Here is a 228,431-nt window from a genome sequence, read left to right on the forward strand (position 1 = left end):
ACCGGTCCCACGCCCTCTCCGGGCCGGAGGCCTACACCCCCTCCGGGGTGTCCGGGCGGATCTCGATGCGGTCCGGCTCCAGCCCCAGCAGCACCCGGTCCCGCATCCCCAGCGCCCGGGTGTACTCCTCCGGGAGCTGAAGGCGGCCGGCGCGGTCCAGCATCGCGTACTCCCGCGCCACCACCGACTCCCGGCCCGTCGCCGTGTCGACCTCCGTGCGCCGCAGGATCTCCGTGGAGGTGCGGCCGTCCCGGATGGCCACCGTGCGGCGGACCTCGGCGGCGACCGCCTGATCATGGGTGACGATCACGATCGTCGTGCCCAGCTCCTCGTTGGCGGTGCGGAACGCCGCGAAGATCTGCTCCGCCGTCTGCGAGTCCAGCTCGCCCGTCGGCTCGTCGGCGAGCAGCACCGAAGGCTCGTTCGCCAGCGCCACCGCGATCGCCACCCGCTGCTGCTGGCCGCCGGACATCTGGTGCGGCCTGCGGTCCCGGCACTCGGCCACGCCCAGCAGCGCCAGCAGGGAATCGGCGCGCTCGGCCCGCTTCCGGGCCCGCCCGGCGGCCCGGCCCCGCAACTGCGCGGGCAGCGCCACATTCTGTACGGCCGTCAGATACGGCAGCAGATTGCGCGCGGTCTGCTGCCAGACGAACCCCACCACCTCGCGCCGGTAGCGCAGCCGGTCCCGCGAGCCCATCGCCAGCAGATCGCACCCCGCGACCGAAGCCGCGCCGGCCGTCGGCACATCCAGCCCGGCCAGGATGTTCATCAGCGTCGACTTGCCGCTGCCCGAGGCCCCCACCAGCGCCATCAGCTCGCCCTGACGGACCAGCAGATCGAGCCCCTGGAGGGCCTGCACCTCCACACCGTCCGTGGAGAAGACGCGGACCAGCCGGTCACAGCTGATCAGCGCGTCATGGCCGTACCCGGGGGCCGCCCGCCCGGCCGTCGCCCGCCGCTCCAGCTCCCGCAGATCCAGCGCATCGGTCATCGTGCGTCTCCCACCCTCAGCTCGGTCGTCGTCCCGCGCCGGGTGGTCAGCCACGCCTGCGCCGCGGCACCCCCCGCCGCCACCGCCACCACGCCCAGCGCGGGCAGCAGCAGACTCCACGCGTCGGCCCGCAGCCACACCGGACCCAGTGCGTCGAACCGCCCCTGACCGGCCAGCGCCAGCCGGGCCAGATCGACGCCGGGGGCCAGCAGCACGATCGCCGCCCACCCCACCAGCGCCCCGCCGGCCCCGGCGAGCGCGGTCTGCGGAAGGTTCTCCAGAATCAGCAGCCACCGGCTCTGACGCCGGGTCAGCCCCATGGTCCGCAGCCGCGCCAGCAGTGCGGTCCGCTCCGGCGCGGCCCGCAGCAGCGACAGCAGCACCGCGAGGACCGCGTACCCCGCGCCCGTCGCGCTGGCGACCGCGTACAGCAGCCCCGCCCCGCTCTGCACCGGCGAATCGGTGAAGGCCGCCCGCTCGGCGGAGCGCAGCAGCACCTCGGCGGAGCCGGGGACGGCGGCCTTGAGCCCGGGCCCCGACACCGAACCGCCGGTGATCAGCAGGGTGCTGGGCTCCCGGTCCACCGGCAGCCCCGCCGCGTCGATCAGCAGGAAGTTCCCGTCGCCCATCGCGGGCGTGGACTCGCGCACCCGGGTCACCCGCACCGAGAACGACCCGTCCGCCATCGCCACGGTGGACGCCCCCTCGCCCAGCCGCGCGGCCACCGAGGGCGAGGCGATCGCGGGCAGCGCCCCGCCGGCCGCCCGCAGCTCGCCGGCGTCGAAGCCGCCGTGCCCGGTGGCGGCGGACAGCCGCGCGTAGGCCCCGGGGTCGACGGCGATCAGCGTCACGATGTCCTGGTCGCCGTCGAGCAGATCGATGTCGAACTCCCGGCGCACCTTCACCACGTCCCGCACCCCGGCGACCTCGCGCACCCGGTCGGCGAGCCCCTTCGGCAGCTCCTCGCCCGCCGCCTCGACCCGGGCGTCCGCGCCCACCGCGAGCAGCGAGGCCCGGTCCCGGGCGTCGGCCACCCCCGCGAGCACCGCGCCGCCGAAGGCCGCGGTCGTCAGCGCCACCAGCAGCGCCAGCAGCGGCAGCGCGGTGACGGCGGGGGCGCGGCCCGCGCGGGCCAGCGACAGAAAGCCGATCGCGCCCCGCCGCCGCGCCACGGTCAGCGCCAGTAGCCGCAGCGGCAGCGGATACAGCCGTACGAGCAGCAGCGCGCCCGCGATGCCCACCAGCACCGGAGCGGCGCTCACCAGCCAGTCGACCGAACCGCCCGCCGCGCCCCGCCGCCGCAGCGCCAGCGCCGCCGCCACCGCCAGGACCAGCAGGGTCAGTTCGGCGACCGTACGGCGGCCCGAGGGCTTTCTCCGTACGGAGTCCGCCCGCTCACCGGGCAGCCGGGGGCGGCGGTGCGCCAGTGCGGCCCGCAGCGGGAGCGCGGCGCAGCCGATGAGGGCGACCGAGGCCGCGCCGATCAGGGACGGTGTCGCGGGCGCGCCCGGCAGCAGGACGAAGGCGAGAGCGCAGCCGGCGGCCGTGGCGGGCAGTACCGGAACAGCGACCTCCGCCAGGAGCCGGCCGGCCGTCCCGGGCAGTGAGCCGCCGCGCGCCCGCAGCAGCGCCAGCTCCCCGTGGCGGCGGGCGGCGGCCAGCCCGCCGGACATCAGCAGCACGATCGCGGCGACGGTGCCGACGCCGAACGCGCCCACCGCCACCACCGGACCGATCGCGGTCAGGGTGTCCTCGTAACGGCCGAGCAGATCGTCGAGACCGGACTCGGCGTCCAGCTCCTCGGCGACGGACTCCCGCAGCGCGGCCCGCGCGGGCCCCCGCTCCAGGGAGGCGACCGCGGCCCGCAGCGCGGGCAGATCGCGGACGCTCAGCCTCTCGGGATCGACGGTGAGCCGCCAGTACGCCTCGCTGCCCGCCTCCAGCGACAGCAGTACGGGGGCGGCCTCGGGTGGCAGCAGCAGCGCGCCGTGCCAGTAGGGCTCCGGCGAGGGCCCCGAGGTCCAGAGCTTCGCCGGGGTGTGCAGCACCGGCTCGATGTCCCAGTAGCCCAGTTCGGGGCGGAGGGGCTCGACGACACCGGTGACGGTCACGGCGAGCGGGCCCTCGGTGCCGTCCCGGGCCACATGCACGGTCGAACCGGCCTTGACGCCCAGGACGGCGGCTGTCCGCGCGGTGACGGCGGCCTCCACCCGTCCGGCGGTCGGCCCGGTGTGACCGGCCCTCGGCAGCCGCCCGAAGCGCAGCTCGGAGTGGTTCTCCAGACCGGCCTGCGAGCTGAGCGTGAAGACCGTCGGGCCGCCGTCCAGATGGGGCAGCCACGGGTCTTCGGCGGGCACCGGCGCCAGGACGCGCGCCCCGTACGCGGACGCCTCGGCGTCGGCCCGCAGCGGCTTCGGCAGCCCGGCGACGATCTCGCGGTACCCCTCGGCCACCCGCGCGCCCCGCAGCGCGTCGGCCTTCTCGTCCGGAGCGGCGTCCTCCGGCGGGGCCGCCGACAGCCCCATGACGCTCCGCTGCGGGATCGCGGAGCTCAGCTCGTGGCGCAGCCCCTCGCTCTCGTAGGCGTCGACCGCGCGCGGGAACGCCGCCGCGAGGAAGGAGGTGAGCAGCGCGAGCAGTGCCAGCGCGAGCGCCGCGCCGGGCGCGGTGCGCAGCCGGGTACGGACCCAGGGGGCGGCGGCGGTCCTTCGGGCGGGCCGGGCGGCCATGTCATTCCCCTCCCTGGGCGCGGAGCGCCGACGGCGTCTCGCCGCGCCGCAGCGCCAGCGCCGTCACCATCAGCACGGGCGCGGCGGCGATCGCGGCCAGCAGCAGCGCGATCCGGCCCGCGTCCAGCTCCACCAGCACCGGCGGCACGGGTTGGCCGGCCCGCCCGGTCAGCACGATCAGCGGTACCACGGCACGGGTGAGCACGGCCCCGAGCGCGACGCCGATGCCCAGCCCCAGCGCGATCAGCGGAAAGCCCTCGGCGGCCAGCAGCGCGCCCAGCCGCCGCCGGGGCGCGCCCAGCGCCCGCAGCACCGCGAACTCGGCCGAGCGCTCCCGTACCGACCCCACCAGGGAGACCGCGAACCCGACCGCGGCCAGCGCGGCGGCGGCCAGCGCCGCCGCGAGCAGCGCGGACTGCGGGCCCGCGCCCAGCGGATCGTCGTGCAGCCCGGCGGCGAACTCGTCCCGCACCAGGACCCGGCCGGGGTCGAGACCGGGCCGCTCGCGCAGCTCGGCGGCGACGGATCCGGCCTTGCCCGGCTCGGTGAACAGCCACCACTCGGTGGCCGGGAACGAGGCGTCGGCACGGACCGCGAGGGCCTGGTTGACCGCCCGCAGATCGAGCAGCAGGGCCCCGCCGTCGGTCGCGGTCGCGCCGGTCCCGCCGACCGGGCCGTCCATGGTGCCGCCCTGCTCCCGGCCGACCGAGGGGCCGGTCGTCGGGATGTGCCCCAGCACACCGGCGATCCGCACCTTCAGATCGCCGCCGGGCATGGGCACATCCACCACCGAGCCGACCTTCGCGGCGGCGGACTCGAGGAATCGCCGGTCCGCCAGCGCGGCGGGCATCGCGGGCGCGGCCCGCCGCACCGCCGCCCGCACGGTGACCGTCCGTCCGCCGGGCCACTCCCAGACGGCCCTGCCCGAGTGGTACGAGAGATCCGGCAGCGCCCCGCGCGGCGAGCGCACGCCCGTCACCGCCGGACCCTCCGCGTTCCCGTCGGTGAGGCCGGGCTCCACATTGGCGCTCGCCCCCGCCTTCCAGAGCGGGCCGCCGCCGACGGCGACCGGCCGCGGTACGCCGTCCCCGCCCGCCGCCCGCAGACCGTGCAGCGTGAACCGCTTGGGCACGATCCGCTCCTGATAGTCGGCCTCCTCGAACTCCACGGAGGTCAGCGCCAGGGGGGCGGCGGGCCTGCCCGCCGGGGCCCCGGCCGCGGCGGCGAGGTCGAGAGCGAGCGAACGGCGCTCGCCGTCCGCGCGCACGGACCCGAGCGGCATCCGGTACGGGACTCCGAAGCGGTCCTCGACGGTCACCGTGAACTCCGCCTCGGCGGGCCCCGGAACCCCGTCCTCGTCCGGCGGTCCCGCAGTGCCCGGGGGCGCGCTCAGGGTGAGATCGAGGATCAGCCGCGCGGTGTCGCGGGGGAGTACGACACCGGCCCGGGCCGGCTGCCCGGCCGCCGGGCGCAGCGCCTTGAGGAAGCGGTCGGGGCCGTCCTCGCCCGCCAGATCGTCCCGGAGACGGAAACGCCGATCCGCCCCTGCGGTGTCCAGCGCCAGCACGGTGGCCGACTTCCCGCCCGACAGCGACATCGAGCCCCGGGCGGCCGGGGCACTCGCCCGCACCCCCGGCAGCCCCTCGTACGCCCCCGTGCTCCCGAACGCCGGGAGCGCACCGCTGTCCAGCACCCGCACCGGGGCCCCGGAGGCGAAATCGGCCTGGTCGTCCTGTGAGCGCTCCCAGGACGCGCCCTGACCGATCGCCAGCATTCCCATGGCCACCGCCAGCACCAGCAGCAGCACTGGCCCCGTGGAGCGCTGTGGTCTGCGGCCGAACTGCCAGCCCGCGAGGGGGACGGTCAGCCCCCGGCCCCGGGCCGCGAGCCGCTCCGCGAGCCGTGCGGCCGGGGGCAGCAGCCGCAGTGTGAGCACGGTCCCCGCGAGCAGCGCGAGCGCGGGCGCGACCACCAGCAGCGGGTCCATGCCCAGCTCCCCCGCGCGGTCGCCGGTCAGCGCGCCACTGCCCGAGGCGCGCCGCTCCAGCTGCCAGTACGCCACCCCGGCGACGGCGAGCAGTGCCAGGTCCGCGCCCGCCCGCACCGGGCCGGGCGGCGCCCCGGCCCGGCGGCCCGCTCCCTGCGCGGGCGGCAGCGCGGGGACGGCGACCGCCACCGCGCACGCCAGCGCGACCGCGCCGCCCGCCAGCCACACCGGGGCGGTGGCCGCCGTGTCGATCCGCAGTCCGATCCTGGCGGACACCCCCCGCTCCGCCAGCACCCCGGTCAGCGGACCGGCGAGCAGCGGCGCGGCCACGGCGGCGGGCAGCGCGAGCAGCAGCGCCTCCAGGGCGGCCAGCCGGGCGACCTGCCCCCGGGAAGCGCCCCGGGCCAGCAGCACCCGGGTCTCGCGCGCCCGCTCGGCGCTCAGCAGCCGGGCCACCATCAGCAGGGCGTACCCGGCGAGCAGGACGAGCTGGAGCGAGACGATCAGCAGGGTCGCCCGGGAGACCAGCAGCGCCCGCTCCAGCCGGTCCAGGGCCTCGGGGAGCGCGGTGCGCGCCATCACGCCGTTCTTCAGCGAGGGCCGCGCGGAGAGGAAGCTCTGTCCGTCCTTCGCGGCCTCGCGGAGCGGGCCGATCCGGTCGGTGTCCACGGTGCGGAAGTCGGCGGTGGCGAGCCAGGCCAGCTCGCCCTTGCCGATCCGGTCCGAGTGGAAGACGGCGGGGTCGGTGAGCAGCGGTCCGTAGGAGCTGAAGCCGCTCTCCTCACGGGCTCCGCGCCCGGCGAGATCGTCCAGCCGCCAGTACGGGTCGGTGCGGTCGGCGGGGCGGTAGACGCCGGTGACCCTGATCCGGACCGGCTTCCCGCCGAGCCGGTCGGCGAGGGTGAGGACGCGCGGCCCGGGGCTCAGCCGCAGCTCGCGGGCTGCCGTCTCGGGCAGGGCGACCTCGGTGACGCCGCCGGGGGCCGCGGCGGGCCAGTCGCCCGCCGACATCCGCACCCGGGAGCGGTCCACCACGGCGAAGGTCGCGAGATCGGGTTCGCCCGCGCGCTCGGCCTTCGGCCGCAGGGCCCTGGGCAGGGCGTACGGGCCGGAGAGATCGAACTGGCGGAGTGTCACCGGCAGCCCGTCGAAGGCCTGCCGGGCCCCCTGCCGGGCGTCCCGCGCGGCGGCGGCCCGGTCCTCGCCGGGGCGCTCCAGGGAGATCGTCAGCGCGGCGTCGGCCGCGTCCCTGGTCCGCAGCGCCTGCCGGAGGCCGGCGTCGCCGACGGCACCGGCGAAGGAGGTGAGGGTGGTCAGTACGGCGGTGGTCAGCGCGATGGCGAGGAACGCGGCGGCCAGCAGCAGCCGGTGCCCGCGCGCGCGGAGAAACAGAAACCCCGCCACGACAAGCCCCCTGATGCCCCGCGCCCCCGAAAACCCTTGACGAACAGGATGCTTTCAGAGGACATGGATTCAGGAGAATGGTCCCCGGGAGGACTTGATGAGATCGTGACCGGCCGTCCCGGGAGGACGGCCGGTCACGGTTCGGTGCCTCAGGCCTCGGGGCGCTCGGCGTGGGCCGCGCGCTCGGCCTTGGCGCGGTCCTTCGCCTCCAGTTCGGCGAACACATCGATCGGCGGCGGGGCCTTCGCGAGGAAGACCCAGGTCAGATAGACCGCGAGCAGGAATGGCGGGATCTTCAGCGCGACCAGTACCCAGCCCAGCTGGGTGGTGTCGGCCCACCAGTAGAGCGGGAAGAGGATGGCGCACTTCGTCAGCAGGATCAGGCCCCAGGCCCAGCTGGCCTTGGTGTAGGCCGCCTTGCGGCCGGGGTTGCGGGTCCGCCAGGAGAGGTTCTCCTTGAAGACCGGCCCGAGGATCAGACCGATCAGCGGTACGCCCGCGATCGCCGTGATGATGTACGCCAGCGCCAGGCCGAGGGTGTAGAGCATCCCGGGGAGATAGAAGTCCTTGGCGTTGCCGGTCATCATGGCGAAGACGACGCCGAAGGCCACGCCGAAGACGCCGCTGAAGGCGTGCTTCACGGTGTCCTTGCGGAGCAGCCGGACCGCGACCAGCACCAGCGAGACCGCCAGCGCGGCGATCGCGGAGATGTGCAGATCCTTGTTGATCGTGTAGATCGTGACGAAGAGCAGTCCGGGGGCGACCGTCTCCACCATGCCGCGGACCCCGCCGAAGGCTTCGAACAGCGCCGCCTCCGTGACGGCCCTGGAGTCGTCGGGCTGGGGGGCGACGTCCTGGGAGCCGTCCTGCTGAGGGGTGTTGGTCGTGGTGGTGGTCGGCTTGTCGAAAGACGTCACCGGCTACTCCTGTCCGAGCGGTCGGAGTTCGTATGTGGGATTGAAGAGCACACGGCGGCCCTGGCTCATGGAGATCCTGCCGGAGACTATGAGCCTGCGGCCGGGTTCTATGCCCACGATGGAGCGGCGGCCCAGCCAGACGACGTCCAGCGGGGCGGTGCCGTCGAAGAGCTCCGCCTCCAGGGCGGGGACTCCGGCCCGGGGGCGCAGGGTGACCGTGCGCAAGGTACCAGTCACTCTCACGATCTGGCGGTCGCCGCACTCGGCGATGCGGGTGCATCCCGACGCCTGGGTGTCCTCCCGCAGCTCCTCGGACTCCAGGTCCTGCTGGGAGCTGGAGAGCCGGTCGAGCATGCGTCGGAAGCGGCCGGCGGGCTTCTCGGCCCCGCCGGCCTTCCCGGAATCGTCCCCGGGAGGGGGTACAGCACTCATGAGCCCAGCGTACCGGCCTCCGCCGACAGCGGACCCGGACCGCTTCCGGGCCGGACGGAGGCCGGGAAGCGGTCCGGGCTCAGGACCGCTCGAAGCGGTATCCCATCCCCGGCTCGGTGACGAAGTGCCTGGGGTGCGAGGGGTCCGCCTCCAGCTTCCGCCGCAGCTGGGCCATGTAGACCCGCAGATAGTTGGTCTCGGTGCCGTACGAGGGCCCCCAGACCTCCTGGAGCAGCTGCTTCTGGCTGACCAGCCGGCCGGTGTTCCGCACCAGCACCTCCAGGAGGTGCCACTCGGTCGGGGTGAGCCGGACGTCCCGCCCGTCGCGGTGCACCTTCTTGGCCGCGAGATCGACGGTGAACCCGGCGGTCTCCACGATCACCACGTCGTCCTCGCCGCCGCCCACGGGCTCGGCCCTGCGGACCGCCGCCCGCAGCCGGGCCAGCAGCTCGTCCATCCCGAAGGGCTTGGTGACGTAGTCGTCCGCACCCGCGTCCAGCGCCTCCACCTTCTCGTCGGAGGTGTGGCGGGCGGAGAGGACCAGGATCGGCACCCTGGTCCAGCCGCGCAGCCCCTTGATGACCTCGACGCCGTCCATGTCGGGCAGACCGAGGTCCAGGACCACCACATCGGGGTGGCGGGCGGCGGCCAGCTGGAGCGCGGTCGCGCCGTCGGGGGCCGCGTCCACCTCGTACTTGCGCGCCTTCAGATTGATCACGAGGGCGCGTACGATCTGCGGCTCGTCGTCGACCACCAGCACCCTCGTCACCGCGGGCCCGCCTTTCTGGACTGTTTCACTGTCATCCGATGCACTCTCATCCGGAACTCCGCCGTCTGGGAATCCGGCTTCCGCGGAACTCCAGGATCCAGAACTCCAGGATCCGGAACTCCGCGTCCCCTCCGGTCACGAGGTGACCTGGGCGGGAAGGTCGGGGCACGCGGGCGCGACCCCGGGGGCCGCCTTCAGCGTGAGGACCATGGTCATTCCGCCGCCGGGGGTGTCCTCGGCGAACAGGGTTCCCCCCATCGCCTCCACGAACCCCCGGGCGACCGCCAGTCCCAGGCCGACCCCCGCGCCGCGCGGCGCGTCGCCGTACCGCTGGAACGGTTCGAAGATCCGGTCCTTGCCGTCGTCCGGGACCCCGGGCCCCCGGTCGGCGACCCGCACCTCCACCCGGTCGCCCAGCGCGCTCGCGGCCACCGTGACGGGGACCGCCCCGGGGCTGTACTTCACCGCGTTCTCGACGATGTTGGCCACCGCCCGCTCCAGCAGCCCCCGGTCCACGGCCACCATCGGCAGCGACTCGGGGATGTCCAGCTCCACGCTCTCGTCGGGCACGGAGACCAGCGCCATCGGCACCACCTCGTCCAGATCGGTCACCCGGATCAGCGGGGTCACGGTGCCGGTCTGGAGCCGCGACATGTCCAGCAGATTGCCCACCAGATGATCCAGCCGGTCGGCTCCGTCCTCGATCCCTTCGAGCAGCTCCGCCTGGTCCTCCTCCGACCAGGCCACATCGTCGGACCTCAGCGAGGAGACGGCGGCCTTGATCGCGGCGAGCGGGGTGCGCAGATCGTGGCTGACGGCGGCGAGCAGCGCCGTGCGGATACGGTTGCCCTCGGCCATCCTGCGGGCCTCCTCGGCCTCCCCGACCAGCCGCTGGCGGTCCAGCACCACCGCCGCCTGCGCGGCGAACGCGGCCAGCACCCGGCGGTCCTCGGCGGGCAGCACCCGGCCGGAGAGCGCGAGCGCCATGTCGTCGCCGACCGGCATGTCCACATCCGCGTCCTCGGGGCGCACCACCGACTCCGGGCCCACACTGCCCGCCGTGGTCCAGGGCTCCACATCGCTCCTGCGCTCCAGCAGGGCCACGGACTCCATGCCGAAGGTCTCCCGTACCCGCTCCAGCAGGGCGTCCAGCGTGGTCTCGCCGCGCAGCACGCTCCCCGCGAGGAAGGAGAGGATCTCCGACTCGGCGCGCAGCCGGGCCGCCTGATGGGTGCGGCGGGCCGCCAGATCGACCACCGAGGCCACCGCGACCGCCACCGCGAAGAAGATCACTATGGCGACGATGTTCTTCGGGTCGTACACCGTCAGGGTGCGCACCGGCGGGGTGAAGTAGAAGTTCAGCAGCAGCGAGCCCACCGCCGCCGAGGCGAGCGCGGGCAGCAGCCCGCCGAGCAGGGCCGCCAGCACCGTCAGGAAGAGGAAGAGCAGGACGTCGTTGGCGAGCCCGAGCGAGTCGTTCATCGCCGTGAGCAGCAGCGAGAGCAGCACGGGGGCCGCCACGCCGGTGAGCCAGCCCGCGATGATCCGGGAGCGGCCCAGCCGGGCGCCGCGCGCCACCGGCAGTCCGCGCCCCTTGCCCGCCTCGTCGTGCGTGACGATGTGGACGTCGAGGTCGGGCCCGGAGTCACGGGCGACGGTCGCGCCGACCCCGGGGCCGAAGATGTACTGCCACGCCTTGCGCCGGCTGGAGCCGAGGACGATCTGCGTCCCGTTGACGCCGCGCGCGAAATCCAGCAGCGAGGCCGGGATGTCATCGCCTATGACGTGGTGGAAGGTGCCGCCGAGATCCTCCACCAGGGTCCGCTGGACGGCCAGCTCCTTGGGGGACGCGGAGGTCAGCCCGTCGCTGCGGGCGATGTAGAGCGCCAGGATCTCGCTCCCGGAGCCCTTCGCCGCCATTCTGGCCGCGCGGCGGATCAGCGTGCGGCCCTCCGGACCGCCGGTGAGCCCCACCACGATCCGCTCCCGGGCCTGCCAGGTCGAGCGGATGTTGTGCTCGCCCCGGTACTGCTGGAGGTACTCGTCGACCCGGTCGGCGACCCAGAGCAGGGCCAGCTCCCGCAGCGCGGTGAGGTTGCCGGGGCGGAAGTAGTTGGAGAGCGCCGCGTCGACCTTGTCCGGTTTGTAGATGTTGCCGTGGGCCATCCGTCTGCGCAGCGCCTGCGGCGACATGTCGACCAGCTCGATCTGGTCGGCCCGGCGGACCACCTCGTCCGGGACGGTCTCCCGCTGCCGCACCCCGGTGATCGACTCCACGACGTCGCCCAGCGACTCGAAGTGCTGGATGTTGACGGTCGATATGACATCGATTCCCGCGCTCAGCAGCTCCTCGACGTCCTGCCAGCGCTTGGCGTTGCGCGAGCCGGGCACATTGGTGTGCGCCAGCTCGTCCACCAGGGCGACCGCCGGATCGCGCGCCAGTACGGCGTCGACGTCCATCTCGGTGAAGACGGAGCCCCGGTACTCCAGCTCCCGGCGCTGGATCTGCTCCAGGCCGTGCAGCATGACCTCGGTACGGGGACGGTCGTGGTGCTCCACGAAGGCGACGACGCAGTCCGTGCCACGCTCCACCCGGCGGTGCGCCTCGGAGAGCATGGCGTACGTCTTGCCGACGCCGGGCGCCGCGCCCAGGTAGATTCGTAGCTTGCCGCGTCCCATGGCCTCATTGTCTTTCAGAATCAGCCGGTCTGGTGGAACAGCTGCTTGCGCTCCGACGACCTTACGGCGAGCGATTCGGGCAAATCGGGCGGGTTGGCGGCGTCGGCCCTCTCCTTGACGGGATTCTGATACACCGGGCTCCGGTTGACGACCGGACGTTTCCCCTGATCCAGGCCGTCGACACGGCTCTGTACGGGACGATCCCGGCCGATTCCGGAGGTCGCGCGGGCGACCCCCGGAGCGTCACCCCGCCCGGCCCTCGGTGATCTCCCCGTCGTTCAGTTCGAGGACCCGGTCGGCCAGTCCCAGCAGCTGGGGATCGTGGGTCGCCACCAGCGCCGTCACCCCTTCGGTGCGCACCACGGCCCGCAGCAGCTCCATCACCGACAGACCCGTCTCCGCGTCCAGCTGCCCGGTCGGCTCGTCGGCGATCAGCAGCGCGGGCCGGTTGGCCAGCGCCCTGGCGATGGCGACCCGCTGCTGCTGGCCGCCGGACAGCTCGCCGGGCCGCTGCGCCGCGTGACCGGCCAGCCCCACCAGCGTCAGCAGCAGCTCCACCCGCTCCTCGCGCTCGCGCGCGGGGGCCTTGCGCAGCCGCATCGGCAGACCGACGTTCTCGGCCGCGCTGAGGATCGGGATCAGTCCGAAGGACTGGAAGATGAAGCCGATCCGGTCCCGGCGCAGCTCCAGCATGCCGTTCTCGCCGAGGGCGGCCAGATCGGTGTCGTCCACCGTCACCCGGCCCTCGTCGGGGGAGTCGAGGCCGCCGACCAGATTGAGCAGGGTGGTCTTGCCCGAGCCGGACCGGCCCTTGAGCGCGACCAGCTCCCCGCGCGGGACCTCGAAGGAGACGCCCCGCAGCGCGTGCACGGCCGCCGCCCCGGTGCCGTACGACCGGTGCAGATTCTCCACCCGGACCATGGGCCCGCCCCGCCGTTCCGCCGTGGCGGCCCCCGCGCGGACCTCAGTGTTCCCGGCCATCCCAGCCCCCTCGTACGCATGTCCGACCTCGGTGATCGGCACAGTACGGCGAAACGCCGGTGGGCCGCACCCCCTGACGGGAGTGCGGCCCACCGGACCCGGATCGGGTCAGCGCACCTCGGTGATCTCGGGGCCGCGCTGGAGCTGGCCCATGCCACCGGAGAAGCGGGAGCTCTCCTGGTCCTCCTGCTGGACGCCCTCGGGCACCATCTGCGCGTCCTCGGGAAGCTTGAGGACGATCGGGTCACGGGGAGCCATCGGGCCGTCGCCGCGGACGACGACCGTGTCCCGGAAGACCTGCTCCAGCAGACCGGCGGCCTCGGGCTGCACCGCGCCCTGCCCGGAGATCACTCCGCGCAGGAACCAACGGGGCCCGTCCACGCCGACGAAGCGCACCAGCTGCACCCCGCCGGTGCCGTCCGGCAGCTGTACGGGCACCTGGGCCCGCAGCTCCCAGCCCAGCGGACCCTCGACCTCGTCGATGATCCCGCCCTGCTGGGTGATGCCGGAGGCGATCTCGTCGCGGACCTCGCCCCAGATGCCTTCCTTCTTGGGCGCGGCGAACGCCTGGAGCTGTACGGCGCTGTCGCGCAGCACGACCGTGGCCGCGACGATCGCGTCGCCCGCGACCTCCACCCGCAGCTCCATGCCCTCGACGCCGGGCACGAAAAGACCGCCCAGGTCGACCCGGCCGTCGCCGGGGGCGGACACCTCGGAGGCGTCCCAGGGTCCGTCGGGGCGCGGGGCCGGCGGGAGGTTCACCCGGCGGGAGCCCTCCGCGTCGGCGGTCTGGTCACCGGCCTCCGCGTCGCGTTCGTCGACGACCTGCCCGGCCTCGCCCGTTGCGTCCGCGTCCTCCGCGGAACCACTCTTCTTGCGACGTCCGAACACGTCACTGTCCTTCCCGGTCGGATACGACGGAAGCGTATCTATTCCCACCCGTTGAGCCGTCCACGGCGGTGTGACCACCGGTGGACCCGAAGCCGCCCTCGGCCCGCGCCGAGCCGGGAAGTTCCGCCACCTCGTGGAAGCGCACCTTCTCGACCTGCTGGACGACCAGTTGCGCAATGCGGTCGAACCTCTCGAACCGCACGGTCTCGCGCGGGTCGAGATTGACCACGATCACCTTGATCTCCCCACGGTACCCGGCATCAATCGTCCCCGGGGCATTCACCAGGGCCACACCGCAGCGGGCGGCGAGCCCGGAGCGGGGGTGGACGAAGGCGGCGTAGCCGTCGGGGAGGGCGATGGAGACCCCGGTGGGCAGCACGGCGCGCTCCCCGGGCGCCAGCTCGGCGGCCTCGCGGGTCACCAGGTCGGCACCGGCGTCACCGGGCTGCGCATAGACCGGAAGCGGCACCTCCGGGTCTACCCGGCGGATCAGCACGTCGACGGGCGTCTGGGACATCAGGGGTTCACCTCGAAGGCGCGTACGCGCCGGATCTGGTCGGGATCTGCCATCGCGGCCCGGATCTCCTCCGGGCGGCCGTTGTCGATGAAGTGATCGACCTTGACCTCGATGAAAAGGGCCTGGGCGCGCACGGCGACGGGCCCGTCGGGCCCGCCGATCCGGCCCACGGCGGTGGAGTAGATCTTGCGCCCGGCCACGGCCGCCACCTCGGCCTGGAGGAAGAGCATGGTGTCCACGGGCACGGGCCGCACGAAATCGGTCTCCAGCCGGCCGGTCACCGCGATCGTCCGCAGCAGCCAGTTCAGCGAGCCCAGCGTCTCGTCCAGGGCGGAGGTCAGCACACCACCGTGCGCGAGGCCCGGAGCGCCCTGGTGGGCGGCCTTCACGGTGAACTCGGCGGTGATGCTCACGCCCTCGCCCGCGCGCGCCTGGAGGTGCAGGCCGTGGGGCTGGCCGCCGCCGCAGCCGAAGCAGTCGTCGTAGTGCGCGCCGAGCAGTTCGCCGGGGGCGGGCGCGTCGGGGTGACGTACCGGCGGTATGGCGCTCGGCGGAGGCGTCAGGGCCGAGGACGCGGGGTTCGTTCCCCGGGGATTCGCAGTGCTCACAGCCGCAGACCTTACCCGCGGTCGGGCGGCCGGGCCCAGACGAGCCGCCCCTTGGGTCGCGTCTTCAAAGTCCCGTCTGCCTGCCGTGCCCTGGCACGCACGCTCGCGGCGTTGTCGTCAGTCGCCTACGGCCCCCTGGGCTTCGCCCGGGAGGTACCCCCACCGCGTGGGCTCCTTCCTCCGCCCTGCGATCGCACGCACCAGACCCCGCCAGACCCTCCCTACGGGAGGACGACGCCACTTCGAAGACACTCCCCAGACCGCGCACCGCACCCGCCCGGACGGCCCGCCCGGGGCGCGTGCCAAGCTTGGCCTCATGCAGCCTTCCACCCCGCGCTACGACGAACGACTGACCGCCCCCTGGAGCTGGTGGGCCATCTGCGCTCTCGTGGCCTTCTCGGGCGGCCTGCTCACCTTCCCCATCGGCACCGTGGCGACCCTCGCCGGGCTGGTCGGGGCCGGTGCGCTGGCCGCGGCCGTGGTCAGCTCGTACGGCTCGGCCCGGATCCGGGTGGTGGCCGGCTCGCTGGTGGTGGGCGACGCCCGGATCCCGCTCACGGCGCTGGGGGAGCCCGAGGAGCTGGACGCGGAGGAGGCCAGGGCCTGGCGCTTCCACAAGGCCGACCCGCGCGCCTTCATGCTGCTGCGCAGCTACATCCCGACGGCGGTACGGGTGGAGATCACGGATCCGGCCGACCCGACCCCGTACGTCTATCTGTCGACCCGGAACCCGAAGGCCCTGGCCGCCGCGCTGGCGGGCTGAGACGGCACGGACCGAGGGGCGCACGCGCCCGAGGGGCCCATGAGCCACTGAGAGCCCCGCGCGGCCAGGGGGTCGCCTCGGGGCTCTTGAGGTCCTTGGGGTTTCCGGGGTCTTCCGGGGCTCTGGGAGTCCTGGGAGCCCTCTGGGGTCAGCTCTCCAGTTCGGGGCGCTTGGGCAGGCCCTCCAGAGGCTGGGCGGGCTGCTCCAGCGGCGGCAGCGAGGGCAGTGCGTCCCAGTGCGTCTGCCGGGCTCGCAGATCCTTGCGGACACGGTCCGCGAGATGGCGGGTGTCCCGCCGGTTCATCACCGCGCCGACCGCCGCGCCGACCATGAACGGCATCAGGTTCGGCAGATTGCGGATCATGCGCTTCATGATCTGCTGGCGCAGCTCGTGCTTGAGGCCGCGGCTGGCCATCACGGCGTTCTTGTAGGTCCCCGGCTTGGTCACCTGGACGCCGCGCTCTTCCGACCAGGCGGTCAGATACGCGGTGGTGCGGTCCTTGAGACCGCCCTCGGGACGCAGGCCGTAGACCTCGTGCAGCTCGGCTATGAGCTTCAGCTCGATGGCCGCCACACCGGTGATCTCCGCCGCCAGCTCGGCCGGCATCGCCGGCGGCACGGGCAGCATCGCGACGGCTCCCACGCCCGCGCCGACGGTGGCGGTGGCGTTGGCGGCGCCCGCGACCAGCTTGTCGGCGAGCTGCTCGGGGCTCAGCCCCGGGAATTGGGCGCGCAGGGTCGCCAGATCGCGCACCGGCACACGCGGCGCGTTCTCGATGACACGGTCGGCGACATAGCCGACCGCGGCCTTGGCGCTCTCGCCGCTCCGGATGACGCCCTGGCGCACGGCGGCGAGCCGCCGGAACCTGGTCGCCGTCCCCGGCTCTTCGCCCGCCTCGGCGGGCAGCGCCTCGAGAGCCTGCCGAGTCTCCAGAATCTCCCGGGGGAGGGTCTCGAGAGCGGCCTCGTGCGGGAGGACGCCGGACGGGGCCTCGGGGCCACGCTCGACGTCTCCCGCACGATGGGGCAGGAGGGCGGCAGAGTGCCCGCCGGAGGGCGTGGAGCCGTCCGCCGGTCCTGTGCCGCCCTGGTGCGCTTCCGACGCCTTCTGGAGCCGGAAGCGCCGCTTCCTGATCGGTGTCTCGTCTGCCACGGCCGACCGGACCTCAGTCGCAGTCGCGGCAGATGGGCTGGCCGTTCTTCTCGCGGGCCAGCTGGCTGCGGTGGTGCACGAGGAAACAGCTCATGCACGTGAACTCGTCCGCCTGCTTGGGCAGGACCCGGACGGCCAGCTCCTCGTTGGACAGGTCCGCGCCGGGGAGCTCCATGCCCTCGGCCGCCTCGAACTCGTCGACATCGACGGTCGAGGTGGACTTGTCGTTCCTCCGGGCCTTGAGCTCTTCAAGACTGTCGGAGTCGACGTCGTCGTCGGTCTTGCGTGGGGTGTCGTAATCCGTTGCCATGTCGCTTCTCCCCCTCCTGGGTGGTTGCGGGTGTCTCCAGCGCACGTAACGCGTGAGAGGCCGGACTTGTGCCCGACCTGAGGCGGAGATTTTGCCTCACATCAAGGTCTGTTACTGAATCGACACCCAACCGGATCGACCCGAGGGTGATCGGGTTGGATGGCGATGGGGACCGTACACGATCCCAATGCCGCAGCTCACGGGTGCCACCCCGTGTACTTCCCGTCATCTTGGCACCCGGAAACCCGGACTTTTACCGGCTTTCCGGAAAGGGACCTGATCACGGAGAGTAGATGGCCTGAAAGCCGCCTCTGTGATCGATCACACAGCCATAAGTCGGGATCAAGTCCCGAAAATTCCGCCCAAAGCGAACGGATCGACTGTCGCCGAAACACTGTCTCAGAGGGGGAGCGTGACGCGCATCACGAGCCCTCCCCCCTCACGGGGCTCCGCGATGATACGTCCCCCGTGGGCGCGGGCGACCGACCGGGCGATCGAAAGACCGAGACCCACGCCCTTGTCACTGCCCGTACGGTCCTCCCGGAGCCGCCGGAACGGCTCCCAGAGGCTGTCGATCTCGTACGCGGGAACCACCGGACCGGTGTTCGACACCACCAGCACCGCCTGGCCGTGCTGGGTCTCCGTGGTCACCCGCACCCAGCCGTCCTCGGCGATGTTGTACCGCACGGCGTTCTGCACCAGATTCAGCGCGATCCGCTCCAGCAGCACCCCATTGCCCTGGACCACCGCCGGCGACCGCTCCCCGAGGATCTCCACGCTCTTGGCCTCGGCCTCCGCGCGGGTCTGGTCGACCGCGCGGCTCGCGACCTCGGCCAGATCCACCGGCTTCCGCTCAAAGGTCTGATTGTCGCTGCGGGCGAGCAGCAGCAGGCCCTCCACCAGCTGCTCGCTGCGCTCATTGGTGGCCAGCAGCGTCTTGCCCAGCTGCTGGAGCTCCACGGGCGCGCCCGGATCGGAGAGATGCACCTCCAGCAGGGTGCGGTTGATCGCCAGCGGGGTGCGCAGCTCGTGCGAGGCGTTCGCCACGAAGCGCTGCTGGGCGGTGAAGGCCCGGCTGAGGCGGTCCAGCATCTCGTCGAAGGTGTCGGCCAGCTCCTTCAGCTCGTCGTCGGGCCCGTCCAGCTCGATCCGGCGGGAGAGATCGGAACCGGCCACCTGGCGCGCGGTGCGGGTGATCCGGCCGAGCGGCGACAGCACCCGGCCCGCCATCGCGTAGCCGAAGGCGAAGGCGATGATGCTCAGCCCCAGCAGGGCGAAGAGCGACCGCCGCAGCAGATCGTCCAGCGCCACCTGCCGCTCGTGCGCGAAGCACGAGGACAGCACGGCGTTGGCCTGCTCGGCCGAGAGCCCGCGGATGAGCGCCGGGCAGGAGTCGTTGGTCCGCTGGATCTTGCTGTCGGGGAGCAGCTTGAAGGGCAGCGAGGTGCCGGAGCTGAGCGCCTGCGCGGCCAGCAGATAGATGATCGACAGCAGCAGCACCCCGGCGATCAGGAACATCCCGCCGTACAGCAGCGTCAGCCTTATCCGGATCGTGGGCCGCAGCAGCGGGCGCACGGGGTCGCGCGGGTCCCAGGTCGGCTTCGGAGGCGCCGAGGGGGGCGCCGGAGCGGAGGCCATCCGCTCAGATCCGGTAGCCGGAGCCGGGCACGGTGACGATCACGGGAGGCTCCCCGAGCTTGCGCCGCAGGGTCATCACGGTCACCCGCACCACATTGGTGAACGGGTCGGTGTTCTCGTCCCAGGCCTTCTCCAGCAGCTGCTCGGCCGAGACGACCGCGCCCTCGCTGCGCATCAGCACCTCCAGGACCGCGAACTCCTTGGGCGCGAGCTGGATCTCCCGGCCGTCGCGGAAGACCTCCCGGCGGTTGGGGTCGAGCTTGATCCCGGCGCGCTCCAGGACCGGCGGCAGCGGGACGGTGGTGCGCCGCCCGAGCGCCCGCACCCGGGCGATCAGCTCGGTGAAGGCGAAGGGCTTGGGCAGATAGTCGTCCGCCCCCAGCTCCAGGCCCTCGACGCGGTCGCTGACATCGCCGGACGCGGTCAGCATCAGCACCCGGGTCGGCATGCCCAGCTCCACGACCTTGCGGCACACATCGTCGCCGTGGACGAGAGGCAGGTCGCGGTCGAGGACGACCACGTCGTAGTCGTTGACGCCGATCCGCTCCAGGGCCGCCGCTCCGTCGTACACGACGTCGACGGCCATGGCCTCCCGGCGCAGTCCGGTGGCCACCGCATCGGCGAGCAGCTGCTCGTCCTCGACGACGAGTACGCGCACGTCTGGATTCCTTCCTCCGGGCCCGTCAGCCATGATCAGGGCAGGTTTACGCACGGGTGTGCGTGTCCATCCTGCCCGTTACGCGCGTAAACCGGCTGTAAGGCGGAGGGCGCTCGCGGCGGCCGGGCCGCCGTCCGGGGAATCGGCCTGAATTCCGGGCCAGTTGAGGTTTCTCCCCGGGAAGGCCGGGGGAGGACGAGAAGACACCCGCGATCACGCCCCGTAGTGGCACACCTCCAGAACCGTGCCATCAGTGATCGCCTGTCCCCTGTCGCGGCAGGGGAATCCCGGCACACCCCCGTGCCACCGACCCACGACGAGGGGGCGCACATGGACGCATTCACCGCAGGACTGCTTCAGCGCATCAAGGCTGCGGAGACCGACCTCACGCTGGCCCGTGAGACGGGCGACGACTTCCTCGCGGACGTCGAGCAGGCCGAGCTGGACGATCTGCACCGCCTGGCCGCCGAGCACGGCGTGGAGGTCAGGGCCGCCTAGGGAGACTCCCGGTGGCCGCCCGCCCGAATCCGCACGACAGACCGTCTCCGCACGACAGACCCCGGCCGCCGATCCGGCCCGACCCGAACGAACCGCAGACCCGGGCCGCGGATCCGGCCCGAATCCCGTACGACCCCGAATCCGAACGCACGGAGCACGGCCGCCCACGGCCCGAACCCGGTGGCGGAGCGCGGTCGTGGATCACGCGAAGGACCCCGGCGCGGATCGTCGCGCCGGGGTCCTTCCGTGTCCGTCGGCGCCGGGCGTCGGCCCACCGTCCGGCCCCGGTCAGTCGTGCCAGGCGCCCAGCTCCTCCAGCAGCTCCCGCAGGGGCGCGAAGACCCCGGGGCTCGCCGCCACCGTGAGGTCGTACGAGGGCTTCCCGCCGGGCCGGCCGCCGGTCAGCGCCCCCGCCTCCCGCGCGATCAGATCGCCCGCCGCCAGGTCCCAGGGGTGCAGCCCGCGCTCGTAGTAGCCGTCGAGGCGGCCCGCCGCGACATCGCACAGATCGACCGCCGCCGATCCGCCGCGCCGGATGTCCCGCACCCGGGGGATCAGCCGCCGGGCGACATCGGCCTGATGGGCGCGCACGGTCTGGACATAGTTGAAACCGGTGGAGACCAGGGCCTGGTCCAGCGGGGCCGCCGAACGGCAGCGCAGCGCCCGGTCGCCGGCGTTCCCCCCGACGGCGTAGGCGCCGCCGCCGAGCACCGCGCGGAAGGTCTCGCCGCGCATCGGCACCTCGACCACCCCCACGAGGGTCTCGCCCTCGTACTCGGCGGCGATGGAGACCGCCCAGGTCGGCAGGGCGTAGAGATAGTTCACCGTGCCGTCGAGCGGGTCGACGACCCAGCGGACCCCGCTGGTGCCCGGGGTGGAAGCGCCCTCCTCGCCGAGGAAGCCGTCGTGCGGCCGGTGCTCGGCGAGGAAGCCGGTGATCAGCTTCTCGGCGGCGAGGTCCATCTCGGTGACGACATCGATGGGGCTGGACTTGGTGGCCGCGACTTCCAGATCGTCGGGGCGGCCGTCCCGGAGCAGCGCGCCCGCCCGGGCGGCGGCCTCCAGGCCGAGATCGAGCAGTTCGGAGAGCAGACTGTCACTGACGCGGGTCATGGGGACCGGCTCCTCACAGACGGGGGCTGTCGGCGCCCGCGGCGGCGGGCCGGGGCGCGCGGGCCGGACAGCAGCCGATCGGACAGAGATCGTGCGACGGGCCGAGCGCCCCCAGGGCGCAGCGCTCCACGGCCTGGCCGCGCTCGGCGGCGGCCCGCTCCAGCAGCAGCTCGCGCACGGCCGCCGCGAAGCGGGGATCCGCGCCCACCGTCGCCGAGCGGCGGACCGGAAGACCCAGCTCGGCGGCCTTGGCCGCGGCCTCCGTGTCCAGGTCGTACAGCACCTCCATGTGGTCCGACACGAACCCGATGGGGATCATCACCGCCGCCGGGGCCCCGGCGGAGTGCAGCTCCTCCAGGTGCTCGCAGATGTCCGGCTCCAGCCAGGGGATGTGCGGGGCCCCGCTGCGCGACTGGTAGACCAGCTGCCAGGGGTGCTCCACGCCCGTCTCCTCGCGCACCGCGTCCACGATCAGCCGGGCCACCTCCAGGTGCTGGCGCACATACGCGCCGCCGTCCCCGTGCTCGGGCACGGGCCCGGAGGAGTCCGCCGATGCGGTGGGGATGGAGTGCGTGGTGAAGGCGAACCGGGCCTCGTCGCGGACCTCCTTGTCCAGCTCCGCCAGGGACGCCAGCACGCCGTCCACCATCGGGCGTACGAAGCCCGGATGGTTGAAGTAGTGCCGCAGCTTGTCGACCCGGGGCGGCCGAAGCCCCTCGGCCTCCAGTGCCGCCAGCGAGTCCGCCAGATTCTCGCGGTACTGACGGCAGCCCGAGTACGAGGCGTACGCGCTGGTGGCGAGGACCGCGATCCGGCGGTGACCGGCCAGCGTCATCCCGCGCAGCACATCGGTCAGATACGGAGCCCAGTTCCGGTTGCCCCAGTGGACCGGGAGATCGAGGCCGTGCGCCGCGAAGTCCGCGCGCAGGGCGGCCAGCAGGGCGCGGTTCTGCTCATTGATGGGGCTGACCCCGCCGAACAGGAAGTAGTGCTGCCCCACCTCCTTGAGCCGCTCCTTGGGGATGCCCCGGCCGCGCGTCACATTCTCCAGGAACGGGACGACGTCGTCCGGGCCCTCGGGGCCGCCGAACGAGAGCAGCAGCAGGGCGTCGTAGGGGGTGGGGTCGTGCGCATCGGACATGACTCCGATCCTGCCACCCGCCACCGACACCGCGACCACCCACCCGCCGTCCCGGCGGTGGAAACCGGCCGATCGTCCCCTCCCGTACCGCGATACCCCTCCCCGGGGCGTCCCGGACCCCCGGTGTGCGCGGCGACACCCCAGGCGTAATCTGCGAACGCCATTCATACTGCTTACCGGAGTTCTCCTTGGCCAGCCCCTACCGCGCCCTCTTCGAGACGCCCGGCAGCATCCGGTTCTCCGCCGCCGGACTCCTCGGACGCATGCCGCTGGCGATGATGGGCATCGGCATCGTGACGATGGTCTCCCAGCTCACCGGCGGCTACGGAACGGCCGGCGCGCTCTCCGCCACGGTGGCCCTCTCGACCGCGGTCCTCGGCCCCCGAATATCCCGGCTGGTCGACCGGCACGGCCAGGCCAGGGTGCTGCGCCCGGCCGCCCTCGTCGCCGCGGCCTCCGTCGCCGGGCTGCTGATCTGCGCCACCGAGGGCGCGCCCGTCTGGACGCTCTTCCTCTTCACCGCGACCGCCGGCTGCGTCCCGAGCGTCGGCTCGATGGTCCGGGCCCGCTGGGCCGAGGTCCACCGGGACTCCCCGCACGAGCTGCACACCGCGTACTCCTGGGAATCGGTCGTCGACGAGCTGTGCTTCATCTGCGGCCCGACCCTCGCGATCGGGCTCTCCACCGCCTGGTTCCCCGCCGCCGGACCGCTGCTCGCCGTCGCCCTGCTGCTCGCCGGCGTCTTCTGGCTGACCGCGCAGCGCGACACCGAACCGCCGGTCCACCCCCGCGAGCACCACGGCGGACGCTCGGCGCTGCGCTCCCCGGGACTCCAGGTCCTGGTGGCCACCTCCGTCGCCACCGGCACGGTCTTCGGCGCGGTCGACGTCGTCACCATCGCCTTCGCCGAGGAGCACGGCAGCGCGGCCATGGCCGGACCGCTGCTCGCCCTCTACGCGCTCGGCTCCTGCGCCGCCGCCGTCGTCTTCGGGCTGCTCCGCCCCAAGGGCCCCGCGGCCCGGCGGTGGCTGCTGGGAGTGAGCGCGACGGCCGTGAGTATGATCCCCCTCCAACTGGCCGGGAACCTCACCTTCCTGGCCCTGGCGCTCCTCCTCGCGGGACTGGCCATCGCGCCCACGATGGTGACCACGATGGCCCTCGTCGAGCGGCATGTGCCGCGCTCGGGGCTGACCGAGGGCATGACCTGGGTCAGCACCGGGCTCGCGGTCGGCGTGGCGCTCGGCTTCTCGGCCGGGGGCCGGGCGGTCGACGCCGCCGGGGCCGGGGCGGCCTACGCGGTGCCCGGAGCGGCGGGCGCGCTCGCCGTGGGAGTGGCGTTCCTGGGGTACCGCCGGCTGACCGGGCCGGCACCGAAACGGGAGGGACTGCGGGACGATGAGCGGGGTCGGGGAGAGCGGGACGGCACGAATATGGCGTAACTGGGCGGGCACCGTCACCGCCCGGCCCGTACGGGAGATCTCACCGGCCTCGGCCGACGAGGTCGTGGACGCGGTGCGGCGGGCGGCCGAGGACGGACTGCGGGTGAAGACGGTGGGCACCGGGCACTCCTTCACCGCCGTCGCCGCCGCCGACGGGCTGCTGATCCGGCCCGATCTCCTCACCGGCATCCGCCGGGTGGACCGCGCCGCCATGACCGTGACCGTCGAGTCCGGCACCCCGCTGAAGCGGCTGAACACCGTCCTCGCCCGCGAGGGGCTCTCCCTCGCCAACATGGGCGACATCATGGCGCAGACGGCCGCCGGGGCCATCAGCACCGGCACCCACGGCACGGGCCGGGAATCGGCCTCACTCTCCGCACAGATCACCGAACTGGAACTGGTCGCCGCCGACGGCTCCCTCCTGACCTGCTCACCGGGGGAGAACCCGGAGATCTTCGCGGCGGCCCGGCTCGGACTCGGCGCGCTCGGCGTCATCACCGCCGTCACCTTCGCCGTCGAACCGCTCTTCCTGCTGCGGGCGCGCGAGGAGCCGATGCCCTTCGACCGGGTCACCGAGGAGTTCGAGGCCCTGCACACGGAGAACGAGCACTTCGAGTTCTTCTGGTTCCCGCACACCGGCCACTGCGCCACCAAGCGGAACAACCGCTCCGCGGGCCCCGCCGACCCGCCCGGAGCGGTCGCCGACTGGGTCGAACGGGAACTGGTCTCCAACGGTCTCTTCCAGGTCGCCAGTTCCCTCGGCCGGGCCGTCCCGGCGACCGTCCCCGCCCTCGCCCGCCTCGCCGGAAGGGCGCTCTCGACGCGCTCCTACACCGACATCCCCTACAAGGTCTTCACCTCGCCGCGCCGGGTGCGCTTCGTGGAGATGGAGTACGCGCTGCCCCGGGCCGCCGCCATGACGGCGCTGCGCGAGGTGAGGGCGATGATCGAGCGCTCCCCGCTGAGGATCGGCTTCCCGGTGGAGGTGCGCACCGCCCCGGCCGACGACATCCCGCTCTCCACGGCGTACGGCCGGGACAGCGTCTACATCGCCGTCCATCTGTACCGGGGCACGCCCCACCGCGCGTACTTCACCGCCGTGGAGCGGATCATGATCGCGCACGGCGGCCGGCCGCACTGGGGCAAGCTCCACACCCGGGACGCGGAGTACCTCGCCGGGGTGTACCCGAAGTTCGGCGAGTTCCTCTCCGTACGGGACCGGCTCGACCCGGAGCGCCGCTTCGGCAACGACCATCTGCGGCGGGTGCTCGGCGACTGAGCCGGCTCACGGCCCGGTGCTCGCGCCGCCGCCCGGCGCGGAGCCGGGGGAGGAAGGCGTGGGTACGGGGGCCGGGCTCCGGCCCGTCGACGGCTCGGCCGGCTCGCTCCCGGAGCCGTCGCCCGGGGCGGGCGCGGTGGGTTCGGCCGGCCCGGAACCGTTCCCCGTGCCGTTCCCCGCGCCGTTCTCCGTGCCGGTGGACGGGTGCTCCGGATCCGGTACGGGTGTTTCCGGCGGGCCGGAGCCGTCGTCCGGACCGTTGCTCCCCGACGGGTCCGGACGCTCCCCGGGCCGCTCTCCGGGGGAGTCGGGGGCGTCCGGAGACCCGGAGGAGTCCGGTGAGTTCGGGGACCGCTCGTCCGGGGCCGGTCCGCCGGACCCGCCGGGACCGCCGCGCACGACCGAGCCGACGGTGGTGCCCGTACCCCCGTCGAGCCCGGAGCCGGAGGCCAGTTCGAAGCCGGTGATGCTCGCCATGGCCACGCCGAAGACGACGCCCGCGCCGATCAGCGGGCGCTTCCACCCTCTGGCCCGGGTCCCGTGGGTGGTCGCCGCGCCGAACTCCCCGTCGTACCCGGGGGCGGGGTCGGGGTCCGGGGCCGGGGCCGGGTCCGGGTCCGGGTCCGGGGGGAGTGCCGCGGCCCGGGACGCCCGGGACCTCCCGCGCCCGCCCGCCGGAGCCGCGCGCAACTGCTCGCCGGTGCGGCTGAACAGATGCTGGAAGACCGAACCGCCACAGGTGGCGACGACGCTGACGACGCCCGCGCCGATGATCGTGCCGTAGACCCCCAGCCGGGAGGCGAGCACCGCGGCCGCCACGGCGGCCAGGGCGCTTCCGGCCACCTGTGGAACGCTCAGATCCAGTCTCCGCGCCCGCTCTTCGTTCTCTTCCGCTCCGGTCTCCGACCTCTGATGCATCTTCAGTCCCTGCTCGCCCTTCTGTCCCTTGCGTACCCATGAGGGACAAATGGGAGAAGTGAATAGTTCCCTTTGGGGAGATTCTGTGAATCAGGACACCCGCCATCCGGCTGCTGGCGGTGAACCGCCGCGCACGGGGAGAAGTCGCGCGGCGCGGCAGTCCGCTCGGATGGCCCGAATGGAGTACTGTGACGAGCCCTGGGTCCGGACTCCCTCTTGGGTGCCCTGATGCGGGGAGGGGGCCGAACGTGGCGCTCGAACCGGCGGCGTCGCGATATCGCTGGGAAATCCGTACCGAGGGTGGTCGATTGGTCACTCTCGGTGGCAAACGGGTAACCTTGCCATAACGGCGTTCAAGGGCATGTGCCCGACACGCCGGGCAAATCGGCAAGGTTGTGGCCGGCTGCACCCGGGCAGGCCACACTCGACTAGCGGAAGCAGCGACGCGACAGGTGACGTCGGCAGGCACCACCCGGGAGGTCCCCATGCCCGAACTGCGTGTCGTGGCCGTCTCCAACGACGGCACACGACTGGTGCTCAAGGCTGCCGACAGCACGGAGTACACCCTCCCCATCGACGAGCGGCTGCGCGCCGCCGTGCGCAACGACCGTGCCCGTCTCGGCCAGATCGAGATCGAGGTCGAGAGCCATCTCCGCCCGAGGGACATCCAGGCGCGGATACGAGCCGGAGCCTCCGCCGAAGAAGTCGCACAGCTCGCCGGGATCCCGGTCGAGCGGGTGCGCCGCTTCGAGGGGCCGGTGCTCGCCGAGCGGGCGTTCATGGCGGAGCGGGCGCGCAAGACCCCCGTACGCCGCCCCGGCGAGAACACGGGCCCCCAGCTCGGCGACGCGGTGCGTGAGCGGCTGACGCTGCGCGGCGCGGAGAAGGACACCCTGCTGTGGGACTCCTGGCGTCGTGACGACGGCACCTGGGAGGTGCTGCTCGTCTACCGGGTGGCGGGCGAGCCGCACTCCGCGAGCTGGACCTACGATCCGCCCCGGCGGCTGGTCAAGGCCGTGGACGACGAGGCGCGCGCGCTGATCGGCGAGACCGACGACACCATCGCCGGGCAGGAGCCGAGCTTCCCGTTCGTGCCCCGGATCGCCCGGCTGCCCAGGGACCGGCCGCTGGACCGCACCCTCGACCGCCCGCTGGACCGCCCGAGCGCCAACGCCCCGTCGGCCGCCCCGGACGAGGGCGAGCGCGACTCCCTCACCAGCCTCCTGGAGGCGGTGCCGAGCTTCCGCGGCGACATGGTCGTCCCCGAGCGCCCGGCCTCCTCGGAGCCCCCGGGCGAGGAGGACCACGATCCGGAGGGTCAGGAGCCGGAGGAGGAAGAGCCGGTGGCCCCGGCCGCCTCGGCCGGCGCGGGCTCCGCCTACGCGGACGTCCTGATGCCCCGCTCCGTCGCCGGCCACCGCGACCGCCTCACCGGCACCACCGACCGCCAGGCGGAGGCGGACGGCGTCCGCCCCGGCCGCCGGGCCGCCGTGCCGAGCTGGGACGAGATCGTCTTCGGCACCCGCCGCAAGAAGCAGGACTAGCGGACCGGTGAAACCCGTGCCCGAGACCGGTGACCGCCGGCCCCGGGCGCGACGCCGACCGGCGGTGGCACCTGTCACCCGCGTGATGGACGACGACGGCGGCCCGCCCCCGATGTGGGAGCGGGCCGCCGTTCGCGCTGTGCTGCCCGGCCGGGCGGGAGCCGCTCCGGCCGGGCGGGGTGCTTCGGTACGCACCCCGGTGGTTGTCCGCGGCCACGACCCCCGTGCGTGGCCACGATCTGTCCGCGACGGCCGGGAAGAGCTCTGGGCTCCGCCGGGCCGTCGCGGCGTTCTGGTGCGCCTCTCAGGCGCGTCGGGGCGCCACCAGGCGGGCGGCGCGGGCTTCCTTCTCGGCCTCCTGCCACAGCCGGCGCAGCATCCGCGCCCGCTCCGCCGGCCGCATCCGGGAGATGGCGATCTCCGCGCAGGCCACGCCGTCGGTCCACGGCATGGTGAGCGTGGCGCGCTGCCGGGGGATGGCCGACAGCGGGTTGCTCACCCCGGCCGCCGGGTGGTGCCGGACCTCCGAGGAGCGCGACTCGGTGGCCGCCGCCCGCGCGTCCGCGCGCTGCTTCTGCTGCTGAGGGCTCAGCCGCGAGAGATTGCGGACATGCACCACCTTGCGCCGCCCCGCGAGCAGATCCGCCTGGAGTTCGGGGCCGAGTTCGAGAACCGAGAGCTTGGAGGAGATGGTCGACTGCGCGATGCCGAGCCGCTTCGCGGCCTTGTTCTGGGAACCGTAGAACTCGACCAGCTTCTTCAGGGCGTAGGCCTGCTCCAGCGGATTCATGTCGTCACGGTGCACATTGGCCACGAACGCGGCTTCGAGCAGCGAGCGGTCGGTGGAGACAAGAGCGTCGTCGACGCTGACCCGGACATGGCTGAGACCCGCGATCCGGGCCGCTTCCAGCCGGCGGTGCCCGTCGACCACGATGTAACGGGCCCCGGGCATCAGCTCGGAGGCCCGCGCGGGACGCTCCCGTACATACGCCGGAACAGACGCGACGGTGATCGCGTTGACGAGACCGATCTCCCGGATGCTGGTGGTCAACGGCTCCAGGTCGCGCAGTGCTTCGCGTGGATTGTCAGGATTCTGTCCTATCCAGCTCAGGGGCAACTCGGACGGCGGCCGGTGAGCGCCTTCGGAGTGGGCCTGCCTCTGGTCGAGCTCGGTGAACATCTCTGAGGACATGCTGATGGAACCCTTCCTCTTGCCCAGCAGCCCGGTTTCCCCGCCTTCAACCCCGGGCCGAGTGACAAACTCCCAGGTACTACCGGCCACAGCCTGGCCATGACCTTGCCATCCGCTTGCCACACGGCAAGCGATTGCAGAGGATGCAGTCCATGACCGATGGACGCGTGGCATGACTGATGGGGGAATGCGGTTTCGCATCCTGGGGGGCCTGGAGTGGCACGCCCAGGGTGTTTCGCTGAGGATCGGCCGTCGCCGGGAGAGACTGCTGCTGGGTTTACTGCTGCTCGACATCGGCAGGGTGGTTCCGTCCCACCGGCTGATCGATCTGCTCTGGGACGAGGGGGAACCGCCGTCGAGCGCCCGGGGGAGTCTTCAGGTCCATGTCTCCAGGCTGCGTGGTCGCTTCATGGAAGCGGAAGCCGAGCGCCATGGCTTTGTGCTGACCCGAGCCAGTGACGGATACCTGTTGGAAGGCGATCCGCTCGCCGTCGATCTGCATCGATTCCGCTCTTTGGTACTAAAAGCGGAACGAACGGATGATGCTCAGGAGCGGCTTCGTCTGATGGAGTCGGCCCTGGGCGACTGGGGCGGTCCGGTGCTCGCCGGCACCGCGTCCGACGGGCTGGTCCGCCGGCTCGGCACCGGCTTCGACGAGCTCTACCTCTCCGCGATCACCCAGCGCGCCGAGGCCCGGCTCGCGCTCGGCCAGCGAGGGCTGGTCCTGGAGGAACTGGCGAGGGCCACGGCGGAGCACCCGCACCACGAACGCCTTGCCATGCTCCGGATGGTCGCGCTGTATCGCGCCGATCACCGGGGCGAGGCACTGGAGGTCTACAACGAGATCCGGGCCCGGCTCGCCGAGGATCTCGGCCTCGACCCGGGCGCGGATCTGCGCAGCGTCCACGGCCGCATCCTGCGCGCGGACACCGCCCTGCTCGAAGCCTTCGCGGTGCCGGGCCAGGACCGCGGGGCCGCGGCCGAGCGGCGTGCCGCACCGGGCCGTACCGGCAAGGACTCCCCGGCCCCCGGACCTGCCCGGCTCGGCCGGACGGACTGGCGGCGCGAGCGGCCGGACGCCGAGGACGGGGCCGAGGACCGCCCCGGCCGGGACGGCGCGGCCCGGGGCCGTACCGGCGGCGACCCGGACCCCGCCGACCGGGACTTCGACCGCCGGGACTTCGACCGCCCGGACTCCGGCCACCGGGACTCCGGCCACCGAGAACCTGCCGACCCCGCCGCCTCCGAGGACGGGAACCGCGCCGTCACCGGGGTCCGCTTCGCCGCTCCCCCCGGCCCGGAACCCACCTTCTGCCGGCCCAAGGCGGAGTCCGTGCAGCGCGTCTCCCGGACCGGCGCCTTCATCGGCCGCGCCCACGAACTGGAACAGCTCACCGAACTCGCCGCCGGAGCGCGCGGCGGATCGGGCGTCGTCATGATCGTCGGCCCGGCGGGCAGCGGCAAGACGGCACTCGCCCTCCGGTGGTGCCGAGGGGCCGACGCGGAGTTCCCCGACGGCCAGCTCTTCCTCGATCTGCGCGGACACAGCGACGAACGGCCCATGAGCAGCAGGGAGGCGCTCTCCGGCATGCTCAGGGCGCTCGGCATGCCCTATCAGGACATCCCCGCCGACATCGCCGTGATGGCCGAGCTGTATCAGCGCACCCTCGCCGGCCGGCGCGTCCTCATCGTCCTCGACAACGCCGAATCGGCCGACCAGGTACGCCAGCTGCTGCCGTACGAGCCGGGCTGCCTCGCGCTCGTCACCAGCCGCAACCGCCTCGGCGCGCTGATCGTCAGCCACGGCGCGGCGATGCTGCCGCTGCGCCCGCTCGCCTCCGACGAGGCGGAGGAGCTGGTCCGCCGAGTCGTCGGCGCGGACCGCGCCGCCGCCGAGCCCGAGGCCCTCGCCGAACTCGTCGCCATCTGCGGACGTACCCCCCTCGCCCTGCGCATCGCTGCCGCGAACCTGGCGCTGCGCCCGGACTTCCGGATCGCCGACCACGTCCGGGACCTCAGATCCGGCAATCCGCTGGAGAGCCTGGCCGTCGCGGGCGACCCCGACTCCGCCGTGCGCAGAGCCTTCGAGCTCTCCTACCGCCGGCTGGACCCGGAGGCGGCCGAGGCGTTCCGGATGCTGGGCCTGCTGCCCGGCCCCGCCACCACCGTCGCCGCCGTCGCCGCGCTGCTGGGCCGCTCGGCCGGTTCCGCCTACCACCTCCTGGACCGGCTCTTCGCCGAGCATCTGGTGGAGCGCAACGACCAGGAGCGGCTGCGGCTGCACGATCTGATCTGGTGGTACGCGCGACTCCTGGTCGACCCCGAGCGGAAGCGGGCCGTCCATCACGACGCGCGCCGCCGGCTGCTGCACTGGTACACCGCGTCGGCGGACGCGGCGGCCCAGAGCCTGTACCCGCAGATCCTGCGGCTGGACATCGACGGCCTCGAACCGGGCGCGCCCCCGGAGACCTTCGACGAGCCGGAGCAGGCGGCGGCCTGGTTCGACTCCGAACACGTCGACCTGGTCAGGCTGATCGAGGCGGAGGCCCGTACCGAGAGCGACCCCTGCCCCGCCGTGTGGATCCTCGCGGACACCCTGCGCGGCTACTTCTGGCTCCGCCGCAACGCCGAGACCTGGATCGCGATAGCCACCGTCGGGCTGCGCGCGGCCCATCGGGCGGGCGATGTCCGGGGCCAGGCCGCCGCGCACCAGAGCCTGGGGCTCGCCACCTTCACCAAGGGCGATCTGGAGCTGGGCCGCAACCACTTCGAGCAGGCCATCGAGCTGGCGCGGCGGGCCGGCTGGGGGGTGTGCGAGTCGGTCGCGCTGTCGAACCTCGCCGGAGTCTCCGCCGACCTGGGCCTGCTGAGCCAGGCCGCCGAGTACTACGACCAGTCCATCACGATCGACCGGCGGCTGCGGCGCACCCCGCACCAGCCGCTCCAGGGGCTCAGCGAGGTCCTCTACGGGATGGGCCGTCTCCGCGAGGCCGAGCGGCTGTGCCGGCGGGCCCTCGCGCTCTCCCGGAAGATCTCCGCCCCCGACAGCATCGCCCGGATCAGCACCACCCTGGCGCTGATCTCCGTCGATCTGGGGGAGCTGGACACCGCCCACGAGCTGGCCACCGCCTCCCGCAAGGGCTTCCAGGCCATCGGCAATCTCGCGGGCGAGGCCGAGGCGGTCTGCGCGCTCGCGATGATCGCGGCCGAGGGCGGCAACGGCCGGGCGGCGCTCCGCTCCGGGCTGATGGCCTGCCGGCTGAGCCGGGCGGCCGGGCGGCCCCGCCTCAAGCTGGAGGCGATGCTGGCGATGGGTCACGCCCGCTATCAGCTCGGCCAGTTCGAGCGCGCCTACGAGCACTTCCGCATCGCCCGCTCGATCGCGGAGGAGATCGGCTATCTCAAGGGCCGCACCATGGCCCTGCTCGGCCTCGGGGTCTGCGCGGCCCGCTTCGGACGCCCGCTGGAGGCGCTCTGCCACGCGGGGGCGGCGCTCGCGCTCGCCCAGGAGTCGCAGCTGCGGCTGCTGGAGGGACAGGCGCAGACGGTCGTCGCGCTGGCCAGGGTGAGCCGGGGGGACATCGCCGCGGCCGGGCAGGCGGCCCGGCAGGCGGAGGCCATCCACATGGCGACGGGATACCGGCCGGTGCACTCGCCGTACCGGGGGCCCGTCGGCGGCTTCGGCCCCGCCGAGAGCGTGGAGTCGTTCCGCCGCTGGCAGGCGGTGCTGGAGGGGGAGGGCCGGTGCTGACCCCGGACGGGTCCCGCCCGCCGGGGAGCCGGGCCCCGGCCGGGGCGCGACCCGCCCGCGGGGTTTGAGAGGATCGGCTTTTCCACCGCGGGGGAGCGGGTGGAACGGGCCGGCCTCATGAGATCCGTGCCCGTCCGCTCCGTGTCGCTGTTGGGCTGAACGGGTGAGGAGCGCGAGGATAGGCGTATGAGTAGGTACGAGAGGTACGACGCCACCGACGAGCAGTGGGAGGGCCTGGCGCAGGTCGTCCCGTTGCGCGGCCGCAACGAGTGGCCGTCGAGGGTCGACCATCACGGCGTCCCGGACCGGAGCGAGGCCGCCGAGCAGCGTCGTATGGTCGTCCTGCGGGTGCAGATCTTCTCCGACGCGCGCGAGGTCGCCGACTACCTCCTCGCGCAGATCCCGGTGCTGCTGGATCTCACCAGCGCCGACGCCGACGTCGCCAAACGCATCCTGGACTTCAGCAGCGGGGTCGTCTTCGGCCTCGGCAGCGGTATGCACCGGGTCGACCGCAATGTCTTCCTGCTCGCCCCCAGCGGCACGGAGGTCGACGGGATCGCGGAGGCCACCGACACCTTCACGCGCTCCGTCCCCCGTTCGTAGGAAGGGCGCGGCGGCGGAACGGTTCGGCGGGCCCCGCGCCGCCTACCGTCCCGCCCATGGACGCCGATTCCCTCCTCCAGCCCCGCACCTTCTCGGACGGCCCGCCGCCCGGCAAGGCACCGGACCCCCGCCCGGCCGTCACCGAACTGCGGCTCTCCGCCTTCGGCCCGCACCGGGGCCGGACCGTGCCGCTCGCCCCGCTCACCCTCCTCGCGGGGCCGAGCGGCTGCGGCAAGTCGACCGCCTTACGGGCGTACGAGGCACTGGCCCGGCTGGCCGCCGGCGACCGGCTGCCGAGCGCCTTCCCCGACCCGGGGAGGTACGTTCCCGAGGGGGCGGCCGCCGACGGACAGGGGCGGCGGGGGTTCCGTATCGGCTGTACGGCCGACGGCCCCGCCGGTCCGGTGCGCCTCGACCTCGCCGTCCAGGCCGAGCCCGAACTGCGCGTCGTCGGCGAGCGGCTGACCTGCGCCGGCCGCACCCTGCTGACCACCGCGCTGCGCGATCCGCGCCGGCCCTCGGTGGAGGCCGCCTGGCACACCGCCGGTTCGGCGGGGGTGACCCGCGCGCCGCTGCCCGACGACCGGCTCGGCACGGCGCTGCTGCCGCTGCGGGTGGCCGGCCGGACGGAGGGTCAGCTGCGGGTGCTCGCGGCGGCCGAACAGACGGTGGTGGCGCTGCGCTCGGCCTTCGTCTGCGACCCGCAGCCGCGCGGGATGCGCCGCCCGGCGGCCCTGGCGGACGGCCGGCTGCGGCGCGGCTGCGACAACCTCGCCGAGGTGCTCCACCGTACGCGCGAGCAGTGCGGCCGAAGGCATGCCCGGCTGGCCCTCGCGGCCGGGGCCGGCTGCGCGGGGGACGTGGTCGACCTGGCCGTCGAGGAACTGTCCGACGGTACGGTACGGGCGCTGCTCGCGCGCGGCGGCCGTCGGCCTCCCACCCCGCTGGGGCGGCTCGGCGACGGCGAACTGCGCTATCTGGGGCTCGCGCTGGTGCTGCTCACCGGCCCCGGGGTGCTCGCCATGGACCAGGCGGCGGAGGTGCCGCCGGCCCTTCAGTCGCTCACCGTCCTCGCGGACGGTTTCGACCGCTGTCTCGATCCCCGGCAGGCGCGCGAACTCACCGCGCTGGCGGCCGAGATGGCGGGGCGCGGCCATGTGCGGCTGGCGGGGGCGGTCGCCGACGCATCGTTCGCGCGCGGGGTGGACGGGGTGACAGTGGTAGATCTGGTGCCGTGACGATCGATGAGGGACGACGGGCGACGGGCGACGACTCCGGTGCGCCGGACGTGGCGGGACTCCAGCGCAGGCTGGCCGAGTTCGCGCGGGCGCGCGACTGGGGGCAGTACCACACGCCGAAGAACCTGGTGACGGCGATCGGGGTGGAGGCCGCCGAACTGGCGGAGATCTTCCAGTGGCTGACGCCGGAGCAGTCGGCGCGGGTGATGGACGAGGAGGAGTCCGCGCACCGGGTGCGGGACGAGGTCGCCGATGTGCTGGCCTATCTGCTCCAGCTCTGTGAAGTGCTCGGGGTGGACGCGCTGGCGGCGCTCTCCGACAAGATCGACCGCAATGAGAAGCGCTTCCCGGTGACGTGAGTTCGCGGTGGGAAGGGGGAGAAACCGGACCCTCTGCCCCATGGATCATGAAAATGTCACTCTATGGAGTTATGGATCTCTCCACAATCGACTTGCTGTCCACAAATTCCCGAATTCCTCTGGCGTTTGGGCTCAATTGGCCTCACTCTGGGTAATGGAAAGAGTGGGTAGTAAGTCGTACGAACGGGGGTGTCGTCCATGGATGCGGAGCGACTCGTCTTCGCCGCCCGAAACGCGCTGGCGCAGAGCCGTGCGGTGCCGGACATCATCGCGGAGGCCTGGCAGGCACAGGCCCTCGCCCAGGCGATCGGCGGCCGGCTGGCGGTCTACGGCCCGCCCGAGCTGAGGGGCGAGGCGCGCGGGCTCAGCGAGACCGGCGCGCGCGGAGTCGCGGCGCTGGACCACCCCGGCGTGCGCAGTGGCGGCATCAGGGCCGCCCAGCTCTCCGGCATGGCCGACACCCGGGTGGCCCTGCTGGCGCTGGGCGCTCTCCTCGGCGATGTCGGGATGGCCCTGGTCGCGGTCGCCTGCGCCACTGACGAGGAGGGGCTGTACTGGCAGTGCGTCGAGGCGATGGACGCGGCCGACGAATCGGGCGACCGGGTGCGCGGAATGCTGCGCAAGCTCGCCGTCCGCGACGCCGGCCGACCGCCCGACGCCGGCCGGGGCCGGGGGGACCCGGGCGTCTCCTGGTCCGCCCGGCCGGTCGCGGTCCGTGCGCAGGCCCCGGGAGCCGCCCGAGGCGCGCCCCGCCCGGCGGATCCGTCCGGCGCCCCCGGCCCGGCAGGGTACCGGGAGCCGGCCGAGCCGATGGCCGTGCTGGAGATACCGGACGTCGCGGGATCGGCGGCCGGCCTGTCGTGAGCGGGGCGCGAAGCCGGGTCCGGCCCGGCGGCGGGTGTGGCCGTCGGGATCCGGCGGACGGTGCAGGATGGAGCCATGGACCTTCGAATCTTCACCGAGCCCCAGCAGGGGGCGAGCTACGACACCCTGCTCACCGTGGCCAGGGCCACCGAGGATCTCGGCTTTGACGCCTTCTTCCGCTCCGACCACTATCTGGCCATGGGCTCCGCCGACGGCCTGCCCGGCCCCACCGACGCCTGGATCACCCTGGCGGGCCTCGCCCGCGAGACCAGCCGCATCCGGCTGGGCACCCTGATGACCGCGGGCACCTTCCGGCTGCCGGGCGTGCTCGCCATCCAGGTCGCGCAGGTCGACCAGATGTCGGGCGGCCGGATCGAGCTGGGCCTGGGGGCCGGCTGGTTCGAGGAGGAGCACAAGGCCTACGGGATCCCCTTCCCGAAGGAGAAGTTCGCCCGGCTGGAGGAGCAGCTCGCGATCGTCACCGGCCTCTGGGCCACCGAGACCGGGAAGACCTTCTCCCACGAGGGCGCGCACTACCGGCTCACCGACTCGCCCGCGCTGCCCAAGCCCGTGAACGGCAAGGTGCCGGTGCTGATCGGCGGGCACGGAGCCACCCGCACCCCCCGGCTGGCCGCGCGGTACGCCGACGAGTTCAACATCCCCTTCGCCTCGATCGAGGACAGCGAGCGGCAGTTCGGCCGGGTCCGGGCCGCCGCCGAGGCCGTCGGCCGCCCCGCCGACGACCTGGTGTACTCCAACGCCCTGGTCGTGTGCGTGGGAAAGGACGACGCCGAGGTGGCCCGCCGGGCCGCCGCCATCGGCCGCGAGGTGGACGAGCTGAAGACCAACGGCCTGGCCGGATCGCCCGCCGAGGTGGTCGAGAAGATCGGCCGTTACGCCGCGACCGGCTCCTCCCGGATCTACCTCCAGGTGCTGGACCTCGACGATCTGGACCACCTGGAGCTGATCTCCGCCCAGGTCCAGTCCCAGCTGGGCTGAGCCCGGTGCGACCCGGCCGGGCGCTCGCCGAGGCCCTCGCCGAAGGTCCCCTCGCCCTGGACGGGGGACTCGCCGACCAGCTGGCGGCGCAGGGCTGCGACCTCTCCGGCGAGCTGTGGTCGGCGCGGCTGCTCGCGGACGACCCCGGACAGCTCCGGGCGGCCCACCGGGCCTTCGCCCGGGCCGGGGCACGGGTGCTCACCACCGCCTCCTACCAGGCCTTCTTCGAAGGGTTCGCCCGCCGGGGAATCGGCCGGCGGACGGCCGCCGCGCTCTTCGCCCGCAGTGTCGACCTGGCGCGGGCGGCGGGCACGGGCCCGGGCGAGACCTGGATCGCGGCCTCCGTCGGCCCGTACGGCGCGGCCCTCGCCGACGGCAGTGAGTACCGGGGCCGGTACGGACGCCCGGTGCGGGAGCTGGTCCGGTTCCACCGGCCCCGGATCGAGGCCCTGGCCGCCGCCGCCCCCGATGTGCTGGCGCTGGAGACGGTGCCCGACACCGACGAGGCCGAGGCCCTCCTCGCGGCGGCCGAGGGGTGCGGGGTGCCGGTGTGGCTCTCGTACACCGTCGACGGCGAGCGCACCCGGGCCGGACAGCCGCTGGCCGACGCCTTCGCCCTGGCGGCGGGGAACGACCAGGTGATCGCCGTCGGGGTGAACTGCTGCGCGCCCTCCGACGCCGGCCGCGCGGTCGCCCTCGCGGCGGCCGTGACCGGCAAACCTGTCGTCGTCTACCCCAACAGCGGCGAGCGCTGGGACACCGCGGCCCACCGCTGGCGCGGCGGGTCCGTCTTCGATCCGGCCCGGGCCCGGGAGTGGGTGGCGGACGGCGCGCGGCTGATCGGCGGCTGCTGCCGGGTCGGCCCCCGGGAGATCGCCGCCCTGGCCGCCCGGCTCGGCTGACCCGCCCCTCCGTACGAACTCGCTGGTCCGGGTGGGGGAAATCCGGCCATACTCGAACGGTGTTCCCGACGATCAGCACCACCACCCCGGCGAAGCGGCTGCTCCCGGTGGCCGATCTGGCCCTCGTCGTCCTCGTGGGCGCGAGCGGATCCGGCAAGTCCGCCTTCGCCCGGCGACACTTCGGACCCTCCCGGATCCTCTCCTTTGACCACTGCCGGGCCCCGGTCGCCGACGACGCGAACGACCGGAGCGCGAGCGCCGGCGCCCATGACGTCCTGCACCACCTCGCCGGCGAACGGCTCGCGGCGGGCAGGCTGACCGTCGTCGACGCCCATGTGCGGGCCGAGAGCCGGCGGCGGCTGATACGGCTGGCCCGCGAGCACGACGTGCCGTCGATCGCCATCGTGTTCGACCTCCCCGAGGAGGCGTGCGCCCGCCCCGGTCCGGACGGCCCGCCGCCCGATGCCGTCCGGCGGCACCGGAGCGAACTCCACCGCTCCCTGGGCGGCCTGGAGCGCGAGGGCTTCCACCAGGTCCATGTTCTGCGGAGCGCGGAGGAGGCCGACGCGGCCGAAGTGGTCCTGGAGCGCCGCCGTACCGACCTCACCGGGCTGACCGGCCCCTTCGACATCATCGGCGACGTCCACGGGTGCTCCTCCGAACTGGAGACCCTGCTCGCCCGCCTCGGCTACCGGGACGGCGCGCACCCCGACGGCCGTACGGCGGTCTTCGTCGGCGATCTCGTGGACCGGGGCCCGGACAGTCCCGGGGTGCTGCGCCGGGTGATGTCCATGGCCGCCGCCGGAAACGCCCTCTGCGTCATGGGGAACCACGAGGACAAGCTCGGCCGTCACCTGGCGGGCCGCAAGGTGCGGCTCACCCATGGACTGGCCGAGACCGTCGAACAGCTGGAGAGGGAGGACGAGGCCTTCCGGGAGCGGGTACGGGAGTTCATCGGCGGCCTGGTCAGCCACTACGTCCTGGACGGCGGCAAGCTCGTCGTCTGCCACGCCGGACTCCCCGAGAAGTACCACGGCCGCACCTCCGGCCGGGTCCGCGCGCACGCGCTGTACGGCGCGACCACCGGCGGGACGGACGAGTACGGCCTGCCCGTGCGCGGCCCCTGGGCCGAGGAGTACCGGGGCCGGGCCGCCGTGGTCCACGGCCACACCCCGGTGCCCGCCGCCGCCTGGAACAACAACACCCTCTGCCTGGACACCGGCGCCGTCTTCGGCGGCGCGATGACCGCGCTGCGCTGGCCCGAGCGCGAGCTGGTCGGCGTACCCGCCGAGAAGGCCTGGTGCGAGCGGCCCGGAAGGCCGCCCGAGAGGTCTGAGCCGCCTTCTGCCGTGCCGGAGCGCCGTTCGCCGAGTGAAGGCGGCGCCGCGCGGTGAGGATGAGGGCATGGGATTCCATGTCGACTCCGAGACCGGGCGGCTGCGCCGGGTCATACTGCACCGGCCGGATCTGGAGCTGAAGCGCCTCACCCCGAGGAACAAGGACACGCTGCTCTTCGACGACGTCCTGTGGGTGCGGCGCGCCCGGCAGGAACACGACGGCTTCGCCGACGTCCTGCGCGACCGGGGCGTCGAGGTCCATCTCTTCGGCGATCTGCTCCGCGAGTCGCTGGAGGTGCCCCGGGCGCGAGAGCTCGTGCTGGACCGGGTCTTCGACGAGAAGGAGTACGGGCCGCTCGCCACCGACCACCTCAGGGCCGCCTTCGATCTGCTGCCCACCGCCGATCTGGTCGAGGCGCTGGTCGGCGGGATGACCAAGCGCGAGTTCCTCGCCGGGCACCCCGAGCCGTCCTCCGTCCGCTTCCATGTGATGGACCTGGACGACTTCCTCCTCGACCCGCTGCCCAACCACCTCTTCACCCGTGACACCTCCGCCTGGATCTACGACGGGGTCTCCATCAACGCGATGCGCTGGCCCGCCCGGCGGCGCGAGACGGTCCACTTCGAAGCGATCTACAAGCACCATCCGCTCTTCACCGGCCCGCTCGCCGGGGACTTCCACCACTGGTCGCAGGGGCAGGACGACTACCCCTCCACCATCGAGGGCGGCGACGTACTGGTGATCGGCAACGGCGCGGTGCTGATCGGCATGAGCGAGCGCACCACCCCGCAGGCGGTGGAGATGCTGGCCCAGGGGCTCTTCGCGGCCGGTTCGGCGCACACGATCGTGGCCCTGGACATGCCCAAGCGGCGGGCGTTCATGCATCTCGACACGGTGATGACCATGGTGGGCGCGGACACCTTCACCCAGTACGCGGGGCTGGGCATGCTCCGCTCGTACACCATCCGGCCCGCCGAGGGCGCGCGCGGACTGCGGGTGAGCGACCATCCGCCGGAGCGGATGCACAGCGCGATCGCCGCCGCGCTCGGGATGAAGGGGATCCGGGTGCTGACCCCGACCCAGGACGTGCACTCGGCGGAGCGCGAGCAGTGGGACGACGGCTGCAATGTGCTGGCCGTCGAACCCGGGGTGGTGGTGGCGTATGAGCGTAATGTAACGACAAACACCCATCTGCGGAAACAGGGGATCGAGGTCATCGAGATCCCCGGGAGCGAGTTGGGGCGGGGGAGGGGAGGGCCGCGCTGCATGAGCTGTCCGGTGTGGCGGGACGGCGTCTGACCGGGCGCACTTGCCTCCATCCCTGTATATCAATGCGTCTATTCGTATACACTTCCATGGGTCACCGCATCCGCGACCCGCAGGAGCAGCCACCATGGCGATACATCTCGAAGGCCGCCACTTCCTCAAGGAGCTGGATTTCACGGCCGAGGAGTTCCGCGGCCTGATCGATCTCGCCGCCCGGCTCAAGGCCGCCAAGCGTGCCGGGGCCGAGGTCCGGCTCCTCCGGGGCAAGAACATCGCACTGATCTTCGAGAAGTCCTCGACGCGCACCCGGTGCGCCTTCGAGGTCGCGGCGGCCGACCAGGGCGCTTCCACCACGTACATCGACCCGTCCGGCTCGCACATCGGCAGCAAGGAGTCCGCCAAGGACACCGCGCGCGTGCTCGGCCGGATGTTCGACGCGATCGAGTTCCGCGGTGACGCGCAGGCCACGGTGGAGGAACTGGCCCAGTACGCGGGCGTCCCCGTCTACAACGGCCTCACCGACGACTGGCACCCCACCCAGATGCTCGCCGACGTGCTCACCATGACCGAGCACACCGACAAGCCCCTCCGGGAGATCGCCTACGCCTACCTCGGTGACGCCCGCCTCAACATGGGCAACTCCTACCTGGTCACCGGCGCGCTGCTCGGCATGGACGTACGGATCGTCGCCCCCCGCGCCTACTGGCCCGCGCCCGCGGTGGTCGCCCGCGCCCGGGCGCTCGCCGAGGTCAGCGGCGCGCGGATCACTCTCACCGAGGAGATCGCCGAGGGCGTCCAGGGCGCGGACTTCGTCGCCACCGACGTCTGGGTGTCGATGGGCGAGCCCAAGGAGGTCTGGGACGAGCGGATCGCGGACCTCGGCCCGTACTCCGTGACCATGGACGTCCTGCGCGCCACCGGCAACCCCGACGTCAGATTTCTGCACTGCCTGCCCGCCTTCCACGACCTGGGCACCAGCGTGGCGCGCGGGATCCACGACCGGCACGGCCTCACCGAGCTGGAGGTCACCGACGAGGTCTTCGAGTCGCCGCACTCGGTGGTCTTCGACGAGGCCGAGAACCGCATGCACACCATCAAGGCGGTCCTGGTCGCCACGCTCGCCCCCGTCGGCTGACCGGTCGACCGGCTGACCGACCGGCTGTTCCCGGCGGCCGGTCAGCCGGTCAGCAGCCGGGTCTCGGCGGCCGGCAGCCCCTTGTCCCACCAGTGGTCGTAGCGCCGGTACACCAGCGGGTCGCGGGGGGCGAGGAAGGCGATGAGCGCACCGGCCTCGGCGGCCAGCGCCTCCCAGACCGGTGCGGGGAGCGGGCGGAAGGCGGAGGCCTCGATGCCGCCCCCGACGGCGCGCCAGACCCCGGCGACCTCGCCGTCGACCAGCAGGGTGGGCAGTACGTCACCGTTCACCCGGGTCACCAGCCTGCGGTACTCGGGCGGGACGACGCGGCCCCGGTCGGCGTAGGCCAGCAGCACGCTGTCCCACATGGCCATCAGCCGGGGCGGGGCGGGGGTCTCCCCGGCCGGCCGGGGAGCGCCGGGGAGGTCGTACAGCACGGTGCCGCCGGGGCCTTCCAGCCGTTCCAGTCCGTCCGCGAGCGCGTCCACCGCGGCCCGGATCCGGGTCCGTCCGATCAGCGTGAACTGCGCCAGGTCCGCCACCGAGGCCGGGCCGAAGCCCGCCAGGGTGCGGCGGACCAGGTTCCGCAGACCCTCGGCGGCGGCCTCGGGGTCCGCCGTGCCGGGCCCGGGGGCCGCGATGTACGAGGGCCGGGTGCCGAACGACCAGGGGCCGCCGGTCGGCGCGTGCCACAGCGGCGCGTACTGCCGCAGCATCCGCTGGGCGGCCGGATCCATCGGCCCCGTGGGCGGCTTCGCGAGCAGGCTCCCCAGCTCGGCGGCGGTCCTCGGCCGGTCGGCGTACTCCAGCAGGGCCGTGATCAGCCCGGCGGTCTCGTCGGCGGAGAGCCCGGCGGCCGTGAAGCGCGCGTCGCCGAGCCGGGAGGCGCGCAGCGTGGGCTCCATGGCCGCGCGGAAATCCGGGTAGTCCTCGGCGTGGACCGTGTGCAGGGTGAGCCGCATCAGCGTCGTCTTCACCGCCCGGAACCCGTCGAGGGTGCCTTCGAGATCCGCCGCCTCGAAGCCGCTCAGCCTGTTCCACAGCGCGAGGTACGGTGAGGCGGGCTGCTGCGCCTGGAGGGCGACCACCTGTCGTATCCCGTCCAGGACGTCGAGCGACTCGCGCCCGAGGAGCAGCTGGCGGGCGAGCGTGGCACGGTTGAGCGAGCGCGCGGTGATCTTCATGCCGCGATTCTGCCGCTTCGCCGGGCGGATCGGCCCCGGACGGATCAGTACACGGACCAGTACGCGGGTCGGAACGCGGTTCGGAACGCGGGTCAGTTCCGGGCGAACAGGGCCCCGGTGTCCCTCAGCACTTCGTGGAGCGCGGCGAAGACCACCGCCGAGCGCCCGCCGGGCCAGCCCTCCGGCAGCAGTTCCATCGGCAGTCCCGGGTCCGCGTACGGCAGCCGCCGCCAGGAGTCCAGCGCGTGGAGATAGTCCCGGTACGCCTCCTCGGGGCCGGGTTCCCGCCCGGACGTCCATGTGTTGAGCACCGGCTCCTGCGCGTCGAGGAACGCCTCGTGCCGCTTGGCGATCCCGCCCAGGTCCCACCAGGTCGCCACCGCCTCCGCCGTCGCCGCGAAGCCCAGGTGCTCCCCCCGGAAGAGCTCCACATAGGGATCGAGCCGGAGTCTGCGCAGGGTGTGGCGGGTCTCCTCGTACAGCCGCGCCGGAGCGATCCACACCCCCGGCGCGGCCGAGCCGAAGCCCAGCCGCGTCAGCCGTGAGCGCAGCAGATGGCGCTTGCCGCGCTCCGTCTCCGGCACCGAGAAGACCGCGAGCACCCAGCCGTCGGAGAGCAGCGGGGTCCGCCGGTCGTGGATGCGCCGGTCGCCGTCCTCCAGCAGCTGACGGGCGTCGGGGGAGAGGCCGTAACCGGCGGCCCCGTTCTCCGTGCGGGCCGGGACCAGCAGCCCGCGCCGCTTCAGCCGCGACACCGAGGACCGTACGGACGGAGCGTCGACGCCCAGCGCGCCGAGCAGCCTGATGAGTTCGGCGACGGCCAGCGGCCCCGGCCGCTCGCGGCCGTACGCGCCGTAGAGGGTGACGATCAGGGAGCGGGGGGAGTGCTGGTCGGCCACGCGATCACCATAGGGCCGCCCGGCGGCGGGGGCGGGCGGGGACGGCTCCGGCGGCCGGGGCGTCAGCCGTTCGCCGGGGAGTGCGGGAGCGTCAGCGCCGAGTCCGGGTGGAGGGTGATGTGCACGGGGGTGAGGACGGCGGCGTCCACCGGTGTCTCGCCGGTGCCGGGGGAGCGGGCGAAGCGGGGGTGCGCGCCTCCGCTGATCTGCCAGCGGATGCGGTGGCCGGCGGCGAAGCGGTGGGCGGCGGAGCCCATCGGCACGGTCACCCGCGAGGGCGTCTCCCCGGTGGTCGTCACCCGGCCCAGTCCGTCGCAGATGTTGACGGAGCGGCCCCGCGCGTCGACGTCGCACAGGCGGGTGAAGACATGGGCGTGGCCGGTGTCGGTGGAGAGGCTCAGCAGCGCGGAGACCGGGCCGAGGATGTCCACGGGCTCGGTCAGCGGGGGACCGGTGAAGGTCAGGACGTCGTCCCGGGCCTCCAGGGCGCTGTTGTCGCGGGGTCCGGCGCCCGGGGAGAGCAGGGGGCCGCCGAGCGACGGGGTGGGGTCGGCCGGGTCGTGGCGGAACGAGGCCGCCGGCAGGGAGTCCGTGGGGGGCCGCCGGGTGAGGTGCCCCTGCGGGCTGGGGAACCACGGGGTGGCGGCCGGGTCCCCCGGCCAGTCGTCCAGGTCCCGATGGCGGTTCTCGCCGCCGATGTGCACGCGCACCCTGGTGGGGCGCAGTCCGGAGCGGTCCTCGTACAGCTGCGCGCGCAGCCAGGCGAGGCTCTCGGCGAACACCTCGGGCCAGCCCCGCTGGAGCGCGGACGTATGGGTCCAGTCGCCGACGAGCAGGGTGGTCTCACAGCCGGCCCGGCGCAGCCTGCCGTACTGCTCCAAGGTCTGGCCGGCCAGTACGTCGTGCCATCCGGTGATCAGGGCGGTGGGCACGGTCAGCCGCTCCGCCGCCCCGGCCAGCGACGCGCCGTGCCAGTACGGGTCCCCCGGGTCCGGGTGCGCCATCACCTCGTCCAGCCAGGGCGCTTCGTCCCCGAGGACGCGCTCATGGGCTCCGCGCAGCGGCCGGGCGGTGGTGACCTCGCGCAGCCGGCGCCTCAGACGCAGCGTCGCGCCGAGGAACGGCCGGATCCCCCGGTGCTGGTACGTCATGCCCGCGCCGACGGCGAGGGCGTTCTCCAGGTGGAGCACACCGTCCGTGTGGAAGAGGGCGTAGGGGTCGTGCAGTCCCACCTGCACCACCATCGCCTTCAGCTCGGGCGGCGGGTCCAGGGCCAGGGCCCACTGCGTATAGCCCAGATAGCTGGGGCCGACCGTGCCCAGCCTTCCGTCGAACCAGGGCCGCTCACGGAGCCAGTCCACGGCGGCCCGCGCGTCGGCCGGCTCGTTGCGCCAGAGATGGAACGCGCCGCCGGAGCCTCCGGTGCCGCGACAGCTCTGCAGGACCACGTGGAAGCCCTGTTCGGCGAAGAGCACGCCGTACAGGGGGGACCACGGCAGGCCCCTGCCGTAGGGCGAGCGCACCAGGAGGGTGGGGAAGTCGCCCTCGGCGCGCGGGAAGTAGTGGTCGGTGATCAGCGGGCTGCCGTCGGCGGCCGGAACCTTCAGTCCCGGTTCCCACCCGGCCTCGTACCGCCCGGCCGGGAGGCCACGCCAGGTCGCCCTCAGCAGCCGGGCGGAGAGCGGCGGTTTCGCGGCGGTGGTAGTGGCAGTCGCGGTGGCGGTGGCTTTGGCCGGCTTCGGCAGAGGGCGGCGCGCTCGTGATGCCATCGTTCGTTCCCCTCGTCCTTCATTCCAGTACGTTGTACGAGAATAGAGGATGCTTGGATGGTGCCCGCGAGGGCCGCCATGTTTCGAGCAGGAGGGGGAGGACGAGGACCATGACCCGTGAGGCGGAGGGCGGGGCCGCGGACGTCGACCCCCAACAGCTCTGGCTGGGTTCCGACCGGCCGCGCAGGGGCCGCAGACCCGCCTACAGCCGCGAGGCGATCACGGCGGCGGCCGTCTCCCTGGCGGACGCGGAGGGGCTCGACGCGGTCACCATGCGAGCGGTCGCGGCGCGGGTCGGAGCCGGTGTCATGTCGCTCTACAGCTACGCCCCCGACAAGGAGACCCTGCTGGAACTGATGGTCGACCACGTCAGCGGCGAACTTCCCGCCACGGGCCCGGCCACCGGCCACTGGCGCGCCGACCTGAAGGACGTCGCCCACCAGCAGCGCGCGCTCATGCTGCGCCACCCCTGGCTGCCCGCCGCCCTGGCCACCCGGCGCACCCCCGGCCCCAACGCCCTCGCCTTCCTGGAGCGCGTGCTCGCCGTCCTGCGGCCCTCCGGACTGGACGCCGCGACAAGGGTGGAGATCTTCGCCCAGCTCACCGCTTTCGTGGCCGGGCACGTCACCCACGAGACCGCCCGGGACCGGGCCTCGTGGTCCGCCGGCCGGGCCGCCGCCGAGGCCCGCTACCTCGCCGCCGTCGCCGCGGACGGCCATCATCCGGAACTCGCCGAGGCCCTCGCCGCCCCCGCCCGCCGCGTCACCCCCGAAGCCACCTTCGGCCGTTTCCTCAACCGTCTGATCGACGGCCTCGACACCGGCTGACCGCGCCGCGCCGCCCGCCCCCGCCGAAGGCGCGCGACCACTTGAGCGGCGTCCGCGCGCTGCGACGCGGTCATCCGCCGGAACATCTGTACCGTGAGGCGGACGACGGCCGGTGCCCGGGCCGTACGCGGGGGCGTCGCGCGCCCAGGGCGACGGACGAAGCCGATGACACCACACCGCCGGACGGGGAAGGTCGTATGAGCCTGGACCGCCACAACCCCGCAGACCTGCCGCCGCCCTCCGGCTTCTCCCACGCGGTGACCGCCACCGGCTCGCGGCTGGTGTTCCTCGCCGGCCAGACCGCCCTCGACATGGCGGGCGAGGTGGTCGGCGACACGCTGCCCGAGCAGTTCGAGACGGCCCTGGCGAATCTGCTCACCGCCCTCGCGGCGGCCGGCGGCGCGCCGCACGACCTCGCCCGGGTCACGGTGTACGCCACCGATGTGGCCGACTACCGCGCCCACGCGCCCGAACTGGGCCGGATCTGGCGGCGGCTGGTGGGCCGCGACTACCCCGCCATGGCCGTCGTCGGCACCGTACGGCTCTGGGACCCCCGGGCCCTGGTCGAGCTGGACGGCACGGCGGTGCTGCCCTGACCCCGTACCCCTGACCTTCCGGACAGCGCCAGTGATCGACTGGTGCCCCGGCGGGGCCGGGCTTACGGTCGATGGACAGGGCCCGCGGGCACTCCGTCCGCGCGCCCCGGCGCGTACGCGCGACCCGCGATGACGACCCGACGGCCAGGACCAGCGAATCCCCGGGCCACCGCCCGGGAGACCGGCGGCGGCCACGGGATGGCGCTGCTGGTCATCGCGTCCTGCCAGCTGATGGTGGTCCTCGACATCACCATCGTCAACATCGCCCTCCCGCACATCCAGACCTCGCTGAACTTCTCCACCACCAGCCTGTCGTGGGTGGTCAACGCCTACACCCTCACCTTCGGCGGCCTGCTGCTCCTGGGCGGGCGGGCCGGCGACATCCTCGGCCGCCGGCGGGTCTTCATGTTCGGCGTCGCGCTCTTCGCGCTCGCCTCCCTGCTGGGCGGTCTCTCCCAGTCCTCCGGCCAACTGCTCGCGGCGCGCGCCCTCCAGGGCGTGGGCGGCGCGATCGCCTCCCCCACCTCGCTGGCGCTGATCACCACCACCTTCCGGGAGGGGCCGGAGCGCAACCGGGCCTTCGCGGTCTTCTCCGCGGTCTCCGCGGGCGGCGGGGCGATCGGGCTGCTGGCGGGCGGGGTGCTGGTCGAATGGCTGGACTGGCGCTGGGTGTTCTTCGTCAACGTCCCGATCGCGCTGCTGATCCTCCTCGCGACCCGCCGGTACCTCCAGGAGTCCGAGCACCGCCCCGGCCACTTCGACATCGCCGGCGCGCTGACCTCCACCCTCGGCATGGTCTCGCTGGTGTACGGCTTCATCCGGGCGAGCGGGCACGGCTGGACCGACCGGCTGACCCTCGGCTCGTTCGCCGCCGCTGTGGTCCTGCTCGGTGTCTTCGTCCTGGTCGAGCGGGGCTCGAAGCAGCCGATCACCCCGCTGCGCATGTTCGCCGACCGCAACCGGGCGGGCACCTACGCGATCATGCTCAACCTCGCCGCCGCCATCTTCGGCATGTTCTTCTTCCTGAGCCTCTTCGTCCAGGACGTGCTGGGCTTCGGCCCGCTCCGCGCCGGGCTGGCCTTCCTGCCGGTCAGCGTCGTCATCGCGGTGGCCGCGAACATCACCTCCCGGCTGCTGCCGAGATACGGGCCCAAACCCTTCATGGCGGGCGGCGCGGTCCTGTCCGCCGCCGGACTCGGCTGGCTCACCCAGGTGGATGTCGACTCCACCTATCTGGGCAGTGTGCTGGGGCCCATGCTGGTCTTCAGTACGGGCATGGGCATGCAGTTCGTCTCGCTGACCCTCACCGCGCTCTCCGCCGTGCCCCGCGAGGAGTCGGGCGCGGCCTCCGGACTGCTCGCCTCCATGCAGCAGATCGGCGGCTCGCTGGGCCTCTCCATCCTGGTGACCGTCTTCGGCACGGCCAACCGCAACGCGACCCAGGAACAGCTCCCGTCCTTCCTCGCCCACGCGACCCCCGCCCAGAAGCTCGCCTTCCGGCGCACCGGCCTGCTCCCGCCGCCCTGGGGCGAGCAGGTCCTCGCGAGCGGGATCTCGGCCGCGTTCATCATGGCCGCGATCTTCGCGGTCGTCGCGGCGCTCATCGCCCTGCTGGTGATCCAGGTCCGCGCGGCGGATCTGGAACGCCTCAGGGGCGGCGCGCCCCCGGGGGAGTGAAGCGGCGCACCGCTTCTCACCGGGGCCGCGAGCTCAGCCCCGGCGCACCAGCGCGCGGACGCTCACCGCGATCCCGAGCGCACACCAGACCAGCAGTACGAGGAGGTCCCGCCCGCCCGTGCCGGAGCCGTCCGACAGCAGCCCCGCGCGGATCAGATCCCCGGCGGGCCGGAAGGGGAGCAGACCGTGGACCGTCTGGAACCACTCGGGCAGTCGGCTCGCCGGGAAGGTGATCGGGGAGAACAGCATCACGAAGAACACCAGCACCTGGGAGGCGAGCTGGGCGATCAGCGGGGGCAGGAGCACGGCGATCGCGTAGCCGACGGAGATGGCCGTGACCGCGCTCAGGACGGCCGCGGTCACCAGCAGGGGCCAGTCGACGGCGAAGTCCAGACCGTACCGCCACTCGGCCACGAGCACCGCGACGGGGATCCCCGGCAGGGTGACGACTAGCCACACCGTCAGATCGGCCAGCAGCAGGAGCGGGCGGGGCACGGGCAGCGCGCGCAGATACGTGAACGTGCCACTGGCGCGCGACTGCGCCACACCGTGCGGGACCAGGACGAGGCCGACGGCCATCAGCAGCACGGTGGGCGCGCCCGAGGAGAGGAACTCGGCGGCGGAGGCGTCGATGCCGGGGACGAGGAACCCGAAGCCGATGATGATGGCGGCGGCGAGCAGCGCCTGCACGATGAGGACCAGCGGGAGCGCCGTGCCGATCTGGGCCGTCGTCCAGCGCAGCAGGGTCCAGTAGACCGTCCGGAGGCCGGTGCGCGGCGGGACGCCGACGGGGACCGGGGCCCGGAGGGCGGAGCCGACGGCCTCACGCACGGCTGGTCTCCCTCTCGGTGGTGGCCGCGCCCGTGGCGGCGAGGTAGACGTCTTCGAGGCTGGTGGGAACCAGCGCGTAACTCTCGACGCGGCCGTCCGCGCGGAGCGCCGCGGCCCAGGCGACGGCGGCCTCCGCGTCGGCGGCGGCGAGGGTCAGCAGCACCCGCCGGCCGGCGCGGACGCGGCGGGCGATCGGGACCGGGACCGGGACCGGCGCGCGGGCGGGGTGCTCGGAGGGGTCCGAGGGGTCGGGGCCGTCCGGGCGCAGCGAGAGTTCGAGCCGCAGATCGTGGTCGGCGGTCCCGCGGAGCCGCTCCGGCGACCCGGCGGCGACGACCTTGCCGTGGTCGAGTACGACCAGTTCGTCCACCACGCGTTCGGCCTCCACGACATTGTGGGTGACGAGCAGTACGCCCGCGCCCTCGTCGCCCAGCCGGCGGACGGTGCCCCACAGGCGTCGCCGCCGGGCCGCGTCGACGTCATTGGTCGGCTCGTCGAGCACGACCAGCGGCACCGGCGCGACCGCGGCCATGGCGAACGCGGTCAGCCTGCGCACTCCGCCGGAGAGTCCGCCGCCGTCCGGCAGGGCCCTCCGGTCGAGCCACTCGTGCAGGTCCAGCTCCTCGGCGAGGGTGCGCACGGCGGCCCTCGCGTCAGCCCGGGACATACCCCGCAGCCGGCCCGCGATCTCGATCGCCGATCTGGGCGTCAGCCCGTCCAGCGGCGCCTGCGCCTGCGCCTGGAGCGCCACACAGCGGCGCGCCGCCGCCGGACGCGCGACCGCGTCCACCCCGGCCACCCGGATGGATCCGCTGTCGGGCCGCAGCAGGCCCACGATCTGTGAGACCAGCGTGGTCTTGCCCGCGCCGTTGTGCCCCAGCAGCCCGACGACCTTTCCCGGCCCGACCCGCAGACCGACCCGCTCATTCGCGAGGACCGAGCCGAACCTTCTCGTGAGGCCCTCGATCTCCAGCACCGCGCTCCCCATGGCCGCCGCTCCTCTCGTCACCCCTTCGCCGGGGTACCGGACAGATGAGCGATACCGGCAGTATTGAAATACCGTCGGTATCGCAATGCCATTGGTATCTGGATTCTGTTGGTACGTCAACTAGGGTGTGGGTATGGAACGAAGCCACTCGACGCCCGCGCCCCGGGTCCGGCGAAGCCGTGCCGAGCGGAAGCGGGAGACCCGCGACGCGCTCACCGTCGCCGCGCTCATGGCCTTCGCCCGCGACGGCTACCACGGAGCGAGCCTGGAGGGGATCGCCAACGAGGCCGGCTTCTCCAAGGGCGCGGTCTACTCGAACTTCGGCGGCAAGGCGGAGCTGTTCCTCGCGGTCATGGACCACAACCTCGAAACCCTCCGCGGTGAGGACTGGGACCCCTTCGCCCCGCCCGCGGGTCCGCCCGGCCCGGCCGCCGCCGCCCACGACGGTGGTGGTGGCGACGGCGACGGCGACGCGGCGGAGATGGTGCGCGGCTTCGGCCTCGCGATGCTGGAGTTCATCGCGACCGCCGCCCGCGACGAAACCCTCACCTCCCTCCTCCGCGCCCGCGTCCAGGTCATGCTCGACGCCTACGCCCGCGTCGCCTCCGAGACCCGTCCCCCCGGCGAGAACCTCCCCGTCGTGGACGTCGCCCAGCTCATGGCCGCCCTCGACCAAGGCGTCTCCGTCCTCGCCCTCAGCGGCATCTCCACCGTCGACACCACCCTCCTCCGCACCGGCCTCCGCCGCCTCGTCTCCCCGGCGACCGCCGCGACCGAACCCTCCCCGGAGCGGAGCGGCCACGCCTCCCCGCTCCCGGACGTCGAGCGCGTGGGGCGGCTCATCCGGGGCGCGGCGGACTCCTGAGCCGAGGGGCGGCCGGGGGTCATTCCCGCCGCGCGCCGACGGGGGCGGGGGCGGTCCGGCGGACCAGATCGGGAAGGAGCGCGGCGAGACCGAGTACGGCCAGTGCGGCTCCGAGCCACAGCGGCCCGCGCAGCCCGTGGGCGTCGACGGTCAGACCGCCGAGCGAGGAGCCGATGATGACGCCGAGGGTGATGAAGGAGGAGTGAACGCTGTTCACCAACGGCCGCGCGTTGCCGGCGCGCTGGACCCGGACGGCCATCGCCGGGTTCATGGTGACGCCCACCAGGCCGATGCCCATCATGAAGACCAGCGCCGGGACGGGGGCGTCGGCGAGCAGCGCGAAGCCGGTGAGGAAGACGGCGTTGAGCGCCAGGCCGCAGAGCAGGACGCCCAGGGTGTGCCGGTCGGCCAGCCGTCCGACGACGCTGTTGCCGACCACGGTGGCGGCGCCGTACGCGATGAGCAGCAGCGGGACCGTGCCGGTGCTGAAGCCGGTGACCTCGGTCAGTATCGGGTTGAAGTAGCTGAACACGGAGAACGTCGCACCGATGATCAGGGTGCTGGTGATGAGCGCCAGCCAGAGTCCGGGCTTCCTGAACACCGTCATCTCCTGCCGGAAGCCGCCCCCTTCACCGGTCCGCTCCAGTCGCGGCACCCCGACCGCCGTGCACAGTGCGGCGATCACCGTCAGAACGGCGATGCCCCAGAACGCGGCACGCCAGCCCAGGCGTTCCCCGATCAGGGTGGCCAGCGGCAGACCCAGCAGGGTGCCGAGCATCAGTCCGTTCATGGCCGTCGCGATGGCCCGGCCGCGTACTTCCGGGCGGGTCAGCCGCACGCATATGGAGATCGAGACGCCGAAGAACGCCTGCGAGGCGATGCCGGTGATGACGCGCGCCACCAACATGACGCCGTAGGAGGAAGCGGTGGCGGCCAGTGCGTTGCCCGCGAGGAAGACGGCGAACAACAGCATCAGCGCGTGCTTCTGCGGAATCCTCAGCACCGCCGCGGTCAGAAACGGCCCGCCCACGGCCATCGCCACCGCGAAGGCGGTGATGAGGTAGCCGATCCGGGGAATGGTCACGCCGAGCCCGTCGGCCATCTGAGGCATCAGGCCGGCGACCACGAACTCGCTGGTCACCATGGCGAAGATGCCAATGGCCAGGACGTATACGGCGCGGGGCACGGCCGGACCCGTCGGTCCGGCCGTGGGGCGCCGCCCTTCTAAGGACATGAGGGTTCCCTTCGAGATGTTTTGGATTGATCAGTGCAAAACCTGCCCAGGGTGAAACTCCCCGTCGCCGACGGGGTGCGTCACGGAGGAATCAACAGGTGAAGGCGTCCATCGCGGCCTCCGCGATGGCCTCCAGGGCGGCCCGGTCGGCACCGCCCTGCGCGGACACGCGCATTCCGCCGATCACGGCGTTCAGATACCGGGCGAGCGCCTCCGGGGTCCGGCCCGAGGAGACGCTGCCGTCGCGCAGACCGATCTCGATGACGCTTCGCAGGGCGGCCGTCCGCCGGTCCGTGTCCCGGCCCAGGAGCCGGCCGATGTCCGGCTCGCGGCCCGAGAGTTCCACGGTGGTGTTGACCCCGAGGCAGCCGACGCTGCGACCCCCCGGCCGGTTCCCCGCCTCGGCCTCGACGACGGAGGCCAGCAGCCGGCGGATCCTCTCCGCGGCGGGCAGGCCGGGATTCTCCAGGATGGCCGACTGGTTGGAGTTGGTCATGTCAACATACCGGGCAAGTGCCCGCTGGAACAGCTCCCGCTTGCTGTTGAACGTGTTGTAGAAGCTGCTGCGGCCCAGTCCCGTGGCCACGCACAAGTCCTCGGTCGACGTGGCCTCGTAGCCGTTCGCCCAGAAGGCGCGCATCGCCGCGTCGAGGGCCTGCGTCTCGTCGAACGTCCTGGGGCGCGCCATGCGGTGACGGTAACAGTTTTGTACTGACCAGTTCAATACGGGATTCCGGCGAGGCCGCGCTCGGAACATACGGGAACGGGAGGAATCCGGCTCCGCCCGGTGGCGGCGGCCCGGGAGGGCGCCACCGGCCCCAGGTTCATCCGTCATGCGATCACATGACTTCGACCAGGACTTCCGCCAGACGGCGATACGGCCGCGCTCTCGGGGCGTTCTGCCGCTGGCCGCCGTGTCCCTGCTGTGGGTGCGGGTGCGGGTGCGGGTGCGGGTGCGGGCCGCGGCGCTGCCTGCTCCTGCCGTACACGGACGCCGCGACTCCGGCCCGGCCATGCTCGTCGGCAACCGGGCCGGATCCGCGGCGTCCGTGTGTCAGATGTCCCGGAAGAGACCAGTCAGCGCGGTGACCTGCCACGATGAGGGCTCTTTGGCTGCTGACCTGCGCGAATGGTCTTTCATTTGTTTCATGCTCGTGCCGGTTGATGAAGTCGGAAGTCCCAGAAAAGTCCCAGAGAACTCCCACGGCTGATGGACGCCCTTTCGGTTCTCCTCGATGTAGGGCAGACCGCCGGGGCCGGGGCCTGCCCGCTGGCGGTCGTCCTTGATCGAACGACAGTACGGACTGCCCGGATCGCCCGTTGTCGACAAAGGATCTCGCACCTTGATGCCAAGCGGCTGACGTTTGGTCGATGCCATGCAGGACCGTTGGGTCCTGATGATCGATGACGACTCTGCGGTTGCCGTCGGCGATGAGTTGACGGAGCCCGCCAAGCCTCGGTTGCCTCATAGCGAGCGGCCCACCGCCCGCGCTCGGCGGGCGCGGGCGCAGGGCTTGATCGAGCGGATCGTCGCCGAGGGGGCGCGTCCGGATCACTGACCTTGATGACTACGAGATCGCGGAGTGGCGGCACGCTGTCAACTACGCGAAGTGCCACGGCCTGGAGCTGGCGGGCAAACGCATCGAGAAGATCCCCTCCGGAGATCCGGGGCTGGAGCTGTTCCTTGTGGAGGGGCCGTATCCCGATGCGCGGAGTCAGCGGCCGAAGGCGGCCGGGGGCCCGGTTTCTGTCCCCACCCGGCTGGGGCAGCTGCCCCCGGTGGTAGCCGCGCGTGCCGCTGACGGCCTGACTGCTCCGCATTCGGAACCGCCCCGGCCCAGGCGCGATCGAGTTGTAAGGGCTTGTCCGTTGCCGCTCTGATGGCCCAGAAGATCGCCGTCTGCCCCGTGTGCCCGCCGGCTACTCCAGTCAGGGTGCCCGTCGAGACGTCACTGCCATCTGCTCGGCGCGTTGCCCGACAGCAGGCGCACGCCCCTTAGATCGCTCCACAGCCAGCTGTGGGCGAGGTCTGTGGCGGGTGCGTCGGAGAATGGCAGGGCGTGCGAGGTGTATTGGCTGTTCACGTCGGGGACCCTCTCGCGACCGGGGGGTGGATCAAGCGTGAAGTCGGTCGTGGACGGGGCCGTTGGGTCAGCCGAGACGGGCCAGTACGTCACTCTTGTTCCTGCGAGGCCGCCGCGCTTGACGGTGCCCGTGAGAGTGGAGGGCAGCTGCGATGCCAGCCTTAGCGTAGGGCGCAGCCGGGGGAACCACTGGTCGCAAAGGTCTTGGTAGATGCTGAGCGCGCTCTCGAAGAGGTAGCACGTGTAGTCCAGCAAGGCTTCGTCGCTGTAGAAGTCTGAGATGTACATGCGTCCCGGGGCACGGGGGCGGTTGGGTACTGCGAAGGGTGCGTGGAGCAGACCATCTGGTTTGACTTCGATTCCGGATTCCAGGTCGGCGATCAGAGCGGCGAATTCGCTGCCCGCTGCCACAACATTGCCGTTGCGTGCAGAGGTGAAGGTCGACCGAACCGAGCCGGTATGCGCCTTAGCGGCCTGTGCTACCTCATCCACGTCCAGAGGGTTAAGGAAGAACCCTTTCTGGTTGACCAAGGCCCGACTCAGCGCCCACCGCCGCTCAGCCGCCCAAGTGCTGTTTCCGGTGAGATGGAGCTGGCGGCCCAAAATCTTTTCCAGGTGCTGGCTTATCCAGGTCAGCGACCACTGCCAAGGCCACCCCGGATATGAGAAAGCGGGCGTCGCGAATTGCATATAGGTAGGGAAGCCGGCGAAGGTACGCACATCCTCGTAATCGCTGCCTTGTGGCAGCTCGATAGCTTGTTCCTCTTGGCCTGGTCTCGGAGTGTTCTGAATAACCCCCCACAACTCAGTGCCGTGCACCTGGTATCCGAGGACGAGGGGCGGTGCGGGGACACGCTGATACAAGGCCAGGTCGGCAGCTGGCCCAAGAGCAGGAAGCCAGCGGGCAAGGGCGAAGTGAGCACGCTGCCCTGCTTCCGGGCTCAGCGTCGGCCCTTCGTTTCGTAGGCCCGAACCTTTAGGGAAAGCCTCGTCTACGACCCAGGCGGCCACGCCGGGATACCGTGCAACCAGGGGCTCCATGAGGCGGAGACACTGCTGCCAGCCAGCAGCCGCCAGTGCAAGCGCCAGAGGGTAACGCCATCGCTCGACCGCCTCAGACGAGACCCAAGCCTGCTCCGGAATGCCACGCTCCAGCAGTGCGCGACCTGCGAAATACTGCTCAAGGATCGGAAGCCCGAACCGCAGAGTCCGGCCTTGCCGTACTACGAGACGGGTCCTGCGGACCGCGCGACTCTGGGAGAGGCCGAGTTCGCCCTCGGCGACCGGACCGCCAGCTTGGACCGCCAGCCACGCGAGTTCCTCCAAAAGGTCCTCCGTGTCGTCTTCCGGTACCCCGCCCGCGCGCAGGGCACGTTGCACGAGGGCCTCGAGGAAGTCGATGCGCGATCTCGGCCGCCTCCAATCCTGCTCCTCCCGAGTGACTGCTGCGATGATGATGAACAAGGGCAACAACAGCGCCTCGCGAACAGCTGTTGACTCTGAGAAGGGCAGGTGCTGCTGCCCCAATCGCCTTGCTAGGGTCTTGGCTTCCTCGTAGCTCATCGGTGGCAAGGAGACCTCCTCGCCAGCGCTGGACTGCAGGCCCGGACGGGAAGTCATCAGCACCCGACTGCCGGGCCAAATTTGAACCATCTGACGTGCCTGATTCAAGAACCGCTGCGCTCGTGCCGCGTCGATCTCGTCGAGCCCGTCGAGCACGATCCGGACTCCCGAAAAGCCAGGGACACCAAGTGGCTCCACGGCCGATTCCACAGCCTGCTGCAGTGGTCCATGAATATCGTCCGCGTGTAGGTATGCGGGCAGCGGCGTATCTCCCTCTTGCGCCGCGTTCACATCCTCCTGATGGAGCCGTTCAGCAGTTACAGACTTCCCCGAACCGAACTCCCCGCTCAGGACCACCACCCCGGTCGGCTTCAGCGACACCAGCGTCTTCGGCCTTCGACCGACCACCGGATCGTCTGCGAGCTCGCTGGCCACCACGTCATCGAGGCCGGCTGCCTGCCACCGCGCGATAAGCCGGGCCCGCGAGGCGATCAGAAGCTCATAGAGAGCCTGACTTCTGCTGATTGCTCGCTGCTCGTCAGGGTCGGAGCGCCGACGCCGGATTTCCTCCTCGTGCAGACGCTTGAACCCCTGCAACTGCTCCACCGTGAAATGGATACCGTTGTCCCTGTCCACAAAGCTGTGATGCTTCTTGCAGAGAAGAATCATGTTTGGATAGGAGTTGCGCTCGGCCTTAGGCATAGCGGGATCGGCCCGGGGGCCACCGTCCGCCTCCGCAACGATATGCGCCTCTTCTCCCACGACTGTTTCAACCAGGCTCGCCGAGGTTCCGCTTAGAAATTCCTCAATCAGCCGTTCGTTGCAGCCAGGGAACGCGCACTCATTGCCCGCCTTCCCCCAGAGCAGCCGCCTGTCGGCGTCGCGCAACTGAGCCACTTCCACCCCCACCAACGACATATGTATGCCCACCAGTAGATCACTGGACGCCAGCGTCGCACCCGCACAGGCGTAGTCCGACACCTGTCGCTGCCTTTGCAAGCAGTGCGGCGGGCATTATCGGCGAGGACGATGATGACCTGCTCGTATCGGGTCCACCAGCCACGTGGTCGCTGGCGCCGAGAAGGCCCTGCGCGCCACCGTCACCGCCCCGCCAGACAACCGGCTGGGCATCCTAGACTGCTCCATCGGGTGACCGCGTTCACCATCGTTGGCCGCGAGCACGAGGTCGCCTCCTGTGGGTGCGCGACTTCGTCGTCACCGAGCACGGCATGGAGGTCGACGTGCCGGTGCCGAAGATCAAGCTCCGGAAGGTGAAGGTGCCGTTCGGCTCCCGGCCGAGCAGCTGCCCCGTGCGCGCATGGCGGGTCAGGAAGGCATCAGCCGCCTTGGCCGACCCGGACGATTTCGCGTACAAGCCGCTGCACAACAGGTGGCACACCGTCATGCCCGACGGGATTGCCCCAGAGACCATCGGCAACGTCATCACCCGGCTGGGCAAGGGGCCGAGCTGAACTTCCGCCCACCGGGCATTCTCCGCGCTGCGGACTGGCCACCAGCTCCAAGCGCGCTGGCGACGACCGCAAGGTCATCGCCAAACAGGGCGGATGGGTCGAGAACAGCGCCGCGATGGAGGGCTACTTCGAGGCTGGCGACGGCTGAGAGGAGAACGTGACGGTGAAGGTACTGCAGGACAGGCGGTCCGACCTGCCGAGTTGTCCCCATGATTGAGTATCCAGACCACTCGGGGAGGGGAAAGCGATGAACGAGGCCGGTCCAGAGTTTCCCGCGACGTTCGACCAGGAGTTCGTCCGGCAAGACGGACACCACGGCTACTTCGGCAGGAACGTGCTGAAGGGGCTGGTTGACGGGATGGAAGGCTTCCTGGAGGAGAAGCGGCGTACGCCGGGGCTCCGGAGCATGGGGCCGGTGGCGCTGGGCGCGTTTCTCTGGTTCGACGATCAGGAGCTGGCCTCCTGTCTCGCGCGGTTCGCCCACACCTGCGTGGTTGTCTCCAAGCAGGGGCGTAGTAAACGCGACCTGGAGAAGCTGAGCAAGCTCAAGCCGTTTGCCGATGGCGAAAATGGAATACTGGCCGGTGCCTTCGCCGAGTTGACCGGCCTGGACTGGCGGGAGAACGACCGCGCCAAGGTGCTGGGACCGGGCTCACCGATGCCCGACCCGGTGATTCCGCCACTGCGGACCATCGGGTTCCGCCGCCAGCCTAAGGGAGACATGGTGCCCTTCCTCCACACAAAGATCATGTTGCTCGGCGAGATGTGGTGGCACGACGAGGATGCCCTGGGCGGCGTCGCCGATGTTGTCGGCTTCCGCCCCGAACGGCTCTGGGTGGGTAGCGCGAACGCAACTTACCGGTCCAGAAGCAGCCTTGAGTTCGGGATGTGGCTCGATGACCCGCAGGCATTGGAGGCCGCGCAGACGTTTCTGGTCCAGCTGATGGCGCACTCCGAAGCCCTCGACCCGGATAGTGACCTCTTTCAGCCGGAGCTGCTCCCCGTGGACTTCGACGACGAGGCGTTCGCCGAGTACGTCTCGGAGTACGGGTGGGGCGACCCCGACGCCTGAACAGCGGCCGCCTTCCCATCGAGGCAGCCATCAAGCGCGTTGGCCAGGGAGGCGGGGGGCTGGTCGTTGGTCCCGCCGCGCCGGTGAACCACAGGTCCGGATCATGTCCGTAGACACCCGACGCCGACCTTCCGCTGAGTCGTCCCGGCAGCCTAGGCTCGATCGCCCCCTCCGTACTTGTCCGCAACCCGGTAGAGCTCGCATGGCTCGGGAGCGACGCCGTCCCCGTCACGCTCCGATCACTTCGGTCTGCTCCAGCGTCCCCTTGGGCACTGGCGGCAGGCGACATCCAGCCGGCCGTCTTGAGGTGGCTGATCCCCGAACCATGAGGCGTCGGAGCATGCGACCACTGCCGACTACCGAGGCTGATTGAACCGGCCGGGAGGTGTTCGTCAGGTCGTGTGTCGTCGGGCCTTAGCCACTTTTCCGTGGGTGACGAAACAGAACCGGCTCCGGAGGCCGTTTGGGTTTTCCCGTGCGATGGGACGGGTCGTGCCGGAATCCGCCAGTGGTTTTGGGGTCGCGAAGGGGTCTGGCGTCGTATTCGACCAGGGTAGCTGCAGTCCTGGCCGAACTCTGCTCCTCGAGTATCGCCTTCATGTTGGCGAAGCGCCGAGCGTGCGATTCCCTTTGAGGGCAGTTCGCCGACGGCAGACTAGTCCGGGCCTGATTTGACTGGATATTCTCGCCGGAGACATGTCAATCTTGATCATGTCGGCGTGATGGTCCTGCTGAAGAGGCATGGGGAGGCAGGTCGCCTCCTCCGTTCGGCTGCCTGCCAAGGCTTTTGGCGTACCCGAACTCTTCTCTCGCATGAAGCGCCAGCTTCGCGACTCGTCCATGAACGGCAAGTTGGGCTTCGTTGCCCACTCCTACCATGCAGTCCCCGGTTCGCGAAACCGGGGATTTTCCGGAGCCTTGTAGATGTCCTTCGGCGGTGAAGCCGGAAGGGCACCTTGTTCCGCTGCAAGCGCACCCCTAGTTCGAGGAGTCTCCCCTGTGACTGCCGTTGTTGATGAAACGTTCCTGCTGTCGGATCGCCAGCGAGACGACCTGCTGGATCAGGTCGGCCAATGTCCGCAGAATGGCCGTGCACTGCGTGCTTTCCTGTCGTCCATCGCCCTGGCGGCACTGAGGCCGCAGGAGGCATTGGCCCTGCGGGTGCGTGACGTGGATCTGCCTGATCAGGGCCCGGGCGAGCTGGTGATTCATCCTCGCCGTCTCAAGGATGGGGACGAGGCGGTGGAGGGGGCGGGTGTTGTGCGGGTCGTTCAGGCGAGCCCGGAACTCGTGGAGATTCTGAAGGAGGAGGTCGTCCGGCGCGGCCTTGGTCCCGAGGACCTGATGTTCACCCGCGATGACGGTCGGCCGTTGACCGGAGCCGTCTACCGCAGGGCATGGCGCCAGGCTCGGGAATCCGTCCTGGAGCCAAGCGAGTTCAGCTCGCCACTGGGCAGGAGCGTCTCCGACCTCCGGGACACCTGCATCGCAACCTGGCTGAGCGGTCACCGCACCGCTTGGGAGATCATCACGGTGGCTGATCGGACCGGCGTCAGCGCGTCTTCACTCGCCCGCCGCTTCCCGCACTGCTTCCAGCCGCCCGCCTCGGCCGAAGCCTCCAACGCTCTCATCGAAGCCGCCTTCGCCATAGCGGACCCGTATTGCGAACCGGCGCGCGCCGCACGGTAGCCGCAACGCGGTCCGATCGGCGGCCGGGTCGCAGATCCCAGCCCGTTGCCAACAAATGCTGCGGGCGGGGGACCTCGCCGTTCACCGCCCGCGGCCACTCGCTTCACTCACACAGGACTTTCCATGCCCGCATATCCACTTCCCGCGCCCTCCGTCGCTGTCGGTGCGGCATTCCTGAATGTCAAAGACGCGGCCGAGTACCTCGGCCTCTCGCCTCACACCCTCTACGTCTGGCGGCACCGGAGGCAGGGGCCGCCGAGCTTCCGTATGGGCCCACGAGGCCGCGTCATGTACCGCCGGGAAGCCCTGAACGCCTGGATCCGTGAACAAGAACAGGCCGACTCCCGCTCCAACATGGCCTTGAGCCCCCTCAACACTCCGCGCCACTACCGATCCGGCAGCACAGCGGTCGCCTGACCGATCGGTCGCCCCCCGTTTCCGTTCAAAGGACAGAATTGCCCGGCTACATAGAAGACCGATGGTTGAAGAAGCGCCCCAGCCGGGAGACCGGTAAGCGTGAACGTACCGCCATGTACGGAAAGTGCACCCGCTACCGGGTGAAGGCGATCCCGGGCGTCAGGGACCGTTCCTTCGACGTACTGAACGATGCCAAGACCTGGCTCGCGACAGCCCAGACCGACGTGCGGCGCCAGGAATTCATCGACCCCCGTGACGGCGATCTCTCCGTCAAGGACTACATCAGTGTGCACTGGTGGCCTTCCCAGAGCGGAGACCCGTCCACCATCGAGCGCATCGAACAACGGGTACGGCGCCACATCCTCCCGCACCTCGGAGCACTCCCCCTGAACGCCGTGGGGACCGACGTTCTCCGGAGCTGGAAGAAGCGGCTGGAACAGGACCTCGGGCCCACCTCCATCCGCCTCGTCTGGGCCACGCTTTCCAGCGTGCTCCAAGCCGCCGTCGAGGACCGCCGACTCGCCCGTAACCCCTGCCGCGCTAAGACCGTCCGGCCGCCGGCCGCTGCTCCGGGCAGGCTGGAGGCATGGCCGCAGGAACACGTACTGACAGTCCGCGCCGCCCTCCCGGACCGCTATCGGATCCTCGTGGAGATCGGCGCCGGTCTCGGCCTGCGCCAAGGCGAGGCGTTCGGGCTCGGCCTGGACGACTTCGACTTCGACGAGGGCGTCGTCCACATCCGCCGCCAGATCAAGATGGTGCGGGCGAGCCTGTGCTTCGCGCTCCCCAAAGGCCGCAAGGTCCGCGACGTGGCACTGCCCTCCAGCGTCGGGGAGGCGGCACGACAGTACGCGACCGCGTTCCCGTCCGTGCCGGTCACCATGGCCTGGGACGACCCCCGCCCACCGGAGACACCGGTGGAGGCCAAGCACCGCCGGCCCAGGACGTACAACCTGCTCGTGACCGGCCGCGAACGCAAAGCGATCAACCGGAACTACTTCAACTCCTACATCTGGAAACCCGCACTCACCAAAGCTGGCGTGATCGGCGGCCTGGAGCAGCGTGCCGACGGGCAGCGCGTCTGGGAACCCTCCCGCGAACACGGCTTCCACGCGCTGCGCCACTTCTATGCCTCGGAGCAGCTGGAGGCCGGTGAGTCGGTCGTCTCACTCGCTCAGTGGCTCGGACACACCGACCCCGGGTTCACCCTGAGGAAGTACGCGCACTTCCTGCCGCGCGCGGGCGCCCGCGGCACCGCCGCCATCGACGCCCTGTTCGGCTAGCCAGGAGGGTCCCCGAACGCCCCAGGGGCCCCAAAGTCCCAGAGAAGTCCCACAGACGCCGCCGCACCTTCACCTGACCTACGTTTCAGCAGGTCAGGCAGGGTGCGGCGGCGTCCATATGTCAAATGTCCCGGAAGATCTCGATCTGCGCGCCCACCGAGTTCAGACGCTCCGCCAGCTCCTCGTAACCCCGGTTGATGACGTACACATTGCGCAGCACGGAGGTGCCCTCCGCCGCCATCATCGCGAGGAGTACCACCACCGCGGGGCGGAGCGCGGGCGGGCACATCATCTCGGCCGCGCGCCAGCGGGTGGGGCCCTCGACGAGGACGCGGTGGGGGTCGAGGAGTTGGAGACGGCCGCCGAGGCGGTTGAGGTCGGTGAGGTAGATGGCGCGGTTGTCGTAGACCCAGTCGTGGATGAGGGTCTGGCCCTGGGCCACGGCGGCGATCGCGGCGAAGAAGGGGACGTTGTCGATGTTCAGGCCGGGGAACGGCATGGGGTGGATCTTGTCGATCGGGGCTTCGAGCTTGGAGGGGCGCACGGTCAGATCGACCAGCCGGGTGCGGCCGTTGTCGGCGGTGTACTCGGTGGAGCGGTCGTGGTCGAGGCCCATCTCCTCGAGGACGGCCAGCTCGATCTCCAGGAACTCGATCGGGACGCGGCGGATGGTCAGCTCGGACTCGGTGACCACGGCGGCGGCCAGCAGGCTCATCGCCTCGACCGGGTCCTCGGAGGGGGAGTAGTCGACGTCGACGTCGATGGTGGGCACGCCGTGGACGGTCAGGGTGGTGGTGCCGACGCCCTCCACCCGTACGCCCAGGGCCTCCAGGAAGAAGCAGAGGTCCTGGACCATGTAGTTGGAGGAGGCGTTGCGGATGACCGTGACGCCGTCGTGGCGGGCGGCGGCGAGCAGCGCGTTCTCGGTCACGGTGTCGCCGCGCTCGGTCAGGACGATCGGCCGGTCGGGGGAGGTGTCGCGCTCGACCTCGGCGTGGTAGAGGCCCTCGGTGGCCGTGATGTCCAGGCCGAAGCGGCGCAGTGCGATCATGTGCGGCTCGATGGTGCGGGTGCCCAGGTCGCAGCCGCCGGCGTACGGCAGCTTGAAGACGTCGAGCCGGTGCAGCAGCGGACCGAGGAACATGATGATCGACCGGGTGCGGCGGGCGGCCTCCGCGTCGATGGCGTCCATGTCGAGCTGGGCGGGCGGCACGATCTCCAGGTCGACGCCCTCGTTGATCCAGCGGGTCCGGACGCCGATGGAGTTGAGGACCTCCAGCAGACGGAAGACCTCCTCGATGCGGGCGACCCGGCGCAGCACCGTACGGCCCTTGTTGAGGAGGGAGCCGCAGAGCAGCGCCACGCACGCGTTCTTGCTCGTCTTGACGTCGATCGCGCCGGAGAGCCGACGGCCGCCGACCACGCGCAGATGCATGGGACCGGCGTAACCGAGGGACACGATCTCGCTGTCGAGCGCCTCACCGATGCGCGCGATCATCTCAAGGCTGATGTTCTGGTTGCCGCGTTCGATGCGGTTGACCGCGCTCTGGCTGGTGCCGAGAGCCTCGGCCAGCTGCGTCTGCGTCCAGCCGCGATGCTGCCGTGCGTCACGGATGAGCTTGCCGATGCGTACGAGGTAGTCGTCTGCCATGCGGTTGAGGTTATCTCAGATATGAGATGTGGCGCGCGCCGGGGGTGGCGTTCGAGTGAAACCCCGGCGCTGCTTCGAACCTCCCTCTGACGATCCGTCGACCGGGCCGCCCGGTCAAACCGGGGGCCGCCGTACGGGTGTCGGCACGCCGCCCGGCACGGCGTGGCACCCGCCCCGGGGACGGCCAGGTCGGGGCCCGGCCGACCCGCTCGCCGCCCGGCCGGGGCCGCCGGCCCGAACTCGCCCCCGTCGCCGGGAGAATGGCCGGATCCGGCGGCACGGCATGCTGTCCGCGTGAATTCCCCGACTCGCCGGACCCGGACCCAGGCCCACCCCCAGACCCAGAACCAGCCCCAGGCTCCCCCTCAGACCCAGAACCAGGCCCACCCCCACGCTCCGCCCGCCGCCGCCGGCGAGATGGTCGTCTGCGGCGACGACGCCCTCGCCCTCCGGCTGGCCGCCGAACTGCACGGCCTCTACCGCCAGCGGGTGACCCTCCTCACCCCGGACGCGAGCCTCGCCCCGGAGCCCAGCCCCGGCACACTGCGGGTGCTGGAACACGAGACGCCCGACCGCGCCACCCTCCGCGCGGCCGGCGTGGAACGGGCCGACGCGCTCGCGCTGATGTACGAGGACGACGAGACGAACATCCGGGGGGCCATGGCCGCCCGCAGGCTCAACCCCCGGCTGCGCCTGGTGATCCGGCTCTACAACCGCAAGCTCGGCCAGTACCTCGCCGAACTCCTCGACCAGGCCGCGCAGGTGGCCGGCGTCGACCGGGCCGCCGTGGAATCCCTCACCACCGTCCTCTCGGACGCCGACACCGCCGCCCCCGCGCTGGCCGCCACCGCCGCCGCGGGCACCAGCAAGATCGTCCAGGCGGACGGCCTGCTGCTGCGGGCCGCCGAGCGGCCACCGCCCCGCCCCGGCGAGAGCGCCGAACCGGGACTGTGCACCCTCGCCCTGCTCTCCTCCACCACCACCGACCCCGCCGGCACCGAGGGCACCGACGCCAGCGGCGCGCAGGGCCCGCGGCTGCTGCCCGACGACGAGGAGGTCGCCGGGGCAGCGGGCCGGGGCAGCCTCGTCCTGGAGACGATCTCGCCCAGCGGCCCCACCGGCACGCCACGCCGGATCAGCGCCGCCGCGCTGCCCGTCGGAGAACTCTTCTCCCGCCGGGTCCGCTGGTCCCTGGCGGGCTTCGCGATCGCGGTGACCGCCCTGGCCGTCGCCGCGTGGATCACCCAGGACGCCCACCCCCTGCACGCCGCCTACATCACCCTTCTGGACCTCTTCGCCATCAACGAACCCGCGGTCGACGCGAGCACCGACCGCCAGCTGCTGCAACTCCTCGCCGGACTCGCCGGACTCCTCCTGCTCCCGGTCATGGTCGCCGCCGTCCTGGAGGCGCTCGGCTCCTTCCGCTCCGCCACCGCCCTGCGCCGCCCGCCCCGGGGCCTGGACGACCATGTCGTCCTGCTCGGCCTCGGCAAGGTCGGCACCCGTGTCCTGGCCCGCCTCCGCGAACTGGGCATACCCGTCGTCTGCGTCGAGGACGACCCCGACGCCCGGGGCATCGCCCTCGCCCGGAGCCTGCGCGTCCCCGTCGTCCTCGGCGACGTCACCCAGGAGGGCGTGCTCGAAGCCGCCAGGATCCACCGCGCCCACGCGCTCCTCGCGCTCACCAGCTCCGACACCACCAATCTCGAAGCCGCCCTGTGCGCCCGCGGCCTCTCCCCCCGGCTGCGGGTGGCACTGCGGCTGTACGACGACGAGTTCGCCACCGCCGTCTACCGCACCCTGCGCGCGGCCCACCCCGACGCCCTCACCCGCAGCCGCAGCGTCACCTCCCTCGCCGCGCCCGCCTTCGCCGGGGCGATGATGGGCCGCCAGATCCTCGGCGCCATACCGGTCGAACGCCGCGTCCTGGTCTTCGCCGTCTTCGACGTCGGCGAACTGCCCGGGTTCGAGGGCCGGACCATCCAGGAGGTCACCCGGCCGGGGACCTGGCGGGTGCTCGCCCTGGACACCGCCGCCCCCGACGACCGCCGCCCCGACCTCTCCGCCGGTCACCACCACGACGACGGCACCGCCCACACCTCCGGGCTCCTCTTCGACCTGCACCCCGGCTATGTCCTGCGCCACGACGACCGCATGGTCCTCGCCACCACCCGTCAGGGCCTCGCCGACCTGCTCAGCACCCGCGCCGGGAGATAGCCGGACAACGGCCGGGGCCGGGCCCTCCCGCCCGGACGGCCCACACGGGCGGAACCGCCCGGGGCCCACCGTTCGTTGACGCGACGGACAGGGCCGGGACGGCTCTGCCACGGGCGAGGAGAGAACCGATGGAGAACGCCGGGACGGCCGGGACCGTCGACGCGGTCGTCGTGGGCGCGGGGATCAACGGCCTGGTGGCCGCCGCCGAGCTGGCGGCGGCCGGCTGGTCGGTCGCCCTGCTGGAGCGGAACGCGGACATCGGCGGATTCATCGCGACCGAGGAGCGCACCCTCCCCGGCTATCTCCACGACACCTACTCCTCCTGGCACCCCCTGTTCGTCTCCGGCCCCGCCCACGCCGTCCTGGGCGAGCGGCTGCGAGAGCACGGCCTCACCTACCGCAATACGGAGGAGTGGGTCACCGCGAGCGTGGCCGACGACGGCCGCACCACCCTCGCCCACCGCGACCCCGAGCGCACCGCCGACGGCTTCGCCGACCCGGCCGACCGCGCCGCCTACCTCGCCGTACTGCGCCGGTACGAGAGGAACATGGAGTCGCTCGGCGGACTGCTCGGCGGCGAGCCGCGCTCGCCCGCGGCGCTGCGGCACATCGCCCGGCTCTCCCGCGACGGCGGACGCGCCGGACTCGAACGGTGGCTGCGCTCACTGGCCTCGGGCGGCCGGGGATACGCCCGCTCGGAGTTCCGGGGCGGCGAGGTCGACCATCTGTACGCCCCCTGGCTGCTGCACACCGGGCTCTCGCCCGACCAGGCCTCGGGCGGCTTCATGCTGCCGCTGCTCGCCGTCACCCTGCACGGCTTCGGCCTCCCCGTGGCGGCCGGCGGCTCGGGCCGGTTCCTGGACGCCTTCCGCTCGCTGCTCGACTCCCTCGGGGTCCGCGTCGAGACCGGCACCGAGGTCGAGCGCATCGTCGTGGAGCGGGGGCGCGCGGTCGGCGTGGCCGCCGGGGGCCGGACCGTCCGGGCCCGCCGCGCGGTGCTCGCCTCGGTCACCCCCACCGCGCTCTACGGGGAGCTGCTCCCCGAGGACGCCGCCGTCGGAGGCCTGCGCGAGGAGGCCGCGCGCTTCCGCCCCGGCCGGGGCGCGATGCAGATCCATGTGGCCCTCTCCGCCCCGCCCGAGTGGCGGGACGGCCGGCTGGCCGCGATCCCGCTGATCCATCTCTCCGACGGCTCCGGCAGCACCGGCATCGCCTGCGCCGAGGCCGAGGCGGGACTGCTGCCCCGGCGTCCCACCGTCGCCGTCGGCCAGCAGTACGTCCTCGATCCCTCCCGGGTCCCGGCGGGCGCGGGCGCCCTCTGGCTCCAGCTCCAGGAAGTCCCCTTCACCCCGCTCGGGGACGCGGCGGGCGAGCTGGACATCACCGCCGGCTGGACCCCCGAGCTGGCCCGGGGGTACGCCGACCGCGTTCTCGACCGCGTCGCCGCGCACGCGCCCGGTCTGCGCGAGAAGATCCTCGCCGTGGACGTCCTCACCCCCGTCGACCTCGCCGCCCACAACCCCAACGCGATCGGCGGAGACCCCTACGGCGGCTCCGCCGAACTCGACCAGAGCTTCCTCTGGCGTCCTCTCCCCGGCTCCGGCCGGCACACCACCCCCCTTCCCGGTCTCTGGCACATCGGCGCGTCCACCCACCCCGGGCCGGGCCTCGGCGGAGCCTCCGGCCACATGGCCGCCACCGCGCTGACCAGCGGGTGACGGCGGACGACCGGGTCACCCGGCCCTGCCGGCGGACACCGCCGACGGGCGGCGGGTTCCCGAGGCCCGGGCCTGGGCCTCGGCCTCGGCCCGGGCCTCCGCCTCCGCCTCGCCCGAGATGCCGCACGGCCGCGCCCCGGTGGACGCTGGTCAGCAGGTGCTCGCCGATGTCCCGCAGGGCGTGCGCGCCGATCCGCGAGCGCATGCCGACGCCCCCGCCGGGACCGTCCGGACGGGGGCGTGACGGTGAACACCGGCCGCCCGGGCATGACCGAGCCGCACCGATGTACTAGAGTTATCTCGACATCGAGATATCTGCCGAAGACGTGCCGCAGCCGCCACTCGGTAAGGGTTACCTAACTAAGCCCTACCTTAGCGGATCGGCGAGGAGCCGTGGCGGCAGCATGGACGTAGTACGCGCACATTGATGAAGGAGACTGTCGTGTCGGCGAACAGCTTCGACGCCCGCAGCACGCTGCGCGTGGGCGACGAGTCTTACGAGATCTTCAAGCTGGACAAGGTCGAGGGCTCCGCACGCCTCCCGTACAGCCTGAAGGTTCTCCTGGAGAACCTGCTCCGCACCGAGGACGGCGCGAACATCACCGCCGACCACATCCGGGCGCTCGGCGGCTGGGATTCCCAGGCGCAGCCCAGCCAGGAGATCCAGTTCACGCCGGCCCGCGTGATCATGCAGGACTTCACCGGTGTTCCCTGTGTCGTGGACCTCGCCACGATGCGTGAGGCCGTGAAGGAACTGGGCGGCGATCCGGCGAAGATCAACCCGCTGGCCCCGGCCGAGCTGGTCATCGATCACTCCGTCATCGCCGACAAGTTCGGTACGCACGAGGCCTTCGCGCAGAACGTCGAGCTGGAGTACGGCCGCAACCGGGAGCGCTACCAGTTCCTGCGCTGGGGCCAGACCGCGTTCGACGAGTTCAAGGTCGTCCCGCCGGGCACCGGCATCGTCCACCAGGTGAACATCGAGCACCTGGCCCGTACGGTCATGGTCCGCAAGGGCCAGGCGTACCCGGACACCCTCGTCGGCACCGACTCGCACACCACCATGGTCAACGGCCTCGGTGTGCTGGGCTGGGGCGTCGGCGGCATCGAGGCCGAGGCCGCGATGCTGGGCCAGCCGGTCTCCATGCTCATCCCGCGGGTCGTCGGCTTCAAGCTGACCGGTGAGCTGACCCCCGGCACCACCGCCACCGACCTGGTGCTGACCATCACCGAGATGCTGCGCAAGCACGGTGTCGTCGGCAAGTTCGTGGAGTTCTACGGCGAGGGCGTCGCCGCCACCTCGCTCGCCAACCGCGCCACCATCGGCAACATGTCGCCGGAGTTCGGCTCCACCGCCGCGATGTTCCCGATCGACGACGAGACGCTCAAGTACCTGCGTCTGACCGGCCGCGACGAGCAGCAGGTCGCGCTGGTCGAGGCGTACGCCAAGGAGCAGGGCCTCTGGCTGGACCCGGCCGCCGAGCCCGACTTCTCCGAGAAGCTGGAGCTGGACCTCTCCACGGTCGTCCCCTCCATCGCCGGACCGAAGCGCCCGCAGGACCGGATCGTCCTCGCCAACGCCTCGCAGCAGTTTGCCGTCGACGTGCGCAACTATGTCTCGGACGACGAGGAGGCGGGCAAGGAGTCCTTCCCGGCCTCCGACTCCCCGGCGAGCGCCAACGGCGTGCCGTCGCGCCCGACCACGGTCACGGCCCCCGACGGGTCCACGTACGAGATCGACCACGGCGCCGTCACCGTCGCCGCGATCACCTCCTGCACCAACACCTCGAACCCGTACGTCATGGTCGCCGCCGCGCTGGTGGCCAAGAAGGCGGTCGAGAAGGGCCTGACCCGCAAGCCGTGGGTCAAGACCACCCTCGCCCCGGGCTCCAAGGTCGTCACCGACTACTTCGACAAGGCGGGGCTCACCCCCTACCTCGACAAGGTCGGCTTCAACCTCGTCGGCTACGGCTGCACCACCTGCATCGGCAACTCCGGCCCGCTGCCGGAGGAGGTCTCCAAGGCCATCAACGAGCACGACCTGGCCGTGACCTCGGTGCTCTCCGGAAACCGGAACTTCGAGGGCCGGATCAACCCGGACGTCAAGATGAACTACCTGGCCTCCCCGCCGCTGGTGGTCGCCTACGCCATCGCGGGCTCCATGAAGGTGGACATCACCCGCGACGCCCTCGGCGTCGACCAGGACGGCAAGCCGGTCTACCTCCAGGACATCTGGCCCACCGAGGCCGAGGTCAACGACGTCGTCGCCAACTCCATCGGCGAGGACATGTTCAACAAGTCCTACCAGGACGTCTTCGCGGGCGACGCCCAGTGGCAGGCGCTGCCGATCCCGACCGGCAACACCTTCGAGTGGGACACCGAGTCCACCTACGTCCGCAAGCCCCCTTACTTCGAGGGCATGACGATGGAGACCACCCCGGTCTCCGACATCTCCGGCGGCCGGGTGCTCGCCAAGCTCGGCGACTCGGTCACCACCGACCACATCTCCCCGGCCGGTGCGATCAAGGCCGACACCCCCGCGGGCAAGTACCTCACGGAGCACGGCGTCGAGCGCCGCGACTTCAACTCCTACGGCTCGCGCCGTGGCAACCACGAGGTCATGATCCGGGGCACCTTCGCCAACATCCGGCTGCGGAACCAGATCGCGGCCGGCACCGAGGGCGGCTTCACCCGCGACTTCACCCAGCCCGACGCGCCGGTGTCGTTCATCTACGACGCCTCGCGCAACTACATCGAGCAGGGCATCCCGCTGGTCATCCTGGCGGGCAAGGAGTACGGCTCCGGCTCCTCCCGCGACTGGGCCGCCAAGGGCACCGCGCTGCTCGGCGTCAAGGCCGTCATCGCCGAGTCGTACGAGCGCATCCACCGCTCCAACCTCATCGGCATGGGCGTCCTGCCCCTCCAGTACCCGGAGGGCGCGTCCGCCGAGGCCCTCGGTCTCACCGGCGAGGAGACCTTCTCCTTCACCGGCGTCACCGAGCTGAACAACGGCACCACGCCGCGCACGGTCAAGGTCACCACCGACACCGGTGTGGAGTTCGACGCGGTCGTCCGCATCGACACCCCCGGCGAGGCCGACTACTACCGCAACGGCGGCATCATGCAGTACGTCCTGCGGAACCTCATCCGAGGCTGACGGACACACCCGTCGAGGGCCGCGTCACCGCTTCACGGCGGGGGCGCGGCCCTTTCGCGTACCCGTCGCCGCCCGATCCGCTCAAAGCTCGCTCAAAGCCCGTTCGAAGCGGGCGGGCCACGGCGGGATCCACGCGTGCGGCGTGGAGGCCGAGGGGAACCTCTCAAGGTCGTTCATCACCCAGAACCGCGGGCCGGGACCAGCCGCTGTGTCCCGGCCGCAGCGGATCCGCCGACCCCGAAAGGCCCCACCTCATGGCTGATGTGTTCCGCAAGCTCCTCGTCCCCGTCCTTCTCACCCTGACGTCCCTGGGGCTGCCCTCGGTCGCCGTGGCGGATGCCGCCCCCGACGGGCTGGGGCCGACCGCCGGCAACATGTGTCTGAACAGCGACTATCCGAGGACCCGCATCGTCAACGTGGAGTCCTGCAACTCTGGCTCCGGTCAGCGCTGGACGGTGAGCGGTGAGCAGATCTCGCAGTCCGCGCATCCGGGCATGTGTCTGAGCAGTGACTATCCGAGGACCCGCATCGTCAACGTGGAGTCCTGTAACTCCGGGTCCCGTCAGCGCTGGACGGTCAGCGGCGAGCAGATCTCGCAGTCCGCGCATCCGGGCATGTGTCTGAGCAGTGACTATCCGAGGACCCGCATCGTCAACGTCGAGTCGTGCAACTCCGGCTCCCGCCAGCGCTGGACGGTCAGCGGCGAGCAGATCAGCCTGACCGCGGTCTGACCTTCCGGGCCGGCCCCGGAGGCCGCCCGGAAGCGGCCTGAGACGCCAGGAGAGCCCCGCCGGCGCGGCGGGGCTCTCGTGCGTGCGGCGAGGGCGAGGGCGAACGCGAATCGGATGCCGGTACCGGATATCGAACTCCCCCTATGAAGCGGTGAAGAATTCCAGCCACCTGGCTTTCGGTTGAAGATTGACCGGATTACCCTCGGATTCCCTGGGCGTCAGCGATTTCACCCCTCCGGGGGCACTCGATGTCCTTGCCGCTGATATCGCCCGGTATTCCTTCGGTCAACCCGCCCTCGGCTCCGGAGGTCCCTTTCCGGCCGTCTGTTCCGGTATCGACGGCTGCCGGGAGCCGCCAACCGCATTGTTCCGGTCGGGCGGCAGTTCGGTCGCGTCGAAGGGGAAAGCGATTTCTGTCTCCGGGCTCAAGGGCCGCCCCGGCACGCTCCGTCGTCATCGGCGAGGCGTCCACAACCAGCGCGGTGGTGAACGGAGTTGGCCCGTGGAGGGGTGTGCCGGACTCCGTCGATACCCCGCTCCCGCCCTCGTGTCCCCTTTTCAGGGCGCGAAGGCGCATGCGGACAACGTTGTCGATTCCGTGTCGCAAGCTCCAGTAGGGAGGGAAGTGACCATAGATGTCAAGAGTTCTGACGCTGTCTTTAGGCTGGAACCGTGTGTTCCGCGAGGATTGACATGGCTGAATGTCCGTGAAGGGTGCTCAGATATCCGGGAGGTCTCAACTCGGGAAAGACTGTTGCCCAACCATGCTTTCGATCTTGCTCCGTCGAGGCGAAGTGGACTATACCTGTCGGCACCCGCAAGGCTGTTGCACACAGTGCCGCGGGCAGGGGGGAACCAGGACTCGGACAGCCGTGCGTCTATTCGCTGCTGCCCGGATTCCGTTCTCACCGCCGACCCTTACAGACCGAGCTTCCATGTCTCCCTCCGGGAGGCAAAGCAACTGACCGCGGTGGCGGGGCCCTTCGCCTGAGGCGATATCGACGGGCGACTTTCACCGCCTGAGTCCTGATGAAGGCGAGGACTTGAGCATGGGATCCACCTCCGCCCACAACAATGAGGGTCTCGGCCGTCGTAATCTGATCAAGCGCTCCGCTGCGCTCGGCCTGATCACCGTGCCCACGATGGGCTTCCTCTCCGCCTGTGCCACCGGCGGCGGCCCGGAGGACAAGCCGACCGCCAAGGAGACCGGTACCGTCTCGGCGAAGAACCCGCTCGGCGTGAAGAACGGCGTCGCGCTGGAGGCGTTCATCTTCAAGGGCGGCCTCGGCGACCAGTACGCCAAGGACGCGGAGGCCGACTACAAGACGACGTACCAGGCCGAGGTCAAGCACACCGGCACCCAGGAGGTCGGCCCGAAGCTCACCCCCCGCTTCGCGGGCGGCAACCCGCCGGACGTCATCGACAACTCCGGCGCCAACCACCTGGACATGAACAAGCTCTCCAGCCAGGGGCAGCTCCAGGACCTGGGCGTACTGCTCGACGCGGCGTCGCTGGACGACCCGAACAAGAAGGTCCGCGACGTCATCCACCCCAGCACCCTGGAGAAGGGCAAGCACGGCGACAAGTTCGACGTGCTGTACTACGCCTTCACCATCTACGGCACCTGGTACTCCCAGAAGCTGATGCAGGACAAGGGCTGGACCTACCCCAAGACCCTCGACGAGATGGTCAAACTCTGCGGCGACATCAAGAAGGAGGGCATCGCGCCCTGGACGTACGCGGGCAAGTACCCGTACTACGTCCACTTCAATCTGTTCGCCCAGATCGCCAAGATCGGCGGCATGCCGGCCTGGATCGAGATCGACAACCTCGAACCGAACGCCTGGACCAAGAACGACGCGGTCAAGCAGGTCATCGAGCACTACGAGGAGCTGGCCGCCAAGAAGTACTTCCTGGAGGGCAGCGAGGGCCTGACCCACATCCAGTCCCAGACCTCCTGGACCAAGAACAACGCCGTCTTCATCCCCAACGGGTCCTGGGTCGAGAACGAGGCCGCGCCCACCACCCCGAAGGACTTCGGGATGTCGGTCGGCGCGCTGCTGGACGGCACCGGCGACAAGCTGCCCTCCGGCACCCTGCGCGGCGAGCCCAGCGAGCCGTACATCGTCTCCGCCAAGGGCAAGAACCCGCTCGGCGGCATGGAACTGCTGCGCATCATGCTCTCCAAGAAGCACGCGCAGAACTTCGCCACCAAGGTCAAGTCCCTGACCTGCGTGGTCGACGCCACCGAGGGCATGACCCTCTCCCCGGGCCTCGCCTCGGCGAGCGCGGCGGTCAAGGCGGCCGGTGACAACCTCATCAGCCTCCAGCTCCAGGAGTGGTACCCGGCCCTCACCGACGAGAAGATCGGCGGCCTGACCGGCCAGCTGCTCACCGGTGACCTCAAGGCGTCGGAGTGGATCAAGAAGACCCAGGCGGAGGCCGACAAGGTGGCCCAGGACAGCGCGGTCACCAAGTTCAAGCGCGCCGGCTGACACCGACACCGACAGGCCATCCGTCCTAAAGAATGAGGGGAAGGGCCGGGAAGCAGATGCAACACGGCAAATACCGATTCATCGTGGGCTTCCTGGCCCTACCTTTGATCATCTACGGCGTCTTCGTGCTCTCGCCGTTCGTCCAGGCCTTCCAGATCTCCCTGACCGACTGGTCGGGACTGGTCGGCACCGCCAACTTCGTCGGCCTGGACAACTTCGAACGGCTCTGGGAGAGCGACGACTTCTGGAACGCGCTGCGCCACAACGTCTACATGCTGGCGCTGGTCCCGGTGGTCACCCTCGGAATGGGCCTCTTCTTCGCCTTCATGCTCAATGTGGGCGGCCGGCGCAAGAAGAACGAAGTGGTCACCGGTGTGACCGGGTCGAAGTTCTACAAGTTCGTCTTCTTCTTCCCGCAGGTCATCTCCATCACCATCGTCGCGGTCATCTGGTTCAACATCTACAACCCCGACCCCAACGACGGCATGCTCAACTCACTGCTGGGCGCGGTCGGTCTGGACAGCCTCCAGAACTCCTGGCTCGGCGAGAAGAGCATCGCCCTCTGGTGCATCAGCGCGGTCATGGTCTGGGGCCATGTCGGCTTCTACGTGGTGCTGTTCTCCGCGGCGATGGCCTCCATCCCGCGAGACATCTACGAAGCGGCGCTGCTGGACGGCGCCAACCGCTTCCACACCTTCTTCAAGATCACCCTCCCGCTGCTGTGGGACGCGGTGCAGACCGGCTGGGTGTACATGGGCATCATCGCCCTGGACGCCTTCGCCCTGGTCCAGATCATGTCGGTGAACAACGGCGGACCCGACGGCGCGACCGATGTCATGCCGCTGCGGCTGTATGTCACGGCCTTCCGGGACAGCCAGTTCGGCTACGCCTCCGCGATGGGAATCGCGATGCTCATTGTCACGATGACGTTCGCACTGCTCACCATGCGCTTCGCGCGGCGTGAGCGAGTCGAGTTCTAGGGGTACGGCGGATGACGACCGAAGAGATCGATGCGGTGGCGAAGCTCGACACGCCCACCCCCCGTGCCACCGGGGCCGACGACCCGGCGGCGAAGAAACGCGTCGGCACCGAGGGCGGGGTGCTGAATGTCTTCTCGCACGGCATTCTCGTCGTCTGGGCGCTGATGGTCGGTGTGCCGCTGCTGTGGGTGCTCTGGAGCGCCTTCAAGGACAGCAACGGCATTCTGACCGATCCCTGGGGGCTGCCGACCACCCTCCACTGGGAGAACTGGTCCAACGCGTGGAACGACGCGAACATGGGCCAGTACTTCATCAACACCGCCATCGTGGTGGGCGGTTCGGTGGTGGGCACCATGGTGCTGGGCTCCATGGCGGCCTATGTGCTGGCGCGCTTCACCTTCCCGGGGAACAGATTTATCTACTACCTGTTCGTGGCGGGCATGTCCTTCCCGGTGTTCATGCTGGTGATCCCCCTCTTCTTCGTGCTGAGGGATTTCCCGGGCAGTACGCTGCTGGCCACGTACCACGGACTGATCCTGGTCTACATCGCCTACTCGCTGCCCTTCACCGTCTTCTTCATGACCTCCTTCTTCCGTACGCTGCCGAACTCGGTGGCGGAGGCGGCGATGATCGACGGAGCCTCGCACAGCCGGACGTTCTTCCAGGTGATGCTGCCGATGGCCAAGCCCGGTCTGATCAGCATCGGCATCTTCAACTTCCTGGGGCAGTGGAATCAGTATCTGCTGCCGATGGTCCTCAACCAGCAGGAGGAGAAGTACGTACTCACCCAGGGTCTGGCGATGATCGCCCTCCAGCAGGGCTATGAGAACGACTGGGGGGCGCTGATGGCGGGCATGATGATCGCCATGCTGCCGGTGCTCGTCGTGTACGCGATCTTCCAGCGCCAGGTCCAGGCCGGTCTCACCGCCGGCGCGATCAAATAGCGGTACGAGCAGCGGTACGAGCGGCGCGCGGGTGATGCCCGCCCGCAGGCCCCCGGCGGACGGTTCCGCCGGGGGCCGGTGCGCGCCGTGACCTCACAGGTCTTGACGGCGTCCCCCGCGGCCGGAGAGCTTGGCCTTCACAAGGTGGAGCAGGGCCCGGGGTTCCGTCGGGACGCTCCGGGCGGGAATGAGTGAGCAGGGATGCAGACTCCGGGATCGCAGACGTCGCTGCACCGGGCCAATCTGGAGCGGGTCGTACGGGCCGTGCGCATGGCGGGCTCGCCGACCCAGGCGGAGATCGCCCGGAGCACCGGTCTCTCGGCCGCCACCGTCTCCAACATCGTCCGTGAGCTGAAGGAGAGCGGGGCCGTCGAGGTCACCCCCACCTCGGTGGGCGGCCGGCGGGCCCGCAGCATCTCGCTGAGCGGGGACGCGGGGGTCGTCGTCGGGGTCGACTTCGGCCACACCCGCCTCCGGGTCGCCGTCGCCGACCTCGCCCACCGGGTGCTGGCCGAAGAGTCCGAGCCGCTCGACGCCGACTCCCGGGCCGAGGAGGGCCTCGACCGGGCGGCGGAGCTGATCGGACGGCTCGTGGCACGCGCCGGAGCCGGTCCGGACAAGGTGATCGGCGTCGGCCTCGGCGTCCCCGGCCCGGTCGACACCGACTCCGGGGTGCTCGGGGCCACCTCGATGCTGCCCCGATGGGTCGGGGCCAGCCCCGGCAGGGAGATGTCCGACCGGCTCGGCGTACCCGTCCTGGTGGACAACGACGCCAACCTCGCGGCCCTGGGAGAGCTGGTCTGGGGCGGCGGCCGGGGCATCGCCGACCTCGCCTACATCAAGGTCGCGGAGGGCGTCGGCGCGGGCCTGGTGATCGGCGGCCGGATCTTCCGGGGCCCGGGCGGCACCGCCGGGGAGATCGGGCACATCACCCTGGACGAGTCCGGCCCGGTCTGCCGCTGCGGCAACCGGGGGTGCGTGGAGACCTTCGCCGCCGCCCGCCATGTGCTCCCGCTGCTCGGAACCGCCCACGGGCCTGGTCTGACGATGGAGCGCGTGGTGGCCCTGGCCCACGAAGGCGATCTGGGCTGCCGCCGGGTCGTCGCCGACGTGGGCCGCCACCTCGGCAGCGCGGTGGCCGGCCTGTGCAATCTGCTCAACCCCAGCCGGGTGCTGATCGGCGGATACCTCGCGGAGGCGGGCGAGCTGGCCCTCGGCCCCGTACGCGACTCCGTCGCCCGCTACGCCATCCCCAGCGCCGCCCGCCGGCTCACGGTGGCCGCCGGGTCGCTGGGGGAGCGCGCCGAGGTGCTGGGGGCGGTGGCCCTGGTGCTCAGCGAGATGGGGGACTCGCCCCTCATCGCCGGCGTCGGAGCCGTCGGATCCGGAGCTGCCGGGGGTGCCGGGGGTGCCGGGGGTGCCGGGGCCGTCGGAGCCGGAGCTGTCGGGGGTCCGGTCCGCGAGCCCGTCGTGTCGTTCTAGGGACCCGCCCCGGCCCGCGGGCGAATGTGGTTCTCGCCACTGTCGGCCCCGCCCGGGCCCTCCCGGGAACCCGGCGCACCGCCGTACGCGTCCGACAGATGTGCGGCAGACGCGCGGCTCACCTCAACGCACAGTGCCGGGGCATTGTCCCGTATTCCGACCCCGTGCACGGGGTATCCGCCAATCCCGTGAGCCCGATCGCCCTGCCCGAAGACCATGGCCAGGAGCGGAACATTAGACTCAACCACATTGTCACGGTCTCGACCCGGCTCAGTACACCCAGCTCAATACGCAAGGAGGCAGAGTGAAGGATCCGCGCGAAGCGCGTCGCTCAAGGGTGGTGGTGGGCGACGGGTGGGATCTGCTGACCCGCATCGAGGGACCGCGCGATCTGGACCGGCTCAGCCCGGAACAGCTTGATCAGCTGGCCGCGGAGATCCGTTCCTTCCTCGTCGACGCCGTGTCCAAGACCGGCGGCCACCTCGGCCCCAACCTCGGCGTGGTCGAGCTGACCATCGCCCTGCACCGGGTCTTCGACTCCCCCCGGGACAAGGTCCTGTGGGACACCGGCCACCAGAGCTATGTGCACAAGCTGCTCACCGGCCGGCAGGACTTCTCGCGCCTGAAGATGAAGGGCGGCCTCTCCGGCTACCCGGCGCGCGCCGAGTCCGACCACGACTGCATCGAGAACTCCCACGCCTCCACCGTCCTCGGCTGGGCCGACGGCCTCGCCAAGGCCAATGAGGTGCTGCGCAAGGACGACCACGTCGTCGCGGTGATCGGTGACGGCGCGCTCACCGGCGGTATGGCCTGGGAGGCGCTGAACAACATCGCCGCCGCCAAGGACCGCCCGCTGGTGATCGTGGTCAACGACAACGAGCGCTCCTACGCGCCCACCATCGGCGGCCTCGCCAACCATCTCGCCACCCTGCGCACCACCGACGGCTACGAGCGCTTCCTCGCCCGCGGCAAGGACATCCTCGGCCGCACCCCGGTCGTCGGAAAGCCGCTGTACGAGACGCTCCACGGGGCCAAGAAGGGCCTCAAGGACTTCATCGCCCCCCAGGGCATGTTCGAGGACCTCGGCCTCAAGTACGTCGGGCCCATCGACGGCCACGACATCGAGGCCCTGGAGTCCGCGCTCGCCCGCGCCAAGCGCTTCGGCGGGCCCGTGATCGTCCACTGCCTCACCGAGAAGGGCCGCGGCTACCAGCCCGCCCTCCAAGACGAGGCGGACCGCTTCCACGCCGTCGGCAAGATCCACCCGGACACCGGTCTGCCGATCGCCAGCTCCGGCCTCGACTGGACCTCCGTCTTCGGCGAGGAGATGGTCAAGCTCGGCGCCGAGCGCGAGGACATCGTCGCGATCACCGCCGCGATGCTCCAGCCCGTCGGCCTCGACAGATTCGCCAAGGCCTACCCCGACCGGGTCTACGACGTCGGCATCGCCGAGCAGCACGGCGCGGTCTCCGCCGCCGGTCTCGCCACCGGGGGAGTCCACCCCGTCTTCGCGGTGTACGCCACCTTCCTCAACCGCGCCTTCGACCAGGTGCTCATGGACGTGGCCCTGCACAACTGCGGAGTGACGTTCGTCCTGGACCGGGCCGGCATCACCGGCACCGACGGCGCTTCCCACAACGGCATGTGGGACATGTCGATCCTCCAGGTCGTCCCCGGCCTGCGGATCGCCGCCCCGCGCGACGCCGACCAGGTCCGCGCCCAGCTGCGCGAGGCCGTCGCCGTCGACGACGCGCCCACCGTGGTCCGCTTCTCCAAGGGCGCGGTCGGCCCCTCCGTCAAGGCCGTGGGCCGGGTCGGCGGCATGGATGTGCTGCGCCGCCCCGACGCCGACCGCCCGGACGTGCTCCTGGTCTCCGTCGGCGCGCTCGCCCCGATGTGTCTGGAGATCGCCGACCTCCTCGACGCGCAGGGCATCTCCACCACCGTGGTCGACCCCCGCTGGGTCAAGCCGGTCGACGAGGCCCTTCCGCCGCTCGCCGAGCGGCACCGGGTCGTCGTCACCGTCGAGGACAACAGCCGCGTCGGCGGTGTCGGCTCCGCCGTCGCCCAGGCGCTGCGCGACGCGGGCGTCGACATGCCGCTCCGCGACTTCGGCATCCCGCCGCGCTTCCTCGACCACGCCTCCCGCAAGGAGGTCATGGCCGAGATCGGGCTGACCGCCCCCGACATCGCCCGGCAGGTCACCGGCCTGGTGGCGAAGCTCGACGGCAGCTCCGCCAGGACGGCCGACCCGGAGGTCGAGCCGGTCCGCGACTGACGCGCACCGGCGGCGCCGAGAGACCGTTCCCGGCCGGGAGGGTCACCCAAGAAGGGTGACCCTCCCGGCCATTCGTGTGAATACCACTCGTACGGCCGCCCCCGGACCGCCCGCCGTCCCGATCATGACGGGGACGACACAGCGTGGAGGTGCACGGTGAGCACACAGACAGACCCCGCGAACAGGGCGGGTGTCTTCCGGACCAAATCCGTCGAGCAGTCCATCCACGACACCGAGGAACCCGAGCACGCGCTCAAACGGTCCCTCTCCGCACTGGACCTCACGGTCTTCGGGGTCGGCGTCATCATCGGCACCGGCATCTTCGTCCTCACCGGCGCGGTCGCCAAGGAGACCGCCGGACCGGCCACCGCGGTGGCCTTCGTCATCGCCGGGATCGTCTGCGGACTCGCCGCCCTCTGCTACGCGGAGTTCGCCTCGACGGTCCCGGTCGCGGGATCGGCGTACACCTTCGCCTACGCCTCGCTCGGCGAGCTGCCGGCCTGGATCATCGGCTGGGACCTGGTCCTGGAGTTCGCCGTGGGCACGGCGGTGGTCGCCGTCGGCTGGTCCGGCTACTTCCGCTCACTGCTGGACAACGCCGGCTGGCAGCTGCCCGACGCCATCGCCGGCACCAACTCGGTCAGCGGCTTCGGCTTCGACCTGCTCGCCTTTCTGCTGGTCCTGCTGCTCACCGGCATCCTCGTCCTCGGCATGAAGCTCTCCGCCCGGGTCACCACCGTGGTCGTCGCCATCAAGGTGGCCGTGGTCCTGCTGGTCATCGTCGCGGGGGCCTTCTTCATCAAGGTGTCCAACTACAGCCCCTTCATCCCGCCCGCCAGCGAGGTGCCGGGTGAGTCGGGGCTCCAGCAGCCGCTCATCCAGATGATCTTCGGCTACGAGCCGACGAGCTTCGGCGTCATGGGCATCTTCACCGCCGCCTCCGTGGTCTTCTTCGCCTTCATCGGCTTCGACGTCGTGGCCACGGCCGCCGAGGAGACCAAACTGCCCCAGCGGGACATGCCCCGGGGCATCCTCGGCTCGCTGTTCATCTGCACCCTGCTCTACGTCGCCGTCTCGATCGTCGTCACGGGCATGCAGCACTACACGGAGCTGACCGTCGACGCCCCGCTCGCCGACGCCTTCAAGGCCACCGGCCACCCCTGGTACGCGGGGGTCATCAGCTTCGGCGCGGTCATCGGCCTCACCTCCGTCTGCATGATCCTGCTGCTCGGCCAGACCCGGGTGTTCTTCGCGATGAGCCGGGACGGGCTGCTGCCGAGATTCTTCTCCCGCACCCACCCGCGCTACCGCACCCCCTACCGGGCCACCCTGCTGCTCGGCATCGTGATCGCGATCGTCGCGGGACTGACCAACATCGAGGAACTCGCCGCCCTGGTCAACATCGGCACCCTCTTCGCCTTCGTCATCGTGGCGCTCGGCGTCGTCATCCTCCGCCGCACCCGCCCCGATCTGCCGCGCGCCTTCCGCACCCCGCTGGTCCCGCTGCTGCCGATCGCCTCGGTGGCCGCCTCGTTCTGGCTGATGCTCAATCTGCCCAGCGAGACCTGGCTGCGGTTCGGTCTGTGGATGCTCCTCGGCGTCCTGGTGTACTTCGTGTACGGACGCTCCCACAGCCGGCTGGAGCCCGGCGCGAAGGTGCCCCACTGAGGGCCCTGGGAGCCCCTGGGAGCCCCTGGGAGCGCCTGGGGGCGCTCAGGGGGCGTGCGGGCCGTACACCGTGCGCGGGCCCGCCGTACGGGCCCCCGCCGCCGTGACCCGGTGGCGGAGCTCGCGGTCGGCCGTGATCACCAGACACGGCCGGCCCGCCGCCCCGGCCGCGAGCGCCGCGACGCGGTCGTCGCCGCTGCCCGGGGCCTCCTCGATCCGCACCCCCGGCACCGGGGCGACACCGCGCGCCGCGCCCTCCACCACCAGCACGACCTCCAGCGGCCCCGGCTCGCCCCCGACGCCCTCGGCCGCGTACCGCGCCAGCCGGTCCCGCAGCCGCTCGGCCGCCCCGCGCCGGTCGCGCCACCAGCCGTCCGGCACGGAGCCGACGACATTCGCGCCGTCGACGATCAGCAGGGTGGTCCGGGGCTGCTCCGGTATCGGCTCCGTCATCGGCCGCGAGCCTACCCGCCGACGAGGACAGGGGCGGTACGGGAACATCCCGTACCGCCCCTGTCCGTACCAGCTGTGCGGCCGTCCGCTACGCGGGCACGCTCGCCACGCCCGGCGCGAGGAACCGCTTGCCGTTCACCCGCTCGGAGACGCCCTCACGGTCCAGGTACGGGGTGACGCCGCCCAGGTGGAAGGGCCAGCCCGCGCCGGTGATCAGGCAGAGGTCGATGTCCTGGGCCTCGGCCACGACGCCCTCGTCCAGCATCAGACCGATCTCCTCGGCCACCGCGCCCAGCACCCGGGCCCGGGTCTCCTCCTCGGTCAGGACCGTGTCGCCCTGCCGGAGGAGGGCCGCGACCTCGGGGTCCAGCTCCGGCCGGCCGGAGTCGTAGACATAGAAGCCGCGCTTGCCGGCCCGCACCACCGCCGCCAGGTTCTCGGAGACGGTGAACCGGTCCGGGAAGGCCCGGTTGAGGGTCTCGGAGACATGCAGACCGATCGCCGGACCCACCAGCTCCAGCAGCACCAGCGGCGACATCGGCAGACCCAGCGGCTCCACCGCCCGCTCGGCCACCTCGACCGGGGTGCCCTCGTCGATGACGTTCTGGACCTCGCCCATGAACCGGGTGAGGATCCGGTTGACCACGAACGCCGGGGCGTCCTTGACCAGCACGGCGGTCTTCTTCAGCTTCTTCGCCACCCCGAACGCGGTGGCCAGCGAGGCATCGTCGGTCAGCTCGCCCCGGACGATCTCCAGCAGCGGGAGCACCGCCACCGGGTTGAAGAAGTGGAAGCCCACGACCCGCTCGGGGTGCCTCAGCTTCGACGCCATCTCGCTCACCGAGAGCGAGGAGGTGTTGGTGGCGAGGATCGCGTGCGCCGGGGCGACCGCCTCGACCTCCGCGAACACCTTCTGCTTGACGCCCATCTCCTCGAAGACGGCCTCGATCACGAAATCGGCGTCCGAGAAGCCCTCGGCCTTGTCCAGCACACCGGTGACCAGGGCCTTGAAGCGATTCGCCTTGTCCTGGTTGATCCGGCCCTTGCCCAGCAGCCGGTCGATCTCGGAGTGGACATAGCCCACCCCCTTGTCGATCCGCTCCTGGTCGATGTCGGTCAGCACGACCGGCACCTCAAGACGGCGCACGAAGAGCAGCGCCAGCTGCGAGGCCATCAGCCCCGCGCCCACGACGCCCACCTTGGTGACCGGCCGGGCCAGATTCCTGTCCGGGGCCCCCGCCGGGCGCTTGCCGCGCTTCTGCACCAGGTTGAAGGCGTAGATGCCGGCGCGCAGCTCCCCGCCCATGATCAGATCGGCGAGCGCCCGGTCCTCGGCGTCGAAACCGGCCTGGAGATCGCCGTCCTTGGCGGCGGCGATGATCTCCAGGGCGCGGTACGCGGCCGGGGCCGCGCCGTGCACCTTGCCGTCGGCGATGAACCTGCCCCGGGCCACGGCCGCGTCCCAGGCCTCGCCCCGGTCGATCCCGGCCCGCTCGACGACCGTCTCGCCCGTGAGGACGGAGGCGGTCCACACCAGCGAGCGCTCCAGGAAGTCCGCGCCGTCGAAGATCGCGTCCGCGATGCCGAGGTCGAAGACCTGACCGCCCTTGAGCTGGCGGTTCTGGTTCAGCGAGTTCTCGATGATCACCGTGACGGCGCGGTCCGCGCCGATCAGGTTCGGCAGCAGCGCACAGCCGCCCCAGCCCGGGACCAGCCCGAGGAAGACCTCGGGCAGCGAGAAGGCGGGCACGGCCCGGGAGACCGTACGGTACGAGCAGTGCAGCCCGACCTCGACCCCGCCGCCCATCGCCGCGCCGTTGTAGTACGCGAAGGTCGGCACCGCGAGCGAGGAGAGGCGCTTGAAGACCTCGTGCCCGCCCTGCCCGATGGCCAGCGCCTGCTCATGGGTGCGCAGCAGCTCGACGCCCTTGAGGTCGGCCCCGACGGCGAAGATGAACGGCTTCCCGGTCAGACCGACGCCGACGATCGAGCCCTCGGCCGCCTCCCGCTCGACCTGGTCGAGCGCCGCGTCGAGGTTGGCGAGCGACTGCGGGCCGAAGGTGGTCGGCTTCGTGTGGTCGAGACCGTTGTCCAGCGTGATCAGCGCGAATCGGCCGGCCCCGGCGGGCAGGTCGAGGTGGCGTACGTGCGCGCTGGTGACGACCTCGTCGGGGAACAGCTGGGCCGCGCCCTTGAGGAGTTCGGCTGTCTTGCTCACTGTGCGCCTCCGGCGAAGTGCGGGTTCTCCCAGATGACCGACGCGCCCATGCCGAAGCCGACGCACATGGTGGTGAGGCCGTAACGGACCTCGGGCTGCGCCTCGAACTGCCGGGCCAGCTGAGTCATCAGCCGTACGCCGGAGGAGGCCAGCGGGTGGCCGAAGGCGATGGCGCCGCCGTACTGGTTGACGCGGGCGTCGTCGTCGGCGATGCCGTAGTGCTCCAGGAAGGCCAGCACCTGGACGGCGAAGGCCTCGTTGATCTCGAAGAGGCCGATGTCCCCGATGGTCAGCCCCGCCTTGGCGAGGGCCTTCTCGGTCGCCGGGATGGGGCCGTACCCCATGACCTCCGGCTCGACCCCGGTGTACGCGAAGGAGACCAGCCGCATCCGCACCGGCAGGCCCGCCTCGCGGGCGAACTCCTCGGAGGCGATCAGCGACGCGGTCGCGCCGTCGTTGAGACCGGCGGCGTTGCCCGCGGTGACCCGGCCGTGCGGACGGAACGGCGTCTTGAGGCCCGCCAGGTTCTCCAGCGTGGTGCCGGGGCGCATCGGCTCGTCCTCGGTCGCGAGCCCCCAGCCGGTCTCGCCGGTCTCCGGGGTGGTGCGGCGCACCGAGATCGGGACCAGGTCCTGCTGGATGCTGCCGTCGGCGTACGCCTTCGCGGCCTTCTCCTGGGAGCGGACCGCGTACTCGTCGGCGCGCTGCTTGGTGATCGACGGATAGCGGTCGTGGAGGTTCTCCGCGGTCATGCCCATGAAGAGGGCGGACTCGTCCACGAGCCGCTCGCTGACGAAGCGGGGGTTGGGGTCGACGCCCTCGCCCATCGGGTGCCGGCCCATGTGCTCGACGCCGCCCGCGACGACCACGTCGTACGCGCCGAAGGCGATGGAACCGGCGGTGGTGGTGACGGCGGTCATCGCGCCCGCGCACATCCGGTCGATCGAGTAGCCCGGCACGGACTGCGGCAGCCCGGCGAGGATTCCGGCCGTCCGTCCGAGGGTCAGGCCCTGGTCGCCGATCTGCGTGGTGGCGGCGATGGCGACCTCGTCGATACGGGCGGGGTCGAGGCCCGGGTTGCGCCGCAGCAGCTCCCTGACGGCCTTGACGACGAGATCGTCGGCCCGGGTCTCGTGGTAGATGCCCTTCGGGCCCGCCTTGCCGAACGGGGTGCGGACGCCGTCGACGAAGACGACGTCCCTGACGGTACGAGGCACGATGGCTCTCCTCCAGAGTGCAGGGTGGCACTGCGCGGGGCACGACTGAGCGTGCGCTTGCTGCCATCATGCTACTTGTGGGTAACCATCGTGCACAGCCCCTCGCCGAGAAGGTCACATCCTGGCGATTGGGGGGGGCGTCCTGGTGGTTCGGTGCCGGCACCCGGGGTGCGGGGTTCCGTCCTCAAACGCCGGACAGGCTCAAAATGGTGCACCTGGTCTGTCGCAGGTGCCGCCGCAGGGCTTCGCCTGGGACGGCCTCCAGGTGGGTGGAGAAGAGAAGCGCCCGGTCGGGTCCTGGGGGACGGGCGACCGGGCGATGGGGGTAGGGGTCAGGCGGTGGCGGAGAGGGCGGTGGTGAGGAGGGGGGCGACGAGGGTGATCTGCCAGGGGCGGGCGCCGAGTGCGGCCAGGGCGGCGGAGACGGCGGGGACCGAGTGTTCGGCCGGGGGCTCCCAGCACACCCGCCGGACGGTGTCCGGCGTCATGAGATTCTCCTGCGGCAGATTCAGCTCCTCGGCCAGTGCCGAGACCGCCGCCCGGGCCGCCGACAGCCGGGCCGCGGCCACCGGGTCCTTGTCCGCCCAGGCTCTCGGCGGCGGCGGACCGTTCAGCGGCTGGCCGGGCTGCGGAAGCTCCGCGTCGGGCAGTGCCCGGGCCCGGTCCACGGCCGCCTGCCACTGCTCCAGCTGCCGCCGGCCGGCGCGGTGGCCGAATCCGGGCAGTGCGGTCAGCGCCTGCACGCTCACCGGAACGGCGAGCGCCGCCTCGATGATCGCGGTGTCGCTCAGCACCTTCCCCGGCGAGACGTCACGCCGCTGCGCGACCTTGTCGCGGGCCGTCCACAGCTCCCGGACGACCGCCATCTGCCGGCGTCGGCGCACCTTGTGCATCCCGGAGGTGCGCCGCCAGGGGTCCTTGCGCGGGGGAGCGGGCGGCGCGGCGACGATCGCCGCGAACTCCTGGTGGGCCCACTCCAGCTTGCCCTGCCGGTCCAGCTCCTTCTCCAGCGCGTCCCGGAGATCCACCAACAGCTCCACGTCGAGCGCGGCGTAGCGCAGCCACGGCTCGGGGAGCGGACGGGTGGACCAGTCGACGGCGGAGTGGCCCTTCTCCAGGGCGTACCCGAGGACCGACTCGACCATCGCGCCGAGCCCGACCCGGGGGAAGCCGGCCAGCCGGCCGGCCAGCTCGGTGTCGAAGAGGCTGGTGGGAACCATGCCTATTTCCCGCAGGCACGGCAGGTCCTGGGTCGCCGCGTGGAGGATCCACTCGGTTCCGGCGAGTGCCTCGCCGAGCCCGGAGAGGTCGGGGCAGCCCACGGGGTCGATCAGGGCGCTGCCCGCGCCCTCGCGGCGCAGCTGGACGAGGTAGGCGCGCTGGCCGTAGCGGTAGCCGGAGGCGCGCTCGGCGTCCACGGCGACCGGGCCGGTGCCGGCGGCGAACGCGGCGATCACTTCGGCGAGCCCCTCGGCGTCGGCGACCACCGGAGGAATGCCCTCCCGCGGCTCCAGCAGCGGGGTGGGAGCCTTTTCGGCTGCGACGCCGTCGTCCGGGGGGGCGCCCCCGGTGGTTCGCAGTGCGGTCTCTGCTGCGGTGTCTTGGGCGTCGGTCACGTGTCAAGGGTATCTGTGAACGGAGCGCGCCTGTCGACGGAAACGTTCCGTCGACAGGCGCGGGGTGGAGGAGGGGGTCAGTGGATGATGCCGGTGCGCAGCGCCACGGCCACCATTCCGGCGCGGTCGCCGGTGCCGAGCTTCCTGGCGATCCGGGCGAGATGGCTCTTGACGGTCAGGGCGGAAAGTCCCATGGACACCCCGATCGCCTTGTTCGACTGGCCTTCGGCGACCAGTCGCAGCACCTCCACCTCACGTCCGGACAGTTCGCGGTAGCCGCCCGGGTGGCTCGGGGCACCCGGGGGGCGGCGGTGGCCCAGACGTGCCGCCGCCGCGCCGATGGGGGCGGCGCCGGGGCGGGTGGGATGGCCGATATTGGTACGGGTACCGGTGACGACGTAGCCCTTGACGCCGCCCGCGAGTGCGTTGCGGACGGCGCCGATGTCATCGGCCGCGGACAGGGCGAGGCCGTTGGGCCAGCCCGCGGCACGGGTTTCGGACAACAGGGTCAGTCCGGAACCGTCGGGCAGATGGACATCGGCGACACAGATGTCGCGTGGATTGCTGACGCGGGGGCGGGCCTCCGCGATCGAAGACGCCTCGATCACGTCGCGCACTCCGAGGGCCCACAGGTGGCGGGTGACGGTGGAGCGGACGCGTGGGTCGGCCACGACGACCATCGCCGTCGGCTTGTTCGGGCGGTAGGTGACCAGGCTTGCGGGCTGCTCGAGAAGAACGGACACCAGGCCTCCTGGGGAAGGTGCGGGACGGGCCGGCCGGGGATGTGGCCGGGGCGAACCGATCAGTTAGGTCACTGACCTCTTCGGCACCAAACCTGATCGCCTTTAGAGAAAGATCACGATTTAGTGAGTGACAATTAGTTCAATTCGGACGAATGATCGACCATCGGTGACCGATCTGACGGGGCGTTACGCGCCGGGGGGCCGCCGGAGACGGGCGCGCGGGCAGCCCTCGGGGCGGTACGGGGAGCGGGCTCGCGCACAGTCTCCCCGGGCCGCACCGCCCCCGCCCGTCACCGGTGCTGCGGCCCCCGCCTCTGCGGCAGCGACACCACACCCGCCGAGGGGTCCGCCGAACCGGCCGGCACCGGCGGCAGCCCCGCGATCTGGCAGAGCAGATCGCACCAGGCCATCAGGTGCGCGGCCGTGTCCGGGACCCCGTCGGGCCCCTCCTGGGGCGTCCAGGACGCCCGGATCTCGATCTGGGTCGCCGGCCGCCGGTCGGCGAGTCCACCGAAATAGTGAGATCCCGCACGGGTGACGGTCCCGCTCGGCTCCCCGTACGCCAGCCCGCGCGCCTCCAGCGCCCCCGTCAGCCAGGACCAGGACACCTCCGGCAGCAGCGGATCGGCGGCCATCTCCGGCTCCAGCTCCGCGCGCACCAGCGTGACCAGCCGGAACGCCCCCTGCCAGGCCTCGTGGCCCGCCGGGTCGTGCAGCAGCACCAGCCGGCCGTCGGCGAGATCCTCCTCGCCCTCGACGACGGTGGCCTCCAGGGCGTACGCGTGCGGCGCGAGCCGCTGCGGCGGGCGCGCCGGCTCCACCTCGATGTCCGGGCGCGGTCGTGCGGACCGCAGTGCTTCGACCGCGAGCCGGAACGCGCGCGGGACCGGATCGCTCTCTGTGCCGTCCTTGTCGTCGGCGCCGTTGGAATGATCGGAAAAATGTCCCTGAGCCGCAGCCATGCGGGGAAGAGTAGGCGGAATGGGGGCCTCGCGCAGGGAAGGACACCCGGGGCGGCGGGCACTTCCTTTGTCCGTGCGAAGATTTGGGGCGTGAGCGTCAACGACCGCCCCTCGGGCCGCCCCGCAAGCCAGCCGCCGAAGCCGTACGAGTCCGCCTTCCTGAAGGCGTGCAGGCGTGAGCCCGTGCCGCACACCCCGGTCTGGTTCATGCGGCAGGCGGGCCGCTCGCTGCCCGAGTACCTCAAGGTGCGCGAGGGCGTCGCGATGCTGGACTCCTGCATGCGGCCGGAGCTGGTGAAGGAGATCACGCTTCAGCCGGTGCGGCGGCACAAGGTCGACGCGGCGATCTACTTCAGCGACATCGTGGTGCCGCTGAAGGCGATCGGGATCGACCTCGACATCAAGCCGGGCATCGGCCCGGTCGTCGCCGAGCCGATCCGCACCCGCGCGGACCTGGCGCGACTGCGGGACCTCACCTCCGAGGACGTCTGGTACGTCACCGAGGCGATCGGCATGCTCACCGAGGAGCTGGGCACCACCCCGCTGATCGGCTTCGCGGGCGCGCCCTTCACCCTGGCCAGCTATCTCGTGGAGGGCGGCCCCTCGCGCAACCACGAGCACACCAAGGCGCTGATGTACGGCGACCCCCAGCTCTGGGCGGATCTGCTGGACCGGCTCGCCGAGATCACCTCCGCCTTCCTCAAGGTGCAGATCGAGGCCGGCGCGAGCGCCGTGCAGCTCTTCGACTCCTGGGTCGGCGCGCTCGCCCCCGCCGACTACCGCCGCTCGGTGATGCCCGCCTCGGCGAAGGTCTTCTCCTCGGTGGCCTCCTACGGCGTCCCCCGGATCCACTTCGGCGTGGGTACGGGAGAGCTGCTCGGCCTCCTCGGCGAGGCGGGCGCGGACGTCGTCGGCGTCGACTGGCGGGTGCCGCTGGACGAGGCCGCCCGCCGGGTGGGTCCGGGCAAGGCGCTCCAGGGCAATCTGGACCCGGCCGTGCTCTTCGCCGGCCCCGAGGCCATCGAGGCCAAGACCGCCGAGGTGCTGGCCGCCGCCGAGGGGCTGGAGGGCCATGTGTTCAACCTCGGCCACGGTGTGCTGCCCACCACCGACCCCGACACCCTGACCCGGCTGGTCGCCTCCGTCCACGAGCGCACCGCCCGCTAGACACTCCACGGCGCGCGGGGGGTACGGGAGGCGGTCCTCCCGTACCCCCCGCGCCTGTTTCCCCGCCGGATCAGGCCCGGTTCTCCGGCAGGGGCTCTTCGGCCGGCGCCGGGGACGGGGCGCGGCGGTCGGCGGTGGGCGGGGACAGCGCCGCCGTCAGGGCGGCCAGCGGCAGCAGAACGAGGATCAGCAGTCCGCCGGAGAGTGCCAGCGCGGGGTAGCCGCTCACGGCCACCACCACTCCGGACGCCAGCCCCCCGGTGGCTCCCGCGACCGTGACGCCCACGTCCACCAGCCCCTGCGACGAGGCCCGCGCCTCGACCGGGAGCGCGTCGGTGATCAGGGCCGTACCGGCGACGAACCCCAGATTCCAGCCGACGCCCAGCAGGATGAGCGCCCCGGCCAGGGCCAGGGTGGAGTCCGGCGGCGCGAGGGAGGCGACCACTCCCGCCGCGAAGAGGGTGAGGGCGGCCAGTGCGGCGGTGAACAGCCTGCCGACCCGGTCGGCGAGCACCCCGGAGAGCGGCGACGACAGATACATCGCCCCCAGATGCACCCCGATGACCACCCCGGCGGCCTGTTCGCCGTGCCCGTGCTCGGCCATGTGCACCGGGGTCATCGTCATGATCCCGATCATCACCAGCTGGGTGAGGACCATCACCGTCGCGCCGGTGAACAGCACACGCCGGTCGACGCGCGCGGTTCCGGCCGCCGCCGGACGGCCGGAACCCGACGCCCGCCCGTCGTCCGCCGCTGCCGCCGCACGCGACAGCAGCAGCGGATCGGGCCGCAGAAAGACCACCACGACCAGCGCGGCGGCCCCGAACGCCAGCAGGGCCAGCAGAAACGGCCCGGCCAGCCTCGGCACACCCAGCGCCTCGGCGAGATCGCCCATCACCCCGGCCATCGCCGGCCCGGCGATCGCGCCGGCCGCCGTGGCGAACAGCACCGTGCTCACGGCCCGGGCCCGCCGCTCGGGCGAGGCCAGATCGGCCCCCGCGTACCGGGCCATCATGATCGACGCGGTCCCGGCCCCGTAGGCGAGCAGCCCCAGGAAGAGCAGCGTGACGCTGTCGAACACGGTGGCCCCGACGACGCCCAGACTGCCGAGCGCCCCCGCCCCGTACCCCAGGGCGAGGCCCGGACGGCGGCCCCAGCGGCGGCAGGCCCGGCCGATGCCCACCGCGCCGGCCGCAGCTCCCACCGCGAACAGCGCGCTGGACACACCGGCGAGCCCCGTCGTGCCGAGCATCTCCTCGGCGAGCAGCGCGCCGATGGTGATCCCGGCCGCCAGCGCCGCGCCGCTCAGCATCTGGGCCACCACCAGCACGGCGAGGATCCGCCGCTGCGCGGGGTGCTCCGGCGTCGTGTCCGTCTCCCGGGTCCGCGACCTCATGTTCCCGCTCTCTTCTCGCGCTCCCGGGCCCGTGCTTCCGGCTGTCCGGGCAGGTCGCCGCCGCCGGTCAGACCGGCTCCGCCGGCCGCAGCTCGGCGATCTGGGCCAGCGACATGTACATCCGCTCATGCAGGAAACGGACGATGGTCCAGTGTGGCAGCGCGCCCTCGTCGAAGGGGCCGAATTCCCGGCAGTACAGCGGAATCCAGCGCAGCGCCTCCTCGATGGCGCGCTCCCGGCCCGGCTCCTGCTGATAGGCCGTGTATCCGATGCTGCGGTGCTGGATGAAGAACCCGCCCGGCAGCCGCTCCTCGCACAGCTCCCGGTACTCCCGGGTCTGGAGGATCAGGTAGTGCCAGATCTCGTCAATGTGCTGTTCCACCGGGAGGAAGAGACCGCCCAGCTCGGTGGGGTGGCGCGAGATGAGATAGAGATAGCGCAGGCACTCGGTGACCTGGCGGCTCACCTCCTCGTGGCTGCCACCGGTCTCCCGGACGAAGTGGTCGACGACTTCGGTGTGGAGATCCTCGCCCAGCAACTCCCTGAGATCGCCCGGCGATATCAGCTGCTGCGGCTGCCGCTCTGTTTTCATGGTGCTCCAGACAGTGGTGTCGTCTCAGCTCTCGGTGCTCTCGGTGCTCTTGGTCACCAGCCAGGTGTGCTTTCCGGAAGCCCCGACCGGGATGTGCTCACGGTGCTCGACCGCGCAGGGCAGCCCGGTCAGCTCGCCGACGAGCTTGGCCGCCGCCGCGCTCTCGGAGGGGGCGAGCGGCCCGCCGTCGAAGGTCGTGTACAGCAGCCGGACGGCCCCCTGCCCCGGGGCGTGCAGTTGGCAGAGGAGGACGTGGGACGAGGCGGCCGTGACGGCGTCGTCCAGATCGCCCTGCGAGACCGGGCCGTTCGGCGTCGGCAGGAGTTCCTTCTCCCGGCCGCAGAACCGGACCACCTTCGCCGGGTCCGTGCTCCCGTCCCGGGTGCGCACACAGTCGCCGGAGCGGTAGCGGATCAGCGGCATGTGCGGATTGCGCACACTCGTCACGATGAGGCTGTGGATCCGGCTCCCCGGCTCGACCGGCACCAGCTCCAGGCTCATCCGGTCCAGATACGGGTGGTAACGGCCGTCCCGGTCGCTGTAGTAGAGATAGCCCAGCTCGGTGCTGCCGAAGAGGTCGACCACCGGACAGCCCAGACGGCGTTCCAGATACTCGCGGACGCCCGCCGGGGTGTACTCGTAGGCGGTGATGACGCTCGCCGGGAGCGGGAAGTCGTCCCACAGTCCCCAGGCGAGCGCTTTGCGCACCAGCTGCGCCAGGTGGTAGCCCGAGCAGTCGAGGTGGTACCGGCCCAGCGGATGGCTGTCCCGCTCGGCGCGGATCTCCCCGATCATCCGCTCGACGTCCGCGCGGTCCCACAGCGCGGGGTCGAGCCGGAGATTGAGATAGACGGTCCGCTCGTCCAGCCGCCGGTCCTCGATGCCCGGAACGGCGGCGGGCGCGGTGCCCCGCTTCCTCGCGTTGACCCGGGCCACATGCTCGGTCGCCAGCACGGTGGTCAGCGAGACCCGGCGGCAGCCCTGGTGCCAGGTCTCCGAGATGTCGGGGTGCTCGCTCCACAGCCGGTAGTAGGACTTCAGCAGAAAGTACGGCGGCCTGATGATCTGCATACGGGCGTGGTTGGTGCCCGTGGACAGGACGAACTCCGCCTCGCCGGCCTCCAGGGCCCGGGAGAGCCGCGGTGTCATCCAGTTGTCCGGAAATCCGCGACCGATTTCCGGCTTCTCCAGAATGGGGAAATACCCCTGCTCGACCGACGCTCGATAGATGGGAATGTCCCGGATCTGATCGATGATGTCGGAATGAGGTTGACCGTCCACGGTTGACCTTCAATCGACGCTGAAAAATCGGCTTCGAAACGGATGAACCACGCGAATACAGAGGGGCCGCAGGGGCCGGGCGGCAGCCATGGGCGCCGCCCGGCCCCCGGGTCTTCCGGTCAGCGGCGGCTGGTCAGGAGATACAGCCGGCCTTGGGCGACGCGCTGATGCAGCCCGTCTTGCCCGTGGCGCTGATGCAGCCGTTCTTGGCGGCGGCATCGGCCGAGTTGACGGCGTTCCAGGCGCGCCAGATGTCGTCCTGGGCCATCTTCTTGATGAGCTGTTCCATATCAGACCTCCGATAATCCGGTATGCGGTGGGGACCGCATTTCCGCTTAACCGGAAGTTAAGAGAGTTATCTGTGGCATGTCAATGGATCACTTAATGAGAGAGTTCTAATCCGGCGTGAGATGAGAGAACCCTCATGAAATGACCGCCCGGCGGGGAAGGCCCGCCGGACGGTCGGAAAGAGCATTAACGCCGTATTTCAGCCTGCGGCGCGAACCGCCGCCACCGCCTTGCGCGCGGCCACCAGAACCGGGTCCCACACCGGGGAGAACGGCGGTGCGTACCCCAGGTCCAGCGCCGTCATCGCCTCCACCGTCATCCCGGCGGTCAGCGCCACCGCCGCCACGTCCACCCGCTTCGCCGCGCCCTCGCGGCCCACGATCTGCACCCCCAGCAGCCGCCCGGTACGGCGCTCCGCGAGCATCTTCACCGTCATCGGGGCCGCGCTCGGGTAGTAGCCCGCCCGGCTGGTCGACTCGATCGTGACGGTCACATACCGCAGCCCCACCCCGGCCGCGTCCTTCTCCCGCAGCCCGGTACGGGCGATCTCCAGGTCGCACACCTTGCTGACCGCCGTGCCCACCACCCCGGGGAAGGTGCCGTAGCCGCCGCCCACGTTCGCCCCGATCACCTGGCCGTGCTTGTTCGCGTGGGTGCCCAGCGGCACATACCGCTCCCGGCCCGAGACCAGGTCGAGCACCTCCACACAGTCGCCGCCGGCCCAGATCTCCTCCCGGCCGCGCACCCGCATCGACAGATCGGTCAGCAGCCCGCCGTACACCCCCAGCGGCAGCCCCGCCGCCCGGGCGAGTCCGGTCTCCGGCTCGACCCCCGTCCCCAGGACCACCACATCCGCCGGATACTCCGCGTCCCGCGTCGCCACCGCCACGGCCCGGCCGTCCGCGCCCGTGCGGACCCCGGTGACCTCGGCCCCGTTCACCGTGACGATGCCCAGGCCGTCCATCGCGGTGTGCACCAGCCGGCCCATGTCCGGGTCGAGCGTCGACATCGGCTGCTCGCCCCGGTTGAGGACCGTCACCGCGAACCCCCGGTTCAGCAGCGCCTCCGCCATCTCCACGCCGATGTACCCCGCGCCCACCACCACCGCGCGCCCGCCCCCGCCGACGGCGGACAGACCGTCCAGCAGCGCCTGCCCGTCGTCCAGCGTCTGGACGCCGTACACCCCCGGCGCGCCGATGCCCGGCACCGGGGGCCGCACCGGCCGCGCACCGGTGGCCAGCACCAGCTTGTCGTAGCCGGTCCACTCCTCGGCCCCGCTCTCCAGCTCGCGCGAGAGCACCCGTCCGCCCTCGACGTCGATCTCCGTCACCTCGGTGCGCGTCCGCAGATCGATCGCGCGCTCCCGGTGCTCGGCGGGGGTACGGGCGATCAGCTCGGCGCGCTCGCCGACCTGCCCGCCCACCCAGTACGGGATCCCGCACGCCGAGTACGAGCCGAAGTGGCCGCGCTCGAACGCGACGATCTCCAGTTCGTCCGGCCCCTTGAACCTCCGGGCCTGCGACGCGGCCGACATGCCCGCCGCGTCGCCCCCGACGACCACCAGTCGCTCAGCTGCCATGGGGCCACGCTACGGGGTGCGCCCCGCTACCCCCGGTCCGGCCCGTCCGGGGCGGACGGAGGCCCGGACGGAGGCGCGAGGGGCTCCCCGGCCGTGTTCCGCCCGCGCAGCCGGGGCCGCACCCCCCAGTGCCACGCCGCGAACAGCGGCCCCAGCACCAGCGCGAACGGAGCCACCGCGCCGATCACCACCGAGCCCCACCGCAGGCTCGCCGTCAGCGCGTCCCAGCCGCCGCCGAGCGCGTCCGTGAAGCCCGGCGGCTCCTCCGCCTTCTCCGCGGCCTTCCGCACCGGCCTCGGCTCCGGCTGGACCAGCGTGAGGGTGACGGTCGCCAGCGTCGTACGGTCCTTCAGCGAGGCCTGCCTGGCGAGCAGCGACTCCAACTCGGCCTGCCGGGAGCTCAGCTCCTCCTCCAGGGCGACCACGTCGGAGAGCTTCCCGGCCCGCTCCATCAGCTCCCGCACCCGCGCCACGCTCGCCCGCTGGTTGGCGACCCGGCTCCGTACGTCCGCCACCTGGTCGGCGACGTCCTCGGCCTTCGCCTTCCGGGACAGCAGCCGCCCGCCGGACGCCAGTTCGGCGAGCACCGCCTCGTACTCGCCCTGCGGCACCCGCAGCACCACCGTCGACCTCAGCCGCTCGGTGGACTCGCCGGCGACATGGCCCCCGGCCTCCGCCGCCGTCCGCCGGGCCGCGACCAGGCTCCGCCCCAGGTCCTTGACCCGCACCTTCACCTCGGCGGTGCGGATCACCTGGTTCGCGGTCACCGCCGCCGCCCGGTCCGGCCGCTTCTCGCCCGCCGGGGCCCCGGCCTCCTCCGGCCGCGCCGCCCCGGCCCCCTTCCCCGCCCCGTCGGGCGCGTACTCCCGCTCCGCCGCGTGTGCGGCGTCCTTGCTCTGCGACTCCGCCCCGGCGGAGCAGCCCGCCAGGCCGAGCGAGCCGATCAGCGCCAGTGCCGTGACAGTGCGCCGTGCGCGCATATCGGGCCCCCCTTGTCTCCGTTGAACCGGTTCCCCGTTCGACGGGGCGTCCCCCGCGCCGGTTTCCCTCCCCGGTCCCGAACCGGTCACGGTCGGGACTCGATACGGGGTTTGAGAGAGTGGAGCCATGCAGTCCTCCCCGCGTACGGACCCAGCGGGTCCCACCCCGGCCGCCCACGCCGTCGTCATCGGCGGCGGGATCTCCGGCCTCGCCGCCGCCCACCGGCTGGCGGCGGCCGGAGTCCGGGTCACCCTCCTGGAGTCCACCGAGCGCCTCGGCGGCAAGCTGCGGACCGGCGAGATCGCCGCCGCCCCCGTCGACCTCGGGGCCGAGTCCCTCCTCGCCCGCCGCCCCGAGGCCATCGACCTCGCCCGCGCCGTGGGCATCGGCGACCGGCTGAGCCCGCCCGCCACCGCCACCGCGTCCGTCTGGACCCGCGACGCCCTGCGCCCGATGCCCAAGGGCCATGTGATGGGCGTCCCCGGCACCCCCGAGGCCCTCGCCGGACTGCTCTCGGCCGAGGGCGTCGCCCGGATCGCCCGCGAGCGCGAGCTGCCCCCCGCCGAGATCGGCGACGACATCGCGATCGGCGCGTACGTCGCCGAGCGCCTCGGCCCCGAGGTCGTCGACCGGCTGGTGGAACCGCTGCTCGGCGGGGTGTACGCGGGGAACGCGCACCGCATCTCGCTGCGCGCGGCCGTGCCCCGGCTCTTCGAGGCCGCCCGGAGACACGGTTATCTGCTCGACGCGGTCCACGAGGTCCAGCGGCTCACCCGCGAGGAGCAGGCCGGCGGCCCCGTCTTCCTCGGCATCGAGGGCGGCGTCGGCACCCTGCCCGGCGCGGTCGCCGACGCCGTACGCGCCCTCGGCGGCGAGATCCGCACCGGCACCCCCGTACTCGGCCTCGGCCGCACCGACCGCGGCTGGCAGGTCCGCACCGACCGCCGGCTGATCCACGCCGACGCCGTGATCGTCGCCACACCCGCCTGGGCCGCCGCCGATCTCCTCGCCGCCGAGTCGCCCGCCGCGGCGGCCGGGCTCGGCCGGGTCGAGTACGCCTCGATGGCCCTGGTCACCCTCGCCTTCCGCCGCGCCGACCTGGCGGGCCTCCCGGCCGGCAGCGGCTTCCTCGTCCCCCCGGTCGACGGCCGCGCCATCAAGGCCTCCACCTTCTCCAGCCAGAAGTGGGAGTGGGTCGCCAAGGCCTCCCCGGACCTCTTCGTGCTGCGCACCTCGCTCGGCCGGTACGGCGAGGAGGAACAGCTGACCCGCGAGGACGCCGACCTCGTCGCCGCCTCCCTGCACGACCTCGGCGCGGCGGCGGGCATCGCCGCCAAGCCCGTCGCCACCGACGTCACCCGCTGGATCGACGGCCTGCCGCAGTACCCGGTGGGCCATCTCGACCGGGTCGCCCGCATCCGGCAGGAGATCGCCAAGCTTCCCGGACTGCGGGTCTGCGGGGCCGTGTACGACGGTGTGGGCATCCCCGCCTGCATCGCCGACGGACAGCGCGCTGCGGACGAGATTCTCGCCACGCCCACCCTGGCGCCGGGCACTGATCAGGGCGCGGGACAATAGATCCATGAGTGCGCCCGAAAAGATCCCGAACGCAGGCAAGAAGGCCAAGGACCTCAACGAGGTCATCCGGTACACGCTGTGGTCCGTCTTCAAGCTGCGCGATGTGCTGCCCGAGGACCGCTCCGGTTACGCGGAGGAGGTCCAGGAGCTGTTCGACGAGCTCGCCGCCAAGGACGTCACCGTCCGCGGCGTCTACGACCTCTCCGGGCTGCGCGCGGACGCCGACGTCCTGGTCTGGTGGCACGCCGAGACCGCCGACGAGCTCCAGGAGGCCTACAACCTCTTCCGCCGCACCCGCCTGGGCCGCGCGCTGGAGCCGGTCTGGTCGAACATGGCGCTGCACCGCCCCGCCGAGTTCAACAAGTCGCACATCCCCGCGTTCCTCGCCGACGAGAACGCCCGGGACTACGTCAGCGTCTACCCGTTCGTCCGTTCGTACGACTGGTATCTGCTGCCCGACGAGGACCGCCGCCGGATGCTCGCCGACCACGGCAAGATGGCCCGCGGCTACCCGGACGTGCGCGCCAACACGGTCGCGTCGTTCTCCCTCGGCGACTACGAGTGGATCCTCGCTTTCGAAGCGGACGAGCTGCACCGTATCGTCGACCTGATGCGCCATCTGCGCGCGTCCGAGGCCCGTATGCACGTCCGCGAGGAGGTCCCGTTCTACACGGGCCGCCGCAAGTCGGTCACGGAGCTGGTGGCCGGGCTCGCCTGAGCCCGATCACCGATCCACGCGACACCTCGGGAGCCTCACGGCTCCACCGAACGAAGGCCGGTGCGCACCCAGCGGGCCCGGCCTCTCAGACCCGGAAGATCAGACGTTGTGCGGCGGCTTCGGCCGTGCCGCGCTCCGGTCCAGCGACACCGGGTCCGGCTCCGGGTGCGGCGCGCACGCAGCGCGCCGCACCGGCGTCTGTCCGCGCAGCAGATAGTTCTCCAGATGCGCGTTGACACAGCTGTTGGGACCCCCGCCGACGCCGTGGGTCCCGGCGTCCTCCTCGGTGATGAGCACCGCGCCCTTCAGCCGCCGTGCCAGCTCCTTCGCCCCCGCGTAGGGCGTCGCCGCGTCCCGCTCGGCCGCCAGGATCAGCACCGGCGGCAGCGCGCCCCTCTTCGTCCGCACCTCCAGTGGCCGCTGCCTCGGCGCGGACCAGTAGGCGCACGGCAGATTCGCCCACACGTTGTCCCAGGTCTCGAAGGGGGCCCGGCGGGCGAGTTCGGTGTTGTCGCGGTCCCACACCGCCCAGTCGGTGGGCCAGGGGGCGTCGTTGCACTCCACGGCGGTGTAGACGGCGTTGGAGTTCTCCGCGTCCTTCGCACTGCCCGGCCGGGGGGCGGCCTGGGCGATCAGCGGCTCCTCGTTGCCGCGCAGATACTCCGAGAGGGCCCGCGCGCGGGGCTGCCAGTAGTCGTCGTAGTAGGCGGTCCCCAGGAACGCCGACTGGAGCTGCCCCGGGCCCACCACACCGCCCGCCGGCGTCACCGCGAGCCGGGCCCGCGCCCTCTCGTAGCTCTCGGCCACCGCCTCGGGAGTGGTTCCCAGCCCGAAGGTCTCGTCGTGCCGGGCGGCCCAGGCGCGGAAGTCGGCCCAGCGGCTCTCGAACGCCAGCGACTGGGCCAGATTGCTGCGGTACCAGATCTTCTCGCGCGCCGGGTCGACCGCCGAGTCGAAGACCATCCGGCGCACATGGGAGGGGAAGAGCGTCGCGTACAGCGCGCCGAAGTAGGTGCCGTACGAGGCTCCCATGAAGGTCAGCCGGGGCTGGCCGAGTGCCGCCCGCAGCACATCGAGGTCCCGGGCGTTGTTGAGCGAGGTGTAGTGCCGCAGCGAGGGGCCCACGATGCGGGCGCAGCCGTCCGCGTACGCCTTCGCCGCCGCCCGCCGCTCCCGCTTCTCGGCGGGGGAGGGGTGGACCGGGGACTGGGTGGGGGCCTTCAGATACTCCTTCGGGTCCTGGCAGGAGAGCGGGGCCGACCGGGCCACCCCGCGCGGGGCGTACCCCACCAGGTCGTAGGCGCGGGCGATCCGCTTCCACTCGGGCAGGGTGCCGGCCAGCGGGAAGTACATGCTGGAAGCGCCGGGTCCGCCGGGGTTGTAGACGAACGCCCCCTGGTACCGCTCCGGTTCGCCGGTCGCCGGGATCCGGCTGACCGTCAGCGCGATCCGCGCGCCGTCGGGTTCGGCGTAGTCGAGCGGTACGTCGACGGTGCCGCAGCGCACGGCGGCCGGCAGCCGCTCCTCCCGGGGGCAGTCGCCGAAGGCGATGCCCTCGGCGGCGGCGCGCCGGGCGGCGATCGCGGTGCCCCGGGCCTCGGCGTCCTGGGCGGCGGCCCCGCCGGCCGGCGACACCGCCAGCGTCCCGGCGATCAGCGGTGCGATCGCCGCCGCCACCCCGTACCTCGCCACTGCTCTCATCCCGTTCCCGTTCCCCTCTGAGCGCGCGTCTGGGCCGACGGCGGTCAAGGGATCCTTCGTGGCCGGGCGGGGGCGTGTAAAGCACCGTCGTACGGTGTCGTCCGCGATGACTCCGATGCGCCGTCCGGGTGCGTGAGCGCCCCCCGGGTCAGCCGCAGCCGCAGCCGCCGCACCCTCCGCAGCCGCCGCCGTCCCCTCCTCCGCCGTCGCCTCCCGAGGCTCCGTTCCCGTCGCCCTCGCCGGATGCTCCGCAGCTCCCGCCCGGGGCCGCGCCGCACCACTGGGCGGCGGCCTCCGCCTCCGACGAGCTGCTGCCCCCGGCGGCCGCGGCGACGAACACCACGGGTGCGAGGGCGGCGGCCACCAGCACGGGCCTCAGCGCCGTGTCGGGCACCGCGCTCGGGCCCTTCGTCGCGACCAGCCGCGCCGGGTCCCCGGCCTCCGCGTACCGCGCGCCGTGGGCCTTGAGCGCTCGGCGGCCCGGCTTGGTGGTCCGTCGGTCCGCGAAGCCGACGGCATGGCTGCCGATCCCCAGGCCGAGGACGATGGCGGGCAGGAGCGGCAGGATGAACGGCACGCCGAAGGGGCTCGCCCCCATGCCGGAGCCGATGACGGTCACCACGATGGAGACGGGTATCGCGAGGACGGAGAGCGAGCTGAGCAGATGCCCCCAGAAGCTCAGCGCCCTCCGGCGGCGCTTCGGGGGCGTCATCAGCCCCCGGGCGGCGAGCGCGTCCCCGATGCCCTGGACGGCGCGCGAGCGCATCACCGCGCCCCGCACCTGGGTGAGCGAGCCGTTCGGCGCGACGGCCAGCCGCTCCAGCACCGCCCGCTCCACCGGGTCGTGCGCCGCCGGGCCGTCCGCCGGGTCCGCCGTCGGGGCCACGGCCGCGACGATGCCCGGCCCGCCGATCCGGATCCGCCCGTCCAGGTGCATCACGGTGAGCGCGGTGTCCACGACCCGGCCGGGGCCGCCCGCGAGGAAGGCCGCGTCGTACGGGTCGTCGACCGTCTCGCCGAGGCCCGCCGCCAGTTCGGCGCGGCGGATCGCTCGTATTCTCAGGATCAGGGCGGTCGACCAGAGGCCGATCGCCCCGGAGGCGTACACGACCACGGTCTCCATGGTCTGCATGGGTTCTACCTCCGTACGAGAGCGGCGCGCGCGGCGCGTACGATCCGCCGGGCACGCCGGGGTGGGCGGGGCGCGATCCGATCCTCCCACCAAAGGGTCAGTTCCCGGCGGGACTTGTCGTCGGCGGGCTGCCCGGCGAGCAGCAGCTGTTCGGCGAAGTCGAGGGCGTCGCGCCGGTAGCCGGAGCGCAGCGGCCGGTTCCTGGCGTACGCGAGGAACGCGGGCCGGTAGCCGTCCCCGAGGATCCCGGGCAGTTCGGGCGCGATCCTGGCGACGATCGAGGCCCGCTTGGCGGCGAGCGCCCGCCGCTGCACCCGGAGCCGCCGGTGGTCGAAGCCCTCGGGCGCGGGGGTCCCGGCGACCAGCGAGGACAGCAGCGCGGCCTGGGCGATGCCGAGCCGCTCCCGGGCGGGGCCGTCCTCCTCGCCGGGGCCGCTCGCCACCCTCTCCCGTATCTCCCGGGCCTGTGGCACCGCCGCGCGCGGCGGGCCGACGCGCAGCGCCTCCCGGATCGCGGACAGCTCGCCGCCCAGCTCGGCGGCGGCCGGGAAGTCGTCGTCGCGCTCCAGCAGCACCCCGGGAGGGCTGACCCGGGAGCGCAGCTCGCGCAGGACGTTCAGCACGGGTTCGGTGACCGGGTGGGCGTGGGTGTCGTGCCAGACGCCGTCCCGCTCGACGCCGCCCGCCACATGGACGTACGCGATCGCCTCGACCGGCAGCTCGTCCAGCGCGGCGGCCGGGTCCTCGCCGTGGTTCACCAGATTGGTGTGGAGATTGGCGACGTCGATCAGCAGCCTCACGCCGGTGCGCTCCACCAGCTCGGCCAGGAACTGCCCCTCCGTCAGCTCCTGGCCGGGCCAGGAGATCAGCGCCGCGATGTTCTCCAGCGCCAGCGGCACCGGCAGCGAGTCCTGGGCCACCCGCACGTTCTCGCAGAGCACCTTGAGCGCTTCCCGGGTGCGCGGGACGGGCAGCAGATGCCCCGCCTCCAGCGGGGGCGAGGCGGTGAGCGCGCCCCCGGCGCGCACGAACGCGATGTGCTCCGTCACCAGCGGCGAGCCCAGCGCCCGGGCCCGCTCCGCCAGCTCCGTGAGCCTGCGCTCCGACGGCCGGTCCGCGCCGCCGAGCCCCAGCGACACCCCGTGGGGCACCACGGCGACCCCGCGCGAGCGCAGCCGGGTCAGCGAGTCGGGCAGATGGCACGGGCAGATGTTCTCCGCGACGACCTCGACCCAGTCGACGCCGGGCAGTGACTCGACCGCCTCGGCGATCTCGGGCCGCCAGCCGATTCCGATACCGAGCTCCATGTCCCCCTCCTCTGCCCGCCGGACGCCACGGGCGTGTCAGGGTCATGACCCCGCCGATCGGTGTCGAACCCCGGAGCTGGGACGTTCAGAGGATGATTTGAGGTTCCCCTCCCCGTCCTTCTCGCTCCCCGGCTGGCCCCGGGCCGGCCGGCCGGGGGAGCGGTTCAGTCAGCCCTTCGCGGGCGGCGGGCCGGTCACACCGGCCCACTCCTTGAGTTTTGCTTCGATCTCCTGCTGATCCGCCGGTGTCAGATAGGAGAAGTCTCCGTATGTGGGACCGACGTAAACCTTTGAATCCCTGCTCTCATTCACCTGGAAGGGTTCTGCGCCTATCGGGCTGTACTCCCCGTAGACGTAGATCATGTTCGAGGAATGCTCGCGCACCCAGGTGTCGATGTCCGCCATCGCGCCATTGTCGAATTGCATCGGGACGGCGCGGTCGACGAAGGTGCGCGGGTTGTTGATGCCGGGGTAACGCAGCAGATCGTCCAGGTGCGGGGTGCTGATGGCGGGCCAGCCGGTCTGGGTCCCGGCCAGATAGATATTGGCCTCCTCCCAGCGCAGCGACCAGTCGGCGCGGCTGTGGTTGGCGCTCACCAGGCGGAGCTGGTGCCAGATCGCGGCCGTGGTGGCGGTTTCGGCGGGGATGTAGGCGCACATCCCGTCGGCCGCCAGCTGCTGCCAGTACCGCCACGGGAAGTCCGTGACCGCGATTTCGAAGGCCCGGTCCACCGAACCGACCAGCTGGAAGGTGAAGCCCTCCTGCTGGGCGTACTGGCGGTAGAGCTCCACCAGCTCGTCCCGGCGTATCAGGGCCTCGCGCTGGAAGGACTCGATCCGTTCCCTGCACTCGGGGGTGTTCCGCTGGGCGAGGTGGGCCTCGTACGCCGAGTCGTCGTCGTTGTGGGCGTCGTTCCGGGCTCCCACGACATAGGTGCCCACCACGTCGTTCGGGTAGAAGCGGCGGTGGTACGTGGCGACCTCGCCGGTCAGCGCCATGCCGGTGGACAGCCACTTCTGGTCGTAGATTCTCTTCATCGCGACCGTCACCCGGTGCAGATCGTCCGCCAGCTGCCGGATGTTCAGCTTCGACAGGTCCTTGGGGACCAGCTCCGAACCGGGCAGGAAGCGCTGCTCCACCCTGACCTCGTTCTTGCGGAAGGTGATGCCCAGCGGGTCCCCGTAGGCGTGCTGGGTGGGAATCAGCGCCGTGGGCAGTTCCTCGCCCCGGTGGTAGACGACGACCTTCTGCCGGAAGGTGCCCGCCGCCGGGTCGCGGTGATCCTTCGGCTGGGTGAGGAAGACCTCGTACACGCGCCGGTCCCAATCCTCCCAGCTGGTGGTCTCCCGGACGGAGGCCACCTCCGGGAGCGCGGCGAGGCGCGGCTTGATGTCCGTGATGGGGGTTTCGGGCAGGGCGGCGGCCGGGGTGCCGGAGAAACTCACGGCACCTAAAAGCACCACAAGTGATAGTAAATATCTGATTGTGTTGCGCATCGGCTCTCCTCGTGGGGGAACGAAAAGCTCACCGAATAAGCTAACTTGGCATGCCCATGATCGCCAGGTTCGTGATATGTGATAAGCGATTTCGCGACGCGCGGTGCGGTACCATTCGAAATGCGAGGTGAGTGCATTGACCCCGAATTGAGCAGTGGTGCGGCGCTTATGCGGGGGGCTCCCTATTTCCCGGTCAGCGCGGGATGATCGGCGATCACCGTCGCCGAGCCGGGCGCGATCTCCGTGAAACCCGCGTCCCGGACGAGCGGGAGTCCGCTCGCCGCCAGCTCGGCCCACCGGCCCGGCTCCGCCGTGCGCACCGAGAGGGCGAAGCCGGACGCGGCCCAGGCGGCGCGCTCCGCCTCCGACAGCTCCCACCAGGCCAGCTGCGCGCCGTGGCCCGCCTGTGCCATCGCCTTGCCGGCGGACATGCCGAGACCGGGGCTCATCCACAGCACCGGCCCGCCCGGGGCGGGCTCGGCGGGGGGCTCCGGATCGTCCAGGTCGGTCCCCGAGACCTGGAGCTTGGCCAGCTCCTTCGGCCAGCCGTCCAGCGGCACGGGCGGGAACACCCGTACCTCCGCGTGCTCGCCGGTCACGGTGATGCCCGGCAGCCCCGAGGCCTTCCGCCACTCCGCGCCGCGCGCCCGGCGCACCACCTTGCGGATCCGGGCGTCCTGCCAGTCCCGCACGGCCCGCGCCCACTCGCCCTCGTCCTCGCCCTCACCCAGCGAACGCTCGTCGGCGAGGAGCGTGAGCACCGCGCGCGCCGCCGTCTCCAGCGCGTCGGTACGGGCCGGCGGATCGGTCTTCTCGATCCGCACCACCAGCGGCAGTACGAACTGGGGCGCCTCGTCGCGCTGGTCGGGACGGGTCTCGGTGCTCTCGAAGTCGCTGCTCACACCCGCGATTCTGCCAGCCCGGCCCGCGCGGCCCCGACGTGCCGATTCGCCGCGATCGAGGATATTTCTTGTCGTAACAAGCGGCTCCGGGTGAGTATGCACCCATGAAAAGCGATCTCTTCTCCTCGGAGAACATGGCCCAGCGCGCCACCGTTGCCGGAATGACCCAGCAGAACGCCAAGTCGATCAAGTACGCCGTCAACGGCGAGATGCAGGCACGGCAGGGATCGATGATCGCCTTCCGCGGCGATCTCCAGTTCGAGCGGAAGAGCCAGGGCATAGGCGGCCTGCTCAAGCGGGCCGTCACCGGTGAGGGGCTGCCGCTGATGTCCGTACGCGGACAGGGCGAGGCGTGGTTCGCGCACGAGGCGGCGAACTGCTTCATCATCGACATCGAGCAGGGCGACTCCCTGACGGTCAACGGCCGCAACGTCCTCTGTTTCGACTCCAGCCTCTCCTACGAGATCAAGACCGTGAAGGGCGCGGGCTCGGCCGGCGGCGGACTCTTCAACAGCGTCTTCACCGGCCACGGCAAGCTCGCGATCATCTGCGAGGGCAACCCCATCGTGATCCCGGTCACCCACGATCAGCCGGTGTGCGTGGACACCGACGCGGTCGTCGGCTGGAGCGCGGGCCTCGCGACCTCGCTGAACCGCTCCCAGTCCTTCGGCTCGATGGTGCGCGGCGGCTCCGGCGAGGCCGTTCAGCTGATGCTCCAGGGCGAGGGCATCGTCATCGTGCGCCCCAGCGAACTCGTTCCCCAGGCGTCGAACTGAGGCTGCGGCCGGCCGGCCGCCGCTGCTCGCGACCGGGGCCGCCGTGCCGGCCTGCGCGCTGAACTCCCGGCGGGGCGGCGCGGGCGGCGGGCCGTGAACGCGCCGGAGTAGGCTCGTACGCATGGACGATTCGTACTGCGAGACATCGGGCGCCGGGCCTCGTCCCGGTGCCGGCCCCGCGCGTCCGCCGGCCCCGGACGAGCCCTTCGCCGAGTGCGTACTGTGCCGTGAGCCGACCGAGTACCCGGAATCGGTGAAGGGCATCACCCTCTGCCCGGTCTGCGAGTGGCAGGAGGCCCAGCGGACGGCCTGCTCGGGCTGATCCCGTCCCCGCGCCGGGTCAGCGTCTGTTCTTCATCAGCTCGGAGACCTTCACCATGCGGTAGCCCCGGTCGCGCAGCGCGGGCACGATCGTGCGCAGGGCCTGCTCGGTGACGGGGGCCGCGCTGCGGGTGCAGTGGAGGACCACCACGGAGCCCGGCTTGACCTCTTCGAGCACCTGCTCGGCGACGGCGTCCGGGTCCCCCGCGAAGGCGTCCCCGCCGACCACGTCCCACTGGACGGCGGTCACCCCGGCCGGGGCGATGGCGCGCAGCGCGCCGTCGTCGTAGCAGCCGCCGGGGAAGCGGAAGTACGGCACCACATTGCGCGCCCCGCTCTTGCGGATGGCGGCGAAGCCGCGGTTCACATCGGCGAGCATGCGGCTCTTGGCCACCTGCGGCAGGCCGTAGCACTTCGAGGTGAAGGCGTAGTGGCTGTAGGAGTGGTTGGCCACCTCGAAGAGCGGATCGGCTCCGATGGCCCTGGCCTGGTCGGGGTACTCCTCGGCCCAGCGGCCCGTCATGAAGACCGTGGAGGGGACCTTCAGCTCGCGCAGCGCGTCGACGAGGGTGGGGTTGTCGAAGCGCTCGCCGCGCAGCGCCCGCCGTCCCTGATCGGCGGTCATGTCGGCGTCGAAGGTGAGCGCGACGGTCTTCCCCTCGAACTCGCTCTCGTCGCTGTACTCGTTGAACTCGTCCCCGTCGGCGTCCTTGGGAAGGGCGCCGCGTTTGAAGACCGGGGTCACGGCCTGCTGCGGCTTGGCCCCGGGGGGGCCCGCCGCGGCGGCCTTGCTGGGGGCGGCCGGTCCGGGGGCGGGCCTGTCGGCGGCGCAGCCGACGAGAACGGATCCCAGGAGGGCCAGCGCGGTAAGTCTTCGCACAGAAATGATCACGAAGTAAAAATATAGGATCATTTCATAATTTAATGGACATACTGCTTCTCGTCGGAGTGTCGGGGGCGTCGGGGGGCCGGTCCGGGGTCTGGGAGGATGCCCGGACTGAAACCGGACCGGACTGAACCGGATCGGACTGAATCGGGCCGGGCCGGATCGCGCCGGGTCGGCGCTCGGGAGGAATCGCATGGAAGGGCCCACGACGGCCGGAGTGCTGGCGGGGATGGCGGAGGTGGCCGCCGCGCGGGCGGACCGGGGCGGGGCGCTGTGGCGGCTCGCGGCCCAGGGGCGGCAGCTGGACGCGAATCTCGTCCGGGTGCCCCCGGGCGAGGGGGTGCCGGTCCATGTCGAGCCCGACCTCGACGTCCTGCTCTGTGTGGTCACCGGCGACGGCGAGCTGGAGACGGACGCGGGCCGGCAGCCGCTGGCGGCCGGGGCGGTGGCCTGGCTGCCGCACGGCACCCGCCGGGCGGTGAGCGCGGGCCGCGAGGGCCTCGTCTATGTCACGGCGCACCGGCGGCGGCCGGGCATGAGCATCCGGGGCCCGGAGACGCCCGGGGCCGTCGCCGAACCCGAGGGCGGCGAGGCGGCCTGTCCGCTCGGCCGGATCTGCCCCTCCTGCGACCGCCCCGCCGAGCTTCCTGCGGCCCGCTACTGCGCCCACTGCGGCACGGCGCTCCCCGCCTAGAAGGGCCGGTCAGGCCGGGGGAGGCGGCAGGGGGCGGGCGTCGTCGAGCGCGCGGGTCAGGGCGTGCAGCTCCTCGCGCAGGGCCCGCACCCGGTCGAGGGGCAGCCCCGTCGCCGCGGCGATCCCGCGCGGCACGGCGCGCGCCCGCTCCCGCAGCGCCGCCCCCGCCCCGGTGGGGCGCGCCGTCACCGAGCGCTCGTCCTCGGTGCTGCGCCTGCGCTCCACGTACCCCGCCGACTCCAGCCGCTTCAGCAGCGGCGACAGCGTGCCCGAGTCCAGCCGCAGATGCTCGCCGATCTTCTTGACCGGCAGCTCCCCGTGCTCCCAGAGCACCAGCATCACCAGATACTGCGGATAGGTCAGCCCCAGCTCCTTCAGCGCGCCCCGGTACACCCCGTTGAACGCGCGCGACGCCGCGTGCAGCGCGAAGCAGATCTGCTGGTCCAGCCGGAGGAAGTCCTCCTCCGGCACCTCGCTGAGCGTCGTGTCGGCCATCTCTCCAGCATACCGGCGGGGCCTCCGTCCGCCATTCAGTTGTGTGCAACTCAATTGTGTGCTGTAGTTGTGCTCCGGCAGACCACCGACGAGACGAAGAGGCCAGTCATGGACCCGCTCTACACCGCCGCAGCCACCGCCAACGGTCGGGAGGGCCGTGCCGTCAGCTCCGACGGCACCCTCGATCTCCCGCTCGCCTTCCCGCCGGCCCTCGGCGGCGACGGAAAGGGCACCAACCCCGAGCAGCTCTTCGCCGCCGGGTACGCCGCCTGCTTCGCCGGTGCGCTGGGGGCCGTCGGCCGCCAGGAGAAGGCCGACGTCAAGGACGTCTCGGTGACCGCCGAGGTCGGCATCGGCAAGGACACCGACGGCGGCTTCGCCCTCTCCGTCGTCATACGGGTCGAACTCCCCGCCCACCTGGAGGGCGAGCAGGGCCGGGCGCTCGTGGAGAAGGCCCACGCCGCCTGCCCGTACTCCAAGGCCACCCGGGGCAACATCCCCGTCGAACTCGTCGTCGAGTAAGCCGGGCGGCCGGGCGGCCGGGAGGGCCGGGCGCGTGGTGTCGCGGCGGGGGGCGGCGCGGTTGGATGGGCCCCATGAGTGAGTCAGAGGAGCACCCCGCCCGCGACCTGGCGGAGCAGATGCGGACCAACGAGGCCAACTGGGACGCCCGTACCCCCGTCCATCTCGCCAGCCGGTTCTACGGCGTGGACCAGAACCCCGACCCCGCCCGCTGGTTCGCCCCCTTCGAGTGGACCGACATGGGCGAGCTGTCCGGCCGGGACGTGCTGCATCTCCAGTGTCATCTCGGCACCGAGACCCTCGCCTTCGCCCAGCGCGGGGCGCGCACCACCGGCCTCGACCTCTCCGGCGCGGCGGTGACCGCCGCCCGCGACATCGCCGCGCGGGCGGGCCAGGACGTCGACTACGTGCACGCCAATGTCTACGACGCGCCCGAGGCCCTGGGCGAGCGCCGGTTCGATCTCATCTACACCGGCAAGGGGGCGCTCTGCTATCTGCCGGACCTGCCGCGCTGGGCCGAGACCGTCAGCGGACTGCTCCGCCCCGGCGGCCGGCTCTACATCGTGGAGTTCCACCCCCTCCTCCAGGCCCTCGGCCTCACCCCCGGCCCCGGTGACACCCCCGAGCTGCTGCTGCGCCACGACTATCTCGGCGGCCGGGGGGCCATCCTCCAGGACGCGACGCACACCTACACCGACGGTCCGGCGGTCGAGGGCACGACGGACTGCTACGAGTGGATGCACGGCCTGGGCGATGTGGTCGACGCGCTGATCGGGGCCGGTCTCGGCGTCGAGCGGCTGCGCGAGTACGAGGAACTGCCCTGGCCGCGCTGGCCGGAGATGGAGCGCACCGGCAACGGCTGGTGGCGGCTGCCCGAGGGCTCCCCCCGGATCCCCCATCTCTTCGCCCTGCTCACCACGGCGAAGAGCTGAGGTCTCCCGCGCGGCTCAGTCCCAGGGCCCGGTGATCGCGAAGGTCGTCCCGGGCCGGTAGACGTTGACGTACATCGTCTCCCGGTCCGGCGAGAACTCCACCCCGGCGAACTCGCCCCACTGCGGGGCCTCGGGGGTGCCCGTGTTCTGCCGGTTGCGGGCCACCGGGTACACCTCGCCGTGCCGGGTCAGCCCGTAGACGTGCTGAGCGCCGTCGCCGTCCTCGCAGACCATCAGTCCGCCGCCGGGCGCGAGGCAGATGTTGTCGGGGGACTCCCCGGGCAGCCGGACATCGGTGTCCGGGCCGAAGACGATCACCAGGGTGAGACGGCGGCGGTCCGGCTCGTACCGCCACACCTGCCCGTGGTGGTCGCCGGCCGAGCCCTCCGCCGCGCGGGCGTAGCTGGAGACGAAGTACACCGAGCGCCCGCCCCAGTAGCAGCCCTCCAGCTTCTGCGCGTGGGTGATCCCCCTCGGCCCGAAGTCCTGGAGCCGGATCGGCGTCAGGGCCGCCGAGCTGTCCGGGACCGGTGCCCACTCCACCCGGTCGAAGCTGACGCCCGGCTCGTCGATCGCGGACAGATCCGGCACGCCGGGCACCCGCATGGCCTCCAGTTCGCCGCCCGCGCGCAGCGAACCGGTGCCGCCGAGCGGTTTCCCGGGCAGGAACCGGTAGAAGAGCCCGAACGGCCGCTGGAAGGCGTCCTCCGTCTCGTAGACGATCCCGCTCCGGGGGTCGACGGCGACGGCCTCGTGCTGGAAGCGGCCCATCGCGGTCAGCGGCACCGCCCCGGTGCGGCGCGGATCGGCGCCGTCCACCTCGAAGACAAAGCCGTGGTCCTTGGTGTAGCCGTTGACGCCGGCCTTGTCCTCGTTCTCCTCGCAGGTCAGCCAGGTGCCCCAGGGGGTGGGCCCGCCCGCGCAGTTGACGGCCGTGCCGGCGATGGCGACCCGTTCGGAGCGGACGCGGTTTCCGCTGTCCAGCTCCAGGGCGGTGCACCCGCCCCGGGCCGCCGGGTCGTAGGTGAGACCTTCGACGGCCGGCACGCCGAGCGAGGAGGTGTGGCGGTTCTCGTGATTGCGTACGAGGTGCACCCGGCCGTGGCGGCCCGCGAGGGCGGCCATGCCGTCGGGCCGGCCGGGGACCGGTCCCTCGCCCGAGAGCATGGGTTCGCCCGCGCGGGAGAGCACCGAGTAGCGGAAGCCGTGCGGCAGATCGAGGATTCCCGCCGGGTCGGGGACGAGCGGGCCGTGGCCCCGGCGGCCCCGGGCGGCGGCGGTGGTCGTGAAGAGTTCGGAGAGCGCGCCCGTGAACGCTATTCCGGCGCTCAGCGCACCGGTGCGGGCGAGCAGCTGACGGCGTGTCGCTGACATGAGGCAGCTCCCTGCTGGCGGACAGAGATGTGACCCGCACGTGTGTAGCACGCGCCTCGCGGCACGTGAACCGTGCGGGTCACGGCACCTCGTGCGGTACGGCGGGACTCCGCCGTACCGAGGATCAGACCAGCTCGGCCGTGAGCGTGATCGTCGTGCCCGTCAGCGCCTGGCTGACCGGGCAGTTCTTCTTGGCGTTCTCGGCGGCCTCGGCGAACGCCCCGGCGTCCAGACCGGGCACCTCGCCGCGCACGGTGAGGTGGATACCGGTGATGCCCTCACCCGGCTGGAAAGTGACGTCGGCCTTGGTCTCCAGACGGGCCGGCGGGTTGCCCGCGCCGGTCAGACCGTGCGAGAGGGCCATCGAGAAGCAGCTGGAGTGAGCCGCCGCGATCAGCTCCTCCGGGCTGGTCTTGCCATTGGCCTGCTCGGCGCGGGACGGCCAGGAGACCGGCTGCGAACCGATGCCGGAGGAGTCGAACGTGACGGTGCCCGAGCCCTTGAGCAGTTCGCCTTCCCAGACCGTGTGTGCCGTGCGCGTGGTGGCCATGGTGTGAATCCCTTCAGACGGAAAGCTGTTTACTCCCCGAACCTACTGCCCCGGGAGTTCCCTCGCGTCACGGGCCAGGGCGGTGAGACGGGAGATCGCCCGGAAGTACTTCTTCCGGTAACCCCCGTTCAGCATCTCCTCGCTGAAGAGCCGGTCGAAGGGGAGACCGGAGGCGAGCACCGGAACCTCCCGGTCGTAGAGCCGGTCGGCCAGGACGACCAGCCGCAGCGCGGTGGACTGGTCGGGCACCGGGCCGACACCGGTCAGACAGACCATGCTCAGCCCCTCGGTGAGGGCTCCGTAACCGCTGGGATGGATCCGCGCCAGATGTTCCAGCAGCCCGGGGAAGGAGTCCAGGGACGCCCCGTCGGTGGCGTACGCGGTCTTCGTGACCACCTCGTCGGAGTACGGCGCGGGGGCCTCGGGAAGCCCCCGGTGGCGGTAGTCCTCGCCGTCGATCCGCAGCGGCAGGAAGTGCGCGGACAGCCCCTGGATCTCCCGGAGGAAGTCGGCGGCGGCGAACCGGCCCTCGCCGAGCTTCCCGGGCAGGGTGTTGGAGGTGGCCGCCAGCGCCACACCCGCCTCGGCCAGCTTCTTCAGCAGGCTCGACACGAGCACGGTGTCGCCCGGGTCGTCCAGCTCGAACTCGTCGATGCACAGCAGCCGGTGTCCGCTCAGCGTCCTCACGGTCTCCTGGAAGCCGAGCGCGCCGACGAGATTGGTCAGCTCGACGAAGGTGCCGAAGGCCTTGAGCGAGGGATCGGCCGGGGTGGCGTGCCAGAGGGAGGCCAGCAGATGGGTCTTGCCCACGCCGTAGCCGCCGTCGAGGTAGACGCCCCGGGGGCCGGCCGGCGCGGCGGGCTTCTTCGCGAACCACCGGCGGCGGCCCGAGCCGCTCGGGTGCGCCCCGCCCAGCCCGGCGGCGAACGAGCCGAGGGCGGCGACGGCCGCCGCCTGGCTCGGCTGCCCCGGATCGGGCACATAGGTGTCGAAGCGCACGGCGTCGAAACGCGGTGGCGGCTGCATCTCCTGGACCAGCCGGTCGGCGGGGACGTGGGGCCTGCGTTCGCAGAGTGACTGCGGAACGCCGCTGGTCATGACGGTTGCAACACGGGTGGACACAATTCCCCACTGTAAGGGGCGTGCCACACTGCCCCCATGCGACGCCTGCTCCCTGTGACCCACCAGACACCCGCCGACGACCGTGAGTGGTCCCTCGACGAGCTGGCCGAGGCCTACGCGTATCCGGTGGCCGTCCCGGGGGAGGGGCGGACCCCGGGGGCGTGGCTGCGGGCCAACATGGTCTCCTCGCTGGACGGCGCGGCCCAGCACGACGGCCGCTCGCAGCCGCTGTCCTGCGCCGCCGACATGCGGATCTTCGGCACCCTGCGGGGGCTGGCCGACGCGGTCGTGGTGGGTGCGGAAACGGTACGCCTGGAGGGTTACCGTCCGGCCCGCGCCCGGGAGGCCTTCGCCGCCCGCAGAGAGGCGGCGGGCCAGGGCCCCGCGCCCGCGATCGCCGTGGTGAGCGCTTCGCTGGGGCTGGACTTCTCGCTGCCGCTGTTCACCGAGCCGCTGACGCCGACCCTGATCCTGACCGGGGCCGCCGCGCCGGCGGACCGGGTCCGCGCCGCCGAGCGCGCGGGCGCGCGGGTGGTGGTCGCCGGGGACGGCCCGGGCGTGGACCCCGCGACGGCGGTGGCGGCGCTCGCGGAGCGGGGACTGACCAGGCTGCTCACCGAGGGCGGACCGAGGCTGCTGGGGCAGTTCGTGGCCTCGGGGACCCTGGACGAGCTGTGTCTGACCCTCTCGCCCACCATGACCGCCGGGGACTCCCAGCGGATCGCGGGCGGGCCCGGGGCGGCCGTTCCGGAGCGGTTCGCGCCGACCTCGCTCCTGGAGGAGGCGGGCTTCCTTTTCGCTCGCTACGGCCGCATCTGACAATCAGCGGAATTTGCCGTTCCGGTTAGCTTCGACTGGGCACACTTATCTCTGCAGACCCCGTGCGGGCACGGGGAAGGATGGTTTTTGCAGAAGGGTCCTGACGTGTTCACAAGCGTACTGATGATCGAAAAGCCCCTGACGCCCGAGGACGTGGACTTCGTCACCACCCTGCACGGGGAAGAGGCGGTCTCGTTCATCGTGCTGCTGCAACCTCGCGGGGACCAGGCCGACGTCCTGTTGCGCGCGATCGACGACGTGGCGCTCGGCGAACTCAAGGACGCGGTCCACGAGGGCGAGGAGCCCGAGGGCGGCGAGGCCAGGGAGCCCGCCGAGAGAGGCCTGGAACTCTCCGTCGCCGCCCTGCGCGCGGCGGGCTGCCGGGCGGAGGGAGAGGTGGTCGAGGCCCACCCGCTGGACCGGCTCACGGCCCTGGTGGCCGAGAAGGGGGCCGACGAGGTGATCGTGCTGACCGCGCCGCACTACGTGGAGGAGTTCTTCCACCGGGACTGGGCCTCCCGGGCGCGGCACAAGGTCGGCGTACCGGTGCTCAAACTCTTCGCGCACAGCGAATAGGCTGGGCCCTCGCCCCGTCGCGGCACCGGTGCCGCGACGGGGCGAGGCCGCACCGACCGTCGTACACCTTGGAGACACACGCATGGCACCCGCCATCCCCAGCGCCATGGAACGCCCGCACTTCATCGGCATCGGGGGTGCCGGAATGTCCGGCATCGCGAAGATCCTCGCCCGGCGCGGCGCGCTCGTCGCCGGCAGCGACAGCAAGGAATCCCCGACGGCGGACGCCCTGCGGGCCCTCGGCGCCACCGTCCACATCGGACACGAGGCCGGGCACCTCGCCGACGACGCCAGCTGCGTCGTGGTCTCCAGCGCGATCCGCGCCGACAACCCCGAGCTGCTGCGCGCCGCCGAACTCGCCGTCCCGGTCGTCCACCGCTCCGACGCGCTGGCCTCCGTGATGACCGGACTGCGCCCGATCGCCGTCGCGGGCACCCACGGCAAGACCACCACCACCTCCATGCTGGCCGTCGCGCTCTCCGCGCTCGGCCTGGACCCCTCGTACGCCATCGGCGGCGACCTGGAGGGCCCCGGCACCAACGCCCGGCACGGCGAGGGCGAGATCTTCGTCGCCGAGGCGGACGAGAGCGACCGCAGCTTCCACAAGTACGACCCCGAGGTCGCGATCATCCTCAACGTGGAACTCGACCACCACGCGAACTACGCCTCGATGGACGAGATCTACGAGTCCTTCGAGACCTTCACCGGCAAGATCGTCCCCGGCGGCACCCTGGTGATCTCCGCCGACCAGCAGGGCGCGGTCGAGCTGACCTCCCGGCTGCGCGCCCGGTCCGGGGCGGAGTCCGCCCCGGAGTCCGGGCCGAGGATCGTCACCTACGGCGAGTCGCCCGACGCGGACGTACGTGTGCACAGGATCACCCCGCGCGGACTCTCCAGCGAGGTCACCGTGGTCGTCGACGGCCGCTTCCTGACCTTCACCGTCTCCGTCCCCGGCAGCCACTACGCGCACAACGCCGTGGCCGCGCTCGCCGCCGGAGTCGCCCTCGGCGTCCCGGCGCACAATCTGGCCTCCGCCCTCGGCAAGTACACCGGGGTCAAGCGCCGCCTCCAGCTCAAGGGCGAGGCGGCGGGCGTCCAGGTCATCGACTCCTACGCCCACCACCCCACCGAGATGATCGCCGACCTGGAGGCCATGCGGGGCGCGGCCGAGGACGCCCGGCTGCTGGTCGTCTTCCAGCCCCACCTCTTCTCCCGCACCCAGGAGCTGGGCAAGGAGATGGGCCAGGCCCTCGCCCTCGCCGACGCCTCCCTGGTCCTGGAGATCTACCCGGCCCGCGAGGACCCGATCCCCGGCGTCACCAGCGCCCTCATCACCGAGGCGGCCCGCGCGGCGGGCGCGGACGCCACCCCCGTCGGCGACCCCTCGCTGATCCCGGCGACGATCGCGGGAATGGCGAGGCCCGGCGATCTCGTTCTCACCATGGGCGCGGGTGACGTCACGGACCTCGGACCTGAGATCCTCGCCCGTCTGTCGAGCTGAGGAAGCGGTTTTCATGGCGTACGACATCGACAAGCCGGACGAGCAGTGGCGCGCGGAGCTGACCCCCGCCGAGTACCAGGTGCTGCGGCAGGCCGGGACGGAGCCCGCCTTCCGGGGCGAGTACACGGACACCACCACGGAGGGTGTCTACTCCTGCCGGGCGTGTGACGCCGAGCTGTTCCGCTCGGACACCAAATTCCCCTCGCACTGCGGCTGGCCGTCCTTCTACGACCCCAAGGACACCGACGCGGTCGAACTGATCGAGGACCGGTCCCACGGAATGCTCCGCACCGAGGTCCGGTGCGCGCGCTGCGGATCGCACCTCGGCCACGTCTTCGCGGGCGAGGGGTATCCGACCCCCACCGACCAGCGCTACTGCATCAACTCCATCTCCCTGCGGCTCACCCCCGACAAGGACTGACCGGCTCAGGGGCCCGCGGGCTCCAGCAGGTCCCAGCGGTTGCCGTACAGGTCCTCGAAGACCGCGACACTGCCGTACGGCTCGTGCCGCGGGCGCTCCAGAAAACGGACGCCCGCGGCGAGCATCCGCGCGTGATCGCCCGCGAAGTCCTCCGTGTACAGGAAGAACCCCACCCGGCCGCCCGTCTGCGCGCCCACACACCCCCGCTGCGCCTCGTCCTTCGCCCGGGACAGCAGCAGCCCGGTCCCCGCGCCCGCCCCCGGCGGACGCACCACCACCCACCGCGAGCCGTCCGGCCGGGGCGTGTCCTCGCTCAGTTCAAAACCGAGCGCGCCGGTGTAGAAGGCGATGGCTTCGTCGTACTCACGGACGACCAGGGAGACCAGGGCGATCATCGACATGGCCCCACCCTAGGCCGTCTCCCCATGGATTCAGCGCCTGGGACAATGGGGTGGTGACCGCCCTCCCGCCCGGCCTGCTCGAACGGGCCGCCGCCCTCGCCGTCCCCGGCCGGCGGCGGATCCTGGGTATCGCCGGAGCGCCCGGAGCGGGCAAGTCCACCCTCGCGGAGCGGCTGTGCCGGGCCCTGGACGGACGGGCCGCCCTCGTCCCGATGGACGGCTTCCACCTCGCCGGAGCCACCCTGGAGCGCCTCGGCCGGGCCGACCGCAAGGGCGCGCCCGACACCTTCGACGCCGACGGCTACACCGCGCTGCTCACCCGGCTCCGCGCCCGCGCGCCCGGTGTCACCGTCTACGCCCCGGCCTTCGACCGCGCGCTGGAGGAGCCGGTCGCGGGCAGTGTCGCCGTACCGCCGGAGATCCCCCTGGTGATCACCGAGGGAAACTACCTCCTCCACGACGACGGCCCCTGGTCGGCGGTCCGGCCGCTGCTCGACGAGGTCTGGTACCTGGAACTCGACCCGGAGGTCCGGGTGCGCCGTCTCGTCGACCGCCATGTGCGCTTCGGCAGGGACCGCGCCCACGCCGAACGCTGGACGGCCCGCTCCGACGAACCCAACGCCCGGCTGGTCGCCCTCGGCAGGGACCGCGCCGACCTGGTCGTCACCCTGCCCTGACCTCCCCTGGCCGGGGTGGACCGGACCCGGGTGGGTACGCTCACAGACGGTGGACCGAGGCGGGGCGGACCTCCCGGGGGCGGCTCCGGGCTCGAGAGAGCCAGGGGCGAACGAAAGGCGGATTGACGTGGGGCTGTTCCGGCGGAGGCCGAAGCGCGACGGACGGGACGCGCCCCGGGACCCCGAGTTCGCCTACTTCTCCGCCGACGAGGGCGCGCGCTTCCGCGCCCTGGTCCGCGAGGCCTTCGCCGAACAGGGCCTCGAAGTCCTCCTCCACCCGGACATGGTCTCCGACAACTCCGGCCGGCAGTTCGGCCTCGCCAACCTCGCCGCCGTCCTCCACAACGACGACCGGGGCCCGCGCGCCTGGCCCGAGCTGGTCCGCCGGCACGTCGGCATGGTGCTGCGGACCATGGACGCCCCCTCCGCGCTCGACACCCTCTCCACCGAGCAGATCCGCTCCCAGCTCTACCCCCGGGTCCTCGGCTCCGAAGGGTTCGACCCGGAGAACTTCGACTACGCGCGCTCTCCCGCGCCCGGACTGTACGAGATCATCGCGCTCGATCTCCCGGAGAGCGTCATGATGCTCACCGACGACGCCCTCGAACCTCTCGGCAGCCTTCGCTACCTGCGCGAACAGGCCCTCTACAATCTGCGCGGCCTGCCCGTCGAGGGACACGAGAGCGTCAAGGGCGACGCCGGGATGCGCTTCGAGGTGATCCTCGGCGACTCCTTCTACACCGCGAGCCGGGTGCTCACCCTGGAGAGCGTCGTCCGCGAGACCACCGGGGAGGAGCTGACCCCCGACGGCGCGCTGGTGGCGATACCCTTCCGGCACCAGCTCGCCTTCCACGTCATCAAGGACGCCGGCGCGATCCCCGCGCTCAACGCCATGGCCGCCTTCGCCGCCACCGGGTACGTCGACACCCCGGGCGCGATCAGCCCCTTCGTCTACTGGTGGCGCGAGGGCACGCTCACCCAGCTCAGCGCCCGCGAGGAGGACGGCGAAGGGCTGCGGATCGTGGTCGGCGACGACTTCCAGGAACTGCTGGAGCGGCTGAGGGGCGGCGGCGGAGTCTGATCCGCCGGGCTCACTCCGCGGCCAGCACCGCGCAGGCCCGCGCCGCCGGCCGCAGCACCCCGTCCGCCCCCGGGGCCGTCACCGACCCGAAGGACGCCAGCACCCGCGCGGGGCCGCCGAGCGGGATCGCCGCCGGGCCGTCCGACAGATTGACCGCGATCCGCAGCCCGCCCCGCCGCACCAGGAGCCAGCGCGCCCGCTCGTCGTGGTCCACCCGTACCGAGGCCAGATCCGGATCGTTCAGATCCGGATGGCTCCGGCGCAGGGCGATCAGCTCACGGTGCCAGGCCAGCAGCCGGGCGTGCGGCTCGCGCGAGCGCTCCGAGCGGTCCAGACAGGAGCGGTCGCGGGTCGCCGGGTCCTGCGGGTCGGGCACGTCCAGGACGGCCCAGCCGTGCGCGGCGAACTCCGCGCGCCGGCCCTCCCGCACCGCTCGGGCCAGCCGGGGGTCCGTGTGGTCGGTGAAGAACTGCCAGGGGGTACGGGCCCCCCACTCCTCGCCCATGAACAGCATCGGCGTGAAGGGGCCCGTCAGCACCAGCGCCGCCGCGCACGCCAGCGTCCCGGGGTCCAGGGACCGGGAGAGCCGGTCGCCGAGCGCGCGGTTGCCGATCTGGTCGTGGGTCTGCGCGTAGCCGACGAAACGGTGGGCGGGGGTGCGGTCCGTGTCCACCGGCCGGCCGTGCACCCGCCCCCGGAAGGAGGAGTACGTGCCGTCGTGGAAGAAGGCCCGGGTGAGCGTCTTGGCGAGCGCCGCCATCGGGGCCCGCGCGAAATCCGCGTAGTACCCCTGGGACTCGCCCGTCAGGGCGGAGTGCAGGGCGTGATGGAAGTCGTCGTTCCACTGGGCGTGCAGCCCGATGCCGCCCGCCTTCACCGGCGTCGTCGTCCGGGGGTCGCACAGATCGGACTCGGCGATCAGGAACAGCGGTCGCCCCAGCTCCGCGCCGAGCGCGCCGACGGCCGTCGCCAGCTCCTCCAGGAAGGTCAGCGCCCTGCCGTCGGCGAGCGCGTGCACCGCGTCCAGCCGCAGCCCGTCCAGCCGGTACTCCCGCAGCCAGGCCAGCGCGCTGCCCAGCAGATAGGCCCGCACCTCGTCCGAGCCGGGCGCGTCGAGATTGACCGCCGCGCCCCAGGGGGTGCGGTGGGCGTCGGTGAAGTACGGCCCGAAGGCGGGCAGATGGTTGCCGGAGGGGCCGAGGTGGTTGTGCACCACGTCCAGCACCACGCCCAGGCCGTGGCCGTGGGCCGTGTCGACGAAGCGCTTCAGCGCCTCGGGCCCGCCGTAGGGCTCGTGGACCGCCCACGGCGACACCCCCTCGTACCCCCAGCCGTGTGTGCCGGGGAAGGGGCAGACCGGCATCAGCTCGATGTGCGTCACCCCCAGGCCGGCCACGTCCGCGAGCCGGCCGGCCGCCGCGTCCAGCGTCCCCTCGGGGGTGAAGGTGCCGATGTGCAGCTCGTAGAGGACCGCGCCCGCCAGCGCCCGGCCGGGCCACTCGTGCCGCCAGTCGTACGAGCCGGGGAGCACCACCGCGCTGGGGCCGTCCGGTCCTTCCGGCTGACGGCGCGAGCGGGGGTCGGGCAGCACCGGGCCGCCGTCCAGGGCGAATCCGTAGCGGGTTCCCTCCGGCGCGGCGGCCTCGGCGCTCCACCAGCCGGCCCGGCCCGCCACCGGCGTCATCGGGTGCTCCACGCCCGCCAGCCACAGCGCGACCCGCTCCTTCGCCCTCGGCGCCCACACCTCGAACAGCACTGGCGGTCCCTTCCTCGTCGGCCGGACGGCCCGGCCCGCACCCGGGTCCGGTCCGTCCGGTCCGGGTCCGGCGGGGTCCATCCTGGCGACTGCGGCCCCCGCGGGCGGGGTCCCTCGGCCATTGGGGTCAACGGGCGCGCCGCGGGGCCGCCGGGAGATCTCCCGGCGGCCCCGCGCCTGTCACCGGCTACCGGCGGCTACCGGCCGTCGTCGGGTCCCGGCACCAGATGGACGCGCTCGTCGACGATCGGATACCCGGCGCGGGCGAACTGCGCCGCCATCGGGAAGTTGCCCTGGTCGGTGGCGGCCAGGATGTGCTCCGCCCCCTGCTCGGCCAGCGTGTGCGTGCACTCCGCGAGCAGGTCGTACGCGTAGCCGTGGCCGCGCTGCTCCGGCAGGACGCCGATGAAGCCGACGCACGGCCCCGCGTGGATGCGCGCCGGGACATGCAGCCCGACCGGCTCGCCGTCGGCGGTGTGGGCCAGCCGCCACCACTCGCGCGGCGAGTCGCACGCGCGGAAGTAGTCCAGCTCCGCCTGGGCCGCCCGGTCGAGCCCGCCCTCCTCGATGTCGAGGAGCGCGTGCGCGTCGAGCGTCGCCGAGTGGATCCGGCGGAGCAGCCGGAAGAAGACCTCGTCGTCGGGCTCGGGCCGGAAGACCAGCCGCCCCGGCCGCGCGGGCAGCCCGCACTCGGGCGTCCACCGGTACTGGTAGCGCTCCACCAGCACCCGCATTCCGGCCGCCTCGGCGGCCCGCAGCCGGGCCTGCCCCGCGGCGTGCGCCTCGGGGTCCTCGCGCCAGTTCCTGGGCAGGATCAGCTGGTACTCGACGCGGTACGGGGCGGTGCGCAGCAGCTCCGCGCCCGCCTCCTCCTCGCCCTCGGCGACGTCGAACCAGTTGATGGTGAAGGGCTCCAAGTCGCCGGGACGGCCCCACCAGGCGGCCCGGGCGACGACGCGGCCGTCGCGCAGGGCGACGCGCTTCCACTCGGGCCGGTGGACGGCATGGGCGAGGGCACGGCCGACGCCGAGCGGATCGGGCAGGGAGTCGAAGAGATGGGCGTCGCTCTCGTCGAGCGCGCGGATGACCAGATCGGTCATGGAAGAAGTCCTCCGGAGAAGCGGTGGTGCGCTCCCGGTCAGACTGCGAACGCCGGGCGGACGGGGCGGGAGCGCGGGAACGATGGGATGAACACGGCACTCGCCTCCTCTCCGTCTGTCGTTGGCGTTGCCAGGACTGTACACGACCACAGCGCCCGCGCTCACTCTTTTCCAACTGGCCGGAACTGGCGCTTCCGTGCAGGTCAGCCAAGGTGCCGAAGATGACCGGAACCTCCCCGATTCTGGACAGCGCGCGCCCGTGGGGCGGACAATCACCGAGTGACGTCGTCGTTTGAGTTCCCCACGTACCCCGCTCCGGCCGTCAGGCTCTCCGACGCCGAGCGGGACCGGGTGGTCGGTGTGCTCAGGGAGGGCGCGGCCGACGGCAAGCTCTCGCACGACACCTTCCTGCGCCGGATGGAACTGGCCCTTGTCGCCAGCCGTCCGGAGGAGTTGCGGGTGCTCACCGCCGACCTCGGCGTCCGCGCCCGGCCGGAGGGCGTCGCCCAGCGGATGGTCGGCGCGGTCGGCGAGGCGTCCGCGTTCTTCGTACGGCTGCGCAGGGCCTGGCAGACGGAGAAGCTGCCGCCGCTGCTGCTGCCCGAGACCGGCCCGTTCGCGCTGCGGATCGGCCGCGACCCGGGCAACGGCCTGCGGCTCAGCCATGACACGGTCTCCCGGGCCCATGCCGAACTCGCCCTGCGCGGCGGCGTATGGGTCCTCCGCGACCTCGGCTCCACCAACGGCACCACCGTCAACGGGCGGCGGGTGGCGGGCTCGGTCGTCGTCCAGGACGGCGACATGGTCGGTTTCGGCCGGATGAGCTTCCGGCTCACCGCTCCCTGACCGCCGGGCCCCGGCGGCTCAGCAGCGCCACCGGACGGTCCGCGAACAGCTCCGCCAGCCGCACCGGTGCGCCGCCCGTCAACTCCCTTCCCTCCAGCAGGAGATCGTCCCACCGGCCCTCGGGCAGCGTCAGCTCCGTCTCCCGCCAGCCGCCCGCGCGCTCCAGACCGAGCGAGAGCCGGGTGACCGCCGCGACCACCTCGCCGGTGCGGCAGAAGGCGACACAGTGCGCGGCGGCCGGCCCGGCCGCGCGCAGCGGCGCGTAACTTCCCGCGGCGCCGAACACCCCGGGCCGCTCCCGGCGCAGCCGCAGCGCCGCGCGCGTCAGCGCCGTCTTCTCGTCCGGCGGCCCCTGTGCGAACGGCTCCCGGTTGTCCGGGTCCACCAGGGCGCGGCAGTCCCGCTCGGTGCCCTGGTAGAGGTCCGGTACCCCCGGCATCGCCAGCTGGAGCAGCGCCGCGCCCAGCGCGTTCGCCCGCCCGTACGGCTCCAGTCCGCGCGCGAGGCGCAGCGCCGAGCGCGGCGGCGGCCCGGCGGGCCCGGCCGCCACGAAGGCGGCGAGAGCGCTCTCGTACTCCTGGTCCGGCTCGGTCCAGGTGGTGTGCAGCGCGGCCTCCCGCGCGCCCTTGAGCAGCGCGCGCCCCAGCCGCTCGCCGCGAGCGGGACCGGAGCCGGAGCCGGAGCCGGAGTCGGAGTCGGAGTCGGGATCGAGGCCGGGATCGGGATCGGGATCGAGGCCGAGGCCGATCGCCGTCTGCCAGGCCGTCCACGCCAGCCGCCGGTCGGGCGCGCTCCCGCCCGCGCGCCCCGCCGTCTCCCCGGTGACGGCGGCGAGGAAGGCGGTCCATCGCTCCGGGCATTCGGACAGCACGGCGATCCTCGCCCGTACATCCGCGCTGTGCTTGGTGTCGTGCGTGGTCAGCGCCGTGCCGGTGGCGGGCCAGTCGCGCGCCAGCCGTTCGGCGTACGCGTGGAACTCCTCCGGCTCGACGAAGGGCCGGCCGGGATCACCGCCGACCTCATTGGCGCAGATCAGCGGCGTATGACGGTAGAAGGCCGTGTCCTCGACGGACTTGGCGCGCAGCGCGGACGCGGTCTGCGCGAACCGCGCGCGGAAGGCGTCCCGCGAGGGGCTCTCACCGAGCCGTCCGAGCGCCAGCTCCCGTACGACGTCGACCGCCGAGGCCTCCTCGGGGACGGGGAAGGCGGCCTTGGCGGCGGTCGCCGCGCCGGGGGTGAGGACCTCCTCGGCCCCGGTCCGGTACGGCCGGTAGACCGGCACCCGGATCAGCAGCTCGCGGATCGCGGTCCGCAGCGCCCAGGGGGCGTGGTCGCGCAGCCGGGGGTCACCGGCGCAGACCCGTTCGGCGAGCCGGGTCAGCGCGGTGACCTCGGCGGCCAGCTCATGGGTGATCACACGGTGGGCGGCCCGGCGGACGGTCGGTTCCCAGCTGCCGCCCAGGTCGTCGGCGGCCCCGGAGAACTCGCGGTGGCGGCGGAGCAGTTCGCGGCAGCCGTCGGGGTCGGCGAAGAGGCCGTCGACGCGGCGCAGGGTGTCGTATCCGGTGGTGCCGTCCACCGGCCAGCCGGGGGGCAGCCGCTCCTCGCCGGTGAGGATCTTCTCCACCACGGTCCAGCAGCCGGGTCCGAGGGCGGTGTCCAGCCGCCGCAGATACTCCTCCGGGTCGGCGAGCCCGTCGGGGTGGTCGATCCGCACCCCCTCCACGACCCCGTCCCGGACCAGTTCCACGATCTTGGCGTGGGTGGCCTCGAAGACCTCCGGGTCCTCCACACGCACCCCGATCAGCTCCGACACGGTGAAGAAGCGGCGATAGGCCAGCTCGGTCCGGGCCAGCCGCCACCAGCCGAGCCGGTACCACTGGGCGTCCAGGAGTTCCGGCAGCGGCAGCGCGGCGGTCGTCCCCCGGAGCGGGAAGCGGTGCTCGCCGTAGTGGAGCACGTCCGACTCGACGCGCATCGCGGCGCTCTCCTCGCCGAGCCGGCCGCCGAGCACCGGCAGCAGCACCCGTCCGCCGCCCGCCTCCCAGTCGATGTCGAACCAGCGGGCGTACGGCGATCCGGGGCCGTGCCGCAGGACGTCCCACAGGGCGCGGTTGTACCGGGGGACGGCGGCCATGTGGTTGGGCACGATGTCCAGGACCAGCCCCAGACCGTGGTCGCGGGCGGTCCGGGCGAGCGCGCGGAGACCGGCCTCGCCGCCCAGCTCCTCCCGTACCCGGGTGGGATCGGTGACGTCGTAGCCGTGCGCCGAACCCGGGACCGCCTCCAGCACGGGGGAGAGGTGCAGATGCGAGACGCCGAGCCCGGCGAGGTACGGCACGGCCGCCTCGGCCGCCGCGAAGGGGAAGCGGGGCTGGAGCTGGAGCCGGTAGGTGGCGGTGGGCTTCATGCCCGCGTACGTACCCGCCCGGCGGACCGGTCTGTCACCGGGCCGGGGGAGGGTGTGCGCCGATCGGCCCACAGCCTCCCCCGGCCCGACGGCGGGGGCGGGAGGGCTACGCGGGTCTGCGCAGCACCACCAGACTCCGTCCCACCAGCCACACCCGGTCCCCGGCCGCGACCTTCGCCCCGCCGCCGGGCGGCACCCCCTCGGGGCGGGCGGTGTCCACCACCACCTGCCACTGCCGGCCGTGGTGGACCGGCACGGCGAAGTCGAGATCCTCCGCGCCGGCGTTGAACATCAGCAGGAAGGAGTCGTCGCGGATCCGCTCCCCCCGGGGTCCCGGCTCCGAGATCGCGTTCCCGTTGAGGAAGACCGTGAGCGCCCTGGCCTGCGCGGACTGCCAGTTCCGCTGGGTCATCTGACGGCCCTCGGGGGTGAACCAGGCGATGTCGGTCAGCTCGTCCTGGGCCCCCGCCACCGGGCGGCCGTGGAAGAACCGCCGCCGGCGGAAGACCGGGTGGTCGCGCCGGAGCCACACCATCGTCCGGGTGAACTCCAGCAGCGTCCCCTCCGCCCCGGAGCCCGGCTCGGGCCACTTCACCCAGGAGAGTTCGCCGTCCTGGCAGTAGGCGTTGTTGTTGCCGCGCTGGGTGCGCCCGAACTCGTCGCCGTGGCTGAGCATCGGCACGCCCTGCGAGAGCATCAGCGTCGCGATGAAGTTCCGCATCTGACGGCCGCGCACCTCCAGCACCTCGGGGTCCTCGCTCTCGCCCTCCGCCCCGCAGTTCCAGGAGCGGTTGTGGCTCTCGCCGTCCCGATTCCCCTCCCCGTTGGCCTCGTTGCGCTTCTCCTCGTAGGAGACCAGGTCGTGAAGGGTGAATCCGTCGTGGCAGGTCACGAAGTTGATCGAGGCCAGCGGACGCCGCCCGTCGTCCTGGTAGAGGTCGGACGAGCCGGTCAGCCGGGAGGCGAACTCCGCCAGGGTGCGCGGCCTGCCCCGCCACAGATCGCGCACGGTGTCCCGGTACTCGCCGTTCCACTCGGTCCACAGTGGCGGGAACTTCCCCACCTGGTAGCCGCCCTCGCCCACGTCCCAGGGCTCGGCGATCAGCTTCACCCGGCTCACCACCGGATCCTGCTGCACCAGATCGAAGAACGAGGACAGCCGGTCCACCTCGTGGAACTGCCGGGCCAGGGTCGCCGCCAGATCGAAGCGGAAGCCGTCCACATGCATCTCGGTGACCCAGTACCGCAGCGAATCCATGATCATCTGGAGTACGTGCGGGCTCCGCATCAGCAGCGAGTTCCCGGTGCCGGTGGTGTCGGTGTAGTGCCGGCGGTCCTCGGCCAGCCGGTAGTACGAGGCGTTGTCCAGGCCCCGGAAGGAGAGCGTCGGGCCCAGATGGCTGCCCTCGGCCGTGTGGTTGTAGACGACGTCGAGGATGACCTCGATGCCCGCCTGGTGCAGCGCCCGGACCGCGTGCTTGAACTCCAGCACCTGTTCGCCCCGCTCGCCCCAGGAGGCGTAGGCGTTGTGCGGGGCGAAGAACCCGATGGTGTTGTAGCCCCAGTAGTTGCTCAGCCCGGCGTCCACCAGCCGGTGGTCGTGGACGAACTGATGGACCGGCATCAGCTCCAGCGTGGTGACGCCCAGCTCGGTCAGATGCGAGATCACCGCCGGATGGGCGAGCCCGGCGTAGGTCCCGCGCAGCTCCTCGGGCAGCTCCGGATGGAGCATCGTCAGGCCCTTCACATGGGCCTCGTAGATCACCGTGCGGTGGTAGTCCGTGCGGGGGGACCGGTCGTCGCCCCAGTCGAAGTACGGGTTGACCACCACCGAGGCCATGGTGTGCGGGGCGGAGTCCAGGTCATTGCGGGAGTCCGGCCGGCCGAAGTGATAGCCGTAGACCGACTCGTCCCAGTGGATTTCTCCGCTTATCGCACGGGCGTACGGGTCCAGGAGGAGTTTGGCGGAGTTGCAGCGCTGCCCGCGCTCCGGCGCGTACGGGCCGTGGACCCGGAATCCGTACCGCTGACCCGGCATCACGCCCGGCAGATACGCGTGCCGGACAAAAGCGTCGGTCTCGCGCAGTTCCACCGCCGTCTGCGAGCCGTCGTCGTGCAGCAGACACAGTTCGATGCGGTGGGCTGCCTCGGAGAACACCGCGAAGTTGGTTCCGGCGCCGTCGTAGGAGGCGCCGAGGGGGTATGCCCGTCCCGGCCAGACCTGCATGGAAGAACTCTTACCCTTCCGATCCGGGTGTAGAGGGACACAACGTCCGGATCCTGGTGAAAGTATCGCTGGCGGGCCGCCCGGAGGCCGGGGACGACGCGGTCAACATCGGGTTCCTTCCGTCCCCCCTCGGGCGGCGGCCCGGACCGTACCGCTATGAATCGGCTCACTCCGGGGGATCCCGCCCGCAGGAACGTATCGGCGGATAAAGGGAGTTGGGAAAGGAGCGTGTCGATCCGGCTGCACCGCGTCCCGCATGCGGAGTAGTCTTCCTTGATCGTTGGGTGGGGGACGGGAAGGCGGTGCGCGGGTGAGCTCGGGAGGTCTGGAGCTGCCCCCCGGTGACACAGGTCACGAGGGGGACACCGGCGACATCCCGCCCGGTGCGGTCTCGCTCGCCAGACCGATGGAAATCGGGGCGGAGCTGGACTGGGGCGCGGAGGCCTGGAGCGAGGTGCGCACCCGCGCCCAGCGGGCCGGGCGCGCCTACATCTGGCTCAATCTGGTCGAACAGAGGCTGCGCGCGGTGGTCGCCGCAGTGCTCCGGCCGATCTACGAGCCGGTCCACGGCGACGACTGGGTGGTGGCCGCGGCGGGCCCGGCGGGCCAGGAGTGGGTGCAGCGGGCGGTCGCGGTGCGGGAGGTCTCCCGCCGCAAGGGGTATCTGCTGGACCCCGCCGACGACAATGTCCTCTCCTTCCTCACCCTGCCCCAGCTGCGCGAACTGATGGTGCAGCACTGGCCGTGCTTCGCGCCGTACTTCGACGACCGGCGCGATGTGGAGCTGGCACTGGACGAGCTGGAGGTCACCCGCAATGTGGTCTCCCGCAACCGGGCGCTGAACGAGGCCGTCCTCGCCCAGGCCGAGCGGGCCTCCGCCCGGCTCCTCGACATACTCGGCAGCGGCGCCGGGGTCCCCTCCGCCGACCGGCTCCCGGTCGACGCGGTGGAGGACCTCGTCGGCGACCGGTACGCGGACGTCGTCTCGGTCCACCCCGACCGGGTCCGGCTCCAGCGCCAGCTGCCGGCCGAGGATCTCTTCGGGGGCGCGCGCCGCCTCGACGCGATCGGCATAGGCCTGAATCTCCTGGTGCAGAACTTCTCCGGCCGCCGGCTGGTCCGGCTCGCCGAGTCGGGCTGCCGGGTCCGGCTGCTCTTCCTCAACCCGGCGAGCAGCTCGGTCAAGCGGCGCGAGCGGGAACTCGGCATCAGGAAGGGCGAGCTGAGCCGCACCGTGGAGATGAACATCCTCCATATGCGCCGGGTGCGGGCGCGGCTGCGGGACCCGGGGGCCTTCGAGATCCAGGTCTTCGACGAAACACCCCGCTTCACCGCCTATCTCGTCGACGGCGACGGGCCCGACGGCCTGGCGGTCGTACAGACCTATCTGCGCAAGGCCCGGGGCATGGAGGCCCCGGTGCTGGTGCTGCGCGGGGGCGGGCGCTCGGTGGTCCGCGCCGGGCAGGAGGGGGAGCACGGGCTCTTCCAGACCTACCGCGAGGAGTTCGAATCGGAGTGGGCCGACTCCCGGCCGGTCTCCTGACAGCGGGCCCGGCGGGCCGGGCCGTCGAGAGCCTTCGGCGGGACGCGGGGCCGGGGCTGTCAGTGGCGCGTGGGAGGGTGATACCCGAGACGGGGGAAGGCCCCGTGGAGGAGGACCGCACGATGGCTTGGCACGGGGAACCGCTGGTCGGCTTCGACCTGGAGACGACCGGCACCGATCCGCAGGAGGCCCGGATCGTCACGGCCGCCGTCGTCCGTGTGCGGGCGGGGGAGCCCGTGGACAGCCGCGTCTGGCTGGCCGACCCGGGGATCCGCATCCCCGAGCAGGCCTCCGCCATCCACGGCATCAGCAATGAGCGGGCGGCGGCCGAGGGCCGCCCCGCCCGCGAGGTCGCCGACGAGATAGCGCGGGAGCTGACCGGCCACTGGCGCGAAGGCGTCCCGGTCGTCGCGTACAACGCGGCCTTCGATCTGACCCTGCTCACGGCGGAGCTGCGCCGCCACGGGCTCCCCTCGCTCTCCGAGCGGCTCGAAGGCCGCCCGATCGGCCCCGTGCTCGACCCCTACACGATCGACCGGGCCGTCGACCGCTACCGCAAGGGCAAGCGCAATCTGGAGGCGGTCTGCGCGGAGTACGGCGTCGCGCTGGAGGCGGCCCACGACGCGACCTCGGACGCGGTGGCGGCCGTGCGCGTGGCGCGCGCGGTGGCCGAGCGCCATCCCTCGGTCGCGGCCCTGGCCCCCGCCGAGCTGCATGACCGTCAGATCCGGTGGTACGCGGAGTGGGCGGTCGACTTCCAGGCCTTCCTGCGCCGCAAGGGCGATGCCGAGGCGGTCGTGGACGCCTCCTGGCCGATGAAGACCCCCGCGCCGGCCGGGGCCTGAGCCCCGGCCCCCGGGCGGCCCCGAAGGCCCCCGGTCAGAACGGGTGCCAGCGGACCTCGGGCCGGTTCTCGCGCAGGGACCGCACCCGGCGGGAGAACTCCTCGCGGGCCCGGGGGTTCGACACCGCGTGCTGCGCCACCCAGGCACAGCTCGCCGTCTCCCTGGCCCCCCGCAGCACCGCGCACCCCGCCCACTCCCGGACGTCCCAGCCATAGGCCTCGGTGAACTCCTCGTACGCCTTTGGCGCGAGCCCGTACCGGTCGCGGGAGAGCGCCATCACCACCAGATCGTGCTCCCGCAGATCGGCGGAGAAGGTCTCCAGATCCACCAGCACCGGGCCCGCCGGGCCCACATGGACATTGCGCGGCAGCGCGTCCCCGTGGATCGGTCCGGGCGTCAGCCGGGGCGTGAGCGCCGCCGCCGCGTCGGCGAAGCCGTCGCGGCGGGCCCGCAGAAACTCCGCGTCCGCCGGATCGATCGCGTCCCCCGCCAGCCGCAGCCAGCGCTCCACCCCGCCCAGCAGCTCCCGCCGGGGCAGCTCGAACCCCGGCGCGGGCAGGACGTGCACCAGCCGCAGCAGCTCCGCCAGATCACCGGGCCCGGCGGGCCGGACGGCGTCCGGCAGCCGGTGCCAGTAGGTCACCGGATGGCCGTCGGCCAGGTGGGCCGCCGCCCGCGCGGGCCGCACCGCCGGGACGCCCGCCTCTTCCAGCCAGCGCCCGATCGCCACCTCGCGCTCGGCCCGCGCCAGCAGCTCGGCGGAGCGGCCGACCTTCACCACCACATCGCCCGCGTCGAACACCGCGTTCTCGCCCAGGGCCAGCAGCGCCGCCCCGGCGGACACTCCGGCCGCCTCCAGCACCTCACGTGCCCGTGCCTCGTCCATCGCCGTGCCTCTCCCGCTCTCACCCGTTCGAATCCGCCAAAGTCTCGCATCCGCCCGTAGGTCTCCTTGACGAACCCACGGCCCGTCAGCACGATGACGGGGGCCGCCCTCAGGTCAGACTGGGAGAAAGCCGTCCAAAGGAGTCCATTACGTGACATCCGTGAGCACGGCACCCCCATCGAGAGAGCCCGGAGAGCCACGAGAGCCCGGAGACCCCGGGGAGCCCGGAGCGCGCCCCCCGGCGCGCCCGCGCCGCACCGGCGGCCGGCCGCCCGGGAAGATCCTGGACCACGGGGCCTGGTTCCTCGTGCTCCCCGCCCTGATCCCGATCCTGGTGCTCAGCGTCGGCCCGCTGCTCTACGGAATCGCGCTCGCCTTCACCGACTCCCAGGCCGGCCGCACCACCCCCACCCAGTGGATCGGGACCCTCAACTTCCGGGACCTCCTCCACGACACCCTCTTCTGGGACTCCTTCGGCATCGGCCTCCTCTGGGCCGTCGGCGTCACCGTCCCGCAATTCCTCCTCGCCCTCGGCCTCGCACTCCTCCTCAACCAGGAGCTGCGGTTCCGCCGGCTCGCCCGGGCGCTCGCGATCATCCCCTGGGCCATGCCCGAGGTGGTCGTCGGCATCATGTGGCGGCTGGTCTACAACGCCGACGCCGGGATCCTCAACGAGACCATCCGCGACCTCGGCCTCGGCGAGGGGCGCGACTGGCTGACCGGGCTCGCCACCGCGCTGCCCGCGGTGATCGTCGTCGGAGTCTGGGCGGGGATGCCCCAGACCACCGTCGCCCTGCTCGCGGGCCTCCAGAACACCCGGCGCGAACTCCACGAGGCCGCCGCCCTCGACGGCGCGGGGGCCTGGCGCAGATTCCGCACGGTCACCTGGCCCGCCCTGCGCCCCATCGCCCTCGCGATCACCGCGCTCAATTTCATCTGGAACGTCAACGCGTTCGCCCTGGTGTACGTGCTCACCGCCGGCGGCCCCGGCGGCCGGACCCGGCTGCCGATGCTCTTCGCGTACGAGGAGGCCTTCCGGTACGGACAGTTCGGCTACGCCGCCGCCATGAGCTGTGTGATGGTCGCGGTCATCTCGGTGCTGCTCGCCCTCTACCTCGTGGGGCGGCTCAGAGGAGGCGACGACCAGTGATCCGCACAGGACGGGCCGCTCGCGCCGGGCGGGCCGGACAGTATCTGGCCCTTCTGGGCTATCTCCTCTTTCTCGCCCTCCCCTTCGTCTGGCTGCTCTCCACCGCCGTCAAACCGGCCCGCGAGCTGGGCTCGCTCCATCCCTCCTGGATCCCCCGGGACCCGACCTTCGCCAACTTCCGCCAGGCCTTCGAGGAACAGCCCCTGCTCCGGGCGGCGGGCAACAGCCTGCTCGTCGCCGTGTCCGCCGCGCTGATCTGTGTGGTGATCGCCACCCCGGTGGCCTACGCGCTGGCCCGCCACCGCACCCGGCTCTCCACGGCGGCCACCGGCTGGGTGGTGGTGAGCCAGGCGTTCCCCTTCATTCTGGTGATCATTCCGCTCTTTCTGATCCTGCGGAATCTGCGGCTGATCAACACCCTGTCGGGGCTGATCATGGTGTACGTCGTCTGGGCGCTGCCCTTCGCGATCTGGATGCTCGTCGGTTTCGTCCGGGCGGTGCCGCGCGAACTGGAGGAGGCCGCGGCCGTCGACGGCGCGGGCCGGGTGCGGGTCCTGTTCTCGGTCGTCGCCCCGCTGATCGCGCCGGGCGCGGCGGCCACGGCGCTCTTCGCCTTCATCACCGCGTGGAACGAGTTCTTCTTCGCCCTGGTCCTCCTCAAGACCCCGGAGAAACAGACCTTGCCGGTCGTCCTCACCCACTTCCTCGGCGCGGAGGGCGTGGCCGACCTGGGCCCGCTCGCCGCCGCCGCGTTCCTGGCGACGATTCCCTCGCTCGTCATCTTCGCCGTCATCCAGAAGCAGATCACCGGCGGCATGGCGGAGGGGGCGGTGAAGGCCTGATGCCCCAGCCCCAGCCCCAGCCCCAGCCCCCGGCCCCGCTTTCGCGGCTCCCGCGCCTCGTCGCCCGTCCGGCGGCGGCGGTCGCCGCCGCGCTGGCCCTGCTGCTGACCGGCTGCACGGCCGCCGCCCCGGACGGCTCCGACGGCCGGATCCGCCTCCGTTTCCAGTCGCTGGCCTGGCAGAAGGAGTCCGTCGACGCCAACAAGGAGCTGGTGCGGGAGTGGAACGCGCGCCACCCCGACATCCGGGTGGAGTACGTCCAGGGCAGCTGGGACAGCGTCCACGACCAGCTGCTCACCTCCTTCGAGGGCGGCGAGGCCCCCGACGTCATCCATGACGCCTCCGACGATCTCGCCGACTTCGCCCACGGCGGTTACCTGGCCGATCTGCGCGGACTGCTCTCCGAGCGGCTCACCTCCGACATCCCCCGGCGGAGCTGGGAGACGGTCACCTTCGGCGAGGGCGTCTACGGGGTCCCCTTCCTCCAGGAGCCCCGGGTGCTGATCGCCGAGAAGGGGATCATCGAGTCCTCGGGCGTCCGGGTGCCGACCCCGGAGCACCCCTGGAGCTGGGAGGAGTTCCGCGAGGTCGCCAAGGTGCTGACCGCCGCCATGGGCAAGGGGAGGTACGCGGTCGCCTGGCCGCTGCGCGAGCCGGTCTCCGCCACCCTCAACCTCGGGCTCTCGGCCGGCGGCCGGCTGTTCCACCGGGGCGACGACGGCAAAGTGACGATCCGTTTCACCGAGGGCGACGCGATGGTGCCCGGGACCATTCACGACCAGGTCAACACCGATCGCACCGCCTCTCCCAGCACCCTGGGCGCGGGCGGCTCGGACGCGCTGCCCGGTCTCTTCGGCGGCAAGTACGCGATGGTCCCGCTGGGTTTCTCCTACCGCCAGCAGGTGGTGAGCCAGGCCCCCGAGGGCTTCGAGTGGATGGTGCTGCCCGCGCCCGCCGGGCCCGGGGGAGCGGTCCAGGGCGTGAGCCCCCAGACCCTGTCGATCGCCCGGGACAGCCCGTACAAGAAGGAGGCCGCCGCCTTCATCGACTTCCTGCTCCGGCCCGCCAATACGGTGCGGCTCGCGAAGGGCGACTGGATGCTCCCGACCGGTGAGAAGGCCCTCGCCGACCCCTCCCTCCGGGTGGCGGAGCACGGCTGGGCCACCGGCACGGCGCTCGCCCGGGGCCTGAGGCCCGCGCCCGCGCAGTCGGTGCGCGGATACCCGGAGTGGAAGGACAAGGTGGCGACCCCCGCGTACCAGGAGTACTACAGCGGCGCGATCGACCGGGAGGAGCTGGAGAAGAGACTCGTGAAGGACGGGAATCTGGTGCTCGCCCGCTATCAGCGCTGACCGGGCCAGCGGAGCAGCACGTAATAACTTGCACGATACGTATCGTCTCGTTTAGGCTTGCGATCATGAGCACAGCACCGCGTTCCCACATCGCCATGTTCTCCATCGCCGCCCCGGGGCATGTGAACCCCAGCCTGGAGGTCGTGCGCGAGCTGGTCGCGCGCGGACACCGGGTCAGCTACGCGATCCCCGCGTCCTTCGCCGAGCGGGTCGCGGCCACCGGCGCGACCCCCGTCGTCTACGACTCGACCCTTCCGACGGAGGAGGACCCGGAGGCCTGGGGCACCGAGCTGATCGACAACATCGAGCCCTTCCTGCGGGACGGCATCCATGTGCTGCCCCAGCTGGCCGCCGCGTTCGAGGGCGACGAACCGGATCTCGTCATCCATGACATCACCGCCTACCCGGCGGTGCTGCTCGCCCACCGCTGGGGGGTCCCGGCCGTCTCCCTCTCACCCAATCTGGTCGCCTGGGAGGGGTACGAGGAGGAGGTGTCCGGCCCGATGTTCGCGGAGCTGAAGGCCTCGGAGCGGGGCAAGGCCTACTACGCCCGCTTCCGGGCGTGGCTCGCGGAGAACGGACTCGAAGGCGTGGACCCGGACCGGCTGGTGAGCCGGCCCCGGCGGTCGATCGTGCTGATTCCCAAGGCGCTCCAGCCGAACCCCGACCGGGTGGACGAGTCCGTCCACACCTTCGTCGGCGCGTGCCAGGGCGACCGGGGCGATCAGGGGGCGTGGAAGCGCCCGGCGGGCGCCGAGAAGGTGCTGCTGGTCTCCCTGGGCTCGTCGTTCACCAAGCAGCCCGCGTTCTACCGGGAGTGCGTCAAGGCCTTCGGCGAGCTGCCGGGCTGGCACACCGTGCTCCAGATCGGCCGTCATGTGTCCGAGGCGGAACTGGGCCCCGTCCCCGCCTCCGTCGAGGTCAGCCACTGGGTTCCCCAACTGGCGATCCTGCGGGAGGCGGACGCCTTCATCACCCACGCGGGCGCGGGCGGCAGCCAGGAGGGGCTCTCCACCGGGACCCCGATGGTGGCCGTCCCCCAGGCGGTGGACCAGTTCGGCAACGCGGACATGCTCGTCGGGCTCGGGGTGGCGCGCCGGCTGGACTCCGCGACCGCCACGGCCGAGGAGCTGCGTGAGGCGGTGCTCGCCCTGACCTCCGACCCCGAGGTGGCGCGCCGGCTCGCCGAGATCCGCGAACAGATGGCGGGGGAGGGCGGCACCCCGGCCGCGGCCGATCTGATCGAGGCCGAAATCCCCCCGCGCACCGCCTGAACGACCCCTTCCGCTCGCCCCGGACCCGCCGCTCACCCGGCGGTCCGGGGCGAAGTGGTGTCGGTGGTGAGGGGTGTTGAGGGAGCGGGTGTCCGATCTGTTCGGCCATGGCTGACTTTTCATTGCATAACCTTGTTGTAAAAATCACAGCCGTGCGGAGTTCACTTGATCTGAGCGCGTCAATGGGTGAGGGTTCGAGCCAGCCGCCGGAAGGATCTTCCAGGTCGGCGGCTCCATCCCCCCACCCGACACGAGGAGCCCCTCAACCTCATGGCAACTCACCGACGCCCGAGCCGTGTCAAGCTCACCGCGGGCATAGCCGCCGTCGCCGCGCTCGTCGGCGGCACCGCGCTCACCGCCGCCAACGCCGGGGCCGCGACGCCCCCGGAGGGAACCGTCCACGGCGTGAACGCCGAAGGCGCGGTCAGCGGCAGCTACATCGTGCTGCTCGACGAGAAGGCCGACAAGCGCGACCTGGCCCAGGAGTACGGCGGCAAGCTGCGCCGCGCCTACGACTCCTCCGTCAACGGCTTCTCCGCGACCGGCCTCACCGAGACCGAGGCCAAGCGGCTCGCCGCCGACCCCGCCGTCTCCAAGGTCGTCCAGAACAAGACCTTCTCCATCAACGCGACCCAGACCAACCCGCCGTCCTGGGGGCTGGACCGGATCGACCAGACCGCCACCGCGGGCGACCGCGCGTACAAGTACCCCGACACCGCGGGCGCGGGGGTGACCGCCTATGTGCTGGACACCGGGGTGCGCGTCACCCACCGGGACTTCCAGGGCCGCGCGAGCCACGGCTTCGACGCGATCGACAACGACAACATCGCCCAGGACGGCAACGGCCACGGCACCCATGTCGCGGGCACCATCGCCGGAGTGAGCCACGGGGTCGCCAAGAAGGCGAAGATCGTCGCCGTCCGGGTCCTCGACAACCGGGGCTCCGGCACCACCGAGCAGGTCGTCGCGGGCATCGACTGGGTCGCCAAGAACCGCAAGGGCCCCTCGGTCGCCAATATGAGCCTCGGCGGCGGTGCCGACGTCGCCCTCGACGCGGCCGTCCGCAGGGCGATCGCCTCCGGAGTCACCTTCGGCGTCGCGGCCGGCAACGAGTCCTCCGACGCGAGCCGGGTCTCACCCGCCCGCGTCCCCGAGGCGATCACGGTGGCCTCCACCACCAGGACCGACGCCCAGTCCTCGTTCTCCAACTTCGGCCGGTCCGTCGACCTCTACGCCCCCGGCTCGGACATCACTTCCGCCTGGCACACCAGCGACACCGGCACCAGGACGATCTCCGGCACCTCCATGGCCGCCCCGCACGTCGTCGGCGCGGCGGCGGTCCACCTCGCGGCCCGCCCGAACGCCACCCCGGCCCAGATCGCCCAGGCCCTGACCGGCGGAGCCACCTCCGGCAAGGTCGTCAACCCCACCCCGGGCACCCCCAACAAGCTGCTCAAGCTGGTCCCGTAGTCCCGTAGTCCCGTAGTCCCGTAGTCCCGCGCCCGGTGAGCCGGTCTCCGCGCCCTTCCCCCACGGGGCACGGAGACCGGCTCCCGGCCCGTCCGGCCCCCGGATCAGCGGCGGTGCGAATGCCTGCGCCAGCTGAAGCCGCCGGGCAGCCGGACCGAAGTGGTGCGGCGGCCGTGCCGGTCGCGGGTGATGTGGGCACGGCGGCTGCCGAGCGTCCAGGACCAGCCGCGTGAGCTGATGTTCAGATGCAGCACCTTGGGGATCACTGTGATCCGCTTGTGGTAGTGGAACGACATGTCGGCCTCCTCGCCTCGATGGTGCGCCGAACGCGCTCCGTACCCGTCACGGTAGAGCCACGGTCCTGTCACCGGCAGGCCGAGACGGCGTGCGTGTCGCACACCCCCGGGAACCTCAGGCGGGGACGGCCGGCCGCAGCGTCCGCGCCGGGGCCGTCAGGGCCGCCGGCGCGCTGTCGTAGCGGTGCAGCAGCAGCCGCGCCAGCTCGGGCGAAGGGCCCAGCACCCCGGCCAGGACATCGGCCTCCCGGGCCCCTTCGGCGATCCGGTCCGGAAGCCGGCCGGGGGCGATGACGTACGGCGCCACCGCCACCCGTGCGCAGCCCTCGTCCCGCAGGGCGCGCACCGAGTCCTCGGTGCGCGGAAGTGAGGCGGAGGCGAACGCAGGACGCACGGAGCACCAACCGGTGCGCCTCAGCTCCCGCGCCATGTCTGCGATCGCTGCGATCGCCTCCGGGTCTGTGGAGCCCGCCGCGGCCAGGACCAGCCCCGTCGAGCGGCGGTCACAGGGCCGCAGCCCCGCCTCCCGCAGTCGCCGCTCGACCGCGGCCAGCAGCAGCGGCGAGGGCCCGAGCACCTCCGCCTGCCGGATCCGCAGCTCCGGCAGCCGGGCCGAGGCCTCCCGCAGCACGCCGGGGATGTCGGACTTGGCGTGGAAGGCCCGGGTGAGCAGCAGCGGCAGCGCGATCACGTCCCCGGCCTCGCCGCTCGCCGCGAGCCGTTCCAGCACCTGCGGCACCGACGGCGCGTTGAAGTCCAGGAACGCCGTCTCCACCCGCAGCCCGGGCCGCAGCGCGCCGACCCGCCGCACCAGGGCGTGAACGGTCGCCGCGTGGCGGGGATCGCGGCTGCCGTGGGCGACGACGAGAAGGACGGGGCTGCGCATGGTCGGACTCTGTTCCTGTCGTGAGGCCGTGGACTCGAGGAGCGGGTACGTGATCGTGGAGTCGGCCGGCCGGTCCCGGCGGGCCGGGGAGGCGGATCCCGCCGGAACCGGCCGGCCGGGCTTGGGGGCTCGCGGGCCGAGGGCCGGTTCAGCCCTTGACCAGCAGCCCCCGGCCTCGCAGCACCGACCGCTCCAGCGGACTGAAGATGAGCAGATCGATGGCTATGCCGACGATGAGGATCAGCAGAATCGCCATGAACACCCCCGGCATGTCGGAATTACTGCGTCCATTCTCCAGCAACTGGCCGAGCCCCAGCCCCAGATCGGGCGAGGAGGCGATGATCTCGGCGGCCATCAGCGACCGCCAGGAGAACGCCCAGCCCTGCTTGAGCCCCGCCAGATAACCGGGCAGCGCCGCCGGCATGACGATGTGCCAGGTGCCCCTGAGCCCGGTCGCGCCCATGGTGCGCCCCGCCCGCAGAAACAGCGGCGGGACCTGGTCGACGCCGGAGACCAGCCCGTTGGCGATCGACGGCACCGCGCCGAGCAGGATCACCGCGTACATCATCTGGTTGTTCAGCCCGAGCCAGATCACCGCGGGCGGCACCCACGCCACCGACGGCAGCGACTGGAGACCCGAGAGGATCGGCCCGATCGCCGCCCGGACGAACTTCACCCGGGCGACCAGCAGCCCGAGCGGGGTGCCGATGGCCAGCGCCAGCAGAAAGCCCAGCAGACCGCGCGAGACGCTGGTCCACACGACTTCCAGCAGGGTGCCCTGCATCCACATCGCGGACACGCTGTCCCACACCGCGGAAGGCGCGGGCAGGCTGCCCTCCTCGGCGACCTTCGCCCAGACCAGGGTCTGCCAGACGACGATCACCAGGGCGACCGCGATCAGCGGCGGGAGGACCTTCTTGACCAGCACCTCCCGCAGCGGGGTGCGCTGGGACTGCACCGTGTCCAGGGCGTCGAGCCCCGCCTCCAGACCGGCGAGATCGTCGGACTTGGCGGGCTTGGTGCTCTTGGCGACGCTGGCGGTCTTCTCAGTGCTGACCATGTCGGCGGATCTCCCCACGCAGTTCTTCAGTTATCTCGACGGACAGCTCCGCCACGGCGGTGTCCTCGATCCGGCGCGGGTGCTCGATGCCGACCGTCCACTCCCGGGCGATCCGGCCCGGCCGGGACGACAGCAGCACCACACGCTCCGCGAGCCGGACCGCCTCGCGCACGTTGTGCGTCACGAACAGCACCGACAGCTGTGTCTCGCGCCAGATCCGGGTCAGCTCGCCGTGCAGCACATCCCGGGTGATGGCGTCGAGGGCCGCGAACGGCTCGTCCATCAGCAGCAGCTGACTGTCCTGGGCGATCGCGCGGGCGAGCGCCACCCGCTGGCGCATACCGCCGGAGAGTTCGTGCACCCGCTTCCCGTACGAGCCCCCCAGCCGCACCAGTTCGAGCAGCCGCTCGGCCTCGGTGCGGCGCTCCGACTTGGCGACCCCGCGCAGCCGCAGCGCGAGTTCGATGTTCTTGCCCGCCGTGAGCCAGGGGAAGAGCGCGTGCTCCTGGAACATCAGCGCCGGGCGGCCGTGCGTGGTGATGGTTCCGGCGGTGGGCGCGTCGAGGCCCGCCACCAGATTGAGCAGGGTGGACTTTCCGCAGCCGGAGGCCCCCAGGAGGGTGACGAACTCGCCCGGAGCGACATCGAGACTGATGTCGTCCAGGACGAGCTGTCGCCCGGCGGGCCCCGTGAAGGACTTCGAGACGTGCTCGATACGGGCGGAGTGCCCAACAGTCGTACGGTCCTCGGCCTGATCCTTGGTGAGAGTGGCCATGGTCGTCACCTCCTGGGGAACGTGGCTGCGGGGTTACTTGGCGCCGAGACCGGCGTCGGAGACCTCGGGCTTGCCGTCGGCCTTGAGGACCTTGTTCAGCGCCGTGAGGTCGTAGATGCCGTTCAGGTCGGGCTCCTTCAGCAGCCCCGCCTTCACCGCGTAGCCGGCCTGCGTCTGCAGCGTGGTGGCCAGCGGGTCGGCGGTGAACTCGATCGACTTCCACGCCGGGTCGAGGATCTCGGCCGGCAGCTCCTTGCCGGTGAGCGCCTTCAGCTTGGCGTTGGCGGACGCCTTGGCCTTCTCCGGGTTGGCGTTGATCCAGTCATTGGTCTTCAGCGAGCCGCGCACCACGGCCTCGACCACGTCCGGGTGGGCCTTGAGGAACTTCTGCGACACGATGATGTGCGTGATCACGAACTTCTTGTCCGGCCACAGCGTCGCCTCGTCGAGGAGGACCTTGGCACCCTGGCTGACCAGCCGGGACGCGGTCGGCTCCGGCACCCAGGCACCGTCGATGGAGCCGGACTTGTAGGCATCCGGGGTGATCTTGTTGTCGGTGCGGACGACGGAGACGTCGCCCTTGCCGCTCTGGGCGTCGGTCGACCAGCCCTTCTCGGCTATCCAGTTGAGGAAGGCGACGTCCTGGGTGTTCCCGACCTGCGGGGTGGCGATCTTCTTGCCCTTGAGATCGTCCAGGGTCTTGATCTTCTTGGGGTTCACCACCAGCTTCACCCCGCCGGACGCGGCGCCGGAGACGATCCGGAGGTTCGTCCCCTTGGACTTGGTGAAGCCGTTGATGGCCGGGGAGGGACCGATGAACCCGATGTCGATCGAGCCCGCGTTCAGCGCCTCGATCTCGGAGGGACCGGCGTTGAAGGTGGTGGACTTGATCTGGGTGCCGCCCAGCTCCTTCTGGAGGATGCCCTCCTGCTCACCGACGAGAGCGGTGGCGTGGGTCAGATTCGGGAAGTAGCCGAGCTTGACCGTGTCCGAGGAGAGCTTCTCGCCCTTGGCGACCGGTCCGGTCTTCTCGTTCTTGTCCGACTCGGAGCCGTAGCCGCAGGAGGCGACCGCGCCGATCAGCAGCGGGAGCGCGGCGGCGGCGGCGATGCCGCGGCGCAGGGTGGTACGTGTGGCAGGCACGGGAGATGTTCCCCTCGTTTGCCCCGGCTCTCGCGCGACTGCGGCGCGGCCGGGATATCGACTGGTCTGGGTCTTCGCTTCTGGTACGGGTGGTGCCTCCGGGTCATCGCGCACATCGCGAAACCCCCCCGGATCCAGAGCCGAGCGTCCCGCTGCCCACCCGTCCGCCTTCCTTCGCGAAGGTGGCGAACACATCGGTCGTCGTCATCAGAAGTCCCACTCCCCCTCGTCTTCGGCCGGCAGTGCGGCCTCGGCGGTGCTCGCGAACGAGTCGCCCGCCATGCCGGCCGCCAGCGTGGTGCCGTCGGCCGGGTCGATCAGCAGAAATGAGCCGGTACGCCGTGAGTCGGCGTACGCGTCGAGCGCCAGCGGCTCCGCGGTGCGCACCCGCACCTGGCCGATGTCGTTGGCGACCAGCTGCCCCGGCTCCGGGTGCCGGGAGAGGTCGTCGAGGGTGAGCCGCGAGGGGATCTCCCTGACGATCGCCTTGACGGTCCGGGTGGTGTGCTTCAGCAGCACCCGCTGCCCGACCGTCAGCGGACGGTCCGCGACATGGCAGACCGTGGCCTCGACGTCCTGGGTGGTCGCCGGGGCGTCGCCGGAGGGCACGATGAGATCACCGCGCGATACGTCGATGTCGTCCGCGAGCAGCACCGTCACCGACTGCGGAGCCCAGGCGATGTCCACCGCCCTGCCGAGCAGATCGATCCCGGCGATCTTCGACGTACGGCCCGAGGGAAGCACCGTCACCGGCTCGCCGACCCGCAGGACGCCCGCGGCGATCTGGCCCGCGTACCCCCGGTAGTCGGGGTGCTCGGCGGTCTGCGGCCGGATCACGTACTGCACCGGCAGCCGGGCGTGGCAGTCGGTCAGATCGTGGCTGGAGGGCACCGTCTCCAGGTGTTCGAGGACGGTGGGGCCGCCGTACCAGTCCATGTTCGCCGACGGGTCCACGACATTGTCCCCGGCCAGCGCCGAGATCGGGATCGCCACGACCTCGGGCACCCCCAGCTCCCTGGCGTAGGTGGTGAACTCCTCGGCGATCTTCGCGAAGACGGGCTCGGCGTAGTCGACGAGGTCCATCTTGTTGACCGCGAGGACCACATGGGGCACCCGCAGCAGGGCGGCGACGGCCGCGTGACGGCGGGTCTGCTCCACGACCCCGTTGCGGGCGTCGACCAGGACGACCGCCAGCTCCGCCGTGGACGCGCCGGTCACCATGTTGCGGGTGTACTGCACATGCCCGGGGGTGTCGGCGAGGATGAAGCGGCGGCGGGCGGTGGCGAAGTAGCGGTAGGCCACGTCGATGGTGATGCCCTGCTCCCGCTCGGCCCGCAGGCCGTCGGTGAGCAGCGCCAGGTCGGGGGTGTCCTGGCCCCGGGAGAGCGAGGCGGTGGCCACCGCCTCCAGCTGGTCGGTGAGGACCGACTTGGAGTCGTGCAGCAGCCGTCCGACCAGGGTCGACTTGCCGTCGTCCACGGATCCGGCGGTCGCGAAGCGCAGCAGGGTGGTGGCCGAGAGTCGCTCGGCGGCGGTGGTCATGGCTTAGAAGTACCCTTCGCGCTTGCGGTCTTCCATCGCGGCCTCGGACATCTTGTCGTCGGCGCGGGTGGCGCCCCGCTCGGTGAGACGGGACGCGGCGATCTCGGCGATCACCGCGTCGAGCGTGGTGGCGTCGGAGTCCACCGCTCCGGTGCAGGACATGTCGCCGACCGTGCGGTAGCGGATCAGCCGGGTCTCGACCGGCTCGGACTCCTTGGGTCCGCCCCACTCGCCCGCCGTCAGCCACATCCCCGCACGCCGGAACACCTCGCGCTCATGGGCGAAGTAGATCTGCGGCAGCTCGATGCCCTCGCGCTCGATGTACTGCCACACATCCAGCTCGGTCCAGTTGGAGAGCGGGAAGACCCGCACATGCTCGCCGGGCGCGTGGCGGCCGTTGTAGAGCTGCCACAGCTCCGGCCGCTGCCGCCGGGGGTCCCACTGCGAGAACTCGTCCCGCAGCGAGAAGACCCGCTCCTTGGCGCGCGCCTTCTCCTCGTCCCGCCGGCCGCCGCCGAACACCGCGTCGAAGCGCTCGGTCTGGATCTTCTCGGTCAGTGGCACGGTCTGGAGCGGATTGCGGGTGCCGTCGGGGCGCTCGCGGAGCGTTCCTGCGTCGATGTACTCCTGTACGGAGGCGACATGGAGCCGCAGCCCGTGGCGGGCGACCGTGCGGTCGCGGTACTCCAGGACCTCGGGGAAGTTGTGCCCGGTGTCCACGTGGAGCAGGGAGAAGGGGATCGCGGCGGGGGCGAACGCCTTCAGCGCCAGATGGAGCATGACGATGGAGTCCTTGCCGCCGGAGAAGAGGATCACCGGCCGCTCGAACTCCCCCGCCACCTCGCGGAAGATGTGCACCGCCTCGGACTCGAGCGCGTCGAGGTGGGAGAGGGCGTACGGGCTGTCCGTCTCCGCCGCCCCGGCGACGGCCGTGGTGCAGTGTGCGTCGGTCACAGGACGCCCCTCTCGGTGAGCAGCGCGTGGAGCGCCGCCGTGGACTCCTGGACACTCTGGTGCTGGGACTCGATCCGCAGATCGGGGGAGACGGGAGCCTCGTAGGGGTCGTCGACCCCGGTCAGCCCGCTGATCTCGCCGGCCGCCTGCTTGGCGTACAGCCCCTTCACATCGCGCTCGGAGCAGACCTCGACGGGGGTGGCGACATGCACCTCCAGATAAGGCGTCGACGCGGCGGCGTGCCGCTTGCGGACGGCCTCGCGGCTGTCGGCGTACGGCGCGATCACCGGCACGAGCACGGTGACGCCGTGCGAGGCCAGCAGCTCGGCGACGAAGCCGATGCGCTGGACATTGGTGTGCCGGTCCTCGCGGGTGAAACCGAGGCCCGCGGAGAGGAACTCGCGGATCTCGTCGCCGTCGAGCACCTCGGTGCGCCGGCCCTCGGCGCTCAGCCGCTCCGCCAGCGCGTAGGCGATGGTGGTCTTGCCCGAGCTGGGCAGCCCGGTGAGCCAGATCGTCGCCCCGGTCACATTGTTCTCCTGCTTCTGAAGGGGGTGGGGGTGGTCGTCGGTCATCCGTGCAGCCCGCATTCCGTCTTGCCCCGGCCCGCCCAGCGGCCGGCGCGGGCGTCCTCGCCAGCCTGCACCCGGCGGGTGCAGGGCTCGCAGCCGACCGAGGCGTAGCCGTCCATCAGCAGGGGGTTGGTGAGCACACCGTGCTCGGCGACATAGGCGTCCACGTCGTCCTGGGTCCAGCGGGCGATCGGCGAGACCTTGACCTTCTGCCGGCGCTCGTCCCAGCCGACGACCGGGGTGCCGGCCCGGGTCGGCGACTCGTCGCGGCGCAGACCGGTGGCCCAGGCGTCGTATCCGGCCAGCCCGTCCTCCAGGGGCTTGACCTTCCGCAGCGCGCAGCACAGATCGGGGTCGCGGTCGTGCAGCCGGGGGCCGTGCTCGGCGTCCTGCTCGGCCACGGTGCGCACGGGGGTGAGCGTGATCAGCCGGACGTCCATCACGGCCTCGACCGCGTCCCGGGTCCCGATGGTCTCGGGGAAGTGGTAGCCGGTGTCCAGGAAGACGACGTCGACGCCGGGGCGGGCGCGGGCGGCGAGATGGGCGACGACCGCGTCCTCCATGGAGGAGGTGACGCAGAACCGCTCGCCGAAGGTCTCGGCGGCCCAGCTGACGATGGTGAGCGCCGGGGCGTCCTCCAGTTCGCGCCCGGCGCGCTCGGCGATCTCCTTGAGGCCGGTGGTGCGGGTCGCGGTCATATCGCCTCGCCCTCGGCGTCGTTGGAGCGGAAGCCGCGGGTCAGCAGCCCGAGGTACTTCACCTGGAAGGCGCGGTTGCAGCCGTGGCACTCCCAGGCTCCGTGGCCCTCCTCGCTGGGGCGCAGATCCTCGTCCCCGCAGTAGGGGCAGTAGAAGGGGGCGGCGCGCTCGCTCACGAGAGGGCCTCCTCGGAGGCCCTGGCCGCCCAGGCGGCGAAGCGCTCGCCGTCCTCGCGCTGCTCCTCGAAGCGGCGCAGCACCCGCTCGACGTAGTCGGGCAGTTCGGCGGAGGAGACCTTCAGTCCGCGGACCTTGCGGCCGAAGCCGGGCTCCAGGCCCAGCGCGCCGCCCAGGTGCACCTGGTAGCCCTCGACCTGGTTGCCGTCGTCGTCCAGGACCAGCTGTCCCTTGAGACCGATGTCCGCGACCTGGATACGGGCGCAGGCGTTGGGGCAGCCGTTGATGTTGATGGTGATCGGCTGGTCGAACTCGGGGATCCGGCGCTCCAGTTCGTCGATGAGCGAGGCGCCGCGCGCCTTGGTCTCGACGATCGCGAGCTTGCAGAACTCGATGCCGGTGCAGGCCATCGTGCCGCGCCGGAAGGGGGAGGGGTTGACCCGCAGATCCAGTGCCTCCAGGCCGGCGGTCATCGACTCGACCTGGCTCTCCTCGATGTCGAGGACGATCATCTTCTGCTCGGCGGTGGTGCGCACCCGGCCGGAGCCGTGCGCCTCGGCGAGTTCGGCGACCTTGGTGAGGATGGTTCCGTCGACCCGGCCGACGCGCGGCGCGAATCCGATGTAGAAGCGGCCGTCCTGCTGGCGGTGCACGCCCACGTGGTCGCGCCACTGCTGGACGGGCTGCTCGGGGGCAGGGCCGTCGGCGAGCTTGCGCAGCAGGTACTGCTCCTCCAGGACCTGGCGGAACTTCTCCGGTCCCCAGTCGGCGACGAGGAACTTCAGCCGGGCGCGGGTGCGCAGCCGGCGGTAGCCGTAGTCGCGGAAGATGGAGATGACGCCCTCGTAGACGTCCGGGACCTCGTCCAGCGAGACCCAGGCGCCCAGCCGTACGCCGATCTTGGGGTTGGTGGAGAGGCCGCCGCCGACCCAGACGTCGAAGCCGGGGCCGTGCTCGGGGTGGTCGACGCCGACGAAGGCGATGTCGTTGATCTCGTGCGCCACGTCGAGCAGCGGCGAGCCGGAGATCGCGGACTTGAACTTGCGGGGGAGGTTGGAGAAGTCCTTGTTGCCGACGATCCGGCGGTAGATCTCGTCGATGGCGGGGGTGCCGTCGATGATCTCGTCCTCGGCGATGCCGGCGACCGGCGAGCCGAGGATCACCCGGGGGGTGTCTCCGCAGGCCTCGGTGGTGGACAGGCCCACGGCCTCCAGCCGCCGCCAGATCTCCGGCATGTCCTCGATGCGGATCCAGTGGTACTGGACGTTCTGCCGGTCGGTGATGTCGGCGGTGCCGCGCGCGAATTCCTGGGAGATCTCGCCGATGACCCGGAGCTGACCCGTGGTCAGCCGGCCGCCGTCGATGCGGACTCGGAGCATGAAGTACTTGTCGTCCAGCTCCTCCGGCTCCAGGATCGCGGTCTTGCCGCCGTCGATCCCGGGCTTGCGCTGGGTGTACAGACCCCACCAGCGCATCCGGCCGCGGAGGTCCGCGCCGTCGATGGAGTCGAAGCCGCGCTTGGAGTAGATCGTCTCAATGCGTGTCCGCACATTGAGACCGTCGTCGTCCTTCTTGGCCTGCTCGTTGGCATTGAGGGGCGTCATGTGGCCAACGGCCCACTGGCCCTCGCCGCGGTGGCGTCCGACTCTGCGGCGGGGCGCGGCGGGGGTGGGCTTTTCCGGGGTGGCGGGCATGGCGATATGTCCTTCGAGACAGCAGGAGGGCGGCTCTGAGCTGCACACTCGCAGGGAAACGCGGTGGTGCGCAGGGGTGGTGACGGGTGAAGGCCGAGGCGGCTCAGACGGGCTCAGACGGAAGAAACGCAGAGAGGTACGGAGCTGCGGGGAGGCGCTGTGGGGGGCGGTGAAATGCTCGGCTGTGCTGGGCTGTCAGCGGGCGGGACAGATGGCGCTGGACATGCGGCCGAGGTCGACGTGACGTCGACTCACCAAGGCAATTCCAGCTCTAGACATGGCGGAAGCGTGGCACGGCGATTGGACGACAGTCCACCATTATCCGAATGATGGACAATGCTGTCCCGCATCGCGAGACAGTGTGGAGTCGGTCACGTATCCGGAACGGGCCGGTGTCCGCCCCGGTGGCCGGGTGTTCCGGCGATCGCCCCGCCGACCGGCCGAGGAGCCGCCGGGGCGCTCGGACCGGTCGGCGGACGGGGCTCAGGCGGAGGCGGGGTGGGAACCCGGCCAGGGACCGGGCGTGTCGATCTCCGGCTCGTCCTCGACCGTGGTGTCGAAGAGCGTGAAGCCGCGCCGCAGATAGTTGTCCATGGCGTGCGGACCGTCCTTGGAACAGGTGTGCACCCACACCCGCTCGGTCGGGGCCAGCCCCGGCCAGCGGTCCGCCAGGTCCCAGGCCCGCTCCACCGCGTACGACAGCAGATGGCCGCCGATCCGCCGCCCCCGGAAGGCCGCGATCAGCCCGAAGTAGACGATCTCCACCGAGCCGCCCTCCTGGGCCGCGATCTCCGCGTACCCGGCGGGGGTGCCCTTCTCGTACGCCACCCAGGTCTCGGTGCCCGGGGCGCCGAGGGTCTTCTCCCACTCGGCGTAGGTCAGGCTCAGCCGGTCCGTCCACCGGACGTCTCCGCCAACGGCCGTATACAGGAAACGGCTGAACTCGGGCGAAGGGATCTCGGCGCGCTCGATCCGCACATCCTTCGGGGGCTCCCCGGCCGGCCGGGCGTCGGCGGCGGAGGTCTGCTCCAGGGACCAGGTGGTCACGGCGATGTTCATACGGCTCAGGGAAGCACGCCCGGACGCTCGCGCCAAAGCCGGGGCACCACCTCCACCTCCACCCCCTCCGCGAACCGGTACGGGCGGCTGGCCAGCACCTGGGCCAGGTGCCGCCGCAGCCGGGACATCTCCGCGCGGACCGTCACCGTGCGGGTGCGGTCGCCGAAGAGATCGCCCGCCAGCTGGGCCGCGCTCCGCCCCTCCCGGTGCCGCGCCAGCGCGTGCAGCAGCTCGGCGTGGCGGGGGCTCAGCTCCTGCGTCCAGCTGCCCGCCCCGCTGGAGACCGTCACCGACGAGTGGTGCGGCCGGCTCAGATCCAGCACCAGCCGGGCGCCGGGCCCCGCCGGGCCCGTGCCGCCGCCGTCCACCCGTACCAGCCAGCCGCCCGGCAGCGGCTCCACCGTGCACATGCCCAGCGAGGGCAGCCAGAGCGGCCCCTCGGCGGGCGACCTCGGCAGCGGCAGCCGGTCCGGCGGCGGCATCCCGATCACCGCGGCGGGCCAGCCGTCCGCGTCCACCGCCACCGCCCGCCCCGACATCCGGCCCAGCAGCGGCGAGGCCACGCTGCGCAGCCGCTCCAGCGTCCGGTAGTGCCGCTGGCGCAGCTCCGCCTCCGCGAGCCGGGCGACCGAGGTCACCAGCGCGAGCGTCGCCGGATGGATGCCGGAGAGCGGCCCGCTGACATTGACCACCCCGATCAGCCTCCCGTCGCGGGGATCGGTGATCGGCGCGCCCGCGCAGGTCCAGCTGTGATACGCGGAGACGAAGTGCTCGGCGGCGTGCACCTGGAGCGGCCGGCCGGTCAGCAGCGGGGTGCCCACCGCGTTGGTGCCGATGAACTCCTCCGTCAGATCCGCCCCCGGTACAAACCCGTACGCGTCGGCCTTGCGCAGCACCGAGGCCTTGCCCTCGCGCCACAGCAGCCGCCCCTCGCTGTCCGCGACGATCATCGTGTGCCGTGCCGCCTCGGCGATCGACACCAGCCCCTCGCGCAGCACCGGCAGCACCTCGCGCAGCGCCGAGTCGTTTCTGCGGCGCTCGATCTCCTCCAGCGGCAGCAGCCCGGCCCGGCGCTCCCGGTCCGGGTCCGCGCCCCGGCCCAGCATCCGCCGCCAGGACTCCTCGATCTCCGCCCGGGGCCCGGCCGGCGGTCGCCGCCCGCTCAGCGTCGCCTCCCGCACTCCCCGCAGCAGCCTGGTGGCCTCCGCTGTGTCCATGGCGGCGAGCGTGGCCAGGTCGATCGGTCTGGGCTGCACGCGGGGTCCTCCTGCGCGGCGATACGGTACGGGTCCACTGGTCAACGGGTCTGCGGTACGGCTCCGGCACGGTGCGGGGGGCTGCAACCCTCTGCAACCCTCGCGAATGAGCTCGCGGTGTCCGAAAGTGAACAGCGCGAGGGGTGGTGCCGTGTCGGCGCAGCACCACCCCGAGCATGATCATCTATGACGGGGGAGCCGTCACGCCACGCCACGCCGTGTCGCTGTGGGAACGCTCCCGCACATCTGACCGCCCCCCTCACACCCAGGGGCGGACTCACACTTGCGGACGCGCCCGCTCCACCACTTCCCGGAGCCCCAGCGTGTGCGGCAGCGTCCCGAAGGCCGAGCCCCAGTCCCCGCCGAGCCGCGAGGCGCAGAACGCGTCCGCCACCTCCGCCGGGGCCCAGCGCACCAGCAGCGAGCCCTGGAGCACCAGCGCCATCCGCTCCACCACCCGGCGCGCCCGCGCCTCGATCCCGTCCAGATCGGCCAGCTCGGTCAGCAGCTCCTTGATCGCCCGGTCGAGCCGGTGGTCCGCGCCCCGCGCCCGGCCGACCTCCCGGAGGAAGGCGTTCAGCGCCTCGGGCTCGCGCCGCAGCGCCCGCAGCGCGTCCAGGGCCTGCACATTGCCCGAGCCCTCCCAGATCGAGTTGAGGGGGGCCTCGCGCAGCAGCCGGGGCATCCCCGACTCCTCCACATAGCCATTGCCGCCCAGACACTCCAGGGCCTCGCCCGCCACCGCCGTGCACCGCTTGGTCACCCAGTACTTGGCCGCCGGCACCGCGAGCCGCAGCAGCGCCCGCTCCTCGTCGGTGTCCGCGTCGTAGGCCGCGGCCAGCCGCAGCCCCAGCACGGTCGCCGCCTCCGACTCCAGCGCCAGATCGGCCAGCACATTGCGCATCAGCGGCTTGTCCACCAGCGGCCCGCCGAACGCGCTGCGGCCACCGGTGTGGTGGATCGCCCGCGCGACCGACTGCCGCATCAGCGCCGCCGAGCCGATCACACAGTCCAGCCGGGTCGCCGCCACCATCTCGATGATGGTGCGCACCCCCCGGCCCTCCTCGCCGACCAGCCGCGCCCAGGTCCCGTCGAACTCGACCTCGGCCGAGGCGTTGGACCGATTGCCCAGCTTGTCCTTGAGCCGCTGGATCAGGAACACGTTCCGCGTCCCGTCCGCCAGGACCCGGGGCACCAGGAAGCAGCTGAGCCCGCCCGGGGCCTGCGCGAGCACCAGGAACCCGTCGGACATCGGCGCGGAGCAGAACCACTTGTGGCCGGTCAGGACGTACTCCCCGGCCGCGTCCAGCGCCGTCGCGGCGGTGGTGTTCGTCCGTACGTCGCTGCCGCCCTGCTTCTCCGTCATGCCCATCCCGAGGAGATTCCCCGGCTTGTCGGCGGGCGCGCGCAGCTCCCCGTCGTACACCCGCGAGGTCAGCCGGGGCTCCCACTCGGCGGCCAGCGCCGGGTCGGTGCGCAGCGCGGGCACGGCCGCGTGGGTCATGGACAGCGGACAGGCCTGCCCGGACTCCGCCTGGGTCCAGACGATGAGGCCCGCCGCGCGCCGGACGTGCCCGGAGGGGGTGGACCAGGCGTCGGTCAGCCCCGCCGACACGGCGTGTCCGAGCAGCCGGTGCCAGGCCGGATGGAAAGTCACCTCGTCGACCCGGTTGCCGTAACGGTCGTGGGTGTGCAGTCGGGGTGGGTTCTCATTGGCCGAAAACCCCCAGTCCTGTGTCTCGGCCGAACCGGCGGTACGCCCCAACTGGGCGAGTTCCTGGTGCACCGGCTCGGCGAGAGATGGCGGAATATGGCGCTCCACCGCCTCGGTGAGGGCCCGGTCGGAGGTGTAGACGTCATACCCGACCAGGGGCGGAGCCTGATTGGTCACTGTGTGGGTGCTGGCTGCCATGCCGATACGGTAAGGAGGTGCAGGCAGCAAATGAAACACCCGAGCGGCCGTCGGGCCGACTCCACCGGGCCCGAGTCCTTTACCGCAACGTCTCCAAACGGAAGATGGCGTGGCTGCTGCTCAAGGACACGGTCAACTCGTGCATCGAATACCGGATTCTCGGCCTCGCGGCCGAAGCGGCCTTCTTCACCCTGCTGTCGCTGCCGCCGCTGATGCTCGGACTGCTCGGTCTGCTCGGCTACATGGACGACTGGACGAACACCACCACGGTCGCCTCCATCGAGGTGAACATCCTCAACGCGGTCGGCACGGTCCTCTCCGACCGGGGCGTCAACCAGATCGCCCGGCCGCTGCTGGCCGACGTCACCCACGGCGGCAACCCGGACATCATCTCCATCGGCTTCGCGATCGCCCTGTGGTCCGGCTCGCGCGCGGTCAACGTCTTCATCGACACCATCACCGTGATGTACGGGCTCGACGGCCGGCGCGGCATCGTCGCCACCCGGCTGCTCGCGTTCCTGCTCTATCTGATGGCCCTGCTGATCGGCGCGGTGGTGCTGCCGCTCGCGGTGGTCGGCCCCGACCGGGTGGTCGAGCTGATCCCCTGGGGCACCGAGGTCGTCACCGTTCTCTACTGGCCGCTGGTCAGCCTGCTCTCCATCGCCTTCCTCACCACGCTCTACCACGTCTCCGTGCCCGTGCGCTCGCCGTGGATCGAGGACGTCCCCGGGGCGCTGGTGGCCCTCGGGATGTGGGTGCTCGGCAGCTTCCTGCTGCGGATCTACCTCACCAGCACCGTCGAGGGCCCCACCATCTACGGCTCGCTCGCCGCGCCCATCGCCGTGCTGCTGTGGATCGGCATCTCCGCCTTCGCGGTCCTCGTCGGGGCCGCGGTCAACGCGGCGATCGACCATGTCTGGCCCTCGGTGGCCACGGCGGCGGCCCGCGAGGCCAACGAGCGCGTCCGCGCGGCCCAGGCGGCCGAGGTGCTGGCCCGGGCGCGGGCCGCGCACATCTTCGACGACACGGACGACGACGAGGACGACTGGGACGACGACTACGGCGACGGGGTCGGCGGCACCGGGGAGATGCCCTCGGAGTTCCCCGAGCGCTGGTCCCGCTTCCTGCCGCCCGACGACCTCAAGTCCCGGCTGCACACCGGCCGCGACCACCACCGGGCCCCGCACGACCGGCCGCACGACTGAGCGGGGTGTACCGGGAACGGCTCTCGCGGCTCGGGGGCGCGGTCGTCTGGGAGCAGACGAGCGCGGGCCCGCACACCGTGCTGCCCGACGGGTGCATGGATCTGCTGTGGACCCCCGGCCGGCTCTTCGTCGCCGGACCCGACACCCGCGCCTACCTCCCCGACACCCCGCGCGGCAGCCGGGTCGCCGGTGTCCGCCTCGCCCCCGGGACCGCCCCCGCGCTGCTCGGCGTCGCCGCCCACGAGCTGCGCGACCGCCGTATCGACCTCGCCGACCTCCGGGGCGCGCGGCAGGCCCGCGAGCAGACCGAGCGGATCGACGCCGCCGCCGACCCCGCCGCCGCGCTGGAGGCCCTGGCGCTCGGCCTGGCCGCCGCCGCGCCCCGCCCGCCGGACCCGCGGCTCGCCCTGGTCGTACGCCGGCTGGAGAGCGGCGGCACGGTCGCCGGGGCGGCCGAGGCCGCCGGGCTCGGCGCGCGTACGCTGCACCGCCGCTCGCTGGACGCCTTCGGGTACGGGCCCAAGACCCTCGCCCGGGTGCTGCGGCTCCAGCGGGCCCTGGCGCTGATCCGGGCGGGCACGCCCTACGCGTCGGCCGCGCTCGCCGCGGGCTGCGCCGATCAGGCGCATCTGGCCCGGGAGATGCGCGATCTGGCCGGCACCACCCTGAGCGCCTACGGGGCGTCGGCGAACAGCGAGACACCGCAGCCGTCGGGGTCCAGCACCACGGCGTAGCGCTGGCCCCAGACCGCGTCCCAGGGCTCCAGATGGCCCCGGTGGCCGGCCGCGACGAGATCCGCGTAGACCGAGTCCACCTCGGCCGGGCTCGCGCAGCGGAAGGCGAGCCCCACCCGGTCGCCCCCGGCGGGCCGCGACCACCCCGGGTCGAAGGAGCGCATGACCTCCTCGGTGTCCCAGAGCAGCCGCACCCCGCCCGGCAGCGCGGCCTCCACATGCGGCGCGGAGTCCGCCTCCGCCGGGAGATCCAGGCCGAGACGGCGGTAGAAGGCGAGGGAGGCGGCCATGTCGGAGGTGACGACGCCGATCGCGTCGAGTCGTGGAGTCATGGTCCGACCCTAGGCCGGGGCCGCGCCGCCGGTCTTGAAGGAATCGGACACGGCCGCCACCCGGGTGAGTGCGGCGGCCGTGTCCCCGAATCCGGGATCCGGGGATCCGGGGGGCCGGGGGTCAGACCGCCGCCGGTACCCGCCTCGGCGACGAGCCCGCCGTGTGGAGCCGTTCGGCGAGATGGCCGAAGACCAGACCGAACACCGTCCACAGCGTCGTCTGGAGGGCGAGCGTCGCGAGCCGGAACTCCCAGACCACGGCCGCCGGGAAGCCCTTGGGCACCTCGTCGAACGACGGCAGGAAGGCGAACGCGAGCCCCACGGCCAGGACGAAGGCGGCCGAGGCGGCCACCGTCGCGTTCCAGTCGCCCAGCCGGGGCGCGAGACGCTTCCCCAGGATCACGGCCGCCACCCCCAGCAGCACGCTGAGCGCGACCATCAGGAAGTACAGCGCCGTCCGCTGCCCGATGGTGTCGGGGTCCCCGACGGCCGGCGGGTTCGGCGGGTACTTCAGAAACGGCACCACGTACACCGTCAGCAGCCCGCCGAACGAGACCAGCGCGGCCGTGGCGCGCGGGCCGAAGCGGCCGACGCGGCCCAGCGCGACACAGTGCGCGAGGGCGGTGAGCCCGCCGACGGCGACACCGAAGAGAAGCACTCCGGTGGCGAGCCCGGCCGTGGACTGGACGGCACGGCTGACCAGTTCCTCGCCGCCGTGCTCATGGCTGTGGCTCTCCTCGAACGCGATGGCCGCGTCCACCGGGCCCTCGCCGATGAAGTACGCCACCAGGAAGGCGGCCGCTCCGGCGATCAGACCCGCGAGCATGCCGCGCACGAGCAGGGCTCTGACAGATATGGAGTTCATGAAGGTTCCCCTGCGACTGGATCCGGACGGCTCTCGAAGACGCTCCCTAGTGGCAGGGGAAGCCGAGCAGATGACGCCCGTCGTGCACCCACTCGTGCACGGTCTCACCGGCGACCAGGGAGACCGCGCCCTGCTCCGCGCCGACGAAGTAGAGCAGGATCAGGGCCAGCAGAGCGGTGAAGACGGCCCAGGGAGCGATCTCCTTGAGCGACAGGGGAGTGATGGCCGGTGTGGCGGCGGTGGCGGGCACAGTGGAATGAGCCATGGCAGAACCTCCTGGGGAACACGCGTCCCGGTCGTGGTGCCTGATGCTTGGTGCGTAAACGAAGGCGGTGGGTCTGACTTCCCGCGCGAACGCGGGTGCACAGTGGCGCGACCGTGCCGGAATCTCACCGGACTTCCATCACGCTTTCGTCATGTCCACGCGACCGTACCGTCTGTGAGCGTGCGCCGCCATGGTGTGAGGTGGCCGAAAATAATGGATTCGGGGAGGGCCGGGGATGACGGTACGACTGACGCTGACGACGCCCGCCGCACGGGCCGGGCGCGAGGTCCGGTTCGCGGTGGACGAACCGCCGGACGAGGCGGGGCTGCGCGCCGCGCGGGCGGCGGCCGGGGCACTGCCGCACCCGGACCGGGCGGTCTGCGGGCCGTCGGCGCGCTGCCGGGAGACGGCCAGGGCGCTGGGGCTGCGCCCGGCCGGGGAAGCCGCCCCGGCCGACTGGGACATGGGCCGCTGGCGGGGCCGGAGCCTGGACGAACTCGGCGCGGCGGAGCCGGATGCGGTGGCCCGCTGGCTCGCCGACCCCTCGGCCGCACCGCACGGCGGCGAGTCGCTGAGCGGATTCCGCGCCCGGGTGGGCGGCTGGCTCGACACCCTCCCGCCCACCGCCGGACGCCTTGTCGCGGTCGTCGAACCCGCCGTGGCCCGCGCGGCGCTGGTGCACGCCCTCGGCCTCCCCGAACAGACCTTCTGGCGGCTGGACATCGCCCCTCTCACCGCCACCGTGCTCACCTCCCGCGCCCCCGGCCGGTGGAATCTGCGCTGCGGCTCCCCGCTCTCAGGCCCGGAGCCCGGCGCGGATCAGCCCGCCGGAGCCGGGTGACCCGGGGCCAGCAGCGGACCCCCGGGGAAATCGGCCCGCCGCAGCGGCACCTGCCGCACGCACTGCGCCGATCCGCACTCGCAGTCGAAGTCCACCACCGAGTCCCCCGCGTCCCCGCGCGCCCAGGGCCGCGCGAAGAACCCCTCGTACTGCCGTACCAGCGCCTCGTTCGCGTACCGCGCCAGCCGGCCGCGCCCCGCCGCGGTGGTCTCCCGGGGAGCGGACGCCAGCACATCGGCGAAGTGCGACTCCACCAGCGCCAGCGTCCCAAGGACACTCCGGTCGCCGGTCGTCTCCAGCCGGTCGCCGCCGTACTGTTCCACCTGGTCCTCGATCTCCCGCACCAGCAGCCGGTACAGCTCCAGCTGCCCGCTCCCCAGCCCCCGGTCAGCCGGGGCCTGTCTGACGGATCAGGCTGGGCTCGCGGGCCCTGGCACCGCGCCTTGCCGCGTTGTCGTCGGTCGCCAATACACCACATTGGCTCCCTCCTCCGCCTTGCAATGCACGGCACCAGACCCCGCTCACTGATCCAGCCTGATCCGTCAGACAGGCCCCGGCCGGCGGCGCTGCTCCTCCCGGGGGGGGCAGCAGCCACAGCGCGTGGGCCCCCGCCGCCGGCGGGGTGACGGGGGTGCCCTCGACCACGGTGAGCGGCACGGTCGGCAGCGCCCGGACATCGTCGGCGATCATCGGGCCGCGCTCGTGGTGCAGCGACATCGCGAGCAGTTCCCCGGGCGGGCGCGACCAGCGCTCGGCGGGGGAGAGCGCCTCGAAGCGCACCGCCGCCGGATGCCCCGCCGCGACGGCCCGGTCCCGGTGCTCCCAGGTGTGCGCGTCCGCGCTGTAGCGGCGCAGCCCGTGACGGCGCGCCAGCAGCCGGGCCACGGTCGTCTTGCCCGCCCCGGGCGGCCCGCCGATCCACAGCGCTATCCCGCGCCCGGAGTCTCCCGGCTCCCGGAGGTCCCCTCCTCCTCGCCCTCCTCGCCCTCCTCGTCCTCCTCGGCGATCGGCTGCTCCGTCCAGATCACCTTGCCGTCCGGGGTGTACCGCGTCCCCCACCGGTCCGCGAACTGCGCCACCAGGAACAGCCCCCGGCCGCCCTCGTCCGTGCTCGCCGCCTGCCGCAGATGCGGCGAGGTGCTGCTGTGGTCCGAGACCTCGCAGATCAGCGTCCGGTCGCGGATCAGCCGCACCCGGATCGGGCCGATCGCGTACCGGATCGCGTTGGTGACCAGCTCGCTCAGAATCAGTTCGGTCGTGAACGCCTCTTCGCCGAGATCCCATTCCCCGAGCTTATGGGTGACCGCGTTCCGCACCTCGCCCACCGCCGAGGGGTCCGACGGCACGTCCCACTCCGCCACCTCCCCCGAGTCCAGCATCCGGGTACGCCCGACCAGCAGCGCGACATCGTCCATCGGGTGCTCGGGCAGCAGCGCGCCGAGCACCGCCTCGCAGATCTCGTCCGGACTCCGCCCGGCCTCGCCCGCCACGGTCTGCCGCAGCAGGGCCAGACCCTCGTCCATGTCCCGGTCCCGGTCCTCCACCAGCCCCTTCGTGTACAGCACCAGGGCACTGTGCTCCGGCAGCTCCAGCTCCAGCGTCTCGAACGGCAGCCCGCCGAGCCCCAGCGGCGGCCCCCCGGGGACGTCCGCGTAGAAGGCCGTGCCGTCCGGGTGGACCACCAGCGGCCGGTGGTGCCCGGCCCGCGCCACCGTGCAGCGCCCGGAGGCCGGGTCGTAGATCGCGTACAGACAGGTCGCGCCCGTGACCTGGACCTCCTCCTCCCCGCTGGCCGCCGCCTCCTGGTCGAGGCGGACCACCAGCTCGTCCAGGTGCCACAGCAGCTCGTCCGGGGGCAGATCCAGCGTGGAGAAGTTGTGCACCGCCGTGCGGAGCCGGCCCATCGTCGCGGCGGCGTGCAGCCCGTGGCCCACCACATCGCCCACCACCAGCGCCACCCGCGCCCCCGGCAGCGGGATGATGTCGAACCAGTCGCCGCCCACCCCGCCGGAGCCACCGAGGCCCGCCTGCGCGGGACGGTAGCGGTACGCCATGTCGAGCGCCGTCTGCTCCGGCAGCCCGCGCGGCAGCAGACTGCGCTGCAAGGTCACCGCCATGGTGTGCTCACGGTCGTAGCGGCGGGCGTTGTCCACACTCACCGCCGCCCGCGCCACTAGCTCCTCGGCGAGGGAACGATCCTCCTCCTCGAAGGCCTCCGAGGTCCGCGAGCGCCAGAACATCGCCACCCCCAGGATCGCCCCGCGCGCCCGCAGCGGAACCGCGATCATCGAGTGGAACCCGGCCGCCACCAGCTTCTCGGCCCGCGCCGGCGACTGCTGCTGCCACCCCGCGTACCCGCCCAGCTCCCGCTCCAGGATCGCCTCGCCCTTCCCCAGGCCCGCGCCCATCCGGGTGGTCGGCAGATAGCGGATCGTCGTCCCCAGCGAGAAGTGCGCCGTGGTCTCGCCCATCCCCGCCGCCGCCACCCGCCGCATGTCCGCGCCCGCCCCCGTCGCCCTGGGCTCCTCACCGCGCAGCACCGTCTCCACCAGATCCACCGTGGCGAAGTCGCAGAACCGGCCGACCGCGAACTCCGCCACCTCCTCGCAGGTCCGCACCACGTCCAGCGTCGTGCCGATCTCGGTGCCCGCGTCGTACAGCAGCTTCAGCCGCGCCTGCGCCACATCCGCCCGGCCGCTCAGCGCCTGGAGCTCGGTGGTGTCCCGGAAGGTCGCCACACTGCCCAGCGAGCTGCCGTCCCGGCTCGTCGGCCGCTGATTCACCGCCAGCAGCCGGTCCCCGACCTGGTGCACCTCGTCGGTGACGGCATGACCCGAGGCCAGCAGCCGGGCGGTCGCCGGATCCAGCCCCAGCTCGGTGACCTGACGGCCCTCCACCTTCGCGGGCAGCTCCAGCAGCCGCCGCGCCTCGTCGTTGGCGAGCAGCAGCCGCCCGTCCCCGCCGACGATCAGCACCCCCTCGCGGACCGCGTGCAGAACCGCGTCATGGTGCTCGTACATCCGGGTCATCTCCTCCGGACCGAGCCCATGGGTCTGCCGCCGCAGCCGCCGGGTCACCAGCGCGGTGCCGCCGGTGGTCAGCAGCAGCACCACCGCCGCCGCCCCGAACAGCAGCGGGAACTGGTCCTCCACCGCCCCGCTCACCCGCTCCACGGTGACCCCCGAGGACACCACCCCGATCACCGTGCCGTCGTCGGCGAAGACCGGCACCACCGCCTGGATCAGCGGGCCGAGATTGCTCGGCACCCGCTCGGTGACCACATGGCCGGCGACCGCCGGCCCGATGTCGCCGACGAAGCGCCCGCCGATCTCGGAGGGCACCGGACTGGTGTAACGGATGCCGTTGGTGTCCATCACCACGATGAAGTCGACGTCCGCGTCCTTGCGGGCGTCCTCGGCGCTCGGCTGGAGGATCGCCGTCGGATTCCTCGACCGCAGCGCCGCGTCCATGCCGGGGGAGTCGGCGAAGGTCTGGGCCACCGCCGTCGAACGGTTGAGCGCCTCCCGCTCGCTGTCCGCGTGCGACTGGAGGACGAGCGCGACGATGCTCGCGCCGACGAGCAGGAGCACGATCGCCACTTGGAGAAGAAAGACCTGCCCGGCCACGGTCCGCATCCTCAGGACCGAGCGTGGGCGACCGTAACGTTCGGCCATGTCCTCTTTCTACACCTCCCGTACCCGGCAGGCTATCCGCGCACCCCGGAACACGGAGGTCACACACGCGACACGCGCCCGCGGTCCCCCGCCGTGCGTGACCTCCGGACGATCCGTCCGACGGGGAATCAGTCCTGATGAGAGCCCGAGGACCCCAGCCGCAGCACCTGCGCCAGCGCCTCGGCGACCGCCTTCTCCGCGTCGAGCGCCCCGCCCGCCGAACGCCAGGCGACGAACCCGTCCGGACGCACCAGCAGCGCGCCCTCCGCCGTCGCGCCGTGCGTCCCGGTCCAGTCGCACCCCTCCTCCGGGACCAGATCGGCCAGCGGCCCGTCACCGATCGCGTACACGTCCAGCGGTACGGACAGCCGTGCCGCGGCCTTGTGCGCCGCGTCCCGCCACACGGCCCCCTCGCCGCAGAGCAGAACGAGTGACCGCTCGTACAGATCGAGCGTCGACAGCCGTACGCCCTCCTTGCGCACCCACAGATGCGGCGCACGGGTGCCGGGCTCGCCCGTCAGCGCCATCCGCTCCGGCACCACCGGGCGCGCCGGGTCGACGCCGACGACCGCGCCGCGCGCGTAGCCGTACCCCATCGCCACCGTCAGCACCCCGCCCCGGGGGCCGCCCGGGGTCACCGGAGCCGCGTAACCGGGATGGCTGTGCTCCGCCGAACGCGCCGACGCGCGCTCGCCCGTCGCCTTCGCCACCGGCTGCCGCTCCTCCCCGTAGGTGTCCAGCAGCCCGGCCCCCGCCCAGCCCTTGAGCACCGCCGCCAGCTTCCAGGCCAGATTGTGCGCGTCCTGGACGCCCGTGTTGGAACCGAAGGCCCCCGTCGGCGACATCTCGTGGGCCGAGTCCCCCGCGAGGAACACCCGCCCCACCGAATACCGCCGCGCCACCCGCTCGGCCGCGTGCCACGGGGCCTTCCCGGTGATCTCCACATCCAGCCCGGGCGCGCCCACCGCCGCCCGGATGTGGTCCCGGCACCGCTCGTCGGTGAAGTCCTCCAGCGTCTCCCCCCGCTCCGGGTGCCAGGGCACATGGAAGACCCACCGCTCCCGGTTGTCCACCGGCAGCAGCGCCCCGTCCGCCCCCGGCCCGGTCAGATAGCAGACGATGAAACGCCGGTCGCCCACGATCCCGGCCAGCTGCCGCGAGGTGAACGTCAGACTCACGTTGTGGAACAGCTCGCCGCTGCCGCTCTGGCCGATGCGCAGCTGCTCACGGACCGGGCTGCGCGGCCCGTCGGCCGCGACCAGATAGTCCGCCCGCACCGTGGTGTGCGCACCGGAGTCGCGGTCCTTGACGAGGGCGGTCACCCCCGTCGCGTCCTGCTCGAAGGAGAGCAGCTCGGCCCCGAACCGCAGCTTCGCCCCCTGCTCCCGGGAGCGGGCCGCGAGCACCGGCTCGATGTCGTTCTGGCTGCACAGACACCAGGTCGACGGGCTGATCCGGGCCAGCCCGCCCCCCGGGTCGATCTCCTTGAACAGCCACTCCTGGTCGTCGCCCGTCAGCGAGCCGGCCTGGAGGATCCCATGGTTGCCGGCGAGGACGGCGGCGGCGTCACGGATCTCCCGCTCCACCCCCGCCCCCCGGAACAGCTCCATCGAACGGACGTTGATCCCCCGCCCGCGCGGATGGGCCGAGGTGCCCGAGTGCTTCTCGACCAGCAGATGCCCGATGCCGTGACGGCTCAGGAACATCGAGGTGGACAGCCCCACCAGGGACCCGCCCACGATCAGGATCGGTACGCGGACGTCCGCGCTCTCGCCGCTGCGGTCGCTCCGAGTGCTCTGGCGGGTCCCGGCGGTCTCGGCGCGCCGGGCGTTCTTGGCGTTCTTGATGGTCCCTTGCATGAAATCTGTGTGCCCGTCACGACCGCCCTTCCCCCGCCCATTCACTCGCATGGTGCCCATCTCTCGCGCCACACGTGGTACCGGACCACGATCGGTTCACGGGAGCGCCCCGGCAGGGGCGCTCCGGCGCACCGCGCGGCGGCCGACCACCGCCCGCGGCCGATTCCAGGTGATGACTGACGACGGGCCACGTCCGTGGCGGCGGCGCGGTCGCGAAGGAGTGTGAACAGGGATGACCACCTTGTCGGAACGCATATCGCAGTCCGCCTTCGACGGCTCCAGACTGCGGGTCGTACTGCTGCTGGACCTCTACGACGGCGCCCAGAAGCAGTTCCTGGAGGCCTATGAGCACATGCGCAACCATGTCGCCTCCGTCCCCGGACACATCAGCGACCAGCTCTGCCAGTCCATCGAGAACCCCTCCCAGTGGCTGATCACCAGCGAGTGGGAGAGCGCCCCGCCGTTCCTCGCCTGGGTCAACAGCGAGGAGCACGTGGAGACCGTCCTGCCGCTGCACAGCTGCGTACGGGACACCCGCTCACTGCGCTTCAGCGTGCTCCGCGAGACCGGGCAGGCCTTCAGCGCCACCCCCGAGCAGCAGCACAAGGGCGGCCTCCAGCCGTCCCCCCGGGTCGGCGACGGAGTGGTGCGCCACGCCCTGACCTTCACCGTCAGGCCCGGCAGCGAGAAGGCCGTCGCCAAGATCCTCGCCGGCTACACCTCGCCGTCCGCCCGGGTCGACGACCAGACCCGGCTGCGCCGCACCTCGCTCTTCATGCAGGGCAACCGGGTGGTGCGGGCGATCGAGGTCCAGGGCGACCTGATGGCGGCCCTGCGCCATGTCGCCCGGCAGCCCGAGGTGCGCGCCGTCGAAGAGGCCATCAACCCCTATCTGGAGCAGGACCGGGACCTGGACGACGCCAACTCCGCCCGGCTCTTCTTCACCCGCGCGGCCCTCCCCGCCGTCCACCATGTGGCCGCCGAGGGACCCTGGCCGGACGAGGCCAACCGGCACGCCCTGCTCTACCGGGCCAAGGAGGAGTGCGGCCTCGCCGTCGCCCGGCTGCTCGCCCGGCAGGACGAGGCCGCAGCCGAGGACCCGGCCAATCCCATCGTCGGCAGCACCGTCTTCCAGCGCGACGACATCGTCGTCCGGCTGATCGACGTCAACGGCCCGATCGACGACCACCCGGCGCTCGCGCTGGGCGTACGGGGCCACCGCAAGGCCGCGGTCCTCGGCCGGCTCCTCGTCGACGGCGCGTCCCTGGTCCGCGGCACCGAGAGGGACATCTCGCGCTTTGTCACGGAGTCGGACATGCAACTGATCACCGACCGGCTCGCCGCACCCGAGTCCTGACCGGGTCCCGGGTCCGGAGTCCCGGATCCCCGACCCGCGCCCGCCCCGCCCGCCAGGCCCCCCGAGGCCAACTGGAGGAAGCAGCATGACCACGCACCGCCCACGCATCGTGGACCTCAGCGAGACCAAGCCCAACACCCGGCGCGGTGGGGACCTGCGCGCCCTGCTCACCCCCACCGCGGTGGGCGCCACCAGCGGGTTCATGGGCCTGGCCATCATCGCGCCCGGTGAGCGCATCGGCGAGCACTACCACCCCTACTCCGAGGAGTTCGTCTATGTGGTCAGCGGACTCCTGGAGGTGGACCTCGACGATGTCACCCACCCCATGCGCCCCGACCAGGGCCTGATGATCCCGCTGAACGTACGCCACCGCTTCCGCAACGTCGGCGACACCGAGGCCCGGATGGTCTTCCACCTCGGCCCGCTCGCGCCCCGCCCCGAACTCGGCCATGTCGACACCGAGGGCACCGAGGCCACCGCCGTGCCGGGCGGCGGCTCCGAACGGTCGGGGGCCGTGTCGTGAACCGCCGGGTGGCGGTCACCGGGGTCGGCGTCGTCGCCCCCGGCGGCGTCGGCGCCCCGGCGTTCTGGGACCTGCTCGCGGACGGCCGCACGGCCACCAGGGGCATCACCCTCTTCAACCCCGAGGGATTCCGCTCCCGGATCGCCGCCGAGGTCGACTTCGACCCCGGCGAGCACGGTCTCGACTCCCGGGACATCGCCCGCTCGGACCGGTACATCCAGTTCGCGCTGGTGGCCGCCGGGGAGGCGATACGCGACGCCGGGCTCGACCCCGGACAGGAAGACCCCTGGCGGGTGGGGGTGTCGCTGGGCACCGCCGTCGGCGGCACCACCCGGCTGGAGCACGACTACGTCGCCGTCTCCTCCGCCGGCGCGCGCTGGGACGTGGACCACCGCCCCGCCGGCGCACACCTCCACCGCGCCTTCTCCCCGAGCACCCTCGCCTCCGCCGTCGCCGAGCGGATCGGCGCACGCGGCCCCGTGCAGACCGTCTCCACCGGCTGCACCTCCGGCCTGGACGCCGTCGGCTACGCCTTCCACGCCATCGAGGAGGGCCGCGCCGACATCTGCGTCACCGGAGCCTCCGACTCGCCCATATCCCCGATCACCGTGGCCTGCTTCGACGCCATCAAGGCCACCTCGCCCAACAACGACGACCCCGAGCACGCCTCCCGCCCCTTCGACGCCAACCGCGACGGATTCGTCATGGGCGAGGGCGGCGCGGTCCTCGTCCTGGAGGAGCTGGAACACGCGAAGGCCCGCGGCGCGACGGTCTACTGCGAGATCGGCGGCTACGCCACCTTCGGCAACGCCTACCACATGACCGGACTGACCACCGAGGGCCTGGAGATGGCCCGCGCCATCGACACCGCCCTGCGCCACGCCCGCCTCGACCCCACCGCGATCGACTACGTCAACGCGCACGGCTCCGGCACCAAGCAGAACGACCGCCACGAGACGGCCGCCGTCAAGCGCTCGCTGGGGGCACACGCCTACGACACGCCCATGAGCTCCATCAAATCCATGGTGGGCCACTCCCTGGGCGCCATCGGAGCGATAGAACTCGTCGCCTGTGTGCTCGCCATGGACCGGCAGACCGTACCGCCGACGGCCAACTACGAGACCCCCGACCCCGAGTGCGACCTGGACTACGTACCGCGCACCGCCCGCCCCAGGAAGCTGCGCAATGTGCTCTCCGTCGGCAGCGGATTCGGCGGATTCCAGTCCGCGGTCGTCATCACCCGGCCCAGTGGGAGGCCACGATGAGCACCATCCGAGCAGGCCGCAGCCGGGACCCGAGCCCTGGCCGCACCCGGGACGGCGGCCCCCGGCGCACCGTCGTCACCGGCATCGGCGTCATCGCCCCCAACGGCATCGGGGCCGACGTCTTCTGGAAGTCCACCCAGGAGGGCATCAGCGTCCTCGACCGGATCACCCGCGAGGGCTGCGAGGCGCTGCCGCTGCGCGTCGGCGGCGAAGTGCGCGACCTGGAGCCGGACACCATGGTCGAGGGCCGCTTCCTCGTCCAGACCGACCGCTTCACCCACTTCGCCATGGCCGCCGCCGACCTCGCCCTCGCCGACGCCCGCCTCGGCCGCGCCGACTACGAGGACTCGCCCTTCGGCATCGGCGTCGTCACCGCCGCGGGCTCCGGCGGCGGCGAGTTCGGCCAGCGCGAACTCCAGGCGCTCTGGGGCAAGAGCCCCCGCTTCGTCGGCCCCTACCAGTCCATCGCCTGGTTCTACGCCGCCAGCACCGGCCAGGTCTCCATCCGGGGCGGCTTCAAGGGCCCCTGCGGAGTGGTGTGCAGCGACGAGGCCGGCGGCCTCGACGCCTTCGCCCATGCGGCCGGGGCGATCTGGCGCGGCACCGACGCGGTCGTCGTCGGCTCCGCCGAGGCCCCGCTCGCGCCCTACTCGGTCGTCTGCCAGCTCGGTTACGAGGACCTCAGCACCGCCGAGGACCCCACCCGCGCCTACCGGCCCTTCACCACCGAGGCCCGCGGCTTCGTCCCCGCCGAGGGCGGCGCGATGCTCGTGGTCGAGGAGGAGTCGGCCGCACTGCGCCGGGGGGCCCGGCCCCGCGCCCGGATCGCCGGGCACGCGGCCACCTTCACCGGACCCTCCCGCTGGGAGGAGTCCAGAGAAGGACTGGCCAGGGCCATCCAGGGCGCGCTCCAGGACGCCCGGTGCGCCCCGGAGGAGATCGACGTGGTCTTCGCCGACGCGCTCGGCGTCCCCGAGGCCGACCGCGCCGAGGCCCTGGCGATCACCGACGCGCTCGGCGCGCACGGACGGCGGGTGCCCGTCACCGCGCCCAAGACCGGCATCGGACGGGCCTACTGCGGCGGGCCGGTGCTCGACGTGGCCGCGGCCGTCATGGCCATGGAGCACGGCGTCGTACCCCCCACGCCGAACGTCTTCGACGTCTGCCACGACATCGACCTCGTCACCGGCAAGGCCCGCCGCGCGCCGCTGCGCACGGCGCTGGTGCTCAGCCGGGGCCTCATGGGGTCGAACTCGGCGCTCGTGCTGCGCAGCGAGGCCCCCGCGCCGCCGCCCCGCAACCCCACCCGACAAGGAGAGAACGCATGACAGACGCAGTGACCCCGGAGGAACTGGCCGGCCTGATGCGGCAGAACGCCGGCATCCCGGTCGAGCCGGCCCAGCTGGCCGACCATCCCGACACCTCCTTCGAGGAGTACGGCCTGGACTCCCTGGGCCTGCTCGGCATCGTCGCCGCGCTGGAGAACCGCCACGGCAGCCCGATGCCGCAGGACGCGGAGAAGAGCCGCACCCCGAGAGAGTTCCTCGACCTGGTGAACACGTCCCTGACCAAGAGCGGAGCCTGAAGTGCCCGGACACACCGAGAACGAGATCACCGTCAGAGCCCCCCTGGACCTCGTCTGGGACATCACCAACGACCTGGAGAACTGGCCCCAGCTCTTCAGCGAGTACGCCTCGGTCGAGGTGCTGGAGCGCCGGGGCGACACCACCACCTTCCGGCTGACCATGCACCCCGACGACAACGGGAAGGTGTGGAGCTGGGTCTCCGAGCGCACCCCCGACGAGCGGAGCCGCACGGTGCGGGCACGGCGCGTGGAGACCGGCCCCTTCCAGCACATGGACATCCACTGGGAGTTCTCCGAGGTGCCCGGCGGCACCCGGATGCACTGGCGGCAGGACTTCGCGATGAAGCCGGACGCGCCGGTGGACGACGACTGGATGACCGACAACATCAACCGCAACTCGAAGATCCAGATGGCGCTCATCCGCGACAAGATCGAGCAGCGCGACCGTGAACGCCGCGCCGCCGCGCCCGCCACGGGCTGAGCGGAGGACGAGCGCGATGACCGAGTCCCCCTTCCCGCACCAGGCGCTGATCGTGGCCCGGATGGCCCCCGACTCCGCCGACGGCATCGCCCGGCTGTTCGCCGCGTCCGACGAGGGCGAACTGCCGCACCTCGTCGGCGTACGGCGGCGCAGCCTCTTCCAGTTCGGCGATGTGTATCTGCATCTGATCGAGTCCGACCGGCCGCCGGGGCCCGCGGTCGCCAAGGTGGTCGAACACCCCGAGTTCCGCGATCTGAGCGACCGGCTGGAGGCCTTCATCAGCCCCTACGACCCGCTCACCTGGCGCGGCCCCAAGGACGCGATGGCCCAGCGCTTCTACACCTGGACGCCGTAGCGACTCCTGAGAAGCGCCCCGGGTCCCTCTCCGCGGAGGGGGACCCGGGGCGCTTCGGCGGTACGGAGGGGTCAGCCGGCCCCGGGGGCCGTGCCGGCGACGACCGCCTCGAAGGCGTGGAGATAGGCGTTCACCGGACGGATGTCGCCCGGCGGCAGCCCCGCCAGGGTCATCCGCTCCACCATGCTCTCCCTGGTGTGCTTCGCGCCGCCCACGTTCAGCAGCAGCAGAAGGTCCATCGCGGTGGTGAACTTCATGGAGGGGGTGTCGTCCACCAGGTTCTCGATCACCACCACCCGCGCGCCGGGGCGGGCGGCGGCGACCACATGGCCCAGGGTGGCGCGGGTGCTGGCGTCGTCCCACTCCAGGATGTTCTTGATGATGTAGAGATCGGCGTCGACCGGGATCGCCCGCCGGCAGTCGCCCGGGACGATCGTCACCCGCCCGGCCAGCGCGCCGCCCGCCAGCAGCCGGGGGTCCGCCTTGGCCACCACGTCGGGCAGATCGAGCAGGGTCCCTCGGACCTCGGGGTGCTTCTCCAGCAGCGAGGCGAGCACATGCCCCTGCCCGCCGCCGATGTCGGCGACCGAGCGGACCCCGGTGAGGTCGAGCAGCTCGGCCACCTCCAGCGCGGACTGCTTGCTGGAGGTGGTCATGGCCCGGTTGAACACCTGGGCCGACTCGTGCGCGTCCTGGTGCAGATACTCGAAGAAGCCCTTGCCGTACAGCTCCTGGAAGACCGGGCCGCCCGCCGGGCGCACCGCGTCGTCCAGCCGGGGCCAGGCCGCCCAGGTCCAGGGCTCGGTGCACCACAGCGCGATGTAGCGCAGGCTCTGCGGATCGTCCTCGCGGAGCATCCTGGACATCTCGGTGTGCCCGAAGGTGCCGTCCGGGCGCTCCTCGAAGACGCCGTAGCAGGACAGGGCGCGCAGCAGCCGGCGCAGCGGCCGGGGTTCCGCGCCGACGGCCCCGGCGAGCTTCTCCGCGCTCGCGGGGACGTCGCCGAGCGCGTCGGCCACCCCGAGCCGGGCCGCGGCCCGCACGGCGGCGGCGCACGCCGCCCCGAAGACGAGTTCGCGCAGCCGCATGCCCGGGGGAGGGGCGGCGTCGACGGGGGCGGTCTGGACCGGTCGGGTACTGAGAGTGGTCATGAGGTCTCGCATCCTTGTGACGGGGTGGAAAGCGCCCGCGCGGGCGTTCGAACGAGGAGGCCCCGGGCTCGGCGCGGCGGCTCAGCACAGTCCGGCGGGCTCGGACGAGGCGCAGGTGTTGCCGGTGAACCGGTTGCCCCCGCCGTCGCCCCGGTGGACCAGATCGGCCCTGCCGTTGCCCTCGACCTCGTTGTTCACGATGACGTTGTCGGTGTTGGAAGCGCCCACCAGCGACTCGAACAGCACGATGCCCCCGGACATGGGCGCGGAGCCCACGTTGTCGCGGATCGTGTTGGAGCGGACGACGGTGGCCTCGGAGCCGGTGAGGACGATGCCCGAGCCCTGGATCACGGGCAGCCTGGCGGTGGCCGGACAGAGCCGGTTGTTCCCGGAGATGTCGTTGGAGCGGACGGTCATCGCCCCGGCGGCGGGCTTGGACTCGTCGCCGACGACGAACATCCCGGCGCAGTTCGCGGTGAGTTCGTTGTCCCGCACGGTCAGATTCCTGACCCGCCGCACGGTCACCCCGATCCGGTTGCCGCTCGCCCTGTTGCCCGCGATCACCGCGCCGCCCTGGTCGGTGGCCCCGCCCTCGGCGTCGACGGCGTTGGCGAGGAAGATGCCCGCGTCGCCGTTCTCCCGGACGGTGTTCTCCCGGAACGAGCCCCGGACCGAGCGCTGCTGCGCCAGCCCCCAGACGCCGTTCTTCTCGGAGACCACCTGCCGTACCGAGAGCCGGTCGGTACGGGAGGCCCACAGGCCGTGGCCCTTGAAGCCCCGCAGGGTGAGCGAGCGGACCGAGACCCGCTCGACGTCCGCGCCCTCGGCGCCGGTCACGCACACGCCGTGGCCCGCCCGCGCACAGCTGTTGGCGTCCGCCGCCGCCGGCTGGGCCGCCGGGACCAGCACGGTCGCGGGGCCCGAGCCGCGCAGCGTCAGCCGCGCCGTGGTGATCAGCACGCTCTCGCGGTACGTGCCGGGGGCGAGGACGACGGTGTCCCCGGGTTTCGCGGCGTCGACCGCCGCCTGGACGGACTCCCCGGGGCGTACGGTGTGCCGCTCCGGGCTCTCGGCCGCCGGCGCGAGGCCGACCCCCGAGGCCACGGCGGCGGCGACGGCCAGCAGCCGTCCGAGCTTCCTTCTCTGTCGCTTCTGGTGCTTTTGTCGTAGTTCCATGAGGCGAAGCTATGGGCGTTCATGAGGGCTCGCCACATGGAGTAGCCGGATGGGCGCGCGGGCCGCCCTCCCCGATCCGCCCGGCTGCCTCAGCCCGCGCGGCCCCGTACCGCCTCCAGCACGGTCGGCGCGACCGCGGCCAGCGCCTCCGGACGGGTCATCCCCAGCCGGACGCACTCCACCGGGGTGTTCCGCACCGTCCCGGAGACATACGGCAGCCAGCCCCGCCAGCCGGGACCGGACCGCTCCGGCTCCCGCGCGGCGGTGACGAAGCAGAGGTCGCCCCGGAAGAGTCCGGGCTCGAACCGGCTCGCCAGCAGGGCGTTGTTCACCGAGGACCGGTGCACGGCGGCCAGTTCGCGCTCGTCGAACTCGACCGGCACCCCGGCGGACCGCCGCAGCCCGACGCCCCGCGCCCCGGGCCCCGCCCCGGGTCCGGGCCCGGTCTCCGTACGCCCCGGCGAGCCGTCGAGCACGCACAGCAGCCCGACCTCCTCGCCCTGCCGCTGGAGGCGCACCGCGATCTCCTGGGCGACCAGCCCGCCGAACGACCAGCCGAGCAGATGGTAGGGACCGTGCGGACGCACCGCCCGGATGTGCTCGACGTGCCCGGCCGCCATCTCCTCGACGCTCCCCGGCAGCAGCGCCGGATCGGTCAGCCCCGGATCCTGGAGCCCGTACACCGGAACCCCCGGCCCCAGCAGCCTCGGCAGCCCCGCGTAGCACCAGCTGATCCCGGCCGCCGGATGGACGCAGAACAGCGGCGCGCCCGTCCCCGCCGTCCGCAGCGGGAACAGCGTCTCCAGACCGCTCAGGGCAGGCCGCCCCGCCCCCCGCTCCGCCATCGCGGCGGCGAGCCCCGCGGGCGTCGGCGCGTCGAAGAGCCGCCGGACCGGCAGCTCCACCCCCAGCGTCGAGCGGATCCGCCCGATCAGCCGGGGCGCGAGCGCCGAGTCCCCGCCCAGCGCGAAGAAGTCCTGGTCCACCCCCACCGCGCCGGCCCCGAGCACCTCCGCGAACAGCTCGCACAGCAGATGCTCCCGCATCGTCCGGGGCCGCCGCCGCGCCGCCGCGGCCGGCCGGGGCCTCGGCAGCGCCCGTACGTCCACCTCGCCCTCGGCGTCCCGCGGCAGCCGGTCCACCACCACCAGCGCGGCGGGGACCAGCGAGTCCGGCAGATAACGGGCCAGATGGACCCGGACCGCCGCCGGATCCGGCTCCTCCCCCCGGCCCGCGGGCACGAGATAGGCCGTCAGCCGGCGGTCCCCCGGACGGTCCTCGCGCAGCAGCACGGCGGCGCGGGAGACCTGGGGATGGGCGGTGAGCGCGGTCTCGATGTCGGCCGGCTCCACCCGGCGGCCCCGGACGGTGATCTGACGGTCCGCGCGCCCGAGGTGGGTGAGGGTCCCGTGATGGCTCCAGCGGGCGAGATCGCCGGTACGGTACATCCGCTCGCCGGGACGGAAGGGGTTCGCCACGAAGTGCCCGGCGGTCAGCCCCGGCCGGTGGAGATACCCCCGGGCCAGCGAGGGACCCGCCAGATACAGCTCCCCCGGGACACCGGGAGGCACGGGGTTGAGCCGGCCGTCCAGAAGATGCACCCGGGTGCCGGGGAGCGGGCGGCCGATGGGCGGCGCGGCGGGCCAGGTGCGCGGATCCCCGGTGAGGAGCGCCGCCGTGGCCTGGTGGGTCTCGCAGACGCCGTACTGGTTCTCCAGCACCACCCCCGCCAGACCCGACAGCAGATCCACCGTCTCCGGGGCCAGCCGCAGCGCCTCGCCCGACACGCTGACATGGCGCACCGCCAGCGCCGAAGGCCGCTCGCTCCAGGCGACGGCCAGCCGGTCGAGCTGGGCGGAGGACAGCCGCACCCGCTCCACGCGCCGCCGCGACAGCAGCTCCAGCAGCCGCGCCGGATCCTGCCGGGCCCCGTCCCCCACCAGCACCAGCCGCCCCCCGCGCAGCAGGGTCACGAACACCTCGGGCAGCGACACGTCGAAACCGTGCGAGGCCAGCTGCGCGCACGAGCGGGCGGCCAGCCCCCTGGTCCGCAGCCGGTGCCCGTCGAAGCGCAGCACGCTCCGCAGCGCCTGCCAGGTCAGGGCGATGCCGCCGGGCGGGCCCGCCGGGCCCGGGGCGGGCACGATCTGGGCGAGGGCGTCCAGGTCCCGGGGCACGTCGGGCGGGGTGACGGGACGGCCGACGGGCGCGCTCCCGTCGTGGCGGAGCACGGGCAGAGCGCCCGTGGGCAGCCGGGGGGCGTGCGCGGCGTCGGTGAGGACGAGCCGTACGCGGGCGTCCCGGAACACCGGGGCGAGCCGCCCGGCGGGCAGCGCCGGGTCGAGCGGCAGACAGGCCGCCCCGGCCTTGAGCACGGCGAGGAGGGCGGTGACGGCGGCGAAGCCCCGGTCCAGACAGATCGCCACGACGTCCTCGGGCCGGACCCCGTGCCCCGCCAGCAGCCGGGCGAGACGGTTCGCCCGGACGTCCAGCTCGCCGTAGCTCAGCTCCTCCCCGGCGTACTCCAGGGCCACCGCCGCCGGATCGGCGCGGACCACCTCCTCGAACCGGTCCAGCGGGTGCCCCTCGTACTCCTCCGGCCGCCCCCGGTCGTTCCACACCCGCAGGATCCGGTCCCGCTCCTCGGCGTCCAGCAGCGGCAGCCGCGCGACGGTACGGCGCGGACCGGCCGCGACCCCGGCGCACAGGGTGACGAAGTGCCGGGCCAGCCCGCGCACCGTCGCGGGCTCGAAGAGATCGGTGCTGTAGCGGAGCGTCCCGCGCGTGGTGCCGGGGCCCTCCGTCAGCTCCAGCTCCAGATCGAAGCGGGCCAGCCCGAGATCGGCGCCTGAGCGCTCGACCGACCAGCCCGACGGCGCGGGACGGCCGCTCTCCCGCCCGTACGCGAAGAGGATCTGGAAGACCGGATGACGGCTCAGATCCCGCTCCGGGGCCAGCTCCTCCACCACCCGGTCGAAGGGGACGTCCCCATGGAGCCGGGCGTCCCGCACCAGACGCTCCGTCCGCCCCAGCAGCTCGGTGAAGGCCGGATCCCCCCGCCAGGTCAGCCGCAGCGCCACGGTGTTGACGAGGAAGCCGATCAACTCCTCGGCCCCGGGCCCCGACCGCCCCGGCTCGGGGCAGCCGACGACGATGTCGCCGCCGCCCGTGTACCGCGCGAGCAGCACCTGGAAGACGGTGAGGAAGACCGCGCGCGGCGACGCCCCGTGCTCCCGGCCGATCGCGCGCAGCGCCTCGGCGGTCGCGGCCGGGACCGTGAAGTCCAGCGTCCGGCCGCGCCCGCTGAGCGCCCGGGGCCGGGGCCGGTCGGCGGGCAGCGCGGGCGAGTCGGGGGCCCCCGCCAGCAGCTCCGTCCAGAAACGCAGCCGCTCCCCGGCCTCTTCCCCCGCCAGCCAGGAGTTCTGCCGGGCCGCGTGGTCCGCGTACTGGACCGCCGGCGGGGGCAGCGGCGAGGGCAGACCCGCCGCGTACGCCTCGTACAGCGCCGACAGCTCCCGCCACAGCACCTCCGCCGAGCGGTCGTCGGCGACGATGTGGTGCAGATGGAGCGCGAACCGATGGCGGTCCTCGGCGACCTGGAAGAGCTGCGCCCGCAGCAGCGGTCCGGCCGTCAGATCGAAGGGCCTGGCGGCCAGCCGCCGGACCCGGCGCAGGGCCTCGTCCTCCGCCCCCCGCAGATCGTCGGTCTCCAGCACGAACACGGCCGAGGGGCTCACCACCGGGCGGGGGCGGCCCTGGGCCCCGGTGAAGGTGGTCCGCAGCACCTCGTGCCGGTCGCAGACCTCCCGCAGCGCCCGGGCCAGCACCTCCGCGTCGACCCGGCCCTCGATCCGCCACACCGCGGTGACGTTGTACGCGGGCGAGCCCGGCGTCAGCTGGTGGGAGAACCACAGCCGCCGCTGGGCGCAGGACAGTTCGCCCGCCGTGCCCGGAGGCCCGTCGCCTGCCGCCGTGGGATTCCGGACTCCCGTACGAGGGGTGAGAAGCCGGCCGGCGGGCGATTCCGCTAAGCCGCCGACGCCGCCGGCATCGCTGACATCGTGCCGCCGCGCGTCGTCGCCGATCGCTCCGTGCATCCTCTTACGCTCCATCAGCCGACGGTGACAGCGGGGAAACTCGAAAAGATGTGCATATCTGAGCCTCCGTCGGGAACATAGCGATTTCCACGGTCCAGAAGCATTCGCGATGATATCTGCCCACGCGATTCCCTGATCCGGGATGCGGTCGCGGCGCACCCCGCCGCCCGCTCCCCGGTCTGGCCACATCCCATCGAACAGGGTCATTTTTGCCACTGTCCGGCCGGAGAGCGGGCGGCATACGGTCGGTCCGAGATCGCCGAACAGGGCGTGAAAAACAAGGAGATGGCGCGAAATGCTCGCTCAGATAGTGCTCTTCGACGGATTCGACCCCCTGGACGCGCTGGGGCCGTACGAAGTGCTGTTCGCCGGAGGACTGTTCACCAACGGCGACCTGAAGGTCGAACTCGTCACCGCCGAGGGCCCCCGGGACGTCCCCAGCGGCACACCCCCGCTCTCGGTGCGGGCGACCGCCCGGCTCTCCCCGGAACGGGCCGATCTGATCGTGGTCCCGGGGGCGGCCGGCCGTATCGACGCCCCCGACGACTCGGAACTCGCCCAGCGGGTCGACAGCATCGCCCACCACCTGGAGCGGGCCCTCGCGAGCGAACTGCCGGGCCTCCTGCGGGACGCCGTGGAACGCCCGGACACCACCGTGGCCACCGTCTGCGCCGGCTCCCTCGTGCTCGCCGTGACGGGCCTGATCGCCGGCCGCCACGCGACCACCCACCACACCTGGGACCGGAATGGCCTGGCGCGCCTGGCCGAGCACGGCGTCACCCCGGTCGAGGCGCGCGTGGTGGACGACGGCGACCTGGTGAGCGCCTCGGGCGTCGTCTCCGGCGTGGACCTCGGCCTCCACCTCCTGGAGCGCTTCCACGGCCCCCGGGTCGCGCGGGCGGCCGAGAAGCTCCTCGGCCACGACCGCCAGGGCCTGGTCTGGCGGGCCGAGGGCCCCGAGCCCCACACCGTCTGACACCGCACCGCCCTCCCCGGCGGGACGGCCACCGGGACAGGGGGGCGGGGCCCCGGCCCGCCCCGGTCACCGTTCCGCGGTGGGCCGGTCGCCCCAGACCCCGCGGCCGATCAGGTCGTACCAGTCGGGCATCGTCCCGGGCGGCAGATGGCGGCGGAGCAGCTCGCCGGGGAAGGACAGCGGGCTTCCCTTGAGCGGGTTGTCCAGGGCCTGGGCCACGATCGCGTCCGTCAGGGCGTACGCCAGGTTCTCGCGCGGGAACGCGGCGTGGACCCGGTCGGCGAAGCCCTCGGGCAGCTCCTCGCGGTTCCGGCCGGTGATGTCGACCCCGATCCCGGCGTGACAGAGCGCCACCTCCGGACCCTTGCGCCGGGCGAGCCCGGCGGACGTGTGCAGCGCGATGGCGTCCCACACGACCGAGATACGGTCCTCGGACATCCCGTGCTCCCGCAGGAACCGCTCGGCGAGATCCGCGCCGTCCGCCTCGAAGCGCTGATCGCCGTTGCCCTCCTCCGAGAGCCCGATGTCATGGAGCACCGTGGCGACGAACATCAGCTCGTCGTCGTAGTCGCGGCCGGGCCGCAGCCCCCGGCGCTCGCCCAGCGCCCTGCCGTAGAGATAGCCGCGCACACTGTGCCGGAAGACGAACGGCTCGGTCAGCTCCTCGGTGTAGCGCAGCGCCGCGACGGCGAGTTCGGTGTCCGGCAGGGCGAATCCCTCGTACGGATCACTGGTCATGAGGCTTCTCCTGGATGGATGTCGGGCGCGCGGTGCTTCACCGCGGCGGCTGACTCGATCCTGTTGCCCGCGGCCGACCCCCGACAGCGGCCAGAATGCCGTGATCCGCTAGGTTCTGGCCATGACTGTTGTGGCGGTGCTCGCGCTCGACGGCGTGCTGCCGTTCGAACTCTCCGTGCCGGGACAGATATTCGGCACCGTCAACGAGGCGATCGGCCGCCCCCACTACCGGGTAAGGGTCTGCGCCCCGGGCCGCGAGGTGTCCACGGCCGGGTCGTACGGGGAGTTCCGGCTCGGCACCGACTGGGGGCTGGAAGGACTGGCCGGCGCCGACACCGTCGTCGTCCCGGGCCACGGCGGCTTCCTGGACGCACCGCCCGCCGACGTCGCCGAGGCGCTGCGGGCGGCGGGCGCGGACGGCACGCGCATGGCCTCGGTGTGCGTGGGCGCGTTCACCCTCGCCGCCGCCGGCCTCCTCGACGGCCACCGGGTCACCACCCACTGGCAGTACACCCGGGAGCTGGCCCGCCGCCACCCGTCCGTCGACGTCGACGGCAGCAGCCTCTACATCGACAACGGTCCCGTGGTCACCTCGGCCGGGGTGGCCGCCGGCCTCGACCTCTGCCTCCATCTGGTCCGCCGTGACCTCGGCGCGACCGCCGCCGCCGCGACCGCCCGGCGCACCGTCATGCCGCTCCAGCGCGACGGCGGCCAGAGCCAGTTCATCGAACACCCCGACCCCGGCGGCCGGGACGCGGTGATCCAGCCCACCCTCAACTGGCTGGAGTCACGCCTGCACGAGCGGCTCACCCTCGACGACATCGCCCGCCACGCCGCGATGAGCGTCCGCGGCCTCAACCGCCACTTCCGGGCCCAGACCGGCACCACCCCTCTCCAATGGCTGCTGCGGGCCCGTGTCCACCGCGCCCAGCAGCTGCTGGAGACCACCGACATCCCGGTGGAGCGGATCGCCGCCGAAACCGGCTTCGGCGCGTCCTCCACCTTCCGCCAGCACTTCGCCCGCCATGCCGGTGTCTCCCCCCAGGCCTACCGGACCGCCTTCCGCTCCCCGCCGCCCGGCGTCTGACCGGCCCTTCACCCGGACGACGGCTTCGCGTACTCGCCGTATCCGGTCCAGTCCAGCATCACGCACGGCTCATCGCCCACCACCCAGGCGTCATGCCCGGGGGCGACCCGCGCGAAGTCGCCCGGACCCACCTCGGCGCTCTCGCCGTCGTCCATGACGACCTTGATACGGCCGCTCACCACATACCCGGTGTGGGCCGCCTGGCAGCTGTCGGTGCCGGCCAGCGGCTTGACGTGCTCCGACCAGCGCCAGCCGGGCTCGAAGACCCCCCGGCCGACCGGTCCGCCATCCGTTTCGAGCACATCCAGCCTGCCCTTGCCGTCCTCGAACGGTCTGGTCTCATCGGCGGAGTCGAAATTTCGGATCACCAGCCCAGCCATGATCAACCGCCTCCCGGCGGGGGAACGGGCCCCGAGTCCACCATCCAGCCTAAACCGCTTGCCGGAAACCGCGCGAAGGCCGCGGGCGCATCGGCCGACGGGGCTCCGGCGGCCCGGGCCGCCGGAGGATCCCGCGAGGCGCAGCCGCCGCGTCAATCGCCGCGCGCCGCCGCCGGCTTCGACTCCCGTTCCGGGGCCGCGCCCTCGGCCGGGGCCTGAGCCCGGGCCGGAGACTCGCTCTCCTCCTCCCCGTGGTCCACGGTCGAAACGCCGCGCAGCATCAGCGCGGCCAGTGCCGCGGTGGCGAGCAGCAGGGCCGCGGTGAGGCCCGCCGCGGTGGCGAGGCCGTCGGTGAAGGCGTCGCGGGCCGCGTCGACCAGGTCCGACGCGGCCGGCTCCGGGAGGTTCTCGGCGGCGCTGACGGCGCTGCCGACGGTCTGTTCGGCGTCGCTCAGCACGGCGTCGTCCACCCCGGCGGGCGCGCTGTCGGCGAGCTGCCGCCGGTAGACGGCGAGGCCGAGGCTGCCGAGCAGTGCCATGCCCAGGGAGAGGCCCAGCTCCGCGCCGCTCTCGGAGATGGCCGACGCCGCTCCGGCGCGCTCCGGCGGGGCGGAGCCGACGATGAGGTCGGTGGTCAGGGCGAGGATCGGGGTGATGCCGACGTACAGCAGGGTGAAGCCGCCGATCGCCCAGGCCAGGCCGGACTCCGGCCCCGCGGGCACGATCAGCGCCGCGCCGACGGCGGCCAGGGCCAGGCAGACGCTGACCACGGTGGCCGGGCGGACCCGGGTGACCACGCGCGGGGCGAGCAGGGTGCCGCCGATGCCGATGCCGACGGCGGGCAGCGTCCACAGGCCCGCCTGGAGCGGGGAGAGCTCGTGGACGGACTGGAGGTACTGCATCAGCAGGAGCTGGGTGCCCGCGAGACCGCAGACCGCGAGCGTCTGGGTGCTCAGCGCGGCGCTGAAGGCCGGGATGCGGAACAGGCCGAGGTCCATCAGCGGCTCGTCCAGCCGGTTCTGCCGCCGTACGAAGGCCGCGCCCGCGGCCAGGCCGACGAGAGCGAAGCCCAGCGGCCCCGCACCCGCCCCCGACTCGGAGAGCAGCTTGACCGCGTAGACCAGCGAGAGCACCGCCAGCAGCGACAGCGCGGCGCTGACGAAGTCGAAACGCCCCGTCGGCCGGGCCTCACGGTGCTCCGGCAGCAGCTTGGGGCCGGTGACCAGGAGCAGCAGCATCACGGGGACGGCGATGAGGAAGACCGACCCCCACCAGAAGAACTCCAGCAGCACACCCCCCACCAGAGGGCCGACCGCCTCACCGCTGATGAAGGCGGTCATCCAGACCGCGACCGCGAAGGCGCGCTGGGCGGGGACCGCGAACATGGTCGAGATCAGGGCCAGCGTGGAGGGCATCAGTGTCGCCCCGGCGACACCCAGCAGCGCCCGGGCCAGGATCAGCATCTCGGCACTCTGCGCGTACGCCGCGAACACCGAGGCGACGGCGAAGGCGGTCGCTCCGATCAGCAGCAGCCGACGGCGTCCGATGCGGTCGCCCAGGGTGCCCATGGAGATCAGGAAGCCCGAGATCAGGAAGCCGTAGATGTCCAGGATCCACAGCAGCTCGCTGCCGCTGGAGGAGAGGTCCTCGCTGATGGTGGGCGCGGCGAGATGCAGGACGGTCATGTCCATCGCCAGCACCGAAGTGGGCAGGGCCAGCACGGCCAACCCCCACCACTCCCGCCGCCCCGCGCGCGGCGGCGCGCTCTCGCTGGTCACTGATGTGCCTCCTTCATTCCGTGCCTCGCTTCACCGCCGTCGCTCCGGGCGGCCCGTTCGCACGAACGGTAAACTCTTACATCAATGTCAAAGTCAAGTCCCGGCACGACCGTTGGGGGCGCAATGCGTATCGGGGAACTCTCCCGCCGTACGGGTGTGAGCGAACGGCTGCTGCGCTACTACGAACAGCAGGGCCTGCTGCACCCGGAGCGGCAGCCCAGCGGATACCGCGACTTCAGAGAGGGCGACGTGGACGCGGTGCGGCGCATCCGCACCCTCCTGTCGGCGGGACTGCCCACCGCGCTGATCGCCGAGGTGCTGCCGTGCATGCGGGACGACGGCCAGAAGCTCGTCCCGACGTGCGCGGAGATGCTGGACGACCTGAACGAGGCGCGGGACCGGCTGAGCAGCGTCATCGGCGAGCTGACCGCGTCCCGCGCCGTACTGGACGAGGTGATCGCCGCCGCGCCGCGTCTCGCCGAGCCCGTCTGAGCCCGTCCGGGCGCGCGGCCGTCACCCGCCGCTCCGCCCCAGCAGGCCGCGCAGACAGGCCAGGGCGCTGCGGGCCTGGACATTGAGATAGTTGCTGTGCCGCAGCAGATCCTGGGTCTGACGGAGCGTCACCCATCGGTGTCCGGGCGGCTCGGGCAGGGGCTCGGTCTCTATCACCAGATGCCGGTTGACGGTGTGGTAGAAGCGTCCGCCCTCGTCCGACTGGACGGCGTCGAAGCGGATGCTCTCCGGCGGCGCGTCGAGCACCCGGTCCAGGAGGGCGGGGCGGGCGGCGGCCGGCAGCCGTGCGTAGGTGTCGGAGGTGTACTGCACCGTCGGCCCCAGCTCGGGCCCGTCGATCAGCCCGGGCTCCGCCCTCAGGTTCAGCAGGACATGGAGCACGCCTCCGAAGTCGGCCACCAGCAGGGCGACCAGACCGGTGCCCCGGGCGGCGATCATCGGCTGGGTCCAGTGGTCGACCTCGCGGCCCGAGGCCTCCACCCGTACCCCGATGACGTCGAAGAACAGCTCCTCCTCGTGCGAGATGCGCCCGTCCACCCGGTGCCAGCCCGGCAGATCGCGCAGTGCCGCGGGGGCTGTCGCCATCCGGGCGGCGGCGCGGGCCCCGGTGATCCAGCTCAGTATGTCCGTGGTGGGGTGCAGGGCGTCGGCGTCCGGGCCCAGGGAGCGGTCGAGCGCGGCCCCGAAGGCATCGCCGCCGACCGCGCCGGTACGGGTGAGCGGCAGACAGGACAGCACGGTACGGCTGTCCATGTTGACGGTGTCGTCGACGGCGAGCAGCGCGTTCACCTGACCGAGGGTCAGCCAGTGGAAGCCCTCGCGCACCTCGACGTCCCCGCCGGTCTCCACGACCATGTTGCGATTGCGCTTGCGCAGGAACCAGGCGCCCTGTTCGGACTGGCGCACGTCCGCGAGCACCCGCGGCGGGTCGAGGAAGTACTCCAGGTACGGCACACCGCGCCCGCGGTGGACGCCGGTGTAGTTGCTGCGGGTGGCCTGCACGGTGGGGGAGAGCTGGAGCCCGTTGCGGTTGCCCGGCTCCGGCTTGAGCTGCATCAGCAGATGCGGAACCCCGCCGAACTCCTTCACCAGGATGCCCAGGATGCCGGTCTCGGGCTGGTCGATGATCGGCTGGCTCCAGCGGGGCACCGGCCCGTCCGGCATGTCCACGCTCAGCCCCACCACGCGGAAGAACCCTCCGCTGTGGTGGGCGAGCGCCATGCCGTCCGGGGTGTGCCGCCACCCCTGGAGATCGCTCAGCGGCACCGGCTCGGCGGTGGTGAACAGATGCTCCCTGGTCTTCTCGACCATCCGCAGAAACTCCGGCAGCGACGGGGTCACCCCCTGGGCGGTCAGCGCCGAGTGGGCCATGCGGCGGGCGCCCGCCTCGGCCCGGAGCTCGGGCGGGCGTACGGGCGTCTGGATGTTCATGGCTGACGACTCCTCAGGACGAAGGGACGGACGGGGCCGGGCCGGGCGAACGGCCCGCACGCGCGGCGGCGGGGTTCTCACCCGGCCGGGGCGGGGAACCGGGAGGCCACGTCGAGGAGGTAGTCCCCGTACCCCGTCCCGGCCATGGAGCGGCCCAGCCGCAAGCAGTGCTCCCGGGTGATGAACCCCATCCGCAGGGCCACCTCCTCCACACAGGCGATCCGCTCGCCCTGCCGCTGCTCCAGCACCTGCACGTACTGGCCGGCCTGGAGCAGCGACTCGTGGGTGCCCATGTCCAGCCAGGCGAACCCGCGCCCCAGCCGGCTCAGCCGGGCCCGGCCCTGCTCCAGATAGACCCGGTTGACATCGGTGATCTCCAGCTCCCCGCGGTCGGAGGGGGCGATGTTCTTGGCGATGCTCACCACCTCGCTGTCGTAGAGGTAGAGCCCGGTGATCGCCAGGTTGGACCGCGGCCGGAGGGGCTTCTCCTCCAGCGACACCAGCCGCCCCGCCGCGTCCACCTCGCCCACGCCGTAACGGCCCGGGTCGGTGACCGGATAGCCGAAGAGCGTGCAGCCCTCGTGCTCGGCGACGGCCGACTGGAGCAGCTGCGAGAAGCCGGGCCCGTGGAAAACGTTGTCTCCCAGGATCAGGGCCACATCCTCGTCCTGGATGTGGTCCGCGCCGATCAGGAACGCTTCCGCGATGCCGTTGGGGCTGTCCTGCTCGGCGTAGTCGATGCGCAGGCCGAGCCGGGAGCCGTCGCCCAGCAGCCCGCGGAAGAGGCCGGAGTGCTGGGGCGAGGAGATGACGAGGATGTCCCGGATGCCGGCCAGCATCAGCACCGACAGCGGGTAGTAGATCATCGGCTTGTCGTAGACCGGCAGGAGCTGTTTGGACAGCGGGCCCGTCAGCGGACGCAGCCGGCTGCCGGTGCCCCCGGCCAGGATGATGCCTTTCACTGAGCCACCTCGCTCGGGTCGTCGGCCGTGCCCCGCAGCACCTCGCTGAGCAGACGGCCGAGTAGTCGGGTGCCGTTCGTGGTCAGGACCGACTCGGCGTGGAACTGGACCGAGGCGAAGCCGTCGCCGCGCAGGGCGTGCACCTCACCGGTGGCCGGGTCCCGGCTGACCTCTATCGGGCCCACGCCCGCGTGGTCGACCTTGTCCTCCGCGGACCGGGCGGCGAAGGAGTTGTAGAAGCCGACGCGTTCGCGCACGCCGAAGAGGTCGATCTCGGCCTGCGCGCCCTGGTTCGGCGCGGCGCGGCGCACCAGCTCGAAGCCGAGCTCACGGCAGAGGATCTGATGGCTCAGACACACCGCGAGGAAGGGGCGGCGGGCCCGGAGCAGCCGCCGTACGGCGGTGCGCGCGGCGACGATGCGCGGATCGCCGGTGGAGGCCGGGTCCCCGGGGCCGGGGCCCATGAGAACCAGGTCGTGGCCGTCGAGGGCGGGCATGCTCCGGGCGTCGGCCGTCGTCACGGTGAGCCCGACGGCCCGGAGCTGCTGGGCGAGCATGGCGGTGAAGACGTCCTCGGCGTCCACCACCAGGACCGTCCGTCCGGACAGCACCGGATGGGGCGTCGTGCGCTGCCCGTCCGCCGCCAGCCAGAACCGCGCGAGGTGGTCGTTGCGGCGGTCCAGGGCGGCCCGCACCCGAGGATCGCCGCCCAGCCCGCCGGAGGCCCCCGTGCCGAGGGCGGCGAGCAGCCCGGCCGCCTTGGCCCGGGTCTCGCGCGCCTCCGCCCGCGCGTCGGAGTGCCGTACCACGGTGGCCCCGACCCCGATGCTCAGCCGTCCGGACGCCTCGATCTCGGCCGTACGGATCACGATCGCCGAGTCCAGCGAGGGAGCGCCGGTCCCGTCCCGGCCGATGAGCGCCGCGACCCCGCTGTAGTAGCCCCGGCCGCCCGTCTCGTGCCGGCTGATCACCCGGCAGGCGTTCTCCAGCGGGCTTCCGGTGACGGTGGGGGCGAACATCGTTTCGCGCAGCACGGTCCGCGGGTCGCGGGAGCTGCGTCCGGTGATGTGGTACTCGGTGTGCGCGAGGCGCGACATCTCCCGCAGCCGCGGCCCCTCCAGGCGCACATCCGCGTCGCAGATGCGCGCCATCATCTTCAGCTCCTCGTCCACCACCATGTACAGCTCCTCGGTCTCCTTGGTGTCGGCCAGGAATTCGAGCAGCGCCGGTACGGTGGGGCCGTCGGCGGGATAGCGGTGGGTGCCGCTGATCGGGTTCATCGCGGCGGTGCCGCCCGCCAGGGTGACGTGCCGTTCGGGGGTGGCCCCGACGAAGGTGCGCGCCCCGGTGTGCACCACGAACGTCCAGTAGGCGCCGGTCTCCCGCTCCGCCAGCCGACCGAAGAGCGCCAGCCCGACCCGGGGCGTGAAGTCGGCGAGTGTCGCCCGGTAACGGCGTCTGAGGACGAAGTTCGCGCCCTCGCCGCGGCCGATCTCCTCGGTGATCACCCGCTGGACGGCGGCGGCGTACGCGTCGTCGTCCAGGTCGAAGCCCTCGTGCGCCACCCGGATCGCGGCCTCGGGCAGCCGGGCCAGGAACTCCGCACGGTCCACCTCGGCCCACTCCTCGACGGCGAGGGCCAGCAGGGGCGCGCCGTCGTCGACGCAGGCGTATCCGCGCTCGGTGATCTGCCGGAACGGGACCATCGCGAGAACCTGGTGACCGTGCGCGCCGGGACCGGGGCCCGCGGGCAGTGCGAGGTCGGCGAGCGCGGTGTGCTCGGTCACCGTGCCGGTCAGCACCTCCAGCCTGTCGGGTCCGGTGATGTGCGGGCGGTGCAGTACGGCGAAGGGCGGCGGGTCGGGCGCGAGGACGCGCGCGAGCACCCGGTCGCCGGCCGGGCCCTCGCGCCCGCCCCCGGACGCCGGGCGGCTCATCGCGCCGCTCCCGCCCGGTGGTCCGCGCCGGAGCCGGCGGACCGCTCCAGCCGCTCCACGAGCCGCGCCGTGGTGGTGACCACCGCGCACCGGCCGGCCGCGTAGGTCAGCGCCATCCGGTGGTGCTCGGCGGAGAAGTCGGCCACCGCGTCCCCGGCCAGAAAGGTCGCGATGTCGTGGCTGAAGGCGTCCACGGCCGTCATCAGCACACCCACGTGCGCGTACACCCCGCACAGCACCAGCTGGTCGCGGCCCGCGGCGCGCATCCGCTCCAGCAGCGGGGACCGGTGGAAGGCGCTGTAGCGCCACTTGGTGAAGACCCAGTCGCCGGGCGCGGGGGAGAGCGGGCCGACCACGCTCCGGTCGTGCTCCGAGGAGTCCATGCCCGGGCCCCAGAAGTCGGCCAGCAGACCCCGGTCCCGCGGTGTCATCCGGCCGGGCTGGGTGGTGTACGCGACCGGCATGCCGGCGCGGTCGGCGTGGGTGCGCAGCGCCGCCACGTGCTCGATCAGCCGCTCGCCGATGGCGCTGCCGTCGAACGCGCGCAGGAAGAAGCGCTGCATGTCGTGGACGAGGAGTACCGCGCGGTCCGGGTCGAGCCGCCAGTTCGCGGTGTTCGCCGGCAACTCGTCGGGGCCGGGCAGTGCGTAGGGGACGACGGGGGGAATGTGTGTCATGACAGTCCTCGGCGGATCTGGGACGGGGGCCGCGCCGGCGGTCGCCGCCCGGCGGCGGAAGGGGCGGGCACGGAACCGGGGGCACAGGGGGGATGCGCCGGCGCGCCGGCTTCACCAGGAGTCGACCACCGCCATGGCCTGCGCCGGATTCAGCCGCGGGTCGCACAGGGTCCGGTAGGCCGAGCCGGTGCCGGGCAGTTCACCGTCCGCCCACACGCATTCGGCGATGTCGTCCGGCGTGGCCTCCAGATGCGTCCCGCCGGCCGTCCCGCCGGCCAGGGCCACCGCCTCCCGGAACTCGGCCAGTTCGCGTACGACCGTCTCCACGCACCGGGTCTTCGCGCCGCTCGGGGCCCGTACCGTGTTGCCGTGCATCGGGTCGCACAGCCACACCACCGGGTACCCGGCCGCTCGTACGGCCCGTACGAGCGGGGGCAGCCGCGACAGCACCCGGCCGGCCCCCATCCGGGAGACGAAGGTGAGCCGGCCGGGGGTGCGGTGCGGATCCAGCCGCCGGCACAGCGCCAGCGCCTCGTCGGGCCCCAGGTCCGGACCGACCTTGACCGCCACCGGATTGGCCACGGACGCGAGCAGCGCGACATGCGCGCCGTCCGGGTCGCGGGTGCGCGCGCCGATCCACGGCCAGTGCGTGGAGGTGAGCCACCGGACGCCGTCCGCGTGGCGCACCTGGGGCGTCTCGTAGTCGAGCAGCAGCGCCTCATGGCTGGTCCACGGCGGTGCCGGGTCGTACGGCCAGGCGTCCGGCCGTCCCCAGCCCAGATGCGCGAGGGTGCGGCGGGCGGCCCGGTGGCCGACGAGCATGCGCCGGGGATCGGGCCGGCGACCGCGCGGATCGGGCGCCGGGGTGTTGACCAGCTGGCCCCGGAACACCGGGAGTTCCACGCCGTTCACCCACTCCACCGGGCTGGAGCGCGGCTTGGCGTACTGCCCGGCCATCCGGCCGACCCGCACGGTGGGGCGGCGGGTGCGCAGCGTCATCGCCCCGGCGAGCAGGTCCAGCAGTCCGACCTTGGCCGTGACCGCGCCGGCCGTGCTCTCGGCGATGTCCTCGGCGCAGTCGCCGGCCTGCACCACATGGGCCTCGCCCGCGGCGACCGCCGTGAGCCGGCCGTGCAGCAGCCGGATCTCCTCGGGTTGCACGAGCCGGGGCAGCCGGGCCAGCCGCTCGCGCACCCGGTGCGCCGCGGCCTGGTCGGGCCAGTGCGGCTGCTGCGGGGCCGGGGCGCGGGAAGCGGTGTCGGGGTAGGGGGTCTTCACAGGTGTCCGCCTCCACAGGTCCGGGACCGTCTCACCGCACGAGCTCTTCCAGGTGCGGCACCATCCCGGGCGGCGGGGTCAGGGCCGCGACCTCCCGGGACAGCTCCCGGGCGCGAGCCCGGCGCTCCGGCTGCTCCAGCAGCTCCCGACAGGCGTCCCGGATCGCCTCCGGCGTCGCCGCCTCGCGGGCGACGGCGATGCCCGCGCCCCCGTCCGCGGTCCGCCGCGCCAGCTCGTAGGTCGCGTCCTCCTCGGGCAGGATGAGCTGGGGCACGCCCGCGTCGATCGCCAGCAGCGAGGTCATCCCGCCCGCGTGGTGCACAAAGAGATCGCACGTCGGCGCCAGTACATCCAGCGGCACCCAGCCCACCCGGGCTCCGGGCAGCTCCGGGCGCAGCGCTTCGGCGAGGGCGCGCGGCACCGCGACGACCAGTTCGACGTCCAGCGCGCCGACGGTCCGCGCGAGGCCCCGTACATAGTCGAGATGCTGCTCGGGGTTGGCGCGGCTGCCCGGGGTGACACAGACGCGCGGCCGGCTCGGGCGGGTGTACATCCAGCGCTCCAGCCGGCCCTGGGTGCTGCCGGGGCGCAGCCGCATCAGCCGGGCCGGGGCGGCCCGCGCCGGGCGCAGACTCGGCGGGTAGACCTCGATCGCCAGCTCGGGTTCGGGGAGGCCGGTGAGGCCGGCGGCCTTCAGCTCGGGCGTCAGCTCCTCCACCGCGCCCTCGTCGACCTCGTCCCACTCCCCCATGTCCACGGCCTGCCGTACGAACGGCACACCGATACGGGCGGCGAGCAGCGGCCCCGCGTAGTCCAGCCGTCCGGCGACGACCACGTCCGGCCGCCAGTCGGCCGCGACCTGGAGCAGCCGGTCCATCGTGCTCGCCGCGAGCCGGGCGAACCACGCGCCCGCGGCCAGGCTCTGGGCGCGGGCCCCGTGTTCCGGGAAGGCCACGGGGCCGCCGTCGCGGTCGTGCGAGCCGAAGTACTCCTCGGTGAAGTCGGTGACGGGCACTCCCGGCAGCCCGACGGTGCCCAGTACGGGCATCATCGACGCGGTCGAGGTCAGCAGGACCTCATGGCCGGCGTTGCGCGCGGAGGTGGCCAAGGGCACCAGACCGAAAATGGACGCGGGGCTTCCGCGAGTGATGAACAGGATGCGCACGATTCCTCCTCGGCAGGGCCGCTCACACGACGGCCGCGGGGTCAGGAAGGTTCGGGAAGGATCTCCAGGATCATGAAGGTGACGTCGTTGTCGGCGAGCCGCCGCGGAGGGCTGGCCGCCAGCCGCCGCAGGGACACCCCGGCACCGGCGGCCAGCTCGTGCAGCCGCCCGATGTCCCCGAGGGTGTTGAACGTGACCAGGGCGCGGCCACCGGGGACGAGCCGGTCGCGGGCCGTCGCCAGATAGCGGCCGAGCGCCTGGTAACCGCGGTCGAAGATGGCCCACTCCACGTCGCGGGTGTACTCGAAGTCCTCGGGGGCCTCGAAGACACTGCAGTTCCAGAAGACCGTGTCGAAGCGCTCGGCGGGGTCGAGCGCGTCGAACACGTCGCTGCGCACCACCCGCACCCGCTCCCGCACACCGTGCCGCGCCGTGTTGCGCTCGGTGCTGCGCACGGCGGACTCGGTGATGTCGGTGGCGACGACCTCGGAGCAGCCGTGCAGCGCGGCCCACACCGCCGTCACCCCGGCCCCGCACCCGATCTCCAGGAACCGTCCGCCCTGCGGATAGGGGAGGGTGCGGGTGTACCACTCGGTGCCGGTGCCCGGCCGGGGCGGATAGGCGCCGGGCACCAGGTCCCACTCCTTGCCCACCAGCTCGAAGGTGGTGAAGTCCCCCTCACCGGCGGCGAGCTGGTCGGTCAGTCGCATCCCGACCCGGAAGCGCTCCGGGGACGTTCCCGAGGCGGTCACCGGGACCGGCCGTTCTCCGCGCCGCCGGGGCCGGGGCGTGCGGTGAGTTCCGCCTCGATCAGCCTGCTCTCCCGGTAGCGCGGCAGAAGTCCTCGCGCCCGGGCTTCGGCCAGGGTCGGGGCGACCCTGTCGCGCGGGGACAGGATCGGTTCGAGGCCGTCCGGGATCGGCAGGTCCAGCTCGGGGTCCAGGGCCGACAGCGCCAGCTCCTGTTCGGGCACATAGCTCCCGGAGAGCATGTAGCTCATGACCGTGTCGTCGCTCAGCGCCACGAAGGCGTGGCCGACGCCGACCGGGAAGTACATCGCGCGAAAGGCCCGTTGGTCCATGTGCACCACATCCCGGACGCCGAAGGTCGGGGAGCCCTCGCGCAGGTCCACGATGATGTCCAGGGCCTCGCCCCGCGGGCAGTACACATACTTCGCCACGCCCGGCGGCGTCACCGTGTAGTGCACACCGCGCACCACGCCCCGCCGGGAGACGCTGTGGTTGGTCTGCGCCACCGGGAACAGCGGCCGGCCGGTGGCCGCGGTGAACGCGGCCTCCTGGAAGGGGGAGAGGAAGGCCCCGCGCTCGTCGGGGAAGACCCGGGGGGTGAACTCGAACGCCCCCTCGACTTTCAGCTCACGTGCGTCCATGCGTGTCCTCGCACCTCTCTGACAGCGGGGAAGGGAAGGGGAGGGGGAGCCAGGCGGGGTGCGGCGGCCCGGTCACAGCTTCGCCAGCACGTCGCGCACCGCCTCGATGACCAGGTCCTGGCGCTCGTGCGAGAGCGAGGGGTACATCGGCAGCGAGAAGATCTCCCCGGCCAGCTTCTCGGTCACCGGCAGATCGCCCGGGCCGTGGCCGAGGTGGGCGAAGCCGCTCATGGTGTGCACCGGCCACGGGTAGCTGATGTTCAGCGCGATGTCATGGGCCTTGAGCGCCTCCAGGATGTCGTCCCGGCGCGGGTGGCGCACCACGTACACGTAGTAGACGTGCTCGTTGCCCGGGACGGTCGCCGGGAGCCGCAGAGCGGTGTCGCCGAGCCCCTCCTCGTAGCGGCGGGCCAGCGCGCGGCGTCCCGCCACATAGCCGTCCAGCCGGCGCAGCTTGCGCCGCAGGATCTCGGCCTGCACCTCGTCCAGCCGGCTGTTGTGGGCCGGGGTCTCCAGCGTGTAGTACTGCTGGGCCATCCCGTAGAACCGCAGCCGCCGCAGCCGCTCCGAGACCTCCTCGTCCGGGGTGATCACCCCGCCGCCGTCGCCGTAAGCCCCGAGCACCTTGGTGGGGTAGAAGGAGAAGGCCGCCGCCTGCCCCCAGGTGCCGGCGAGCCGGCCGTTCTGACGTGCGCCATGGGCCTGGGCGCAGTCCTCCAGGATCGCCAGGCCGTGCGCGTCGGCGAGCTGTCGCAGCGGCTCCATCCGGACGCACTGTCCGTACAGATGCACGGGGAGCAGCGCTTTCGTACGGGGGGTGATGGCGGCCTCGACCAGCGAGGTGTCCATCAGGAAGTCGTCCTCGTTCACATCGACGAAGACCGGGACGGCACCGGTGGCGTCGATGGCGACCACGGTGGGCGCCGCGGTGTTGGAGACCGTGATCACTTCGTCCCCGGGGCCCACGCCGAGCGCCTGAAGAGCGAGTTTGATGGCGTTGGTGCCGTTGTCCACGCCCACGCAGTGCGGCACTCCGTGATAGGCGGCGAACTCGCGTTCGAAGCCGGCGACGCTCTCGCCGAGTACCAGCTGCCCGGAGGAGAAGACGGTGTCGACGGCGTCGAGCAGGTCCTCGCGCTCCGCGGCGTACTCCGGCAGGTAGTCCCATACGCGAATCGGCATGTCAGCTCTCCTTCACCGTCGCCAGGAACAGACCGCGTCCGCTCTGGACGTCCGGCAGGTACTCCGGCTCCAGGCCCGCGGCGCGCAGCGCCGCCGTGTACTCGTCCCGGGTGAACAGCCGGTGTGTGTACTCCTCGGTGAAGGAGGTGATGCCGGTGTCCTGGTCGGCGACGAGGTAGTGCACGGACATGCGCGAGCCGGGGCCTTCCCGGCGGGTGTGCGAGACCCGGGCGATGGTGCGGTGGTCGGGGGTGACCACATCGCCCGACACATAGTTGTCGAGATAGGTCTCGGCGAACCACCACGGCTCGATCACCACGAGACCGCCGGGCGTCAGATGCCGGGCGAAGCAGGCGAAGGTCCGGCGCAACTCGTCCTGGTCCGCCGCGTGGCCGACCGAGCCGAAGAGACAGGCGATGACATCGAAGCGCCGGTCGAGCGTGAAGTCGCGCATGTCGCCCTGGTGGAGCGGGGTGTCCGGCAGCCGGCGGCGGGCCTCCTGGAGCATCTCCTCGCTCAGTTCGAGCCCCTCGACATGGCCGAAGCGGCCCGCGAAGGTCTCCAGATGGGCGCCGGTGCCGCAGCCGACGTCGAGCAGCGAGGCGGCCGCGGGCACCCGGGCGCGCACCGTGTCGGTCAGATACTCGGCCTCCTCCGCGTAGTCCTTGCCTCGTGCCTGGTACAAGGCGTCGTAGAGCGCGGCGAGTTGTGCTCCGTACATCAAAACTCCGTTCGAGGGGAGACCTGCGGATGCGGTCAGGGGGCGGGAACAGGGGGAAGGGGGAGCGGCGGCCCGGACGGGTCGGCGGGCCCGGGCCGGGCCGAGCGGGCGGCCTGCGCGGCGACGGTCCGTTTCACCGCGGTGCGCAGGGGGACGCGGGGACGCCACCCGGTGACGTTCCTGAAGGGCGTGGAGTCGACGGTCACACTGGTGAAGTCGATCTCCGGGGCGTCCGCGGGCGGTGTCACCCGCACCACGGGCACCGGCGGCCGGCCGGTGTGCTCGGCGGCTGCCCGGGCGACGAGGGCGAGCACCTCGCCCAGGGGTACGCTGCGGTCCGCGCCGAGCAGCCAGTGCGCGCCCGCCAGCGCGTCGGCGTGGTCGAGCGCCGCGGTGACCGCGTCGGCGACGTCGGTGACATGGATCAGCTCGCGCAGCACCGTGCCGTCGTGCCACATCGTCAGCTCCTGGCCGGCGAGTGCCCGGCGCGCCATGGCGGACACCACGCCCTGGTCGGCCGACGGGGAGTGCGGGACCTCCCCGAAGACGGTGGGCAGGCGCAGACTGACACCGCGGACGAGGCCCTCGGCGGTGGCCTCCTTCAGCAGCCGCTCGGCGGCCAGTTTCTGCCGGTCGTACGCGGTCACCGGACGGTCCGGCTCCGAGCCGAGCATCGGTCCGGGCCCGGGGACACCGAGCTGGGAGACGGTGGCGCTGAAGACGACGGCCGGCGGGGGACCGGACACGGCGTCCGCCCGCAGCCCGGCCAGCAGGCCGCGCATCACACCGACGTTCGCCCGCTCGCTGCCGGGGTCCTGCTCGGCGGCGCGCCAGCCCCCGTCGTGTTTGACCAGGTTGACGACGGCGTGCGCGCCCCGCACGGCCTCGGCCAGCTCCCCGGGGTCGGTCAGATCGGCGGCGCGCAGCTCCACCTCCACCGCTCGGTGCGGCCCCGCCGGGGCCATGGGCCTCCGCCGGGCGACGGCCCGCAGCCGCACCCGGCGCCGTGTGAGCGCGGCGACGACCGCCGTGCCCACCACGCCCGAGGCCCCGAGCACCACGACCAGGGGTCCGGCCGGCCCGTGTCCGTCCGGCGCGCCGCCGGCCGCCCGGCTCACGCCGGCTCCGGCTCGGCGATGAGCGGCCGCCACCACGGCTCGTTCTCCCGGTACCAGGCGACGGTGGCGGGCAGACCGGTGGCGAAGGGGGTGCGTGGCTCGTACCCCAGCTCGGTGTGGATACGGGTGAAATCGACGGAGTAGCGCGCGTCGTGGCCCTTTCTGTCGGGCACGTTGCGGACCATGCTCCAATCGCTCTCCAACGCGGTGAGAATATGTTTCACCAGTGCGTTGTTGGTTAATTCCGTTCCGCCTCCGATGTTGTAGACACGGCCCGCCGTGCCCTGGGTGGCGACGAGGGCGAGCGCACGGCAGTGGTCTTCGACATGGAGCCAGTCCCGGCGGTTCTCCCCGTTTCCGTACAGTGGAATCCGTCTCCCTTTCAGTACGTTGGAGACAAAGCGCGGAATGGCTTTCTCGGGGTGCTGGTAGGGGCCGTAGTTGTTGGAGCACCGGGTCACCCGGACATCGAGTCCGTGGGTGCGGTGGAAGGCCAGCGCGAGCAGGTCGGACGACGCTTTGGAGGCCGCGTAGGGGGAGTTGGGCCGCAGCGGTTCCCGCTCTGTCCACGAACCGTGCTCCACCGAGCCGTACACCTCGTCGGTGGACACGTGGAGGAAGCGTCCGACGCCCAGCTCCAGCGCGGCCTGGAGCAGGGTGTGGGTCCCCAGGACATTGGTGCGCACAAAGGCGTCGGAGCTCTGGATCGAGCGGTCGACGTGCGATTCGGCGGCGCAGTGCACGATCAGGTCGACGCCTTCGAGTGCCCTGCGGACCCGGGGCGCGTCACAGATGTCGGACCGTACGAAGGTGAGCCGCGGGTCCTCCCACACGGGAGCCAGATTCGTCTTGTTTCCCGCGTAGGTCAGTCGGTCGAGCACCAGCACTTCTTGTGCCGGAAGCAGCGGGTCGGTTCTGTCGAGTATTCGCCGGACCAGATGAGATCCGATGAATCCCGCTCCACCGGTCACCAGGATGCGCATTCGGACTATCACCGTCTTCCATGCATGTCACATGTCACGAGAGGGTGGGCCGTCGGCCGCATATCGATCATGCGGCGGGTTGATCGCCTCGGTCAACGAATCTGCGGAAGGAGGCCGCCATCCCACAGAGGGGACGGTGAATTCCGCACTTGGGCCGACGGTTCCGCACTTGCCGTCCGGGAAGAGGGTGCCGCCGCGGGCGGCGCGAGGGCCGCGGGCGGGTGCTGCGGGCCGTGGAGCAGCAGAAAGACCTGCGCGACCATGACCAGCGTCATATGCCGGTACCAGGCTCGGTACTTGCGTACCGAATAGCGCTCCAGGCCGACTTCGGACCGGGCCACGGCGAGCGTGCCACCCGCGACGCTGGCCTGGCCGGCCACGAAGTAGAGGTCCTCGGTCGTGGAGCCACGGGGGCCGAAGGAGTGGTAGGCGCCTCCCCAGGCGTTGGTGTGCCAGCGCTCGAAGCCGTCCGGAACGGCTGCCCGCGGGGTGAAGTGCGCGCCCTGCGTGGCCGGAAGCACATAGGGCATGCGCCGCTCCTCCAGCGCCGCCCGGAAGGAGTCGTCGTCACCCAGCTTGGGGTCGTAGCTCGTCACCCAACTGGCCTTCGTGCCGGCGGCGAGACTCCGGTCGAGCATCGCCAGGGCCAGGCCGGCCCGCCCGTGCGCGGGGAGCCGCTCGGGGATGCCGGCGCGAGCCCGGCGGGCGCCGTCCTCCACCCAGCTGCGGGGGAGATACAGCTCCCGGTCGACCAGGGCCGCGACGCCGGCGGTGTTGGACTGCACCAGATACATCCCGATCTGCACATTCTCCATGCGTCTGGAGCCGGCGCAGTACTGTCGGGCCACCCCGGCCGAGCTGTCGCCCCTTTTCACGAACGCCTCCTCGGCCACCACCAGCACGCTCGGGGAGGAGGCGAGCCGCTCCTGGGCGATGCGCCGGACCTCGTCGCGCACGTCCGACTCGGACCAGCGGGCCGTGGTGAGCAGACGGTTGCGCCCGTCGTTGCGGAGGGCGGCCGGCGGGGGTGTGCGGGAGAGGAGGGTGCAGAGATAGGCGTAGGCGTGCTCGCGTGGTTCGGAGCGCTGGAAGTGCCGGTCGAGCCGGGCGAAGTAGACCCGTAACCGGTCGTCGAGGAACGACTCCGAGTGGTGGGGGAACATACGCACCTTTCTCAGTGCCACGGCCCGCCGCGGCATCCGTGCGGGGCGTGGCGCTGTTGTGGAGGGCTTTCGCGAGGGGTGCGGCGGTGCGGCCGGTGCGGCGGGGATCGCGCCCGCGAATTGGCCGGTTCCGGTCAGCGGGACATGCGGCGGCCGGCTCTGAGGCGGAGCGCGGGAGGGACCGGACACCCGGGCGCGGGCCGCCCGTACGGCGCGGCGGTGCGGAACCGCAGAACCTTGCAGCGCTGCCCGCGCCCGGTCATCCGTGGATTCCCTCCGGTCGGTGAAGCCTTCGCGGTGCTGCGGTGCTGCGGTGCTGTCCCTCGGTGACCGGCGTGGTCCACGAGCGGTGGGGTCGATGCCCCGACCGCCCGGGGAGGTTTCCCCGGAGCCTTCGCCGCCCGGCTCCGCCGATGTGCCGGCCAAGGGGTACCGGGCGAGGACGCCGCCCTCGGTCGGTACCGGCCTTGTGCGTCCGGTCGTCCGGTCGACCATAGGTCCCGAATCGATCGCATGTCAGTTTACCGAGATGTTGCCCCGGGGGATCGCGTGGTGATGGCGCGTAATGTGCCGTGAGGTGATGAGGAGATGGGGTAACTGTGCTGGTTAAGAAGGGGAGTTGTGGTCAGCCGGTGTGTCCGTGTGCCCCAGGGGTCCCGGGGGCGTACTGGGACCCCTGAGCCGTTTCCCACGCCGGGGCCGCCCCGAGAAGGGGCCACTCCCGGTACTCCCGTCGTGCGGACCCACCCGCCCCGTCGTTCAGCCCCGGGGCAGATGGCCGTGCAGGAAAGCGTGCACCCCGGCCGCGGCGATGGCGTGGGTCTCGGCGTCGGACAGCGCGTCCGCGCCCGCCCGGCCCCGGCCCCGGGCGCTGGTGATCAGCGCCACGAAGTGCTGCGCCGCGAGTGCGGAGTCCTGGACGTGCAGCAGCCCCTGGTCGGCGAGCCGGGCCAGGTGCGCGGCCAGAGTGCGCCGCACGCGCAGGGGCCCGGCCTTCTGCCAGGCCTCGTGGAGATCGCCGGGGAAGTTCTCGCCCTCGGCGTTGATCCGGGCGACCATCGTGAAGTGGTCGGCGAACTCGGGGAGCGGCCGTACCCAGTCCTCGGCGAGGCCGACGAGGCAGGCCTCCAGGCCGGCGGTGTTCGCGGTGCTGCCGAGATGCCGCGCGATCATCGACTCGTGGGCGGCGGCCACCTGCTCCGAGCTGTCGATCAGCACGGTGGCGAAGAGCTGTTCCTTGTTCTCGAAGTGGTTGTAGATGGTGCGGGTCGACACACACGCCTCGGTGGCGATCATCTCGATGCTCGCGCCCTGGTGGCCGACCCTGCCGAAGACCTTCCGGGAGGCTCGCACAATGGCCTCCCGCTTCTCCGGGAACCCCTTGCGCGGCCGGTTCTGTCCGCTGTCCGCACTGGCCAACGTGGCACCTCCTGTTGATGACGATGACCGCTTCACACATTGCAATGCACGTTGTACTTTACCTTCATGGGCGCATCGTAGAAGCTCGACCAGGCAGGGGTGCCGCCCGGCGCCGATTCCCTCTGACGCCCATCACTCCCCGGAGAAGTCATGTTCATCGCGTACATCGTGCTCGCCGTCCTGCTCTCCTTCCTCCTGGTGTTCTCCGGACGCGGCATGCTGGTCAAGGACAAGGGCATCGTGGAGACCCTGACCAGACTCGGCGTGCCGAGCGGCTGGTACACCACGCTGGCGCTGCTGAAGTTCGCCGGCGCCCTGGGCCTGCTGATCGGCATCGTCCACCGGCCGCTGGGCATCGCCGCCGCCGGCGGAGTGGTGCTCTTCTTCCTCGGCGCGGTCGTCTCCCACCTTCGCGTCAAGGACGTCAAGGGCGTTCCCGTGCCCGCCGTCCTGGCGCTGGTGTCGGCCGCGCCGCTGGTGCTGGGTATCGCCACGCTGTGACGGTGCGCGTTCACCGCGCGCCCGCCCCTGGGCCCGTACGGCGGCATTCGGCACTTCGCCTGCGGGACTGCCGCCATCGGCGGGGCGGACGGCGTACCCGCCGGTTATTCGGTGGCGGGTGTCGGCGGGGCGGGTCTAGTCTTCATCCCGTTCCGCCGGGAGGGCCGTGTGTCCTGTCCGGTCGGGGTTGTCGGTTCGTCGAGGAAGCAGGAGGTGAGGACAGTGATGACGGTCATGGTTACGGGCGCTGCCCGCGCTCAGGAGTTCATCGTTCCCACCTCTGTGGTCTCCGGCTGACACCCACACTCTTCCGCGCGTCGAGCGCGCGCTCGCCGGGGCCGCCCTTCACCCTTCGTAAGGGGTCCCCACCTTGTCCGGCAATTCGCTGAACACGTCTTCTTCTTCTGCTGTTTCCTCCGACGCCCAGACCGTTCTCGGCCCGTACGGCTGGGACGAGGGCTGGGCCCGCGCGTTCGCCCCGTACGCCGACCGGGGCCTGGTCCCCGGCCGGGTCGCCCGGGTGGACCGGGGGCTGTGCGACGTCCTCACTCCCGGGGGGACCGTGCGGGCCGACACCGAGTTCGTGGTGCCCCACGACCCGATGAAGGTCGTGTGCACCGGTGACTGGGCCGCCGTCGACCCGGTCGGCGCCGACCCGCGCTATGTCCGGACGCTGTTGCCGCGCCGCACCGCCTTCGTCCGCTCCACCTCGTCCAAGCGCTCCGAGGGACAGATCCTCGCGGCCAATGTGGACCACGCGATCATCGCGGTCTCGCTCGCGGTCGAGCTGGACCTCGGGCGGATCGAACGGTTTCTGGCGCTGGCCTGGGAGAGCGGGGCGCAGCCGCTGGTCGTGCTGACCAAGGCCGATCTGGTGCCGGACCCGGTCGGGCTCTCCTATCTCGTACAGGACGTGGAGACCGCCGCGCCCGGGGTGCGGGTGCTGCCGGTCAGTTCGATGACGGGGGAGGGGACGGCGGAGGTCGCCGCCGTGGTCGCCGACGGTACGAGTGTGCTGCTGGGGGTCTCGGGGGCGGGGAAGTCCACGCTCGCGAACGCGCTGGCGGGGGCGGAGCTGATGGCCGTCCGGGCGGCGCGGGACGTGGACGGGAAGGGGCGGCACACCACCACGACGCGGAATCTGCTCGCGCTGCCCGGGGGCGGGGTGCTGATCGACACCCCGGGGCTGCGGGGGGTGGGGCTGTTCGACGCGGGGAACGGGGTCGGGCAGGTCTTCTCCGAGATCGAGCGGCTCGCCGAGGGGTGCCGTTTCCACGACTGCGCGCACGAGTCGGAGCCGGGCTGCGCGGTGACCGCCGCGATCGAGGACGGTTCACTGGCGGAGCGCAGGCTGGACAGCTACCGCAAACTGCTGCGGGAGAACCGGTACATCGTCGCCAAGACCGACGCCAGGGCCCGGGCCGAGATCCGCAGGGAGTGGCGGCTGAAGGGCGCGGAGGGGCGGGCGGCGATGGAGGCCAAGCGCGGCCGGACGCGCTGACCTCCGGGGCCCTCGGGAAGAGGGCCCTCGGAGGGTTGCCCCGGGTTGCCCCGGCGGGTTGCCCCCGGCGGGGGTACGGGCGGGCCGGTCCCGCCCGTACCCTCCGTGGCTACTCCTCCTCCAGACCCCAGCTGTGGATCTTCTTCGGATGGATCCGGATCAGCTCGTCGCCGACGCCGGGACCCAGCTCGTGCGGTCCGGTCAGCAGCTCGGCCTCGCCCCTGACGTCCACGCCCCGCACCTTCCACGGACGCACGCTGACGATGTCGTCGACGACGAGGCCCACCTTCGGATTGGTGCGCAGATTCCGCCACTTCTTCGTGGTGGCGAGCGCGTGCCCGCCGATCAGGATCGTCCCGTCGTCCTGCGGGAAGAAGCCGACGGGGTTCGCCTGCGGCTGGCCCTTGGGGTCCACGGTCGCCAGCCGCCCCAGCCGCTGGGTCGCCAGATAGGCCCGTTCGGCCTCGGTGAATTCGGTCATACGCGAAGCCTCACACGCCGGGCCCCCGCCCCGGCACCGGGAGCCCGTACAACTCGTACAGTCGGCGGAGGCCGACCGGACCGAGAACCCGAGTGAACAGGCGGAGCCGTATGACCACCTCCCGACGCCTGCTGTGCACCCTGGTGGCAGCGGCGGGACTGACCCTCCTCACCCCCACGGGCACCCTGTCCACGACCGCCGGAGCGCCGCGTTCCGGAGCGCCGAACCCCGGAGTCACGGGCGCGGCCCACGACCGGGGCTGGACCGGAACCTGGGCAGCCGCCCCCTCCCACGCCGTGCCCGCGCTGCCCGGCTCCTCCGTCCGCAATGTCGTGCACACCAGCGTCGGCGGCCAGGCCGCCCGGATCAGGGTCACCAACCGGTTCGGCACCGCGCCGCTCCGGATCGGCGCGGTCACCGTCGCGCTCCAGCTCCCCGGGCGGCCCGCGAGCCCCGGGGCGGTGCCCGGCTCGATGCGCCGGGCGACGTTCCGGGGCGCGACGGCCGTCACCGTCCCCGCCGGCCGGGACCTGGTCACCGACCCCGTGCCGCTGGAGGTCCCGGCCGGCGCCAATCTCCTCGTCACGCTCCACACCCCGCCCGGCGGCCCCGACAGCCCGGCGACCCAGCACCGCACCGCCCGCCAGACCGGCTTCATCGCCCCCTGCGGCGGCAGCACGGCGACGGCGGACGAGAGCGGTACGGACTACACCGCCGTCACCGGCTCCTGGCACTACCTCACCGGCGTCGACGTCCTCGGCCCCCGCACCCCGGGCAGCGTCGTCGCGCTCGGCGACTCCCTCACCGACGGCACCGGCTCGACCGCCGACGCCAACCGCCGCTGGCCCGACCGGCTCGCCGCCCGGCTGGCGGAACTGCCCCCCACGGAGCGGCTCGGGGTGCTGAACGCGGGGATCGCCGGAAACCGGCTGCTCCTGGACGGCACCGGACCCAGCGCGCGGGCCCGGTTCGACGCCGACGTCCTCTCCCGCACCGGGGTGCGCGCGGTGATCGTGCTGATCGGCGTCAACGACCTCAAGGGCGTTCCCGAGCAGACCGACCCGGCCGCCTTCCGGGCCGCCCACCGGGAGATCGTCCGGCGCGCCCACGCACGCGGCGTCCGGGTCGTCGGGGGCACCATCGCGCCGTTCGCCGGGCACCCCGGCCACACCGAGGCCCGCGAGAGCGCCCGGCGGTCGGTCAACCACCTCATCAGGACCGGCGGGATCTTCGACGCGGTCGCCGACTTCGACGCGGCCGTGCGCGACCCGGAACACCCCGGGCGGCTCCTGCCCGCCTACGACACGGGCGACCATCTGCACCTCAACGACGCCGGACTCCAGGCGCTGGCCGACACCGTCGACCTCCGCGCCCTGACCGGCCCCCGGGCCCCCGGGCGCTGACCGGGCGGCGGGCTCAGCCCGCCAGGACCGCCCCCAGCCACGCGCCCACCACCAGCAGACACGCGAACAGCTCCACCAGCAGGCTCGTACCCGCCCCCCGCATCACCGCCCGGGTCGACGCCACCGCCTGGCCGTGCCCGCCCAGCCGGAGCCGCTCGACCGCGTAGATCCCCGCGACGAAACCGGGAATCGCGCCCACCACCGGCAGCAGCACAAAGCCGGTCACGGCCCCCAGACCGGCGAAGACCGCCACGCGCCCGGTGCACCCCGCCTCCCTGGCGCGCCGGGTGGGCAGCAGCCACACCACCACCTGGTCCACCAGGAACAGGACCGTGGCGGCGACCAGCAGCACCCACGCCGTCGCCGACAGCTCGTGCAGCGACCACCAGAGCATCGCCGCCCAGACCAGCCACCGCCCGGGCACACCGGGCACCAGCACCCCGACGACGCCCAGCACCATCACCAGGCCGACCAGCACGAGCTGCCACACGCCCATCTGCCAAGGGTGCGGGATCGCGGCGGATCCCGCATCGCGCCGGGAGCGCGGGCGTCCCTCACTCGCACGGGTCGCGCGCCACCCAGCCCCTGGCGTAGGCGTGCCAGCCCAGCTGGAGCCGGGTGGTCACCCCCGTCAGCTCCATCAGCCCCTTCACCCGGCGCTGGACCGTCCGCAGCCCCAGATCCAGCCGCTTGGCGACCCGGGCGTCCGTCATCCCGGCGAGCAGCAGCGACAGGATCTCCAGATCGGTGGCGTCGGGACCGGCCGCCGACTCCTCGTAGCCGCCGGGCGTCAGCCGCAGCGGCAGCGCCTCGCGCCACACCGCCTCGAAGAGACCCAGCAGCGAGTGCAGCAGCCCGCAGTCGTGCACCACCAGTGCCGCCGGACCGCTGTCCGGGGCCGTCAGCGGAATCATCGCCAGCGCGCGATCGGCGACCACCAGCCCGCTGGGCACCCGGTCCACCACCCGCACCCGGCCCTCCGGACCCAGCGCGCCGACCAGCTCACGCATCCCCCGCGACAGCGCGTCCCGCTCGACGACCACGCGGTACGCCACTCCGGGCCGCAGCTCGGGACGGCCGTCGGCGGCGGCGACCAGGGCGCAGATCTCGTCCGCCGCGCCCAGCCGGAGCTGGGCGGAGCGCCTGGCGACCGCGCTCGCCCCCGTCACCACCTCCACCAGATCGTGCACGGCGGGCTCCGCAGCCTCGGCCCGGTACTCGTCGGCGAGCGCCGTCGCCGCCAGCTCGGCCCGCTCCAGATCCGCCCGCTGCCGGGCCAGCAGCGCGCCCAGCGCCACCCCGGGCGGGGCGGCCACCCAGCGCCCCTCGCCCGCCGACGACCGAGCGGCCAGCCCCTGCTGCGCCAGCCGCCGCAGCGCGTGTTCCGTATCGGTCTCCGGCAGGGCCAGCCGATGCGCGAGATCGCTGACCTCCGCCGCTCCGAGCGCGACCAGCGCGCGGTACGCGGACTCCTGCCTCGCGTCGAGACCAATCGCTCCCAGCACCCGGACCTCCCCTTGACACCACGCACATCATCCCTGCACACCGGGGCGCCCGGGTACGGGGGAGGCCGCGCCGTCCGGCCGTTCGGCCCCGGAGCCGGGGCGAGCCCGCCCGGACTACCGCGCGTACGGCCCCAACAGCCCCTGAAACATGGGGAGTACGAGACGGATCTCCGTCGGAGGTTTCGCCGTCGGCCGTTTCCGGGAGGCCCTCGCGGTGGACAATTACCGGCATGAGTCAGCAGGCCGAAGACGACTGGTGGGACCGGCTGTACGAGGCGTCCGCGACGGACGGGCGGGGGATGCGGAGGAGTGGGGCGGCGGGCCCGGGCGGCGAGCCGGGGGACACCCTCGACTCCCGCTTCGCCACCGCCTCCGAGGCGGTGGCGCAGACCCCCGGCGCGAGTCCGCCGGCCCGGCGGGAGCCCGACCCGGCGGACCTCCTGGCGATATCCGGCACCCCGGTCGCCCCGCCCTCCGGGCCGGGCCGGGCCGGATTACCGGACCCGGGCGGCCCCACGGCCCCCGACGGCGTCCGGCCCCGGCCGCGCGCGCCCTGGGAACCCCCGCTCGACCCCGCCCCGCCCGCCGAGCCGCCGCCGCCGTTCACCCGGCGTCCGCCGGAGCCCGTGAACGAGCCCGAGCCCGAGCCCGTGGACGAGTCCGCCGAGCTGCCGTCGGCGGTCTCCTACCCGCTGTTCAGCGGACTCCTGGGACAGCCGGCGGTCGTTCCGGCGGAGCCCGCCCCCGTACCCCCGACCGAACCGCCGCCCCCGCGCGCCGCGGCGGCGGGGCATCCGGGCCATGTCGGGGACGGCCCGCCGACCTACCGCCCCGAGCCCGAAGCGCTGCCGGCCGCCACGGCGGAGAACCTCGGGCACCTCGTCCCCGACACCGTCCTCGACGGAGCCACCTACGGCTCCAGCACGCTGCGCGCCGCCTCGGTACGGGGCGACTCGGCCCGCTACCGGGGCGAGACGCGGCGCGAGGCGCTCCTCACCGCGCGGTTCGGGAGCGGGCCCGCAGCCCTGGTGCTGGTCGCCGTCGCGGCCGGGGAGCGCTCCGCGGCGGGCGGGCATCTCGCCGCCGCCGACCTCTGCCGCAGGATCGGCGGCGCGGTCGCCCGGGGCCACGCCCGGCTCTCGGACGACATCAGGGCGGGCCGCCACGGCGACCTGGAGTCCGGGCTGCGGCGGCTCACCGACCACGGCTACGGCAGGCTGCGGGCGGCAGCCGCCGAGCGCGGCATGGCCCCCGGCGCGTACACCGCGGGGCTGCGCTGTCTGCTGCTCCCCGCCGACCCCGGCTGCCGCACCCGGGTCTTCTTCGGGGCCGGCCCCGGCGGCTTCTTCCGGCTGCGCCAAGGCGTCTGGCAGGACATCGAGCCCGCGCGGCCCGGACCTGCGGACGAGCCCGGAGCACCCGGGCGGGCCACCGGCCCCGAGCCGTTCCGCTTCCGCGCTCCCGTCGCCCGCCCGGGGGACACCCTGCTGCTCTGCGGCCCGGGGCTGGCCGACCCCCTGCGCTCGGAGCCCGCGCTCGCCGCCGAGCTGGCCACCCGCTGGGCGGGCCCCGGCGAGCCGCCGGGACTCGCCGCGTTCCTGGCCGACGCCCAGCTCAGGGTCAAGGGATACGCGGACGACCGGACGGCCGCAGCGGTCTGGGAGACATGACCGGGGGCCACCGAGAGGCGGAACCGCGCCGCTCATGGGTTGATGGACTCTGCGGGGCCGTCAGTCACACAGCGGAGAGGGTGCTCGTCCCATGGCCAAGCAGAACGTGGCGGAGCAGTTCGTGGACATCCTCGTCCGCGCGGGTGTCCGGAGGATGTACGGAGTCGTCGGCGACAGCCTCAACCCCGTGGTCGACGCCATCCGGCGCAACTCCGCCATCGACTGGATCCAGGTCCGGCACGAGGAGACCGCGGCCTTCGCCGCCGGCGCGGAGGCCCAGATCACCGGCGAGCTGGCGGCCTGCGCCGGCTCCTGCGGGCCCGGGAACCTCCACCTCATCAACGGTCTGTACGACGCGCACCGCTCGATGGCCCCCGTGCTCGCCCTCGCCTCCCACATCCCCTCCAGCGAGATCGGCCTCGGCTACTTCCAGGAGACCCATCCCGACCAGCTCTTCCGCGAGTGCTCCCACTACAGCGAGATGATCTCCAACCCCCAGCAGATGCCCCGGCTGCTCCAGACGGCGATCCAGCACGCGATCGGCCGCAGCGGGGTCAGCGTCGTCACGCTCCCCGGCGACATCGCCTCCCAGGCCGCCCCCGAGAAGTCCGTCGAGCACGCCCTGGTCACCTCCCGGCCCTCGGTCCGCCCCGGCGACGCCGAGATCGACAAACTGGTCCGGCTGATCGACGAGTCGCAGCGGATCACCCTTTTCTGCGGCAGCGGCACGGCGGGCGCGCACGCCGAGGTGATGGAGTTCGCCGAGCGGGTGAAGTCCCCGGTGGGCCACGCCCTGAGGGGAAAAGAATGGATTCAGTACGACAATCCGTTCGATGTCGGAATGAGCGGCCTGCTGGGCTACGGAGCGGCGTACGAGGCCACCCACGAGTGCGATCTGCTGATCCTCCTCGGCACCGACTTCCCGTACAACGCCTTCCTCCCCGACGATGTGAAGATCGTCCAGGTGGACATCCGGCCGGAGAATCTGGGCCGCCGCTCCAAGCTGGATCTCGCGGTCTGGGGCGATGTGCGCGAGACCCTGCGCTGTGTCACCCCCCGGGTGCGGGTCAAGCCGAGCCGCAAGTTCCTGGACAAGATGCTGAAGAAGCACGCCGACGCCCTGGAGGGCGTGATCAAGGCGTACACCCGCAAGGTCGACAAGCACGTCCCCATCCACCCGGAGTACGTCGCGTCCGTCCTGGACGAACTGGCCGACGAGGACGCCGTCTTCACCGTTGACACCGGCATGTGCAATGTGTGGGCCGCCCGCTATCTCTCGCCCAACGGCCGCCGCCGGATCATCGGGTCGTTCAGCCACGGCTCCATGGCCAACGCGCTGCCGCAGGCGATCGGGGCCCAGCTCGTCGACCGGGGCCGCCAGGTCGTCTCGATGTCCGGCGACGGCGGATTCGCCATGCTGATGGGAGACTTCCTCACCCTCGTCCAGTACGACCTGCCGGTGAAGGTGGTCCTCTTCAACAACTCCTCGCTGGGGATGGTGGAACTGGAGATGCTGGTCGCGGGCCTCCCCTCGTACGGCACGACCAACGTCAACCCGGACTTCGCCGCGCTCGCGCGGGCGGCCGGCGCCCACGGGGTGCGGGTCGAGAAGCCCAGACAGCTCGCGGGCGCGCTCAAGGACGCCTTCCGGCACAAGGGGCCCGCCCTGGTGGACGTGGTCACCGATCCGAACGCGCTCTCCATCCCGCCCAGGATCAGCGCCGAGATGGTGACCGGATTCGCGCTCTCCGCGAGCAAGATCGTGCTCAATGGCGGAGTGGGCCGCATGGTGCAGATGGCCCGTTCCAATCTCCGCAATGTGCCCAGGCCCTAAGGCGGATCACCGCGCTCCGACAGCGCGCCGACTGCTGCGGCAGACGTAGCCCGGCTCAGCAGTCGGTACGAAAACGCTTCGGCTCCTGGCACCGGTTGACCGTTCGCAAGGCGTGGGCCCGCCCCGGCGGGGGCAGTCCACCTCCGTGAGGATGTTCGACACACGGAGCCAGTCGGACACCGTTCCGACGTGCGGGTGGGGATGATGACAAGGCGTCAGGGAGGGGCCGGCGACGGAGGCCACACAGCTCACGGGGGCCACCACGGCGGATATGACAACAGCTACGGCGAGTGCGAGGGGCACGAGGAGTACGCGGGGCGTAGCGGAGCCACTGTGCGGCGGGCGGCCCCGAGAGCGGCCGGGCCCGAACCGGGCGAGGGCCGCGCCGCCGCCCGGGCGCCGGGCGCGCCGCCCGAGCACGGACCCCGCTGCCGGCGGCTCGGCTGCGCCGACCTCAACTCCGTGCCCGAGGTGCGGCGGGTGCTGCGCGATCTGCTGCGGCAGTGGGACGGATCCGACGCGGCGGATGTGGCCGATGTGGCCCAGCTGCTCGCGAGCGAGCTGGTCACCAACGCCCTGATCCACACCGACCACGGCGCGGTGGTCACCGCGACCGTCGCCTCCGCCACCCTGCGGGTCGAGGTGCGGGACTTCATGGCCGGGCTGCCGGTGCCCGAGTACCCGGCCCGGCGGCGCGATCCGCTCGACACCCACGGCCGGGGGCTGGCGCTGGTGGAGAGCCTCGCCGACTCCTGGGGCGTGCGCACCCAGAGCGCGGGCAAGGTCGTCTGGTTCGAGCTGCGCGAAAGGCCGGCCCGAGGGGTCTCGGGCCGGCCTTCCGGCGACAGCTGACTCTCCGTCCGCCACGCTTCCGGGGCGGGGCGCTCACGCGCCGGGAACTCAGCCGAACTGCTGCTCCAGATCCTTCAGCTTCCGCTCCAGGGAGTCGAGTCGCGGGAGGGTCTGGGTGTCGTCCTCGGCGGTGAGGTCGACGGTGATCGGACCCATCGGGTCACTGTCGCGGCTTTCGCGGGCCGAGGAGGCGGACCGGCGAGAGGGCAGAGAAGGAGGAGGCAGCTGTCCGGTTTCTATGGCAGGCTCCGCTACGGGTTTCGAACCCTCGGTCAGGGCCTGTGCGGACCCTCCCGAGTTGCTCGGACCCGAACCCTGTCCGGCCGCGAGGACGGGCAGCTCCGGCTCGCGGATGACCCGGCCCCGGCCCCAGGCGCGGTGCTGCCGGTTGAGCGCCTTTATCCGGGCCCGGTCCAGCTTGGCCTGGTCACGGGCGCGCAGCTGATTGGCCTTCTTCGCCTGACGGTCCTCACGGACCTCCTCGACGGCCTCGTCCAGGGTGCGCACATTCTCCAGCAGCATGAGCGACCAGGCGTTGAAGGTCTCGCGGGGCGCTCGCAGCCACCGCACCACCCGGATCTGCGGCAGCGGGCGGGGCACCAGGCCCTGCTCACGGAGGGCGGCCCGGCGGGTCTGCTTGAGGGCCCGGTCGAAGAGGACGGCGGCCGACAGCGACATGCCCGCGAAGAAGTGCGGGGCACCGGCGTGGTCCAGACCGCGCGGCGCGTGCACCCAGTTGAACCAGGCGGCTGCGCCGGCGAACGTCCACACCAGCAGTCGGGAGCCGAGCGCCGCGTCACCGTGGCTCGCCTCACGCACGGCGAGCACCGAGCAGAACATCGCCGCGCCGTCGAGACCGAAGGGGACCAGGTACTCCCAGCCGCCGGAGAGGTTCAGATTCTGCCGGCCGAAACCGACCAGACCGTGGAAGGAGAGCGCGGCGGCCACAGCGGCACAGCAGAAGAGCAGAACGTAGGACGCCGTGCCGTATATGGCTTCCTTGCGCCTGCGGCGGTCCTCGCTGCGCTCCCAGGTGTCTTCCGCCGGGGCTTTGGCCGCCGCCTTCTTGCCGCGTGCGAGCACTGCGACCGCGACCAGGACTCCCACGACCATCACGCCGCCGGGAAGCAGCCAGGTTAGCGATATGTCTCTCATGTTGGTGTCCCTTGCATCTGCATCGCGGTAGGGCGTTTCGGCCGCCATATTGACCGAAGTCCCGGAGATCCCAGGGGGTTTTGTGCCAAGAGAACGCCAATGGGGCCATACGGCATACGGATAGGTGGGTTTCACTCGAACTGCCGTACGCGGCAGGTGAGTTGCGTACGATTTATATCACCCGGAAGGGGGGCGTGACATCCGGAGTCTGACAACTGCTCAGGGGCAGTGATCAGGCACTCGGCAGGAGTCGCGTCACCCGGGTGGTGTCGCAGGTACGGGGGCAGGTGACACAGGTGTCGTCGGGCCGCAGTGTATAGAACAGGCAGCAGCTCGCCCGGTCCCGGGTCGCCAGTTGTTCGCCCTGAGGCCCGGTCAGCTGACGGAAACCGGGAATTCCCACATACGGTTTGACGGTTCCCGGCAGCAGCAGTTCCAGCTCCGCGATCGCCCGCGCCTCCTCGCCGAGCAGATTCCCGATGTGCCAGAGGCCTTCGACCAGATCGTCCGTCACCATCCCCCAGAGGGAACGCCTTCCGCGCCGGGCCCGCGAGGCGAAGCCGTCCAGCACGGGTTCGAGGTGCGCGGCGACGGCGGCGCGCACCTCGCCGCGCAGGGCCTCCTCGTCCGGCACCACCCGGGCGCCGGGCAGGCCGGCCGCCGGATCGCCGGGCAGACAGGCGAACCCAGCCGGCCGGACCGTCATCCGGCCGTGCGTCCGCCGGAAGAAGACCTGATCGCCGGAGAACCGGGGCACCCGGCGGAGCAGGAACCACGGCACTGTGAACAGCAGACAGGCGGGCCACGCGTAGCGGTGCAGCCCGAAGCCGGCCACCACGTCGGGCCGGCCCTCCCGGCCGTGGTCCCGCAGCACTTGGGCCCGGTCCCAGTCGAGGAAGGCCTCCAGCGCGCCGCCCCCGCGCGCCAGCTCGTCCGCGCGCACCCAGCCCTCGCCCGCCGGTTCGCTCTCGCCGGAACCCAGCTCGCGCACGGTCAGCCGGGGGAACGCCTCGGACAGCCGGGAGTACGCGTCCCCGAAGGGGGAGGCGAGGGCGGGCGGGACGACGGGAGAATTCATGCCGGGACCACCGTATCGCGATCGTTAGCAGGTAAGGCTTACCTTACCCGACCGGGCTGATGTGTGAACTGCCGTCCCGTCCGCCTATCGTGCACTCGGGGCCCGGCCGTGCCGGTCCGGCCCGGCGTCCGGCCGGAGGAGGATCCGAGATGGAGCAGGCCCGACCGGGCGGGACGGCGTCTTCCCCCCCGCCGCACCCCTCCGGGCCCGCCGCGACACCGCGGCCCCGCGCTTCCGTACGCCCCGCTTCCGCTCCGGTGTCCGCCCCCCTCGGCGCGGCTGCCGGGGCCACCCGTCCGGGGGCGCTGGGGCCCGCCCGCGGCGAGCACACCCACAGCGAGCCGCCCGCGCCGCGCGGGCCCGCCGCCCACACCGTCCAGCGGCACTCGGTGCGCGGGCAGATCCTGAAAGCCCTGCGCGCCGCCCTCGCCGAGGGCGAACTCGTCCCCGGCGAGGTCTACTCCGCCCCCGCGCTCGGGGAGCGCTTCGGCGTCTCCGCGACGCCCGTGCGCGAGGCGATGCAGCAACTGGCGGCCGAGGGGGCGGTGGAGGTGGTCCCCAACCGGGGCTTCAGGATCGTCGCCCGGGGCCCCCGCGAACTCGCCGACATCGCCGAGGTGCGCGCCCTGATCGAGGTGCCGGTCATCCTCCGGCTGGCCGCCTCGGTCCCCGCCGCCCGCTGGGGCGAACTCCGCCCGCTGGCCCGCGCGACCGAGGCCGCCGCCCTGGCGGGCGACCGCGCGCGGTACGCGGAGGCCGACCGCGCCTTCCACCGCGCGCTGCTCTCCCTCGCGGGCAACGACCAGCTGGTGACGGTCGCCGCCGATCTGCACCGCCGCTCCCAGTGGCCCCTCCCCGCCGACCCGGCCGCCCGCCGCGCCGATCTGACCGCCGACGCGGCGCAGCACACCGCCCTGCTCGACGCCCTGGCCGCGGGCGACTCCGAGGCGGTGCGCTCGGTGGTACGCGCTCATTTCGCCGGCGCGGACCGCTGAGGCCCGCCGCCTTCCTCCGGCCCGGATCCCGGCCGCCGGTCCGGGCCGCGCGGTGCGGATGCCGGGGCCGGGGTCCCGTCCGCCGGGGCCGCACCGCCGGGCGCGGTGCGGCGAGGGTGTGCGTACGCCATGTCCGGAGTTTCGGCCGCGCCCGGCCGCTCCTTGAGGGGCCGGGCCCCGGGTGGGCGGCCGGGGGTCAGACGGCCGGTCCCGGCAGGGCCGTCGGCGTGGCCTGCGCGGGGAGGGAGAGCCGGGCCGCGAGCCAGACCGGGACCCCGCCCAGCAGCCGGAAGAGCCGGCCGGCCTCGGCGCGGAGACGGCCCGCCTCCGGCTCGGGCTCGCAGTCGGCGAGGGCGGCCAGGGTCGGCGCGGTGCCGATCAGATAGCCCAGCTCGACCCGGATCCGCAGGGCCTCGGAGAAGCCGTGCCGGGCCTGGGCCAACTCGCCCTCCTGGAGCGCGATCCCGGCCTGCTGGTGCCAGGTGAAGGAGAGCAGCAGGGCGTCGTCCTGGGCCGCCGCCCCCTCGTGGGCGCGGCGGTAGGCGGCCAGGGCCGCCTGCGGGGAGGCGGCGATGTGCTCGGCCACCAGACCGCGCCGGAAGTCGAGCAGTGGCCGCCGCGGTGAGCCGGGGGCGAGCAGCGCCGCCGCCCGGCCGAGCGCCGAACGGGCCTCGTCGGCCCGGTCCCGCACCCCGAGCCTGGTCGCCGCGTACGCCAGCCGTCCGCGCTCGGAGGCCGCGCCGCCGCGCTCCTCGTCGTCCCGGGCCACGGCCTCCGCCGTGCGCAGCGCGTCCTCCGCGTCGGCCCAGCCCTCCCCGGTGAACAGACACCGCTCGACCAGGAGTCCGGCCCGCTCCAGGGCGGCGGCCGGAGCCGCCGCGTGGGGCGCGAGCAGCGCCGCCGCGTCGGTCCAGCAGCCGCGCGAGCGCAGCCGCCATACCGCGGTCTGGAGGGGATCGTCACCTGCAGTGGTTCCGGAACCAGACATGGCGGTATGCGCCACTATGCCCTCCCCGAGCACGCCATTGAGCTGTTGAGTCGAGGGAATCTCAGCATGGATGGGGGTGCCGGGCCAAGGGGTTGGGTGAATTATTTCACAAACTCTCATCGGCCGACGGGGTCGAACTCCGCCCCGTCGCCGGGGAACACGAGAGCGAGATGGCCGCCCTCGTCGAGCGGTGTGGGCGTCCGCAGCGTCGCCACCGTCTCCGCCCTTGCGGCGTCGACCAGTTGGATCTCGCCATGGCCGCCCCGGGTGACGGCGACGAGCCCGCCGCCGGGCGAGCCGGCGATCGCCCGGCGCTGCACTCCGTCCCAGGGTGTCCCGCCCGCGCGGGGGGCTCCGTCCATCGCGGGCAGCGGGATCCTGCCGCTGACGCGCGGGGTTTCGCCGGGCGGTGCGGACACCAGGACGAGTTCGTCGCCGTCGGGGTGGACGCGGGCGAAGGCGGCGTGGCGCGCGGTCACCGCGAGCCGGAAGACCAGCCCGGGTCCCAGCGGCACCCGGCCGGTCCGCGCGGCGGCCGGGCCGGTGGCCGGATCGAGCCGGTGCCACCAGGCGTCGTTGGTCCATTCCGGCCACCGTCCGGGGTCGGCGGGCCCGCCGCGTACGCAGGACCAGAGCATCCGGCGCACCGGGTCGAGCCGCAGGAAGTAGCCGCGCCCCGGCCCGCCCCACGACAGCGGCTCCTCGGCGAGGAGCGAGGAGCCCGCGCGGCGGACCCGGTGCACCCCCGACCCCGCGGCGGCGAACGTCAGTCCGGTCGACGGGTCGTGGGCGTCCCCGTGGCCGTCGTGGTCCGGCAACGGCAGCTCGTGCGCGGGCGCGGCGGGCGGCGCGGAGGGGGCGGCGGCGAGCAGATCGGCGTGGCGGTACGCGGTGAGCGAGCCGGGTTCGCGGTGCCGCAGGACCACCAGCGCGCCGTCCTCCGCCGCCCCGGCGGGCCCCGGAAGGGTCACCCCGGGCTCTCCGGCGCGGGTGCGCACCCGCGCCGCCCGGGGCCGGTGCGGGTGGCCGAGGTCCACCACGGTCAGCAGATCGCTCCACGCCTCCTCGTTCTGGCCGAGCCCGGTGGTCACCGCGAGCAGCCGCCCGGAGGGGTCCGCCGCCAGATGCTCGGCGGGCGTCGCCACCGGGGCGGTGGCCGTCACCAGCGGCCCGCCGCCGTCGGGGCCGTACGGATCGAGGACGAGCAGCTCGCCCGCGAGGTCGTCGACGAAGGCGGTACGGCCGCCGGGGAGCGCCAGGAAGCCGGCGTGCTCGGCGAGGAAACGGCCCTCGATCCGCCCGGTCTCACGGCCGTCGGGAAGGCTCAACACCCTGATGGATCCGGCCACCTGGTCGGCGACGAGCAGTCGGGGTCCGGCGGCGTTCGGGGGCGGCATGGCGACTCCGGGGGAGTGGGCGGGCGACGATCTTATTGGTAATGATTATCATGTGGCTCACCTGTTCGTCCGTTCGGAGCGAGAAGAGAAGTGATGTCACGCAGGACGCTGATGACCGTCCGCCGCTGGGCCGCCGCCGCGGTGCTGGGAGGCCTGTTGGCCGGATGTGGGGCCACCGATGACGGCAAAGACGGCAATGACGGCAAATCAGAGAAAACGGAAGTAAGGGTCGAACCTATTGGCGCGGCTCGGCAGATCACCGATGCCCACGGCGTCACCGTCACCACCCCCCGACCACCGAAGCGCATCGTCTGCCTGGTCGCCCTCTGCGACGACATGCTCGCCGAGCTGGGCATCACCCCGGTCGCCACCAACTCCGCGCTGCTGGCCCACCCGAAGTTCCTCGGCCCTCAGAAGGCCGGAAAGATACCCTCCGTCCCCGGCGGCTTCCTCAGCCCCGAGGTCGAGGCGGTCCTCTCCCACCGTCCGGATCTGGTCATCGGACTCAAGGACACCCACGGCAAGCTCGCGCCCGCACTCAAGGGCGCGACGGTCTTCTGGCCCGTCCAGCCGGGCGACTGGCAGGACAGCGTGGGATATCTGCGCGACCTCGCCGCCCTCACCGGGCGCACCGCCGAGGGAGAGCGCGCCGAGCGCGGCTTCCGGGAGAAACTCGCCCGCGCCGAGCGGGCCAAGTCCGAGGCCACCAGCCTGATCATCTTCGGCAGCGACGAGAACTTCGGCGTCGCGACCCCCGGCAACGACGTCGCCGCCGGACTCTTCCCCAAGCTCTCCCACTACCCCTGGGAGAGCCGTGGCGTCGAGGGCTCCTACAGCATGGAGGAGATCCTCGCCCGCGAGGTCGACGTGCTCTTCGTGGAGACCCTCTCCTTCGGCGGGAAGGGCGAGGCCGACCTCTCCGAGAAGCTCGCGAAGAACCCGCTCTGGTCCCGGATCCCGGCGGTCCGCGACGGGAAGGTGTACGAGGTCGACGCCGAGGTCTGGGCGAAGGGGCGCGGCACCCGCTCGCTCGGCATCGTCCTCGACGAGGCCACGGCCAAGCTCGCATGAGCCGTTCGCACACGGTGTGCGCCCTGCTGCTGGCGGCGGTGGTCGCGGGGCTGTGCCTCGGCACGCCCGTGGTCCCGATCACCGCACTGGCGGACGAGTTCGTCGTCACCGAACTGCGCCTGCCGCGCCTGGTGCTGGCGCTGGTCGCCGGGGCCTGTCTGGGCGCGGCGGGCCTGGTGCTCCAGGAGGCCCTGCGCAACCCGCTCGCCGTCCCCGAGATGCTCGGCGTCTCCTCCGGGGCGGCCCTCGGCGTCGCCGCCCCGCTGGTGCTCGCCGTCTCGGTGCCGCTCGCCCTGCAACCGCTGCTCGCCATCGCCGGGGCCGCCGCCGGGGGCGTGCTCACCCTGCTCGCCGCCGGTTTCGGACGCAGCCCCTCCGCCGTACTGCTCACCGGCGCGGCGGTCACGGCCGCGCTCCAGTCCGCCCTGCTGGTGCTGATGGTGCTGGCCGATCAGCTCGACCTCCAGCTCATCTACCGCTATCTCCTGGGCAGTCTCTCCGGCCGGACCTGGGCCGATGTGACCGGGCTCTGGCCCTGGCTGGTACTCGCCGTGCCCGCGCTGGTGCTCTGCGCCCCCGTCCTGTCGGTGCTGCGGCTCGGCGACGACGACGCCCGGGCACTGGGCGTACGGGTGCGCCGCGCGCGGCTCGCGGCGCTCGCCGTCTCCATCGTCCTCATCGCGCCCGTGGTCGCGGTCTGCGGGCCGGTCGCCTGGGTCGGCTTCATCGCCCCGCACCTCGCGCGCCGGCTGCGGCCGGGGGCCGAGGCCGTACGGCTGCTGCCCTGGTCGATGGTGTGGGGCGCGCTCGCCGTCGCCTGCGCCGATCTGCCGGCCCGGCTCGCGCTCGCCCCGGTGGAGACGCCGGTGGGCGCGTGGACCGCCCTGCTCGGCGTCCCCGCCGGGGTCGCCCTGCTCAGAACGGCGCGTACGGCAAGCACGGCGCGTACGGCAAGCACGGCACGTGCGGCGAGCACGGCACGGACCGAGGGGAAGGCGGGCCCGTGAAACGCAGGCTGATCCTGTTCTCCCTGCTCGCGCTCGCGGTGGGCTGCGCCGGGCTGGTGGCCGGCCGGGCGCTCGGCCCGGCGCAGGTGTGGGAGGTGCTCACGGGCGGCGGCGACCCGCTGGCCCGCCATGTCGTCCTGCGGCTGCGGCTGCCCAGGTCGCTGGTGGCCCTCGGCGCGGGCGCGAGCCTGGGCCTGGCCGGTCTGGTGCTCCAGTCCGCGCTGCGCAATCCGCTGGCCGGACCCGAGGTCACCGGGGTCACCCCCGGCGCGGTCCTCGGCGCGGTGACCGCCACCGGACTGGGCCTGGCGGGCTGGCAGTCGCCGGCCGCCGTGGTGGTCGCCGCCTGCGCGGGCGGGTTCGCCGGGGCGGGGCTGCTCTGGCTGCTGACGGGCCGGGAGAAGTCCGACCCGGTGCGCACGGCCGTCCACGGGGTGCTCGTCTCGGCGGTGCTCTCCGGGCTCACCGCGATGGTCCTGCTGGTCGCCCCCGGCGAACTCGGCAGCGTGGTGCAGTGGCTGGTCGGCTCCACCGAGGGCCGGGTCTGGGAGCACTGGAACCTGCTCTGGCCCTGGACCGCGGGCTGGTCCCTGCTCGCCCTCGCGCTCGCCGCGCCGCTCACCCTGCTGCGCTGCGGCGACGACCAGGCCGCCGCGGCCGGACTGAACACCGGCAGGGCCCGTGCCGCCGCCCTGATCTGCGCGGTGGCGCTCACGGCGGGCGCGGTCTCGGCCGTCGGGGCGATGGGATTCGTCGGACTGCTCGTGCCGCACCTCGCGTTCGCGCTCTTCGGCGCGGATCCGCGCACCGCGCTGCCCGGCGCGGCGCTGCTGGGCGCATCGGTGGTGGGCGGCGCGGACGCGGCGTCCCAGTGGCTCTCCCGGCTGCTGGCCGAGGTGCTCGGGGCCGACCGGCTGAGCGTGCCCACCGGCGCGCTGACGACCTGTGTGGGGGCGGCGCTGCTGCTGGTGGTGGCGCGCCGCTCCGTGAAGGAGGAGACATGATCCAGGCGGAACGGCTCGGCTTCGGCCACCCCGGCCGCACGGTCCTCGACGGGGTGGATCTCACCGTGTCCGACGGGGAGCTGGTGGCCCTCATCGGGCTCAACGGCTGCGGCAAGAGCACCCTGCTCAGACTCTGCGCGGGGCTGCTGCGCCCCGGCGCGGGCCGGGTGCTGCTCGACGGCGACGACCTCGCCGGCCTCTCCCGCCGGGCGGCGGCCCGCCGGGTCGCGCTGCTGCACCAGTCCGCGCCCCCCGTGCCGGGCATGACGGTGCGCCAGCTGGTACGGCAGGGCCGGTACGCGGTCCGGGGGCCGCTCGGGATGCTCCGGGACGGCGACGACGAGGTCTGCGTGCGCGCCATGGCGGACGTCGGGGTCGGCGGCTGGGCCGACCGGCCCGTGGACGCCCTCTCGGGCGGCGAGCGCCAGCGGGTGCGCCTGGCCCTGGCGCTGGCCCAGGACACCCGGGTGTTGCTGCTGGACGAGCCCACCACCTACCTCGATCTGCGGTACCAGCTGGAAGTGATGCGGACCGTGGTGCGGCTGCGCGAGGAGCGCGGGCTGACGGTGGTGATGGTGCTGCACGACCTCGGCCACGCGGCCCGCTTCGCCGACCGGATCGTGGCGCTGCGCGAGGGCTCCGTGGTGGCGGACGGCCCTCCGGCGGAGGTGGTGACGCCCGGACTGCTCGCCGAAGTGCTGGGCGTGGCGGGGCGGGTGGGGCGCGATCCGGTGGGCGGATGGCCGGTGTGTTACCCGGATCACCCGCTGGAGGGCCCCAACCCCTTGCGGAATGAAAATCATATTCATTAGTGTCGGTGGTGCGCGCCGCGCCAACGGCTTCGGCCGGGGCGTGAGCTTTTCTGTCGACGTCCAGTGAATTCCAAGGAAATGGAGGCTCAACTCATGGAGCAGCACAAGGTGTTCAGCCCGATCGCCGAGCAGGGCCAGCTCGCCCACCTCTCCGCGACCCACTCCAACGCCCTCGTGGAGAACCCCTTCGACGGGGACGAGGCCGCGGTCGACGCGGTCGCGGACGGCGACAAGTAACACCGGCCGCACGGCCTTTCCCACACCAGGGAGTGTCTTCAAGGTGGCGTCGTCCGTCCGTAGGGCACGACAGACAGACAAGACCTTGAAGACACGACCTAGGGCCCGCCCGGGGCGCTCTCCCCGCACCCGGGCGGGCCCGCCTGCCTCCTCCCGCTCTTCCCCCGTCCGCCAGACCCTTTGGAGCAGTCCTGTGTCTCTTGTGTCCCGGGCCGCCGCCGAACGGCTCGCCGCCGGTGTCGCCCTGGTCCCCGTCCCCGGCCGGGGCCTCGCGGTCCGCACCGCCGACGGGGAGTTCCTCCGCGTCGACACCGGGGAGGTGAGCGAGGCCGCGCTGCTCGCGGCGGTACGCGGGACCGCCGCGCCCGCGCCCCCGGACCGGGGCCCCGAACTCGACCGGCTCACCGCCGCGTTCACCGAGGCCGGATTCCTCACGACGGCCCCGGAGGCGGGCGGCGCGCTCCGCGGCCACCGTGTCCTCCTCCTCGGCGACCGGGTGCTGACGGAACCGCTCGCCCGCTGCGTACGCGCCGAGGGCGGCGCGGTCCGCCGGATCGAGCCCGCCCTGCTCCCGGCGGCCCTGTCCGGTGCCGCGGCGGCCCCGGAACCCGGGCGCACCGCCGTCGTGTGGTGCCTGGACTCGCCCGTGCCGCCGGGGCTCTGGGACGAGGCCGACCGCCTCCCGGACCGGTCCGTCGGCTGGCTGCGGTGCCACCGCGAGGGGGCCCAGGTCTGGCTGGAGCCCCTCGCGGCGGCACCCGGCGACGTGACCTCCGCCGACGTCCGCCTCCGCCGTCTCGCCGCGACCCCCGCCCACCGCGAACTCGACGCCTACTGGCACGGACCGCGCACCGAGGCCCCCGGCCCCGCCCACACCGCCGCCTCCGCCGCGCTCACCGCCGGTCTGCTCACCGCCGAACTGATCGCCTGGGCGACCCCCGCCGCCCCGCCCCGCCGCTGGCTGTGCCGCCTCGACCTCCGCGACCTCACCCTCACCACCCACCCCGTTCTCCCCGTACCCCCCAGCACCCCATGAGCACCTGCCTCCTCCCCGTCCCCGGCGCCCGCCTCGCCACCGATCTCACCCTCCCCGGCACCCGCCCCCCGTACCCCGCCGTCCTCGTCCGCACCCCCTACGGCCGCCAGAACCACCGCGCCGAGGCACGGGCCTGGGCCGCCCGCGGATTCGCCGCCGTCGTCCAGGACGTACGCGGCCGGTACGGCTCCGAGGGGGAGTGGCGGCCCTACCGCCACGAGGCCGCCGACGGCGCGGCCACCCTGCGCTGGGTCCGCGCACAGCCCTGGAGCGACGGAACCGCCGTCGCCGCCGGAGCGTCCTACGCCGCCCACTGCGCGCTCGTCGCGGCCCTCGAACCGGAACACACCGGCCCAGGCCCCGACGCCGTCATCGCGGCCGTCCCCGCGCTCGGCCCCGCCGAGACCGCGCGCGAACCCTCCGGAGTGGAACGGCTGCTGGGCCGCGCCGGCTGGTGGGCCGCCCACGGCGACCGGCCGGACTCCGACCCCGCCGCGCTCGACCGGGCGCTCGCCGCCGACCCCCGCCTCCTCGAACACCTCCCGCTCACCGGGCTCCCCGACCGCCTCGGCCGCGAACTCCCCTCCTGGCGAGGGCTCTGGGAGGACGGCCGGGAGGACGGCGGCCCCCGGGACCGGCTCGTGGGCCGGGCCCCGGCCGCCCGGGTGCCGCTGCTCGCGATCGGCGGCGCGCGCGACCCCTTCGCCGCCGACACCCTGCGGCTGTGGCGCGCCTGGGGCGGCCCGGCCCGGCTGCTGATCGGCCCCTGGGGCCACGGGCTGACCGCCGAACCCGCGCCCGACGCCCGCCCCGGCCACCGGCTCAACCTCGGCGCGCTCCAGGTCCGCTGGGCCCGTGCCGCCCTGGCCGGCGCGCTCGCCCCGGGCCGCCGCAGCGCCCTCGCCCTCGGCGACAGCGAACACTGGCACCCGGTCGGCCGCTCCCGCTCCCGCACCCGTCTCAGCAGGCCCTTCGGCCCCGCCCACGGACTCCCGCTGCACCACGGCGGCGACTTCCTCGCCGACCCCGCCCGGCCCGTCCGCTCCGACGGCCTGAGCGTCCCCGCCGACGGCGAACCCGACCGCGCGCTCCTGCTCTCCGCGCCGCTCCCGCGCCCCCTCGACCTCTTCGGCCCGGCCGGGGCCAGGCTCCGCGCCACCGCCGACACCCCGGCCGCCGACTGGTTCGTACGCCTCACCGTCCTCACCCCCGACGGCCGCGCCCAGCCCCTCGCGCTGGGCGTCGCGCGGCGCACCGACCCGCCCGGCCGGCCCGCCGGCCTCACCGTCCCGCTCGGACATCTCGCCCGCCGGATCGCCCCCGGCTCCCGGCTCCGGCTGGAGATCTCCGGACACCACTTCCCCGCCCACGCCCGCAATCCGCACACCGGAGAGGACCCCATGACCGCCACCCGGCTCGCCCCCTCCCGGCGCGTCCTCGACCCGGCGGGCGGCGCCCTGCTGCTCACCGCGGGACCGGGCCGCCGCGTCGACCCCGTACAGGAGATGTGCGCATGACCCCGATGACCCCCGACGACCTCGTCGACCCCGTCTGCGGGCTGATCCGCGCGGTCGGCCCCGTACCCCACCCCTCCGGCGCGCCGCCCCGCTACACCGCCATGACCGCCGAGGTCTCCGACGCCCGCCGCTTCGGGGCGTGGCCCGCCGACCGGGTCTCGCTGGGCACCACCTTCGGCGACCCGGCCGGGTCCAGGATCGCCGCGATCGCCGAGGCCGCCGAGCGCTACTGCGGCAACCGGCTGCCCCCGCCCGGCCACCCAGACGCCCCCCGCAGGGCCACCGCCGCCGAACTCCTCGCCGAGGGACGGCGGCTGTACGGCCCGGGGGCGCTCCCCGCGTACGCCGACTGGCAGTACCGGCGGCCCGGCTTCCCCTACCGGCCGCTCACCGCCGACACCCCCGCGCTCTGGGCCAGGGCAGCCGAGGACGGCGAGGAGTGCTGGGCCCCCGTCGCGCTCACCCATCTCAACTGGCGGCAGGGCGCGCTGCGCGAGCTCCCGCGCACCCACCATCTCAACTACGCGGGCATCGCCACCGGCCAGGGCTTCGACGACGCCGTGGAACGCGGACTCCTCGAAGTCGTGGAGCGGGACGCCCTCGAACTGTGGTGGCACCTCGACGGCCCGGCGCGCGGCATCGACCCCGCCTCCGTCCCCGGACTCGCCCGCGACCTCGAGGGCTGCGAGCTGTCGGTCTGGATCGTGGAGCTGCCGTCGGAGTTCGCGCCCTGCATGGCCGCGCTGGTGCACGACCCGGCGCGCGGCATCCACGCGGCGGGCTTCGCCTGCCGGTACGACCCCGCCGAGGCCGCCCGCAAGGCGGTCCTGGAGGCCGTCCACACCTGGGTCTTCACCCAGGGCGCGGTCGACGCCGACGGCTGGGTGTTCCGGGCGGTCGAGGCCGGGATGCTGGCCCGGGGCCTCTACCTCGACCACCGGCCCGACCGGCGCTATCTCGACGACTGCGGGCCGGACTTCGCGGCCGTGCGCGACCTGGGGGCGCACGTCCAGGTCTGGCTCGATCCCAGGACCGCGCCGCTCGCCCGGCGCTTCACCCACCCGGAGCTGGGCGTGGTCGGGGTCGGCGAGATCGCGCCCGGCGACCGGGCCACCCTCGACGCCCGGCTCGCGGCCGGCGGACACCGCGTGATCACCCTCGATCTGACCACCGAGGACATCGCCGAGACACCCCTGCGCGTGGCCCGGGTGCTGGTCTCCGGTCTCGTCCCCAACGCGCCCGCCGCGTTCGGCTACTTCGGCTGCCCCCGCTTCGGGCTGGCCGGGGTGGGGCGCGGCTGGCGCGCGAAGGCCCCGAGCGGGCCCGGCGATCTCACCCTCGTACCCCCGCCGCACATGTGAAGGGCCCCCACACCGTGCTCTCCTCCCCGCTCCGCCGGGCCCTGGACCGGGCCCGCTCGGCCGAACCCCCCGGCCCGGTGTTCACCGCCGCCGTCCCCGGGAGCGCGCCCGCGCGCCCCGGCGGGCCGATCGCCGTCCCGCCCGCGCTGGACCGGCCGCTCGCGCTCTCCCTCGCGGGCGACCGGCTCCGCCCGGTCCCCTCGGCGGGCGCGCTCCACCCGGTCGAGACCCGGCTGCTGCTGGGCGAGGGACACGCGTACGGCATCGCCCCGGGCCGCTACGCCTACGACCCGCGCCGCCACCGGCTCCACCGGCTCGGCCCGGCACCGGACCCCGCGCCCCGGAACGCCTTCCTCGTGCTCGGGGCCCGCCCGGAGCGGACGGTGTCCCACTACGGACACCGGGGATGGCCGCTGGTGCTGCTGGACGTGGGCCACGCCGCCGCCGGGGTGGTCGCCGCCTGGCCGGGGCCCGAGCCGGTCGAAGTGGCCCTCGGGACCGGGCCGGTCGGGGGGATGGGCTTCCCGCTGGCGGGAGTGCGGCTGGCGGGGAGCGGCGGGACCGGGGAGTGGGCCGGGAGCGGCCCGCCCGAACCCCCGGCCGCCGGGGTCCCCGGCGATCTGGCCGAGGCGTGGCGGGTGCTCGGCGAGCTGGCCCGCGCCGAGGACGGCGGCTGGAGCGCACCGGGAGCGGGCCGGGCGGACCCGGCCCCACTGCTCCGGCGGCGCAGCGCCGACCCCGCCGGGATCGGCTCCGGCGCGCCGCCCCCCGACCCCGCCGCCCTCCTGCGCGTGCTCGAAGCCGCCGAGACCGCCTGCCGGGACCGGGGCCCGCGCTGGTGCCTCGCCGTCGGCGGCACCCGCCCCGGACTGCTCCGGTCCGAACACGGCGCGGCCGTAACCCTCGCCACCGGCCACGTCCTGCCGACCCTCGCGGCCTGGGCCGCCGGCCAGGGCTGGATCGCCGGGGCCGGAGCCGTGCTCCTCGCGTACGGCTGCCCCTCCGACGCCGCTCCCGGCCGCGTCCGGCGCGACCATCTCCTCGCCGGATACGGCGTCGGACACGCCCAGATCGAGGCCACCGCCCTCGGGCTCGCCTCCCGCCCCGTCGGCTCCTGGCAGCGCGCCGACCTCGGGGCCGCGCTCGGCGGCGAGCCCGGCCGCGAGTGGATCCTCCACGGACTCGCCCTGGGAAGCGCCTTCGAAGCCCCCTCCGCCTGCCGCGCCTCCGCCGGCCACCGCCGGGGGTCCTCCCGGCGGGGCCAGGAGGAGGACCTTCAGGCACACACGCCGTCCCCCGCGGGGGTGCCTCCGGCGGGGTCGGGGGGAGGGCCCTCGGTGTTGTCGTCGGTCGCCGACGGCCCTCCGGGTCTGGTGGCGCGGGTGGGGGAGTCCCCCCACCGCGTCGGCTCTCCCCCGGGCTTCGCCCCGGCGGCGGTGTCCCCGGCGGGGCCCGGGGGAGTGCCCTCAGGCATGTCGGCTCTCCAGTTCCGTAGCCCTTCGGGCGCGGCGGGGGAGGTCCCCGGCGTGTGGTCGGCCGCCGACGGCTTCCCGGGTTCGGCGGTCCTGGCGGTGGTGTCCCCGGCGGTGCCCGGGGGAGTGCCCTCAGGCATGTCGGCTTTCCAGTTCCGTAGCCCTTCGGGCGCGGCGGGGGAGGTCCCCGGCGTGTGGTCGGCCGCCGACGGCTTCCCGGGTTCGGCGGTCCTGGCGGTGGTGTCCCCGGCGGTGCCCGGGGGAGTGCCCTCAGGCATGTCGGCTTTCCAGTTCCGCAGCTCTTCGGGCGCGGCGGGGGAGGTCCCCGGCGTGTGGTCGGCCGCCGACGGCTTCCCGGGTTCGGCGGTCCTGGCGGTGGTGTCCCCGGCGGTGCCCGGGGGAGTGCCCTCAGGCATGTCGGCTTTCCAGTTCCGCAGCTCTTCGGGCGCGGCGGGGGAGGTCCCCGGCGTGTGGTCGGCCGCCGACGGCTTCCCGGGCCTGGCGGCCGGGTGGGGGAGTACTCCCACCCCGTCGGCACTCCCCGGGGCCTTCGGCCCGGGGAACCCCCACCCGGGCCGAAGGCCCCGGGGGAGCACCAGACCCCGTCAGACCCTCCCCCCGGGCCGCGCGGCCCGGGAGCCCCTCACTACGGGCGGACGACGCCACTTCCAAGACACTCCCCCGGACGCCCCGCGAGGCCCCCGGCCCCGCCGCACCGACCCGCACGGCCGCACCACCACAGGAGAAGAGACCCCATGATGCTCCACCCGGAGCTGCTGCGCGCGGCCCGCACCGCCCGAGGCCCCCTGCTCCGGGCGACCGGGCTCCTCGGCGCGGTCGCCGCCACCCATCTCGTCCAGGCCGTCCTGCTCGCCCTCGCCCTCGCCGGCCTCGCCAGGGGCGAGACGGGCGAACTCCCCGCACTCCTCGGGGGCGTGCTCGCCGCCGTGCTGCTGCGGGCCGCGCTCGCGAGACGACAGCGCGCGATCGCCGTCGACGCGGGCGCGGCGGTGCGCACCGGACTCCGTGACGAACTGCTGCTGCGGCTGGGGCGCGGCGGGCCCCAGCACCGGGCCGGCGCGCGGGCCGGGGCGGTACGGGCGACGCTCGTCGACGGGGTGGAGGGCGTGGACGCCTATGTGTCGCGCTATCTCCCGCAGGCCCTCGTCACCTGTGTCCTGCCGCTGCCGCCGCTGGTCGCGGTGGCCCTCGTCGAACCGTGGGCCGCCGCAGTCCTCGCCCCGGCGCTGGTCCTCGCGCTCTTCGCGCCCCGCTGGTGGGACCGGCTGCTCGCGCGGCGCGGACGACAGCACTGGGGGGCGTACGAGGCGCTCTCCGCCGACTATCTGGAGGCCCTCCAGGGCATGCCCGACCTGCGCGCCGCCGGCGCGGTGGGACGGGTCAGGGCACGGCTGGACGCGCACTCGGCCGCACTGCACCGGGCCACCGTCGCCAAGCTCCGCGTCTCCCTCGTCGACACCGGCATCACCGATCTCGCCGTCCAGGGCGGCACCCTCGCCGCCGTCCTCCTCGCCTGCGCCTCCGCCGCCTCCGGGGAGACCACCGCGACCGGCACCTATCTCCTGCTGCTGCTCGCCTCCGAGTGCTTCCGGCCGGTACGGGACCTCTCCCGCGCCTGGCACTCCGGCTATCTCGGGGTCTCCGCCGCCGAGGGCATCGCCGCGCTGCGCACCGCGCCCGACGCCGTCCCCGACGAAGGGACCCTCGAAGCGGAGTGGACGGCCGGAGCACCCGAAGTCCGCTTCGAGAGCGTGGGCTTCACCCACCCCGGCGGCACCCGGCCCGCGCTCGCCGAGGTCTCCTTCACCGCCCCCGCCGGACGGACGACGGCGATCGTCGGCCCCTCCGGCGCGGGCAAGTCGACCCTCCTCGGACTGCTGCTGCGGCACGCCGACCCGGACAGCGGGCGGATCACACTCGGCGGGGCCGAGACCACCGCGTACCCCCTCGGCGCACTGCGCCGCCGGATCGCGGTCGTCTCCCAGGACACCTACCTCTTCCACGACTCCGTCGCCGCCAACCTCCGGCTCGGCCGGCCCGGCGCGAGCGACGGCGAACTGCGTGAGGCGGCCCGCGCGGCGGGCGTCCACGAGGAGATCCTCACGATGCCCCAGGGGTACGACACCGTCGTCGGCGAACGCGGCTCCGCCCTCTCCGGCGGCCAGCGCCAGCGCCTCGCCCTGGCCCGCGCGCTGCTCGCCGACGCGCCCGTCCTGGTCCTGGACGAGGCGACCAGCGCGGTCGACGAACGCCGGGAGGCCGGCATCGTCGACGAGCTGGTACGGGCCGCCCGGGGCCGCACCTGTCTGGTCGTCGCCCACCGGCTCGCCGCCGTGCGCCACGCCGACCGGATCGTGGTCCTCGACGGCGGACGCGTCGAGTCGGTCGGCGACCACGACGCCCTGCTCGCGCGCGACGGCGTCTACGCCCGGCTCGCCGAGGCGGTGCGGGCCGCGTGAACACGAAGAGCGCCGAACCAAATCCGGCCGGGAGCGACCCGTACCCGCGCGGCGCGCTGCGCGCCCTGCTGCCCGTGCTCGGCGCGCACCGGGGCATGACCGCCCGTACGGTGTGCGCCGCCCTCCTCGGACAGTCGGCCCTGGTCGCCCTGGTCACCCTGGCCGCGCACACGGTCGGGACCGCCGTCCTGGAAGCCGCACCGCCGGGCCCCGGGGCGCTCGCCGCCCTCGTCGGGCTGGTGCTGGTCCGCGCCTTCGCCACCTGGTGGGAGATGGACCTCTCGCACGATCTCGCCTACCGCGTCCTCGCCGAACTGCGGGTCCGGGTCTTCGACGGGCTGGCCCGCAGCGCGCCCGCGCGCATCGGCGGCCGGCGCAGCGGCGACCTCGCGTCGGCGGCGATGGGGGACGTGGAGGCGCTGGAGTTCTTCTACGCCCACGCCGTGGCACAACTGCTGGCGACGGGCGCGGTCTTCGGGGGCGGCACCCTCGTACTGGCGGCGGTCGAGCCGTGGCTGCTCGCCGCCGTGCTGCCGGTCGCCGTGCTGCTGGCGCTCGCGCCGCTGCTGGAGGGGCGCGGGCGCGCGGAGCGCGGGGCCCGCACCCGGGAGGCGGCGGCCGAGCTCTCCGCCGAGGCGGTGGAGAGCGTGGACGGGCTCCGCGAACTGCTCGCCTTCGGGGCGCTGGAGGAGCGGCGCGGCCGGCTGCGAGGGCTCGGCCGCCGGCTCGGGGAGGCCCAGCGGGCCGAGCAGTCCCGGGAGGCGGACGCGGCGGCGCTCCGCGATCTGCTGGTGGTCGCGGCCGTGGTGGGGGTCGTCCTCGTCGCCGGCCGGCACCTCCCCGGGGCCTGGGCCCCCGCCGCGATGGCGCTCGCGCTCGGAGTGCTCGCGCCGGTCGCCGACCCGGCGGCGGCCCTGGCCCAGGCCGCCGGACTGCGCGCGGCGGCGGCCCGGCTCGGCGCGGCGGCCGGGGCCCCGGCGGGCGCGCCGGAGCCCGCGCAGCCGAGGGCCCTGCCACCGGGGCCGCTCGGGGTGCGGCTGCGGGGCGTCCGCTTCGACTACGGCGGGGCCCCGGTGCTCGACGGGCTCGACCTCTTCGTCCCGGCGGGGCGTACGGTCGCCCTGGTCGGAGTCTCCGGGTCCGGCAAGTCGACCTGCGCACACCTCCTCGCCCGGTTCTGGGACCCGGTCGGCGGGAGCGTCGAACTGGTCGCGGAGAACGGCGAGCACCTCGATCTGCGTGAGATCTCCGAGCGGGAGCTGCGGGCCGCCGTCGCGGTCGTCGGGCAGGACACCCCCCTCTTCCACGGGACACTGGCCGACAATCTGCGGCTGGCCGCGCCCGGGGCCGACGACGAACTCCTCCACCGGGTCGCGGCGGCGACCGGGGTCGACGCGATCGCGTCCACCCTGCCCGAGGGGTACGGAACGACGGTCGGCGAGCGGGGCACCACCCTCTCGGGCGGCCAGCGCGCCAGGGTCGCGCTCGCCCGCGCGCTGCTGACCGAGCCGAGGGTGCTCGTCCTCGACGAGACCACCGCGAAGCTGGACGGAGTCGGCGAGGCGGAGGTGGCCGCCGGGCTCCCCCCGTGCACCAAGGTCGTGATCGCCCACCGCGCGGCCACCGTCCGCCGCGCCGACCGCATCGCGGTCCTGGAATCGGGCCGCATCGCCCAGGAGGGCTCCTGGGCGGAACTCTCCTCGGCCCCGGGCGCCTTCACCCGGGTGCTGTCCCGCTCGGTGGAGGACTGAGCCACTGCGGTGGGGGTCCCCCCGGCTCCGCCGGGCAGGCCCCACTCACCCGCCCCGGAGGGGGGGGTTTCCGGTCCGGGCGGCCGGAAAAATTCGTACGCGCAGGGAAGGCCCCCGCCGTACGGTTCGGGCCATGGACGGTGATGACGGGTACTTCGGAGAGAGCGTCGCGGCGACCTACGACCAGACGGAAGGAGGCATGTTCGCCCCGGACGTCGTCGACACGACGGCCGGTTTCCTGGCGGATCTCGCCGGGGGCGGCCGGGCCCTGGAACTGGGGATCGGGACGGGGCGGATCGCGTTGCCGCTCGCGCGGCGCGGGGTCGGGGTCCAGGGCATCGATCTGTCGCGGGCGATGGTGGCCCGGCTCCGGGCGAAGCCGGGGGGTGACGCGATCGGCGTCACGATCGGGGATTTCGCGAGGACGAGGGTGGACGGGACGTTCGCGGTCGCTTATCTGGTCTTCAACACGATCATGAATCTGACGACGCAGGAGGAGCAGGTGGCGTGCTTCCACAACGCCGCCGCCCATCTGGAGCCGGGCGGGTGCTTCGTCGTCGAGGTGATGACCCCCGAACTGCGGAGGCTCCCGCCCGGGCAGAATGTCGTGCCGTACCACGTGAGCCCGACGCGCTGGGCCTTCGACGTCTACGACATCGCGACCCAGGCGACGAGTTCGAACTACATCGAGGTCGTCGACGGGCGCGGCGAGTACAGAACGATCCCCTTCCGGTACGTGTGGCCTTCGGAACTCGATCTGATGGCCCGGCTGGCGGGGCTGCGGCTGCGCGAGCGGTGGGACGGGTGGACGCGGGAGCCCTTCACCGGCGAGAGCCGCCGGCATGTCTCGGTCTGGGAGAAGCCCGCCGGGCGGCCGTGAGCCGTACGGGGTGGGGGAGCGCTCGGTCTCCGGGGGGTTGTCAGTGAGGGCTGGCAAGATCGGGGCATGACGAACACCACGGCCATCGCCGCCTATTGGGACGCCGCCGCCCCCGGCTTCGACGACGAACCCGACCACGGTCTGCGCGACGCGGAGACCCGCGCGGAGTGGGCCCGGCTGCTGGACGGCTGGCTGCCGCCGGGCCCGGTGGACGTGCTGGACGTGGGGTGCGGCACCGGTTCGCTCTCCCGGCTGCTCGCCGAGGTCGGACACCGGGTGACGGGCGTGGACCTCTCGCCCCGGATGGTCGAGCGGGCCCGGCTCAAGCTGCTGGCGGGCGGGCTGACGGGCCGCTTCCTGGTGGGCGACGCCGCCGCGCCGCCCACCGGCGGGGAGCGGTTCGGCGTGGTGCTCTGCCGCCATCTGATGTGGACGCTGCCCGATCCGTCGGCCGCGCTGCGCGACTGGGTCGGCCGGCTCGGGCCGGGCGGCACCCTGGTGCTGATCGAGGGCCGCTGGGGCGGGGCCGGGAGCGGCTCGCCCTACGCGGCGGGCGCCGGGGCGCTGCCCTGGCACGGGGGCGTCGGCTCCGGCGAACTGGCCGCAGCCGTGCGCCCGCTGGTCGCCGACGTCCGGATCGAGCCGCTGAGCGACAACGCCCTTCTGTGGGGCCGCCCGGTGACCGACGAGCGGTACGCGGTGATCGCCCGGGTCTGACCGGCCGGCCGGACCCGTTCAGGGGAGCAGCCGCTCCGTCAGCCAGGGGCGCAGCACCGGGAGTACGTTCGCGGGCTGCATGGCCCCGGTGTGGTCGAGCCCGTCGAGCACGGCCACGTCCCAGCCGGCGGCGGTCAGCTCGGCGCGCCCGTCGACGACCGGGCCCGCCATGCTCACGGTGACACCGCCCCACCGCTCCCCGTAGGCGATCTCGTCGGCGGAGCCCACCACGCAGAGGCGGGGGCAGTCGATCCGGGTCTGCGCGGCCCGGTCGTCGAAGCCGCGCAGGGCTTCGTAGAAGGTGACGAACTGGCCGGTCTGGGCCGTGGACAGGGAGATCTCCACGGCCGACCAGTCGTACTCCCCGGCGCTCGTCTCCGGCGGCTCCGGGGGGCTCGGGGCCGTTCCCGCCATCGCGTGGGCGGCCGTGGTGACGCGGAGCATCTCGGCGTAGGGGCCGCCGACGGGCGGGAAGCCGCCCATGACGAGCGCCGAGAGCCGGTCGGTGCGGATCGCCAGCTGAAGCCCGCTCAGGGCCAGCCAGGAGTAGCCGTAGTAGGCGAACCGGTCGGCCCCCACGGCGTCGGCGACCGCCAGCAGATCGGCGGCGACGCCGTCGGGGGTCAGCGTCCCCGGCCGGGGCGTGTTCATGAGATGGCCCTCGTAGTCGAAGGCGACCACCCGGAACGCGTCGCCGAGGCCGTCCATCAGGGAGCGGCCCAGGGCGGGGTCCGTCCCCCACTTCCGCAGCTCCTCGGCGCGCGGGCCCTCGGCCGGGCGGGGGTCCACCGGGAGCAGCAGGGTGGGTTTCCCCGGCCCGGGGCCCCGGACCGTCGCCTCGATGACGCTGCCGTCGGCCAGTCTCACTTCGGTCATGGGTCTCTCCCTCATTAATTCCTTAGGCGGTAAAGTGATGGGTGGAGACGATACCTTATGCCGTAAGGAGTTCTGGGTTGACGATCATCGCCGGACAGGGCGACGCGACCGTGTCGATGACCCTGCTGTGGGCCGGACCGGACGAGGAGGCCCCGCGCAGAGCCCCGGGGCCCAAGCCCGCGCTGAGCCTCGACGCCGTCGTGGCGGCGGGGATCGCGGTGGCCGACGCCGAGACCCTGGCGGGGCTCTCGATGCGCACGGTGGCCGAGCGGCTGGGGCGCACCTCGATGGCGCTCTACACCTATGTGCCGGGGAAGGCGGAGCTGCTCGACCTGATGTATGACCGGGCGCACGCGGAGCTGTCGTCCGACCCGGACCCGGGCGGGGAGTGGCGGGCGGCGGTGACCTCGTGGGCCGCCGGGCTGAGGGCGTTCTGTCTGCGGCACCCCTGGGTGCTCCAGATCTCCTACGCCCGCCCGGTGCTCGGCCCCCACGAGCAGGCCGTGCTGGAGTCCCTGGCACGGATCCTGTACGGGGCCGGGCTGCCGCCCAGGACCCTGCGGCCGGTCGTCGCCTCGCTCTTCGACTTCGTCCGGGGCTCCGCGCGCACCGCCGCCGACGCCCGGCTCGCGGCGACCGCGACCGGGGTGTCCGACGAGGAGTGGTGGGCCGGGCGCGCCGCCCTGCTGGGGCGGGTCGCGCCCGACTTCGCGGAGCGCTTCCCGTACTCCGTGCGGCTGGCGGGCGAGGACGCGACCGCGGGTGAGGGCTCCTCCTGGGAGCGGCGGCTCGACGAGGCCTTCACCATCGGCCTCGACGTCCTGCTCGACGGGATCGAGGCGGCCCGCACCGCCCCGGAGGGCGGCTGACGGCGGCTCAGGAAGAGGTCGTCCCGGGGTGGAAGGCCGCGGTCCCCTCGACGCGCACGCCGGTCTCGTCGCCGGGGCGGACGGTGAGGGAGCCGGGGGCGCGGACGGTGACGGACGGGCCGCCGTCGGGCAGCTCGACCAGGACGAGGGCGTCGTGTCCGTGGTAGCGGACCTCCGCCACCCGGCCGCGCGCCGAGGCGTCCGCCGTCGGCGCGGTGAGCCGCAGCTGCTCGGGCCGCAGCACGACGGTGCCCTCGGCGGATCCGCCCGCCGCCCCGGCCGCCGGGGCGGTCAGCGGCACCCGGCCGAGCGCGGTCGCCGCGTGCCCGCCGTCGCGGGCGGCCGGCAGCAGGACCGCCTCGCCCACGAAGGAGGCCACCCAGGGGTCGGCGGGGCGCGCGTACAGCTCCTGCGGGGTGCCGGACTGGACGACCCGGCCCCGGCGGATGACCGCCACCCGGTCCGCGACCGAGAGCGCCTCCTCCTGGTCGTGGGTGACCAGCAGCGCGGTCGCCCCGGCGGCCCGCAGCGCACTGCGGATGTCCGAGCGCAGCCCCGCGCGCAGGGCGCTGTCCAGCGCGTTGAACGGCTCGTCGAGCAGTACCAGCGAGGGGCGCGGGGCCAGCGCGCGGGCGAGCGCTATGCGCTGCTGCTGGCCGCCGGACAGCTCGTGCGGCATCCGGTCCGCGTACTCCCCGAGGCCGACCAGCTCCAGCATCTCGGCGGTCCGGGCGCGGCGCTCGGCCCGGCCGGCGCCCCGCAGCCCGAAGGCCACATTGCGGGCCACGCTCAGATGCGGGAAGAGGGCGCCCTCCTGGGCGACGATCCCCACCCCGCGCCGCTCCGGCGGCACCTGCGCGCCGGGGCCGCTCACCACGCGCCCGCCGACGACGACCTCGCCGGAGTCGGGCACCAGGAATCCCGCGACCACCCGGAGCAGGGTGGTCTTCCCGCAGCCGGACGGGCCGAGGACCGCGGCGAGTTCGCCGTCCGGGACGGTGAGGCCGAGGCCGTCGAGGACCCGGTCCCCGCGCCCGTACGCATGCGTCAGCGCGCTGACGCGCAGTCCCGAGGTTCCCGAGGTCATGAGCGCCTTCCGAGCAGATAGGAGGGAACGGCGGCGAGCAGGACGATGCCGGCCGCGTACGGCGCGGCCCCGGCGAACGCGCCCGCCCCGGTCTCGGTCCACAGCCGCGTCGCGAGGGTGTCGGTGCCGGTGGGCCGCAGCAGCAGCGTCGCCGGGAGCTCCTTCATGATCACCACAAAGGTGAGGGCCGCGCCCGCGCCGATGCCGGGGGCCGCGAGCGGCACGGTCACCTCGCGCAGCACCTGCAGCGGGGAGCGGCCGAGCGAGCGGGCGACATCCTCCAGGACCGGCGGGGACTGGAGCACGGCCGCGCGCGCCGAGGCGACGGCGACCGGCAGGAACAGCACCACATAGGCGGCGATCAGGAGGGGCGTCTCCTGGTAGAGCGGATAGGCGTAGCGGACCGAGAAGAACACCAGGGCGAGGCCCACGGTGATCCCGGGCACGGCGTGACCCGCGTACACGGACTGCTCCAGCAGCCGCGCGAACCGGCCCCGGTGACGGGCCGAGAGGACCCCGACCGGCAGTGCCAGCAGCGTGGTCACGGCCGCTCCGGCGGCGGCGACGGTGACCGTGGCGAGGGTCGCGGACCACAGTCGCTCAAGATCCCAGTCGGCGGAGTTCCCGATGGTCAGCCAGTAGCCGAGGGTCGCCAGCGGGAAGCCGACGGCCGCCGCCGCGACCGCGCCGCACCAGACGAGCGCGGGGGCCGTCCAGCGGCCCAGCCGCAGATCGGCGGGCGGGCGGGCGCTGCCCCGTCCGGTGCGGGAGTGCCCGGCGCGGCCCCGGGTGCGGTTCTCCGCCAGGACGAGGAGGACGGTCATGGCGACCAGGACGCAGCCGAGCACGGCGGCCGGGGTCCGGTCGAAGCTGGCCTGGTACGAGGAGTGGATCGCCCGGGTGAAGGTGTCGTACCGGGTGATCGACACCGAGCCGAAGTCGGAGAGCACGTAGAGCGCGACGAGGATCGCCCCGCCGGCCGCGGCGGGCCGCAGCTGCGGAACGGTGACCCGCCAGAAGGTGCGCAGCGCCCCGCTCCCCAGCGAGCGAGCCGCCTCCTCCTGCGCCGGGTCGATGCCGCGCAGGGCTGCCGCCACGGGCAGGAACACATAGGGGAAGCAGGCGAAGGTGAGAGTGATCGCCGCACCGGGCAGCCCCGCCAGCGAGGGCGCGGCGGAGATCCAGGTGAAGGCGGCGACATAACTGGGCACCGCCAGCGGCAGGGTGGCCAGCACGGCCCAGAGCCGCCGGCCGGGCAGGGTGGTGCGCACCGTCAGCCAGGCGAGGGAGATTCCGAGCACCAGGCACGCGGTGACGACGATCGCCGTCAGTCCCAGGCTGCGGCCGAGCAGCTCCAGGGTCCGCGCCTCGGCGACCAGGTCCCAGGCGTACCCCCAGCCGTGCTCCATGGCGCGCACGCCGAGATACCCGAGCGGCAGCAGCGCCAGGAGCGCCGCCGCGGTGGCCGGGAGCAGCAGTACGAGGGGAGGCCGACGCCGTCCGGCCGCCGCGAGGGACGCGGCGGCCGGACGGCGCACGGACCGTGAGCTGTCAGTCGTCATCCGACGGATCAGACCATCCCGGCTTCCTTGAGGAGCTCCAGCGTCTTCTGGAGGGACTCCAGCTCGCCGAGGTCGATCTTCGGCGCGTCCAGCGAGTCGAGCGCGGGCAGGCCCTTGACGGTGCTGGTGACACCGGTGGCGAGCGGGTACTCCGAGGTCTCCTTGGCGAAGTAGTTCTGCGCCTCGTCGGAGAGGAGGAAGTCCACGGCCTTCTCGGCGGCGGCGCTCTGGCCGCCGTTCTTCAGGACGCCGACGCCCGCCGCGTTGATCAGCGCGCCCGGGTCGCCGCCCGGCAGGAAGTGGATCTTGGCGTTGACCTTGTCGGCGCCGACCTCGGCGACCTTCTCGTACCAGTAGTAGTGGTTGATCAGGCCGAGGGAGACCTCGCCCTTGTCCACCGCGTCCAGGACCACGCCGTTCTTGGCGTACTGCTTGGCGTCGTTGGCCTTGAGGCCCTTGAGCCACTTCAGGGTGGCGTCCTCGCCCTCCAGGACGCGCATGCCGGTGACGAAGGCCTGGAAGGAGGCGTTGGTGGGCGCGTAGCCGACCTTGCCCTTCCACTCGGGCTTGATCAGGTCGTGGACGCTGTCCGGGGCCTTCTCGGTCTTCTTCGGGTTGTACGCGATGACACGGGAGCGGCCGGAGACGCCGACCCAGTCGCCCTCGCCGCCGCGGAAGGCCGCGCCGACCTTGTCCAGGGACTTCTGCGGCAGCTTCGCCAGCATGCCGGCCTGGGAGAGCGCGCCGAGCGCGCCGGCGTCCTGCGAGAAGAACAGGCCCGCCTTGGTGCGGTCGCCCTCCTCCAGGATCTGGGCGGCCAGCTCGGCGCTGTCGCCGTAGCGGACCTCGACCTTGGTGCCGGTCGCCTTCTGGAGCTTGTCCATGATCGGGGCGATGAGTTCCTCATTGCGGCCCGAGTAGATGACCAGTTCCTCGGCGCCCTGCTCCTTCTTGGCCTCGGGCTTCGCGTCCTTCTTCTCCTCGGAGCCGCCACAGGCGGCGAGGACGGGAAGAAGCAGCGCGGAGAGCGCGAGCGCGGTACCGCGGCGGACGGACGGGCGTGGCATGGAAGCCTCCTGAGCAGCCCGCGGAAGGTGCCGGACGCGGGGCGCGCCGAGGCGGTGCGGGGGAACTGTCTGTGGGAACACCATATGAATATGGTGAGGCTTCCCTAACTGTCAATTTACCGCTGTGGCCCTTACCGGGAAATGCGGGATTTCCCGGTGGATCGGCCCCGTCGGAAATGCCAACTCCCTTTCCAGGAAGCCCAATTGGTCTCCGGGTCACGGTTCGGTGAATGATTCCGTCATCCGCCGCCGAGGCCTGCCGGGGCCCGCCGGGGTGCGAAAAACCCCGGCGAACGTGACAGCTCAGCTCATCCGCAATGCCAGGAAAAAGTCGAGTTTGTCCTCAAGGCGCGACAGATCACGCCCCGTCAGCTGCTCGATCCGCCCCACCCGGTACCGCAGGGTGTTCACATGCAGATGCAGCCGCTGCGCGCATCTCGTCCACGATCCGTCGCTCGCCAGGAACGCCTCCAGCGTCGGGATCAGCTCCGCCCGGTGGCGCAGGTCGTACTCCCGCAGCGGGTCGAGCAGCCGGGCGGTGAACGCGCGGCGCACGTCGTCCGGCACGAACGGCAGCAGCAGTACGTGCGAGGCCAGCTCATGGTGGCCGGCGGCGGCCACCCGG

At 72.7% G+C, this 228,431-nt stretch carries 199 protein-coding genes and 2 pseudogenes (1 of these 201 only partly in view); 90 read left to right on the plus strand and 111 right to left on the minus strand.

Annotated features, from left to right (window positions below; all coding sequences use genetic code 11):
* Positions 1-31: 31 nt before the first annotated feature.
* From ABD371_RS17795 to ABD371_RS17845, 11 genes are all read right to left on the minus strand, one after another.
* Positions 32-991, minus strand: a complete 960-nt coding sequence (locus ABD371_RS17795) for an ABC transporter ATP-binding protein (protein WP_344478016.1) — start codon at positions 989-991, stop codon at positions 32-34.
* Positions 988-3,720 carry an ABC transporter permease gene (locus tag ABD371_RS17800; RefSeq protein WP_344478018.1) on the minus strand — a complete coding sequence of 911 codons (2,733 nt, stop codon included), beginning with the start codon at positions 3,718-3,720 and terminating at the stop codon, positions 988-990. The genes ABD371_RS17795 and ABD371_RS17800 overlap by 4 nt, the downstream gene beginning before the upstream one ends.
* A gap of 1 nt (position 3,721) precedes the next feature.
* On the minus strand, positions 3,722-7,111 hold the full coding sequence (locus tag ABD371_RS17805; protein ID WP_344478020.1) for an FtsX-like permease family protein: 3,390 nt from the start codon (positions 7,109-7,111) through the stop codon (positions 3,722-3,724).
* Between the two features lie 149 nt (positions 7,112-7,260).
* On the minus strand, positions 7,261-8,028 hold the full coding sequence (locus tag ABD371_RS17810; RefSeq protein WP_344478022.1) for a DUF3159 domain-containing protein: 768 nt from the start codon (positions 8,026-8,028) through the stop codon (positions 7,261-7,263).
* A 3-nt stretch (positions 8,029-8,031) separates the two neighbouring features.
* Positions 8,032-8,460, minus strand: coding sequence for an OB-fold nucleic acid binding domain-containing protein (locus ABD371_RS17815; RefSeq protein WP_344478024.1), 429 nt, complete (start codon positions 8,458-8,460; stop codon positions 8,032-8,034).
* A 79-nt stretch (positions 8,461-8,539) separates the two neighbouring features.
* Positions 8,540-9,229 carry a response regulator gene (locus ABD371_RS17820; RefSeq protein WP_190123740.1) on the minus strand — a complete coding sequence of 230 codons (690 nt, stop codon included), beginning with the start codon at positions 9,227-9,229 and terminating at the stop codon, positions 8,540-8,542.
* Between the two features lie 135 nt (positions 9,230-9,364).
* A complete protein-coding gene (locus tag ABD371_RS17825; protein WP_344478026.1) occupies positions 9,365-11,908 on the minus strand; it encodes an ATP-binding protein in 2,544 nt (847 codons plus the stop codon).
* Positions 11,909-12,151: 243 nt separating this feature from the next.
* Positions 12,152-12,889 carry an ABC transporter ATP-binding protein gene (locus tag ABD371_RS17830; RefSeq protein WP_344478028.1) on the minus strand — a complete coding sequence of 246 codons (738 nt, stop codon included), beginning with the start codon at positions 12,887-12,889 and terminating at the stop codon, positions 12,152-12,154.
* 108 nt (positions 12,890-12,997) lie between these two features.
* Entirely contained in the window at positions 12,998-13,780 is a 783-nt protein-coding gene (locus tag ABD371_RS17835) for a DUF3710 domain-containing protein (RefSeq protein ID WP_344478030.1), read from the minus strand.
* A gap of 1 nt (position 13,781) precedes the next feature.
* Positions 13,782-14,297, minus strand: coding sequence for a dUTP diphosphatase (dut, locus tag ABD371_RS17840; RefSeq protein WP_344478032.1), 516 nt, complete (start codon positions 14,295-14,297; stop codon positions 13,782-13,784).
* The gene (locus tag ABD371_RS17845) at positions 14,297-14,839 is read right to left on the minus strand and encodes a PaaI family thioesterase (RefSeq protein WP_344478422.1); all 543 of its coding nucleotides are present in this window, start codon (positions 14,837-14,839) and stop codon (positions 14,297-14,299) included. The genes dut and ABD371_RS17845 overlap by 1 nt, the downstream gene beginning before the upstream one ends.
* A gap of 382 nt (positions 14,840-15,221) precedes the next feature.
* On the opposite strand from ABD371_RS17845, the gene ABD371_RS17850 reads away from it, so the two are divergent.
* A complete protein-coding gene (locus ABD371_RS17850) occupies positions 15,222-15,668 on the plus strand; it encodes a DUF3093 domain-containing protein (protein ID WP_344478034.1) in 447 nt (148 codons plus the stop codon).
* Between the two features lie 148 nt (positions 15,669-15,816).
* On the opposite strand, the gene ABD371_RS17855 is transcribed toward ABD371_RS17850, so the two are convergent.
* The 4 genes from ABD371_RS17855 to ABD371_RS17870 all read right to left on the minus strand — a co-directional run bounded on the left by ABD371_RS17855 (position 15,817) and on the right by ABD371_RS17870 (position 19,427).
* On the minus strand, positions 15,817-16,821 hold the full coding sequence (locus tag ABD371_RS17855) for a hypothetical protein (RefSeq protein WP_344478036.1): 1,005 nt from the start codon (positions 16,819-16,821) through the stop codon (positions 15,817-15,819).
* A 13-nt stretch (positions 16,822-16,834) separates the two neighbouring features.
* On the minus strand, positions 16,835-17,131 hold the full coding sequence (locus ABD371_RS17860; protein ID WP_005310959.1) for a DUF4193 domain-containing protein: 297 nt from the start codon (positions 17,129-17,131) through the stop codon (positions 16,835-16,837).
* Positions 17,132-17,530: 399 nt separating this feature from the next.
* Entirely contained in the window at positions 17,531-18,769 is a 1,239-nt protein-coding gene (locus ABD371_RS17865; RefSeq protein ID WP_344478042.1) for a sensor histidine kinase, read from the minus strand.
* A gap of 4 nt (positions 18,770-18,773) precedes the next feature.
* Positions 18,774-19,427 carry a response regulator transcription factor gene (locus tag ABD371_RS17870; protein ID WP_190123731.1) on the minus strand — a complete coding sequence of 218 codons (654 nt, stop codon included), beginning with the start codon at positions 19,425-19,427 and terminating at the stop codon, positions 18,774-18,776.
* A gap of 330 nt (positions 19,428-19,757) precedes the next feature.
* On the opposite strand from ABD371_RS17870, the gene ABD371_RS17875 reads away from it, so the two are divergent.
* Complete coding sequence (locus tag ABD371_RS17875) at positions 19,758-19,925, plus strand: hypothetical protein (protein ID WP_190123730.1); 168 nt, start codon at positions 19,758-19,760, stop codon at positions 19,923-19,925.
* A gap of 288 nt (positions 19,926-20,213) precedes the next feature.
* On the opposite strand, the gene ABD371_RS17880 is transcribed toward ABD371_RS17875, so the two are convergent.
* Positions 20,214-21,038: an inositol monophosphatase family protein gene (locus ABD371_RS17880; protein ID WP_344478045.1), complete on the minus strand. Its 825-nt coding sequence runs from the start codon at positions 21,036-21,038 to the stop codon at positions 20,214-20,216.
* A 13-nt stretch (positions 21,039-21,051) separates the two neighbouring features.
* Complete coding sequence (locus ABD371_RS17885) at positions 21,052-22,179, minus strand: ferrochelatase (protein WP_344478047.1); 1,128 nt, start codon at positions 22,177-22,179, stop codon at positions 21,052-21,054.
* Positions 22,180-22,367: 188 nt separating this feature from the next.
* On the opposite strand from ABD371_RS17885, the gene ABD371_RS17890 reads away from it, so the two are divergent.
* Positions 22,368-23,618, plus strand: a complete 1,251-nt coding sequence (locus ABD371_RS17890) for an MFS transporter (protein ID WP_344478049.1) — start codon at positions 22,368-22,370, stop codon at positions 23,616-23,618.
* Positions 23,575-24,897, plus strand: coding sequence for a D-arabinono-1,4-lactone oxidase (locus ABD371_RS17895; protein WP_344478052.1), 1,323 nt, complete (start codon positions 23,575-23,577; stop codon positions 24,895-24,897). Before ABD371_RS17890 ends, ABD371_RS17895 begins: the two co-directional genes overlap by 44 nt.
* Before the next feature lie 6 nt (positions 24,898-24,903).
* Here ABD371_RS17895 and ABD371_RS17900 read toward each other — a convergent pair whose 3' ends face one another.
* A complete protein-coding gene (locus tag ABD371_RS17900; RefSeq protein WP_344478054.1) occupies positions 24,904-25,740 on the minus strand; it encodes a hypothetical protein in 837 nt (278 codons plus the stop codon).
* Between the two features lie 527 nt (positions 25,741-26,267).
* Here ABD371_RS17900 and sepH point away from each other — a divergent pair.
* The gene (gene sepH / locus ABD371_RS17905) at positions 26,268-27,359 is read left to right on the plus strand and encodes a septation protein SepH (protein WP_344478056.1); all 1,092 of its coding nucleotides are present in this window, start codon (positions 26,268-26,270) and stop codon (positions 27,357-27,359) included.
* 304 nt (positions 27,360-27,663) lie between these two features.
* Here the strand turns inward: sepH and ABD371_RS17910 are convergent, their stop codons facing one another.
* Positions 27,664-28,551: a ParB/RepB/Spo0J family partition protein gene (locus tag ABD371_RS17910; protein ID WP_344478058.1), complete on the minus strand. Its 888-nt coding sequence runs from the start codon at positions 28,549-28,551 to the stop codon at positions 27,664-27,666.
* Between the two features lie 187 nt (positions 28,552-28,738).
* Between ABD371_RS17910 and ABD371_RS17915 the strand changes: the two genes are divergently transcribed.
* From ABD371_RS17915 to argF, 10 genes and pseudogenes are all read left to right on the plus strand, one after another.
* Positions 28,739-32,302 (plus strand): AfsR/SARP family transcriptional regulator, encoded by a 3,564-nt coding sequence (locus ABD371_RS17915; RefSeq protein ID WP_344478060.1) that lies wholly within the window; start codon positions 28,739-28,741, stop codon positions 32,300-32,302.
* Between the two features lie 186 nt (positions 32,303-32,488).
* On the plus strand, positions 32,489-32,905 hold the full coding sequence (locus tag ABD371_RS17920; RefSeq protein ID WP_344478062.1) for a cell division protein SepF: 417 nt from the start codon (positions 32,489-32,491) through the stop codon (positions 32,903-32,905).
* 56 nt (positions 32,906-32,961) lie between these two features.
* Positions 32,962-34,143 carry an AAA family ATPase gene (locus tag ABD371_RS17925; protein ID WP_344478065.1) on the plus strand — a complete coding sequence of 394 codons (1,182 nt, stop codon included), beginning with the start codon at positions 32,962-32,964 and terminating at the stop codon, positions 34,141-34,143.
* Between the two features lie 2 nt (positions 34,144-34,145).
* Positions 34,146-34,502, plus strand: a complete 357-nt coding sequence (locus tag ABD371_RS17930; RefSeq protein WP_344478424.1) for a nucleotide pyrophosphohydrolase — start codon at positions 34,146-34,148, stop codon at positions 34,500-34,502.
* Between the two features lie 198 nt (positions 34,503-34,700).
* Positions 34,701-35,186 (plus strand): annotated as a pseudogene (locus ABD371_RS17935) (DUF6099 family protein); the annotation flags it as partial.
* 255 nt (positions 35,187-35,441) lie between these two features.
* Positions 35,442-36,365 (plus strand): LLM class F420-dependent oxidoreductase, encoded by a 924-nt coding sequence (locus ABD371_RS17940; protein WP_344478067.1) that lies wholly within the window; start codon positions 35,442-35,444, stop codon positions 36,363-36,365.
* 5 nt (positions 36,366-36,370) lie between these two features.
* Positions 36,371-37,267 (plus strand): homocysteine S-methyltransferase, encoded by an 897-nt coding sequence (mmuM, locus tag ABD371_RS17945; protein ID WP_344478070.1) that lies wholly within the window; start codon positions 36,371-36,373, stop codon positions 37,265-37,267.
* Positions 37,268-37,326: 59 nt separating this feature from the next.
* A pseudogene (locus tag ABD371_RS17950) lies at positions 37,327-38,607 on the plus strand (AAA family ATPase); the annotation flags it as partial.
* Positions 38,608-38,671: 64 nt separating this feature from the next.
* Positions 38,672-39,904, plus strand: a complete 1,233-nt coding sequence (locus tag ABD371_RS17955) for an arginine deiminase (RefSeq protein ID WP_344478072.1) — start codon at positions 38,672-38,674, stop codon at positions 39,902-39,904.
* A 94-nt stretch (positions 39,905-39,998) separates the two neighbouring features.
* Positions 39,999-41,006 (plus strand): ornithine carbamoyltransferase, encoded by a 1,008-nt coding sequence (gene argF / locus ABD371_RS17960; RefSeq protein WP_344478075.1) that lies wholly within the window; start codon positions 39,999-40,001, stop codon positions 41,004-41,006.
* Between the two features lie 41 nt (positions 41,007-41,047).
* Here the strand turns inward: argF and ABD371_RS17965 are convergent, their stop codons facing one another.
* The 3 genes from ABD371_RS17965 to ABD371_RS17975 form a co-directional block, all read right to left on the minus strand.
* On the minus strand, positions 41,048-42,190 hold the full coding sequence (locus tag ABD371_RS17965; RefSeq protein ID WP_344478077.1) for a winged helix DNA-binding domain-containing protein: 1,143 nt from the start codon (positions 42,188-42,190) through the stop codon (positions 41,048-41,050).
* Positions 42,191-42,282: 92 nt separating this feature from the next.
* On the minus strand, positions 42,283-43,089 hold the full coding sequence (locus tag ABD371_RS17970) for a PaaX family transcriptional regulator (protein ID WP_344478079.1): 807 nt from the start codon (positions 43,087-43,089) through the stop codon (positions 42,283-42,285).
* Between the two features lie 62 nt (positions 43,090-43,151).
* A complete protein-coding gene (locus ABD371_RS17975) occupies positions 43,152-44,858 on the minus strand; it encodes a CocE/NonD family hydrolase (RefSeq protein ID WP_344478081.1) in 1,707 nt (568 codons plus the stop codon).
* Positions 44,859-44,968: 110 nt separating this feature from the next.
* Here ABD371_RS17975 and ABD371_RS17980 point away from each other — a divergent pair, with 110 nt between their 5' ends.
* From ABD371_RS17980 to ABD371_RS17990, 3 genes are all read left to right on the plus strand, one after another.
* Positions 44,969-45,685: a TetR/AcrR family transcriptional regulator gene (locus ABD371_RS17980; RefSeq protein WP_344478083.1), complete on the plus strand. Its 717-nt coding sequence runs from the start codon at positions 44,969-44,971 to the stop codon at positions 45,683-45,685.
* Between the two features lie 197 nt (positions 45,686-45,882).
* Positions 45,883-46,281: a RidA family protein gene (locus tag ABD371_RS17985; RefSeq protein ID WP_190123709.1), complete on the plus strand. Its 399-nt coding sequence runs from the start codon at positions 45,883-45,885 to the stop codon at positions 46,279-46,281.
* Positions 46,282-46,410: 129 nt separating this feature from the next.
* Positions 46,411-47,958, plus strand: coding sequence for an MFS transporter (locus ABD371_RS17990; protein ID WP_381733930.1), 1,548 nt, complete (start codon positions 46,411-46,413; stop codon positions 47,956-47,958).
* A 33-nt stretch (positions 47,959-47,991) separates the two neighbouring features.
* Here the strand turns inward: ABD371_RS17990 and ABD371_RS17995 are convergent, their stop codons facing one another.
* Positions 47,992-48,789, minus strand: a complete 798-nt coding sequence (locus ABD371_RS17995; RefSeq protein WP_344478086.1) for an ABC transporter permease — start codon at positions 48,787-48,789, stop codon at positions 47,992-47,994.
* Entirely contained in the window at positions 48,782-49,777 is a 996-nt protein-coding gene (locus ABD371_RS18000; RefSeq protein ID WP_344478088.1) for an ABC transporter ATP-binding protein, read from the minus strand. Before ABD371_RS18000 ends, ABD371_RS17995 begins: the two co-directional genes overlap by 8 nt.
* Positions 49,778-49,910: 133 nt before the next feature.
* Here ABD371_RS18000 and ABD371_RS18005 point away from each other — a divergent pair, with 133 nt between their 5' ends.
* A complete protein-coding gene (locus tag ABD371_RS18005; protein WP_344478090.1) occupies positions 49,911-50,642 on the plus strand; it encodes a TetR/AcrR family transcriptional regulator in 732 nt (243 codons plus the stop codon).
* Positions 50,643-50,661: 19 nt separating this feature from the next.
* Here ABD371_RS18005 and ABD371_RS18010 read toward each other — a convergent pair whose 3' ends face one another.
* The 4 genes from ABD371_RS18010 to ABD371_RS18025 all read right to left on the minus strand — a co-directional run bounded on the left by ABD371_RS18010 (position 50,662) and on the right by ABD371_RS18025 (position 56,504).
* Positions 50,662-51,828 (minus strand): MFS transporter, encoded by a 1,167-nt coding sequence (locus tag ABD371_RS18010; RefSeq protein WP_344478093.1) that lies wholly within the window; start codon positions 51,826-51,828, stop codon positions 50,662-50,664.
* Positions 51,829-51,967: 139 nt separating this feature from the next.
* The gene (locus ABD371_RS18015; protein ID WP_344478095.1) at positions 51,968-52,564 is read right to left on the minus strand and encodes a TetR/AcrR family transcriptional regulator; all 597 of its coding nucleotides are present in this window, start codon (positions 52,562-52,564) and stop codon (positions 51,968-51,970) included.
* Between the two features lie 366 nt (positions 52,565-52,930).
* On the minus strand, positions 52,931-53,254 hold the full coding sequence (locus ABD371_RS18020; RefSeq protein ID WP_344478097.1) for a hypothetical protein: 324 nt from the start codon (positions 53,252-53,254) through the stop codon (positions 52,931-52,933).
* Positions 53,255-53,825: 571 nt separating this feature from the next.
* On the minus strand, positions 53,826-56,504 hold the full coding sequence (locus ABD371_RS18025; protein WP_344478099.1) for an NACHT domain-containing protein: 2,679 nt from the start codon (positions 56,502-56,504) through the stop codon (positions 53,826-53,828).
* Between the two features lie 218 nt (positions 56,505-56,722).
* Here ABD371_RS18025 and ABD371_RS18030 point away from each other — a divergent pair, with 218 nt between their 5' ends.
* The 5 genes from ABD371_RS18030 to ABD371_RS18050 all read left to right on the plus strand — a co-directional run bounded on the left by ABD371_RS18030 (position 56,723) and on the right by ABD371_RS18050 (position 61,456).
* Entirely contained in the window at positions 56,723-56,995 is a 273-nt protein-coding gene (locus ABD371_RS18030; protein ID WP_344478101.1) for a hypothetical protein, read from the plus strand.
* Positions 56,996-57,242: 247 nt separating this feature from the next.
* Positions 57,243-58,067 carry a hypothetical protein gene (locus ABD371_RS18035; RefSeq protein WP_344478103.1) on the plus strand — a complete coding sequence of 275 codons (825 nt, stop codon included), beginning with the start codon at positions 57,243-57,245 and terminating at the stop codon, positions 58,065-58,067.
* 999 nt (positions 58,068-59,066) lie between these two features.
* A complete protein-coding gene (locus ABD371_RS18040; protein ID WP_344478105.1) occupies positions 59,067-59,756 on the plus strand; it encodes a hypothetical protein in 690 nt (229 codons plus the stop codon).
* A 123-nt stretch (positions 59,757-59,879) separates the two neighbouring features.
* On the plus strand, positions 59,880-60,173 hold the full coding sequence (locus ABD371_RS18045; protein WP_344478107.1) for a helix-turn-helix transcriptional regulator: 294 nt from the start codon (positions 59,880-59,882) through the stop codon (positions 60,171-60,173).
* Positions 60,174-60,286: 113 nt separating this feature from the next.
* Complete coding sequence (locus tag ABD371_RS18050; RefSeq protein ID WP_344478109.1) at positions 60,287-61,456, plus strand: tyrosine-type recombinase/integrase; 1,170 nt, start codon at positions 60,287-60,289, stop codon at positions 61,454-61,456.
* A gap of 121 nt (positions 61,457-61,577) precedes the next feature.
* Here the strand turns inward: ABD371_RS18050 and ABD371_RS18055 are convergent, their stop codons facing one another.
* Positions 61,578-63,107 (minus strand): helix-turn-helix domain-containing protein, encoded by a 1,530-nt coding sequence (locus ABD371_RS18055; RefSeq protein ID WP_190123701.1) that lies wholly within the window; start codon positions 63,105-63,107, stop codon positions 61,578-61,580.
* A gap of 417 nt (positions 63,108-63,524) precedes the next feature.
* On the opposite strand from ABD371_RS18055, the gene ABD371_RS18060 reads away from it, so the two are divergent.
* The 10 genes from ABD371_RS18060 to ABD371_RS18105 all read left to right on the plus strand — a co-directional run bounded on the left by ABD371_RS18060 (position 63,525) and on the right by ABD371_RS18105 (position 80,777).
* Positions 63,525-65,324, plus strand: a complete 1,800-nt coding sequence (locus ABD371_RS18060; protein ID WP_344478430.1) for an NAD-binding protein — start codon at positions 63,525-63,527, stop codon at positions 65,322-65,324.
* A gap of 128 nt (positions 65,325-65,452) precedes the next feature.
* Positions 65,453-67,042 (plus strand): phytoene desaturase family protein, encoded by a 1,590-nt coding sequence (locus ABD371_RS18065; RefSeq protein ID WP_344478112.1) that lies wholly within the window; start codon positions 65,453-65,455, stop codon positions 67,040-67,042.
* 442 nt (positions 67,043-67,484) lie between these two features.
* Positions 67,485-70,199, plus strand: a complete 2,715-nt coding sequence (gene acnA / locus ABD371_RS18070; protein ID WP_344478115.1) for an aconitate hydratase AcnA — start codon at positions 67,485-67,487, stop codon at positions 70,197-70,199.
* Positions 70,200-70,453: 254 nt separating this feature from the next.
* Entirely contained in the window at positions 70,454-70,930 is a 477-nt protein-coding gene (locus ABD371_RS18075) for an RICIN domain-containing protein (protein WP_344478116.1), read from the plus strand.
* A 1,049-nt stretch (positions 70,931-71,979) separates the two neighbouring features.
* Positions 71,980-73,425: an N-acetylglucosamine/diacetylchitobiose ABC transporter substrate-binding protein gene (ngcE, locus tag ABD371_RS18080; RefSeq protein WP_344478118.1), complete on the plus strand. Its 1,446-nt coding sequence runs from the start codon at positions 71,980-71,982 to the stop codon at positions 73,423-73,425.
* A 56-nt stretch (positions 73,426-73,481) separates the two neighbouring features.
* Positions 73,482-74,405, plus strand: a complete 924-nt coding sequence (locus tag ABD371_RS18085) for a carbohydrate ABC transporter permease (RefSeq protein WP_344478120.1) — start codon at positions 73,482-73,484, stop codon at positions 74,403-74,405.
* A gap of 11 nt (positions 74,406-74,416) precedes the next feature.
* Positions 74,417-75,349 carry a carbohydrate ABC transporter permease gene (locus tag ABD371_RS18090; RefSeq protein WP_344478123.1) on the plus strand — a complete coding sequence of 311 codons (933 nt, stop codon included), beginning with the start codon at positions 74,417-74,419 and terminating at the stop codon, positions 75,347-75,349.
* Positions 75,350-75,550: 201 nt separating this feature from the next.
* Entirely contained in the window at positions 75,551-76,831 is a 1,281-nt protein-coding gene (locus tag ABD371_RS18095; protein ID WP_344478125.1) for an ROK family transcriptional regulator, read from the plus strand.
* Positions 76,832-77,135: 304 nt separating this feature from the next.
* Positions 77,136-79,109 (plus strand): 1-deoxy-D-xylulose-5-phosphate synthase, encoded by a 1,974-nt coding sequence (gene dxs / locus ABD371_RS18100; protein ID WP_344478128.1) that lies wholly within the window; start codon positions 77,136-77,138, stop codon positions 79,107-79,109.
* 156 nt (positions 79,110-79,265) lie between these two features.
* Positions 79,266-80,777: an amino acid permease gene (locus ABD371_RS18105; RefSeq protein WP_344478130.1), complete on the plus strand. Its 1,512-nt coding sequence runs from the start codon at positions 79,266-79,268 to the stop codon at positions 80,775-80,777.
* 45 nt (positions 80,778-80,822) lie between these two features.
* Here ABD371_RS18105 and ABD371_RS18110 read toward each other — a convergent pair whose 3' ends face one another.
* From ABD371_RS18110 to ABD371_RS18135, 6 genes are all read right to left on the minus strand, one after another.
* Positions 80,823-81,230, minus strand: a complete 408-nt coding sequence (locus tag ABD371_RS18110; protein ID WP_344478132.1) for a PIN domain-containing protein — start codon at positions 81,228-81,230, stop codon at positions 80,823-80,825.
* Positions 81,231-81,318: 88 nt separating this feature from the next.
* Positions 81,319-83,448 (minus strand): 3-hydroxyacyl-CoA dehydrogenase NAD-binding domain-containing protein, encoded by a 2,130-nt coding sequence (locus tag ABD371_RS18115; protein ID WP_344478134.1) that lies wholly within the window; start codon positions 83,446-83,448, stop codon positions 81,319-81,321.
* Positions 83,445-84,665 carry a thiolase family protein gene (locus ABD371_RS18120; RefSeq protein ID WP_344478136.1) on the minus strand — a complete coding sequence of 407 codons (1,221 nt, stop codon included), beginning with the start codon at positions 84,663-84,665 and terminating at the stop codon, positions 83,445-83,447. The genes ABD371_RS18115 and ABD371_RS18120 overlap by 4 nt, the downstream gene beginning before the upstream one ends.
* A 332-nt stretch (positions 84,666-84,997) precedes the next feature.
* Positions 84,998-86,281: an HRDC domain-containing protein gene (locus ABD371_RS18125; RefSeq protein WP_344478138.1), complete on the minus strand. Its 1,284-nt coding sequence runs from the start codon at positions 86,279-86,281 to the stop codon at positions 84,998-85,000.
* A 77-nt stretch (positions 86,282-86,358) separates the two neighbouring features.
* Entirely contained in the window at positions 86,359-87,024 is a 666-nt protein-coding gene (locus ABD371_RS18130; protein WP_190123686.1) for a response regulator transcription factor, read from the minus strand.
* A gap of 290 nt (positions 87,025-87,314) precedes the next feature.
* On the minus strand, positions 87,315-87,986 hold the full coding sequence (locus ABD371_RS18135; protein ID WP_344478140.1) for a DUF3000 domain-containing protein: 672 nt from the start codon (positions 87,984-87,986) through the stop codon (positions 87,315-87,317).
* A gap of 90 nt (positions 87,987-88,076) precedes the next feature.
* Here ABD371_RS18135 and hemE point away from each other — a divergent pair, with 90 nt between their 5' ends.
* Positions 88,077-89,153, plus strand: coding sequence for a uroporphyrinogen decarboxylase (gene hemE / locus ABD371_RS18140; protein ID WP_344478142.1), 1,077 nt, complete (start codon positions 88,077-88,079; stop codon positions 89,151-89,153).
* 70 nt (positions 89,154-89,223) lie between these two features.
* Here the strand turns inward: hemE and ABD371_RS18145 are convergent, their stop codons facing one another.
* The 6 genes from ABD371_RS18145 to ABD371_RS18170 all read right to left on the minus strand — a co-directional run bounded on the left by ABD371_RS18145 (position 89,224) and on the right by ABD371_RS18170 (position 95,269).
* On the minus strand, positions 89,224-90,549 hold the full coding sequence (locus ABD371_RS18145) for an MFS transporter (RefSeq protein WP_344478144.1): 1,326 nt from the start codon (positions 90,547-90,549) through the stop codon (positions 89,224-89,226).
* 67 nt (positions 90,550-90,616) lie between these two features.
* On the minus strand, positions 90,617-91,141 hold the full coding sequence (locus ABD371_RS18150) for a glycine-rich domain-containing protein (protein WP_344478146.1): 525 nt from the start codon (positions 91,139-91,141) through the stop codon (positions 90,617-90,619).
* A gap of 24 nt (positions 91,142-91,165) precedes the next feature.
* Positions 91,166-92,422: a phenylacetate--CoA ligase family protein gene (locus tag ABD371_RS18155; protein ID WP_344478148.1), complete on the minus strand. Its 1,257-nt coding sequence runs from the start codon at positions 92,420-92,422 to the stop codon at positions 91,166-91,168.
* Between the two features lie 133 nt (positions 92,423-92,555).
* Entirely contained in the window at positions 92,556-92,711 is a 156-nt protein-coding gene (locus ABD371_RS18160; protein ID WP_190123680.1) for a hypothetical protein, read from the minus strand.
* Between the two features lie 198 nt (positions 92,712-92,909).
* Entirely contained in the window at positions 92,910-94,289 is a 1,380-nt protein-coding gene (locus tag ABD371_RS18165) for an FAD-dependent oxidoreductase (RefSeq protein WP_344478151.1), read from the minus strand.
* A gap of 26 nt (positions 94,290-94,315) precedes the next feature.
* Positions 94,316-95,269 (minus strand): DUF4349 domain-containing protein, encoded by a 954-nt coding sequence (locus tag ABD371_RS18170; RefSeq protein ID WP_344478153.1) that lies wholly within the window; start codon positions 95,267-95,269, stop codon positions 94,316-94,318.
* 127 nt (positions 95,270-95,396) lie between these two features.
* On the opposite strand from ABD371_RS18170, the gene hemG reads away from it, so the two are divergent.
* Positions 95,397-96,848: a protoporphyrinogen oxidase gene (gene hemG / locus ABD371_RS18175; protein ID WP_344478156.1), complete on the plus strand. Its 1,452-nt coding sequence runs from the start codon at positions 95,397-95,399 to the stop codon at positions 96,846-96,848.
* Between the two features lie 4 nt (positions 96,849-96,852).
* Positions 96,853-97,566, plus strand: a complete 714-nt coding sequence (gene hemQ, locus ABD371_RS18180; RefSeq protein ID WP_344478158.1) for a hydrogen peroxide-dependent heme synthase — start codon at positions 96,853-96,855, stop codon at positions 97,564-97,566.
* 99 nt (positions 97,567-97,665) lie between these two features.
* Here the strand turns inward: hemQ and ABD371_RS18185 are convergent, their stop codons facing one another.
* From ABD371_RS18185 to ABD371_RS18205, 5 genes are all read right to left on the minus strand, one after another.
* Entirely contained in the window at positions 97,666-99,267 is a 1,602-nt protein-coding gene (locus ABD371_RS18185) for an alpha/beta hydrolase (RefSeq protein ID WP_344478161.1), read from the minus strand.
* Between the two features lie 148 nt (positions 99,268-99,415).
* On the minus strand, positions 99,416-100,399 hold the full coding sequence (locus ABD371_RS18190; RefSeq protein ID WP_344478163.1) for a TIGR04222 domain-containing membrane protein: 984 nt from the start codon (positions 100,397-100,399) through the stop codon (positions 99,416-99,418).
* A gap of 5 nt (positions 100,400-100,404) precedes the next feature.
* Positions 100,405-101,706 carry an MbnB/TglH/ChrH family RiPP precursor modification enzyme gene (locus ABD371_RS18195; RefSeq protein ID WP_344478165.1) on the minus strand — a complete coding sequence of 434 codons (1,302 nt, stop codon included), beginning with the start codon at positions 101,704-101,706 and terminating at the stop codon, positions 100,405-100,407.
* Positions 101,707-101,874: 168 nt separating this feature from the next.
* Positions 101,875-103,152 (minus strand): aminopeptidase, encoded by a 1,278-nt coding sequence (locus tag ABD371_RS18200; protein WP_344478167.1) that lies wholly within the window; start codon positions 103,150-103,152, stop codon positions 101,875-101,877.
* A gap of 233 nt (positions 103,153-103,385) precedes the next feature.
* Entirely contained in the window at positions 103,386-104,114 is a 729-nt protein-coding gene (locus ABD371_RS18205) for an aminoacyl-tRNA hydrolase (protein ID WP_381733977.1), read from the minus strand.
* A 95-nt stretch (positions 104,115-104,209) separates the two neighbouring features.
* Between ABD371_RS18205 and ABD371_RS18210 the strand changes: the two genes are divergently transcribed.
* Together ABD371_RS18210 and ABD371_RS18215 are read left to right on the plus strand one after the other, a co-directional pair.
* Positions 104,210-104,881: an AIM24 family protein gene (locus ABD371_RS18210; RefSeq protein WP_344478171.1), complete on the plus strand. Its 672-nt coding sequence runs from the start codon at positions 104,210-104,212 to the stop codon at positions 104,879-104,881.
* Positions 104,882-105,002: 121 nt separating this feature from the next.
* A complete protein-coding gene (locus ABD371_RS18215; RefSeq protein WP_344478173.1) occupies positions 105,003-105,203 on the plus strand; it encodes a hypothetical protein in 201 nt (66 codons plus the stop codon).
* A gap of 18 nt (positions 105,204-105,221) precedes the next feature.
* Here ABD371_RS18215 and ABD371_RS18220 read toward each other — a convergent pair whose 3' ends face one another.
* Positions 105,222-106,115 (minus strand): polysaccharide deacetylase family protein, encoded by an 894-nt coding sequence (locus ABD371_RS18220; protein WP_381733918.1) that lies wholly within the window; start codon positions 106,113-106,115, stop codon positions 105,222-105,224.
* 166 nt (positions 106,116-106,281) lie between these two features.
* On the opposite strand from ABD371_RS18220, the gene ABD371_RS18225 reads away from it, so the two are divergent.
* Complete coding sequence (locus ABD371_RS18225) at positions 106,282-106,782, plus strand: cupin domain-containing protein (RefSeq protein ID WP_344478176.1); 501 nt, start codon at positions 106,282-106,284, stop codon at positions 106,780-106,782.
* Between the two features lie 9 nt (positions 106,783-106,791).
* Here ABD371_RS18225 and ABD371_RS18230 read toward each other — a convergent pair whose 3' ends face one another.
* Positions 106,792-107,277 (minus strand): MarR family winged helix-turn-helix transcriptional regulator, encoded by a 486-nt coding sequence (locus tag ABD371_RS18230; RefSeq protein WP_344478178.1) that lies wholly within the window; start codon positions 107,275-107,277, stop codon positions 106,792-106,794.
* Positions 107,278-107,385: 108 nt separating this feature from the next.
* Here ABD371_RS18230 and ABD371_RS18235 point away from each other — a divergent pair, with 108 nt between their 5' ends.
* Together ABD371_RS18235 and ABD371_RS18240 are read left to right on the plus strand one after the other, a co-directional pair.
* Entirely contained in the window at positions 107,386-107,799 is a 414-nt protein-coding gene (locus tag ABD371_RS18235) for an organic hydroperoxide resistance protein (protein WP_344478180.1), read from the plus strand.
* Positions 107,800-107,873: 74 nt separating this feature from the next.
* The gene (locus ABD371_RS18240) at positions 107,874-108,731 is read left to right on the plus strand and encodes a class I SAM-dependent methyltransferase (protein ID WP_344478182.1); all 858 of its coding nucleotides are present in this window, start codon (positions 107,874-107,876) and stop codon (positions 108,729-108,731) included.
* Between the two features lie 15 nt (positions 108,732-108,746).
* On the opposite strand, the gene ABD371_RS18245 is transcribed toward ABD371_RS18240, so the two are convergent.
* The 3 genes from ABD371_RS18245 to zapE form a co-directional block, all read right to left on the minus strand.
* Positions 108,747-110,105 (minus strand): alkaline phosphatase PhoX, encoded by a 1,359-nt coding sequence (locus ABD371_RS18245; protein ID WP_344478184.1) that lies wholly within the window; start codon positions 110,103-110,105, stop codon positions 108,747-108,749.
* Positions 110,106-110,229: 124 nt separating this feature from the next.
* Entirely contained in the window at positions 110,230-110,655 is a 426-nt protein-coding gene (locus ABD371_RS18250) for an OsmC family protein (protein WP_190123666.1), read from the minus strand.
* Between the two features lie 42 nt (positions 110,656-110,697).
* Entirely contained in the window at positions 110,698-111,753 is a 1,056-nt protein-coding gene (zapE, locus tag ABD371_RS18255) for a cell division protein ZapE (RefSeq protein WP_344478432.1), read from the minus strand.
* 60 nt (positions 111,754-111,813) lie between these two features.
* On the opposite strand from zapE, the gene ABD371_RS18260 reads away from it, so the two are divergent.
* The 4 genes from ABD371_RS18260 to msrB all read left to right on the plus strand — a co-directional run bounded on the left by ABD371_RS18260 (position 111,814) and on the right by msrB (position 115,094).
* Positions 111,814-112,596: a pyrimidine reductase family protein gene (locus ABD371_RS18260; RefSeq protein WP_344478186.1), complete on the plus strand. Its 783-nt coding sequence runs from the start codon at positions 111,814-111,816 to the stop codon at positions 112,594-112,596.
* A 123-nt stretch (positions 112,597-112,719) separates the two neighbouring features.
* On the plus strand, positions 112,720-113,172 hold the full coding sequence (locus tag ABD371_RS18265; RefSeq protein WP_190123664.1) for an indole-3-glycerol phosphate synthase: 453 nt from the start codon (positions 112,720-112,722) through the stop codon (positions 113,170-113,172).
* An 82-nt stretch (positions 113,173-113,254) separates the two neighbouring features.
* Positions 113,255-114,673 carry a UDP-N-acetylmuramate--L-alanine ligase gene (murC, locus tag ABD371_RS18270; RefSeq protein WP_344478188.1) on the plus strand — a complete coding sequence of 473 codons (1,419 nt, stop codon included), beginning with the start codon at positions 113,255-113,257 and terminating at the stop codon, positions 114,671-114,673.
* Between the two features lie 13 nt (positions 114,674-114,686).
* Positions 114,687-115,094, plus strand: coding sequence for a peptide-methionine (R)-S-oxide reductase MsrB (gene msrB, locus ABD371_RS18275; RefSeq protein ID WP_344478190.1), 408 nt, complete (start codon positions 114,687-114,689; stop codon positions 115,092-115,094).
* 5 nt (positions 115,095-115,099) lie between these two features.
* On the opposite strand, the gene ABD371_RS18280 is transcribed toward msrB, so the two are convergent.
* Positions 115,100-115,495 (minus strand): VOC family protein, encoded by a 396-nt coding sequence (locus ABD371_RS18280; RefSeq protein WP_344478193.1) that lies wholly within the window; start codon positions 115,493-115,495, stop codon positions 115,100-115,102.
* Positions 115,496-115,548: 53 nt separating this feature from the next.
* Between ABD371_RS18280 and ABD371_RS18285 the strand changes: the two genes are divergently transcribed.
* Positions 115,549-116,172 carry a nucleoside/nucleotide kinase family protein gene (locus ABD371_RS18285; RefSeq protein ID WP_344478196.1) on the plus strand — a complete coding sequence of 208 codons (624 nt, stop codon included), beginning with the start codon at positions 115,549-115,551 and terminating at the stop codon, positions 116,170-116,172.
* Positions 116,173-116,299: 127 nt separating this feature from the next.
* Positions 116,300-117,253 (plus strand): DUF1444 domain-containing protein, encoded by a 954-nt coding sequence (locus ABD371_RS18290; protein ID WP_344478197.1) that lies wholly within the window; start codon positions 116,300-116,302, stop codon positions 117,251-117,253.
* A gap of 10 nt (positions 117,254-117,263) precedes the next feature.
* Here the strand turns inward: ABD371_RS18290 and treZ are convergent, their stop codons facing one another.
* Entirely contained in the window at positions 117,264-119,009 is a 1,746-nt protein-coding gene (treZ, locus tag ABD371_RS18295) for a malto-oligosyltrehalose trehalohydrolase (protein WP_344478199.1), read from the minus strand.
* Positions 119,010-119,206: 197 nt separating this feature from the next.
* Positions 119,207-120,109 carry a GNAT family N-acetyltransferase gene (locus tag ABD371_RS18300; RefSeq protein ID WP_344478201.1) on the minus strand — a complete coding sequence of 301 codons (903 nt, stop codon included), beginning with the start codon at positions 120,107-120,109 and terminating at the stop codon, positions 119,207-119,209.
* Between the two features lie 279 nt (positions 120,110-120,388).
* On the opposite strand from ABD371_RS18300, the gene ABD371_RS18305 reads away from it, so the two are divergent.
* A complete protein-coding gene (locus ABD371_RS18305) occupies positions 120,389-120,955 on the plus strand; it encodes an FHA domain-containing protein (protein ID WP_344478204.1) in 567 nt (188 codons plus the stop codon).
* Here the strand turns inward: ABD371_RS18305 and treY are convergent.
* A complete protein-coding gene (gene treY / locus ABD371_RS18310; protein WP_344478206.1) occupies positions 120,942-123,365 on the minus strand; it encodes a malto-oligosyltrehalose synthase in 2,424 nt (807 codons plus the stop codon). The two genes, ABD371_RS18305 and treY, sit on opposite strands and share 14 nt — an antisense overlap.
* 106 nt (positions 123,366-123,471) lie before the next feature.
* On the minus strand, positions 123,472-125,592 hold the full coding sequence (gene glgX, locus ABD371_RS18315; RefSeq protein WP_344478208.1) for a glycogen debranching protein GlgX: 2,121 nt from the start codon (positions 125,590-125,592) through the stop codon (positions 123,472-123,474).
* Between the two features lie 310 nt (positions 125,593-125,902).
* On the opposite strand from glgX, the gene ABD371_RS18320 reads away from it, so the two are divergent.
* Together ABD371_RS18320 and ABD371_RS18325 are read left to right on the plus strand one after the other, a co-directional pair.
* The gene (locus tag ABD371_RS18320) at positions 125,903-127,135 is read left to right on the plus strand and encodes an SAV2148 family HEPN domain-containing protein (RefSeq protein ID WP_344478210.1); all 1,233 of its coding nucleotides are present in this window, start codon (positions 125,903-125,905) and stop codon (positions 127,133-127,135) included.
* A 122-nt stretch (positions 127,136-127,257) separates the two neighbouring features.
* Positions 127,258-127,980, plus strand: a complete 723-nt coding sequence (locus ABD371_RS18325) for a 3'-5' exonuclease (RefSeq protein ID WP_344478213.1) — start codon at positions 127,258-127,260, stop codon at positions 127,978-127,980.
* Between the two features lie 34 nt (positions 127,981-128,014).
* Here ABD371_RS18325 and ABD371_RS18330 read toward each other — a convergent pair whose 3' ends face one another.
* Positions 128,015-128,866, minus strand: coding sequence for a phosphotransferase (locus tag ABD371_RS18330; protein ID WP_344478215.1), 852 nt, complete (start codon positions 128,864-128,866; stop codon positions 128,015-128,017).
* Between the two features lie 151 nt (positions 128,867-129,017).
* Between ABD371_RS18330 and ABD371_RS18335 the strand changes: the two genes are divergently transcribed.
* From ABD371_RS18335 to ABD371_RS18355, 5 genes are all read left to right on the plus strand, one after another.
* A complete protein-coding gene (locus ABD371_RS18335; RefSeq protein WP_381733911.1) occupies positions 129,018-130,016 on the plus strand; it encodes a carbohydrate ABC transporter permease in 999 nt (332 codons plus the stop codon).
* Positions 130,013-130,858, plus strand: coding sequence for a carbohydrate ABC transporter permease (locus ABD371_RS18340; protein ID WP_344478217.1), 846 nt, complete (start codon positions 130,013-130,015; stop codon positions 130,856-130,858). The genes ABD371_RS18335 and ABD371_RS18340 overlap by 4 nt, the downstream gene beginning before the upstream one ends.
* Positions 130,858-132,210 carry an ABC transporter substrate-binding protein gene (locus tag ABD371_RS18345; RefSeq protein WP_344478219.1) on the plus strand — a complete coding sequence of 451 codons (1,353 nt, stop codon included), beginning with the start codon at positions 130,858-130,860 and terminating at the stop codon, positions 132,208-132,210. The genes ABD371_RS18340 and ABD371_RS18345 overlap by 1 nt, the downstream gene beginning before the upstream one ends.
* Positions 132,211-132,275: 65 nt before the next feature.
* Positions 132,276-133,484: a macrolide-inactivating glycosyltransferase gene (gene mgt / locus ABD371_RS18350; protein WP_344478222.1), complete on the plus strand. Its 1,209-nt coding sequence runs from the start codon at positions 132,276-132,278 to the stop codon at positions 133,482-133,484.
* 270 nt (positions 133,485-133,754) lie between these two features.
* Positions 133,755-134,954 carry a S8 family peptidase gene (locus tag ABD371_RS18355; RefSeq protein ID WP_344478225.1) on the plus strand — a complete coding sequence of 400 codons (1,200 nt, stop codon included), beginning with the start codon at positions 133,755-133,757 and terminating at the stop codon, positions 134,952-134,954.
* A 104-nt stretch (positions 134,955-135,058) separates the two neighbouring features.
* On the opposite strand, the gene ABD371_RS18360 is transcribed toward ABD371_RS18355, so the two are convergent.
* The 15 genes from ABD371_RS18360 to ABD371_RS18430 form a co-directional block, all read right to left on the minus strand.
* Positions 135,059-135,250, minus strand: coding sequence for a DUF4236 domain-containing protein (locus ABD371_RS18360; protein ID WP_344478227.1), 192 nt, complete (start codon positions 135,248-135,250; stop codon positions 135,059-135,061).
* Positions 135,251-135,365: 115 nt separating this feature from the next.
* Positions 135,366-136,136: a sirohydrochlorin chelatase gene (locus tag ABD371_RS18365; RefSeq protein WP_344478229.1), complete on the minus strand. Its 771-nt coding sequence runs from the start codon at positions 136,134-136,136 to the stop codon at positions 135,366-135,368.
* A 148-nt stretch (positions 136,137-136,284) separates the two neighbouring features.
* Positions 136,285-137,196 carry an ABC transporter permease gene (locus tag ABD371_RS18370; RefSeq protein WP_344478231.1) on the minus strand — a complete coding sequence of 304 codons (912 nt, stop codon included), beginning with the start codon at positions 137,194-137,196 and terminating at the stop codon, positions 136,285-136,287.
* Positions 137,183-137,971, minus strand: a complete 789-nt coding sequence (locus ABD371_RS18375) for an ABC transporter ATP-binding protein (RefSeq protein WP_344478233.1) — start codon at positions 137,969-137,971, stop codon at positions 137,183-137,185. Before ABD371_RS18375 ends, ABD371_RS18370 begins: the two co-directional genes overlap by 14 nt.
* Positions 137,972-138,004: 33 nt before the next feature.
* The gene (locus tag ABD371_RS18380) at positions 138,005-139,114 is read right to left on the minus strand and encodes an aliphatic sulfonate ABC transporter substrate-binding protein (protein ID WP_344478235.1); all 1,110 of its coding nucleotides are present in this window, start codon (positions 139,112-139,114) and stop codon (positions 138,005-138,007) included.
* Between the two features lie 207 nt (positions 139,115-139,321).
* On the minus strand, positions 139,322-140,656 hold the full coding sequence (locus ABD371_RS18385; RefSeq protein ID WP_344478238.1) for a sulfate adenylyltransferase subunit 1: 1,335 nt from the start codon (positions 140,654-140,656) through the stop codon (positions 139,322-139,324).
* 3 nt (positions 140,657-140,659) lie between these two features.
* Positions 140,660-141,610, minus strand: coding sequence for a sulfate adenylyltransferase subunit CysD (gene cysD / locus ABD371_RS18390; RefSeq protein WP_344478239.1), 951 nt, complete (start codon positions 141,608-141,610; stop codon positions 140,660-140,662).
* The gene (gene cysC / locus ABD371_RS18395) at positions 141,607-142,200 is read right to left on the minus strand and encodes an adenylyl-sulfate kinase (protein WP_381733906.1); all 594 of its coding nucleotides are present in this window, start codon (positions 142,198-142,200) and stop codon (positions 141,607-141,609) included. Before cysC ends, cysD begins: the two co-directional genes overlap by 4 nt.
* A complete protein-coding gene (locus tag ABD371_RS18400) occupies positions 142,182-142,880 on the minus strand; it encodes a phosphoadenylyl-sulfate reductase (protein ID WP_344478242.1) in 699 nt (232 codons plus the stop codon). Before ABD371_RS18400 ends, cysC begins: the two co-directional genes overlap by 19 nt.
* Complete coding sequence (locus ABD371_RS18405) at positions 142,877-143,056, minus strand: hypothetical protein (RefSeq protein ID WP_344478243.1); 180 nt, start codon at positions 143,054-143,056, stop codon at positions 142,877-142,879. The genes ABD371_RS18400 and ABD371_RS18405 overlap by 4 nt, the downstream gene beginning before the upstream one ends.
* The gene (locus ABD371_RS18410) at positions 143,053-144,750 is read right to left on the minus strand and encodes a nitrite/sulfite reductase (protein WP_190123636.1); all 1,698 of its coding nucleotides are present in this window, start codon (positions 144,748-144,750) and stop codon (positions 143,053-143,055) included. The genes ABD371_RS18405 and ABD371_RS18410 overlap by 4 nt, the downstream gene beginning before the upstream one ends.
* A 195-nt stretch (positions 144,751-144,945) precedes the next feature.
* Positions 144,946-145,029: a putative leader peptide gene (locus tag ABD371_RS18415; RefSeq protein ID WP_344478438.1), complete on the minus strand. Its 84-nt coding sequence runs from the start codon at positions 145,027-145,029 to the stop codon at positions 144,946-144,948.
* A gap of 204 nt (positions 145,030-145,233) precedes the next feature.
* Positions 145,234-145,809, minus strand: a complete 576-nt coding sequence (locus tag ABD371_RS18420; RefSeq protein ID WP_344478245.1) for a GNAT family N-acetyltransferase — start codon at positions 145,807-145,809, stop codon at positions 145,234-145,236.
* 5 nt (positions 145,810-145,814) lie between these two features.
* Positions 145,815-147,065, minus strand: coding sequence for a helix-turn-helix domain-containing protein (locus ABD371_RS18425; RefSeq protein WP_344478247.1), 1,251 nt, complete (start codon positions 147,063-147,065; stop codon positions 145,815-145,817).
* A gap of 277 nt (positions 147,066-147,342) precedes the next feature.
* Positions 147,343-148,977, minus strand: a complete 1,635-nt coding sequence (locus ABD371_RS18430; RefSeq protein ID WP_344478249.1) for an acyl-CoA dehydrogenase family protein — start codon at positions 148,975-148,977, stop codon at positions 147,343-147,345.
* 17 nt (positions 148,978-148,994) lie between these two features.
* On the opposite strand from ABD371_RS18430, the gene ABD371_RS18435 reads away from it, so the two are divergent.
* Together ABD371_RS18435 and ABD371_RS18440 are read left to right on the plus strand one after the other, a co-directional pair.
* Positions 148,995-150,182, plus strand: a complete 1,188-nt coding sequence (locus ABD371_RS18435; RefSeq protein ID WP_344478250.1) for a YihY/virulence factor BrkB family protein — start codon at positions 148,995-148,997, stop codon at positions 150,180-150,182.
* A 5-nt stretch (positions 150,183-150,187) separates the two neighbouring features.
* Positions 150,188-150,916 (plus strand): DUF6597 domain-containing transcriptional factor, encoded by a 729-nt coding sequence (locus ABD371_RS18440; RefSeq protein ID WP_344478252.1) that lies wholly within the window; start codon positions 150,188-150,190, stop codon positions 150,914-150,916.
* Here ABD371_RS18440 and ABD371_RS18445 read toward each other — a convergent pair.
* The 3 genes from ABD371_RS18445 to ABD371_RS18455 form a co-directional block, all read right to left on the minus strand.
* Positions 150,856-151,248, minus strand: coding sequence for a VOC family protein (locus ABD371_RS18445; protein ID WP_344478254.1), 393 nt, complete (start codon positions 151,246-151,248; stop codon positions 150,856-150,858). The genes ABD371_RS18440 and ABD371_RS18445 overlap by 61 nt on opposite strands.
* A gap of 121 nt (positions 151,249-151,369) precedes the next feature.
* Positions 151,370-152,113: a CbtA family protein gene (locus ABD371_RS18450; RefSeq protein WP_344478256.1), complete on the minus strand. Its 744-nt coding sequence runs from the start codon at positions 152,111-152,113 to the stop codon at positions 151,370-151,372.
* A 46-nt stretch (positions 152,114-152,159) separates the two neighbouring features.
* Complete coding sequence (locus ABD371_RS18455) at positions 152,160-152,378, minus strand: CbtB domain-containing protein (protein ID WP_190123629.1); 219 nt, start codon at positions 152,376-152,378, stop codon at positions 152,160-152,162.
* Positions 152,379-152,613: 235 nt separating this feature from the next.
* Between ABD371_RS18455 and ABD371_RS18460 the strand changes: the two genes are divergently transcribed.
* Positions 152,614-153,219, plus strand: a complete 606-nt coding sequence (locus ABD371_RS18460) for a histidine phosphatase family protein (RefSeq protein WP_344478258.1) — start codon at positions 152,614-152,616, stop codon at positions 153,217-153,219.
* On the opposite strand, the gene ABD371_RS18465 is transcribed toward ABD371_RS18460, so the two are convergent.
* The 4 genes from ABD371_RS18465 to ABD371_RS18480 form a co-directional block, all read right to left on the minus strand.
* Positions 153,198-153,563 (minus strand): hypothetical protein, encoded by a 366-nt coding sequence (locus tag ABD371_RS18465; protein ID WP_344478259.1) that lies wholly within the window; start codon positions 153,561-153,563, stop codon positions 153,198-153,200. The two genes, ABD371_RS18460 and ABD371_RS18465, sit on opposite strands and share 22 nt — an antisense overlap.
* 43 nt (positions 153,564-153,606) lie before the next feature.
* Positions 153,607-154,104 (minus strand): hypothetical protein, encoded by a 498-nt coding sequence (locus tag ABD371_RS18470; RefSeq protein ID WP_344478261.1) that lies wholly within the window; start codon positions 154,102-154,104, stop codon positions 153,607-153,609.
* 41 nt (positions 154,105-154,145) lie between these two features.
* Positions 154,146-156,893 carry a SpoIIE family protein phosphatase gene (locus ABD371_RS18475; RefSeq protein WP_344478263.1) on the minus strand — a complete coding sequence of 916 codons (2,748 nt, stop codon included), beginning with the start codon at positions 156,891-156,893 and terminating at the stop codon, positions 154,146-154,148.
* 128 nt (positions 156,894-157,021) lie between these two features.
* Complete coding sequence (locus ABD371_RS18480) at positions 157,022-158,752, minus strand: FAD-dependent oxidoreductase (protein ID WP_344478264.1); 1,731 nt, start codon at positions 158,750-158,752, stop codon at positions 157,022-157,024.
* Between the two features lie 232 nt (positions 158,753-158,984).
* Between ABD371_RS18480 and ABD371_RS18485 the strand changes: the two genes are divergently transcribed.
* The 7 genes from ABD371_RS18485 (at position 158,985) to ABD371_RS18515 (ending at position 164,318) form a co-directional block, all read left to right on the plus strand.
* Positions 158,985-160,109: a SchA/CurD-like domain-containing protein gene (locus ABD371_RS18485; protein WP_344478266.1), complete on the plus strand. Its 1,125-nt coding sequence runs from the start codon at positions 158,985-158,987 to the stop codon at positions 160,107-160,109.
* Between the two features lie 85 nt (positions 160,110-160,194).
* Complete coding sequence (locus tag ABD371_RS18490; protein ID WP_344478268.1) at positions 160,195-160,632, plus strand: cupin domain-containing protein; 438 nt, start codon at positions 160,195-160,197, stop codon at positions 160,630-160,632.
* Positions 160,629-161,897 carry a beta-ketoacyl-[acyl-carrier-protein] synthase family protein gene (locus ABD371_RS18495; RefSeq protein WP_344478269.1) on the plus strand — a complete coding sequence of 423 codons (1,269 nt, stop codon included), beginning with the start codon at positions 160,629-160,631 and terminating at the stop codon, positions 161,895-161,897. The genes ABD371_RS18490 and ABD371_RS18495 overlap by 4 nt, the downstream gene beginning before the upstream one ends.
* Positions 161,894-163,225, plus strand: a complete 1,332-nt coding sequence (locus ABD371_RS18500; protein ID WP_344478271.1) for a ketosynthase chain-length factor — start codon at positions 161,894-161,896, stop codon at positions 163,223-163,225. The genes ABD371_RS18495 and ABD371_RS18500 overlap by 4 nt, the downstream gene beginning before the upstream one ends.
* Complete coding sequence (locus ABD371_RS18505; protein ID WP_190123621.1) at positions 163,222-163,482, plus strand: acyl carrier protein; 261 nt, start codon at positions 163,222-163,224, stop codon at positions 163,480-163,482. The genes ABD371_RS18500 and ABD371_RS18505 overlap by 4 nt, the downstream gene beginning before the upstream one ends.
* Before the next feature lies 1 nt (position 163,483).
* Positions 163,484-163,963: an SRPBCC family protein gene (locus ABD371_RS18510; protein WP_344478273.1), complete on the plus strand. Its 480-nt coding sequence runs from the start codon at positions 163,484-163,486 to the stop codon at positions 163,961-163,963.
* 16 nt (positions 163,964-163,979) lie between these two features.
* A complete protein-coding gene (locus ABD371_RS18515; RefSeq protein ID WP_190123619.1) occupies positions 163,980-164,318 on the plus strand; it encodes a TcmI family type II polyketide cyclase in 339 nt (112 codons plus the stop codon).
* 71 nt (positions 164,319-164,389) lie between these two features.
* Here the strand turns inward: ABD371_RS18515 and ABD371_RS18520 are convergent, their stop codons facing one another.
* From ABD371_RS18520 to ABD371_RS18530, 3 genes are all read right to left on the minus strand, one after another.
* Entirely contained in the window at positions 164,390-165,469 is a 1,080-nt protein-coding gene (locus ABD371_RS18520) for a methyltransferase (protein ID WP_344478275.1), read from the minus strand.
* An 81-nt stretch (positions 165,470-165,550) separates the two neighbouring features.
* A complete protein-coding gene (locus tag ABD371_RS18525) occupies positions 165,551-166,645 on the minus strand; it encodes a right-handed parallel beta-helix repeat-containing protein (protein WP_344478277.1) in 1,095 nt (364 codons plus the stop codon).
* An 89-nt stretch (positions 166,646-166,734) separates the two neighbouring features.
* A complete protein-coding gene (locus ABD371_RS18530) occupies positions 166,735-170,757 on the minus strand; it encodes a non-ribosomal peptide synthetase (protein WP_344478278.1) in 4,023 nt (1,340 codons plus the stop codon).
* A gap of 280 nt (positions 170,758-171,037) precedes the next feature.
* Here ABD371_RS18530 and ABD371_RS18535 point away from each other — a divergent pair, with 280 nt between their 5' ends.
* Positions 171,038-171,718 carry a DJ-1/PfpI family protein gene (locus tag ABD371_RS18535; protein ID WP_344478280.1) on the plus strand — a complete coding sequence of 227 codons (681 nt, stop codon included), beginning with the start codon at positions 171,038-171,040 and terminating at the stop codon, positions 171,716-171,718.
* A 66-nt stretch (positions 171,719-171,784) separates the two neighbouring features.
* On the opposite strand, the gene ABD371_RS18540 is transcribed toward ABD371_RS18535, so the two are convergent.
* Positions 171,785-172,456 (minus strand): HD domain-containing protein, encoded by a 672-nt coding sequence (locus ABD371_RS18540; protein WP_344478282.1) that lies wholly within the window; start codon positions 172,454-172,456, stop codon positions 171,785-171,787.
* A gap of 121 nt (positions 172,457-172,577) precedes the next feature.
* Between ABD371_RS18540 and ABD371_RS18545 the strand changes: the two genes are divergently transcribed.
* Complete coding sequence (locus tag ABD371_RS18545) at positions 172,578-173,543, plus strand: GlxA family transcriptional regulator (protein WP_344478284.1); 966 nt, start codon at positions 172,578-172,580, stop codon at positions 173,541-173,543.
* 8 nt (positions 173,544-173,551) lie between these two features.
* Here the strand turns inward: ABD371_RS18545 and ABD371_RS18550 are convergent, their stop codons facing one another.
* Together ABD371_RS18550 and ABD371_RS18555 are read right to left on the minus strand one after the other, a co-directional pair.
* Positions 173,552-173,923, minus strand: coding sequence for a cupin domain-containing protein (locus tag ABD371_RS18550; RefSeq protein ID WP_344478285.1), 372 nt, complete (start codon positions 173,921-173,923; stop codon positions 173,552-173,554).
* Positions 173,924-174,075: 152 nt separating this feature from the next.
* A complete protein-coding gene (locus ABD371_RS18555) occupies positions 174,076-175,701 on the minus strand; it encodes an MFS transporter (protein ID WP_344478288.1) in 1,626 nt (541 codons plus the stop codon).
* Between the two features lie 123 nt (positions 175,702-175,824).
* Here ABD371_RS18555 and ABD371_RS18560 point away from each other — a divergent pair, with 123 nt between their 5' ends.
* Positions 175,825-176,193 carry a MerR family transcriptional regulator gene (locus ABD371_RS18560; RefSeq protein WP_344478290.1) on the plus strand — a complete coding sequence of 123 codons (369 nt, stop codon included), beginning with the start codon at positions 175,825-175,827 and terminating at the stop codon, positions 176,191-176,193.
* A 21-nt stretch (positions 176,194-176,214) separates the two neighbouring features.
* Here the strand turns inward: ABD371_RS18560 and ABD371_RS18565 are convergent, their stop codons facing one another.
* From ABD371_RS18565 to ABD371_RS18630, 14 genes are all read right to left on the minus strand, one after another.
* Positions 176,215-177,645, minus strand: coding sequence for an NDP-hexose 2,3-dehydratase family protein (locus ABD371_RS18565; protein WP_344478291.1), 1,431 nt, complete (start codon positions 177,643-177,645; stop codon positions 176,215-176,217).
* Positions 177,646-177,722: 77 nt separating this feature from the next.
* Positions 177,723-178,607 carry a glucose-1-phosphate thymidylyltransferase RfbA gene (rfbA, locus tag ABD371_RS18570; RefSeq protein ID WP_344478293.1) on the minus strand — a complete coding sequence of 295 codons (885 nt, stop codon included), beginning with the start codon at positions 178,605-178,607 and terminating at the stop codon, positions 177,723-177,725.
* Positions 178,604-180,544, minus strand: coding sequence for an anthranilate synthase family protein (locus tag ABD371_RS18575; RefSeq protein ID WP_344478294.1), 1,941 nt, complete (start codon positions 180,542-180,544; stop codon positions 178,604-178,606). The genes rfbA and ABD371_RS18575 overlap by 4 nt, the downstream gene beginning before the upstream one ends.
* Positions 180,541-181,221, minus strand: a complete 681-nt coding sequence (locus tag ABD371_RS18580) for an isochorismatase family protein (RefSeq protein WP_344478296.1) — start codon at positions 181,219-181,221, stop codon at positions 180,541-180,543. The genes ABD371_RS18575 and ABD371_RS18580 overlap by 4 nt, the downstream gene beginning before the upstream one ends.
* 111 nt (positions 181,222-181,332) lie before the next feature.
* Complete coding sequence (locus ABD371_RS18585; RefSeq protein ID WP_344478298.1) at positions 181,333-182,499, minus strand: 3-deoxy-7-phosphoheptulonate synthase; 1,167 nt, start codon at positions 182,497-182,499, stop codon at positions 181,333-181,335.
* Positions 182,500-182,530: 31 nt separating this feature from the next.
* Positions 182,531-183,664, minus strand: a complete 1,134-nt coding sequence (locus ABD371_RS18590; RefSeq protein WP_344478299.1) for a nucleotide disphospho-sugar-binding domain-containing protein — start codon at positions 183,662-183,664, stop codon at positions 182,531-182,533.
* Positions 183,665-183,705: 41 nt separating this feature from the next.
* A complete protein-coding gene (locus ABD371_RS18595) occupies positions 183,706-184,416 on the minus strand; it encodes a methyltransferase (protein WP_344478301.1) in 711 nt (236 codons plus the stop codon).
* Positions 184,413-185,054: a dTDP-4-dehydrorhamnose 3,5-epimerase family protein gene (locus ABD371_RS18600; RefSeq protein WP_344478302.1), complete on the minus strand. Its 642-nt coding sequence runs from the start codon at positions 185,052-185,054 to the stop codon at positions 184,413-184,415. Before ABD371_RS18600 ends, ABD371_RS18595 begins: the two co-directional genes overlap by 4 nt.
* A gap of 72 nt (positions 185,055-185,126) precedes the next feature.
* On the minus strand, positions 185,127-186,236 hold the full coding sequence (locus ABD371_RS18605; RefSeq protein ID WP_344478304.1) for a DegT/DnrJ/EryC1/StrS family aminotransferase: 1,110 nt from the start codon (positions 186,234-186,236) through the stop codon (positions 185,127-185,129).
* A 1-nt stretch (position 186,237) separates the two neighbouring features.
* Entirely contained in the window at positions 186,238-186,957 is a 720-nt protein-coding gene (locus ABD371_RS18610) for a class I SAM-dependent DNA methyltransferase (RefSeq protein WP_344478305.1), read from the minus strand.
* A gap of 35 nt (positions 186,958-186,992) precedes the next feature.
* Positions 186,993-188,075, minus strand: a complete 1,083-nt coding sequence (locus ABD371_RS18615) for an NAD-dependent epimerase/dehydratase (protein ID WP_344478307.1) — start codon at positions 188,073-188,075, stop codon at positions 186,993-186,995.
* Entirely contained in the window at positions 188,072-189,058 is a 987-nt protein-coding gene (gene rfbB / locus ABD371_RS18620; protein ID WP_344478308.1) for a dTDP-glucose 4,6-dehydratase, read from the minus strand. The genes ABD371_RS18615 and rfbB overlap by 4 nt, the downstream gene beginning before the upstream one ends.
* 92 nt (positions 189,059-189,150) lie before the next feature.
* On the minus strand, positions 189,151-190,221 hold the full coding sequence (locus ABD371_RS18625; RefSeq protein WP_344478310.1) for an IS701 family transposase: 1,071 nt from the start codon (positions 190,219-190,221) through the stop codon (positions 189,151-189,153).
* A 759-nt stretch (positions 190,222-190,980) separates the two neighbouring features.
* Positions 190,981-191,640: a TetR/AcrR family transcriptional regulator gene (locus tag ABD371_RS18630; RefSeq protein WP_344478311.1), complete on the minus strand. Its 660-nt coding sequence runs from the start codon at positions 191,638-191,640 to the stop codon at positions 190,981-190,983.
* A gap of 150 nt (positions 191,641-191,790) precedes the next feature.
* Between ABD371_RS18630 and ABD371_RS18635 the strand changes: the two genes are divergently transcribed.
* Together ABD371_RS18635 and rsgA are read left to right on the plus strand one after the other, a co-directional pair.
* A complete protein-coding gene (locus ABD371_RS18635) occupies positions 191,791-192,141 on the plus strand; it encodes a DoxX family protein (protein ID WP_344478313.1) in 351 nt (116 codons plus the stop codon).
* 370 nt (positions 192,142-192,511) lie between these two features.
* Complete coding sequence (gene rsgA, locus ABD371_RS18640) at positions 192,512-193,642, plus strand: ribosome small subunit-dependent GTPase A (RefSeq protein ID WP_344478314.1); 1,131 nt, start codon at positions 192,512-192,514, stop codon at positions 193,640-193,642.
* A gap of 109 nt (positions 193,643-193,751) precedes the next feature.
* Here rsgA and ABD371_RS18645 read toward each other — a convergent pair whose 3' ends face one another.
* Positions 193,752-194,123 carry a PPOX class F420-dependent oxidoreductase gene (locus ABD371_RS18645; protein WP_344478316.1) on the minus strand — a complete coding sequence of 124 codons (372 nt, stop codon included), beginning with the start codon at positions 194,121-194,123 and terminating at the stop codon, positions 193,752-193,754.
* A gap of 110 nt (positions 194,124-194,233) precedes the next feature.
* On the opposite strand from ABD371_RS18645, the gene ABD371_RS18650 reads away from it, so the two are divergent.
* Entirely contained in the window at positions 194,234-195,526 is a 1,293-nt protein-coding gene (locus ABD371_RS18650; RefSeq protein ID WP_344478317.1) for an SGNH/GDSL hydrolase family protein, read from the plus strand.
* Between the two features lie 13 nt (positions 195,527-195,539).
* Here the strand turns inward: ABD371_RS18650 and ABD371_RS18655 are convergent, their stop codons facing one another.
* Together ABD371_RS18655 and ABD371_RS18660 are read right to left on the minus strand one after the other, a co-directional pair.
* Positions 195,540-196,022 (minus strand): DUF456 domain-containing protein, encoded by a 483-nt coding sequence (locus tag ABD371_RS18655; protein ID WP_344478318.1) that lies wholly within the window; start codon positions 196,020-196,022, stop codon positions 195,540-195,542.
* 58 nt (positions 196,023-196,080) lie between these two features.
* Positions 196,081-197,031, minus strand: a complete 951-nt coding sequence (locus tag ABD371_RS18660; RefSeq protein WP_344478320.1) for a helix-turn-helix domain-containing protein — start codon at positions 197,029-197,031, stop codon at positions 196,081-196,083.
* A 626-nt stretch (positions 197,032-197,657) separates the two neighbouring features.
* Between ABD371_RS18660 and ABD371_RS18665 the strand changes: the two genes are divergently transcribed.
* From ABD371_RS18665 to ABD371_RS18675, 3 genes are all read left to right on the plus strand, one after another.
* Positions 197,658-198,701: a protein phosphatase 2C domain-containing protein gene (locus ABD371_RS18665; RefSeq protein WP_344478321.1), complete on the plus strand. Its 1,044-nt coding sequence runs from the start codon at positions 197,658-197,660 to the stop codon at positions 198,699-198,701.
* Positions 198,702-198,792: 91 nt separating this feature from the next.
* Positions 198,793-200,535 carry a pyruvate dehydrogenase gene (locus ABD371_RS18670; RefSeq protein ID WP_344478323.1) on the plus strand — a complete coding sequence of 581 codons (1,743 nt, stop codon included), beginning with the start codon at positions 198,793-198,795 and terminating at the stop codon, positions 200,533-200,535.
* A gap of 333 nt (positions 200,536-200,868) precedes the next feature.
* Positions 200,869-201,387, plus strand: coding sequence for an ATP-binding protein (locus ABD371_RS18675; RefSeq protein ID WP_344478324.1), 519 nt, complete (start codon positions 200,869-200,871; stop codon positions 201,385-201,387).
* Positions 201,388-201,435: 48 nt separating this feature from the next.
* Here the strand turns inward: ABD371_RS18675 and ABD371_RS18680 are convergent, their stop codons facing one another.
* Together ABD371_RS18680 and ABD371_RS18685 are read right to left on the minus strand one after the other, a co-directional pair.
* On the minus strand, positions 201,436-202,542 hold the full coding sequence (locus ABD371_RS18680; protein WP_344478326.1) for a DUF2637 domain-containing protein: 1,107 nt from the start codon (positions 202,540-202,542) through the stop codon (positions 201,436-201,438).
* A 232-nt stretch (positions 202,543-202,774) separates the two neighbouring features.
* A complete protein-coding gene (locus ABD371_RS18685; RefSeq protein WP_344478328.1) occupies positions 202,775-203,620 on the minus strand; it encodes a (2Fe-2S)-binding protein in 846 nt (281 codons plus the stop codon).
* Between the two features lie 59 nt (positions 203,621-203,679).
* Between ABD371_RS18685 and ABD371_RS18690 the strand changes: the two genes are divergently transcribed.
* Positions 203,680-204,615, plus strand: a complete 936-nt coding sequence (locus tag ABD371_RS18690; protein ID WP_381733888.1) for a GntR family transcriptional regulator — start codon at positions 203,680-203,682, stop codon at positions 204,613-204,615.
* A 196-nt stretch (positions 204,616-204,811) separates the two neighbouring features.
* Here the strand turns inward: ABD371_RS18690 and ABD371_RS18695 are convergent, their stop codons facing one another.
* Together ABD371_RS18695 and ABD371_RS18700 are read right to left on the minus strand one after the other, a co-directional pair.
* Positions 204,812-205,603 (minus strand): hypothetical protein, encoded by a 792-nt coding sequence (locus ABD371_RS18695; RefSeq protein ID WP_344478331.1) that lies wholly within the window; start codon positions 205,601-205,603, stop codon positions 204,812-204,814.
* 116 nt (positions 205,604-205,719) lie between these two features.
* Positions 205,720-207,000 (minus strand): YncE family protein, encoded by a 1,281-nt coding sequence (locus ABD371_RS18700; protein ID WP_344478333.1) that lies wholly within the window; start codon positions 206,998-207,000, stop codon positions 205,720-205,722.
* A 93-nt stretch (positions 207,001-207,093) separates the two neighbouring features.
* Here ABD371_RS18700 and ABD371_RS18705 point away from each other — a divergent pair, with 93 nt between their 5' ends.
* From ABD371_RS18705 to ABD371_RS18765, 13 genes are all read left to right on the plus strand, one after another.
* Positions 207,094-208,071 (plus strand): ABC transporter substrate-binding protein, encoded by a 978-nt coding sequence (locus tag ABD371_RS18705; RefSeq protein WP_344478335.1) that lies wholly within the window; start codon positions 207,094-207,096, stop codon positions 208,069-208,071.
* Positions 208,068-209,078, plus strand: coding sequence for a FecCD family ABC transporter permease (locus tag ABD371_RS18710; RefSeq protein WP_344478337.1), 1,011 nt, complete (start codon positions 208,068-208,070; stop codon positions 209,076-209,078). The genes ABD371_RS18705 and ABD371_RS18710 overlap by 4 nt, the downstream gene beginning before the upstream one ends.
* Positions 209,075-210,082, plus strand: a complete 1,008-nt coding sequence (locus tag ABD371_RS18715; protein WP_344478339.1) for a FecCD family ABC transporter permease — start codon at positions 209,075-209,077, stop codon at positions 210,080-210,082. The genes ABD371_RS18710 and ABD371_RS18715 overlap by 4 nt, the downstream gene beginning before the upstream one ends.
* Complete coding sequence (locus tag ABD371_RS18720; protein ID WP_344478341.1) at positions 210,079-210,894, plus strand: ABC transporter ATP-binding protein; 816 nt, start codon at positions 210,079-210,081, stop codon at positions 210,892-210,894. Before ABD371_RS18715 ends, ABD371_RS18720 begins: the two co-directional genes overlap by 4 nt.
* Before the next feature lie 93 nt (positions 210,895-210,987).
* Entirely contained in the window at positions 210,988-211,131 is a 144-nt protein-coding gene (gene amiA, locus ABD371_RS18725; protein ID WP_344478343.1) for a streptamidine family RiPP, read from the plus strand.
* A gap of 193 nt (positions 211,132-211,324) precedes the next feature.
* On the plus strand, positions 211,325-212,167 hold the full coding sequence (locus tag ABD371_RS18730; protein WP_344478345.1) for a hypothetical protein: 843 nt from the start codon (positions 211,325-211,327) through the stop codon (positions 212,165-212,167).
* On the plus strand, positions 212,164-213,684 hold the full coding sequence (locus ABD371_RS18735; protein ID WP_344478346.1) for a CocE/NonD family hydrolase: 1,521 nt from the start codon (positions 212,164-212,166) through the stop codon (positions 213,682-213,684). The genes ABD371_RS18730 and ABD371_RS18735 overlap by 4 nt, the downstream gene beginning before the upstream one ends.
* A complete protein-coding gene (locus ABD371_RS18740) occupies positions 213,681-215,045 on the plus strand; it encodes a YcaO-like family protein (protein WP_344478348.1) in 1,365 nt (454 codons plus the stop codon). The genes ABD371_RS18735 and ABD371_RS18740 overlap by 4 nt, the downstream gene beginning before the upstream one ends.
* The gene (locus ABD371_RS18745) at positions 215,042-217,276 is read left to right on the plus strand and encodes a hypothetical protein (RefSeq protein WP_344478350.1); all 2,235 of its coding nucleotides are present in this window, start codon (positions 215,042-215,044) and stop codon (positions 217,274-217,276) included. Before ABD371_RS18740 ends, ABD371_RS18745 begins: the two co-directional genes overlap by 4 nt.
* The gene (locus ABD371_RS18750; RefSeq protein ID WP_344478352.1) at positions 217,273-218,997 is read left to right on the plus strand and encodes an ABC transporter ATP-binding protein/permease; all 1,725 of its coding nucleotides are present in this window, start codon (positions 217,273-217,275) and stop codon (positions 218,995-218,997) included. The genes ABD371_RS18745 and ABD371_RS18750 overlap by 4 nt, the downstream gene beginning before the upstream one ends.
* Positions 218,998-219,092: 95 nt before the next feature.
* Complete coding sequence (locus tag ABD371_RS18755; protein WP_344478440.1) at positions 219,093-220,748, plus strand: ABC transporter ATP-binding protein; 1,656 nt, start codon at positions 219,093-219,095, stop codon at positions 220,746-220,748.
* 133 nt (positions 220,749-220,881) lie between these two features.
* Positions 220,882-221,628 carry a class I SAM-dependent DNA methyltransferase gene (locus ABD371_RS18760; RefSeq protein ID WP_344478353.1) on the plus strand — a complete coding sequence of 249 codons (747 nt, stop codon included), beginning with the start codon at positions 220,882-220,884 and terminating at the stop codon, positions 221,626-221,628.
* Positions 221,629-221,694: 66 nt separating this feature from the next.
* On the plus strand, positions 221,695-222,345 hold the full coding sequence (locus tag ABD371_RS18765) for a class I SAM-dependent methyltransferase (RefSeq protein ID WP_344478355.1): 651 nt from the start codon (positions 221,695-221,697) through the stop codon (positions 222,343-222,345).
* Positions 222,346-222,363: 18 nt separating this feature from the next.
* On the opposite strand, the gene ABD371_RS18770 is transcribed toward ABD371_RS18765, so the two are convergent.
* Positions 222,364-223,221, minus strand: a complete 858-nt coding sequence (locus ABD371_RS18770) for an alpha/beta fold hydrolase (protein WP_344478357.1) — start codon at positions 223,219-223,221, stop codon at positions 222,364-222,366.
* Between the two features lie 77 nt (positions 223,222-223,298).
* On the opposite strand from ABD371_RS18770, the gene ABD371_RS18775 reads away from it, so the two are divergent.
* Positions 223,299-224,090 carry a TetR/AcrR family transcriptional regulator C-terminal domain-containing protein gene (locus ABD371_RS18775; RefSeq protein ID WP_344478358.1) on the plus strand — a complete coding sequence of 264 codons (792 nt, stop codon included), beginning with the start codon at positions 223,299-223,301 and terminating at the stop codon, positions 224,088-224,090.
* 7 nt (positions 224,091-224,097) lie between these two features.
* Here ABD371_RS18775 and ABD371_RS18780 read toward each other — a convergent pair whose 3' ends face one another.
* The 4 genes from ABD371_RS18780 to ABD371_RS18795 form a co-directional block, all read right to left on the minus strand.
* Complete coding sequence (locus tag ABD371_RS18780) at positions 224,098-225,177, minus strand: ABC transporter ATP-binding protein (protein ID WP_344478360.1); 1,080 nt, start codon at positions 225,175-225,177, stop codon at positions 224,098-224,100.
* Complete coding sequence (locus ABD371_RS18785) at positions 225,174-226,739, minus strand: ABC transporter permease (RefSeq protein WP_344478362.1); 1,566 nt, start codon at positions 226,737-226,739, stop codon at positions 225,174-225,176. Before ABD371_RS18785 ends, ABD371_RS18780 begins: the two co-directional genes overlap by 4 nt.
* Before the next feature lie 8 nt (positions 226,740-226,747).
* The gene (locus ABD371_RS18790; RefSeq protein WP_344478363.1) at positions 226,748-227,806 is read right to left on the minus strand and encodes an iron ABC transporter substrate-binding protein; all 1,059 of its coding nucleotides are present in this window, start codon (positions 227,804-227,806) and stop codon (positions 226,748-226,750) included.
* A gap of 303 nt (positions 227,807-228,109) precedes the next feature.
* Positions 228,110-228,431, minus strand: the final stretch of a protein-coding gene (locus ABD371_RS18795; RefSeq protein ID WP_344478443.1) for a PucR family transcriptional regulator. 1,367 nt of this gene lie beyond the right edge of the window; 322 of the gene's 1,689 nt are visible here — the last part of the coding sequence; the start codon falls outside the window, past its right edge — the gene reads right to left on this strand; the stop codon is at positions 228,110-228,112.

The sequence above is a fragment of the Streptomyces amakusaensis genome (assembly GCF_039532665.1).
GTDB classification, from domain to species: domain Bacteria; phylum Actinomycetota; class Actinomycetes; order Streptomycetales; family Streptomycetaceae; genus Streptomyces; species Streptomyces amakusaensis.

Bases quoted from the DNA above. Each gene is read 5' to 3' on its own strand.
- ABD371_RS18110 (WP_344478132.1), bottom strand. From the start codon at position 81,230: ATGACGGAGCCGATACCGGAGCAGCCCCGGACCACCCTGCTGATCGTC.
- ABD371_RS17940 (WP_344478067.1), top strand. From the start codon at position 35,442: ATGGACCTTCGAATCTTCACCGAGCCCCAGCAGGGGGCGAGCTACGAC.
- ABD371_RS18565 (WP_344478291.1), bottom strand. From the start codon at position 177,645: ATGAACATCCAGACGCCCGTACGCCCGCCCGAGCTCCGGGCCGAGGCG.
- ABD371_RS18505 (WP_190123621.1), top strand. From the start codon at position 163,222: ATGACAGACGCAGTGACCCCGGAGGAACTGGCCGGCCTGATGCGGCAG.
- ABD371_RS18635 (WP_344478313.1), top strand. From the start codon at position 191,791: ATGTTCATCGCGTACATCGTGCTCGCCGTCCTGCTCTCCTTCCTCCTG.
- zapE (WP_344478432.1), bottom strand. From the start codon at position 111,753: ATGACCAGCGGCGTTCCGCAGTCACTCTGCGAACGCAGGCCCCACGTC.
- ABD371_RS17825 (WP_344478026.1), bottom strand. From the start codon at position 11,908: ATGGGACGCGGCAAGCTACGAATCTACCTGGGCGCGGCGCCCGGCGTC.
- glgX (WP_344478208.1), bottom strand. From the start codon at position 125,592: ATGCAGGTCTGGCCGGGACGGGCATACCCCCTCGGCGCCTCCTACGAC.
- ABD371_RS17860 (WP_005310959.1), bottom strand. From the start codon at position 17,131: ATGGCAACGGATTACGACACCCCACGCAAGACCGACGACGACGTCGAC.
- amiA (WP_344478343.1), top strand. From the start codon at position 210,988: ATGGAGCAGCACAAGGTGTTCAGCCCGATCGCCGAGCAGGGCCAGCTC.
- ABD371_RS18545 (WP_344478284.1), top strand. From the start codon at position 172,578: ATGACTGTTGTGGCGGTGCTCGCGCTCGACGGCGTGCTGCCGTTCGAA.
- ABD371_RS18265 (WP_190123664.1), top strand. From the start codon at position 112,720: ATGATCGAAAAGCCCCTGACGCCCGAGGACGTGGACTTCGTCACCACC.
- ABD371_RS18230 (WP_344478178.1), bottom strand. From the start codon at position 107,277: ATGGCCGACACGACGCTCAGCGAGGTGCCGGAGGAGGACTTCCTCCGG.
- ABD371_RS17985 (WP_190123709.1), top strand. From the start codon at position 45,883: ATGAGCCTGGACCGCCACAACCCCGCAGACCTGCCGCCGCCCTCCGGC.
- ABD371_RS18780 (WP_344478360.1), bottom strand. From the start codon at position 225,177: ATGACCTCGGGAACCTCGGGACTGCGCGTCAGCGCGCTGACGCATGCG.
- ABD371_RS18520 (WP_344478275.1), bottom strand. From the start codon at position 165,469: ATGACCACTCTCAGTACCCGACCGGTCCAGACCGCCCCCGTCGACGCC.
- ABD371_RS18560 (WP_344478290.1), top strand. From the start codon at position 175,825: ATGCGTATCGGGGAACTCTCCCGCCGTACGGGTGTGAGCGAACGGCTG.
- ABD371_RS18215 (WP_344478173.1), top strand. From the start codon at position 105,003: ATGGACGATTCGTACTGCGAGACATCGGGCGCCGGGCCTCGTCCCGGT.
- ABD371_RS18225 (WP_344478176.1), top strand. From the start codon at position 106,282: ATGGAAGGGCCCACGACGGCCGGAGTGCTGGCGGGGATGGCGGAGGTG.
- ngcE (WP_344478118.1), top strand. From the start codon at position 71,980: ATGGGATCCACCTCCGCCCACAACAATGAGGGTCTCGGCCGTCGTAAT.
- ABD371_RS18300 (WP_344478201.1), bottom strand. From the start codon at position 120,109: ATGACCGATCTGGTCATCCGCGCGCTCGACGAGAGCGACGCCCATCTC.
- ABD371_RS18720 (WP_344478341.1), top strand. From the start codon at position 210,079: ATGATCCAGGCGGAACGGCTCGGCTTCGGCCACCCCGGCCGCACGGTC.
- ABD371_RS17920 (WP_344478062.1), top strand. From the start codon at position 32,489: ATGAGTAGGTACGAGAGGTACGACGCCACCGACGAGCAGTGGGAGGGC.
- rfbB (WP_344478308.1), bottom strand. From the start codon at position 189,058: ATGCGCATCCTGGTGACCGGTGGAGCGGGATTCATCGGATCTCATCTG.
- ABD371_RS18755 (WP_344478440.1), top strand. From the start codon at position 219,093: ATGACCGCCCGTACGGTGTGCGCCGCCCTCCTCGGACAGTCGGCCCTG.
- ABD371_RS17880 (WP_344478045.1), bottom strand. From the start codon at position 21,038: ATGACCCGCGTCAGTGACAGTCTGCTCTCCGAACTGCTCGATCTCGGC.
- ABD371_RS18060 (WP_344478430.1), top strand. From the start codon at position 63,525: ATGGTCGTCTGCGGCGACGACGCCCTCGCCCTCCGGCTGGCCGCCGAA.
- ABD371_RS18535 (WP_344478280.1), top strand. From the start codon at position 171,038: ATGCTCGCTCAGATAGTGCTCTTCGACGGATTCGACCCCCTGGACGCG.
- ABD371_RS18610 (WP_344478305.1), bottom strand. From the start codon at position 186,957: ATGTACGGAGCACAACTCGCCGCGCTCTACGACGCCTTGTACCAGGCA.
- ABD371_RS18580 (WP_344478296.1), bottom strand. From the start codon at position 181,221: ATGACACACATTCCCCCCGTCGTCCCCTACGCACTGCCCGGCCCCGAC.
- ABD371_RS18185 (WP_344478161.1), bottom strand. From the start codon at position 99,267: ATGAGAGCAGTGGCGAGGTACGGGGTGGCGGCGGCGATCGCACCGCTG.
- ABD371_RS18375 (WP_344478233.1), bottom strand. From the start codon at position 137,971: ATGGCCACTCTCACCAAGGATCAGGCCGAGGACCGTACGACTGTTGGG.
- ABD371_RS18020 (WP_344478097.1), bottom strand. From the start codon at position 53,254: ATGGCATCGACCAAACGTCAGCCGCTTGGCATCAAGGTGCGAGATCCT.
- ABD371_RS18785 (WP_344478362.1), bottom strand. From the start codon at position 226,739: ATGACGACTGACAGCTCACGGTCCGTGCGCCGTCCGGCCGCCGCGTCC.
- ABD371_RS17795 (WP_344478016.1), bottom strand. From the start codon at position 991: ATGACCGATGCGCTGGATCTGCGGGAGCTGGAGCGGCGGGCGACGGCC.
- ABD371_RS18220 (WP_381733918.1), bottom strand. From the start codon at position 106,115: ATGATCCTATATTTTTACTTCGTGATCATTTCTGTGCGAAGACTTACC.
- cysC (WP_381733906.1), bottom strand. From the start codon at position 142,200: ATGCGGGCTGCACGGATGACCGACGACCACCCCCACCCCCTTCAGAAG.
- ABD371_RS17955 (WP_344478072.1), top strand. From the start codon at position 38,672: ATGGGATTCCATGTCGACTCCGAGACCGGGCGGCTGCGCCGGGTCATA.
- ABD371_RS18075 (WP_344478116.1), top strand. From the start codon at position 70,454: ATGGCTGATGTGTTCCGCAAGCTCCTCGTCCCCGTCCTTCTCACCCTG.
- ABD371_RS18015 (WP_344478095.1), bottom strand. From the start codon at position 52,564: ATGGCGCGCCCCAGGACGTTCGACGAGACGCAGGCCCTCGACGCGGCG.
- ABD371_RS18370 (WP_344478231.1), bottom strand. From the start codon at position 137,196: ATGGTCAGCACTGAGAAGACCGCCAGCGTCGCCAAGAGCACCAAGCCC.
- argF (WP_344478075.1), top strand. From the start codon at position 39,999: ATGGCGATACATCTCGAAGGCCGCCACTTCCTCAAGGAGCTGGATTTC.
- ABD371_RS18490 (WP_344478268.1), top strand. From the start codon at position 160,195: ATGACCACGCACCGCCCACGCATCGTGGACCTCAGCGAGACCAAGCCC.
- ABD371_RS18670 (WP_344478323.1), top strand. From the start codon at position 198,793: ATGGCCAAGCAGAACGTGGCGGAGCAGTTCGTGGACATCCTCGTCCGC.
- ABD371_RS18540 (WP_344478282.1), bottom strand. From the start codon at position 172,456: ATGACCAGTGATCCGTACGAGGGATTCGCCCTGCCGGACACCGAACTC.
- ABD371_RS18685 (WP_344478328.1), bottom strand. From the start codon at position 203,620: ATGAATTCTCCCGTCGTCCCGCCCGCCCTCGCCTCCCCCTTCGGGGAC.
- ABD371_RS18165 (WP_344478151.1), bottom strand. From the start codon at position 94,289: ATGGCAGCTGAGCGACTGGTGGTCGTCGGGGGCGACGCGGCGGGCATG.
- ABD371_RS18195 (WP_344478165.1), bottom strand. From the start codon at position 101,706: ATGGAGCTCGGTATCGGAATCGGCTGGCGGCCCGAGATCGCCGAGGCG.
- ABD371_RS18455 (WP_190123629.1), bottom strand. From the start codon at position 152,378: ATGGCTCATTCCACTGTGCCCGCCACCGCCGCCACACCGGCCATCACT.
- ABD371_RS18055 (WP_190123701.1), bottom strand. From the start codon at position 63,107: ATGGCAGACGACTACCTCGTACGCATCGGCAAGCTCATCCGTGACGCA.
- ABD371_RS18330 (WP_344478215.1), bottom strand. From the start codon at position 128,866: ATGGACGAGGCACGGGCACGTGAGGTGCTGGAGGCGGCCGGAGTGTCC.
- ABD371_RS18650 (WP_344478317.1), top strand. From the start codon at position 194,234: ATGACCACCTCCCGACGCCTGCTGTGCACCCTGGTGGCAGCGGCGGGA.
- ABD371_RS18145 (WP_344478144.1), bottom strand. From the start codon at position 90,549: ATGAGGTCGCGGACCCGGGAGACGGACACGACGCCGGAGCACCCCGCG.
- ABD371_RS18475 (WP_344478263.1), bottom strand. From the start codon at position 156,893: ATGGCCGAACGTTACGGTCGCCCACGCTCGGTCCTGAGGATGCGGACC.
- ABD371_RS18750 (WP_344478352.1), top strand. From the start codon at position 217,273: ATGATGCTCCACCCGGAGCTGCTGCGCGCGGCCCGCACCGCCCGAGGC.
- ABD371_RS18710 (WP_344478337.1), top strand. From the start codon at position 208,068: ATGAGCCGTTCGCACACGGTGTGCGCCCTGCTGCTGGCGGCGGTGGTC.
- ABD371_RS18420 (WP_344478245.1), bottom strand. From the start codon at position 145,809: ATGAACATCGCCGTGACCACCTGGTCCCTGGAGCAGACCTCCGCCGCC.
- ABD371_RS17925 (WP_344478065.1), top strand. From the start codon at position 32,962: ATGGACGCCGATTCCCTCCTCCAGCCCCGCACCTTCTCGGACGGCCCG.
- ABD371_RS18700 (WP_344478333.1), bottom strand. From the start codon at position 207,000: ATGCCGCCCCCGAACGCCGCCGGACCCCGACTGCTCGTCGCCGACCAG.
- ABD371_RS18280 (WP_344478193.1), bottom strand. From the start codon at position 115,495: ATGTCGATGATCGCCCTGGTCTCCCTGGTCGTCCGTGAGTACGACGAA.
- ABD371_RS17915 (WP_344478060.1), top strand. From the start codon at position 28,739: ATGCGGTTTCGCATCCTGGGGGGCCTGGAGTGGCACGCCCAGGGTGTT.
- ABD371_RS18575 (WP_344478294.1), bottom strand. From the start codon at position 180,544: ATGAGCCGCCCGGCGTCCGGGGGCGGGCGCGAGGGCCCGGCCGGCGAC.
- ABD371_RS18210 (WP_344478171.1), top strand. From the start codon at position 104,210: ATGAAAAGCGATCTCTTCTCCTCGGAGAACATGGCCCAGCGCGCCACC.
- ABD371_RS18655 (WP_344478318.1), bottom strand. From the start codon at position 196,022: ATGGGCGTGTGGCAGCTCGTGCTGGTCGGCCTGGTGATGGTGCTGGGC.
- ABD371_RS18065 (WP_344478112.1), top strand. From the start codon at position 65,453: ATGGAGAACGCCGGGACGGCCGGGACCGTCGACGCGGTCGTCGTGGGC.
- ABD371_RS18740 (WP_344478348.1), top strand. From the start codon at position 213,681: ATGACCCCGATGACCCCCGACGACCTCGTCGACCCCGTCTGCGGGCTG.
- ABD371_RS17980 (WP_344478083.1), top strand. From the start codon at position 44,969: ATGACCCGTGAGGCGGAGGGCGGGGCCGCGGACGTCGACCCCCAACAG.
- ABD371_RS18190 (WP_344478163.1), bottom strand. From the start codon at position 100,399: ATGCAGACCATGGAGACCGTGGTCGTGTACGCCTCCGGGGCGATCGGC.
- ABD371_RS18035 (WP_344478103.1), top strand. From the start codon at position 57,243: ATGAACGAGGCCGGTCCAGAGTTTCCCGCGACGTTCGACCAGGAGTTC.
- ABD371_RS17850 (WP_344478034.1), top strand. From the start codon at position 15,222: ATGCAGCCTTCCACCCCGCGCTACGACGAACGACTGACCGCCCCCTGG.
- ABD371_RS17975 (WP_344478081.1), bottom strand. From the start codon at position 44,858: ATGGCATCACGAGCGCGCCGCCCTCTGCCGAAGCCGGCCAAAGCCACC.
- hemG (WP_344478156.1), top strand. From the start codon at position 95,397: ATGCAGTCCTCCCCGCGTACGGACCCAGCGGGTCCCACCCCGGCCGCC.
- ABD371_RS18600 (WP_344478302.1), bottom strand. From the start codon at position 185,054: ATGGACGCACGTGAGCTGAAAGTCGAGGGGGCGTTCGAGTTCACCCCC.
- ABD371_RS17875 (WP_190123730.1), top strand. From the start codon at position 19,758: ATGGACGCATTCACCGCAGGACTGCTTCAGCGCATCAAGGCTGCGGAG.
- ABD371_RS18765 (WP_344478355.1), top strand. From the start codon at position 221,695: ATGACGAACACCACGGCCATCGCCGCCTATTGGGACGCCGCCGCCCCC.
- murC (WP_344478188.1), top strand. From the start codon at position 113,255: ATGGCACCCGCCATCCCCAGCGCCATGGAACGCCCGCACTTCATCGGC.
- ABD371_RS18485 (WP_344478266.1), top strand. From the start codon at position 158,985: ATGACCACCTTGTCGGAACGCATATCGCAGTCCGCCTTCGACGGCTCC.
- ABD371_RS18345 (WP_344478219.1), top strand. From the start codon at position 130,858: ATGCCCCAGCCCCAGCCCCAGCCCCAGCCCCCGGCCCCGCTTTCGCGG.
- ABD371_RS18680 (WP_344478326.1), bottom strand. From the start codon at position 202,542: ATGAGAGACATATCGCTAACCTGGCTGCTTCCCGGCGGCGTGATGGTC.
- ABD371_RS18000 (WP_344478088.1), bottom strand. From the start codon at position 49,777: ATGGGGAGCGCGGTGCTGGAGATCGAGGGCCTCACGAGAAGGTTCGGC.
- ABD371_RS18095 (WP_344478125.1), top strand. From the start codon at position 75,551: ATGCAGACTCCGGGATCGCAGACGTCGCTGCACCGGGCCAATCTGGAG.
- ABD371_RS17885 (WP_344478047.1), bottom strand. From the start codon at position 22,179: ATGTCCGATGCGCACGACCCCACCCCCTACGACGCCCTGCTGCTGCTC.
- ABD371_RS18550 (WP_344478285.1), bottom strand. From the start codon at position 173,923: ATGGCTGGGCTGGTGATCCGAAATTTCGACTCCGCCGATGAGACCAGA.
- ABD371_RS18705 (WP_344478335.1), top strand. From the start codon at position 207,094: ATGTCACGCAGGACGCTGATGACCGTCCGCCGCTGGGCCGCCGCCGCG.
- ABD371_RS18430 (WP_344478249.1), bottom strand. From the start codon at position 148,977: ATGGCAGCCAGCACCCACACAGTGACCAATCAGGCTCCGCCCCTGGTC.
- ABD371_RS18445 (WP_344478254.1), bottom strand. From the start codon at position 151,248: ATGACTCCACGACTCGACGCGATCGGCGTCGTCACCTCCGACATGGCC.
- ABD371_RS18480 (WP_344478264.1), bottom strand. From the start codon at position 158,752: ATGCAAGGGACCATCAAGAACGCCAAGAACGCCCGGCGCGCCGAGACC.
- ABD371_RS18235 (WP_344478180.1), top strand. From the start codon at position 107,386: ATGGACCCGCTCTACACCGCCGCAGCCACCGCCAACGGTCGGGAGGGC.
- hemQ (WP_344478158.1), top strand. From the start codon at position 96,853: ATGAGTGCGCCCGAAAAGATCCCGAACGCAGGCAAGAAGGCCAAGGAC.
- ABD371_RS18360 (WP_344478227.1), bottom strand. From the start codon at position 135,250: ATGTCGTTCCACTACCACAAGCGGATCACAGTGATCCCCAAGGTGCTG.
- ABD371_RS18790 (WP_344478363.1), bottom strand. From the start codon at position 227,806: ATGCCACGCCCGTCCGTCCGCCGCGGTACCGCGCTCGCGCTCTCCGCG.
- ABD371_RS18005 (WP_344478090.1), top strand. From the start codon at position 49,911: ATGGAACGAAGCCACTCGACGCCCGCGCCCCGGGTCCGGCGAAGCCGT.
- ABD371_RS17990 (WP_381733930.1), top strand. From the start codon at position 46,411: ATGACGACCCGACGGCCAGGACCAGCGAATCCCCGGGCCACCGCCCGG.
- ABD371_RS18050 (WP_344478109.1), top strand. From the start codon at position 60,287: ATGTACGGAAAGTGCACCCGCTACCGGGTGAAGGCGATCCCGGGCGTC.
- ABD371_RS18250 (WP_190123666.1), bottom strand. From the start codon at position 110,655: ATGGCCACCACGCGCACGGCACACACGGTCTGGGAAGGCGAACTGCTC.
- ABD371_RS18460 (WP_344478258.1), top strand. From the start codon at position 152,614: ATGACGGTACGACTGACGCTGACGACGCCCGCCGCACGGGCCGGGCGC.
- ABD371_RS18150 (WP_344478146.1), bottom strand. From the start codon at position 91,141: ATGAAAACAGAGCGGCAGCCGCAGCAGCTGATATCGCCGGGCGATCTC.
- ABD371_RS18605 (WP_344478304.1), bottom strand. From the start codon at position 186,236: ATGCCGATTCGCGTATGGGACTACCTGCCGGAGTACGCCGCGGAGCGC.
- ABD371_RS18530 (WP_344478278.1), bottom strand. From the start codon at position 170,757: ATGGAGCGTAAGAGGATGCACGGAGCGATCGGCGACGACGCGCGGCGG.
- ABD371_RS18325 (WP_344478213.1), top strand. From the start codon at position 127,258: ATGGCTTGGCACGGGGAACCGCTGGTCGGCTTCGACCTGGAGACGACC.
- dut (WP_344478032.1), bottom strand. From the start codon at position 14,297: ATGTCCCAGACGCCCGTCGACGTGCTGATCCGCCGGGTAGACCCGGAG.
- treY (WP_344478206.1), bottom strand. From the start codon at position 123,365: ATGAAGCCCACCGCCACCTACCGGCTCCAGCTCCAGCCCCGCTTCCCC.
- ABD371_RS17800 (WP_344478018.1), bottom strand. From the start codon at position 3,720: ATGGCCGCCCGGCCCGCCCGAAGGACCGCCGCCGCCCCCTGGGTCCGT.
- ABD371_RS18525 (WP_344478277.1), bottom strand. From the start codon at position 166,645: ATGGAACTACGACAAAAGCACCAGAAGCGACAGAGAAGGAAGCTCGGA.
- mgt (WP_344478222.1), top strand. From the start codon at position 132,276: ATGAGCACAGCACCGCGTTCCCACATCGCCATGTTCTCCATCGCCGCC.
- ABD371_RS18500 (WP_344478271.1), top strand. From the start codon at position 161,894: ATGAGCACCATCCGAGCAGGCCGCAGCCGGGACCCGAGCCCTGGCCGC.
- ABD371_RS18645 (WP_344478316.1), bottom strand. From the start codon at position 194,123: ATGACCGAATTCACCGAGGCCGAACGGGCCTATCTGGCGACCCAGCGG.
- ABD371_RS18695 (WP_344478331.1), bottom strand. From the start codon at position 205,603: ATGTCTGGTTCCGGAACCACTGCAGGTGACGATCCCCTCCAGACCGCG.
- ABD371_RS18170 (WP_344478153.1), bottom strand. From the start codon at position 95,269: ATGCGCGCACGGCGCACTGTCACGGCACTGGCGCTGATCGGCTCGCTC.
- ABD371_RS18260 (WP_344478186.1), top strand. From the start codon at position 111,814: ATGCGACGCCTGCTCCCTGTGACCCACCAGACACCCGCCGACGACCGT.
- ABD371_RS17965 (WP_344478077.1), bottom strand. From the start codon at position 42,190: ATGAAGATCACCGCGCGCTCGCTCAACCGTGCCACGCTCGCCCGCCAG.
- ABD371_RS18355 (WP_344478225.1), top strand. From the start codon at position 133,755: ATGGCAACTCACCGACGCCCGAGCCGTGTCAAGCTCACCGCGGGCATA.
- ABD371_RS18245 (WP_344478184.1), bottom strand. From the start codon at position 110,105: ATGTCAGCGACACGCCGTCAGCTGCTCGCCCGCACCGGTGCGCTGAGC.
- ABD371_RS18760 (WP_344478353.1), top strand. From the start codon at position 220,882: ATGGACGGTGATGACGGGTACTTCGGAGAGAGCGTCGCGGCGACCTAC.
- ABD371_RS18385 (WP_344478238.1), bottom strand. From the start codon at position 140,656: ATGACCACCGCCGCCGAGCGACTCTCGGCCACCACCCTGCTGCGCTTC.
- ABD371_RS18770 (WP_344478357.1), bottom strand. From the start codon at position 223,221: ATGACCGAAGTGAGACTGGCCGACGGCAGCGTCATCGAGGCGACGGTC.
- ABD371_RS18625 (WP_344478310.1), bottom strand. From the start codon at position 190,221: ATGTTCCCCCACCACTCGGAGTCGTTCCTCGACGACCGGTTACGGGTC.
- ABD371_RS18045 (WP_344478107.1), top strand. From the start codon at position 59,880: ATGCCCGCATATCCACTTCCCGCGCCCTCCGTCGCTGTCGGTGCGGCA.
- ABD371_RS18240 (WP_344478182.1), top strand. From the start codon at position 107,874: ATGAGTGAGTCAGAGGAGCACCCCGCCCGCGACCTGGCGGAGCAGATG.
- ABD371_RS17865 (WP_344478042.1), bottom strand. From the start codon at position 18,769: ATGGCCTCCGCTCCGGCGCCCCCCTCGGCGCCTCCGAAGCCGACCTGG.
- ABD371_RS18735 (WP_344478346.1), top strand. From the start codon at position 212,164: ATGAGCACCTGCCTCCTCCCCGTCCCCGGCGCCCGCCTCGCCACCGAT.
- msrB (WP_344478190.1), top strand. From the start codon at position 114,687: ATGGCGTACGACATCGACAAGCCGGACGAGCAGTGGCGCGCGGAGCTG.
- ABD371_RS17910 (WP_344478058.1), bottom strand. From the start codon at position 28,551: ATGTCCTCAGAGATGTTCACCGAGCTCGACCAGAGGCAGGCCCACTCC.
- ABD371_RS18160 (WP_190123680.1), bottom strand. From the start codon at position 92,711: ATGGAACAGCTCATCAAGAAGATGGCCCAGGACGACATCTGGCGCGCC.
- ABD371_RS17830 (WP_344478028.1), bottom strand. From the start codon at position 12,889: ATGGCCGGGAACACTGAGGTCCGCGCGGGGGCCGCCACGGCGGAACGG.
- ABD371_RS18690 (WP_381733888.1), top strand. From the start codon at position 203,680: ATGTGTGAACTGCCGTCCCGTCCGCCTATCGTGCACTCGGGGCCCGGC.
- ABD371_RS18090 (WP_344478123.1), top strand. From the start codon at position 74,417: ATGACGACCGAAGAGATCGATGCGGTGGCGAAGCTCGACACGCCCACC.
- ABD371_RS18400 (WP_344478242.1), bottom strand. From the start codon at position 142,880: ATGACCGCGACCCGCACCACCGGCCTCAAGGAGATCGCCGAGCGCGCC.
- ABD371_RS17895 (WP_344478052.1), top strand. From the start codon at position 23,575: ATGAGCGGGGTCGGGGAGAGCGGGACGGCACGAATATGGCGTAACTGG.
- ABD371_RS18365 (WP_344478229.1), bottom strand. From the start codon at position 136,136: ATGCGCAGCCCCGTCCTTCTCGTCGTCGCCCACGGCAGCCGCGATCCC.
- ABD371_RS17815 (WP_344478024.1), bottom strand. From the start codon at position 8,460: ATGAGTGCTGTACCCCCTCCCGGGGACGATTCCGGGAAGGCCGGCGGG.
- ABD371_RS18415 (WP_344478438.1), bottom strand. From the start codon at position 145,029: ATGTCTAGAGCTGGAATTGCCTTGGTGAGTCGACGTCACGTCGACCTC.
- ABD371_RS18450 (WP_344478256.1), bottom strand. From the start codon at position 152,113: ATGAACTCCATATCTGTCAGAGCCCTGCTCGTGCGCGGCATGCTCGCG.
- ABD371_RS18515 (WP_190123619.1), top strand. From the start codon at position 163,980: ATGACCGAGTCCCCCTTCCCGCACCAGGCGCTGATCGTGGCCCGGATG.
- ABD371_RS18135 (WP_344478140.1), bottom strand. From the start codon at position 87,986: ATGGCTGCGGCTCAGGGACATTTTTCCGATCATTCCAACGGCGCCGAC.
- ABD371_RS18085 (WP_344478120.1), top strand. From the start codon at position 73,482: ATGCAACACGGCAAATACCGATTCATCGTGGGCTTCCTGGCCCTACCT.
- ABD371_RS18410 (WP_190123636.1), bottom strand. From the start codon at position 144,750: ATGCCCGCCACCCCGGAAAAGCCCACCCCCGCCGCGCCCCGCCGCAGA.